The following is a 199,166-nucleotide window of genomic DNA, read 5'->3' on the forward strand; positions in this document are numbered from 1 at the left end:
GACTGCACAGTGACCGGGCGCCGGCGACCTGCGCACTGCATGTCGACATCTGTCTGCCGGCGGGCGCCGAGGCGATTGCCCCCTTCGACGCCACCATCGTACGCAACGGCCATCATCTGGTGCTCGCCTCCGACGACGTTTGCCTTCACGTCGACGGCCTCGACTGCCCGCTCGAAGCCGGCGAGATGGTGACCACCGGCCAGTCCATCGGCCAGGTCGCGGGTGCGGCCGGAGCCGTCGGCGGCTTGCGCCTGCAGCTCTGCCGCGACGCGGATCTCGTGCCGCCGCTCTTCGCGACGCCCGAGCAAGCGGCCGCCTGGTCGATGCTCTGTCCTTCGCCCTCGCCGCTGCTCGGGGCCAGCGTCGACGCCCCCGCGCCGCACAGCGATGAACTCCTCGCCATGCGGCAAAGGAGTTTCGCCCGGCCGCAGAAGAACTACTATTCCAACCCACCGCAGATCGAACGCGGCTGGAAGGAGCATATGTTCGACGTCTGCGGCCGCGCCTATCTCGATATGGTCAACAACGTCACCATTCTCGGCCACGGCCATCCGCGACTCGCACGCGCCGTGGGCCGGCAATGGTCGCTGCTCAACACCAATTCCCGCTTCCACTACGCGGCAGTCGCAGAATTTTCCAACCGCCTCGCAGAGCTCGCGCCCGAAGGACTCGACACAGTCTTCCTCGTCAACAGCGGTTCGGAGGCGAACGACCTCGCCCTCCGCCTCGCCTGGGCCTATGCCGGCGCACGCAACATCGTCAGCCTGCTGGAAGCCTATCACGGGTGGACGGTGGCGAGCGACGCGGTCTCCACCTCGATCGCCGACAATCCGAGAGCGCTCGAGACACGGCCGGACTGGGTGCATCCGGTCACGGCGCCGAATACCTATCGCGGCCCCTTCCGCGGCAAAGATTCGACCGTCGACTATGTCGGCGCAGTGGCGAAGGCCCTGCAGCACATCGACGACAGCGGAAGCGGTCTCGCCGGCTTCATCTGCGAGACGGTCTACGGCAATGCCGGCGGCATCCCGCTGCCGCCCGGCTACCTGCAGCAGGTCTACGGCATGATCCGCGAGCGCGGCGGGGTCTGTATCGCCGACGAGGTGCAGGTCGGCTACGGTCGTCTCGGCCACTACTTCTGGGGTTTCGAGGAACAGGGTGTCGTGCCGGACGTCATCACGGTCGCCAAGGGCATGGGCAACGGCCAGCCACTCGGCGCCGTGATCACCCGCCGGGAAATCGCCGATGCCCTGGAGCAGGAAGGCTACTTCTTCTCCTCCGCCGGCGGCAGCCCGGTCAGTTGCGTCGTCGGCATGACCGTACTCGACATCATGCGCGACGAGGGCCTGCAGGAAAACGCCCGCGATACCGGCGACCACCTGAAGGCGCGGCTCGAAGCGCTCGGCCAGCGTTTTCCGATTGTCGGCGCGGTCCACGGCATGGGCCTCTACCTCGGGCTGGAATTCGTCCGCGACCGCGAGACTCTGGAACCGGCGACCGAAGAAACGGCCGGCATCTGCGACCGCCTGCTCGACCTCGGCGTCATCATGCAGCCGACCGGCGACCATCTCAACGTTCTGAAGATCAAGCCGCCGCTCTGCCTCTCCCGCGAGAGCGCCGATTTCTTCGCCGACATGCTGGAAAAGGTGCTGTCAGAGGGCTGGTGACGGTTCCCGCACCTGCCCCTGCGGTTCACGCTCGGCTTCCTCGACGATCCAGTTGCGGAAGGCGACGAGCGGCGGATAGTTCGCCCGCTCGCGGCTATAGGCGAGATAATAGCGTTCGCTGCTCTCGACCTCCTTGTCGATCGCCGGCACCAGCTCTCCGCGCCGCAGTTCCTCGCGAATGAGGAAAACCGGCAGGAGTGCCACGCCGAGCCCGCCCATGGCCGCCTGCGAGGCGGTCGCGAACTGGTCGAAGAGCATGCCGTGAACACTTTCCGCATGCACGCCGGAGCGGGCGAACCATTTTTCCCAGGCGTCCGGCCGCGTGGTGAGGTGCAGCAGTGGCACGTTCAGGAGGTCCGCCGGCTGCTCAATCTTGTGGGCGGCCTTGAAGGCCGGGCTGCAGGCGGGGATCGTTGTCTCCTTCATCAGCAGCGTCAGTTCCGCCCCCGGCCAGACCGGCTGGCCGAAATGGATGGCGGCATCGATCGCGTCGAGCCGAAAGTCGAAGGGCGACAGCCGGGTGACGAGGTTGATTGTGATCCCCGGATTGGCGTCGAGAAAGCGACCGAGCCGGGGCGCAAGCCAGCGCGCGCCGAAGGTCGGCAGGATGGCCAGGTTGAGCGTGCCGCCGCGCGGATTGGCGCGAAGATTCAGCGATGCGCTGGAAATGCGGCGCAACGCCTCGCGGATCTCGTGGGCGTAGCTCTCGCCGGCGACGGTGAGGCGGATCGTCTGCCGCTCGCGCACGAAGAGGTCGACGCCGATCTGACTCTCCAGCGCCTTGATCTGGCGGCTCACGGCGCTCTGGGTGAGATCGAGCTCCTTCGCGGCTGCGGTGATGCTTCCCGTCCGCGCCGCCGCCTCGAAGGCAGCCAGCAGAGAGAGCGAAGGCAGGAAGCGCCGTGCGGGCAGCATGTTATACCCCTTGGGAATGAACTCTTGAGAATTTATCGGTACTGCTGGATAAAATCCTCTTCTAATTTCCGCAAGACTGCACAAACGGAATGAGGGGCCGCTTGGACCCCGGCAGCGGATCTGGACCGATCCCGACCTTGCCGCATCCCGATGGTGAGCCGAAGGATTGACCCGCCGCGCCGACCCGAAGCGGCCGGCAAACATTACACGGACGACAATCATGTTGAACGATCCACGCTCCCACGGCCTGTGGGAAAAGACAGCCCCTGCGGCGCCTCGGACATCTGCTCTCACCGGCGACATCGCGGCGGACGTCGTCATCGTCGGCGGCGGCTATACCGGTATCTCGGCGGCGCTGCATCTCACCGAGAAGGGCGTGAAGGTCGTTCTCCTTGAAGCGACCGAAGTCGGCTTCGGCGGTGCCGGACGCAACGTCGGGCTGATCAACGGCGGCATGTGGGTCATGCCCTCGGAAATCCCGGGGGTGCTTGGCCCCGTCTACGGCGAACGCCTGCTCGACCTCCTCGGTAACGCGCCGCTGCTGGTGCGTGAGCTGGTCGAGAAACACGAGATCGACTGTGAGATCGAGAAGAACGGAACGCTGCACTGCGCAGTGGGCAAGGCCGGCCTCGAGGAGATCAGGGAACGCTGCCGCCAGTGGGCGGAGCGGGGTGCCGATGTCCGCGTCCTTTCGGCGGAAGAAACGGCGAGGCGCACCGGCACATCCGCCTATGCGGGCTCGCTGCTCGACATGCGGGCCGGGACGCTGCAGCCGCTCGCCTATGTCCGCGGTCTTGCAAAGGCAGCGATCGCGGCAGGCGCGACCATTCATACCGGCAGTGCCGCAGTCTCGACGGAACGCGCCGGCGACCGCTGGATCATTCGCACGAAAGGCGGTTCGGTGTCCGCCGACTGGATCGTCGTCGCTTCGGAATTCTATTCGACCGGTCCGTGGGAAGCAGTCCGAAACGAGCAGGTCCTGCTCCCCTATTTCAACTTCGCCACAGTGCCGCTGCCGAAGGAGCTCCTGAAGACGATCCTGCCGGGTCGCGAGGGTTGTTGGGACACCAGGGAAGTCCTCTCCTCGTTCCGCATGGACCGGGCGGGTCGTCTGATCTTCGGAAGCGTCGGGGCGCTGCGCAACACCGGCCTCAGCGTTCACCGGGCGTGGGCGAAGCGGGCGCTCAAGAGACTCTTCCCGGCGCTCGCCGGCATCGAATTCGAGGCCGAATGGTACGGCCGCATCGGCATGACGAGCGACGCACTACCACGCTTCCACGCCTTCGCCCCCAAGGTCGTCGGCTTCTCCGGCTATAACGGCCGCGGCATTGCGCCGGGCACGGTTTTCGGTAAGACGATTGCACGTCATGTTCTCGGCGAGCTCTCCGAGGCCGATCTGCCGCTGCCGGTAACGGCGGTCGAGAAGGCATCGTTGCGCACGCTGAAGGGCGCCTACTACGAAGCCGGCGCGCAGATCGCCCATTTCGCGGGAGCCCGCGTCTAGACACGAGGCGCCGCCCCCCAGCCATAACAAAACGAAAGAACTGGAAGGACCCCAATGACCCTCGCCAATCTTGGTCTCTCGGCCGAAGTCAGCGCCATCCTCACCCGCCTCGGTGTCCCGCAGGCAAAGCTCTCCGGCGGCACGCTTGCCGTCCGTTCGCCGGTCAACGGCGAAGAACTGGCGAGGCTCGCCGAGATCAGCTCGGCCGATGCGGACAAGGCGATCAGCGCCGCGCACGAGGCATTCCTGGAATGGCGGCTGGTTCCCGCACCGAAGCGCGGCGAACTCATCCGCCTGCTCGGCGAGGAACTGCGCGCAGCCAAGGCCGACCTCGGTCGCCTGGTTTCGATCGAAGTCGGCAAGATCCTCTCCGAAGGCCTCGGCGAGGTTCAGGAAATGATCGACATCTGCGACTTCGCGGTCGGCCTCTCCCGCCAGCTCTACGGCCTGACGATCGCCACCGAGCGCGCCGACCACCGCATGATGGAGACGTGGCACCCCCTCGGCGTCACCGGCATCATCTCCGCCTTCAACTTCCCGGTTGCAGTCTGGTCGTGGAACGCGGCGCTTGCCCTCGTCTGCGGCAACTCGACCGTCTGGAAGCCGTCTGAAAAGACCCCGCTCACCGCACTCGCGACCCAGGCGATCTTCGAAAAGGCGCTCGCCCGCTACATCGCCGAAGGCGGCAAGGCACCGGCCAATCTGTCCACGCTGCTGATCGGCGGCCGCGAGGTCGGCGAAGTGTTGGTCGACCACCCGCGCGTTCCGCTCGTATCGGCAACCGGCTCGACGGCCATGGGTCGCGCCGTCGGACCGCGCCTCGCCACCCGCTTCGCCCGCTCGATCCTCGAACTCGGCGGCAACAATGCCGCGATCGTCTGCCCGACGGCCGATCTCGACCTGACGCTGCGCGGCGTCGCCTTCGCTGCGATGGGTACGGCCGGCCAGCGCTGCACGACGCTTCGTCGCCTCTTCGTGCACGAGAGCGTCTACGACAAGCTGGTGCCGCGGCTGATCCAAGCCTATGGTTCGGTCACCATCGGCAGCCCGCTCCAGTCGTCTACGCTCGTCGGTCCGCTGATCGACGGCGGCTCCTACGAGAAGATGCAGAAGGCGCTTGCCGAGGCCAAGGCTGCCGGTGGCAAGGTTTCCGGCGGCGACCGCGTGCTGCAGAACGAGGCGGCCGACGCCTTCTACGTCCGGCCTGCCGTCGTCGAGATGCCGGCCCAGACGGGACCGGTGAAGGAAGAGACCTTCGCCCCGATCCTCTATGTCATGAAGTACAGCGACTTCGACGAGGTGCTCGCACTCAACAACGACGTGCCGCAGGGCCTCTCCTCGTCCATCTTCACCAATAACATGCAGGAAGCCGAGACTTTCGTATCCGCCCGGGGTTCCGACTGCGGCATCGCCAACGTCAATATCGGCCCGTCGGGCGCCGAGATCGGCGGCGCGTTCGGCGGCGAGAAGGAGACAGGCGGCGGCCGCGAATCCGGCTCGGACGCCTGGAAAGCCTATATGCGTCGCGCCACCAATACCGTGAACTACGGCAAGACGCTTCCGCTGGCACAGGGCGTGAAATTCGACGTCGGCTGACCCGCCCGACACACCGGCAAATCGCAAGGCCGCGCGACCGACACGTCGTGCGGCCTTATACATTGCGAGGCCGGTGCATTTGTTATGATGCACCGGCCTCGTTTGTCATTGGGTGATTGCAACACCGCGATGACGATGCGCAAAGCGGTTGGCCCTAGGCGGCCTGAACTTACGTTCGTAAGAAAGCATAACCCTTTGCGCATTTCGAGGCTTTGTCGAACCGTTGAGAGAGCTTCGCGCTTTCTTTTTGATCGACGGGCGGGCAGCCATCCGCCGATCGTCGCAGGCGCGCCATCTCATATGGCCATCGGCGTCGGAATCGGACAAGGTGAGATTGCCGCCGAGACGCAGGGAGAGTGAATGGATATCCACGACCAGTCCCCGACGATCGATTTTCTCACACGGGGTGAAAGTTACGGCCTTTCCGGTCCCGTCAAGATCATCGAAACCCATATCTCGATCGTCTTCCTGATCGACGGGCTCGCCTTCAAGCTCAAGCGCGCGGTGAAACTCCCGTATGTAGACTTCTCCACGCCCGAACTTCGGCTCGCCTTCTGCCACCGCGAGGTGGAACTCAACCGCCGCGCCACGCCCGAACTCTATCTCGGCGTCCGGCGGATCACGCGGGAGGCCGACGGAACCATCGCTTTCGACGGACAGGGCGAGATGATCGACGCGGTGGTCGAGATGCGGCGTTTCGCCCAGCATTCGCTGTTCGAACGCATGGCCGCAGAGGGCAAGCTCACGACCGCCATGATGGAGGAGACGGCGGAGATCGTCGCAGCCTTCCACGCAAAGGCGCCAGTGGTCCATGAAACCAGCGGCTCGGCAAACATGGCCGCAGTACTCGACATCAACGAGGCGGGCTTCGCGACCAGCCATGTCTTCGCGGAGGAGGACGTCCGGTCCCTCGCCGCAGCGTTCCGGCAAGCCTGGATGGCTGTCGCCCCACAGATGGATCAGCGAGAGGTGGCCGGGAAGGTAAGACACTGCCACGGTGATCTCCACCTGCGAAACATCTTCATGGGCGACGACGGGCCGCGCATGTTCGACTGCATCGATTTCAACGATCGGATCGCAACCGTCGACGTGCTCTACGATCTCGCCTTCCTGCTGATGGACCTGTGGCATCGCGGCTTCCATGTCTTCGCCAACGTCGTCATGAACCGCTATTTCGATTTGACCGGCGAAGACGCAGGCTTCCGGCTTCTGCCGTTCTTCATGGCTGTGCGGGCCGCTGTCCGCGCCCATGTCACCGGCACGCAGATCGAAGAGGATGCCGATCCGGACGGCGCGCTGACCCGGTTCGCCAGGGGCTATTTCGATTTCGCGCGAGAGCTCCTGCACCCCGGTTCACCGCGGCTCGTCGTCATCGGCGGGCTGAGCGGATCGGGAAAGTCGACGCTCGCCGACGCTCTGGCTCCGCGGCTCGGCAGCGCGCCGGGCGCGCGGATTCTGGAAAGCGACCGGCTGCGCAAGGCGATGTTCGGACTGCGGCCGAATGAGCGGTTGCCGCTCGATGCCTATCGGCCCGAGGTTTCTGCCAGGGTCTACAATGCGCTCCGCGAAAAGGCGGCCGTCATTCTGGCCGGTGGCGGCCGTGTGATCGTCGATGCTGTCTACGACACCGAAGAGCACCGCGATGCGATCGAAGCAGTGGCGACGAGGCTTAGAGTTCCCTTCGCCGGGGTCTGGCTCGATGCGGCCCCCGAGGTTCTGAAAGAACGGATCAAGGCACGTCCACAGGGAACCTCGGATGCGACCATCGACGTCCTCGAGCGGCAGATGGCGAGAGATCCGGGGACGATCGGCTGGAACCGGCTGGACAGCAGCACCACGCTGGAGGACCTTCTCCAAACGGTCGAGAGACTTGCCGCGGCTTGCGTGGAGTCATCCGGTCGGCACTGATGCGACCCTCTACTGCGCGATATTCCCACCGGTGCCGCACTTCTTGTGGAACGCGAGCGCCCGTTCCAGGCGCCCGTCGTAGCCGAATTCGTCCATCATGTCGGCCGCTTCCAGCATCTCCGCCGTGGTCGCCGGATGGTTCTCGGTACTGTCGGGTCGCATCGCGTGGACGAGGCCCGCCCAATCGATGGATGGAAAATCCTCCGCGAGGCTTTGGTATACCGCCTTCTCGACACCGGCGTGGCGTGCGATGGCAAGGCAGTCGTCGAGCAGAGCTTCGAGCCCCTCGACCAGAAGATTGCGGCAAAGGGCTGCCGCCGAAACGCGTCCGATATCGGCAGAGAATGGCGTGATGCTCATGCCGAGAGGATTGAGGCGGGTTGCAAGAACCATCGCATGAGCGCCGCCCGAAAGAATAGGGACGTGCAGCCCGCGCTCAGCGACCGGCGCCATGATCGCGCCTTCGACGTAAAGGCCGCCGGCACACTCGATATGCGATGCCGCCCGCTGCTTCGTCTTCGGCGAGGCGGAGTTGAGATCAAAGAAATACTGCCCCGCCATGATGCAATCCGCGGCCGCCATCGCGGCCTCCTCGCACTCGTCGGCAGTCACTGCAGAAATGACGACATCAGCGCCGCATGCACTCATAGAGGGGCAATCGACTGCCTGAACACCCATGGCACAGGCGTGATCCCAGAGCCAACCACCCTTGCCCAGGAACTGGGTGTCGAAAGCGGCAACCGACACATGGTTCCACTTCAACAATTCGGTGGCGAACGCCTGCCCCACGTCCCCGAAGCCCACCAATGCGATTTTCATTATATCCCCCTCGAACCGGAGAGGGCGATGGTGAGGTCGTCCGCTCGGCATGCGCCCCACTGCTTCCAGGAAGGCAAGTCTATGTTCTTTTTCTTGGTCGGCACGGCCGACGGAGAACCGCGCACTCGACGCACTGTGCCCTGCAGCCGGAGGCCGATCAGTACCCTTGCGGATTCCTGACAAGCATTCTCGCACCGAGGTAACGGACATGAAGTACGCCGATCGCCCCGGATCTCCGCCTCGCGAGCCCGCCGTCAGCCGCAAAGAGGCGATCCGGCATCCGTCCCCAAGATGTCGATCCGCATAAGATCCCAACCCTTGCGCCAGACTAGGCATCGACTAAGCGCAAAACCACCGTACAATTCAAGGGGTATTGTGACGCCGAAGCCGACATAACTCCAGAAAGTGCCCACAAAAGTACGATTCTTTGCCAGTCGAAGTCGCACGCGGCGATTGTCGACGCTGATCTGTCGGGCTTGCACGTTGATTTTTGTCAAAGAGACCGGTGCATGTAGCGCCTATGGTCGAGCCGTACTGATCATGTTCCGCCACATCCTCATCTGTTCGGGAGGCTATCCATGTCTGCAGTCACTCAATCCACCGCATGGTTCGAAACACTTGGCCGCCACGACGTATCACGGGTCGGCGGCAAGAATGCCTCGCTCGGCGAGATGGTGCAGACACTCTCCTCGAAGGGCATCAACGTCCCGCCGGGCTTCGCCACGACGGCCGATGCATACTGGAACTATGTCGAGGCCAACAAGCTGGAGGACCGCATGACCGGTCTCTTGGCCGACTGGGAAGCCGGCAAGTCGACGCTTGCCGAGACGGGTCAGGCGATCCGAGCGATCTTCCTTCGCGGAGACTGGCCGACGAACACCGAAAAGGCGATCATCGAGGCCTACCGCGAACTTTCGAGGCGCGCAGGCGTCAGCGAAGCAGAAGTCGCCGTCCGCTCGAGCGCGACCGCGGAGGACCTGCCGGACGCCAGTTTTGCCGGACAGCAGGAGACCTTCCTCAACATCAAGGGTGAAAAGGCTCTGATCGACGCCTGCCGTCGTTGCTACGCTTCGCTCTTCACCGATCGCGCGATCAGCTACCGCAAGGCCAAGGGCTTCGACCACATGAAGGTCGCGCTCTCGATCGGCGTTCAACAGATGGTGCGGTCAGACCTTGGCGGGTCGGGGGTCATGTTCTCGATCGATACCGAAACCGGCTTCGACAAGGTGGTCCTGATCAACGCCGCCTGGGGGCTCGGCGAGAACGTCGTCCAGGGCACCGTCGATCCAGACGAGTACCAGGTCTTCAAACCTCTGCTCGGCAATCCGTCGCTCACCCCGATCATCGAGAAGAAGCGAGGCGCCAAGGACATCAAGATGATCTACGGGACAGGCGACGCTCCGACGCGCAATGTCCCGACCTCGAAGGCCGAGCGCGCGGCCTATGTCCTGAGCGATCCGGAAATCCTGACCCTTGCCGAATGGGCCACCACCATCGAGGCACATTACGGGTGCCCGATGGACATGGAATGGGCACGCGACGGCAGGACCGGTGCCATGTACATCGTTCAGGCCCGGCCCGAAACGGTCCAGGCAAGGCGCGGCGCCGGTGTCTTCAAGACCTATGAAATCAAGAACAAGGGGAAGGTGCTTGCGAGAGGACTCTCGATCGGTGATGCGGTGGCGACCGGTCAGGTGTGCCTGATCGAAACGGCCAAGGATATCGGCAAGTTCGTCGACGGCTCCATTCTCGTCACCCAGACGACGGACCCGGACTGGGTCCCGATCATGAAGCGGGCCGCCGCGATCGTCACCGATCACGGCGGGCGCACCTCCCACGCGGCGATCGTCAGCCGCGAACTCGGCCTGCCGGCTGTCGTCGGCACCGGCAACGCGACCGAACTCCTACACACCGGACAGGAGGTGACGATCTCCTGCGCCGAAGGCGACGAAGGCTTCATCTACGAGGGGATCGCCGACGTGACCGTCAACGACCTCGACGTCAGCGACCTTCCCTCGACGGCGACCCACGTGATGCTGAACCTCGCCAATCCCGGCTCTGCGTTCCGCTGGTGGCGCATGCCGTCTGACGGCATCGGCCTCGCCCGCATGGAGTTCGTCGTCAGCAACGCCATCCGCGTTCATCCGATGGCGCTCGTGCATTTCGACCGGCTGAAAGACGAAGCCGCAAAGAACGAGATTGCGGCCCTGACGCTCGGCTACGACCATAAGCCGGACTATTTCGTGGACAAACTCTCCCGAGGGCTGGCGCGGCTGGCGGCTGCGGTTTTCCCGAAGCCGGTAATCGTCCGCATGAGCGACTTCAAGACCAACGAATATGCCGGCCTCGTCGGCGGCGCCGAGTTCGAGCCGGAGGAAGAGAACCCGATGATCGGCTTCCGCGGCGCCTCCCGCTACTACTCGCCCCGTTACCGCGAAGGGTTCGCGCTCGAATGTCAGGCGATACGGCGCCTGCGCGACGAGATGGGATTTACGAACGTTGTCGTGATGATCCCCTTCTGCCGCTCGGTGGGCGAGGCCGACAAGGTTCTCGGCGTCATGGCGGAGAACGGCCTGAAGCGAGGCGAAAACGACCTTCAGGTCTATGTCATGTGCGAAATCCCGTCGAACGTGATCCTCGCCGCCAAGTTCGCCGACCGCTTCGACGGTTTCTCGATCGGCTCGAACGACCTGACGCAGCTCACGCTCGGCGTCGACCGCGATTCCGGTGAACTCGCCGACCTCTTCGACGAACAGGACGAGGCGGTGAAATGGATGATCGAGAAGGTGATCACCGAAGCACGCAAGGCAGGCGCCAAGATCGGCCTTTGCGGGCAGGCCCCCAGCGACCATCCTGAGTTCGCCGAATTCCTCGTCGAGTGCGGCATCAATTCGATGTCGGTAAGCCCTGACAGCTTCATCGCCGTGAAGCGCAAGGTTGCAGAAACGGAGGCGCGGACAAGTCGAAAGTAACCGAGGAGAGCTCATCGAGGTGAGAATTTTCCGGCGCTCGGAAATTTATTTCACTTGATCCTTATCAAAGTAAGTTCGAAAATTAGCTATAGCTTTGACAGCGTTCACCCGTTTTCCGCAAGCGGGACCGGGTGAACGAAGCAACGTCGAAATACAGGCAGATTTTCAACAGGCGGTTCCGGAGTCACTCCGGCAATCGATGAAAGCTCCGGGAGGTCACCATGCTTTCGGTAAGATCGCTTATGGCGGCGGCAGCCGTTACCGCATTGATGTTGCCGGCATCTTCTTATGCCGGCGGGACTGTGGAAGTGCTTCACTGGTGGACGTCGGGAGGCGAGGCGAAGGCTGTCGGCACCCTGAAGGAAGCCTTCGAAAAGAAGGGCGGCACCTGGATCGACTCTCCGATCGCCGGCGGCGGCGGTGATGCCGCGATGACGGCGCTGCGAGCCAGGGTCATGGCGGGTAACCCGCCCGCCGCGGTGCAGCTGAAAGGTCCCGGCATTCAGGAATGGGCCGACCAGGGCAGCCTGAACGACGTCGAAGATGTCGCCAAGGCCGAGAACTGGGATTCGGTCCTCCCGCCCACCCTCGCGTCGATCATGAAGTACAAGGACAAATACGTCGCCGCGCCGGTCAACATCCATCGCGTCGACTGGATGTGGGTCAACCCGACGGTACTGGCGAAGGTCGGCGCGGAAGTTCCGACCACTTGGGACGAATTCAATGCGGTCGCCGACAAGTTGAAGGCTGCCGGCATCACCCCGCTCGCCCACGGCGGCCAGCCGTGGCAGGACGCGACGGTGTTCGAGACGATCGTACTCAGCCAGGGGGCGGACTTCTACCGCAAGGCGCTCGTCGAGCTGGACCAGGACGCACTTACCGGTGAGACGATGGTCAAGGTCTTCGACCAGCTTCGCAAGCTGCGCGGCTACGTCGACCCGGGCTTCTCCGGACGGGACTGGAACCTTGCCACCGCCATGGTCATGAATGGCGAGGCGGCGTTCCAGATCATGGGCGACTGGGCGAAAGGCGAGTTCCTCGCCGCTGGCAAGGTGCCGGGCAAGGACTTCCTCTGCGCTCCGACGCCGGGCAACGGCTATATCTTCAATGCCGACAGCTTCGCCTTCTTCAAGGTTTCCGGCCAGGACCAGATCGAGGGACAGAAGGTGCTGGCAAGCCTGATCATGTCGCCCGAATTCCAGGAGACCTTCAACCTTGCCAAGGGTTCGATCCCGGCACGCACCGACGTCAGCCTCGACAAGTTCGACTCCTGCGCACTGAAATCGCATGAGGATCTGACGGCATCCGTCAAGAACAACGCCTTCGTGCCTTCGATGGCGCATGAGATGGCGATCCCGCGGACAGTTCGCGGCGAGTTCCTCGACGTCGTGACGAACTTCTTCAACTCCGACATGAGCTCGGCCGACGCCGCCAAGGCGCTGGGCGAAGCGGTCAAGCGGGCGCAATAGCCCCACAGCGACCGAGCCGGGCTCCCCACGGCGCCCGGCTCATGAAAAGACCGTTCCGGCAGGCGGCACGTGCGTGGGACCACGGGGGAAGGGAGGAACGTAGACCATGGCAAGTTCGAAGACCGGGCGGGTCGTGTTCGACCGCTTCCTCGAGCGATGGCTACCGCAAATCGTCGTCTCGCCACTGTTCGCGACGAGCCTGCTCTTCGTCTACGGCTTCATCGCCTGGACCGTCTACATCTCCTTCACCAAGTCCGGCGTAATGCCGAACTACACCTTCTCCGGGCTCTCGCAGTACATCCGGCTGTGGACCACACCGCGCTGGCTCGTGGCGCTGGAGAACCTCTTCGTCTTTACGAGCCTGTTCATCGTCGGCTGCATGGTCATCGGGCTGCTGCTCGCCATCCTGCTCGACCAGCGCATTCGTTCCGAAGGCCTGATCCGCACAATCTATCTCTATCCGATGGCGCTCTCCTTCATCGTGACTGGTACCGCCTGGAAGTGGATCCTGAACCCTACGCTCGGCATCGAGAAGATCGTGCAGAACCTCGGCTTCGAGAACTTCAACTTCGACTGGCTGGTCGATCCGAAGATGGCGATCTACACCGTGGTCATCGCCGGCGTCTGGCAGTCCTCGGGCTACGTCATGGCGCTCTTCCTCGCCGGACTGCGTTCGGTCGATGACGAGATCATCAAAGCCGCGGCGATCGACGGCGCCGGGCCGGTGCGTATCTATGGCACCATCATCCTGCCGATCGTCCGACCTGTATTCTTCTCCGCCTTCGTGATCCTGTCGCATCTGGCGATCAAGAGCTTCGACCTCGTCATGGCGCTCACGGGCGGCGGGCCTGGCTACGCCACCGACGTGCCGGCGACCTTCATGTACTCCTTCGCTTTCCAGAGGAGCGAACTCGGCACGGCCGCCGCAAGCGCCGTCATGATGCTGGTCACGATCACGGCGATCTATGTGCCCTACCTCTATTCTGAGCTGAGGAGGCCCGCGAAATGAGCCGCCAGGAGTCCGGCATCGTCCGTCCCAAGGGCCTGCGGCAGGCCATGTTGCGCGGCCTTCTTTTCGCGGCGCTCATCCTCTTCTGTCTCTACTACCTGATGCCGCTGGTGGTGATGGTTTCGACCTCGCTCAAGTCGTTGGACGAGATTCGCACCTCCTCGCTCGTCAGCCTTCCGCGGGCCGTCAACTTCGACGCCTGGGCGAAGGCGTGGTCATCGGCCTGCGTCGGCGTGCGCTGCACCGGGCTCGAACCCTATTTCATGAACTCCGTGCTGATGGTCGTGCCGTCGGTGATCATCTCGACGATGCTCGGCGCGCTTAACGGTTATGCGCTGACCAAGTGGCGTTTCCGCGGAGCGGATATCATCTTCGCACTGATGCTCTTCGGCTCGTTCATTCCCTTCCAGGTGGTGCTGCTGCCGATGGCCCGCATGCTCGGCTACTTCGGACTGGCGGGCAGCGTCTACGGCTTGATCCTCGTCCATACCGTCTACGGGCTTGCCTTCACCACGCTCTTCTTCCGCAACTTCTTCGTCGGCGTATCCGACGGCATCGTGAACGCTGCCAAGATCGACGGCGCGGGCTTCTTCACGATTTTCTTCAGCGTCCTTCTGCCGATGTCGCTTCCGACCATCGTGGTGACCGTCATCTGGCAGTTCACCCAGATCTGGAACGACTTCCTGTTCGGGATCGCCTTCACGGTCGGCGACAGCAATCCGGTGACGGTCGCCCTCAACAACATCGTGGCGACCAGCACCGGCGTGAAGGAATACAACGTCGACATGGCAGCCGCGATCATCGCGGCCCTGCCGACCCTTCTCGTCTACATTGTCGCCGGAAAATACTTCGTCCGCGGACTGTCCGCCGGCGCCGTGAAAGGTTGATGCGATGGCTCGGGTGGAACTGCGCAACGTCTGGAAGAAGTTCGGCTCGGTCGAGGTCATCAAGGGCGTGGACATCGACATTGAGGACGGAGAGTTCGTCGTCCTCGTCGGTCCGTCCGGTTGCGGCAAGTCCACCCTGCTCAATCTGGTGGCCGGCCTCGAAACCCTGACCAGCGGCGACATCCGGATCGGCGACGATGTCGTCAACGATATCCCTCCGAAGGACCGCAACATCGCGATGGTGTTCCAGTCCTACGCGCTTTATCCGACCAAATCCGTGCGCGAGAACATCACCTTCGGCATGCAGACCCGCGGCATCGAACGCAGCGTGCAGGAGGAGGCTCTCGGCGACGTGTCGCAACTGCTACACATCGACCAGCTCCTCGACCGCAAGCCCGGACAGCTTTCCGGCGGGCAGCGCCAGCGTGTCGCTATGGGGCGGGCACTGGTGCGCAATCCGGACGTCTTCCTCTTCGACGAACCGCTTTCCAATCTCGATGCCAAGCTCCGCATCGAGATGCGCACTGAAGTCAAGAAGCTTCACCTGAGGTTGGGCAAGACGATCATCTACGTCACCCACGACCAGATCGAGGCGATGACGCTCGCGTCCCGCATCGCTGTGATGGACAATGGTCACATCCGCCAGTTCGGCACGCCCGAGGAAATCTACGAGAACCCCGTCGACCTCTTCGTCGCAGGCTTCATGGGTTCACCATCGATGAATATCGTGCGCGGTCGGGTGGCCAGGAACGGCGGCACCGTGATCGAAGTGAGCGACGAGGAAGGAACCGTCCAGTTTCCGCTCTCGCCGGCTCAGGCGGAAAAGGTTGCAGACCGGCTCGGTGACGAGGTCTATCTCGGCATGCGCCCGGAAACGATTGCCCACAGGGGCGCTCACGGCGCTGCCGATGGAGAGACGTTCGTCTTCGAGCGCAAGGTCGACGTCGTGGAGCCGACCGGACCGGATACCATGCTCGTCTTTACGCTGGGCGGCATGGAAGCGATTGCAAGGGTGCGGCCGGAGGAGAAGGTGAAGCCGGGCGAGTTCTTCTCCTTCGAAGTCAACATGGCGAAGGCGAAGCTGTTCGACGCAAGGAGCGGCAACCGCCTCTAGAGCACGGTCAGCGCCGTGCCTTGGCCTTCGCTGCATGGGCGGCGTAAAGGTCCAGCACGTCCTGTCTGCGACAGAGCTCTGTTCCCTGCGTCATCACTGCGGCGGCGCCTGCGGCAAGCCCGAAACGAAATGCTTCGCCGATATCGTGCCCCTCTGCCAGTGACCAGGTCATCGCAGCCACAAAACTGTCGCCGGCCCCGACCGCCGACTGAACAGGCACCTTGATCGCTGGAAACCGCACGACGTCATCGGCAGTCGCCAGCAGGGCTCCGTCCTTGCCCATCGTGAGCGCGACATATTGTGCCGCGCCGCTCTCGACGATTTCACGCGCGGCCTCGCCGGCCGTGCTGTGGTCGAGCCGGCGCCCCACCAGACCTTCGAGCTCCCCGACGCTCGGCTTCACCAGAAAGACCCGCGACCTCGACAAGGTTACCTTCAACGCGTCGCCGGAAGTGTCCAGAATGAACCGCGCTCCCTTGCGCGCCGCGATGTCGGCCATACGCGAGTAGATGTCCGTTTCGACGCCGCGCGGCAAACTGCCGCTCGCGATGAAATACTCCGCATCGCTCTTTTCGATGAAATCGAAAAGGGGCTTCACCTCTTCCTCGCTGACGATCGGCCCCTCCGGCACGAAACGGTATTCAAGCCCAGTCGACGCCTCGTGCACCATGTAGGCAATGCGCACCGGATCCTTGATGTGGACCGGGAAGTGCCGCACACGGATGCGCTTCAACATGTTCTCGAGCAGTTCGCCCGTCGCCCCGCCGGAAAGATAGACGAGGTCGCATTCACCGCCGAGCTCGGCGATCACACGGGCAACGTTGATGCCACCGCCGCCCGGAAACTGTTGCTGGTTATGGGTTCTCGTCTTGTGCGTGTGGCGTATCTGCTCCGCTTCGCTCGCGATATCGATGGCCGGATTGAGTGCGATCGAAAGTATCTTTGCCATGCCTGTTGCTAGCGCCTCAATATACCGATTCCGGGGATGGAGAACTTTTCCGCCGCTGAGAAGGAAGATCGAGGCCGGCTCGCGGGGCGGATCGTTGCGACCCGGATCCGCAAGGCCCGCCCGGCCACCCTGTGCTTCTTAGCATGCTTCGTTGTCCAACAGGTAAACGCAAATAACGTCAGCGGTGAGGACATTCGCGCAACCGTTCGATCACCGGTGTCACTGTTCCGTCGCGGACGTGGAAATTGAGGATGGCGGCTGAGACTTCCTCGCGCTCGGGGATACCGAGCGCGTCCGGGACGCCCTCGGCGGTGTCCGCCTCGATGCTGGCGAGCACCACGCTGTCGGCGGCGTCCATGGCAACGAAGGCGTCGTCTTCGACAATCAGTATGAGGCCTTGCGTCCTGCACATCTGCGGGCTCCATTGGTGCCAGAACGCAACGCGCCTCTCCTTGTTCAGTATTTTCTCATTTACAAATTGAATATGATAAACAAAACTTTGCTTCAGATTGGCACGGCGTTGTGTGGCCCGGCATGTCAAAGCACTACCGCAGCCCGGCAAAAGAACGTCGGGGAACTTCCGCCAGTCAATAGCGTTCCCCGACCAGGGCACAGCAGCGGAGAAGAGCGATGCAAGTTATCGGAATTCAGGTCCATGAAGAAATGGGCGGCAAGGGTGGTTATACCGTCGAGTTCGTCGGCGATGGGGGGGAGGTCATTTCGGTCCTGATGCGCCAGTCCGAAAGCGGCCAGCTGAATCGGCTGAACGCCATAGAGAAAGCCAAAGTTCTGCTCCTGCAGGTCGGAGGAATGGCCGGCGGGGAAGAAGGGGGTGCGACGGTAGGCGAAAGCGCCGAAAAGTGGACGCCGAGTGCCCGCACCAGAGGCGACGCCGCCGTGCTGGAGGAAGAACTGCAGGAGGGACTTGAGGATACGTTCCCGGCAAGCGACCCGGTATCGGCTTCCTATTCATCGACGCCGGGCGCGACCCACGCCACCAAGAACTGATGGTCGATGTATGGCACCCGACCACAATCCGCCGGTCGTTCATTCCGCAGCAAGCGGCAGCTGTTCCTTTCCGATCGTGTGAAGTGTCTCTTCGGGCTCACTGCCCTTCTTCGGTTCGCGCCCGAAGAATAGGGCATAGCCCGCGGGAAGCGCAAAGACCGTCAACAGCGTCGCCACGAGGATGCCGCCCATCATCGCATAGGCGAGCGGTCCCCAGAAAACGCCGCGCGAAATGGGAATGAGCGCAAGCACCGCGGTCATCGCCGTCAGCACGATCGGCCGGAAGCGCCGCACGGCCGCGCCGACGATCGCTTCCTGCCGCGAGAAGCCGGCGGCAATGTCCTGATCGATCTGGTCGATAAGGATGATCGAATTGCGGATGATGATGCCGAGAAGCGCGATCACTCCGAGAATGGCGACGAAGCCGAAGGGCGCCCCGGTGATCAGCAGCGCGGCAGCCGCGCCGATAATGCCGAGGGGACCGGTCGCCAGCACCAGCAGCGCCTTGCCGAAATGCTGCAATTGCACCATCAGGAGAACCAGCGTGACCAGCAGCATGATCGGCACCTTGGCGGCGATAGACGCCTGGCTTTCGGCCGACTCTTCCGCACCGCCCTGGATCTCGATCGCATAGCCCGCCGGCAGATTGTCGCGCAGCTCCTTCATCCGTTCGAAGATCGCGGTGCCGACCTCGCTGCCTTCCGCGCCGTCCGGGATTGTACCGCGCACGGTGATCGCCGGAAGACGATTGCGGCGCCATTCTATGCCCTGTTCCAGCACCGGCTCGAGGCGGGCAATCTGGGAAACCGGAACGAAGCCGCCGTAGTCGGTCGGGACGTAGACGGACTGGACGGCAGAGAGCAGGCTCCGGGAGGTATCCGGCTCACGAGCCACGATCGAGACCGTCTCCTCGCCATCGCGGAAGGTGTCGAGCGGAACGCCGGAAACCGCAGCCTGGATCATCTGCCTGACACGCTGCGAGGTAACGCCGAGGGCCCGCGCCCTGTCCTGGTCGATGACGAGTTTCATCGTCGTCACCGGCTCCAGCCAGTCGTCGTGAATGGTTCCGATCAGGGGATCGTTCGCAAAATAGTCCTTCACCTTGTCCGCAATGGCGCGGACTTCGCCACGCTCCGGTCCGACGACACGGATCTGCACCGGCCAGCCGACCGGCGGGCCGAGAAAGAGTCGATCGACCTTCGATCGAACGGATGGGAAATCCTCCGCCAGTATTCCGCGCAGCTTGCCGATCATCCGCTCCCGGGCGTCCTCGTCCTTCGCCATCACCAGCAGCTGTGCAAAGTTGGGATTGGTGAGCTGTTGATCGAGCGGCAGAAAGAAACGCGGGATGCCTTCGCCGATATAGGTGGCGACGAAGGTCTTGTCCGGATCGTCGAGAACACGTTCCTCAAGCGCTTTTGCCTGCCGCTCGACCTCGAGCACGCTGGTCCCCTCGGGCAGCCACATGTCCACGAGGATTTCCGGACGAGAAGACCTCGGGAAGAAGCTCTGGGTGATGAAGGTGAACGAGAAGAGGCTCGCCACGAAGGCCGCAAGTGTCAGCGTCAAGACGATGATGCGATGCCGGACTGCCCAGCCGACCGCCACCTGCAGCCGACGATAGAACGGTGTATCGAAGACATCGTGATGTCCCTGGCCCGCATGTGCCCTCTGCTTGAGGATCATGTGGCCGAGCCACGGCGTGAAATAGACGGCGACGAACCACGACGTGACGAGCGCAATTCCGACCACATAGAAGAGCGACCGGACATACTCGCCCGCGGTCGACGCCGCAAAACCCACGGGAATGAAGCCGGCCGTCGTAATCAACGTGCCGGTCAGCATCGGAAAGGCGGTCGACGAATAGGCGAACGTGGCGGCGTCGAGTTTCTCAAGCCCCTCCTCGAGCTTCCGCTCCATCAGTTCCACGACGATCATGGCATCATCGACGAGCAACCCGAGCGCGATGATCAGGGCACCCAGCGATATGCGCTGCAGCTCGATCCCGAGCTGGTACATGATGGCCAGCGTGGCGGCGAGCACCAGCGGTATGGTGATTGCGATGACCATGCCCGATCGCCAGCCGATCGACAGAAGCGAGACGACCAGCACGATGACCAGCGCTTCCATCAAAGCCCTGGAAAACTCACCGACAGCCTCATGCACCACCTCCGGCTGATTGGAAATCTGGTCGACGGAGACGCCGACCGGCATCGATGCGGTGAAACCCTCATAAGTCGCCTCGATTGCCTTGCCGACATCCGTCACCTTGAAGCCCGGCGCCATGACCACGCCGATCTGTACGCTGTCGCGTCCGTTGAAACGGAACTTCCGCGTATAGGGTTCGGCAAGCCCGGACGAGACGTAGGCAATGTCGCCGAGACGTATGACCTGGCCGCCCGCCTTGATCCGCAGCTCGCGCACGTCGTCTTCCGAGCGCACGTCCCCTTCGACGGAAACGCGCACGGATCGTGAGGCGGTCTCGATCGAGCCCGCCGAGTCGACATTGTTCTGCCCGGCAAGCGCGGCCTGCAGATCAGCGAGTGTCAGCCCGCGCTCTGCAAGCACCTTGGAGGAGACGTCGATGTGGATCTGCCTCGGCTGATCACCGAGGATCACCGCCTTCTCGACTCCGGGGGTAGCAAGCAGCATGTCGCGTGCACGAATGGCGAAATCCTTGAGTTCCGGGAAGCTGTAGCCATCGCCGGAGAGAGCATGCATGGTGACAAAGGTGTCGCCGAATTCGTCGTTGAAATAGGGGCCCATCAGGCCGTCGGGCAGTTCCTGCTCGATGTCGCCGACCTTCTTGCGAACCTGGTAGAAGGCATCCATGACCTCCGCTGCATCGGTGTCGCCCTTGATGTTGACGGTCGTGATCGCCATCCCGGCGCGCGTATAGGAGCGGATGTAGTCGAGATGCGGCGTCTCCTGCAGCTTCCGTTCGATCTTGTTGACGACCTGGTCCTGCATTTCCTCGATACTGGCGCCAGGCCAGACAGTCTGGACGACCATGACCCGAAACGTGAAGTCGGGGTCTTCTTTCTGCCCCATGTTGGCGATCGCGAGCGCACCCGCCACGATGATCAGCGCAAAGAGGAAACGCGCGAGACTGCCGTGAGCGATCGCCCAGCGCGACAGATTGAACGGCGTCTTTTCTTGGTCGGACGTGCTCATAGGGAAGCCCTTTGCTGGAGACGTTTCGGGAACGGCGTCAGCGCGCCACGACGGCAGCCGGTGCGGCGTTCGCTGCCGCCTGCTGCGCATCTTCAGGCGAGACTTTCACTTTCAGACTGTCGCTCATGAACTGGGTGCCAGCTGACACGACCATCTCGCCGGCGGAAAGACCCTCGCTCACCCGCACGCCATTGTCGGAGAATTCGCCGAGCCTGACGGAACGCGGATGAACGGTGCCGGCTGCCCGATCGACCACCCATACGACGGGTCCATCGCCCTTTTCCGCAAGTGCGCTCAAGGGAATATCGAAGCCTGCGGAGCCACCGCCGACCTCAGTCTCGACGGTCGCGGTCATTCCAAGCAGCACGCGCGGATCGTCGGGAATACGGACGCGCACGGAAAAGGTCCGTGAACGGGGATCGGCGCTGCCGGCGACCTCGCGGACGGTGCCGTCGAGCACCATGCCCTGCTGCGACCAGAACCGAACCTTCACGGCGGCACCGGTCGCGAAGTTCGCGATCTCGGTCTCCGGCACGGCCACCTGGACCTCCTTCTCCCCGTCCATCGCAATCGTCACGACCGGGGTACCCGACCCGACCACCTGACCCGGCTCGCCGTTGACCGCCGTGACGATGCCGACCATGTCAGCGTAAAGCCTGGTATAGGCGACCTGGTTTTTGGCCTGTTCGAGGGCGGAAATGGCCGACTGCTCGGTAGAGAGTGCCTGGTCATAAGCAAGCGTGCGCTGGTCGAGTTCGGATTTCGATGCCGCATTCTTCGCATAAAGGGTCTCGGCACGCTGCTTGAACAGCTTGAGCGTGCCAACCTGCTTCGCAGCCGAGCGAAGATCGGCCTCGGCACGGGTGACCGCAAGCTCGTAATCGGCCGAGTCGAGGTGCGCGAGAACATCCCCCGGCCCGACCCTGTCGCCGATATCGACCGGACGCTCTGTGATCTTCCCATTGACGCGGAAGGCGAGATTGATCTCGTAACGAGCCTTGACCGCACCCGAATATTCCAGCTTGCGCCCCTTCTCGACGGCCGCGACTTCGACCACCTTGACGGGGCGAACAATAGGTTCGGCCTTGCTTTCCTCTTCGCTGCACCCGGTGGTCAACGCCGCCGTCATGATCAGAGACAGGCCGATCAGCAACCTACCGGCGAGTCCGTTGACACTCGACATCATACTATGCTCCTGGTTTTTCAGCTTGATGGGCCGGCGTTTGCGACCGGGTCTAGTTCTTCACCGCCTTCAGAGCGAACTCGATCAGCTCTTCAGCATTCGGACGGTTCTGCTTCATCAGGCATTGGGTCACCATCTGCGGATGAATGAGGATGGCAAGACATGCGCTGAAGCAGCGCCCGGCGGCTTCCGGGTCCTGCGGAGGAAATTCGCCGGTGTCGATCCCATCCCTGATAATCGAGGTAATCACCTCATCGAGGCGGGTGACATGCGCGTCGACGACCGGCCACTCCTCCTCGATGGCGACAACCACCATCTCGTGGACCTTCTCCTGATCGAGCATCGTCTCGACCGTCATGTTGTGCATCGCATGGCCGTACCGGCGAAGCCTTTCCTCTGCACTGACCGGCAGACGAGCAATCGCCAGGGCGGCTTCATAGCCGGCATCCAGCATGCGCTTCGCCAAAGCCTGGTGAATTTCGGCCTTCGACGAGAAGAACCGGTAGACGTTTGCCGGCGACATGCCGAGGTCCTTCGCGATATCGGCGACATTGGTCTTGTAGTAGCCGTAGTGGCGGAACAGCCGTTCCGCCGCATCAAGGATGCGCGTGACGTTTTCGTGCCGGGCGTTTTCTACCGTGGAATCGGCGGGTTCGGGCATCTGCTGCGCCTTGAAGTTACGAGTGACGTTTTTCATATTTCGTCAGTCGTAAGACAACAATACCCATCTGTCAACATCGGATCCCCGACACGCCGCGCGCAACAAGACCGGTCATGCGGCGGCGCGACTTGCCGGCGTCGGCCGAAATGTCGCGGAACATCCTTGCGGTGACGCCGTTGGTGGCGTTAGCTAAGGCGATCATTCAAGGAGAACAGGCATGCGAAGGACCATTGCCGTCTTGACTGCGGTCGTGCTTTCATCCTGTACGGCGACGCCGCACCTCGGCGGTCCGCGACTGGAGCCCGTGCCGGGCAGCATCACCTATGGCGGGCAGCCCCGCACGAAACTGACGAAGGCGCCGGTCGGCAGCACCTTCGAACACCGTTTTGAGGACCGGTTCGGCCGGACCGTCATCGAGGTCTACCGTATCGAACCGGACAGGAGCCTCACGATCATCAGGCGCTATGTCAGAGCCATCTTCCCGGACTTCTGAGCCGCAGTTCCCATCGCCGGAAGAACAAGACCTCGACGGCTTCTTCGATCGCAACGCCGTCGATGTCGCGCGGGATCTCATCGGGGCGATGCTCACACTTGAGGGCGTCGGCGGCACCATAGTCGAAACGGAGGCCTACGAACCCGACGATCCGGCCTCGCACAGTTTCAGCGGCGAGACGCCGCGCAACCGTTCGATGTTCGGCCCGGCCGGCCACGTCTACGTCTATCGTTCCTATGGAATTCACTGGTGCCTCAACGTCGTCTGCCGCCCGGCAAGTGCCGTCCTGATCCGGGCAATCGAGCCTGCCTGGAACATTGAGAAGATGCAGATGCGGCGCGGCCGAAGCGACCTCGGGGACCTTTGTGCCGGTCCGGGCCGGCTGTGCCAGGCACTGGCGGTCACGCGGGACCACGACGGCCTGCCCCTACTCTCCCCACCCTTCGGCTTTGCGTTACCGGCAGGGCGTTTGCCGGTCGCGGTCGGCAGGAGAATAGGCATCACCAAAGCAGTCGAACGGCCATGGCGCTTCGGGCTCGCGGGATCATCCTTCCTGAGCCGGAAGTTTCCGGACTTGCCTTCCCGTTAGTCCGGTCCCGCCGTCCCATCAGCTGGCTGGTTGCAGCAGGCGCACCACGTTGCCAGAGCCGAGCGATACGCGCGTATCCCCGCGGATGGCAGAGATGGCTTCGAGGTCATAGGCTTCGCCCGAAACGACCAGGCGCTTGGCGGAAATGAGGACGGGAAGCACCCCACCGCCAGCCACCCGAATCTCAGCCCTTTCGGAACTGTAGCCGCCCTGCTGCTGGAGCAGTTCCAATCGGCGCTTGCGACCTGGGCTGTCGACGGCCACGCCGCTTTCCAGCATCTTGCAACCGTCAAGTTCCGCCCAGGAACGTCCGACCAGATCCAGATAGGACTGGTTCACCCTTATGAAGCGGGAGTCCTGATATCCCGTCGTGGACACCGAGAAGGCAATGGGCGCTGTGTCAAAGAGGGTCTCGTCGATGACTTTCTGCAAGCCCGCAGGGATGTCCCGCCTGCCAATTGTCGGGGTCGAAACCGCGGTCAAATGGCCTTTGCTGCCGGTGAGCAGAAGCTCGTCCCTGAGGACGGCCACCATCCTCCAGGTGTCCGCCTCCATAAAGAGGGGCCTGTGCGCCTCCCCAACCTCGGCCAGGGACCGCGGCACAGAGCCGGCCGCCCGACACAGGCGCAACCGCTCCGCCGGCTCTTCCGTCTTGATGGCACGTGAGTTCAGCACTTCTAGCGTCAACTGGCGAGCGATCCGGTAGCCTTGATCGAGCAGGTCGTTCCGAACCTTGTTTGCAGCGGACGCATGCCCCGTCGCATCGAACGGCGTGTCGAACAGCTCCTGCAAAATGCGCCAGACGTCCTGTTCGCCGGCCGGCGTCCACGCCCTCGCCTTCCCGAGCGCCGGCGCGCAGCGCACGATGGCAAAGGCCGTCGCAGCCGGCAAGCGGTCGCAATCGACCTCATCGAGGAGATCGCCGTTCAACCGTTTCCCGACAAGACGCAAAGGAGCTCCGTTGTCGTCCAGATAGAGGGAAACTTCGATGACATCGTCGGAGAGGTGCAACCAGGGATGATCTGCCCGGAATTGTGCGAGCGCATGTCTGTCGAAAACAATGACGGTATTCATTCCTGCCCAAACAGTCCCGAAGAGTTTCGCCGCAGCAATAGATGGGGACGACCCGGCGGCAAACCAGCCCTCCCTTGACCTACTTACGAATACGCTACGAAAGCGAAAGCTGAAATTAGACGTTCTGCGCATCGTATGGACTCGCATCATCACCCTCACATTCCGCAAGCTAATGATCTATATGAAAAATTTCCACACACACACGAGGTAATGAGAATACGACCTTTTTTGGTGCGTCCCACCAAACGCATGGCTCCACCGAAAGGAGACGCCCCCGGAGAACAATTTGCCGCATTCATGTGCAGGTCAGCAATTCAAGTATCCGCTGAACCATAAGGCTGCCGAAGCCAAGGCTCTGCCGCACAGCGGTGGACTGAACGTCAACGGCCGTCGAGTCCCGTCGCCTTGTTCAGGATCGCAATCTCGTTCGCCGTCAGGCGACGGACGTCGCCTTTCGGCAGGTCGCCAAGCTCGACGTCACCGATCGCCACGCGGACAAGGCGCAGGCACTCGACGCCGATCGACTCCAGCATCCGACGGATCTGACGGTTGCGCCCTTCCTCCAGCCTCACCTCGAGCCAGGTGTTCTTTTCCCCCTGACGGATGATCCGGACCGAAGCGGCACGCCATGTCTCCCCCTCCACCGGCACGCCAGTCTCCAGCTGCCTGACCTGGCGGTCGTCGAGGCGCCCGCCGACCTGCACGTGGTAGATCTTCGGCACATGGGTCGCCGGGTCCAGAAGGCGCTGGGAAAACACCGTATCATTGGTGAAAAGCAGCAGGCCCTCGCTCGCCTTGTCGAGCCGCCCAACCGGTGAAAGAAAGCCGAATCCCGCATCCTTGAGGCAGGAATAGACCGTCTCCCTGCCCTCCGGATCGTCCCTGGTGGTGACCAGGCCGCGCGGCTTGTTCAGCATCACATAGGCCTTTTCTTCCGCAGCAATCGGTCGGCCGTCGACCTCAATGCGATCCGACCGGATATCCACCCAGGTCTCGAAATCGGTGACGGGCTTGCCGCCGATCGAGATCCGCCCTTCCGCCAGCAGCCTTTCCGCCTGGGTGCGGGAACAATAGCCGAGCTTTGAAAGCGCGCGGGTGATCGTAACCCGGTTGCCTGTTCCGCCTTTTGCCGATCTTGCCACGAGTGGTTTCCGCGCCGGTTCATATCATCGAGACTTGGTATAAAGGCCATTGATCGAACGGCGCGACAAGTCAAGCAAGAGGTTCGGATGGAAAGCTCACCGTCCGCGGCGAAACAGGATCTCGCCCTTGCCGAGCACTGCATTGTCACCGCAGATGCGGGTCGGTGCAGTTCCCAGCAACGGCTTGTCGAGGATCTTCTCCGCCATCAGGAAGCGGTCGAACAGACCGGAGAAGGCGACATCGGCATTTCCGCAATCGACGAAGGTCGGCGAGAGCACCTCCGGTCGCCGATCGAGGAGCAGCGAGCCGCGTTTCATCAGATAGCCGGGCATGGCACCGACCCGTCCGGTCACGACGATCGTTCCGGCAATCATGCCGAGCCCGAGATGATCGCCGCATCCCTTGAGCACCGCGATCAATCCGCGCCGCATCCTCTCGCCGGCGCGATGCCCGGCTTTGCCACGCACGACGATCGTTCCGCCGCTCACACCCTGCAGCTCACCTGCCAACGGAGCACCGAGGCGATCACCGACATTGCCCGCCACCTCGATACGGCCGCCCGAGAGAGCGGAACCGAGTTCCTCGCCGGCGTTGCCTTCGATGACCAGCGTACCGCCGCCCATTGTCCGGCCCGCCCTGAAGCCGACATCACCGACGACCCGGACACTGCCGGACGTCATGCCCGCGCCGACCTGATCGAAGCGCCGCGATCCTCCGTCAAAGACGAGGGACGATGCATCCTTGCCCGTTATCCTGAAGAGGTCGCCGACCCTGATGCCGGTCCGCGTCGTTCCGACCGGAAGGGCGGCGATTTCCGACACCGGCTGACCTGCCAAACGATCCGGAACGAGCGCGGATAGATCGAGCCTTTCCCCGGGTTCCGCGAGAAGCGTAAACGTCAGCGGCTTCATGGCAGCAGCTCCTTGAGGTGGTAATGGAACTTGCCGAGCTTGCCGCCGTAATTGCCGGCGCTGATCCTGAGTGCCCCTTGTTTCGGTCCGAGCTTGACGACGGCCTTCAGTCCCGCACGCATCGCGTCCGCGACGGCATCGCTGGTCTCGCCGTCGATCACGATCTCCAGCACTGCGTTGGTGCCGGCATCGAGCGCCGTCTTCACCGCTCCCTTGAGCGTCGGCGCAAAGGCGTCGTTGGTCGACGCCATCATCCCCTTGTACTTACCGCCGACCTTCGAGCCGGAACGCACGATCCCGCCCGGAAAGGGCATGATGACGCCCGGAACCTTCTCAATGGCGGCAACGGCGGTCTCCGCGGCCCTGAGAGCCTTTGCCCAGTCGGCAGCGAGAAGCAGCATGTTGCCGCCGCCCACCGCCTGCTTGGTCAGCCCCGTCGTGGCCTCGCAGAGGAACTCCCCGTCCATCACGGGGACACGCCAGTAGTGCTTGCCGCCGAACTTCTTGGATATCTGCCAGCCGTCGCCGAAATAGCGGAGCGCCGAACCAAGATCGAGCGGTGCGCTGCCTTCCAGACCGGCGAAGCAGGCACTGCCAGGCGAGGTCAACACGCACTGACCCAGACGCGTTTTCAGCTGCTTCTGCAACTCGTCCGTCCCCATCGCGAACAGCATGACCCGGCAGCCGGGACGACCGTCCGGCGTCGCGGTTTCAGGCACGTCCATATCGATGCCCGCCTCGCATCCGCATCCGATGACAGAGGTGGCGAAGCCGGTCATAGTGATCGCCGCCTGACGTGCCCACTTGAGAGTGGGAGCGGTGATGATGATGGCGGTCGCCCGCATGCCGAAGGCTTCGGCAAATGTATCGTCGATCACGACGCCATTGCGGATCAGCTGTTGCATGGAACCTCCGCAAAGGCATCGGTGCGGGCGATTGCCGTCTCCGGAAACGTGAACCAGTCGAGGCCGAGCCCGTAGCGGCTTTCGAAATAGTCGCCGAGCCGGCGGGTCATCGCCGTATCAGGAGTGGGGTTGAGGCGGAGCGCCTTGCCCCACCGATAGTGGGTCACGACGCCATCCTCGACGACGAGCTCGCCGTTCTTGAAGACCAGCGCCGCCTCGCGGAACATCCTGGCGATGTCCTTGCCCCTTCTATAGACCGCAACGTCGGCTATGGAACCGGGACCGAGATGGCCACGATCCTTGAACCCGAGGAGCCTCGCCGGCGCGGCTCGGGTCATGATGGCAATCTCGTCGAGCGTGTATTCACGCGCGATCGAAGACAGCGTCGAGTGCTTCAGCGCCGCCTGGTTGAGCTTTTCCGACTGGATGTCCCGCGCCTCGCGGCTCATCAGGAGTTCGAAAAGCTCCGGATAGGTGGTGAACGGCGCACCGTTCGGATGATCCGTCGTGAAGAACACGCGCCAGGGATCGGTAATCAGCAGGAAGAGCTCGAGCCCGATCGCCCATTGCAGCGAGCCGTAATAATCCTGCTTGTAGCGGTAGGGAACGATCCCCCCTCCGTTCGCATCGCCGTCATAGATGACGGATTTGCGCGGGCTCGCGTGGCCGACGGCCGAGAATTGACGGATGACGTCCGCGGAGATCGTCACCGTCTGGCCGAACATCACCTGACCGACGTCGATGGTGACCTCGGGGTTTCCGTTGACGAGTTCGGCGAGACGGGCCGCCTCAGAGGAGAAGCCGCGTTTCCCTTCGGTCCCGTAGCCGTAGAACTGCAGGTGCGCCAAATGCAGCCGTTCCCCCTCGGCGGCGTTGATCGTCTCGGCCGCCGTCGCGGCGTTTCCGGGGATGCCGAGATTGTTGGCATGAACGTGGAGCGGATGCGGAATGCCGAGGCGGCCGACGGCCGCCTGCAGGGTCTTGACGATCCTGCGCGAGCTGACCCCGTAGGCCGGCACCACATCGTCGAAGGAGAAGGCGCGAACGTTTTCCTTGAAGGCCGCAGCACCGCCAGCATTGATGACCTTCACACCCAGTGATCGGGAAGACGAGACGGTCCAGGCGACGTAGTCGTCGATCATCGCCGCCGGCGCATCGTCCCGGATCATTGAAAGAAGGAAATCGTCATTGCCGAGGATCGCAAGCGTCGCCTTGTCGATGATCGGGATATCTGCAAGCTCCAGATGGGTGTGGAGTGCGTTGAGTGGGTTCATCGCCGGCTCGACCACCGTGGTAAAGCCCATCTGCGCATAGAGCGTCCCGGTCCGGAAGGTCGACCAGCCGGCGTTCGAAAGCGGGGTGTGCTGAGGGCGCGCCTGATGTGCGCGATGATGCTCGGGCAGCAGCAGACGCGCCGTGTTCACATTGCCACCACCGACATGGGAATGAATGTCGATCGCCCCGGCCATCACCACGCAGCCGGAAACGTCGAAGGTCTTGTCGGCACGTCGGCCTTCCGGCTTCTCGACGATCAATCCATCGCAAATCCACAGGTCCCGCCGGCGGCTTTCACCGTTCACCGGGTCGACGACCTCTCCTCCCGCCAGTCGGATCAGCACGGCAGCGCCTCCTTCTCCGGCAGAGCATCCGCCAGTTCGCGGAGAACCCCGGAAACACTCGGACGATACGAGGGCGCGGACGCCTTCACGGCCGACAGCGTTCCGATACGGCTCGAATAGAAGACGCCGTCGTGGTCGACACCGGCCCGTCCGACGGTGATCGTTACCGCTGCCCCGGAAACCGCAGCCTCGCCCGGAACAAAGGCGACGAGCGGCAGGCCGCGGCGATGCACCGGCGTATCGCCCTCTGCCTCAGAGATCCAGAGATGCAGGTCCGCCTCCCGTTCTGTGATCATCCGCGTCACGTCTGAGAGCTGTGGATCGTAGACCGGCTTGCCCGTACCGAAGCCGGTGCGCGGCGGAAAGCCTGTCATCCAGACCGATGCGAGCGCGAGACCCCAGGCACGATCGTCGGAGGCCAGGAAGAGACTGGTCGCGCGGCGGCTGCGATTGAGATCACCAACCAGTCCCTGCAGCATGGCGAGCGTGGAAAGCCCCTGCTGCCGACCAGAGAAGACAAAGACGGGAAATGCGGCCTTGCCGAGAGCGGCCGCCAAGCCATCAAACCCCTCGACGGCACCGATGCTCTTCCTGCCGCCGAGACCGGCCCGCACGGAGGCGAGAACGGCGGCGAGCGGTTGGCCGGAAGCTTCGACGACGCTCGCCTTCACGCGTTTCAGCACGGCGGAGATCTCGGATGCCGCATCCTCGCGTCTTGCCCCCGATATGTGGAACCAGCGCCGCTTGTGCGAAGGCGCCAGGTCGGGACGCGCGGCATGCCAGGACAGAAGGAGTTCGTGATGAGCGGCCGGAATTTCGCCAACGAGGACAATCAGGTCCGCCCTGCGGCGGGTTTCGAGCGGGGTCGTGAAGAAGCCGCCGTGGTCAGTGAAGAGTGCTGCCTCTTCCGCGAGTTCGCCACCGCGGACGTGATCGTAAGTCGCTCCGACCCGTTCGGCCAGCGCGATCACACTTCGACAACCATGAATGTCCGAATCAACTGAAATAACCGGGCAGCGGCACGACACCAGAAGCTTTGCCGTCTCCTGAATTGCGGCTGTCAATGAAACTGCCTGGTTACCTATCCACGCAACCGACATACCCCACAACTTTCTGGTGCCGGTCTAGATTCTAGCCAATTCTCTGAGAAAGTGAACCCCCGCCCAGAAGCAAAATCGCCGATCAGTCGTCGTACTTCAAGTAGGCAAATCGCTGATCCGTCCGCGGGGTACCTTCCAGGGCTCCGCCTTCCTTGCCGGGCTGCCACTGAACAACCTCTTCGATCTTGCGGGCAAGTTCGAAGTCCTTGTCGGTGATCCCCTTGGCCAAATGCGTCATCAGCTTGACCTCGACCCAGGCATAGGATGCCTTGAGATCGGGATGATGCCAAGCGGCTTCGGCCAGATGGCCGACCGTGTTGATGACCATCAGCGTCGATTTCCAGCTGTGGGTCTTGTACTTGCGGCGCAGCCAGCCGTCCTCGTAACGCCAGTGCGGCAGTTCACGCTTCAGCCTTTCGAGGATCTCGGCTTCGGAATAGACACGGTCCGCCTTGCCGGCGGCATCGGTGCGGTCGTTCATCGACATGACCTCCCTCATTCTTCGATCACGCCGCTTGCGCTGCGATCAAAAGACGATATCATATTCTCGGGCCCGATATTCTAGATTGTTAGAATTGCATCAAATGTCGGACTCCGTCACTATTCAGGTCCCTGCGCGCTTGCACGTCGGTTTCCTCGACATTCCGGGAAAGACGAGTGGGCGTTTCGGCAGCATAGGCCTTCCCCTCGAGACCATTTCCACCGTCCTGACGGTCGCCAGAGCACGCGAGACGAGTGTCGAAGGCGGAGAACAAGCACGCATTCGCGCGCATATAGCCAAGCTTAGCGCGCATCTCGGTATTGACGGTCACCACAAGGTGATCGTGCACCGTACGATCCCGAGTCACTCCGGACTCGGATCGGGAACACAGCTCGCGCTTGCGGTCTCCGCAGCATTGCGGACGCTACACGAACTCCCGTTCGCCATTCGCGACGACGCCGTCTTTCTCGGCCGCGGCACGCGCTCCGGCATCGGCATCGCCGCATTCGACCGGGGTGGGCTGATCATCGACGCCGGCAAGGGACAGGACGACCAGGCGCCCACCGTGATCTCGCGAATTCCCTTTCCCGAGAACTGGCGCGTCATTCTCGTGTTCGACCATCACCATCAGGGGATCCACGGAGAAGCCGAAATCGCCGCCTTCAGCGCTCTTCCCCCGTTTGCCGAGACAAGCTCCTCGACCATCTGCCGCACGACGCTGATGGCACTGATGCCCTCCCTGATCGAAGGCGATCTCGCCGCCTTCGGCAAGGCCGTGGAGACCATCCAGACCGAAATCGGACGCTACTTTGCCCCCGCGCAGGGAGGGCTGTTCACCAGCAAGGCGGTCGAAACCGCCGTCCGCAAGCTTGCGGTTCACGGCGCGGTCGGCATCGGACAGAGTTCGTGGGGTCCGACCGGTTTTGCCTTTACCGAGTCGCAGGAGGCAGCCGAACAGATCGTCGATGACGCCGGCATCGATGAGCCGGGTCTCAGTACCCGCATCGTACCTGCACGAAACCTCGGCGCAAAAATCACCCAGACGGTGATGCCGCCGCAGTTCGGTCTGAGACAAGGGCGCATTCACTGAGGAGGAACAAGAACCTTGAGCCGCAAGACCATTCTCCACATGCTCACGCCGCTGAAGCAGATGAGCCCCTTCGACGTGAACATGGCGCTCGACGCCGGATATGACCACGTCATCCCGTACACCGACGTAACGCTCGCAGATGTGGGCAATCTCGTGCAGGATGCGATCTTCTCGCGGCCTCCGGATGCGGGCGTCGCAACGGGGATATTCCTTGCAGGCAAGGACGCGGCGCTGGCGCTCGACATGCTCGATGCAGCGAAGAGGGCCATGGTCCCGCCTTTCGAGGTTTCGGTGTTCGCCGATCCTGCCGGGTCCTTCACGACGGCGGCCGCGATGGTGGCAAAGGTCGAGAAGGCGCTGGCGAAACAGCACAGCCGCGACCTGAACGGAGCAAAGGTGGCGATCTTCGGTGCGACCGGCGTCGTCGGCTACTGCACCGCGGTCATCGCGGCCAGGGAAGGCGCCGCGGTCACCATCGCTGGCCATGACGGCATCGAACGTGTCCGGCACATCGCCCATTCGGTCAAGGATCGCTTTGGCGTCAATGTCGAAGCGGTTGACGGATCGACGGAAGACGACAAGGCAGCGATACTCGCCAAGGCGGAAATCGTGTTGACGGCTGCGAAGGCGGGCGTACAGGTGATATCGTCGGAACAGTTACAGTCATCCGAAAGACTCCTCGTCGCCGCGGACGTGAACGCCGTTCCACCCGCGGGCATCGAGGGCCTCAAAGTCAATGCCAACGGCGAGGCCCTCTACGGACAAGCAGTCGGTATCGGGCCACTGTCGATCGGCAACGTTAAGTACAAGACCCAGGCGGGCCTCTTCGCACGGATGATCTCCGCCGGAAAACCCGTCGTCTTTGATTTCCAGGATGCATTCACCCTTGCCCGCAGCCTCGCCAAATAGCCCCATGATCCTGGTGGTGGCGATTTCCGGGCGGTCGCTCGCAACAGCAGCGCGCCGCGCAGGCTACCGCGCGCTGGTCGCCGATCTCTTCAACGACACCGATACCTGCCGGCTCGCGGAACGGGCGATGATCCTGCCGGGCAGCCTCAACGACGGGATCGACGGCCGGGAGATCCTCCCGAGCCTCCGGAAACTTGTCGGACAGGACAGGCCGGAGGCACTCGTCTATGCCTCTGGCTTCGAACGCAGGCCGGAGATCATCGACATGCTAGCTGAGACTTTCCCAATTGCCGGCAACAGCGCCGATGCGATCCGGCGCGTGAAGGATCCCTTGTCACTTGCGTCGCTTTGCGCCGAGATCGGCATCCCCCATCCGGAGATACGCTTCGAGCCCCCGAAAGATCGAAGGGGCTGGTTGACGAAGGTCCCCGGCGGCGCCGGCGGCTCTCATGTGCGACCGGCCACGTCTTTCGGTCCCTCTCCGTCGGGCAGTTATTTCCAGCGACACGTTCCGGGGGTGGGTCTCTCCGCGCTGTTCCTCGCCGAGCGAGGTCGCGCACGCCTTGTCGGCTATAGCCGCCAGTGGCCCTCGCCTTCTGCCGCCAGCCCGTTCCGCTATGGCGGCGCCGTTCGCCTGCCGCGTTTTCCGCGCGAAAAGGGGGAGAAGATCAGCCGCTGGCTGAACGATCTCGTCGCCCGGACGGGGCTGGTCGGCCTCTGCAGTGCGGACTTCATCGATGGACCGGAAGGAACGTTTCTTCTGGAGATCAACCCGCGTCCAGGTGCGACGCTCGACATTTTCGACAACGACGACAAGCCACTGCTGACCCAGCATCTTCGCTCCGTTCGCGGTGAGGGCATCGAGGTCCCGGTCCTTCGCGGCTCGGTGGCGTCGGCAATCGCCTATGCCTCGCGACCGATCCCCCGCTTTCCGGAATTGCAGTGGCCACCCCTGACGGCGGACCACCAACGTCCGGGCTCGGAACTCGACACCGGCGATCCGGTCTGTACGGTGCTCGCGCAAGCCCGCTCCGCCGCCGCCGCCGAACGAGCGGTCAAGGCCAGAATAAGCGAACTGTCACCCCATTGGGAGGAGTATGCAGGATGAAGGACGGAGAAGCCTTCCTGAACAGAAGCGCACAACAAGTCGTCGACGGCATGATCGCCGAGGCCGGACGGCTCGGCATCGGCCACAGCCGCGGCAGCCTCGGCGAACACCTGATCGACGCGGGCGCACAAAGCCCCGGCTCCCTCGAGGCCGGGCTTCGCATGGTGGATATCTGCATGGGCGGGCTCGGCATCGCATCGGTAAGTCTTGACCGACATTCCTCGCGCTGGCCGCTTTCGATCGAGGTCCGCTCGTCCCAGCCGGTCCTCGCCTGCCTCGGCAGCCAGTATGCCGGATGGCAGCTAAGCCATGAGAAATACTTCGCCATGGGATCGGGACCGGTGCGCACGCTCGCCCGCGTCGAGCCGCTCTTTGAGGAGATCCGTTACAGAGAACCGGGAGCCGAAAGCTCTGTCGTCGTTCTCGAGACCGCAACCCCGCCGCCTGCCGCCATTGTCGAGAAGGTGGCCAAGGCCGCCGGGCTCACGCCGGACCGGCTCACCTTCGTCTATGCGCCGACGCAGAGCATCGCCGGCTGCGTCCAGATCGTCGGCCGCGTGCTGGAAGTGGCGCTGCACAAGGCGCACGACCTGAAGTTCCCGCTGGACGCGATCGTCGACGGCATCGGAAAGGCGCCTATCCCGGCACCGCATCCCGATTTCCTTAAGGCAATGGGGCGCACGAACGACGCCATCATCTATGGTGGCCTCGTCCAGCTGTTCGTCCGGGGTTCCGCAGCGGCTGCCCGGGATCTTGCCGAACACCTCACAAGCGAGGGATCGCGCGACTACGGCCAGCCCTTCTCGGAAATCTTTCGCAAGTTCAATGGTGACTTCTACGCCATAGACCCGCACCTCTTCAGCCCGGCCGAAGTGATCGTCACCGCGATCGAGGCCGGTGAGACCTTCCGCGCCGGAAAGACGAATATCGACATGCTGGAGCAGTCCCTTGGCTGAAATGACACCGCCCGTCCTGCGGGACAAGATCGTGATCACCTCGGATCGTACCGACAGCCAGGTACAACAGCTAAGCGCCGCCTTCGCACGGCTTGGCATGGACGCCGTCTTCCTGCGGCTTGCCGATATCGCCTTCGATTCCCGCCACGTGTCCGGCATCGCCATTCCGGGATTTGACGGGGCACTGCCGGCGGCGGTCGTCGTCCGTTCGATCTCTTCGGGCAGTTTCGAGGCAGTCACCCGACGGCTCGGGATCCTGCATGCGCTCGGCCATCTCGGCATACCGGTCTGGAATTCGGCAAAGGCGATCGAGCGTTGCGTGGACAAATCGACGACGACGTTTCTGATGGCCCGCGCCGGCCTTCCGGTGCCGGAAACCTTCGCCGTCGAGTCGATCACCAATGCCCGCGCCATCGCCGAGCGCGAACTGCCGAAGGGCCCGCTGGTCTTGAAACCCCTCTTTGGCTCGCAGGGTCGCGGCGTGCGGCTGATCGAAACGGTCGAACAGTTGCCGGACGGGCTCGAGGTCGACGACGTCTACTATCTGCAACGATACGTCGCCAGACCCGGAACGACCTTTTGCGACTACCGGGTGTTCACCTGCAACGGCACCGTCCTCGGCATGATCGCGCGCTGCGCCGACGGCTGGGTGACCAACATAGCAAGGGGCGCACGGGCGGAGCCTGTGACAGGACCGCTTCGCCCGGCGCTGGAAACACTGGCACTTTCCGCCGCCGCAGCAATCGGAACGGACTTTTCCGGGATCGACATCATTCCTGCGGCCGACGGCCGGCTCCAGCTTCTCGAGGTCAACAGCATGCCGGCATGGACGGGCTTGCAGTCGGTGATCCCGGTCAAGGTCGTGGACAGCATCGCGGAAGCACTGGTGTCCCAGATCGCCCCCGCGGAAGGAGAGAGGCCCGCCGCCTGATGCCGCAACCCGCCGAAATCGACGCGGCCTACCGCCACGCCTGCAGGATGGAGATCGAGGCGCTGAAGCCCGGAAACGTGCATCGCTTCGCCGACGGACACCGCATGTCTGCGCAACAGTTTCTGGACAGCGCCGAGGTATCCGCCGGCGCTGTCTGCCATCCCGGATGGCCGGTCGGTCGCCGAATCCTCGACGCCATCCGGATGACGCGGGAAGCCGTCGGCACCAACACCAATCTCGGGATTGTGCTGCTTTGCGCTCCGCTGGCCAAGGCTGCGGAAACCGGAGGGGAGTATCTCCGCAAGGAGCTCGCAGCGGTTCTCGGAGCAATGGACAACGATGACGCGGCGGACGTTTTCAGCGCGATTACACTCGCCGCGCCAGGCGGGCTCGGCGAGGCTGCAAACGACGTCGCGGAACCACCCAGAGTCCCGCTGCTCGTCGCCATGCGGGAAGCGGCCGAAAGAGACATGATCGCCCGCCAATACGTGAGCGACTTCGCCGACATCTTTTCGGGCGGGCTTGCCGCCTACCACACAGCCGAGGCCGGTGGAGAAACGGGCATGTGGCCTACCGTCTTCACCTATCTCCACTTTCTCTCGCGATTTCCGGACAGCCACGTGGCGCGCAAGCACGGTGTCGAAAGAGCCGAGGAAATTCGCCTGGAGGCGGCTTCGGTCGCGGGCCGGCTGGGCGAGATCGCCGCCGAACCGGAACGCCTGCGGCTGCTTGCCGATTTCGACCGACGGCTGAAAGCTGAGAACATCAACCCCGGAACGTCGGCAGACCTGACGGTCGCGACAGTTTTCGCCGAGCGACTCAACTTCGTCTTGCATAATTCGCAGGTAAGTGCTTGAATTTCTCCGGCGGAAGATTGGGCTTCTGCTGCTATCTGGCCAACCGACCCGAGTACAAAGGGTGCTGTGAACAAGGATAGCTGTCCATCGAGCGTCGTGTCTCGAAGGTACGGCATCTTTGGACAAACCATTTTGGAACGGTACAGGGAGGTACATGGCCGTGGCAAAAATCAATAAAGTTCTGGTTGGCGAATCTCTTGTTGGCGACGGTAACGAAGTCGCTCACATCGACCTTCTCATCGGCCCGCGCGGAAGTGCGGTCGAGTCTGCATTCTGCAATGCCCTGACGAACAACAAGGACGGATTTACCTCCCTCCTTGCAGTTATTGCCCCCAATCTGCCTTGCAAGCCCAACACCGTGATGTTCAACAAGGTGACCATCAAGGGGGCCAAGCAGGCCGTCCAGATGTTCGGTCCCGCCCAGTATGGCGTCGCCAAGGCGGTACAGGACAGCGTGGCTGACGGCACTATTCCTGCAGACGAAGCAGACGACGTCTTCATCTGCGTCGGCGTATTCATCCACTGGGAAGCCGCCGACGACGCCAAGATTCAGGACTTCAACTACAGGGCGACCAAGGAAGCCATCCAGCGCGCCGTCGCCGGCAAACCGACGGCCGCCGAGGCAACCGCACAACGGGATCAGGTCAAGCATCCCTTCGGCGCCTAGATACGAAGCAACCCCGCACAGAGCACGCCCTCTGTGAATTCGGATGGCCTGTTGCGCCGGTTGGCTAAGATCTTCGGATTCTAAAGCATGGAAAGAGGGAGAAATCCCTCTTTCCGGTCACTCAACGGTGCTGCGCGACGGTGTCCGATCCTTCCATCATCCCGGCAATGACCTCACGCGTCAGCGTCCCGTTATGAATCGACGTGGCGACCAGGGCGGCGGAAATACCCATCTCCGCAAGCTTCCGCAGATCTGTAGCATCGCGCACCCCGCCCGCCGCAACGACCTGCCGGGCGCCTGCCCGTGCCTTGATCTCCGCGAGGCGGGCAAAGTCAGGGCCGGTCTCGGAACCGACACGAGCGAGAGTCATGACGATGACGCGGGAAGGCCAGAGGTCAGAGCGGGCAAGGACGTCCTCCGGTCCGCAAAACGCCTCGCCTCGGAAGTCGAGAGAGAGAATGGCGCCGGGATAGGCCGAAAAGTGGGTGAGGAAAGCCGCGTCGGTAAGCGATTCCGATCCGACGACCGGAGCCACGCCAGGCAAGGCGTGTGTACGCGCAAGGCTTTCCGAACCCGAAAAACCGGCATCGAGCCAGACTCCCGGCGCAGGGGTTAAACGGGTGAGACGAAGGGCGGCGGAGCAGTCGCCCGTCTGGCTTCCGATCGCGTCGAGATCCGCGACATAGAAGATGGGAAAGGGGTAGACACTGCGTAAGCCTTCCGCGACGTCCTCCAGGGCGGGACGGAGGCTCAACGGCGTCTCGAGCGGGCGATACGCCTGCCGTTCGCCGCGGCGGGCATGGACGACGAGAGCATCTTTGATGTCGAGAACCGGAATGATAAGCACGAGCAGAACCCCAGAGAGGACGAACCAATCCATGGAAGACCGGAATTCCGCAGAAGGAAAGCGCTTTGTCGCCGGATGGGACATCGGCGGCGCTCATCTGAAGATGGCGCTCTGCGAGAATGGGGTCGTCACGCATGCGGCCACGCTGAAGACATCGATGTGGCTCGGCATCGACGAGGTCCGGAGGGGCATCGAATCCTTGCGGGCGGAAGTGCCGGCGGGCGCCGCAAATGCCTTCACCATGACGGCCGAGCTTTCCGACGGATTTGCCGACCGGCGCGAAGGTGTAGCGGGCATTCTCTCGTTGATCGAAGAGGAGTTCGGCACGGAGGACACTCGCATCTACGCCGGTCGTGCCGGCTTCGCCGATACCGCGCAAGCACGCGGCCTCGCGCCCGACATCGCGTCCGCCAATTGGCACGCGACAGCCGCGCTCGCGGCGAGCGTCGTCGGGGATGCCCTGTTCGTCGACATGGGTTCGACGACCACCGACATCCTCGCGCTGCGGGACGGCAAAGTGGCAAACACGGGCTATTCGGATGCCGAGCGACTACTCTCCGGCGAACTGGTCTATACCGGTTTCACACGATCGGCACTGATCGGCATCGCCGAGCGTGTTCCAGTCGGCGGCACGATGACGCCGCTGATGAATGAGTACTTCGCCAACACGGCCGACATCGCCCGCATTCTCGGCATGCTCGACGAGGCGGATGACCAGTATCCGTCAGCCGACCGGCGAGAGAAGACCGTGACCGGATCGATCGGCCGGCTGGCGCGAATGATCGGTCGCGATGGACCGGATCTCTCGACCGAGGAATGGAGCGACATCGCCCTATGGTTCAGCGAGCATCAGTTACGGATGGTGCACGACGGCGCCCTCCGCGTTGCGGCCGATCATCGGCTTGCCCGCGGCGCGCCTGTGGTCGGAGCCGGCATCGGCCGGCCACAGATCCGCCGACTTGCCGCACGACTGGAGCGGCCGTTCGTCGACTTCGGAACGCTGATCAACGCCGTCGAGCCGGTACGCGAAACGGCCTGCAAGGCGGCACCGGCGGCAGCCGTGGCTTTGCTCGCCGCCGCAGAGATCAGCAAGTCTGCGGATGCAGGCTAGCCTGCCGTCCGGTGCTGCTCGACCCGTTCCATGAGCCAATTCCACGCCAGTTGCTCGTCGGGGCCGGACGTCTTGTCGACGGCGATCTTCAGGTAGTCGATCTCCCGCTCGACCTTGTCTCTCGGGAGCATGTGCAACCGGCTCACCAGAATGGCGAGTTCCAGCACGGCGGCTTTTGCACGGTTGAGCCCGGTGAAGGGCGCATGCATTTCCTCGCCGACGACCTTGCAGAAATGCCGCGGGCGCACGCCATTGTCGTCGACCGAGACCACCTGCAGCAGTGAATGGCTGAGCGCCGATTGCAGCCGCGGCACTGGCCAGTCGGCGACGGGTACGAGCGGCCAGTCTTTCCGCCCGGTCAGGCAACCCGCGAAGACCAGCATATCATCGGTGCAGTTTGCGACGGCGAACGGCACCGCAGCGAGATTGTCGAGCGTCCGGGAGGGCCGAAAGGGGGCGATGACCCAGCCGTCACCCTCGGCGATGATGCCGAGCGGCGCGATATGCGGCTGGCCGACGGCATCGACGGTGGTCACGATCACTTCACGGATGTAGCTCACTTGCCCTCCTTCTTCGCGCGCAGCGTGTGGCCGGCCTCGGCGAGCCGCGTCCGGTCCTCTGTCTTCTCCGGGACGGCGACACCCCAGGCGAGCGGTTCGTCCTGCACGTAACGCTTGCCGAGTTTCCAGGCGATCTCCGCCCTGGTGAGCTCCGCGCCGAGATAGAAGGCGTGCGCGCCGTCGGTCGCAACCTCGAGATCGGGAAAGAAGGCGAAAGCATCTCGACCGATCCGGTGGCCCCGCGCATTGAAGACATGCACGCCGTCGGGCGCGGTCATGATACGGAAATTAACGTCGCGAACAGTGCTCGCGAGAGCCGCGATATCGTCCTTTGACGAAGGAAACGGCTTGCGGTCATGCACCTGCAGCAGCCCCGGATCGTAGCCCTTCGGCAGCGCTCCGTCCTGCTTGGCGGCATACATGATCCGGCGCGCACGATCGTGCTCTTCCACCGTGCGCGCGGTGTGCGGGCTGACATTGACGACCAGCACGTTGCCGATCGAGAGCTCGGAACAGAGGCCGAGAAGCACGGCCGTGACGCCGGAGGAATCGGCATCCGTGAGTTCCGTCAGATTTCCCGTACCCATGAGCATCGGGACGTCGGGCCAGCGCCGGCGCGCCTCGATGAAGCGGCCGAGCGAAGCTGCAAATCCGAAATGGATGGGATCAAGGACCGGATCGACGATGAATTCGGTGCCCGCCTCGCGCGCTATCTCGATGGCGCGACCGAGGGAGTCGAGGTCGCCGGGAACAGCGGGGATCAGGACCGGCGTGATCTTGTAACGGGTGGCAAGATCGAGCGTGTGTTCCGTGAGGCTCAGGAGAAAGTCCGCGCCCGCTTCCGCCGCCGCTTCCAGTTCGGCGAGATCGGCGGAATCGACGCTGACGGCCAGCCCCTCCGCCTTCAGGCGCCGAATGGCCTCACGCAAATGACTGAAAGGCGTATCCGGCAGACATCCGAGATCGATGACGTCTGCCCCGGCTTCGGCCAGCGCGAGGGCGCGCTCGAGCAGCAGGTCGATCGGTAGCGCCGACGCATCGACGATCTCGACGAATATGCGCAGGTCGTGGCGTGAGAGATCGACGGCCCTCCCCTTGCGTCCGAGGAAGGCCGGCAGATCGGCAATCTCATCGGGGCCCCGGACAAAACGGACGCCGAACTCCTCCGTCAAGCGATCGACATCGCCGCGGAAACGACCGGGCAGAATGACACGATCCACCGCCGATGGACATTTGAGCCGCCGTTTGATGATCTCTTCCGTCATCAGAGCCGCGACTTTGACGCCGATATCGACAATGTCATAGGTGAAATCTCTCTTCTCCAGCCCGGCGAGAACGTTCTCGAGCCTGGTCTTCGCCAGATGTCCGGTCAGGAAGACGAGATGTTCAACCATCGCCGGCGAGCGCCTCCCTGCGATGCGCGATCGCGAGCCTCAACTCTGCCAGCGACTCGACGACCTGCGTGCGTTCGAAGGTCTTGAGCTTTGCCGTGTTTTCGAGATCGATCCGGCGGGGATAGACCTTCACCAATCCGCCCGGCGCCATGGTTTCGAGTTCAGGCGCGGTATCGCACGCAAAGACGATGGACGGCACCCGGCATTTTCCAGCCTGCGCATAGACGTTCGTCGCCAGCGTGTCGGAAATCCCGACGACGCATTTTGCGACCGTATTGGACGTTGCCGGCGCAATGACGACGGTGTGGTAGACACCATGATAGAAGCTGCCGACGGGAACCGAACTCGCCGTTTTGTCGTGCAGCACACGCATCGTGTCCGGAAAATCAAGCTTCAGCTTGTACATCCGCAGCACTTCGGCCGCGGCCTTCGACACGAACACGTCGCAGTGGGTTAGCGTATGGATAAGTTCGAAGCTCTCGACGAAGAAGTGTCCGGAACCGGTCAGAACCCAGGCCCAGCGGGGTGTCTCCGGGCGCGTCATGACCTGAGAACCTCCTCCGCGACCTTGCGGGCAACCAGACGACCCGGAACGTCCGATGCAGCAAGAGCGTCGCGTGCACTCCCGAGGCTCTCCGGTCCCGCGACATAGAGCTCCGTTTCACCGCTCAGCGCACGCGGCAGGTAATCATCGACCAGCTGCCGAGCCACCAACGTTTCGACATCCACATCTTCGGGACCAATCTCGGCCTGCTTGATCAGGAGGAGCCTTTCAGCCCGGATACGACCGGCCAGCCAGGCAGCCAGTGAATCGGAGGTCACGCGCCAGGATCGCAGGATATCGGGCGCTCCGCGCGTCATCGAGGACGGTAGCCAGACCGGCACGAGCCCGGAGTTCCAAGCCTGTTCCATGTCGCGGATCGTCATGCTTGGCCGGAACCGCTCGCTCCGTTCGGCGATGACAAGTCCGAACTGGTCCATGGCAAGGATCGCCATGTCGTGGGCAACCTCGTCCGAATAGCCGAGCGGCTTCTGCATCACGCGGATATGGTCTGCAAAAGGACCGCCTCCTGGCACCAGAACCAAAGGGAAGCAGGCGTCGGCGAGGAGATCGATCCATCGCTGCATCTCGTCGCCGCCGGCGGTGCTCCCTCCGAGTTTCACGACCACCGGCTTCATGAGGGGACGGCTCCACGCCCGCGATGCTCGGCGGCATGGGTACCCGCGCGGTCCCCTGATCTTGCCGCATGCTGCCGATCCTGTTTGCGTTCGATGATCACACCGACGCCACCGGGACCGAGCTCGAGCTTTTCCGCACGGACGACGACATTGGTCACGCGGGGATTTTCGAGCACGAACGCGGCGATCTGTTCGGCCAGCGTCTCCACCAGCTCGATATGGCCGCGCGCAACGAGCGAGCGGATGCCGTCCATGATGAGGTCGTAGGAGACGACGTGCCGCATGTCCTCCGGGTTGCGGGTGACCCGCAACACGTCCGCCGTCACGTCGAAACGCATCCGCTGCGTCTTGCCGTGCTCGAAGCTGTAGGCGCCGATTTCGACTGGCAGGACGAAGTCCCGCACGAAAATCTTGTCGGTGCCGAGACCGAGTTCGGACGCATCCGGAAAGTATCCGCGCGCCGCCAGCAGCTTGTAGTCGACGCGCGATTGCGTACCGGCCGGCTGTTCTTCCGGAATCAGTGCCCGAATCTTCAGTGCGGCATCGCGATTGATCTCGGCGTCCCGCACGAGATTGTCGCAAAGTGCACCTCGAAAACCGATGAAGTCTGGATCGTAGGCGAGAAGCCGCGGAACGTCCGGCGCCTCCAGCGACCCGGCGAGACCGGCTGTGAGCCCGCGGGCATGGCAATCGGCGACGAACGTGCCGATACGGTCGGTGCTCATGTGCTGCAGCAAGCGGCCCTTCGTCTTGTCGGCAGTGTCAATCATCACGCCGTGGAAGCCAGCCTCCGCGAATACGTCGAGGACATTCTCGGGATACACATAATCGGCGAAGAGGACCGCCACGAGTTTCCTGTTCGCCGCGATGCCGACAAGGCCCTTTGCGCAGTCCGTGAGATAGTCAGACGGAAGAAAGCCGATCTTGATGAAATCGACGCCGGTCGCGGCCAGCTCGTCGACCTTTGCCCTTACGACGTCGGGCTCCATCGGCAGGTCGCCTGAGGCGGCGCTGGTGAGCCGGCGACCGTTCACGAAAGCGACGATCTCGACGATATCCTTCATATCCACGGCGCCCAAAGCACCCCGTGACGGCTCCTTGAGATCGATGATGTCGGCGCCGGCCTGCAGGGCGATTTCCGCCTCCTGACGGCTCCGAACACTTGCCAACATCTTGGTCATCAAAATTCTCCTCGCACGACAGGGTTAGCGTCTCCCGCGCGGCGAGAAAAGCGTAAATCGAGGCTTGAGATTACGGATAGGTTGTATAAAAACAAGTTGGGCACCTTTACTGCGTCAGCCGTCGTCACTCGTGTGACGGCGTGGGGAAATGGTTATCCTGCGGAGAGCACGGTGCCTGAAACTCTCGCGTTTTTATTGGGCTTTTTTTTGCTGCTCGTCAATGCGGCCGACCTCCGGGCGCAGGATGGCGGCGCGGGAGCGGCGCTGACCGAGATCGGGATCGGATACCTGCGCGCCTACGAACCGCAACTGGCGCTGTCGGTCCTCGACATTCCGCCACGCGACGAGGGCGTGGCCGGCGCGAACGTCGCGATCAACGACAACAACACGACGGGCAAATTCCTCGGGCAGTCCTTCAGCCTCGACGTCGTTGAGGTCAAATTCGATGCGGATGTGGTAGCGGCGTTCAGGGAGATGCTCGCCCGCGGCGACAAGTTCGTGCTGACCGACGTCTCCGCAGCCCAATTGCTCTCGATCGCCGACCTCGCCCGCGACAACGGTGTGCTCCTCTTCAACGTCGGCGCCACCGACGACGTGTTGCGCGAGGAAGAATGCCGGTCGAACGTCTTCCATACCGCACCGACCCGCAGCATGCTGGCCGATGGTCTCGCGCAATATCTGGTATGGAAGCAGTGGCGGAGATGGGTGCTGCTTTACGGCTCGCACGAACGCGACCAGCTTTATGCCGATGCAATCCGCCGCGCCGCTGCACGCTTCGGTGCGACGATCGTGGAGGAGCGCTTGTACGAAGACACGGGCTCCGCCCGCCGCACCGACACGGGCGTCATCCAGGTGCAACGCCAGATGCCCGTCTTCACCCAGAACCTGCCGGAGCATGACGTCGTCGTCGTCGCCGACGAGAGCGAGGTGTTCGGCAGCTACGTCCCCTACCGCACCTGGACACCGCGCCCGGTCGCCGGCACCGCCGGACTCATCCCTTCAAGCTGGCATCCGGCGAGCGAACAATGGGGCGGATCGCAGATCCAGAACCGTTTCTCCAAGGCAACCGGCAGGCGCATGCTGTCCAAGGACATGCAGGCATGGACAGCCGTGCGCATCCTCGGCGAAGCGGCGACCCGCACGCAAGGTAACGATCCCGAGAAAATCGAAGCCTTCATAAAGTCGGACGACTTCTCGATCGCCGCGTTCAAGGGACAGAAAGTGACCTTCCGCACCTGGAACTGGCAATTGCGCCAGCCCATCCTGCTGGGCGACGGCCGCGGCGTCGTCTCAACCTCCCCCCAGGAGGGCTTTCTCCATCAATTCTCGGAGCTCGACACGCTCGGCGTGGACCGGCCCGAAACCAAGTGCAAGCTGAAATAGAAAAAGTGGGAGGAGAGAATGCAGCGACTTCTCAGGCAGCTCTATTGCGCCGCCGTGGCGACGGTCATCGCCCAGCCCGCTTGGGCGAATGCGGTCTACGTGTCCAATGAAAAAGACAACACGGTGACCATCGTCGACTCCGACACGATGGAGCCGGTCAAGACGATCAATGTCGGGCAGCGCCCCCGTGGCATCACCGTCTCCCGCGACGGCAAGTTTCTCTACGTCTGCGCCAGCGACGACGATACCGTCGAGATCATCGACACGGCGACCCACGAGATTGTCGGCAGCCTGCCGTCCGGTCCGGACCCAGAGCTCTTCGTTCTTTCCCCCGACGGCAAGACGCTCTACGTCGCAAATGAGGACGACAACCTCGTCACCGTCATCGACGTCGAGCAGAAGCGTGTTCTTGCAGAAATCCCGGTCGGCGTGGAACCCGAAGGTATGGGTATAAGTCCGGACGGGAAGATCATGGTGAACACGTCTGAGACAACCAACATGGCGCACTTCATCGATACGGAGAGCCATGAGATCGTCTCCAACGTACTGGTCGACGCGCGTCCACGTTTCGCACAGTTCAAGCCGGACGGCTCGGAGGTCTGGGTGAGTGCGGAGATCGGCGGAACGGTCTCGGTGATCAACAATGCCAGCCGTGAGGTAAAGCACAAGATCAACTTCGAAATCCAGGGACTGCGGTCCGAAGCCATCCAGCCGGTCGGCATACGGATCTCCGCCGACGGCAAGAAGGCCTATGTCGCCCTCGGTCCCGCCAACCGGGTCGCGGTCGTCAATGCGGAAACTTACGAGGTGGAGAAGTACGTGCTGGTCGGTCAGCGCGTCTGGCAACTCGCGTTCACGCCGGACGGCAAGTACATCATCAGCACCAACGGGCTTTCGAACGACATTACCTTCATCGACACGCAATCCGACGAGCCGGTGAAATCGGTCACCGTCGGAGCCCTGCCCTGGGGCGTGACGGTGGCGCCAAACTGACCTGCAACAGAAAACCGGGAGGACCGAATGTCCAAGCTCAAGCTCGTCGCATACGCAGCCATCATCAGCCTGCTTTCAATCCAGCCTTACGCAGCCGCCCAGGAAGAGGACGACGACAACGACCAGCCGAAGGTCACGCGCGCCAGCAAGAATCTTCCGGAACTGATCCTCGGTTCGAAGGAGGATATCTACGCCGTCAACCAGAAGGACTTCGAACTCGTCGCCGGCCAGGGTTACCGCTGGAAGGTCACATCGGCGGGAGGCCTCGAATACAAGTTCGCAACCGATCTCTTCCGGAACGTCTGGATGAACCAGATCATCATCGACGACCTTGAAGTGCACATGAACGGTGCTCCCGCCTGGCTGGAATTCGACGCCGAGGGGACGATCAATGTTCAGTTCACCACCGTCAGGCCGGGAGAATACACCTGGTCCGTGCCTGATCTCGCCGACAAGGGCATGAAGGGCAAGATCGTCATCAAGTAACTGCCCACTTTCCGTGCAACACAGGAGCGGGTGGCGGCGTATCGTCACCCGCGGGAAGGGGAGCCTCCAATGATCAAGGCCGGATTGCCCGAAGGTGTGAATACGAAGCCGAAGCAGGATGCGGCACTGCCTCCGCTGGAACTGAGTTCCGTCAGCTACAGCTACGGCAGCCGCAAGGTGCTCGACAATGTCTCCTTTTCGATCGAAGCCGGCCGGTTTGCAGTGCTGCTCGGTCTCAACGGCGCCGGCAAGACCACGCTCTTTTCATTGATCAGCCACCTCTTTTCGCCACAGACCGGCACGATCCGCATCTTCGGTCACGACATACGTCGCAAGGCCGGAAGCGCGCTTCGCCGGCTTGGCATCGTCTTCCAGGCCCGGACCCTTGATCTCGATCTCACCGTCCTGCAGAACCTCGCCTACCACGCCTCTCTCCACGGGATCGGCACGCGCACGGCGCGCGATCGTATCCGGGAACTGCTCGCCTCGATCGACATGGAGGACCGGCTGCACGACAAGGCGCGCAGCCTCTCCGGAGGACAGATGCGGCGCGTTGAAATCGTCCGCGCGCTCCTTCACCGCCCGTCACTGCTGCTACTGGACGAGGCGACCGTCGGGCTCGACATCAAGTCGAGGGCGGCGATCCTCGCCGATATCCGGCACCTCGTCGCGCAGGAAGGCATCAGCGTCCTCTGGGCGACCCACCTGATCGATGAAGTCAACCAGGCGGACCAGGTTGTGGTTCTGAACATTGGAAAGGTCGTCGCCGACGGTGCCGTGGCGGACGTGATCCGACAAACCGGTTCCACGACGCTCCATCAGGCATTCTCCACGCTCACAGGCATCGTGGACATCCGAGCAGGAGGTACACGGCCATGACCGATATCACGGGACATGACGGCGCGATGTCACGCTGGGCGCCTCGCGAACGCTTCGGGCTTCTGCAATACCTCGTCTGCCTGAATGGCATTCTGAAGCGCGAGGGGTTGCGCTACCTGAACCAGCGGGAACGCTTCATCTCCTCGCTCGTGCGGCCCCTGCTCTGGCTGTTTATCTTCGCGGCAGGGTTTCGCCAGGTCCTCGGCGTCTCGATCATCCCACCCTACAAGACCTATGTGTTGTACGAAGTCTACATCACGCCAGGGCTGTGCGGAATGATCCTGCTCTTCAGCGGCATGCAGTCTTCGTTGTCGATGGTCTACGACCGCGAGATGGGTAACATGCGGATCCTTCTCGTCAGCCCCTTCCCACGCTGGTTCCTGCTGGTTTCGAAGCTTCTTGCCGGCGTTGCGGTGTCGATCGTGCAAGTCTATGTCTTCCTTGCCATCGCCTGGTTCTGGGATGTGAAAGCGCCCGTCGTCGGCTATCTTCTGGTGCTGCCGGCGCTCTTCCTGTCCGGGTTGATGCTGGGTGCTCTCGGGATGCTCCTGTCGTCCTTGATCCGGCAACTCGAGAACTTCGCCGGGATCATGAACTTCGTGATCTTCCCGATGTATTTTGCATCCTCCGCACTCTATCCGCTGTGGCGTGTGCAGGAAGCATCTCCCCTGCTCTATCGGATCTGCCTGGTTAACCCGTTCACCTATGCCGTCGAACTGGTGCGTTTCGCCTTCTATGGCCAGATCGAATGGACATCCCTTCTGGTGGTCGCAGCTTTCACGTTTCTGTTCCTGGCGGGCGCCATTCTCGCCTACAATCCGAGCCTGGGCCTCACGACCCGCAAGCAAGACACGGGAGGAAACACATGAGGACATCGATCATCGTCGTGGCTGCCGCCGGCATCGGCATGTTGCCGGGGCTGGCCGTCGGCGCCACCAACACCGATCCGGATTGGCCCTGCGTCCAGCGCAAGGTACCGGAGTTGTCCGTCGCACAGGTATGGAACGGAGACGCCCTTCCGGACAACGCCAAGGACTGGAGCAAGGATCCGGCCGTCGAGCAACTGGTCGACGAACTGGCAGCGCGGCGAGTTCCGATGGACACCGCCCGGAAACAACTCGAGACATTCGTCGCGACACTGCCCGCCGACCACACGGACGAGAAGCTTGCGCAGGTTTTCCTGGGCCTGTTCGAAAAGCTCAACCGGGAACGCGAGCAGGTCATCTCCGGCATCGCCCGCTATGCCGGCAAACAGCGGCAAATGGCGGCCGATCTCCGCAAGAAGGCATCGGATGTCGACAAGCTGAGGCGAGATGCGAATGCCGACCCGACCGAGTTCGAGAAGCAGAGCGATCAGTTGAAGTGGGAAACACGCGTCTTCGAAGAGCGCGTCCAGTCGCTTAGCTACGTCTGCGAGGTGCCCACGATCATCGAGCAGAGGCTCTACGGCCTGTCAAAACTCATCGGCCAACTCATGCCGAAGAGCTGACGGGTCCACACGTCCGATGCGCCTGTACTGGAAGCCCTGTGCGGCGCCGTTTCTCTTCTCAGCGAGCTCCGCCATGCGATGATGAAATGGTGACTTGATGCAGGCCGGATCGGTGGCGGACGCATTGCCGGCAATCGCCAGGGCCTGACAGCGACAACCGCCCCAGTCGACCTCCTGGCGATCGCAGCTGCGGCACGGCTCCGGCATCCAGTCCGTGCCTCGGAAAGCATTGAAAGCGTCGGATCGATACCAGATATCCGTAAGCGTGCGGTGGCCAAACCGATCGAAGCTCAGGGACGGGATGGTGGCAGCCGCATGGCACGGCAGCACCGTGCCGTCGGGGGTGACTACGAGGGCATCCCTCGCCCAGCCGCCCATGCAGGGCTTGGGATAAACCGCGAAATAATCGGGCGTCACGAAATCGATCGCCATCACGCCGTGCAGCCGCTCCTGCGCCGCTTCGACGATCTCGACCTGTCGTTCGACATCCGCCCTGTCCGGCATCAGTGCGTCACGGTTGAGAAGTGCCCATCCTGCGTACTGCACATTGGCGATCTCGAGCCGTTCGGCCCCGAGCGACAGCGCAAGTTCGATGAAGGCCGGTACCTCGTCCATGTTGTGCCGGTGGATGGGCGCGTTGATCGTCAGCGGAAGGCCGGCGGAACGCACCTGGCGAGCGGTCTCGAGCTTCTTTTCCTGCGCGCCTTTGTGATTGCCGATCAGTTCGGTCGTGGCAGCATTCACGCCTTGAAAGCTCAACTGCACATGGTCGAGACCGACATCCGCCAATGCCTGGATGCGCCCCTCCGGGATGCCGACACCGGCGGTGACGAGATTGGTGTAGACCCCACGACGAGCGAGACAGGCAATCAGTTCTTCGAGATCTGGGCGAAGCGTCGGCTCGCCGCCGGAAAGGTGAACCTGCAGGACGCCGAGATCGGCCGCTTCCTCGAAAAGCGACAGCCAGCCTTCCATCGACAGTTCCCGATCAGCCTTCAGAAGCTCCAGCGGGTTCGAGCAATAGACACATTGCAGCGGACATCGATACGTAAGCTCGGCCAGCATGCCGAGTGGCGGAAGAATCTCGCTCATAACGCCACCACCAGCCTGTCCGCCCATTCCTGGAGGAAGGTCTCCACGTCCGCTGTGATGTCCCCGGCCGGGGTTTCGTATTGCTCGGCCAGACATTCAATGATCTTCCGAGGAGACCGCTGTCCATTGCACAACCGCAGAATCTCGAGACTGACTTCGTTCGGCCAATAGACCCGCTCCGGCGCCAGCAGTGCCCAGGCGTCCCGCACTGGATCGAATTGCAGCCGGCAGTACCGCTTCAGCATCGGCCTGGATGAAAGCGAGAGAACAGCGCGCTCCCGGACGAGGGTCATTATGCAGCCCCCGGATCAAAAGCGCCGGGCGGAATGTGCCCGTTCTCGCCATAGGCGTGTTCGAGCGCGTCCAGCATCGACCAGAGCACATCGCACTTGAAGACAAGGGCATCGATGACGGCCTGTTGCTTCTGCGGCGTGTCGGCATGCTTCAAGACATAGGCCAGTGCGAATTCCGCATCTCTAGATGCCTGGACCGGCCGGGGCTTGAAGTAGGCGAGGATGTCCTCGGTGACATAATCGTATTTGGCGAGCATGGCTGGCACGCGCTCGCCTATGATCACCGGTGAGAAGAGTTCGGTCAGCGACGAGGCGACCGCTTCCAGAAGACTGCGCTCGGTACAGAACGAAAGATAGGCCCCGACTGCGAAACGGGTCGCCGGAAGCGCCCGACGCTCGCTCTTGACCATATCCTCATCGAGGCCGAGACCTGTTGCCAGCTTCACCCAACGGGCAATACCGCCGTCCCAGCCGTTGGTGCCGTCATGATCCTCGATGCGCTTGCGCCATTCGGCACGGAAGGCCGGATCCTCCGCCCGCGCGAGGATCATCGCATCCTTCCTCGGAATGACCGCCTGATAGCAATAGCGGTTCAGCGCCCAGGCCTGGAGCTGGCCCTTGCTCAGCGTCCCCGACACCATCTTGTGGTGCAGCGGATGACGATTGTGATAGCGCGCCGCTCCCACCTCGCGCAGGAGGGCTTCGAGCGCGCCCGGCGTCAGTCCGTTCCTTGCAGCACTGGAAAACGTGGTCATAGTCTGATCTCCATTCCGTCATGGCCGACTTCCCAACCGTTCGCCCGGACAGCACGATGCTCGGGGGAGCGCTCGTCGAGAATCGGATTGGTGTTGTTGATATGCACGTAGACGCGCCGCCCGACCGGCACGTCGGCGAGCAGCGCCATCGAGCCCTGCGGCCCAGATATCTGCAAATGGCCCATGCGTTTGCCGGTCTTGGGTCCGACACCGGCATCGAGCATCTCGTCGTCGGTGAAGACCGTCCCGTCAAAGAACAGGCAGGCGGCACCGGTCAAACGTGTCTTGAGACTGCCGTCGACCGCCGCACAGCCGGGAATATAGAACGCTGACGACGCGGCATCCGGTTCGAAGATACGCAAGCCGACGGTATCCCCGTCTTCGGTGCCGAAGCCATCATCGGCGCGGTCGACATCCTCAAGAAAGAGGGCAATCTTGCCGGGAACGGAAAACGTCTCGACCATGATGCCGGTCGGCCGTCCGTCGCTGTCGGCGATCGGGATCACACCCTCCAGCGGAAGAGGGCGCCGATCCACGTATTGCGGATCCAGAACATTGAAGATGGTGTTCTGTTCGAGGACCTCGAGGACACGCTGGGTCGCGTAGATCACGAAGCGCTCGCGCTCCCTGAGGCTCAGGAGGCCGGCGATATGATCGACATCCGCATTCGTCAGCACGACGGCACGAATGGGTGTTGCCCGCAGGGCCCCCTCCTGCGGCGGCTGCAATTCCGGTGTTGCGGCGATCTGGGAACGGATGTCCGGCGAAGCGTTGAACAGCACCCAGTCCCGCCCGTTCGCACACGCTGCGAGACTCGACTGAGTTCGGGGGCGAAATCCTTCTTCCCCGCCGCGAACCGCTCGACTCAGCCGATAGTTGCAATTCCACTGCGGAAACCCTCCGCCTGCGGCAGACCCCAGGACATTCAACAACATACGACCGATCGTCCTCCAGCGACACATCGAGGGAGCCGCCCCGTCCGACACGAACGGGGCGGCCGAGTGGCCTATTTCTTCAGCTGCGCCGGGAAATAGCGAGACATCTCCATGCCCGCGGCAACAGTGCACATGGTCGGTTTCGTCCAGGTCTTCTTCATCAGCTCCTCCTTCTCTCTAAGACCGCAAGTGGTCTTGCTGGGTATCATACGCCTCAGTGGCGTAAGATCTCGGGTTGCAGGGGCGTGGCCTTCTCGGTCGGCTGTCCGGCGGCGATCCATCCGTCCGATCCGTGCGGATACCAGAGAACCTGCCGGTACCCCCATTCGACTGCGCGCCTTGCGGCGTTCCAGGACATCCAGCACCTTTCCTGGCAGTAAAAGAGCAGCACCCTCTCGTGGCTGCCGCCGGTGAGCCTTTCCAGGTTGGTGCGGAAAAACGCTTCCATCTCCTCGTTGAGTACCCCGTAGCCGACATTTGCGAGCCAGACGCTGCCGGGAATGTTCTCCCGTATCTTCTCCTTCCAGACCGTTCCCGCGGGCAACTCGGGCGGCCTCGGATTATAGGGCAGAACGTCGATGAAGACGGCCGCATGCGCTGTCCAGAGCCTCACGACCTCCGGCGTATCGACGACTCGTGCCCCCTTCAGCGTGTCGGGCACGTCGGCACGGTAATTTTCGGTCCTGTATGCGGACGGTTCCGCTACCGGTCCGGCAATCGCGGTTGCGACCGGCACAAGAGTGATCGCCGCGACCATAACCAATTCGCGCATCCGCATGACCGTCGCGTGCTCCTCCTCGCGGCCGCCTACTCGGTAATCGGCCGGCTGTTCTCGTCCACCAGCGGGACATTGTAGTCCAGCAGTATCCGGTTGATCTCCTTCTGGTTATCTCGAATGACTCTGTTCAAGGTCCGCTTCCATTCCTGATCCGACGGCCGGACCCCCATGGTGATGCGATAGGACATGTGGTCCGGCTTCTCCTTGAGAAGGGGGACGACGACGAGATCATTGCCGATCTGCTTTGCGTAGTAACCAGCCATCGGCCCCCAGAGGATCGCAACCTCGATCTGGCCGGCCTCCATCTCCTTTAGCATCACCTCGGCCATGGAGGGAGCAAGGCGCGTATCGACCATCAACGGATAGGGCTTGACGGTCCGCATGAGGCCCAGGCGCGCAAGCGTCGCCGCGGGCGGCGTACCGGCGACAATCCCGATCTTCTTGCCTGCAAGCCGCGGATCGGACAGCGTGTCGACGCCATCCAGGCCATCGCCCTTCCGATGCACGATCACATAGGTCGACTTGTAGTAGGCATTGGTGTTCTGCACGAGTTCGTCGCCCTGGGCATATCCGATGACCACGTCACAGAGATTGGCTCGCAGCGTGTTGCGCACAAAACCAGTCGCCATAGGAAACCAGGTGTAGGCGACCGACTTCCTGCCGGTCTTCGACGCGACGAGTTCCGCCAGCTTGTTCTCGAAACCGCCACCGTTCTCATCGGTGAAGGGCATGTTCGAGGGATCGGCGCAGACCCGCAGCACCTCCGGATCGACCAGTTCGCCGGCCGCACCGAGGCCTGCGCCCTGCGCACGCCCGGACGCCGGCAGCGCCAGAACAGAAAGCACGCTCCAAACGAGGACGCCTCTTGCCATGTCACCCACCCATGCAGGACGTTTCGTGGTCCTTCGCCGCTTGCGGCTTCTCCTCCTTCTTCGCGGGACGCCCTCTCGGCAGATCGCCGACGGCCCTTGCACGAAGGTAGACGTAGATGTCGTCGAGATAACAGTAGACGTTCTTATTGTCGCCAAAAGATGGCATCACGCTCTCCTTGCCGGCAGCCAGGTTCTTTCGCCCCTCGGCAACGATCTGGAGGAACTCTCCGTAAGTCAGAACTTTCAGAGAATCGGCAAGCACCGGTGCGAAAGACGATCCGGCACCATCCGCGCCGTGGCAGACAAAGCACTCCGAATTGAAGCGGCGGTATCCGCTGTAGGTGTACCAGTCGACGGTCCCGTCCTCGGCGATCTTGAAGGTCGGCGACCCTTCGGCGTCGAAATATTTCCCGTCTTCACTCGTGACCGCCGCGGCGGCAGCCTTGTCGTCCGCGAGGGCCGATGGCACACCCACCGGAAAAAGCAGCGCAAGGGCGAGCGGGGCGTATTTGAAGGTAAAATGCATAGGCACCTCGTGTTCGGCTCAAGCGGCCGGCACGCGCCGCCACCCGAAAACCTGAGAAAGTCGTGAAGTCGAGAGACAGCGAACCCGGCCCGCGGTCGCGCGACCGGGTTCACCCTGCTCAGGAGGTCATTTGAAAGCTATGTCTTCGCACCCTTCGGGCTTACTTGCCCGGCAGCGCGAACACCGTCAGCTGGCCGCCGAGGGTCGTATAGTCGGAGAGACCGGCATAACCGCCGACAGCACCCAGACCCTCCGTACCCTTGGTCAGACCCGCGGCGAGACCGATCCCGGCCCAGCCGCCCACCCCGGACAGCACAGCAACATACTGCTTGCCGCCATGTTCGTAGGTGGTGACGTTACCGATGATGCCGGAGGGCGTCTTGAACTTGTAGAGTTCGTTGCCCTGCAGGTCGACCGCCTTGAGGTAGCCTTCGAGCGTGCCGTAGAACACGACATCACCGGCCGTGGCGAGCGCCCCCGACCAGACAGAGAACTGTTCCGGCTTTGACCAGACGATCTCGCCCTTTGCGGCATCCCAGGCGATGAAGTTACCCATGCCGCCATGGCTGTTCGGCGCCGGATACATGGACAGCGTCGCCCCGATATAGGGCTGGCCCGCCGTGTAACTGACCCGGTAGGGTTCGTAGTCCATGCAGACGTGGTTGGTGGGGACGTAGAACAGCTTGGTCTTCGGCGAATAGGCCGCCGGCTGCTGGTCTTTCGTACCGAGAGCCGCCGGGCAAACGCCAGTGGTGTTCACGTCCTCACCGTTCTTGTGGGTGGAGTATTTGTCCACCACAATCGGCCGGCCATAGTCGGGGCTGTTCTTGTCCATGACCACTTCCGTGGCCCAGTTGACGGCCGGATCGTATTTTTTGGCGACCAGCAGTTCGCCGGTTGCGCGGTCAAGCGTGTAGGCGAAACCGTTGCGGTCCGGATGGAACAGGATATCCCGGGGCTTGCCGTCGATCTCCACGCCGTCTGCCAGGATCATTTCGTTGACGCCGTCATAGTCCCACTCATCATGGGGCGTCATCTGGTAGAGCCACTTGGCGACACCGGTATCGGCATCACGCGCCATGATGGTCATCGACCAGCGATTGTCCCCCGGACGTTGGCTCGGGTTCCACGTCGAAGGATTGCCCGTCCCGTAGAAGATCAGGTTGAGCTTGGGGTCATAGGAATACCAGCCCCAGGTGGTTCCGCCACCGATCTTCCACTGGTCGCCTTCCCACGTCTTCGTGCTCGAACTGGGGCCGACCGGCTTGCCGAGATGGGTGGTCTTTTCCGGATCGATGAGCATTTCATCGTCGGAACCCATCGAATAGGCCCGCCAGGCGAGAGAGCCGTCCTTGATGCTGTAAGCCGTCAGGTGACCGCGAACGCCGAACTCGCCGCCGGAAATGCCGACGATGACCTTGTCCTTGACCACCATAGGCGCCGAGGTACCGGATTCCCCGGTGCTGCCGTCGGCCGTCGTACCGTTCTTGACGGACCAGACGGGCTCGCCCGTCTTGGCGTCGAGCGCCACCAGCGTTGTATCCGCCTGATAGAGGAAAATCTTCCCATCGGCATAGGCCACGCCACGGTTGACCGTGTCGCAGCACATGATCGGGATGACGTTGGAATCTTGCTTCGGCGTATATTTCCAGAGAATCTTGCCATCGTTGTTCAAGTCGAGAGCAAAGACGGTGTTCGGGTACGGCGTGTGAACGTACATCACGTCGCCGACGATGAGCGGACCCCCTTCATGTCCGCGAAGAACGCCGGTCGAGAAGGTCCAGGAGACCTGGAGATCCTTCACATTGTCCTTGTTGATCTGGTCGAGTTGCGAGTATCGCGTATTGGCATAATCCCCGCTCTGGATCACCCAGTTCTTCGAATCGGACATCATGCCTTGAAGATCGTCATTCGCCATGGCTCCTCCAGCCAAGGCGAACGACAGAGCGGTGGTGGCCAGAGCCACGTTCATTACAGTTCTTGCAGGTTTCCGTGCACGCATATCGAGTCCTCCCTAAGTCCAAAATGGACGAGCTAGGCGGCATCCGCCTCGAAAGGCCTCACCGCGCCATCAGCTCACGCAAATGGGAAGTATTTCCGGCAGCGTGTCACGACCGAAGCCAAGGCGTGCGGAGGGCACCGTTACCGCCCACCCCGCTTGGCCTGCGAAGACTGTCACCACTCCCTTGACGGCAACGTCCTTGAAGCCGGAAACAGGGAGACGATAGGTTATCGAAATCAAATGCGCAAGAGGTTTGTGAATTAATGTCTACTGCAACGCACTATATCGATTCCGCAACGCAGTATACCATGAATTTTAATTGGTTTACCGAGGGAAGATTTGGATACCATGGCAATCTATTATGACGATTGATTTTAGCGTTTGCCATCCATTGAATTCTACTGCTATTCTTGCGCTAGACTTTACTGCCATGCAGCATGAGGAGCCACCCATGAGTGCTCGGAATTTTGTCAGGGCTTCAATTGTGGCAGCCGCCGTCGCAGCCGGTTCGGGGGCGGTGGCGATGGGGTCCGCAGAGTATCCGACAGCGACCGTCGCCGAATATGTCTATGGATGCATGAAGGCGAACGGGGAGAACAGGGAGATGCTCGATCGCTGTTCCTGCTCGATCGACGTCATCGCCTCCATCATACCCTACGAACACTATGTTACCGCGGAGACGTTCAAGGGCATGGGGCTCGTCGCGGGCGAAAAGGGAGCGCTCTTCCGCGAGACAGCGCCGGCCAAGGCCGCGATGACCGAACTGAGGCGGGCACAGGCGGAAGCCGACATCCGCTGTTTCTAATGGACCCTGCGGATTGTCAGGCTGGATCGAGGGGCCAATGCCCCTTGAATACCTGGCCTTCCGTGTCGGTCGCCTCGACCTTGATCTCCTCACCCGGCCTCGCGTCGAACTGGAAGCGAAAGTTCGGATCCTCGGAGATGGAGATGCCGCCCTCCATCTTCAGGATCAGCCTGTCCCCCTGGGAAATCGTCAGGTCGTGAACGAAATGCGCGGGAATGTAGTAGCGTGTGATCTGATCCATTTGCAGGCCGGAATTGTTCGGATGACGGATCATCAGCTGCACATCCGCCGCCTTCGACAAGTCGGTACCGCCCGATTGCGTCGGGAAGATCCGGAGCTTCATCTTGCCCAGCGCGGCCATCGCCTCGTCCTGGTTCTTGCTCGCCGGTGCACCGCAGCCGCCGGAGGCCTTGACGAAGGCTTGCGTCATGTAAAGCTTACCGTCCCCCGTCTCCGCTATCGCTCGTACATACGAATAGGAATCGACGCGGACGCGGGTGGCGAGATGCGTGACGCCGGCATCCTTGCCGAAGGTGAAGGTCGCGGCGACGGGAGACGGATTCTCGTCAATGACCAAGGTCACCGCCTTGATGGCCGCTTCCCCGCTTCGATTTTCGAAATGCAGGTCTATCGGCACGATGGCAGCATCCTCGGCGCGTGCAGGCGCCTCGATGGTGACGATGCCCTCGGCCGCTTCGATCGTGCGGCTCCCGAAAATGTCGGTCTTGAGACCATCCCACGTTGCCGTCGTCGCCGGGGATTGCGCCCGAGCCGGCATAGGCATACTGCCAGCCGCACAGAGCGAGAAGACGAAAAGCGCCGTGGCGACCTCACGTCGCGTCAGCAAGTCAAGGCGATGTCCAGTCATCTCTGCCTCCACCACAGAAATTGGCGGTGCCCGGCAGCGTCCATATTAGCACCAAGGCCCATGCACCGGCAAATCACGGTTCCGACAGCAGTGCGACCGACCGTGCGGCGCGGCGACGCTATTACCATTCCAGTTCAGCAAAGGCAGCCGTGGCGTTGCGAGGGTTATGCTCGTCGAAGAGCCGCCAGCGGCCACGTTCGTCTTCGGCAACCGTTTCGATGGCCTCGCCCATCGGAACGCCGCCGGCAATGGCTTTGCGGACGTCCCTGACGACCGCGGCGAAGTATCGCCTTTCATCATCAAGGGCTTGCGGCCACTTCGCCGCCACCGGCCCATGTCCGGGAACAACTTGCGACGCCCTGATTCCGGCAAGGGGTTCGAGCTGCTCGATCCAGCCGCGGATCGATCCGTCAAGGGTCGGCAGATGCTCCATGAAGCAGAGGTCGCCGGCAAAGAGGGTTCGCGTGGCCGTGTCGAGCACGGTGAGATCATTGTCCGTATGGGCAGGCTTCCAGGCCCTGAGAACGAGCGTCCGCCCGCCGAGGTCCAGTTGCCGTTCCACCTCCACCAGCACGTCGGGAGCCACGATGCGGACGTCCGCCATGAGGTCGCTCCCCATCGCGTCGTGGTAGCTCGAGAGATAGTACGATCCGCGGTTCGCGAGCGCCCTCGGCAGGTTATGATGACCGACGATCTGCACGCCGATTTCCGCAAACGCAGCATTTCCGAAAACATGGTCGGGATGCATGTGGGTATTGACGAGATAGCGGATGGGCCGGTCGGTCACGGCACGGACGGCCGCAATCAGTGCGCGCCCCTCGACAACGCTTCCGCCACTGTCGATGACGGCGACGGCATCCTTTCCGACAATGAACCCGACATTGCAGATCTCCCCCTTGTTGGCGGCACGCATCAGCTCGTGCCTGCCGCCGAAAACATGGATGCCCTCTGCGACCTCGCGTGTCGGCAGGGCCGTTTCGGCTGCGTGAAGACGCGCAGACGGCACCAGTGATGACAAGCCGAGCCAAACACCCGTCCTCAAGATGCGGCGGCGGTTCGGCAGGTTTACCATCGGCTCTCTCCTCATCCGTGATCGGAGAATTTCTCCCGGAAGGAGCGCATCAGATCGCTTCTGACCTGCTCGCTGCGCATCTCGCGTGGAATCCGGATCAGGAACACCCCGGTGACGCGCGAGGGACGAGACGAGAGAACAATGATCCGGTCTGCGAGCAGGATCGCTTCCTGTAAGTTGTGGGTTACCATCAAGGTCGTCATCGGCCGCTCCGACCACGCCACCGCCAGCATGCGGCGCAGCTGGTTCGCCGTAGCCTCGTCGAGGGAAACGAAGGGCTCGTCGAGCACCAGCAGACCCGGCTCGATCGCCAGTGCCCGCGCGATCGCCGCCCGACGGGCAAGGCCGAGAGAAAGCTCCCCCGGAAAGAACGACCGCATTGTCGAAAGGCCGAGCATAGAAAACAGCTGATCGAGATTCTTGTCGCGCAGCGCCGTGGGCAGTGCGAGCCTGACATTCGCCTCGACCGTCCGCCAGGGGAGCAGCAGGGGTTCCTGGAATACGACACCCACGCGCGGGTCCTCGGTGCCAGGCAAGCGAATGCTGCCCTCGAAGTCACGGTCGAGACCGAGCAGCGCCCTGAGTGTGGTCGTCTTGCCGCAGCCGGAGGGGCCGATCACGCAGGCGAACTCGTTCTCCTCCACCTCGATGTGCAGGTCGCGCAGCACCTCCAGCGTCTCGCCGGAGGCGGCACGGAATGCCTTTCGCTCGATATCGATTTCAAGCCGTGCGCCGGCGCCAACGGATGGATGCATGTTCAATGGGCTGTACCACCACCAGTTCGATGAAGAGCATGACGGCAACGAAGGTCAGCGTGTAGGCGAGAATCGTCGCGACGTCGAAGAGCTGGAAATAGAGGTTGATCTGGAAGCCGACCCCGTCTGAACGCCCGAGCAGTTCGACGACCAGGACGATCTTCCAGATGAGCGAGATGCCCGAGCGCCCTGCGGCGGCAAGGTAGGGCTGTAATTGTGGAAGCAGTACATGCCGGAACCGCGCGAACGCGCTGAAACGGTAGACTTGCGCCATCTCCGAATAGCGCAGGTCGAGCGCGCGTGTTCCCTCGCGCATGGTGACGATGACGTTCGGGATCTTGTTGACCGCGACGGCACCAATCGCCGCCGCTTCGTTGAGGCCGAACCAGATATAGGCAAGGACGATGATGACCAGCGCCGGAATATTGAGGAAGAGGATCACCCAAGGCTGAAGAAACGCATCGACCCGTCGATGGCCACCGAGATAGATACCGATCGCCGATCCGATCACCATGGCGAGCGAGAAGGAGGCAGCCACCCGCCAGAGCGTCACGCCGAGGTGGTGGGGGAGCTCACCCGTCGCGACCTCGCGCAGAAATGCCCTCAGTACATCGGCGGGAACGGGGAATGATCGACTGGGCCAGACCGTCGCAGTGACATGCCAGACCAAAACCAGGCTCGCGAAGGAGACCGCCGCCGTCATCGCCGGGACACCGAAGCCACGGCGCCGACCTACGGCATGTTCCGGCGAGGAGGAGGTCGACCGGTCAGGAACCGTGGTCACTTGGCCCTCCAATACGTCCCGGGCATGAGCGTCTTCGACGAGCCGACGAGCTTCTCTCCGCCGAGGTCCGCAAGGACCGCGTAGAGCGCGGCGGCATCCTTCTCCTCGTCTTCAATTGCCCGGTTCGGAATGCCTTCGCGATAGCGATCGCGCAGCACCGTGAGTGCTTGTCCGTCGGCCTTGATGATCGGCGCGAGCCGCAACCATTCCTCGTCGGAACTGCCCAGCAGCGCCTTGGCTTCGGCACTCGCGGCCATAAATCCGGCGATTGCGTCCGGATGCGCTTTCGCCCAGCTCTCATGGAAAATGTAACCGAGGGCGGATACCGGCCCGGACGCTCCGAGCGCCTCGGCGGCGTCGTTCGCACTCACCAGCCGCCGGAAGCCGGCAGCTTCCAGACGGGCACAGTAGTGCCAGAAATTCAGCACGGCATCGAGTTCGCCCTGCTGTGCCTTTTCTGCAAGCAGCGGGGGCGCACCGTAGGCGATGTCATTGTCGGCGGCGAGGTCGCCGGTCTTTTCCTTTCGCGCAAGCCCTTGCAGCAGCAGCCAGCTCTTGTCGATCGGTCCGCCGGCGACACCGATCTTCTTGCCCTTGAGGTCTGCGAGGCTCTTTATCGGTGACTCGGATGGCACCATGAGAGCGCCGACGGAGGTCGAGTAGGGGAACATCGTCAGGTCTTCACCGGATGCGCGCTGGCGGGAAACCCACAGCCAGTCGGAGACAATGAAGTCCACCTCCCCGGCCATGAGTGCGACGCTCGTCGCATCTTCCCCGGCGAAGAACCGGACGTCGACGTCGACGCCGTGCTTCTCGCCGATCTTGTGGTGCTTGATGGTGTCGAGTTCCCAGTTGACGGTCCCGAACTTGAGAACGCCCACCCTGACAGTCTCGGCGGCTCTTGCGCCGAGGGGCGGGATCAGCCCGACGCACACCAAGGCTACGAACACCGACCGACGGCACCAGAAAAGCATGTTCCGCATTCCCTCACCCCTTGTTGAGCCGCAAGTGCACCGGCTTCCGTCTTCCTAGATGTTGATGTCCCGTGAGGGATAGGCGCACCGCCACTTCACGACACGCAGGTTCGGATGCTCCTCAGACCATTTCGCGATGTGCGTCGGCGCGAGAAACAGGCAATTCAGCAAGCTGCCGGAAGCTTCGAAGTGCAGGCTTTGCTCGCGGCATTCGCCGGGGGAAGCCGCAAGGCAGATCGTCATGACGAGGTTGATGATATCCATGTCGCACCTTCCGTATCGACGACAAGTCCCACCCCCTCCGTGGAAGAGGGCCGTCACTATCACGTCAGATTTCTCACGGTGCCCGGATAAGAAACACGAACGAGGTTAAGGCCATCGGGTTCCCCCGTCAATTGCCCGACCACGCCTATACCGGTTGACCAAGAAGACACGGCAAGTCACTTTTCCGGCTGTTACATGCCCCGGCGAGATCAGGTGAACAGTAGCGATAATTTTCCCGGTGTCGAAGCGGCATTCACGCCGGCGTCTTCCATTTTATCGAACACCCGATAGACGCCTGTTGCTCCGCTGGACCGCGGCCGGTCCTTGCGACCTCCAGCATGGCCTCGTAGAGATCGCGGCGCAGGCCTTGATCCACGGCTTCCTTCCGCGACGCATCGAGGCGACCCCTGTACTGTAACTCGCCAGCGGCATTGAACCCGAAGAAGTCCGGCGTGCAGACGGCGCCGTAACCCCGAGCCACCGACTGATCCTCGTCGTAAAGGTAGGGAAAAGGTAGCGTGTGCTCGGCCGCGAAACGCCCCATGTTTTCGAAGGAATCCTCCGGATAGGCGAGCGCGTCATTGGAGTTGATCGCGACGAATCCGATACCGACGCCAGCCAGATCGCGGGCATCCCTGACGATGCGGGAGATCACCGCCCGCACATAGGGGCAGTGGTTGCAGATGAACGCGACGACGAGTCCACGCTGGCCCGCCTGCTCCAGGATGGACAAGGTCCGGCCATCGACCGCGGGAAGCTTTGCATCCACGGCCTTCCAGCCAAAGTCGCACAAGGGAGTGGTCGTCGCAGCCATCCGATATCCTCGCAAGACATCCAGGTACGATCAGGCGGCTTTCTGCCCGAGCGCCGCATCCGCCGCCGCGCGGATCGCCCTAATATTGTCCGTATAGGCCGCCTTGTCACTCCCTTTGAAGATCGCCGAACCTGCCACGAGCACGTCAGCGCCCGCGGCCGCCACCAGCGGCGCGGTTACAGGTGTGACCCCGCCGTCGATCTCGATATGGATCGGCCGATTGCCGATCATAGCCCGCACACGACGGACCTTCTCGACAACGGCGGGAATGAAGGCCTGGCCGCCGAAGCCGGGATTGACCGTCATCAGCAGAACGAGATCGACACGGTCGAGCACGTATTCGATGACGCTTTCCGGCGTCGACGGGTTGAGCGAAACACCGGCCTTCTTCCCGAGTGCTCTGATCGCCTGCAGCGAGCGGTCGAGATGGGGACCCGCCTCGGCATGGACCGTGATGATGTCGCAGCCGGCTTCGGCAAAGGCTTCGAGATAGGGATCGGCTGGCGCGATCATCAGATGGCAGTCGAACACCGCATCGGTGCGGTTGCGGATCGCCTTGATGACCGGCGGACCGAAGGTGATGTTAGGCACGAAATGGCCGTCCATGACGTCCAGGTGGATCCAGTCCGCGCCTGCCTGCACGACGGCCTCGACCTCGTCGCCGAGGCGGGAGAAGTCAGCGGAAAGCACGGAGGGGGCGATGATGGTGGACATAGGCTTTTCTCCTGCCGTCGGATGAGTGCCTGTGGCCGGATTTTCCGGCCAAAGGATTCTATGGGTGTTTTGCGCGGCTGATCCCGCACGTCAGGCCGCAATGCCGAGCGGTCCCCGCCAGCCGGGGAAAAGCGCGTCGGCGTCATGCGGGAAGCTCTCGAAGGCACGGGCGAACTCGTGGTGATCCTTGGCGAACTCAAGCGGATCGGCGCTCTCCTTCCAGCATTGCTCCGCCTGACGGAGCGATTTCGCGCCCGCCGCCGGCCCGTCTATGTGGCCGTAGGAGCCGCCGCCGGCCGTCATGATCAGGTTCGAATGGCCGAGATTGGCGAAGAAGCCCGGCATACGAAGCGCGTTCATGCCGCCGGAGATGATCGGCGTCGTCGGGTTCATGCCGAGCCATTCCTGATGAAAGTACGGCCCGTCGGCGCTGTCGTCGGTAATCATGAAGGCCATGATCCGGTCGGCCGCCTCGCCTTCCATCTTGCCGAAGCCCATGGTTCCGGTGTGGATGCCGGAAGCGCCCTGGAGCCGCGCCATCTTCGAAAGGACGAACGCCGTGTATCCGCGCTTTGACTGCGGCGAGGTCACCGCCCCGTGGCCCGCGCGGTGATAGTGAAGGTACTGCCTGGGGAAGTTGCGCCGCGCCGTCGTGATCGCTGCCGGACCCGCGACATAGCCGTCGACGAGGAAGGCGACGTGGTCGGCGTTTTCCGCGAAGGTCTCAAGGATGAACTCGCCGCGCGCCAGCATTTCGTAATGGTCGTCGGCAGTGATATTGGCCGAGAAGAGCTTTGCCTCGCCGGTCTTGTCCTGCGCGCGCCGCATCGCGTCGGCAACCGCCCGGATCGTTTCCTTGAAGGGCGAGAAGAGCTGGTTGCCCTGCGGCTCGTCATTCTTGATGAAGTCGCCGCCGAGCCAGAAATCATAGCATGCCCGCGCGAACGGTTCCGGACGCAGCCCGAGCTTCGGCTTGACGATCGTGCCGACGATGAACCCGCCGTCGACCACCGGACGGCCAAGAACGCGCCACAGATCCTTGATCGTCGTAGCCGGCCCGTCGAACAGCTTCAGATAGGCCGGCGGCACGTAGAAATCGTGCATCTTGGCATATTCGACGTCGCCCATGCCCTGGTTGTTGCCGATGGTGAGCGTCAGGAACGAGGCCAGCATTGCCCGTCCGTCGATGATGTTGCGGTCGAAGAGCTCGATGGGGTAGGCAATCTTCATCAGCTCATTCTTCTCGTCGACCTCGTAGACGAGGGCGTCGACACCGCGGGTGAAATTATCCGTCGTAGAAACTTCGACATTGGTGCCCGTCGACGACTCGGCCGCGAAATGCGCCGCTGTTTCGACATAGCCATGGCCGGCCTTCGGCTTCATGATATACGCGCAAAGAACGTGCTTTCCTCCGGCGATGAGCATCTCTTCGGTCAGGCTCAGATCGGCATAACGGTTGGACTGGTCCATTGTTCATCTCCTCTTGGTTGGAGGCTATTCGGCCGCGGCCCGGACAGCGATTTGCGGATCGAGCTTTCCGCTAGCGTAGCGCTTGGCCATTTCGTCCATCGGAATGACCTTGATTTTCGAGGCATTTCCGGCCGTACCGAAGGCCTCGAAGCGATCCCGGCAAAGATCGCGCATCGCATCCATCGCCGGTTTCAGGAATTTGCGGGGATCGAACTCCCCGGGCCGTTCCATCGCGACCTTGCGGAACTGACCGGCCATCGCCATGCGGCAATCGGTGTCGATGTTGACCTTGCGCACGCCATGCTTGATGCCGCGGACAATTTCCTCGACAGGAACACCGAAGGTCTGGGGCATTTCGCCGCCGTACCTGTTGATGACGTCCTGCAGTTCCTGCGGAACGGAGGACGAACCGTGCATCACGAGATGTGTGTTCGGCAGCTTTGCGTGAATTTCCTCGATGACACGCATCGCGAGAATGTCGCCGGTCGGCTTTCGGGTGAACTTGTAGGCACCGTGCGAGGTGCCGCAAGCGATCGCCAGCGCATCGACCTTGGTGCGGGTGACGAAATCGACCGCCTGGTCGGGATCGGTCAGCAGCTGGTCGTGGCTGAGCTTGCCCTCGGCGCCATGGCCGTCCTCGGCCTCGGACTCGCCGGTCTCGAGCGAACCGAGCACGCCGAGTTCGCCTTCGACCGAGGCGCCGACCCAATGGGCCATGCGGGCGACACGCTCGGTGATTTCCAAATTGTATTCGTAGGAGGCGGGCGTCTTGGCGTCGGCCAACAGCGAGCCGTCCATCATCACCGAGGTGAAGCCGTATCGGATCGCGGTCATGCAAGTCGCCTCGTCGTTGCCGTGGTCCTGGTGCATGCACACGGGGATGTCGGGGTAGATCTCGACGAGCGCGTCGATCATCTTCGCAAGCATGATGTCGTTGGCGTAGGTGCGGGCACCGCGCGACGCCTGAATGATGACGGGCGCGTCACAGGCCTTCGCCGCCTCCATGATCGCAAGGCCCTGTTCCATGTTGTTGATGTTGAATGCCGGCACGCCGTAGCCGCGTTCGGCGGCGTGATCGAGCAGTTGCCGCAGTGTAATCCTTGCCATGGGTTCGTGATCCTTTCACGCGAGTTTCAACTACCGCTGCATGCGGCGACGATGACCAGCTAGCGCACCAGCCTGCGAGCAGCCTCCACCGCGGCCTCGGCGGTGATGCCGAAATGACGATAGAGCTCCGGCGCCGGCGCACTCGCACCGAAGCCGTTCATTCCGATGAAGACCCCGATTTCGCCGATGTAACGATCCCAGCCGAGGCGACACGCCGCCTCGATGGCCACGCGCGGCGCAGTGCCGAGCACCGAGCGGCGGTACTCCGGCGGCTGCGCTTCGAAAAGTTCCCAGGACGGCATCGACACGACTGCCGCTGCGATACCGTGATCGGCCTGAAGGCGTTCGGCCGCGGCGCAGGCGATTTCCACCTCCGACCCCGTGGCGAGCAGCGTGACGTCCCGCGCCGTCCCCGGCTCTCTCAAGACATAGGCGCCGCGCGCAGCCGGGGCTGTCGAGCTGTGGCCGAGCCGCAGCATCGGCAGGTTCTGGCGCGAAAGCACCAGCACGCTCGGCCGGTCCTGCTGCCTCAATGCGATCTCCCAGCATTCGGCCGTCTCGACAATGTCGCAGGGCCGGAAGACGGTGAGGTTCGGCGTCGCCCGCAGCATCGCGAGATGCTCGATCGGCTGATGGGTCGGCCCGTCCTCGCCGAGGCCGATGGAATCATGGGTCATCACATAGATGACCTGCTGGCCCATCAGCGCCGACAGCCGCATGGCCCCGCGGGCGTAATCGGAAAAGACCAGGAAAGTACCGCCATAGGGAATGAACCCGCCATGCAGCGCCAATCCGTTCATGGCGGCCGCCATGCCGTGCTCGCGGATGCCGTAGTGGATGTAGCGACCGGAAAAGTCCTTCGCGGCGACATCCTCCATACCCTTGGTAACCGTCAGGTTGGAATGCGTGAGATCAGCCGAACCACCGATCGTCAGGTCGGTGAGGTTGTTGACGACCCCGAGCACCATTTCCGAGGCCTTGCGGGTCGCAACCTTGGTCGCCTTCTCGACATGCTCACGGCGGAAAGCGTCGAGCGCCTCGAAAAGCGTGTCCGGCAGTTCCTTCCGCAGCGTTCTCCGGAAGACTTCGGCCTCAGGTGACGCCTCGAGCCGCGCCGACCAACGGCGTCGGGCCTCTCCGCCGCGATCGGCAACCTCGCTCCAGCGATCGAGGATCGCCTCCGGTACCTCGAACGGCGCATGCGGCCACTGAAGCACCTCGCGGGCAGCCGCGATCTCCGCCTCTCCGAGCGGGGCGCCATGGGTCTTCTCCGAACCCTGCAGGTTCGGAGCGCCCTTGCCGATCACCGTTCGGCAGGAGATGAGCGACGGCCGATCGGATTGCCGTGCGCGGGCAATCGCCCGTTCGACCGCCTCGAAGTCGTGTCCGTCGACGTCCTGAACATCGAAACCGGCGGCCGTGAAGCGTGCAAGCTGGTCCATCGACGTGGAGAGGTTCGTCGGACCATCGATCGAGATCGAATTGTTGTCCCAGAGCACGATCAGTCGGGAAAGCCGCAGATGGCCTGCGAGATCGATCGCCTCGTGGCTGATCCCCTCCTGGAGGCACCCGTCGCCGGCAATCACATAGGTGTAGTGGTCGACGAGTTCGTCTCCGAAGCGGGCATTGGCGAGGCGTTCGGCGAGCGCCATTCCGACCGCGGTCGAGATGCCCTGCCCGAGCGGACCTGTCGTCGTCTCGATGCCGCTGGCATGGCCGTATTCCGGGTGGCCGGCTGTCCTGGCTCCGAGTTGCCGGAAACGCTTGAGTTCCTCGGCCGTCATGTCCGGATAGCCGACGAGATAATGCAGCGCATACTGCAGCATGGAACCGTGCCCCGCCGACAGGACGAAGCGATCGCGATCCGGCCAATCGGGATGGGCGGGGTCGATCTTGAGGAATCGCGTGAAGAGGACCGTCGCAACATCCGCCATGCCCATCGGCATTCCCGGATGACCGGAATTTGCCCGCTGCACGCCATCCATGGCCAGCGCACGGACGGCGTTCGCCATGTCGCGATCACTCACCTCCATCGGCTCGGGGCTCGTCTTCAGGGCTCGTTCTTGCATGGGTTCCTCCTCAGGATGCGCGATTGCGACGCTCGATCAGCTGCAGGATCAGCGGCGTCAGAATGAGCTGCATGGCGAGATCGAGCTTGTTGCCGGGAACGACGATCGAATTCGCCCGCGACATGAAGGAATCGTGGATCATCGACAGCAGATAGGGAAAATCGATACCCCGCGGCTTCGCGAAGCGGATGACGAGCATGGATTCGTCCGCCGTCGGGATCCAGCGTGCGACGAACGGATTCGACGTGTCGACGATCGGTACGCGCTGAAAATTGATGTCGGTCTGCGTGAATTGCGGCGTGATGTAGCGGACGTAGTCCGGCATGCGCCTCAGGATCACATCCATCACGGCTTCGGTCGAGTAGCCGCGGGTTGCGCGGTCCCGGTGAATCTTCTGGATCCATTCGAGATTGATGACCGGAACGACCCCGATCTTCAGGTCGCCGAAGCGTGCGAGATTGACCTTCTCGGTCACCGCGCAGCCATGCAGCCCTTCGTAGAAGAGGAGGTCACTCGGGCCGAACTCCCGCCACTCCGTAAACGTGCCCGCCGGGGCATTGTATTGTGCAGCCTCCTCGTCGTCGTGGATGTAGGTTCGGGTCCGGCCAGAGCCGCGGCGGGAATACTCGTCGAAGACCTGTTCAAGAAGCTCGAGCTCGTTCGCCTCGGCATTGAAATGGGTGAAGTTGGGATTGCCGTTCGCCTGCTCTTCGGCGACCTTCACCTTCATGGCCTGGCGGTCGTAGCGGTGGAAGGCATCGCCTTCTATGAAGGCCGCTTCGATGTTTTCGCGCCGGAAGATCTGCTCGAATATCCGCTTCACCGAGGTCGTGCCGGCGCCGGAGGAGCCGGTGATCGATATGATCGGGTGCTTGGTCGACATCCGCATCGCCTCCCGTCAGGCCCTGAACAAGCCGCGATTGTTGAAGAGAGGCGCACGCTCGCCGATGAAGCTCGGGTCCGTATGGTAGCGGGCGATCCGATGTACTTCGCGCGCCGAGCCGAAGACCAGCGGCACGCGCTGGTGCATGCTCTGCGGCGTCAGATCCAGGATCCGATTGACCGTATCCGTTGCCGCACCGCCTGCCTGTTCGATGAGGAAAGCGATCGGGTTGGCCTCGTAGACGAGCCGGATACGACCCTCGCCATAGCCCTTGCGCCTGTCGCCCGGATAGAGAAACACGCCGCCGCGCATCAGGATACGGTAGGTTTCGGCGACGAGCGAAGCGATCCAGCGCATGTTGAACTCCTTTTCTCGCGGACCTTCCGTTCCCTTGAGACAGTCGTCGACATAGAGACGAACCGACTCGTCCCAGTGCCGATAATTGGCGGCATTGATCGCGAATTCCTGGGTTTTGGGCGCGAGCACCACGCTCTCGTAGGCCTGCATGAAGGTCCCGAGTCGGGACGAAAAGACGAAGACGTGCGTACCGTTGCCGACCGTCAGTACGAGCGCGAGCTGCGGACCGTAGATGAAGAAGCCGGCAGCGAGCTGCACGCCTCCCGGTTGGAAGAAGGAGGCGTGTCGCTCGCTGACCGGCTCACCGACCACAGGGAGGATCGAAAAGATCGTGCCGATCGAGACGTTGGTGTCGATGTTCGAGGAGCCGTCGAGCGGGTCGATCGCAACGGCAATCGGTGCGCCCGGATCGAGGACGACGGGGTGTTCCAGTTCCTCCGAGCCATAGAGGCAGACCGGCGCCTGCCGCATCGCCTCGATGAACATGTCGTCGGCGTGAACGTCGAGGTCCTTCTGGGCGTCGCCGTCGCTGTTGGAGCGTCCGCGATGGCCGGCAAACGCGCTGCCGAGTGCGCCCTGGTTAATGGTCTTGCGCATCGCCGTGGCGGTCAGCGCCAGCTGCCGAACCGTTTGGGAAACCGCAATCCTCAGCGGGTCTCCGCCTGCAGTGTAGGAACTCAGAAAGGCGTCTAAAGTCGCCGGAACCATTGTCCTATCCTCCCCGCCCACTCCTCTTGTCGGGCATGGAGGTATCGAAACAGAGATGCAGAACTTAGTAAAATTTATTATATTTACGTCATGAGTAAAAATATTTAAGCTTCAACGCTATGCGCAATCTGACCCTGAAAAACTTGCGAGCGATAGAGGCAGTTTTGAAGCACGGCACCATTGCCGGCGCTGCGAACGCAATCGGACTGACCCCGCCGGCGATCACCATCCAGTTGAAACAGGTGGAGGAGGGGGCCGGTCTGCTCCTTTTCGACCGGACGAACGAGGGCCTGCGCCCGACGGCTGCGGGATATGCCTTCGTTGATGCCGCCCGCGCCGTCGAGGAGCGGCTGCGGCTTCTCGATGACGAGATCGACGCGATCAAAGGTCTGCGGGCTGGTACGCTGACGCTCGGTTGTGTGTCGACCGCCAAATATTTCGCACCGCGCCTGATGGCAACTTTCAAGAAGGAGCATCCGGACATCTCGATAACGCTCTCGATCGGCAACCGGGCCGAGATCATTTCGAGCCTCAAGAATCACGAGATCGATATCGCGCTGATGGGACGACCACCGAAGGACCTGCCGCTGAGTTCATCGATCTTCGGGGACCATCCGCTTGTCATGGTCGCGGCGCCCGATCACCCGCTTGCCGAAAAGCGCGGAATCACCAAGGAGGAGATCGCGCGGGAACACTTCCTGATCCGCGAACGTGGTTCCGGTACCCGCATCTCACTCGAAATCTTCCTGAGCGAGATCCCGGGCAAGCTCGACGAACTCGGCACGGAAATGGCCTCGAACGAAACCATCAAGCAGGCTGTGATGGCGGGATTGGGCGTCGCATTCATTTCCGCCCACACGATCGCGATGGAGCTGGAATACGGCAAGCTGACGATGCTCGATGTGATCGGCATGCCGATTCGCCGCCAGTGGTTTTCGGTGATGCGCACAGATCGCACCCTGTCACCCGCCATGACGGCATTTCAGGACTTTCTGCGCCGTCGCGGCGCACAGTGCCTGCCCTTCTTCAACCGGCTTTATCCGGAAGTCACGGAATAAGATCGACGAGGGGCCGCACCGACGGCCATCCCGGCTCCGCATCTTCACGAGTCGTGATGGAACAAACCGCCGCAGGCAGCACCATTGCCTTCGGGGCCGCCTATGCGGTATCCCTGACGGGAACCGAGGATTCACGGGCGATGGCGAACCGACACAAGATGACACGCGGCCTGCTGCACGTTCTGTGCACACTCGCGCTGTTTTTTGTCGGGTTTGCCCACAAGGTTCCCGAGGTCTTCGCCAACCTGTCGCCACAGGAAGTCGCCGCCTACACATTGCCGGATGGTACGCTTCCCGAACTCTGCCTCCCCTCCACGGGCAGCAGCGACCATGACCATGGGACGACCCTTGGCGCCGGCTGCGAGGCCTGTATCATCAGCGCCTCGATCATCCTGCCCTTGCCGGCCGATGTCACAGACCGGCCGCCGCGACAGGTTGGAGAAGCCGTCCTCCCTGTCCGCTACGAGGCGTTCTATCGCCAAATCTATCCGCCGAACGCGGCCCCGAGAGCACCTCCCGCCGGTTCCGTTGTCTGAACGCCGTGGCGCTTGCGCCCCGGATTTCGTCAACATGGCCGGCGATCCCCAAGACTCCGCATGGGCGGAAGGAGCGGTGACCGGCCAAGACCGGAATCACCATCATGCTCAACATTTCCGTTCCCAAGGACGCGGCCCACGTGGCACCGCCCGAACTTGTCATGCCGTTCTCGCGGCAGGCGCGCTCCACCCAAAGCCGGATCATTTCGCCCGGCACGACGATCTACTTTGAGGGTTTCCGCCGTTCGTCGGCATACCGTCTCGTCGACGGTTGCGTGGCGATATCGCAGGCATTGCGCGACGGTCGCCGGCAGATCGTCGACATCCTGGGTCCCGGCCGTCTCTTCGGCCTCTCCCTCGGCGACAGCCATCCCTGCTCGGCAGAAAGCCTGACCTACAGCCACATCGAACAGCTGGACGAGAACCTGGAACCGGCCGAGGCCCAGCAGGAGATACACCTCATGCTGCGGCGGGCGCAGGCACACGCCACTCTCCTCGGTCGAAAAACGGCCATGGAAAAGGTCTCCTCCGCGGTTCTCGATCTTTCCTGCCAGTTCGCGCGGACGTCGAGATCGCCGAAACGCCGTCGTGTGACCTTCACGCTCTATCTCACCCGCGCCGATCTCGCCGATTGGCTGGGACTGACGGTCGAGACCGTCAGTCGCTGCCTCAACCAGCTCAAACGCGGGGGGGTGATCGATTTCGACCATCCGGAAATCGTCACGATCCTGGATCGGGAAGCGCTGATGGAGATCGCCGACGTCGGCAGCACGTGCCGCTCGATGTGAACATAGCCGGCAGCACCATCCGGCACGCGGGAAACGCCCGTTGGGAACGGGATCAAGCCGGGTGCCGGTGACTACTTTCAAACACAGGGGACTATTCTGATGAAGACATTGCTCAAATGCGCGATCGCCGGGCTGGCGATGATCCTTGCCGGCCCTGCGCTGGCCGAGATCAAGGTGACGGACGTCAAAGGTCGCGAGGTGACGCTCGCCGCACCCGCAAAACGCGTCGTTCTCAATTTCTACTACGAGGACTATCTGGCCGTCGTCGGCCCCGGAGCGATGGACAAGGTCGTCGCACTTTCGCTTTCCACCTGGAAGGACTGGCGCCCGAAACAGTTCGAGAAATATCTCGAAGCCATTCCCGCGATCGCCGACATCCCGGACGTAGGCGATGCCGAAAACGGTACCTTCTCCGCCGAGAAGGTCATCGTCGCCAAGCCCGATCTCGTCATCCTCGGCGCCTGGACCTATGACGCAATGGGCGACACCGTGCGGCAGATCGAGCAGGCCGGTATTCCGGTGGTGACACTGGACTACAACGCCCAGACGCTCGAGAAGCACATCCAGTCGACCCTCATTCTGGGCAAGGTCATGGGTTCGGAGGACAGGGCCGAAAAGCTCGTCGCCAACTACAAGGAAGCGATGGACGACATCGCGGCACGGATCAAGGCCGCCGGTCCGTCGAACAAGAAGGTCTATGTGGAGCTTGCGCAGAAAGGACCCTCGGAAGTCGGCAACAGCTATGGCAACGGCATGTGGGGCACGCTGGTCGACTCGCTCGGCGGTCTCAACATCGCCAAGGGACAGGTCGAGAACTGGGGACCGCTCAGCCCGGAATATGTGCTGACCCAGAAGCCCGACGTCATCTTTCTTGCCGGTTCGGAATGGCTGAACAGGCCGCAGGCCGTCTCGGTCGGTTTCGGCGCCGATCCGGCCGTCGCGCGGGAGAGAATGAAGGCCTATCTCGGTCGTCCCGGCTGGTCGGAACTGCCGGCGGTCGCCTCCGGCAATGTGCATGCCATCTATCACGGCGGCACGCGGACGCTCTCCGACTACGTCTACGCCCAGTACATAGCAAAACAGCTCTATCCGGAGGCATTCAAGGACGTGCACCCGGCGAAGAACCTCGCGGACTATTATGAGACATGGCTGCCCATCAAGGCGGACGGCGTCTTCGTCCTTCCCTACCAGGCGCCGGGTCAATGACCGCGGACGCACCAGCGATCGAGAAGTTGCGCGGCGGTTACCGCCGCGCAACCCTTCTGCGGCTCGCAGCATTGGCGGGAGCATTCGCGAGCCTCCTGGCCTTCATGATCATCGATCTCGCGACCGGACCGTCGGGGATGCCGGTTTCGACCGTGTGGGCCACCTTGCTGGGCGGACCGCACGGTAGCGATGCAATGGCCGCCACCATTCTCTGGCAGCTGCGGATGCCGCAAACGCTGATGGGCGCTCTCGTCGGCGCCAGCCTCGGCACCTGCGGGCTGCAGATGCAGACCATTCTTTCCAATCCGCTTGCGAGCCCCTTCACGCTCGGCTTTTCGGCCGCGGCCGGTTTCGGAGCCGCGCTCGCGATCATGTTCGGCGGGCTCCTGCCGCTTCCGGATCTTCTCGTGGTCCCGGTTTCCGCCTTCCTGATGACGCTTGTCGCCTGCGCGCTCGTCTATTCAATCGCATCGCTTCGCGGCGCGACACCGGAAATCCTGGTGCTGGCCGGCATCGCCGTGCTCTTCTTCTTTCAGTCGATGCAATCTCTCCTGCAATTCCTCGCCTCACCCGAGGTCCTGCAGCAGATCGTCTTCTGGCTCTTCGGCAGCCTGCTCAAGGCGACCTGGCTCAGCGTCGCAGTTCTCTCCGTGGTGCTCGCGCTCGTCTTGCCCTTCGTGCTGCGTGACTCGTGGAAGCTGACGGTCTTGCGGCTCGGCGACGCCAATGCCGCAAGCCTCGGGCTATCCGTGGAGAGCCTCCGCACGAAGACCTTCCTGCTCGTTGCCCTGATGACGGCAGCCGCAGTCTCCTTTGTCGGCACGATCGGCTTCATCGGCCTGATCGCCCCGCATGCAGCAAGAGCGGCCGTCGGCGAGGATCACCGGTTCGCCCTGCCGATGGCCGCATTGGCCGGCGCGACGATGCTGGTCGCAGCCTCGGTCTTCGGCAAACTCATCTCACCCGGTGCGGTCATCCCGGTCGGCATCATTACGGCGGTTGCCGGCGTACCCGTGCTGTTCGCCGTTATCGCCCGGCGCGGTCGTGGAGGCGTCTGATGCGGCAAGGTCTCATACTGGACAAAGTGGCTGTCGAGCGTGGTCGAACAACGATCGTCAGCCATTTCTCGGCCGCTCTCGTTCCCTCCCAGCTCGTCGCCGTCATCGGACCGAACGGTGCGGGCAAGTCCACACTCCTCGGAGCAATCGCCGGCGACATCCCTCACAAGGGCTCCATCCGCTGGAACGGACAGGCCGTCGACCGCGCCGCCGTCGGTTTCATGCCGCAATATTGCGCTGTGCGGGCGGAGTTGTCGGTGCTGCAGGTCCTGCTGCTCGGGCGCCACGAAAAGCTCGGCTGGCACGTAGGTGAGGACGATCTCTCGGCTGCGGCCGAAATCCTCTGCTCCCTCGGCCTCGACCATCTGGCCGAACGCCCCATGACCACGCTCTCCGGCGGGCAACAGCAGATGGTGCTCCTCGCACAGAGACTCATACGCGAGCCGCGCCTGCTCATTCTGGACGAGGCGACCAGCGCACTCGATCTGCGCCACCAGATCGGCGTGCTGGACCTCCTCAAGGACTACGCGAAACGAACCGGCGCCCTCGTCCTGATCGCCATCCACGATCTCAATCTTGCGGCCCGCCATGCCGACAGCCTGATGCTGCTCCACAACGGTGCGCTCGTGTCCCACGGAACCTCGTCCGAGGTTTTGACGCTGCCGGCCATCCGCTCGATCTACCAGATCGAGGCGGAGGTGCTGCGCTGCCGCTCCGGCCTGCCGGTCGTCGTTCCACTCGGCGTCTCCGCCACTGGCTCGATGTCGGATGCCGCGCAGTAACTCGGATCGCTCGACCCCTCAGGCAGATCAAATGTGCAAGGCGTGGCCGAGTGCTTTGAGCGCTGCTTCCTGCAGGGCTTCCCCACGAGTTGGGTGAGCGTGGACTGTCGCGGCAATGTCCTCGACCCTGGCGCCCATCTCGATGGCGAGTGCGAAGGCGCTTGCCAATTCGGATACGCCGGCGCCGACCGCCTGCAGCCCGAGCACGACATTGTTGTCCGCGCGTGCCACAACCCGCACGAAACCATCTTCTGCGAGCATGGTCATCGCGCGGCCGTTGGCGCTGAACGGAAACTGTCCCACCCGCACTTCGAGACCGTTGCGGCGCGCCTCGTCCGGCGACAGACCCGCGCTGAGGATCTCCGGATCGGTAAAGCACACGGCCGGAATACAGCGCTTGTCCCACCCGCGTTTCAGCCCCGAGGCGATCTCGGCAACCATCTCGCCCTGCGCCATGGCACGGTGGGCGAGCATCGGTTCCCCCGTGACGTCGCCGATGGCGAAAACACCGCGCATCGATGTTCGGCACTGGTCGTCGATGCGCAGGAATGCGCCAGAACGATCGAGATCGAGCCCGTCAAGTCCGGCCATATCCGTGTTCGGCCGGCGCCCGACGGTGACGAGTATCTTGTCGGCCTGCAGCTTATGTTCCTTGCCGTCCTCGGTCTCCACGAGCAGGGCCTCGCCCTGACCGGAAAGGCCTTTCGCCTTCGCGCCCGTCAGCACGCGGACCCCCAATTGCTGCAGGCGCTTCTGGACAGGACGGACGAGTTCTCCATCATATTGCGGAAGCACCTGGTCTGTGGCTTCGACGACCGTCACCTCGCTTCCGAGTTTTGCGAAGGCCGTTCCAAGCTCGAGCCCGATATAGCCGCCGCCGACCACCACCAGCCTCTTCGGAAGTGTCGTGAGCGAGAGCGCCTCCGTCGAGGAGATGACTGGTCCGCCGAACGGCAGAAAGGGGAGCTCAACCGGCTTGGAACCGGTCGCGATGACGACCATCTCCGCGCGGATCACCTGCATCCCGGTTTCAGTCTGTACCTCAACGGTCTTGCCGTCCCGGAAGGCAGCGCGCCCCTGGACGATCTTCACCCGTGCCTTGCGCAGGAGACCGGAAACACCGCTGTTCAAACGGCCGACGATGCCGTCCTTCCAGGCGATTGTCGCGGCGAGGTCGAGGCTCGGTGGCGCCTGCAACGAAATGCCGAGCGGACTCCGGCCCTCCGCCATTTGGCGGATCTTCTCGTATTCCTCCGCCGCATGAATCAGCGCCTTGGAGGGAATGCAGCCAACATTGAGACAAGTGCCCCCCGGCTTTCCCGCCTCGACGATCACCGTATCGACGCCGAGTTGACCGGCCCGGATCGCACAGACGTAACCGCCGGGACCAGCGCCGATGACAAGGAGCTTGCAGGAAATTTCCTTCATGATTGTCAGTCCTCGATGAAGATGAGGGCAGGCGTTTCGAGCAGCGTCTTGATCCGCTGCACAAAGGTTGCGGCGTCCCAGCCGTCGATGATCCGGTGGTCGAAGCTCGACGAGAGGTTCATCATCTTGCGCGGCACAAACTGGTTGCCGTCCCAGACGGGCCGCACCACCATCTTGTTGACGCCGATAATCGCGACTTCCGGATGATTGATGATCGGTGTCGTGGCAATGCCGCCGAGCGCTCCGAGGGATGTGATCGTGATCGTCGAGCCGGTCAGCTCTTCACGAAGCGCCGTGCCCGAACGGGCCGCCTCGGCGAGCCGGGTGAGTTCGGCGGCACAATCCCAGATGCTGCGAGCCTCGGCGTGACGAACGACTGGCACCGTCAGCCCCGTCGACGTTTGCGTGGCGACCCCGATATGTACCGCGCCGAACCGGGAGATGATGCCGGCGTTGTCGTCGAAGGTCGCGTTGACCTCCGGCTGGCGGGCGATCGCCTTCACCATGGCGCGCATCAGGAACGGCAGGATCGTAAGCTTCGGATGGTCCGGCTTGCGATCCCTGTTCATCGTCGTGCGCAGTTCCTCGAGGTCGGTCATGTCGACCTCCTCGACGTAGCTGATGTGGGGGATTCGCGAGGCCGAAAGCGTCATCCGTTCGGCGATCCGCCGACGCATGCCGGTAAGCTTCACCTCCTCGACATGGGTGTTGCGGACCGGGCCGTGCGACGCTGCCGGTTGCGGTGCGCCGGAAGCCAGAAAGAGCTCGATATCCTCGTGCGTGATCCGACCGGCCGGGCCTGTGCCGACGACCTGACGCAGGTCTACCCCGCTCTCCCGCGCCCGCAACCGCACGGCAGGAGAGGCGAGTGGCTTCTGCGATTCTGGCAGCGGAGACGGACGCGACGCGGGAGCGGTACCGGAGGTGCTTGGCGCTCCCCTCGCCTCGACCGCCGGCGAAACCGCGGCGGTTGGTGTTGCGCTTGCATTCTCGGCAGCAGGAGAATCGCCCTCATTCTCTCCTGAGGAGGACCCGTCGTCGTAACCGGGCACCTCTATCCTGAGCAGCGGCGCCTTGACCGAAACCGTGTCGCCGATCTCGGCGCCGACCCAGATCACCACGCCGGCGACCGGCGACGGGATCTCGACGGTCGCCTTGTCGGTCATCACAGCCGCAAGCACCATGTCCTCGCGCACCGGATCGCCGGGCTTCACGTGCCATTCGACCAGCTCTGCCTCGGCGACACCTTCGCCGACATCCGGCATCTTGATGGTGAATTCACCCATGGATCAGCCCTCCATCACTTCGATGAGCGCGCGCCCGACTCGGGCCGGACCGGGGAAGTAATCCCATTCCTGCGCATGCGGGTAAGGCGTATCCCAGCCGGCGACACGCACCACCGGCGCTTCGAGATGGTAGAAACAATGCTCCTGAACCAGAGCCGCAACTTCGGCACCGAAACCGGAGGTCAGCGTCGCTTCGTGAACGATCACACAGCGACCTGTCTTGTTCACCGACTGCACGATCGTATCGAGGTCGAGCGGGAGCAGACTGCGCAGATCGATGACTTCGGCATCGACACCCGTCTCCTCCACCGCGGCAAGGGCGACGTGAACCATCGTCCCGTAGGCGAGAACGGTGGCCGCCGAACCCGGTCTGCGCACCTCCGCCTTGCCGATCGGGATGGCGTAATGCCCCTCCGGCACTTCGCCGAGTTCGTGCTTCGACCAGGGCGTCACCGGTCGCTCGTGATGACCGTCGAAAGGACCGTTGTAGAGCCGCTTCGGCTCCAGAAAGATCACCGGGTCCGGATCTTCGATGGCCGCGATCAGCAAACCCTTGGCGTCGAACGGATTGGACGGCACCACCACTTTCAGCCCACAGACATGGGTGAAGAGCGCCTCGGGGCTCTGGCTGTGAGTCTGGCCGCCAAAAATACCGCCACCGGTCGGCATCCGCACCACGATGGGGCAGGTGAAGTCGCCGTTCGAGCGATACCGGATACGGGCGGCCTCCTGCGTGATCTGGTCGTAGGCCGGATACATGTAATCGGCGAACTGGATCTCGATGCAGGGCTTTAGTCCGTATGCCGCCATGCCGATAGCGGTGCCTAGGATGCCGGATTCGCTGATCGGCGTATCGAAGCAGCGGGTCTTGCCGTATTTCGCCTGCAGCCCCTGGGTACAACGGAAGACGCCGCCGAAATAGCCGACATCCTCGCCGAAGACGACGACGTTGTCATCGCGCCCCATCGAGACGTCCATGGCGCTGCGAACGGCTTCGATCATGGTCATTCTGGGCATATCAGTAACCCGCCTTCTGCCGCTGACGACGGATGTGCGTCGGCATTTCCGCGTAGACTCCTTCGAAGATGTCGCGCACCGAGGGCTTGCCACCGGCGTGGAGCGTGCCGTGGCTTTCCGCCTCCTTCTGTGCCTGGATCACCTCGTCCATGATTTCGGATTCGGCCTGCGCATGTCGCTCGACCGACCAGCAGCCACGGGTGATCAGGTGCTTCTTCAGACGCAGGACCGGGTCGCCGAGCGGCCAGGCCTCCGACTCGGCCTTGGGCCGGTAGGCACTCGGGTCGTCCGAAGTCGAATGGGCACCGACACGATAGGTGACGTATTCAATGAGCGTGGGTCCGAGATTGCGGCGGGCCCGCTCGGCCGCCCAGCGCGCGACCGCATGGACCGCGAGGTAGTCATTGCCGTCGACGCGGAGCGACGGGATGCCGAAACCGAGGCCGCGGGCCGCGAACGTCCCGGCGCCACCACGGGCGATGCCCTGGAACGTCGAGATCGCCCACTGGTTGTTGACGATGTTGAGAATAACCGGCGCCTTGTAGGTGGAGGCGAAGACCAGCGCCGAATGGAAATCGGACTCCGCCGTCGAACCGTCACCGATCCAGGCCGCCGCAATCCGCGTGTCGTTCTTGATGGCCGACGCCATGGCCCAGCCGACCGCCTGGACGAACTGCGTAGCGAGATTGCCGGACACCGTGAAGAAGCCGTGTTCCTTCGACGAATACATGATCGGCAGCTGGCGGCCGCGTAGCGGATCCTTCTCGTTCGAAAAGATCTGGTTCATCATGTCGACCATCGGGTAGCCGTCGGCGATCAGCAGTCCCGCCTGGCGATAGGTCGGGAAATTCATGTCGCCCTTCGCCAGCGCCTTGCGGAAGGCGCAGCTCACCGCCTCCTCCCCGAGATGCTGCATATAGAACGAGGTTTTGCCCTGGCGCTGCGCCATAAGCATGCGAGCGTCGAACGCTCTGAGGCGCATCATGTCCTTGAGGCCGGCGAGCAGTTCCTCATCCGATAGCAGACCCGCCCAGGGACCGACCGCCTCTCCTTCCCGGTTGAGCACCCGGATGATGGAAAAGGCGAGGTCGCGGATCGTCTCCGGTGCGACATCGACTTCCGGCCGCGGAACCGAGCCCGCCTTCGGGATCTTGACGTTCGAGAAATCGGGCTGGTCGCCGGGCCGGACCTCCGGCTCGGGTACATGCAGGCTAAGACGAACCGTCTCGTTCATGCCTTTCTCCTCCTTGTCGGCTCGACACCATCCGTCCTCCGGGAAGGTAGAGCCGGAAACATTATAGACCGCGTGCAATCACGATGCGCTGCACATCGCTCGTTCCCTCATAGATCTGGCAGATCCGGACATCGCGGTAGATGCGTTCGACCGGATAATCGGACATGTAGCCGTAACCGCCATGGATCTGGATCGCATCGGAGCAAATTTTTTCCGCCATTTCCGAGGCGAATAGCTTTGCCATTGAGGCCTCTGTGAGGCACGGCTCGCCCCGCTCCTTCAGGAGTGCAGCGTGCAGGGTCAGCTGGCGCGCCGCCGCAATCTTCGTCGCCATGTCGGCAAGCCGGAAGGAAACGGCCTGATGCTCGATGATCGGCTGCCCGAAAGCAGTCCTTTCCCGCGCATAGTCCCGCGCCGCCTCGAAGGCCGCACGCGCCATGCCGACCGACTGGGCCGCGATCCCGATGCGCCCGCCTTCGAGATTGGCAAGCGCGATCCGGTATCCTTCTCCCTCCTCCCCGAGCCGGAATTCTGCCGGCACCCGCATATCGTTGAAGGCGATCTGACAGGTATCGGAGGAATGAAGTCCAAGCTTGTTCTCGACACGGACTACTTCATAGCCCGGCGTGTCGGTCGGGACGATGAAGGCGGAAATTCCCTTCTTTCCGAGTTCCGGATCGGTCACCGCGAAGACGATGACGACCTGCCCGTTCTTGCCCGAGGTGATGAACTGTTTTGCACCGTTCAGTACGTAGTGATCGCCGTCGCGGCGAGCACGGGTGCGAAGATTCGAAGCGTCCGAGCCAGCCTGCGGCTCGGTGAGTGCGAAACCGCCGATCCATTCGCCGGAGGCGAGTTTCGGCAGGAAGCGTTCCTTCTGTGCTTCGGTGCCGAATTTGAGAATGGGCACGCAGCCCACAGAACTGTGCACGCTCATGATCGTGGAGCATGGCCCGTCGCCGGCCGCGATTTCCTCGAGTGCTGCGGCATAGGCGACGACGCCCGTATCCGATCCGCCGTAGGTCTCGGGCACCAGCATGCCGAGGAAACCGAGCTCGCCCATTTCCTTCAGCTCCTGCTTCGGGAAGGCATGGTCGACATCGCGCTGGGCCGCGCCCGGCGCCAGCCTTTCGCGGGCGAAGTCGCGCGCCATGTCGCGGATCTGTTGCTGTTCCTCGGTCAGTATCATTCCGGCTCCTCCCAGCGCCCTCAGTGTCGTTGCACGGCGATCGCGGTCGCTTCGCCGCCGCCGATGCAGACAGCGGCCATGCCGCGCCGCAGGTCATAGCGCTCCAGCGCGGCGAGCAGGGTTACGATAATGCGTGCTCCCGACGCACCGATCGGATGCCCGAGTGCGCAGGCTCCGCCATGGACGTTCACCTTCTCACGGGGCAGGCCGAGTTCATGCATCGCCGCCATGGGAACCACCGCGAAAGCCTCGTTGATCTCGAAGAGGTCGACATCCTTGAGATCCCAGCCAGTGCGTGCGGCCAGTTTGCGCAGGGCATCGACCGGCGCCGTCGGAAAGAGATGCGGCGCCTGTGAATGGGTAGCATGGCCGATGATGGTCGCGAGCGGGGTCCGGCCCTCCCGCTCGGCCTGCGACCGGCGCATGAGGACGAGCGCCGCGGCACCGTCCGAGATCGAACTGGAATTCGCGGCCGTCACCGTCCCTCCTTCGCGGAAGGCGGGACGCAACGTCGGTATCTTGTCGAGTCTCGCTTTTCCCGGCTGCTCGTCGATGCTCACGGTAACGTCCGTCTTGCCGCTGCCGATCGTCACCGGCGTGATCTCTGCCTCGAAATCCCCGCCAGCGATCGCCTTTTGCGCTCGCGTCAGCGATGCGACGGCATAAGCGTCCTGGGCGTCGCGGGCAAAGCCATAGGCTTCCGCGCAGTCTTCCGCGAACGTGCCCATCAGCCGGCCGTTGTCGTAAGCGTCTTCGAGGCCGTCGAGGAACATATGATCGATGACGCGGCCATGCCCCAGTCGATAACCACCGCGCGCACGATCGAGCAGGTACGGCGCATTGGTCATGCTCTCCATGCCGCCGGCCACCGCGACCGTGGCGCTGCCGGCGAGCAGGAGGTCATGGGCCAGCATTGTAGCCTTCATGCCGGAGCCGCACATCTTGTTGACGGTCGTTGCGCCCGTCGAGACGGAAAGCCCCGCCCCGATCGACGCCTGACGGGCCGGCGCCTGCCCCAGACCGGCGGCGAGAACGCAGCCGAATACCACTTCATCGATTTCATCGGCACCGACGCCGGATCGGGCAAGTGCCGCGCGGATGGCGGCCGCGCCGAGATCCGGAGCCGTCGCGCGCGACAGCACACCCTGAAAGCCGCCCATGGCCGTGCGCGCCGCACCGACGATGACAACCGGGTCCTGAGGTATTCCCTGCATCTCCTGCATCACTGCTCCTTCAACGCGCACCCATGCGCAAAGCTCCGTCGAGACGGATCACCGTTCCGTTGAGCATCCTGTTCTCGCAAATGTGGCGGACAAGACCGGCATACTCCTCGGGACGGCCGAGGCGGGACGGAAAAGGTACGCTCTTGCCGAGCGAATCCTGAACCTCTTGCGGCATGCCCGCCATCATCGGCGTCTCGAAGATGCCGGGCGCGATCGAAACGACGCGGATGCCGTAACGCGCAAGCTCGCGGGCGATCGGCAGGGTCATCCCGACGACACCGCCTTTCGAAGCGGAATACGCGGCCTGGCCGATTTGCCCTTCGAAAGCGGCGACCGATGCCGTGTTGACGATCACGCCACGCTCGCCGTCTTCGTTCGGCTCCTCCCTGGAGATTGCGGCGGCCGCAAGACGGATCATGTTGAACGTGCCGACGAGATTGATGCTGATTGCCCGCGTGAAGACATCCAGCCGATGCGGACCGTCGCGACCGATCACCTTCTCGCCGGGGGCGATGCCGGCACAGTTCACCAGGCCGTGGAGGTGTCCGAAGGCCTCCGTTGCGGCTCGAACGGCGGCCGCCGCGTCGTCCTCCGACGTGACGTCGGTTCGCACGAAGCGGACGCTGTTTCCGAATTCCGCGGTGACCTTCTCACCGACCTCGGCATTGACGTCAGCAACGACTGCCCGCGCTCCGGCGGCGGTGAGCGAGTGCACCACGGCAAGACCGAGGCCCGAAGCACCGCCAGTCACGACGAAGACCTTGCCTTCGATCAGCACGGGAAAACTCCCGCTTTCGTGGAACGCACGACCGTGATCGTTCGATACGCCATCCCGTCCTCCTTCGCCGCATTCCGCATGCAAACCAGCTCCTTCGCCGATCCTTGTTGCCGGACTCTATGCGGACACTATATTGCAAGCGATGACCAAAGCGGCCAGATTTTTTGGACAGTTTTACCATATCAGGAGAAGCGAATGGCCGAGCCGGACAGACGGATGATTTCGCCTTCCTTCATCGAGGAAGCGCTCGATTGCCTGCGTCGGCCCGGCAAGCCGACCGCACCGGTTCTGGCGTCGGTGGGACTGCCGCCCGTGGTCGACGCTCCGGTCTCGGCCGAGATCTACGGCGCGCTCTGGCTTGCCGTCGCGGCCGAAGTCGACGACGAGTTCTTCGGCATGGGTGCCCGGCCGATGCGCAACGGCAGTTTCACGCTTCTCTGCCATTGCGTGCTGCACGCGCCGACGCTGGAACACGCCCTGCGGCGGGCACTGCGCTTCCTGAACGTGATCCTGGAGGATCCCTCCGGCCGACTTGAGATCAGCGAGGGCCTCGCGGAGATCGTGCTCGAGGACAAGATGGGGCCACGCTCGGCCTTTGCATACCGCACCTACTGGATTCTGCTGCACGGCATCGCTTGCTGGCTGGTCGGCCGGCGCATTCCGATCCGCAGGGTCGATTTCCGCTGCGCCGAGCCGCAGCAGGGTGCGGACTACCGGTTGTTCTTCGGCGCTCCGGTCCGTTTCGGGCAGCCGGTCAGCCGGCTCTCCTTCGACCGACAACTGCTCCGTCTGCCGATCGCGCGGACGGAACAGGCGTTGAAGCAGTTCCTCCGGGGGGCGCCCGCCAACATCCTGGTGCGCTACCGATACGACGCGGGCCTGGCGGCGGGCATCCGGCGCCGGTTGCAGCAGACCCCACCGACGAGCTGGGGCAGCTTTGAGGACATTGCGGCGCAACTGCGCATGTCGCCATCGACCCTGCGCCACCGTCTTCAGGCCGAGGGACGGAGCTTTGCCGGCATAAAGGATGAGATCAGGCGGGAGCGGGCCATGGAACTGCTGCTGACGAGCCGAGACAGCGTCGGAGAGATCGCCGCCCAGCTCGGCTTTTCCGAGCCGAGCGCCTTTCACCGCGCCTTCCGCAAGTGGACCTCCAGGAGCCCCGGCGTCTTCCGCCGTGAAGCTGCGGCGGCGCGCGTGCTAGACGTCGGACACCAGCGCCGCTCGCCAATGACCGAGATAGGAGCCGACATCGAGTGACGGCGAAATGACGGTCGGGTGTCGCGCCTGTGGCCTCACCCCGGCAAGCACGGCGGCTCCGAGCGCGGTGCCGCTCGTTCCGGCGTCCGTGTCGACCGTCACATCGCGCCCGGTCATGGACGCCAGCGCGGCGAGGAAGACGCTGTTCCGACTCATCGGTCCTTCAACGATGATCGGGCCTGCAGCCTTCACGAGGTCGAGACATGTGACCGTCATCATCGCCACATAGAGCGAGACGGCGGCTACCCGCTCGGCGTCCGAAGCAGGCTCGCCGATCCACCGTACCGTGCGGTCCGGGAAAGGTCCTGATCCGTCCACGGCATTGGGCAGAACCATCACACCCTTGGTGATCACCGCACGGGCGGCCAACTCCACCGCTTTCGGTGACGGTTCAGCCGCGCCTTGCGTGAGGATCTCGAATTCGCGACCGCCCATGAAGCGGGCCGATGGCACGGGCCGCGCGAAGGCATCGACATTCGACAGCGTGTCACGCGCCGGATCGAGCCCCGCTGGGTCACTCCCCACCGCGAAGCAGATGACCCAGGTGCCCGTCGACACCACCGAGAAAGGCGGCTGCCTTCCGATGAGATGTGGCAGCAGCGATGCATTGGAATCGTGGATGCCGCAATAGACGGGAACGATCGCATTGAGGCCGATCACTCGGCGGACCTCCGGCAGCACCGGGCCAAGCACGTCGAAGGCCGACCGGACCGGCGCCATCAACGTCCTTATCTCGAGCCTGTCGACGAGAGACGAATAAACGCCCTGCCCCGGATTCCAGAGGTCGGTGTGACAGCCGAGCGAGGTTACCTCGTTCGCAACGACACCCGTCAGGCGGAAGGCCCAGTATTGCGGATAGGTGAGGATCGTCCGGACCCGCGCGAATGCTTCGGGAAAGACAGTCTTCTGATAGTGAAGTTGGGCTCCGAGATTGAGGCCGACCGGAAGCGCCGGCGAACAGGTCTCGGGAAAGGCAGGCCGCAAGGCGGCGTAGTCCGAAACGACGTCGGCCGGATAGCCGTGTTCGTAATCGAGAACCGGCATGGCGAGCCGCCCGTCAGCGTCGAGGAGCGCGGCGCTCGCCCCATGCGTGGTGATCGAGATCGCATCGTAGCCGGGCGCCTCGGCGAATGAAGCGAGAGCGGACAGGATGAACGACCACAAGGCCTCGACGTCGTAGTGGGGATAGGGAGGACCGGCAACCACGCCGTTCGCAGTCCTGCGGATCGCGATCTCGGCACCGGTCTCTCCGTCGAGGACCACCACCTTGGCATTGGTCTTGCCGATGTCGATGACGGCGACGCGCCGCGGACGAGACGCGTTCATGGCAGGTGGAAGACGTTGACCAGATCGACGGCGACGGGCGAATTGTCGGGATTGCTTTCCATGATGTCGGCCATATGCGCCCACCAGCGCCTCATCACCGGATGCTCCGGCAGGCTCGCCATCGTGTGGTCCTTCGGGCGGCTGAGAACGCCGAACAGGATGTTGGTCTCGCGGTCGAGATGGATCGTGTAGTCGCGAACGCCCGCCTCGTGCAGCAGATCCACCAGGTCCGGCCAGATCTCGTCATGGCGCTTCCTGTATTCCGCCTCCATGCCGGGATGGAGTTTCATCTTGAAGGCGTGTCTTTCGAGTTCACTCATCGTGCCGCCCTCGCATTGCGGATGCGTCGGCCGATGATCGGCAGCGCGATTGTGACGATCAAGAGCAGGCCGATGAAGATCGACATGACGATGCCGGGCACGTTGAGCAGGCCGAGGCCGAAAGTGACGAGACCCATGACGAAGGCGGCGATCACCACGCCGGCGATCGTGCCGGCACCGCCGAGGATCGACACCCCGCCGAGCACCACCATGGTCACCACCTCAAGTTCCCAGCCCTGCGCGATCGACGGCCGCGTCGAGCCGAGCCGCGAGGTGAGGCAGACGGCGGCAATGCCGCTCGTCAGGCCGGTGAGCAGGAAGAGGATGAACTTCACTCGCTCGACCGGAATGCCGGAGAAGCGCGCGGCCAGCGGATTGTTGCCGATCACATAGACCTGCCGGCCGAAATTGGTGGCGTGCAGCAGCACGGCGAACAGCCCGGCCATGACGAGGAAGAGCACAAATTCGAAGGAGAATACCCAGAAGACGTAGCCCTGCCCGAAGAAGGCGAAATCGGCCGGGTATTTGCCATAGGCCTGATCGCCGAGCACGATATAGGAAATGCCGCGAAACAGGCTCATCGTGCCGATGGTCACGACAATCGACGGCAGTTTCAGCCCCGCCACCAGGATGCCGTTGAAGGCGCCGCAGGCGAGACCGGTGCCGATGCCGATCACCACCAGCCCCGGCGCGCCGATGCCCATCTGCGCGGCATAGCCCATGGCGGTGGAGGCGAGCGCAATGATCGCGGCGACCGAGAGATCGATCTCGCCGGCGATGATCAGGAGCGCCATGGCAAAGGCAATCATCGCCTTTTCGGTGAAGTTGAAAGTGGCGTCCGACAGGTTCCAGGCGTCGAGGAAATAGGGCGAGGCCAGCGAATTGGCGATGAAGATCACCACCGCCACGCCGAACAGCAGCAATTCCCAACTCGCCAGCAGCCGCTTGAACGGCGTGCCCAACCGGTCGGGGATCTGCCGCCGGGTGGTCGTGGTTTCGGAAGTCGCGGTGCTCATGCGGTCACCTCCTGGCTGTCCTTGGCTGCGCGGTCGCGCAGGATGATGCGGCCCTTCTTGGCCTCGGCCCGGGCGTTGAAGACGACGGCGAGCACGATGACGACGCCGGAGATCGCCATCTGGGCGAAAGGCGAGATGCCGATGACCGGCAAGGCGTTCTTGATCACGCCAAGGAACAGCGCGCCGAGCACGGTGCCGATCACCGAGCCGATGCCGCCGGCGATCGATACGCCACCGATGACATTGGCAGCCACGCTGTCGAGTTCGAAGCCGGCGGCGATATCGACATAGGCCACCGCATAGCGCGACACCCAAAGATAGCCCGACAGACCGGCGAGCGCGCCCGACAGCACGAAGGCGAGGAAGCGGGCGCGGCCGACATCGATGCCGGCATAGACCGCTGCCGTCGGATTGCCGCCCGCCGCATAGGTCGAGCGGCCGAACGGCGTGCGGGTGAGCACGAACCAGATGAGGAAGACGATGGCGATCGCCGCCCAGGACAGTATCGGCATGCCCAGCACGCTGATACGCGGCAGGCCGAGGAAGTCCGGCGTCATCTGGTGCGCGTTGACCCAGCTGCCGCCCGAGAGCACGAAGGCCATGCCGCGATAGATGGTGAGCGTGCCGAGCGTGACTACGATCGGCGGGATCTGCAGGAGCCAGACGAGAAAGCCGTTGATCGCGCCGAGGGCCGCGCCGATGCCGATCGCGATCACGATCAGCAGCGCCAGCGGCAGGCCGGGATAAGCGGCATCCAGCATGGCAACCGCCATGCCGGTAAAGGCAAGGTTGGCGGCGACCGAAAGATCGATCGACTTGGTCAGGATGACGGTCATCTGGCCGAGCGCCAGGATGATCAGGATCGAGGTGTCGTTGAAGATCGTCGCCAGATTGCCCGGCGTGGCGAAATTCGACGCCCGCGTCGAGAAGCCGGCGATCATCACGACGATGATCAGCGCCAGCAGGATTTCGCGGTTCTTGAGAAGCCGTTGCATGTCGAATGTCCTTAGCGGTTGCCGGTGGCGGCGCGCACCAGCGTCTCGGCGGTCAGGCCGTCGCGGTCGTAGAGCCCGGCCATCAGTCCTTCGTGCATCACCAGCACGCGGTCGGACATGCCGAGGATTTCCGGCAGTTCGGACGAGATCATGATGATCGACAGCCCCTCGCCCGCGAGTTCCGAGATGAAGCCGTGCACGGCGGCCTTGGAGCCGATGTCGATGCCCTTGGTCGGCTCGTCAAGAATGATGACCTTCGGCTGCGTGGCGAGCCATTTGCCAATCACCACCTTCTGCTGGTTGCCGCCCGACAGCGTGCCGACCGGCACCGAGAGTGCGGCGGCGCGCAGGTCGAGCCGCTCGGCATATTTGCGGGCGAGCGACAGTTCGTTGACCACCTTGAGGAAACCGCGCGCGGACGTGCGCGCCAGCGACGGCAGCGACATGTTCTGGTAGATCGGCATTTCGAGCGCCAGGCCATGGCGGCCGCGCTCTTCCGGCACGTAGACGATCCCGGCAGCGATCGCGTCGGCGGGGGTGCGGATCGATATCTCCCGGCCCTCGAGCGACAGCCGGCCGGAGGCCGGCGCGGTGATGCCAAACAGCGACTGGCAGAGTTCGGAGCGCCCGGCGCCGATCAGGCCGTAGACGCCGAGGATCTCGCCCTTTTTCAGGTCGAAGGAAATGTCGCGGAATTCGGTGTCGTGGCAATAGCCATCGACCGCAAGCACCGTTCCGCCGATGTTAGCGGGCACCTTGGGGAAGACGTCATGCACGTCGCGGCCGACCATCAGCCGGACGATCTCGTCCTGCGGCGTGGCTTTCAGCGCACCGGAACCGACCATCTTGCCGTCGCGGAACACGGCGTAGTTTTCGGCGATTTCATAGACCTCGTCGAACTTGTGGCTGATGAACAGGATCGCCTTGCCCTGGCGCTTCAGCCCCTCGACGATGCGGAACAGGTCGTCGATCTCCTTGCGCGACAGGGCCGCCGTCGGCTCGTCCATGATGACGATGCGGGCCTCCACCGACAGCGCCCGGGCGATCGCGACCAGATGGCGCTGGGCGATCGACAGATCCTTCAACCGGATGGTCGGGTCGATGCTGCTTTCCAGCTCGGCCAGCAGCTGGCGGGCGCGCTGGTTGATGGTCTTCCAGTCGATCAGGCCGAACCGCGTGCGCGGCGCATGGCCGAGAAAGATGTTTTCGCCGACGGTCAGTTCGTCGAACAGCACGGTTTCCTGGTGGATCGCGGTGACGCCGGCATCGATCGCGTCTTGGGCATTGGCAAAGGCGATCGGCCGGCCGTCGATCAGGATCTCGCCCTCGTTCGGCCGGTAGATCCCGGTCAGGATCTTGACCAGCGTCGACTTGCCGGCGCCGTTCTCGCCGATCAGGGCCGTCACCTTGCCCGGGTAGAGCGCGATGTTCACGCCATCGAGCGCCTTCACCCCCGGAAAGATCTGCGAAATGCCGCGCATTTCGAGAATGGGCGTGTCGGCGGCCAATGGCGCGGTATCGAGAGGTCTGGCTTGAACGGTCATGGTCCGGCTTTGCTTCAAAACCCCTCCCCACCCTCCCCACAAGGGGGAGAGCTTAACCCGGCCGCTACGTCGAAGCTCAATTCGGGCAAGACTGTTGCGGCAAGGTTTCTCCCCCCTTGTGGGGGAGATGGCCGGCAGGCCAGAGGGGGACTTGGTTCACTCAATCAGCGAGTTTCAGCAGATCAGAAGATCTTCGAGAACTCGTCGATGTTGGACGAGTTGTAGACGAAGGGATCGGCCATGGCCGCTTCGCCATTGTCGCCGACCTTGATCTTGCCCATGCGGCCGGCTTCGATTTCCGAGCCCGGCGCGCCGTCGGTGTCGCCCTTGACCAAGTGATAGGCGATCTGGGTGGCCGAGTAACCGAGGTCGATCGGGTTCCAGATGGCGAATTCCTTGGTGGCACCCGACTTGATGGCGCCGGCCATTTCGGACGGCAGGCCAAGGCCGGTCACGTAGACCTCACCGATCTTGCCGGCATCCTTGACGGCCTGCGAGGCGGCGAGAACGCCGACGGTCGTCGGAGCGACGATGACCTTGACGTTCGGCGAGGAGGACAGAAGGCCGTTGGCTTCGCGGTAGCTCTTGTCGGCCAGGTCGTCGCCGTAGACGGTCGTGGTCAGGTTGAGGCCCGGGAAGTCCTTGAGCTGCTTCTTCATTTCCTCGATCCAGATGTTCTGGTTGGTCGAGGTCGTGGTAGCCGAGAGGATGGCGAAGTCGCCCTTGCCGCCTTCGAGATGGTTGGCCGCGAGCTGCAGGCACATCTTGCCGATCAGTTCGTTGGACGACGGGTTGAGGTGCATGATGCGGCCTTCGGCGGCAACGCCCGAATCCCACGAGATAACCTTGATGCCGCGCTGGGCGGCCTTCTTCAGCGCCGGAACGACGGCGTCCGGATCGTTGGCCGAAATCGCGATGGCGTCGACGCCCTGGGCGATCAGCGAATTGATGACTTCGATCTGGCCTTCGGCCGTGGTCGTCGTCGGGCCGGTATAGATGATCTCGACGCCGCCGAGTTCCTTGGCGGCTTCCTCGGCGCCCTTGTTGGCGGCCTCGAAGAAGCCGTTGCCGAGCGACTTGACCACGAGTGCGATCTTCATGTCGGCCGCGTTGGCACCGGATGCCAATGCCATGGCGGCAAAAGCCACACCGGCGAGCAGTGTCTTGGACAGTTTCATTTGGTCTTCCTCCCAGGTTGATGGACTGCTTTGAACTCCCCACGCGGCCGGATCACATCATGCGACCGACGTGGTATCCTCCTTCTCGGCCGAAGCCATCGGCTTGACCGTAATGAGCTTGATGCCGGCGTCGGTGACCATGGCGGCCGCCTCGTCGGGAATTTTGTCGTCTGTGATGATCGTCGAGACGTTGTCGAGCGAACACAGGATCAGGCTGGAGCGCTTCGCGAACTTGCTCGAATCGACCATCACGATCAGTTCCTCCGCCTGCCGCATGAGCTTCTGTTCGCTCTGGATGACGAGCGCATCGGATTCCATGACGCCGAGCGCACTGATGCCCTGCGCGCCGATAAATATCCGCCGTGCATAGAAATTGCGGATCGCGTCGTTGTCGAAGGGCGACAGGATCAGGCTCTGGTCGCGATAGATCGCCCCGCCCGGCACCGAAACGGTGCACTTGGAATGCTTCACCAGGTGCTCGGCGATGGCGAAGGAATTGGTCATGACCTGCAGGCGGCGCGCCGACATGAAATGCACCATCTGGAAGGTCGTCGTACCCCCGTTGATGATGATCGAGTCGCCTTCCTCACACAGATCGACCGCGGCGCGCGAAATTGCGCGTTTCTTGTCGATATTGACCGATTCCGAAACGCGGAACGGTCGCGCGGCGAGATTTCCAAGCTGCGGCGGATGCACTGCCTCGGCCCCGCCACGAACCCGACGGAGCTTTCCCTGCACGTGAAGCGACGCGATATCCCGGCGGATCGTGGCCTCGGAAGCCTCGGTCAGCTCGGCGATATCCTGCACGGTGATGACCGGCTTTTCCTGGATCGCGCTTAATATGATGCGATGACGTTCGCGTTCGTGCATGGGCTCCTCCTGAGCGTGATTTATCCGGATTGTTTTTATGCTGTCAATCACAAACGATCAAAAAAGATAATGTTGCGCCGCACAATGCATGTTTATGATCGAAATTGATTGACAACTGTCGCCAGGATGCGCGATACCGTCGACCAGAAGGAGATGGGCCGCCTTTGCGCGCCGCCCATGAATCGACATGCACAGGGAGGAAGCAATGACGGGCCAAACCCGCCTTCTCGAAAACCGTTGGGACGACGCTTACGCTGCAAAGCTCGACGAGCCCGGCAAGCTGCTCTACCGGTCCAATCTCTTGGGCGCCGACAAGCGCATCACCAATTACGGTGGCGGCAACACCTCGGCAAAGGTCATGGAAACCGATCCGCTGACCGGCGAGAAGGTTCGCGTCATGTGGGTCAAGGGGTCCGGCGGCGATGTCGGGACGATCAAGCTCGACGGTTTCTCCACCCTCTACATGGACAAGCTCGAAGCGCTGAAGACGCTCTACAAGGGCGTCGAGGACGAGGACCGCATGGTCGGCTTCCTGCCCCACTGCACCTTCAACCTCAACCCGCGCGCCGCCTCCATCGACACACCGCTGCATGGTTTCGTGCCGTTTACCCATGTCGACCACATGCATCCCGACGCGATCATCGCGATCGCCGCCTCGAGGAACTCGAAGGAACTGACGAGCCAGATCTTCGGCGACGAGATCGGCTGGCTGCCCTGGCGCCGCCCCGGTTTCCAGCTCGGGCTCGACCTCGAAGCGTTCGTGAAGGCCAACCCGACCGCCAAGGGCGTGGTGCTGGAAAGCCACGGCCTGTTCACCTGGGCAAACGACGCCAAGGACTGCTACCTGCTGACGCTCGAGATCATCAACAAGGCGATCGAGTGGTTCGCGAAGGAAACCGAAGGCAAGACGATCTTCGGCGGCGCAGTCGCAAAGAGCCTGCCGGAAGCCGAACGTCGCGCGATCGCCGCAAGACTCATGCCGGAAATCCGCGGCCGTATCGGCAAGACCGAACGCAAGCTCGGCCACTTCGATGACCAGGCGGCCGTGCTCGAATTCGTCAACTCCAGGGATCTTCAGGCGCTGGGAAGCCTCGGCACCTCCTGCCCCGACCACTTCCTGCGCACCAAGATCCGCCCGCTGATCGTCGATTTCGATCCGGCGAAGCCCGATGCCGATGCGGTGATCGCCGGCCTCGACAAGGCGCTGGAAGACTACCGCGCCGACTACACGCGCTACTATGAGAGCTGCAAGCACGACAACTCGCCGAAGATGCGCGACCCCAACCCGGTCATCTTCCTGGTCCCCGGCGTCGGCATGCTGTCCTTTGCCAAGGACAAGGCGACCGCCCGCATCGCCGGCGAGTTCTACGTCAACGCCATCAACGTGATGAAGGGCGCCTCGACCGTCTCCGAGTATCAGGGCCTGCCCGAACAGGAAGCCTTCGACATCGAATACTGGCTGCTCGAGGAAGCCAAGCTTCAGCGCATGCCGAAACCGAAGTCGCTGGCCGGCCGGGTGGCCTTCGTCACCGGCGGCGCCGGCGGCATCGGCCGCGCCACTGCCGAACGGCTGATGGCGGAGGGCGCCTGCGTGGTGCTGGCCGACATCGACGCCGGGGCACTCGCCGACACCATGACCGATTTCGCCAAGCGCTACGGCGGTGACAGCGTTCGCTCCGTCACGCTTGACGTTACGAAGGAAGGGGCCGTCGCCTCCACCTTTGCCGAAGCCTGTGTCGAGTTCGGCGGCGTCGACATTCTCGTCTCCAATGCCGGCATCGCCTCTTCGGCGCCTGTCGAGGACACGACGCTTGCGATGTGGAACAAGAACATCGACATCCTGGCGACCGGCTACTTCCTCGTCTCGCGCGAGGCCTTCCGCCTCTTCCGTCGCCAGGCGATCGGCGGCAACATCGTCTTCGTCGCCTCGAAGAACGGCCTTGCCTCCTCACCGAACGCGTCCGCCTATTGCACGGCGAAAGCCGCCGAGATTCACCTCGCCCGCTGCCTGGCACTCGAAGGTGCGGACGCTGGAATCCGCGTCAACACGGTGAACCCGGACGCAGTCCTGCGTGGTTCGAAGATCTGGAACGGCGAATGGCGCGAGCAGCGCGCTGCTTCCTCCAAGATCGAAGTCTCGGAGCTCGAGGAGCACTACCGCAAGCGCTCGATGCTGAAGCTCAACGTCTTTCCAGAAGACATCGCCGAGGCCATCTACTTCCTCGCATCCGACTCGTCTGCCAAGTCGACCGGCAATATCATCAACGTGGACGCGGGCAACGCCCAGAGCTTTACGCGCTGAGATCACGAAGTCTGCTCGTCGCCGGTATCTCCCAAGACCGGCGACGGGCTTCTTTTCGGGAGGAGGACAATGATGACGGAACTGAAGATTTCGCAGGGGTTCATAGCCGGTGAAAACGAAAAGCGCGCCGACGCCCACAGGGCCGACTACGCCGCGCTCGGCGAAAAACTCGCACGCAGCAACATCGACATAGACGCGATCACAGCAAAGGTGGCGGACTTCTTCGTCGCAGTTCCCTCCTGGGGCGTCGGCACCGGCGGCACACGCTTCGCCCGTTTCCCCGGCCCCGGCGAACCGCGCCACATCTTCGACAAGCTGGAGGACTGCTCGGTCATCAACGAACTGACCCGCGCCACGCCGACGGTGTCGCTGCATATCCCGTGGGACAAGGCGGACCCGAAGGAACTGAAGGCAAAGGGCGACGCCCTCGGTCTCGGCTTCGACGCGATGAACTCCAACACCTTCTCGGACACGTCCGACCAGGCGCATTCCTACAAGTTCGGCTCGCTCAGCCACGTGGATGCGGCAACCCGCCGGCAAGCCGTCGACCACAACATCGAATGCATAGAAATCGGCAGGGCGATCGGATCAAAAGCGCTCACCGTGTGGATCGGCGACGGCTCGAATTTCCCCGGCCAAGCGAACTTTACGCGCCAGTTCGAACGCTATCTCGCCGCCATGGGCGATATCTACAAGGCTCTGCCGGACGACTGGCGCCTCTTCACCGAACATAAGATGTATGAGCCCGCCTTCTATTCGACGGTCGTGCAGGACTGGGGGACGAACTACCTGATCGCCCAGACGCTCGGGGAGAAAGCCTTCTGCCTCGTCGATCTCGGCCATCATGCACCGAACACCAACATCGAGATGATCGTTGCGCGCCTCATTCAGTTCGGCAAGCTAGGCGGCTTCCACTTCAATGATTCGAAATACGGTGACGACGACCTCGATGCCGGTTCGGTCGAACCCTACCGCCTCTTCCTCGTCTTCAACGAACTGGTCGACGCCGAAGATCGCGGTGTCAGGGGCTTCCACCCGGCCCACATGATCGACCAGAGCCACAATGTCACCGACCCGATCGAAAGCCTGATCTCGAGCGCCAACGAAATCCGTCGCGCTTACGCCCAGGCCCTGCTTGTGGACCGTGCGACGCTGCAAGGGTACCAGAACGACAATGATGCGCTGATGGCATCGGAGACGCTCAAGCGTGCCTATCGCACGGATGTGGAACCTATACTCGCAGAAGCCCGTCGCCGTCACGGCGGCGCGATCGATCCCGTGGCCACGTATCGCGCCAGCGGCTATCGGGCCAAGGTCGCAGCCGAACGGCCGGCGACCAAGGGCGGTTCCGGCGGTATCGTCTGATCCCGCACCAACGGCACGGCAAAACGTCGATGCGCCGCGCTCCGGCTCCCACCGGAGCGCGTTTGCATGCGTATCAGATGATCATCCGGTTATCCCGCCGCCTTCCGCCGGACGCGAGCGAAAGCCGGTGTGGCTCGGCCGCCGCACCTCGCAATTTGCCGATCCTGCAACAGGGGAAAGAGCACTCGTCGACAGGCTCCGGCAAGACCTGGTTAACCTTTATTTTTTAGTAAGATTGCCAGTGTCCGTTGTTCGCGTTCGAGAGATGTGCAGGTAGCCATGCGTTTCAGCCGTTCGAATTTCTCAAGCTTTACCAGCAACTTGGAAGAGGAACGGAAGGGGGCGGAGGCCGGAGGCGAAGAACCGCGCAGGCCGGCGGCGATTCCGGCGGACCCGCAGACAGCGGCCTCGGGCGACACGGCGCGCAACACCGATTCGATTGCCGCGAGCGAGATCGAAGGCCGCGGCGACGCCCCGATCTGGCAGAGGGCCTTTGTACTCGGACCGAACGTCCGCTTCACCCGCACACCCGATACGGCGCTGCCGAAGCGGGCCGCGCCGGCGGCCGCAAGCGCACCTCGTCCCGTGCCTGAACCTCCGGTTGCCGTTCCAGCCGCGCCGGACAGCCTGCCATCCATGCCGACGAAAAACGCCGAGCGCATAATAGCGCGGCCGGAATTCCTGCCGCAGCCGCCCGATGCCGCCGGCGCACGCGCCCTCAGCTATCGGCTCCGTCGCGAACTCGCGCGAAGCAGGCAAACCGAGGAAACATCCACCGAGACCGCAGCAACGCGCGAGGACCTGCCGGCCGCTGCCGCGATCACACAAGCAGCAACGACAACTGCCGTCACACACCTCGAGGCTGCACAGAATGACACGGCAGAACAACTGATGGCGCCGGCGGTACCTTTCCCCTCGCCGGCCGACGCTCGATCCTTGCCGCTCACGGCATTCATCTCCGATCACGTCTTCTGGGAGGCAATGACGGAAGCAAGCGACGAGGCGGAGAGTACCGATCGCCTGCTTCAGGTTACCCCACCCGTGGCGGCTGTCATTCCCGCGCCGGCCACCATTCCGGCCCCGGTCGCCATGGCCCCGGCAGCGGTGAAGATGCCGGTCCTCGCACCGCCAGCCGCAGATGAGGACCGGTCGGTCACGTCGCTCTACCGGGAGGTCGGCCTTCACCGGATCAGCCAAGCCCACGCGGGTGCTGTCACCGTTGCCGACGCGGTACCGGTATTTTCGACGACGCCTGAAGAAGCGGCCGTTCCGCCGGCAACGGAGAATACCGCCGAACAGCCCACGATCCGTGATCGCACGGCGAGTGCCCGAATCGTATTGGAAGGGGAATACGATTTTCCTTCGATCGATCTCCTGCAACTGCCGCAGTCTCAGGAGACACACATCCTCTCGCCCGAAGCGCTGGAACAGAGCGCCGGTCTCCTGGAAAGCGTTCTCGAGGACTTCGGAATCAAGGGCGAGATCATCGACGTTCGCCCGGGACCGGTGGTCACGCTCTACGAGTTCGAGCCCGCACCCGGCGTCAAGTCTTCGCGCGTCATCGGTCTTTCCGACGACATTGCCCGCTCGATGTCCGCGCTCTCCGCCCGCGTCGCCGTGGTGCCTGGCCGCAACGTGATCGGCATCGAACTGCCGAACCCTGTCCGTGAGACCGTCTACTTCCGCGAACTCATCGAATCGCGGGACTATACCGAGACCCGCTTCCAGCTGCCGGTCTGCCTCGGCAAGACCATCGGCGGGGAACCCGTCATCGCCGAGCTCGCGAAGATGCCGCACCTGCTCGTTGCCGGCACGACCGGTTCGGGCAAGTCCGTCGCCATCAACACGATGATCCTGTCGCTGCTCTATCGGCTCAAGCCGGAAGAATGCCGCCTGATCATGGTCGATCCGAAGATGCTCGAACTCTCCGTCTATGACGGCATTCCGCATCTCCTGACCCCCGTCGTCACCGATCCGAAAAAGGCGGTGATGGCACTCAAATGGGCCGTGCGTGAGATGGAAGACCGCTATCGCAAGATGTCGCGCCTCGGCGTGCGCAACATCGACGGCTACAACGGTCGCGCCGCCGCAGCCCGCGCCAAGGGCGAGACCATCCTCTGCACGATCCAGACGGGCTTCGACCGGTCGACAGGCGAGGCGGTCTACGAGCAGGAGGAAATGGACCTTTCCCCGATGCCGTACATCGTTGTCATCGTCGACGAGATGGCAGATCTCATGATGGTCGCCGGCAAGGAGATCGAAGGCGCGATCCAAAGGCTGGCGCAGATGGCCCGCGCGGCGGGCATCCACCTGATCATGGCGACGCAGCGCCCATCGGTCGACGTCATTACCGGCACGATCAAGGCGAATTTCCCGACACGCATCTCTTTCCAGGTGACCTCCAAGATCGACAGCCGCACGATTCTCGGCGAACAGGGGGCCGAACATCTGCTCGGCCAGGGCGACATGCTGCACATGATGGGCGGCGGTCGCATCGCGCGCGTGCACGGGCCGTTCGTCTCCGACCACGAGGTGGAGAAGGTGGTGGCACACCTGAAGACGCAAGGACGGCCCGACTACCTCGGCACGGTCACGGAAGAGGCGGAGGAGAACGAAACCGAAGAGGAGGAAGCCGTCTTCGACCGCTCCGCCATGGGCGAGGAGGATGCAAGCGATCTCTACGAAAAGGCGGTGAAGATCGTCATGCGCGACAAGAAATGCTCGACCTCCTACATCCAGCGCAAGCTCTCGATCGGCTACAACCGGGCGGCATCCCTCGTGGAACGCATGGAGCAGGAGGGGCTCGTCGGCCCCGCCAACCACGTCGGGAAGCGTGCAATCATCGCAGACTCCTCTGACAGGGCGGACGGTGTCGTCTAACGGGAACGGTCGAGAAAAGCGGCCATGTCCCGGTATGACCTGCCCCTGAGAATTTCCTCCAGAATGGATTAGAGTCCGGCCCATTGAGGACGGATGCATGAAGAAGCAGAGATTTACGGAAGAGCAGATTATTTTGGTGCTGAAGGAGCAGGAGGCGGGCGCGAAGGTGGCCGACTTGTGCCGCAAGCACGGGATTTCAGACGCGACCTTTTATAACTGGAAAGCCAAATACGGCGGCATGGAAGTCTCCGAGGCGAAGCGACTGAAGGCGCTCGAAGAGGAGAATGCCAAGCTGAAGAAACTGCTGGCCGAACAGATGCTGGATGTGGCCGCACTCCGCGAGCTTCTCGCAAAAAAATGGTAGGGCCTGCCGCCAAGCGTGACGCCGTTGCGCATCTGAGGGACATTATAGGTCTTTCGGAACGGCGGGCCTGCCAGATTGTGTCGGCTGATCGCAAGATGATCCGCTATCGGTCCTGCCGACCGCCGGAGGTCGAATTGCGAACGAAGCTGCGCGATCTGGCCAATGAGCGGCGGCGTTTCGGATACAGACAACTGTTCATTTTGCTTCGGCGTGATGGAGAGCTGTCCGGCGTCAACCGCATCTACCGGCTGTATCGGGAGGAAGGCCTTTCCGTTCGCAAGCGCAAAGCCAGACGGCGTGCCGTGGGTACGCGTGCGCCGATCCTGGTCGAAGCCAAGGCTAATGCCCGCTGGTCTCTGGATTTTGTCCACGACCAGTTCGCCTGCGGACGACGATTTCGGGTGCTCAATATCGTCGATGATGTGACACGTGAATGTCTGGCGGCAATCCCCTGCGCCAGAGTACGGTGATAATTGCCGCTAGCTTCAAAGCCGACGACGATTGGTCGTGCCATGGAGGCGAGTTCCTCAACCAAGCGGTCATAGTCATCTTTGGTCGCCATCACCGTCCTACGCCGGCGCCGCCCACCCTCGGGCCGCTCGATGAGAACCTCCTGACGGTGCTTCGACATATCGATCGCTACCAGCACGGCGCTTGTGGGAGTAGAAAGATATTTGGTCATGGCTTGTCGCCTCCAAAGTGTTGTCTCGACAACTTCACTTTAGAGACCTGTCGACTGGCCATGACCACCCAGGACGGCGCGCTGCGCTACGCATGGCTTCGCGCGCCGTCGGCCATGTCAGAGCAAGATTCCCGATGTGCTATGGCACTGAACTCACCTCGAATGCCATCCTGGCGTGGGCAAAGGATCACAAGGTCGAGTGGCACTACATCGTGCCGGGAAGACCGATGCAGAACGGCTATGTCGAGAGTTTCAACGGAAGAATGCGCGACGAGTTGCTCAACGAGAGCCTGTTCTTCGGCCTCGACCATGCGCGCAGCGCCATTGCGGAATGGGCGGACGACTACAATCATTTCCGGCCGCACTCATCGCTCGGATATCAGACCCCGGCAGACTATGCCGGGATCATCGCCGCAACCGGCTCCAACGCTGCGCAATATGGAAGCTTCGCGTTTCCGCCGGTTGCTCACACCGCGCCTATTGGCGTATCAAAAACCGCCGAGGCTCTAATCGCAGCCGGATGAAAGTTCAGTGGCAGGTCACCGCCTCGCAGATGGGGTTTGATCCAACTGACTGCATTGTCATTGAGGATTCGGTTACGGGCGTGATAGCCGCAAGACGCGCTGGAATGGAGGTTATCGGCTTCGTTGGAGGGGGACATGCTTATGAAACCCTCCAGACGCGCCTCACAGATGCAGGCGCGGTCTACGTTTGCACTTCAATGGCCAAAATTGGCTATTTGATCACGGCGGGAAACGCATCTTGCGTCCATCCCTAGAAGACGACGTTTTGGGACAATCTGCCAGAGTTTCGCGACAAGGAAGAATCTTGAAATGGACGATTATGATTTATCGATAATATCGACGGTTGATTTGATAAACGGCGCATCCATTGCCCTCACGGCATGCCCAGGACGAAGAGGTAATTATCAAGAATCGCTGGACAGAATACGCGCATGGAATCCGACAGTGATTTTGTCTCTTATCGAGGACTCAGAATTTCCATTTAGCATGACAGAATTTCGTAATGACCTGTCAAATATGGGAATATCATGGATTCGATTTCCCATAGAAAATTATAATATTCCGACAAATAAGCATGAATGGACGCTAACTAGCGGAAAAATTCATAATATAATAAATAATAGTGGACGGGTTATTATACGTTGTTGGGGCGGTCTTGGCCGATCCGGCATGGTTGCCGCAAGATTGCTGACAGAAAGGGGTAAAACGGCTGACTGGCCTGCTGCCGGTTTTTCGGACACCGAGTTAAGCTAATCCGACCTTGTTTTCAAATTCCATCGGGCTGAGATAGCCCAGTGTCGAATGCCGACCCATCGTCGCCGTCATGCGCAGGATGATCATCATCCTCAATGCCAGGATGCGAGACTATCGAGCAACGGTGCTTGAAACTTAACACCGTTGCTTTCTTTTGGAGTATCGACGATCACAGAAGGGAGCCTCACCCCATCGTGACTTCTCGTCAGAAGGTTGAGCGGGTATTGCTGGCGTGTAACTATTTTTGGATGTCGGCGACAAGAGCGCCAAGCGCGACATCCTCAGGAGTAAGCAGGTTCGACGGATGACCTCGACTGTATTCGCCCGCTGTGCTCTGGTCTTCATGACCGTTGCCTGTACATCCGCCCAGGCCCAGGACGGTAACACGCCGCGAGGCGTCATCGAGCTCTTCACCTCGCAGGGCTGCAGTTCTTGTCCGCCGGCCGACAGGGCGTTCGAAAGGCTTGCGCAGATGAGCGATGTCGTGGCGCTCGCCTATCACGTCGACTACTGGAACTACATCGGTTGGAACGACACGCTGGCCACGCCGGAGAATACAGGTCGCCAGTATGCTTATGCCCGCAGTCTGGGTCGTAGCGGCGTCTATACTCCGCAGGCCATTCTCAACGGTCGCGACCACCTGAAAGGCACCGACGCGGATGAGGTCACCCTCAAGCTGGACCGAATGCGACGGGAAGGGTACGGACTTTCTGTGCCCGTTAGCGCGACGCGCAAAAACGACGAGCTGACAATCACGGTCGGGCATGGCCGTGGCAAGGCAGACGTCGTCATCGTCTATTTCCGCCGCAAAGAGGTCGTCGATGTTCTGAAAGGCGAGAATATCGGCAAGGAGGTTGCGTACTGGAACAGCGTCACCGACGTCCAGACCGTTGGGATGTGGGACGGAAGCGAACTCCACCTCGTGTTGCCGGCAAAAGTCATGGCGAAGGACGGGAACGATGGTTGCGCCGTCCTGCTTCAGACGTCCAGTGCGAAGGGAGAGCCGTCCGCGATTCTCGGCGCGACGATGATCATCGGCAAGGACGGAGCGTAACCCCTGAGGGGCGGTCCGGCCCAGAAGCATTGGGGGGCTGGGGGTAAGGGGTCAATGCAACAGACCGGACCTTTGGCGCGTCGCGCCAACTCAGTGACGCCAGCTTCGGTCGCAAATGGGGCACTGTTTTGACCAAAATGCGGCGACCAAAAGAAAGGTAGTGTGCTGCACTTGTTTGTGCACCGGCTTGCTTTTTCTACCGTCTGAGGCAAACTGTCATTCATCTGTCAAAATCGAAAAGCCGGGGAGTCTTGATGAGCGATCAGCCGGATTTGCCGCGCACGGACGCATCGCAGGCGAGCCATTCCGCGCCTATCGTCAGCCTACAGGATTACCGCCAAAGTCGTGATCCGCTTCCGGTCACGTTTCACCGCAAGGAACTCGATTCAATCCTCTGGATCTACGGACGCATGGTCGGCGAGGGCGAATGGCGTGACTATGCGATCGACCACCTGAAGGACAAGGCCGTCTTTTCAGTCTTCAAGCGATCCGGAGAACTGCCGCTTTACCGGATCGAAAAGGATCCGAAACTCGCCGCAAAACAGGGCGCCTATTCGGTGATCCATACCAGCGGGCGGGTGCTCAAGCGTGGTCACGAACTGACGCAAGTACTGAAAGTCTTCGACAAGAAACTAAAACTGGTGGAGTAGCTAGCCTACAAACAGGGAACCCGGATAGGCGTCCTCGTCCGGTACAGTAGCGTTGCCATCCCCCAGCGGCAATTGCATGAGAACGGTGTCGAGCCACCGTCCATGCTTGAAGCCGGTCCCGATCAGCGTACCTGTTAACTGAAAACCACAGGCGCTATGGAGGCGCACCGAGGCGGGGCTCGCACCGCCGATAACGGCGACCATCTGCCGAAAGCCGAGCGCCGTGCAGCGTCTTGCCAGTTCCTGCAGCAGTGCCTTGCCGATCCCTCTGCCCTGAGCTTCCCGTGCGAGATAAATCGAGTCCTCGACGAGCCATCGATAGGCCGGCCGGGTGCGGAAAGCAGATGCATAGGCATAGCCGAGGAATGCCCCGTCCTCATCGACGGCGGCGATATGAGGATAACCCCTGCCGATTATCTCTGCGAAGCGCGAGGCCATTTCCTCTCGCGTCGGCGGAACCAGCTCGTAACTGGCCGTGCCCGTCACCACGGCGTCCGCATAGATTGTTGCCATCGACGAAACATCCGTCGACCTGGTGTCGCGTAGAATGTAGGACATCACTGAGATACCGGAAAAGATGCAGTACCGGCATCTTCCACAAACATGGCCTCACGACAAGATCGACGTCCTAATCGGCCAAGGAAAAGCCCGGCACTATCCGTGCCGGACCCCGTTTTGCGAGTTGAGTCCGCTCAATACACTCACACTCACGCGTGGATGTCGGTACCCTTCGTTTCCCGAAGGAAGATCATGCCGATGACGATCGGGCACCAAAGGCCGTAGTAGATATCCCCTTGGCTGCGCTCATATCGAAAGCCGTTGCCGGCAGCAGGCCGCCGAACCAACCGTTGCCGATATGGTAGGGCAGGGACATGCCGGTGTAACGGATGCGGGTCGGGAACGTCTCGACCAGCATCGCCGCGATCGGACCATAGACCATCGTTACATAGATCACCAGGATCGTGAGAACGACGATCATGCCTGTCCAGTTCACGGCCTGGAGATCAGCAATCATCTTGAAGGCACCAGCATTCGATCTCTCACCTTGTGGCCGGAGACGGGTACCCAATGATTCGGAAGCAGAGGCGCTTGGGCGGATAGCCGGTGAAGCCGTTGATGCTGCCGTTCGCCGCATCAACGGCGACGGACGACCATGAGTATTGGAGCTGCGAGATCAGGCGTTCGGCTCTTGGTAAGTGGGCGAGGGCACGCGTCGTACGCTTATGCTTCCACTTGACTCCGTCGAAAAGCGCCTTAATAGCTCAGCCCGAAAAGGGATTCGTTCATGCACCGTTTCGGTCTGCCAATTGTCGCGGCATCCGACCTGGCCTATGCAGCCGGGCAGAGTGCGTTTGCCTCCCGTTCATCCACAATCAAGGCTAAAACGACGACGAAAACCGTCTGACGTCTCTGGCCTCCGCTCTCTCCCCGGCAAGGCCGGGGATACGGAAACAAGGCACTTGCCGAAGGTTTCCCCTCACCAGCCGTGGAGAGAAAGAAAGAGAGCAGGAAACATGGGTTTCAAGATTGCAGTTGTAGGCGCCACCGGCAATGTCGGGCGGGAAATGCTTGGCATTCTCGCGGAGCGCGGCTTCCCGGCAGATGAAGTTGTCGCACTCGCGTCGGCACGGTCGCAGGGCACCGAAGTATCCTTTGGCGACAGGACGCTGAAGGTACAGAACCTTGAGAACTACGATTTCTCCGACACGGATATCTGCCTCATGTCAGCGGGCGGTACCATCTCGCAGAAGTGGTCCCCCAAGATCGGAGCTCAGGGTTGCGTCGTAATCGACAACTCGTCCGCCTGGCGCTATGACGCCGACGTGCCCCTGATCGTGCCGGAAGTAAATCCGGACGCCATCGTCGATTTCAAGAAGCGCAATATCATTGCCAACCCGAACTGCTCGACCGCCCAGCTCGTCGTTGCCTTGAAGCCGCTTCATGACGCGGCAAAGATCAAGCGGGTCGTGGTATCCACCTATCAGTCAGTCTCGGGTGCCGGCAAGGAAGGTATGGACGAACTCTTCAGCCAGACCCGTGCCGTTTTCGTCGCCGATCCGATCGAAGCGAAGAAGTTCACCAAGCGCATCGCCTTCAATGTCATTCCGCACATCGACGTCTTCATGGAGGATGGCTACACGAAGGAGGAATGGAAGGTTCTCGCTGAAACCAAGAAGATGCTTGATCCCGCGATCAAGGTTACCTGCACCGCCGTGCGCGTTCCCGTGTTCATCGGCCATTCGGAATCAGTGAACATCGAGTTCGAGAACGAAATCACGGCCGATCAGGCCCGCGACATCCTTCGCGAGGCCCCTGGTTGCCTGGTCGTCGACAAGCATGAGAACGGTGGTTACGTCACGCCGGTCGAGTGTGCCGGTGAGGATGCAACCTATATTTCCCGTATCCGCGAGGACGCAACGGTCGAGAACGGCCTCAACATGTGGGTGGTGTCCGACAATCTCCGCAAGGGCGCCGCACTCAATGCAGTGCAGATTGCGGAACTGCTCGTCAACCGCGGCCTGTTGAAGCCGAAGAACGCCGCAAATTGACATCTTGTGATTTGCCCCGCCGCCGGTCCGAGCCGGCGGCGGGTGCGTAAAGCCGGCGTGCGCGGAGCGTCGCCCTCAAGTAACTGGCGAGTGCGAAACTACCGCGTGACAGAATCAATACTGGCTGGCATGTTCACCAGCAAGGTTCAGGACGCGGAACACGAGGTCTCTATGCAATTCTCAAAGTTTGCCACGGCAGCTTTTCTGGCAATGGTTGTAGGCAGTGCAGCGGTCAATAATGCAAGCGCAGCGCAATGCGGAAAGACATCCGCGGGATTCTCAGATTGGATTCAGGAGTTCAAGCAGGAAGCGGCCGGACAAGGTGTGAACGCAAGGTTGCTCGACCAAGTGTTCGCGACCGTTTCCTATAATACCAACACCATCCGCGCGGATCGGGGCCAGAAGAGCTTCAAGCTCTCTTTCGATCAGTTCATGAAGAAGCGTGGCGGTGCAGTCATCATCTCTCGTGGCAAGGCAATGAAGAAGAACAATGCCTCGCTGTTCTCGAGGATCGAAAGCAGGTACGGAGTCCCCGCTGGTCCGCTGATCGCCATCTGGGGCATGGAAACGGGGTTCGGCGGCTATATGGGCAACGAGCACACGCTTTCTGCCGTTGCAACCCTCGCGTACGACTGCCGCCGGACGGACTACTTCACCGACCAGCTCTATGCCGCGCTCCAGCTCGTCGGAAGCAAGTCGCTGGCCCTCAACGCCAGAGGCGCCGCCCACGGAGAAATAGGGCAGACGCAGTTTTTGCCGCGCAATGTCGTCCGCTTCGGGGCTGATGGTGACGGTGACGGCCGTATCGACCTCGTGCACTCGCGTGCTGATGCCTTGGCTTCCACTGCCAATTTCTTGCGTGGCCACGGGTGGCAGCCCGGCGCAGGATATCAGCCGGGCGAACCGAATTTTGGAGCGCTTCAGGGCTGGAACGCCGCATCCGTCTATCAGCAGGCTATTGCCTATATCGGTGCGCAGATCGACGGCCGGTAACGCGCAGCCACGCGGAATCTAAAGCTCGAGGCGCTGGAAATCACGCGTCTCGCGGTTCATGATCCAGAGTTCGCCATTGCCGATGTCGAACCAGGCGCCATGAATATTGAGCTTTCCGCGCTCCTCAAGGATCTTGACGCAGGGGAAGGTCCTGAGATTTGCAATCGAGTTGCGAATTGAAATGCGCTCCAGTGCCGTCTGCCGTTCGCCGGCGGTCATGATGGAGTTTGCCTGAATCTGTTCGGCAGCGGGTTTCAACAGCCCCATCCACTTGCCGATGAAATCACCCGGCGAGAGAGGCTCCGCATTGGGATCGAGCGCCGCCCGAATACCTCCGCATCGTCCATGGCCCATGACGATGATGTCACGCACCTTCAGAGCCTGGACCGCAAATTCGAGTGCCGCCGACGTCGCATGAAATTGGCCGTCCGGCTCGTAGGGTGGAACCATGTTCGCAACGTTGCGGACCACGAAGAGCTCACCGGGACCGGCGTCGAAAATGGTCTCCGGGGCCGCCCGGGAGTCGCAGCAGGCAATCACCAATGTCTGGGGTTTCTGGCCGGTTTCGGCCAGAACGCGGTAACGTTCGCGCTCATCAACGTAGCGCCCGGTCATGAAGTTGCGGTAACCGGTAACGAGAGTGTCTGGAAAACGCAGCATGTATTTTGGATTATATTGGACCGGAAACAGATGCAATCCGTTCCGCCAACAAACCTGCATGACTTTCGGCGCCGGATGTGCTCCACACCATTCATTAGGAGGACTTGGGTCTCAAGGCAGGATGCATGATCCGTCGAATCTGCACGAGTGCCATCGGTGACATCAGGCTCGACGCATCACTTTCCAACGTCAGCTCGTCGCTCCCGCGCTTCATCGTTCGCGCCAATATTTCGTAGACACTCGCGGTTGCCAACTGGAGCGCCCGCTCTTCCGGTATCCCCGAAAGAAGGCGCGCCAGGAACACCGCAGCGAGGAGGTCACCTAGGCCGTTTGGCGGATTGTCGATCAATCTGTGCTCTGACAGCAATGCGTGCCGGCCGGAAAGCAACAGGTTACCGACTCCACCCGCCATCATCGGCAGCGCTGTCGTCACCAGCATACGTGCAGGACCGAGCGACAACGCGGCATCTATGATGGCGGTGTTGTTCTCGAGCGAGCTTCCCACCATCCAGCTGAGCTCGTAACGATTGGGAGTCGCAATTGACGCAAGCGGGATAAGGTTGTCGCGAATTCCCTTCGCGGTCTCTTCGGAAACATAGAGGCCGCCCATATCTCCCATGACCGGATCACAGAGATAAAGAAGGTCTGGATTTCTCGCCTTGAGTGCCGCGACGAGCCGGGCGACAGCACGGGTTTGCCCCGCGTTGCCGAAGTAGCCTGTCAGTACCGCGCCCACCTCCGATATCCACGGGGCGTCGATCAGATCATCAATCAGCTGGTCGAAACCGGCTTCCGGGAACGAAAGTCGCGTCACCTTTCCATGCCCAGGATGCCACGGCAACACGACTGTCGGCAAAGCCCAGACGGGATAGCCCAGCGTTTCCAATGCGAAGACCGCGGCGCGATTTCCGACCGAGCCCCGAACTACGTGGCTGGAGATGACGATCACCGCACAGGAAGGGCTTTTGTTCATGGTCGAATGTCCTCACCCACGATTTTTGTCGTATATTGGTAACAAAATCGCAAAATCACGTCATATTTCGCCATTTCATTGGCGATTTGTATGGCAATCTTAAACGAGTCGATATTAAACAGCGGCTACACGAGTCGTGTTGTAGACTGGAGCATAAAGGAGGAAAGGCTCAATGGTCGCAAGCAGGAAATCCAAGCGGGATCACAATTGGGAGCTGACCCACAAGCGGCTTAAGGAACTGGGGAAGCCCTTCATCGATCCGGATATTCTGTTTGGCCGCGCCAGCAGCGACGACCTGGATCTCTACACGCCGGACATGCTTGCCTTTTCGGCCCAGCGGGCAGCAGAAGACGTGGCGGGGTGGAACAGACACGACCCGAAGATCACGATCGAGCCCGTTCCCGGGATCGAGCACTCCAGCATACCGACGAGCGTGCTTTCGATCGTCGATCGTAACAAGCCTTTCCTCTATGATTCTGTGATGGGTGAGGTCACCAGCCTCCATCGTGATATCTTTCTCGCGATCCACCCCATTCTCGTTACGGAACCGAACAAGGCGGTCGAGCTTTTCCGGCCGGACAGGCCGACCGATCCAGCGCACCGGATAAGCTATATCCAACTCCACCTCGCACCGCTCACGGACGAACAAGCGGATACGTTGAAGAAACGTCTGGCCTTTGTCCTCGAGCAGGTCCGCATGGCCTCGACTGACTGGCAAGAGATGCTCGCGGTTCTGGAGACCTCGATAGAAGAAGTAAAGCGCCTCGCACCCGGTCGCCGGCAAGCCGAGCGCGACGAAGCGCTCGCATTCCTCGACTGGCTCAAGAATGACAACTTCACGTTCCTCGGCATGCGGGAATACGTCTATACGGGCGACGGTCCCGACGCCAAACTCGAGCGCGGCAGAGGGCGTGGCCTCGGCATCCTCGCCGACCCGGAGGTGTTAGTTCTCCGTCACGGCAAGCAGGCCGTGACGACGACACCGGAAATCCTGGAGTTCCTGCAGGGTCCGGATTTCCTCATCGTTACCAAGGCGAACGTGAAATCGGTCGTCCACCGACGGGCATATATGGATTATGTAGGCGTGAAGCGCTTCGACGCAGCCGGAAAGGTGGTGGGCGAACTTCGCGTCGTCGGTCTCTTCACCGCGACAGCCTACACCCGCTCTGTAAACCAGATTCCGTTGCTACGCGCAAAGGTCGAGAAAGTGGTCGAACGCTTCGGCTTCGACCCGCAAAGCCATTCCGGCCGCATGTTGCAGAATACACTCGAATCCTATCCCCGTGACGACCTCTTCCAGATCGACGCTGAATTGCTTGCCCGATTCTGCGAGCAGATCAACGATCTCTCCGAGCGTCCGAGGGTGCGCGTTCTGCCGCGCATCGACCATTTCGACCGGTTCGTCTCCCTGATCGTCTATGTTCCCCGAGAGGATTACAATTCTCTCGTGCGCGAGAAGATCGGAAATTACTTCAAGGAAGCCTATCAGGGCCATGTCTCGGCCTACTACCCGGCATTTCCGGAGGGCGGAGTCGCACGCGTCCATATCATCATCGGCCGCAACGAAGGCAAGACACCTCGAATTCCACAGGCCCGCCTCGAAGAGGCGGTATGCGCGATCACCGCGCGGTGGACGGACCGGTTCACGGCACTCGCCGGATCGGATGCACCAGCACTCACCGTCACGCACGCCTATCAGGAGGCCTTTACGCCTGAAGAGGCCGTGGCCGACCTGCAGCACATCAATGCCTGCCTCGAAGGGCAGCCGGTCAGCATCAGCTTCCACGAGCAAGCCTCCGATAAGGGCAATCTTCTCTATCTCAAGATCTTTCATGCCGGAGAGCATCTGCCGTTGTCGCGACGCGTGCCGCTTCTGGAAAATCTCGGCTTTGGCGTCATCAGCGAACGCACCTTCGATATCCAGATCGCGGCATCGGAAAGCCACAAGCTGGTGGTGTTGCACGACATGGAACTGGAAGTTCGCGGCGGAGGCGAGTTCGACATCGGTCGTGACGGGAAGCTGCTCGGGGATGCATTCCTCGGCGCTTTCAACGGTACCATCGGTAACGATACCTTCAATCGCCTGGTCATGACCGCTGGGTTGACTGCTCGCGAGGTAACCGTTCTGCGTGCCTATGCAGCGTATCTGCGCCAGTGCGGAATTGTTTATTCGCAGAACCATATTGCTGAAACGCTGAACAAATATCCGCAGATCGCCGCGTCCATCTTCAACCTGTTCCGCGACATCTTCGATCCGACACTTGGCGAGAAGAGCAGGCAGCGCAAGGTCAACGACAGCCGACAGGAGCTGCTGGCCGCCCTCGTCTCCGTGCCCAGCATCGATGAAGACCGCATTCTTCGCCGCTATCTGAATGCAGTCGATGCGACGCTTAGGACAAACTTCTTCCAGAAGGCTCCAGATGGCGAACCTCGTCCGATGCTCGCCTTCAAGTTCGATCCGCAGCATCTGGAAGGTCTGCCTGAACCACGTCCGTTCCGCGAGATCTTTGTCTACGGCGTCGAAGTCGAAGGGGTACATCTCCGGTTCGGCAAGGTCGCGCGTGGCGGTCTGCGCTGGTCCGACCGTGCCCAGGATTATCGCACGGAAGTGCTTGGGCTCGTGAAGGCCCAGCAAGTCAAGAATGCCGTCATCGTACCGGTGGGCGCAAAGGGTGGTTTCTTCCCCAAGCAGCTTCCGTCGGGCGGAAGTCGCGATGAATACCTGAATGCGGGCAAGGAAGCCTATAAGACATACGTTACGACGCTGCTGTCGATCACCGACAACATTCAAGGCGGACGGATCGTGCCGCCGGCGGATACCGTACGGCTTGACGATGACGATCCATACTTCGTCGTTGCCGCCGACAAGGGTACCGCGACATTCTCCGATACCGCAAACGCCCTTGCGCGTGCAGCCGGTTTCTGGCTGGACGATGCCTTCGCGTCGGGTGGTTCCGCCGGTTACGACCACAAGAAGATGGGCATCACGGCCCGAGGTGCCTGGGAGGCCGTCAAGCGGCACTTCCGCGAGATGAACATCGACATACAGTCGACACCCTTCACGGTGGCCGGTGTCGGGGACATGTCGGGAGACGTCTTCGGCAACGGCATGCTGCTGTCCGAAAAGATCCGCCTCGTTGCCGCATTCGATCACCGCGACATTTTTATCGATCCGGATCCGGATACGGCCCTTTCCTTCGCTGAGCGCAAGCGGCTTTTCGCCCTGCCGCGGTCCAGCTGGCAGGATTACGATCACAAGGCGCTTTCGAAAGGCGCAATGATTATTTCCCGCAGCGTGAAATCCATCGAGCTGACGGCGGAGGCCGCCGCCGCGATCGGCCTCGAACAGATGACCGCGACCCCCTTTGAAATCATGACGGCAATCCTGAAGGCACCGGTTGATCTTCTCTGGTTCGGCGGTATTGGCACCTACATCAAGGCGCCGGGGGAGACGGACGCGGAGGTCGGCGACCGGACGAACGACGCGATCCGCGTAAACGGAAACGAGGTCCGCGCCAAGGTTATAGGGGAAGGGGCAAATCTCGGCGTCACGCAGCGTGGAAGGATTTTCTATGCCCTCAACGGCGGACGTCTGAACTCGGACGCCATCGACAACTCCGCAGGAGTGAACTCCTCCGACGTCGAGGTCAATATCAAGATCACCTTGGCGCCGGCTGTTGCGGAAAATCGCCTTACCATGGCGAAGCGCGACAAGTTGCTCGCCGACATGACGGACGAAGTTGCGTCGCTCGTTCTGCGCAACAACTATCTGCAGCCTTTGGCCATCTCGCTCACCGAAAGGAAGGGCGTTCGCAATCGCGAAGAATTGAGCCGGCTGATGTCGTCGCTCGAGACAGCGGGACGACTCAATCGCAAGGTCGAGATGCTGCCTGACGACAATGCACTTGCCGAACGCTACGCGGAAGGCAAGGCGTTGACCCGCCCGGAGATAGGCGTTCTGCTCTCCTACGCGAAGATCGTCCTCTTCGACTCGCTGGTGGCCTCAGATCTGCCGGACGATCCCTATTGCGCGACGACGCTGTTCAATTATTTCCCTGCGAAGATGCGCAAGGCGTTCGCCGCAGACATCGCCGGGCACCGCCTGCACCGAGAGATCATCGCCACCGTTTTGGCCAATCATGTGATCAACCGTGGAGGCCCGGGCTTTGTCGTCATGACCGCGGACGCAACCGGCGTTCTTCCTGCCGACGTCGTCAAGGCGGCACTGCTGGTGAGAGACGGGCTCGATCTTACCGATCTGTGGGCGCGTATCGACGCGCTGGACGCCGAGGTGCCCGGAGAACTGCAAAATAGGCTCTACGCAGCCGTGGCGGAGGTCTACACCGGCGTTTCGCGGCTGCTCGTCGAAACGGGACTCTCGACCGGCGGCATTACCGATGCGCTTGCCCGCCTCAAGTCGACGGTTAGATCGCTGAAGCAATCGTTTGGAACCGCTCTGCCGGAAGAACTGCGTCAAAGACTTGACCGTGAGATTGCCGAGCTCGTGCAGGCAGGTGCGCCGGAGGACCTTGCCGGTGACGTCGTTCGCCTTTCCGTCTTGTTGCTGGTACCGGAGGTCATGCAGATCGCCGGGCGAACCGGCGCGACAATCGCGCGCACGGTCAGCAGCTACTTCACGGTGTCTGGGGCCTTCAGCATAGAACGCCTCTTGGCAGCGGCCAACCGCGTCTCCACGACTGATCATTACGAAAGCCTCTCACTGACCCGCAGCATCCATCAGATCGGTGCGGCGAGGCGTGACATCGTTGCCGAAGCGCTGTCGCTTTACGCCAGGGAGAGGGACCCGATTGCTGCGTGGCGTCAAGCCGATCCGCAGCGCATCGACCAGCTTGTCACCGAACTGGTTGCGATCACCGAGAGCGGCGATCCGAGCCTTTCCAAAATCGCGGTTGCCGCGGGCCTTCTGACGGATCTTGCGCACGGAAAGACAAGGTGACACTCTCCCCCGAAACATTCGGGGGAAGAGTTGGTGGCGGTTGAAATTGATATGTCGCCGGCGGAAACCGCAAAGGTGCCCGCCCGCGGAATTTGGGGCTGGATGCTGTTCGACTGGGCAGCCCAGCCCTTTTTTACAGTGGTGACGACGTTCATCTTCGGACCCTACTTTGTCTCAAGGATGACTTCCGATCCGGTCTCTGCCCAGGCGACATGGAGCAACACGGCGACGATCGCATCGATCATCATCGCCGTACTCTCCCCCATTCTCGGATCGATTGCCGATCAGTCCGGTAGTCGCAAGCCGTGGATCGGCTTTTTCGCCGTGATCAAGATTGTAAGCCTGAGCCTGCTCTGGACCGCTGCCCCGGGCTCGCCTGTCTTCGTCCCAGTCATTCTGATCATCCTTGCCACGGTGTCAGCCGAGTTTTCCGTCGTCTTCAACGACTCCATGATGCCACGTCTCGTCACACCTCAAACGGTGGGTCGTATTTCGAACATCGCCTGGGGCCTCGGTTATCTCGGCGGCATCATCGTCCTCACTGCTGTGGTGACGCTGTTGGCGGCGAACCCGAAGACGGGAATGACGCTGATCGACCGGCCGCCGCTGTTCGGTCTGGATCCCGCAAGTGGCGAGGATGCGCGCATCACGGGACCGATATCGGCTCTCTGGTATCTCATCTTCATTCTGCCGATGTTTTTCTTCACGCCGGATGCCACCAAGGGCAAGCCTTTCGGCGAGGCCGTAAGAGCCGGATTGAGTGAACTCGGCAAGACGCTGGGTGAATTGCGGGGAAGATCTGGGCTCGCTCGCTTCCTGATCGGACGCATGATCTACCAGGACGGTGTGAACGGGCTGCTGGTGCTGGGCGGCGTTTTTGCCGCAGCGATGTTCCAATGGTCTACCCTTGAAATCGGCCTCTACGGGATAATCCTGAATGTCGTCGCGATCTTCGGCTGTCTGGCAGCCGGCAGCGTCGACCGGCGGTTCGGCTCGAAATTCACAGTGCTTCTCAGCCTTATCCTTCTGATCGTAGCGACGTTCGGCATCATCTCGACCGGTCCGGGCTATACGCTCTTCGGTGCCGTCAGCTTTTCCGCGGCAACCACGCCCGGCCTCTTCGGAACCGCCGCCGAAAAAACCTATATCCTGTTCGGCATCCTGATCGGCCTCGCCTTCGGCCCCGTTCAGGCTTCGTCCCGTTCCTATCTCGCCCGCAGCGTCCCACCGAAAGAAGCAGGACGCTACTTCGGTATTTACGCACTCTCCGGTCGCGTCACGAGTTTCATGGCTACCTTGAGCTTCTCGATGCTGACCTATTGGACCGGCTCACCGCGCGTCGGCATGGCGAGCGTCCTCATCTATCTTGGAGGGGGATTTCTCGTGCTGCTCACTACCCCGTATCCGGCCGGCAGCAATCCCTCAACCGGCCTGAAATAGAAAGAGCCCGGCCGAGGCCGAGCTCCAAAAAGGCAACGGGGTTGCTACGATCAGTGGCGGAAGTGCCGAATTCCGGTGAAGACCATCGCCACGTCATGCTCGTTGGCTGCCGCGATCACTTCCTCGTCGCGCATCGAGCCGCCGGGCTGGATGACGGCCGTCGCACCCGCCGCAATGGCGGCAAGCAAACCATCGGCAAAGGGATAAAAGGCTTCGGAGGCAACCGCCGACCCCCTCGTCAGCGGCTGAGGGAGGCCGAGCGCCTTGGCCGCGTCTTCCGCCTTCATGGCCGCGATGCGCGCGGAATCGACACGGCTCATCTGCCCCGCGCCGATGCCTGCCGTCTGACCGTCCTTGGCGTAGATCACCGCATTCGATTTGACGTGCTTGGCTATCTTGAACGCGAATTTCATGTCTTCGAGTTCGGTCGACGTCGGCGCGCGCTTGGTGACGACGCGCAAATTGAGATCCTCGACGACCACGTTGTCGCGCGACTGAACCAGCAGCCCGCCGGAAACAGTCTTTGCCGTGATTCCCGCAGCCCGCGGATCGGGGAGGCGGCCCGTCGTCAGGAGGCGAAGGTTCGCCTTCCGGGCGATGATCGCCTTGGCTTCTTCGGTGACGTCGGGCGCGATGATCACCTCGGTGAAGAGCTTGACGATCTCGTCAGCCGTCTCCCCATCGAGTGTTTGGTTGAGCGCAATGATGCCGCCGAAAGCAGAGACGGAATCGCAGGCAAGTGCTCGCTTGTAGGCTTCGACGAGAGACGATCCGGTCGCAACGCCGCAGGGATTGGCATGCTTGATGATCGCGCAGGCAGGCCCGTTTTCGGGTGCAAACTCGGCGACCAGCTCAAAAGCCGCGTCGGTGTCGTTGATGTTGTTGTAGGAGAGCTGCTTGCCCTGCAGCAGGGTGGCATTCGCGACGCCCGGGCGATCGTCGCCGGTGACGTAGAAGGCGGCGCTTTGATGCGGATTTTCGCCGTAACGCATCTTCTCCTTCAGAACACCACCGATCGTGCGATACATCGGAACATCGATCGAAAGGGCGTCGGCAAACCAGTTGGAGATCATCGTATCGTAGGCAGCCGTCCGGGCGAAGGCCTTCGCTGCCAACTGCTGACGAAGAGCGTAGGTCGTCTGGCACTCGTCGGACGTGAGCGCCGAAAGCAGCGGCTCGTAATCCGTGGGATCGGTGACGATCGTCACATAGGCATGGTTCTTGGCAGACGCACGGATCATCGCAGGGCCGCCGATGTCGATGTTCTCGACGGTCGTCGGATAATCCCCGCCGGCCGCCCGAACCTCCTCGAAAGGATAGAGATTGATGACAGCGAGATCGATCGCATCGATGCCGTGCTCACGCATGGCCTGCTGGTGCTCCGCATCGTCACGGATGGCCAACAGGCCGCCATGAACGCGCGGATGAAGCGTCTTCACACGTCCGTCCATGATCTCCGGAAATTCCGTGACGTCGGAGACATCCGTGACGGGCAGACCGGCGCCAGCTATCGCCTTGTGAGTACCGCCGGTCGACAAAAGCCGCACACCCATGGCGTACAGTGCTTGGGCAAGCTCGACAATGCCGGTCTTGTCCGAGACCGAAAGAAGAGCGGTCTTGATCTTGACCCGGTCGGGAGCGGGTATTTTCTTCGATACGACGGCCATGATTTTCTGCTCCAATCTAGTGGTCGTGCTGCGGCAGCGCCGAGGATAGCATGTGTCGCTGCCGCCTAGCACAGCTTGCAGCAAGAGGAAACCGGCCTAAGACTTATGGGCGAGAAACCAGCGGATTTCCGGGCCGTCAAAGGCAATTTCGATCTGCTCAGAAGAACGTGCACCGGAGGCATCGGCAAAGAAGACGTCCTCACCGATCACCAGTTCGCCCGTCGGAACGGAGAAGACCCAAGTCTCACCGTCCGGGGCAATCAGATGGACGGCACGATCTTCTACCTGCTCGAGATGCACCGCCGGATGGATGTGGAACCGTCCAACGCTTTCAGGTGGTGACGGATCTTGCAGCGGCTCGCCGTTCGCCAAGAGAAAACGATCACGTCCGGCGATCTTTGTCCCCGCCTCGTTCATGCGTAACTCCCGCTCGTGCCAGAGGCCGAAATCGAGAAGATAGCCGTTGTGTCGTGCACAGAGCCGATCGCTCCCGTCGGCCGCTGTTTGTCGCGTCAGCTCGACGGTCGTTACGCCCGACACCATCAGCGGGCCGAGAAAGGGTGAACGCGAGATCCTGGCGGAAGACATCTCGCCAACCGAAACGGTCGAATGCGCCGCAGTTGTCCGCGCCAGCTGGCGCAGCTTCTCGCCGGAAAAGCGGGGAGAACCGCTGTTGACGATGAGGCGATGGCGGCCGGAAGAGAACTCGAAGGAGAGACAGCCGGCGTGAGCTGTCTTGGACAGTTCCGTCGAGCGAGGGTAGCCGGTATCCATGAGCACGACGGCCGAACCCGCGGAAAGCCGGTGGTACTGCGAGTGCGGCAGCGACTTGAAAGGTTGACCGGCTGTCTCGTCGTACCGCAGCACCGACATGAGTTCGTTGGCGAGAATCGAGGTCGCGCCGTTGAATAGGGCGAGATCACCGCTGCCGTGCCGGAAGAAGCGGACTGCAGGATACATCCTGTCGATGGTCGGGATGAGTTTCACCGGTATGTTGTGGCCGAGGTTGATATAGGTCTGGCGCAACGGCAGGAGATCGAACAGGATTTCGACCGCCGCGTTTGGGTTACGCGAGATATGACCACCGTCCGGCAGAATCTGCCGGTCCAGTTCGCGGTCGAGGTGCCGCGCCGCCCGGCGAACAGAAATGCCCCGCATCTGCATGGAAATCGAAGCCATGGCAAGGGCGATCCGGACCCTGAGCCTCGGCAGTCCATCGGGAACATGATCGGCTATCTGGTTGAGGTAGCGGATCTGAAAGGCGAGGTTGTTGAGGAAACGACGATAGAAGCCGCCCTCGGCGTCCTGCAGGACGACCGGTGAATGCGACAACCAGGCGATAACCCGTTGCGCAATCACGTCCGCGTCCCACGGCAGTCCGGCGATGCGGGTGCCATGTATTCGAATCCAGTCGTCGACAATGGCTCGAGCGTTGGCGCATGCCTCCGCCGTCTTGTCAGCACGCACATGCCGAAGCCAAGCGAAAGAGTGCAGACGAACCGCAAAGAGTTGCGAAGGCGCCTCAAGTTCGAAAGGCGACCGGTCACCCGCATCCAGAATCTTTCCCGCGAGCGGAAAGCGCCGGACGAGGATTTCTTCGGAGACGAACGGATCGACAATCCTGAGGTCTGTGGGTGCGACAATCAGGCGACCTGGTCCCGCTCCGGCAAAGCGCAGGGCTGAAATGTGGCCGATCGCGATCTGCCGGGAGATCCGTCTCCACGCCTCACGGAGGTAAAGATAGACCAGCCTTTGGCGTTCCGTGAATCGCATCGTTTTTCCATGGCGCGCGGCTGCGCCGAAATCGGGCGAGGAACTTGCCAGAGTCTCGCCGTGTCATGCCCACCAGACGCGTGCGCATGAACGACCCGCGCAATGAGCGATTAGCCGTTATTCTGCGATGATGGCAACGGTTTTGGTAAATATTCCGTTAATCGCGCCGGAGAATGCAGGCGTAGAAGCCGTCGAGACCACCTTCTGCTCCCTCCAGCCTCAGCATTGCGGGCGTGGTTCGCAACTCGCCGAGCGGAGTGACCGCTTCTTCGAGGCCCGGCCAATCGGCAGCGCTAATGCGTTCTCGTTGATAGCCGGGCGTATCGGCGAGGACGCGCGCGACGACCTCCTCCCCCTCGGAAGGATCAAGCGAACAGTTCGAGAAAACGACGAGACCGCCCGGTCGCACCAGCGTCAGGGCATGTCGAAGAAGCCTCTCCTGCAGACCGGCGAGTTTGGCCACATCCTCCGGCCCCTTAGTCCAAAGCACGTCGGGGTGCCGTCGTGCCGTCCCCGTCGACGAGCAGGGTGCGTCGAGCAAGATGCCGTCGAAGAGCTCGGCCGGCCGGAAATCGAGCAGATTGGCATTCACGCATTCGCACTCGAGATGCAGCCGGGCGAGATTCTCCCTCAGCCGCCGAATACGATTCTCGGACTGTTCAACGGCAGTAACGACAGCTCCGCCCTGGATAAGTTGTGCGGTCTTGCCGCCGGGTGCCGCGCAGAGATCGGCCACCCGTTGGCCGGCGACGTCACCGAGAAGTCGGGCAGGCAAAGCGGCAGCCGCATCCTGGACCCACCATTCGCCATCCGAAAAACCTTCAAGAGTGGGAATTCCACCACGAAATCCGGCAAGCCGAATGCTGCCCGTCGGCAGAACACATCCATTGAGACGCTCTGCCCAACCTTGAGGATTGCTCTTCACCGTGAGATCGATGGGGGCAGGGCCGCTTTGGGCGTCGGCTATTCGTGCCGCTGCATCAGCTCCATAGACGGCCACAAGACGATCGAAGAACCATTTTGGCGTCGAGGGAAGCGAAGCGACACTCGCGAGTCGCGCCGCCTTCTCCCGTCCCAGCCGCCGCAGGACGGCATTGACGAGCTTTGCGAACCGCTTGTTGCGGGGATCGCGTATCGCTTGTTCGACCGCGAGATCAACCGCTGAGTGATCCGGCACGTCGAGATAAAGCATCTGCGTCATCGCGACCACGAGGAGGTGGTGCAAAGAACGGGCACCATCCGGCAACGGCGATTCGAGAAGCGAAGAGAGAATAGCCTCGATTCGCGGCAAGTGCCTAAGGGCCGTCTGTAGGATGGCGCGCACCAAGCCGCGATCCGCCTCGCCGAGCGCTCTGTATGCAGGATTTCCATGCTCCGCATCCAGCATGCCGTCCAGAGGCGTCCGACGATCAACAACAGCCGCAAGGATTCTACTCGCCGCGATTCTGGCATCCAGCCCGGCTTTCGCATCTGAGGCGGTCCGGCGGTGGTCTGGGGCGCTGTTCCTGTTCCTCGTCTCGTCGGCTGCGGCCTTCTTACTCTTCTCTTTGTCGTTCAAGACCACGGTCCTTTGGGCGGTTGCGAGCCAATGCGGCCGCGCCCGGTATCCGGAACAGAGCGCGATCTACGGCTCGGCTTAACAGCGGAATTGGGCCGCGTCGATACCGCCCCCGTACCTTCCGCCATCCGCATCAGCTCGGCGATCCTGTTTTCCGTGTTTGGATGGGTCGAAAAGAGATTGTCCATGCGTTCGCCGCTCAAGGGATTGATAATGAACATGTGCGCCGTCGCAGGATTACGTTCGGCATCGTCGTTGACGATGTGGGCACTGTCGCTTGCGATCTTGCGCAGGGCGGACGCAAGCCAGCGGGGATCACCACAGATCTCGGCGCCACGACGGTCGGCCGCATACTCACGGGTACGACTGATCGCCATCTGGACCAGCATGGCGGCAAGCGGGGCGACGATCATGGTGACGAGCAGTCCGACAGCGCCGAGCGGGTTATTCTCATCGCGGCGACCGCCGAAGAAGAAGGCGAAATTGCCAAGCATCGAGATTGCACCGGCGAGGGTCGCGGTAATCGTCATGGTCAGCGTGTCACGGTTTTCGACATGGGCAAGCTCATGTGCCATAACGCCGGCCACCTCTTCCGGCGTCAGACGATGCAGGAGGCCGGTCGAGGCGGCCACGGCTGCATTCTGCGGATTGCGACCGGTTGCGAACGCATTCGGCTGAGGACTGTCGAAGACATAGACGCGCGGCATCGGCAAGCCCGCCCGTTGCGCCAAGTTCCGGATGATCCGGAAAAATTCCGGGGCGTTACTCTCATCGACTTCCTGTGCCCGGTAAGCGGCGAGCACCATGCGGTCGGAGTTCCAATAGGAGAAGAAGTTCATGGCCGCGGCGATCACGAGAGCGATAAACATCCCGCTCTGACCGCCTATCAAGTAGCCGACGCCCATGAACAGCGCCGTCATAAACGCCAGCAGCATCGCGGTACGAACGAAATTCATATTTTTCTCCCTACGCTTGCCACAGTTGGACATAGCCGACCGCGACAGCTACATTATGATTTAAAAATTCAGCCGGCGATTTCAATATTTGCCGGGTACCAACGCATCATGGACGCGAACGAACATGACACCTTTCGAAGATCAGCCACATTCGTCCTCGGGCGGCGCCTCCGATACGGCACAACCGGTGAAGAAGAAGCTATCCGCTGCAGCCATACGCGCACTGAAGGAGGCCGAGGAAAGGCGTCGTAACGAAACCATGATCGAACCGCCGCGAGAGATCGGCGGGCGAGGGGGTGCCGATCCTGCGCGGTTCGGCGACTGGGAGATCAAGGGTCGGGCGATTGACTTCTAATAAGGAATAAATACCCATTGTCGGCGCCCAAAGATCGGAATATAATCCTTCAATGCGCTCGACTTCTCTTTACGCCCTCTTGCTCCTGTTGGCCGCCTTTATCGGGCACCCAGCGACCGCTTCCGGGGATCACCTGGTCTCTGGCCCTGTGGAAGCTGAGCTCATTCGCGTCGTGGACGGAGATACACTTCTGGTCAGTGCCGCTCCGTGGCCGGGACATAGCATCGAGACCTATGTCCGACTGCGTGGAATCGACGCACCGGAGCTGCATGCGAAGTGTGAGGCGACCCGTCTTGCCGCGCAGCAAGCACGAGATGGCCTGTCGAGGCTCCTCACCACGAAGGTTTCGCTGCTCGCCATCTCGGCTGACAAGTATTACGGCCGGGTGCTTGCCGACATTCGCTTGAAGGATGGGCGAAGCGTTGCAGACGTCTTGCTCGCCTCCGGACTCGTGGAGTCATATGATGGCGGCCGAAAGCCTCTTCACCCCTGCAATTGAAAAGCAAAAGGCCGCCCCACGACATGGGGCGGCCTTTCTGACCTCTCGCGTCAGATCATTTACTGACCGTTGCGATTCTGCCGGTTGGCGATCAGGTCGTCGACAACACTCGGATCCGCGAGGGTTGACGTGTCGCCAAGTGAGCCAAAGTCGTCCTCGGCAATCTTGCGCAGGATACGCCGCATGATCTTGCCGGAGCGAGTTTTTGGCAATCCCGGGGCGAACTGGATCTTGTCCGGCGTGGCGATCGGTCCGATTTCCGCACGCACGTGCTTCAGGAGATCCTGACGCAGCGCATCGTCGCCGGCGTGATCGGCCATCAGCGTGACGTAGCAGTAGATGCCCTGGCCCTTGATCGGATGCGGATAGCCGACCACAGCAGCCTCCGAAACCAGATGGTGCGACACAAGCGCGGATTCGACTTCTGCCGTGCCGAGTCGATGACCGGATACGTTGAGGACGTCGTCCACGCGTCCCGTGATCCAGTAATAGCCGTCTTCGTCGCGGCGGCAGCCGTCGCCGGTGAAGTACTTGCCCTTGTAGGTCGAGAAGTAGGTCTGTGCGAAGCGGTGATGGTCGCCATAGATCGATCGTGCCTGGCCCGGCCAGCTGTCGACAATGCAGAGATTGCCGTCGGCGGCTCCTTCGAGCACATTGCCCTCGTTGTCGACGAGCTGCGGCTTGATCCCGAAGAACGGGCGCGTTGCGGAGCCGGGCTTGAGATCCGTCGCACCCGGCAGCGGCGTGATCAGGATGCCGCCCGTTTCCGTCTGCCACCAGGTATCCACGATCGGGCAACGCTCGTCACCCACCATGTTGTAGTACCACTCCCAAGCCTCCGGATTGATCGGCTCGCCGACCGATCCCAGCAGACGGAGGCTCGAACGGCTCGAGCGCTTCACGAAATGATCGCCGGCCCCCATCAGCGAACGGATCGCCGTCGGAGCGGTGTAGAAGACGTTCACCTTGTGCTTGTCGATCACTTCCCAGAATCGGCCCTGGTCGGGAAAGTTCGGCACACCTTCGAACATCAGCGTCGTCGCACAGTTCGCAAGCGGTCCGTAGACGATGTAGGAGTGGCCCGTCACCCAACCGACGTCCGCCGTACACCAGTAGATCTCGCCATCCTTGTAATCGAACACGTACTCATGCGTCATCGAGGCGTAGACGAGGTAGCCGCCGGTCGTATGCACCACGCCCTTCGGCTTGCCGGTCGAACCGGAGGTATAGAGAATGAAAAGGGGGTCCTCGGCCCGCATTTTGACCGGCGGGCAGTCAGGCTTCACCTTGGCGATTTCCTGATGATACCAGATGTCGCGGCCTGGAGCCCATTCGATCTTGCCGCCCGTACGGCGAACGACCAGGACCTTGTTGACGATGACAAACTGCTTGGCGGCGATATCGATCGCGGTATCCGTGTTCTCCTTCAGCGGCACAGGCTTGCCACCGCGAAGACCCTCGTCGCACGTGATAACGAAGGTCGATTCGCAGTCCACAATGCGCCCGGCCAGCGCTTCCGGAGAAAATCCGCCGAACACCACGGAGTGCACGGCACCGATGCGGGCGCATGCCAGCATGGCATAGGCCGCTTCCGGAATCATCGGCATATAGATGGTGACGCGGTCACCCTTCTTCACGCCGTGGGCCTTCAGCACGTTCGCGAGACGGCAGACATGCTCGTAGAGCTGATTGTAAGTGATCTTCTTGTCGATGTAAGGGTTGTCGCCTTCCCAGATGATCGCCGTGCGTTCGCCGTGGGTTTTCAGATGACGGTCGATACAGTTGTAAGAAACGTTCGTCAGCCCGTCTTCATACCACTTGATCGAAACCTTGCCCTTGAACGTCGTGTTCTTGACCTTCGTGTAGGGCTTGAACCAATCAATGCGCTTGCCGTGCTTGTCCCAGAACTTCTCCGGATCCTCCGTGCTTTCCTCATACCACTTCAGGTATTTTTCGTTGTCGACCAAGGCTCGGCTCTTCGCCGCCTTTAGGACCGGATAGATTCTGGCTGACATGAACTCCTCCTCATGTAGAAACGCCAACTGGTCTGGATGCCGAACTCCCGTTTTCGGCCGTATGTGCCACATTCATAGCAGGTCATACAGACCCAGCAATTAGACAAAGGTCATCCGTTTTAGGAAGAATTGCAATTACCGTTTAATGAGGGTATATAGCTCATTATTCTCCGGAAATTGTGGTTGATACCCACGGCCCGCGGCCCCCGGCGCGGACGCAAAGAAGGACTATTTCCATGGCTCAGACATTGCTCATGCCAAAGGCAACGGCCGTATGGCTGGTCGATAACACGGCATTGTCGTTCGATCAGATCGCACAATTCTGCAAGCTTCACCCGCTTGAGGTCAAAGCCATTGCTGACGGTGAAGCAGCGCAAGGCATCAAAGGCCTGGACCCGATCGCAACCGGGCAGCTTTCCCGTGAAGAGATCGCCCGCGCCGAAGCTGATCCGAACCATAAGTTGAAGCTGCAGGAGCCTAAGGTACGCGTTCCGGATTCCAAGCGGCGTGGTCCCCGCTATACGCCCGTCTCGAAACGCCAGGACCGGCCGAACGCCATCCTCTGGCTCGTGCGCAACCATCCTGAATTGAAGGATGCGCAGATCTCGCGGCTTGTTGGCACCACCAAGAGCACGATTGAACAGATCCGCGATCGTACCCACTGGAACTCGGCAAATCTCACGCCGATGGACCCGGTCACCCTCGGCCTCTGCAGCCAGATCGACCTCGACATGGAAGTCGAGAAAGCCTCGAAGGGCCGACCACTGCCGACCGCTGCCGAACTCGGAGCAACTCTCCAGTCGGCGACCGAAACTGAAAACCTTGGCTATGACTTCTCTCAGGACGAAGAGAAGGAAATTGATGCCAATGCGGTTTTCGCCAAGTTGAAGTCGCTGAAGTCAGACCGCAAGGACGACGACGAAGACGATCTCTACTGAGCCGCTTTCATCGACTGAAACTTCAAAGCCCCGCCCGCCGCGGGGCTTCTTGGTTCTACAGCGCGCTCTCGCTGGACGACGCCAGCGGTCAACCGTGACCGTGCTGTCTGAGAACGATACTGATCTCATCGAGAATTGCGGGATCGTCGATCGTGGCGGGCATTTTCCAGGGCAAACCGTCGGCAATCTTCTGCATCGTCCCGCGCAGGATTTTGCCGGATCTGGTCTTTGGTAGCCGCTCGACCTTCATCACGGTCTTGAACGCCGCCACCGGGCCGATCTCATCGCGGACAAGCTGAACGACTTCACGCTGTATGACCGAGAAGTCACGCGAGACATTGTTCTTCAGGACGAGGAAGCCGCAAGGGATCTGTCCCTTGAGGTCATCGGCGATACCAATGACTGCACATTCGGCAACATCCGGATGCATGGCGCAGACCTCTTCCATGGCGCCCGTAGAAAGGCGATGACCGGCGCAATTGATGATGTCGTCGGTGCGCGCCATGACAAAAACGTAGCCGTCCTCGTCAATCATGCCGGCATCGGCGGTCTTGTAGTAGCCGGGAAACTCCTCGAGACACGCGGAACGGAAACGCTCCTCGGCATTCCAGAAGCTGACCAGGCAGCCGGGAGGTAGAGGAAGCTTCACGACGATATTGCCGAGCGTTCCCTTTGGAACAGGATGTCCGGCGTCATCGAGCACGTCGATCGCATATCCGGGCATCGCCACAGTGGGGGATCCGTACTTGACCGGGAGAAGACCGAGGCCTGCCGGATTGGCCGCCATCGGCCAGCCGGTTTCCGTCTGCCACCAGTGATCGATCACCGGAACCTTGAGCATCCTTTCCGCCCATTTGATCGTTTCCGGGTCGGCGCGTTCGCCCGCGAGGAACAACGAACGGAGACCGGAAAGATCATACCGCCGGATATGCTCGCCATCGGAATCATCGCGACGGATGGCACGGAAGGCGGTGGGCGCAGTAAACAGCGCCTTTACGTCGTGCTCCGATACGACTCGCCAGAAAGTTCCCGCGTCGGGCGTACCGACCGGCTTGCCTTCGAAGATCACCGTAGTGTTTCCGGCAAGAAGAGGCGCGTAGACGATGTAGGAGTGACCGACCACCCAGCCGATGTCCGATGCCGCCCAGAAGACCTCGCCGGGAACGACGCCGTAGATGTTCTCCATTGTCCATTGTAGCGCAACCATGTGCCCGCCGTTGTCGCGGACGACACCCTTCGGTTGCCCTGTGGTACCCGACGTATAGAGAACGTAGAGCGGATCGGTCGCGAGCACCGGTTCACACCGGACATCGGTGCCGTTCGCGCGCTCAATTTCGACGGCCTGCGCGAAATCGACATCCCCATGCTCATACCGCAGTGGCGCATGGAGCTGGTCACGTTGCAGAACAAAGCAATATTCGGGCTTTACCTGCGCCATGTCGATCGCGTGATCGAGAAGCGGCTTGTAGGGAACGATGCGCCCGGGCTCGAGACCGCAGCTCGCGCTGATGATCACCTTCGCCTTCGAGTCGTCTATTCGGGTGGCAAGTTCGTGCGCGGCGAAGCCGCCAAACACCACCGAATGGATGGCTCCGAGCCGCGCGCAGGCGAGCATGGAGAACACCGCTTCCGGAATCATCGGCATATAGATGATGACGCGATCACCCTTGGTCACGCCGTGGTTTCTGAGTACCGCGGCGATCGCCGTCACTTCCATCAGTACTTCATTGTAGGTGAAGCTCTTCTTTTCACCTGTCATCGGGCTGTCGTAGATGACGGCAGCCTGTTCGCCACGGCCGTTGGCTACATGCCGATCGAGACAATTGTGACAGGTGTTCGTCTCTGCACCGACGAACCAGCGACCATAGGCGCCCATGCTGCCGTCAAACACCTTGTCGGCAGGGCGGAACCAATCGATCTTGGCCGCTTGCTCTCCCCAAAAGGCTTCCGGATCACGCTCCCACGAGCGATAGGTATCCAGGTACTTGCTCTCCATGACGTCCTCCCGAACCAACCTTTTGCAAGATTGGCGGGATATTAGGCAGGCGCCTGCGCAGTGGAAAGCCAGACGAAAGCCTATGGCGTGTCCGGACAGATGGCCGCTGGCAAGCGGTCAACGTGTGCCGAAAATCGCCGAGCCAACCCGGACGCTGGTTGCGCCGAACTCGATCGCCGTCTCGAAGTCCCCTGACATGCCCATGGAGAGCTTGCCCAGGCCGCATTCTGCCGCGAGCTTTGCCAACAACGCGAAGTGCGGTCCCGGATTCTCGTCCGCCGGCGGGATGCACATGAGCCCCTCGACGGGCAACCCGAGTTCGTGGACACAGAATCGGACGAATTCGGCCGCCTCGTCGGGTGTGATACCGGCCTTCTGAGGTTCGAGTCCGGTGTTCACCTGGACATAGAATCGCGGCGTGCGTCCCTGCCGTCGTGTCTCCTCGCTCAAAACTCGGGCGATTTTCTCCCGGTCGACCGTCTCGATGACGTCGAAGAGCGCGACGGCATCCGCAGCCTTGTTCGACTGCAGCGGACCGATCAGATGCAGCTCGACGCCGGCAGTCTCGGCCTTCAGCTGCGGCCACTTTTGCTGCGCCTCCTGCACGCGATTCTCGCCGAATATCCTCTGACCGTGGATGATCGCCTCACGAACGACATCGGCCGGAAACGTCTTGGACACGGCAACGAGCTGCACCGAATCCGGCTCACGACCTGCCCTTTTCGCCGCCGACTCGACACGAGCGATCACGTTGTCCAACTGTTCCGCGATTGTCATTTCTATCCTTCCATTGATCGACTCACCACGCCCATCATCACCTCTGCGGGTGCAACGAAGCAAGCCGCTTCGACGGATGCCCACGCTCCGGCTTCCAATAGGCTTTCCGACTGCGAAGTGCCCGGAAAACTTGACGCTTGGTCGGTTTCGTGGTGAAGGTCACGCCGACCCTCCTTGATTTTCCGGAAATGCGACAAATGGCTACCGAACGTTACAATCCGCGCGATGCCGAACCTCGTTGGCAGGCGAAATGGTCAGATGCTGCCGTCTTCGTGACGGACAACAACGACAAGCGCGAGAAATACTACGTCCTCGAAATGTTCCCGTACCCGTCGGGACGCATTCATATGGGCCATGTACGCAACTACGCGATGGGCGACGTTGTCGCTCGCTACAAACGTGCTCGTGGCTACAACGTGCTGCATCCTATGGGCTGGGATGCGTTCGGCATGCCGGCCGAGAATGCGGCGATGCAAAACAAGGTGCATCCGAAGGACTGGACCTATCAGAACATCGCGACAATGCGCGGCCAGCTGAAGTCGATGGGCCTTTCGCTGGACTGGTCGCGGGAGTTCGCGACCTGCGACGTCGACTACTATCATCGGCAGCAGCATCTTTTCATCGACATGATGGAAAAGGGCCTGGTCTACCGCAAGCAATCGAAGGTCAATTGGGATCCGGTCGACCAGACCGTGCTCGCCAACGAGCAGGTCATCGAAGGACGTGGCTGGCGTTCCGGAGCCCTGGTCGAGCAGCGCGAATTGACCCAGTGGTTCTTCAAGATTACGGACTTCAGCGAAGATCTGCTCGAGGCGCTCGACACGCTCGATCAGTGGCCCGAAAAGGTGCGTCTGATGCAGAAGAACTGGATCGGACGGTCCGAGGGTATGTCGCTGCGCTGGGAAATCGCGGGCAATACGCGCCCAGACGGCTTCTCCGAGATTACCGTCTACACCACACGGCCAGATACGCTTTTCGGCGCGTCCTTCCTTGCGATCGCGGCCGATCATCCGCTGGCAAAGGCGCTGGCGGAGAAAGACAACGATATCGCTTCCTTCTGTGACGAATGCCGTCGTGCCGGCACATCGCTCGCGGCTCTGGAGACCGCCGAGAAGAAGGGGATCGATACCGGTGTGAAGGTCCGTCATCCCTTCGATCCGAATTGGGAACTGCCTGTCTATGTGGCGAACTTCGTCCTCATGGAATACGGCACGGGCGCGATCTTCGGTTGCCCTTCTGGCGACCAGCGCGACCTGGATTTCGCGCGTAAGTACGGACTTCCGGTCGTTCCGGTCGTCATGCCGGCGGATGGCGATGCTGCCAGTTTCTCGATCGACGCGGCCGCCTATGACGGCGACGGCGTCATGATCAACTCGCGTTTTCTCGACGGCATGACGACGACGGAGGCTTTCGAAGCGACCGTCGCGAGGCTGTCGGCACAGACGCTGAACGGAGCACCACAGGGCGAACGCAAGGTGAATTTCCGGCTTCGCGATTGGGGTATTTCCCGTCAGCGCTACTGGGGCTGCCCTATCCCGGTCATCCACTGCGATGATTGTGGTGTCCTGCCGGTGCCGAAGAAGGACCTTCCGGTAAAACTGCCGGACGACGTTACCTTCGACATCCCCGGCAATCCCTTGGACAGGCATCCCTCGTGGAGGCATGTCGCCTGCCCCCATTGTGGCAAGGATGCCCGCCGGGAAACCGACACCATGGATACCTTCGTCGATTCCAGCTGGTATTTTGCGCGGTTCACCGCACCCTGGGAGGACCGACCGACGGATCCATCGGCAGCTGACCACTGGCTGCCGGTCGACCAGTATATCGGCGGGATCGAACACGCCATCCTGCACCTCCTTTACTCCCGCTTCTTTACTCGGGCGATGCGCGAGACCGGTCACGTCAGCCTCAGCGAACCTTTCAAGGGGCTGTTCACCCAGGGTATGGTCGTACACGAGACCTACAAGTTGGGATCGGGAAGCGGGGGGCAGTGGGTCGCACCGGCCGATGTGCGCATTGAAGAGATAGACGGCACCCGCCGCGCTACCCTGATCACGACCGGTGAGGAGGTTGCGATCGGTTCCATCGAGAAGATGTCGAAGTCGAAGAAGAACGTGGTCGACCCGGATGACATTATCGCCTCATATGGAGCCGATACCGCTCGCTTCTTCGTGCTTTCGGACTCGCCGCCCGACCGTGACGTCATCTGGTCGGAATCGGGCGTCGAGGGAGCGCATCGCTTCATCCAGCGCGTATGGCGTCTGCTCTCCGAGGCTTCGGAGCGAATGGACGGGGTTGTTGCGAATCCGGCTAAGAACGGCGATGCGCTTGCCATCTCGCAGATCGCGCATAGGACCCTGAACGCAGTCCAGAGCGATTACGACAAGTTGGCCTTCAACAAGGCTGTTGCTCGCATTTATGAGTTCGTCAATGCGCTCGCCGCACCTTTGACGAAGGTGGCCGCAGGTGAGGCTGACGCGACCTATGTCGCTGCGGTCAAGAACGCCTCGAACATCCTTGTCCAACTGATCGCTCCGATGACACCGCACCTTGCGGAAGAGTGCTGGCAGGTTCTTGGCAATCCGGGTATGGTGGCGCAAGCTCCGTGGCCGATGTTCGACCCTGAGCTCGTGACCGAGAGCGAGATCGTCCTGCCGGTGCAGATCAACGGAAAGAAGCGCGCTGAATTGACAATCGCTCGCGAGGCGGATCAAACTGCTGTCCAGAACGCGGTCCTAGCCCTTGACGCCGTCAGGGCTGCCCTGAACGGGCAGGTGCCGAAAAAGATCATCGTGGTACCTCAGAGGATCGTCAACATTGTCGTCTGAACCCGTCGCTCATCCGATCCCGCAGCTTCTTCTTGGCTTGAGCTTGGCACTGGTGCTGGCCGGCTGTCAGGTTCGCCCATTGCACGACGGTTCAGGGGGCAGGGCTGAAAGTCTGGGAGCGATCGCCTATTCGCAGCCTGAGAGCCGCGTCGGCCAAGAGGTTCGCAACCACTTGGTTTTCCTGACCGGAGGGGGCGCCGGCGAGCCGGCTACTCCGCAGTACACAGTCGACATGAACGTTCAGTCTCGGACGATGGGGGTTCTTCTGGAGCAGTCTTCGGATGTTCCTAAAGCGGGACGCGTAATCGTCTCTGCTGATTACACGCTTACACGCGTGTCGGACGGAACGGTCCTGCGCACCGGACGTCGCCAGATCGTTGCCCCGGTCGATTATCCCGCGCAGGAATTTGCCAAGCTGCGTGCGATCCGCGATGCGGAGGACAGAGGCGCCCACCAGTTGGCCGAGCTTATTAGGGCCGACATCGCAACGATTATCGGGCGCTGAGCAAGCGCCGCGATGTCGGAGATCAAATCAGGCGAATTTGAGAGTTTTCTCCAGAGATCGGCAAGGCATTATAGGCTCTTTGTCGTGTACGGCCCGGATCGGGGACTTGTCTCCGAACGCGCCGGCCAACTGGCGAAGGCTACCGGCGTCGATTTGGATGACCCTTTTTCCATCATTCGCCTGGACGCAAGCGAGCTTCAGGGAGATCCGGGACGTCTGATAGACGAGGTAAACGCCTTCGGTCTTTTTGGCGGCGAGAAACTCGTCTGGATCAAGGACGCTGCCAACGAGAAAGCCTTGGTTGAGGGACTCCAGTACCTCAGCGAGAGCCCGCCGGAAACAAGCTATGTCATCGTGGAGGCTGGCGATCTCAAGAAGGGCGCACTGCTCCGTAAGACCGCGGAGACCGCCCGCACGATCGCGGCGATTGTCTGCTACCAGGACGATACGCGCCAGTTGAATGCACTTATCGACAGCGAGCTCGCCGCAACCGGCCTGCGAATGACGCCCGCCGCCCGTGAACTGCTGCTTGATCTACTCGGTGGCGACCGGATTGCCTCCCGTAATGAAATCAGGAAGCTTGTGCTCTACTGCCTCGGTCGGGAGGTGATCGATGAGGATCATGTCAGAGAGATCATCGGAGATGCCAGCGGCATATCCACCGATGAGGTTGTCGATGCGGTTTTGACGGGCGATCCGGACGCCTTCCTTCACGCGATTCAGAAGATTGCAGCCTCGAAGACGCCGATATTTCTTGTTCTCCAATCCTGCCTGAGACAGCTTCAGCAGCTCGACATGATGCGCTCGGAAATGGAAGACCGGAGAATGCAGCCTGCTCAAGTCATGCAGAGCCTTGGCCGTGGCATACACTTCAGACGCAAGCCAATCGTGGAGCGAGCTCTTCGAAACTGGAGTTCCACGGATCTCTCGCGCGAGGCTGCGAAACTCCAGGCTGCCATCCTGCAATCTCGCCAGAGGCCGGTACTGGAAGACAACCTCGCTCTACAGACGCTTCTCTCCATCACCCTGCAGGCGTCACGTCGAAACAGGCAGGGTTGATAGACTCTCGTCAGCGCCCCTCAAGCAGCCGGCATATTTCCTCCAACTGATCCAACGACTTGTAGCCGATGCGAATCTGGCCGCCCGCGCCTTTGTGGCTTATGGCGACAGATAGACCCAGTCGGTCGGAGAGACTACGTTCAAGCGCAATGGTATCGGAGTCCTTCGTCTCCCGCTGCGCGGCCGCTGCCGGCTCGTTCTGAGCCTTGATCTGATTCTGCGCGAGCCGCTCGGCATCGCGTACCGAAAGTCCTCTCGTGGCAATCGTCTTTGCCAGTGCAACTGGGTCCGGCGTTGATACGAGTGCCCTCGCATGACCGGCAGACAGGGCTCCCTCGGCGAGCATGTCCCTCACCGGGTCGGGCAGCTTCAGCAGACGCAGGCTGTTCGCCACATGGCTCCGACTCTTGCCGATGATCTCGCCAAGATCGTTTTGAGTGTACCCGTGCTCCGCAATCAGTTGCTCGTAGCCGAGAGCCTCTTCCAGCGGGTTGAGATCCGCGCGCTGAACGTTCTCGACGATTGCCAATTCCAGAGCGGTTCTGTCGTCGACGTCCCGCACGATGACGGGAATTTCGGTGAGCCCGGCAAGTTGGGCAGCACGCCAGCGTCTTTCGCCGGCTATTATTTCGTAACGGTCCGCACCGGCCGTCCTGACGACCACTGGCTGCACGATCCCGTGCTGACGGACAGATCCAGCAAGATCCTGCAGCTCGGCCTCGTCGAAGTAGCGTCGAGGGTTACGCGGGTTGCGAGAAACGAATTCGATAGGAACCATACGGTCGGGATTGATCGACGGGCGTGCACTTCCCACGGGGAGCGGTTGATCCATTTCGCCGATAAGTGCTGCCAATCCGCGCCCGAGGCGGCGCTTGGAAAAATCGTCGCTCATACTTGCCTCACCTCACAAAAACAAAATGCAGCGTTACGCGGCTCGCCGCTGACGCTCCCGTTGTATGACCTCGGATGCGAGCTGAAGATAGGCCTGGCTGCCGGCGCATTTCAGATCATAGAGAATCGCTGGTTTTCCATACGAGGGCGCTTCCGATACGCGCACATTACGCGGAATGAGCGTCGAATACACCTTTTCGCCGAGGTGGGTGCGTACATCGGAGACAACCTGTTGGGCCAGATTGTTGCGCGAGTCGAACATTGTCAGGACAATGCCTTGTATGTCCAAGGTCGGATTGACGCTGTGACGAACCTGATTGATCGTTTCGAGCAGCTGACTAAGGCCCTCGAGCGCAAAGAACTCGCACTGCAAAGGCACCAGGACAGAATGCGCGGCTGCCATGGCGTTCATCGTAAGGAGGTTGAACGACGGCGGGCAGTCGATCAGAATATAGCTGTATTGTTGCGCATCTTCTTCCAGAAGAGCCTTCTTAAGTCTGAACACTCGATCGGCCTGCTGGGAAATTTCCATCTCCAGCCCGAGAAGATCGAGCGTGGACGGCACGATAGACAGGTTTGGCACAGCCGTCTGTAAGGCAGCATCCTCAATACGACGACTTCCGACGAGTACATCGTAGGACGAGTAACGACGCTCCCTGCGTTCAATCCCGAGACCTGTGCTGGCATTTCCCTGAGGATCGAGATCGACGATCAGGACACGCTCTCCGATTGCCGCAAGCGCCGTAGCGAGATTGATTGCAGTCGTCGTCTTTCCGACGCCGCCCTTTTGATTGGCAATGGTAATGATCCGGTTCTTCTCGCCAGCCATACTGCTACCCGACTCTGCCTAGACTTTCCGCATCAGATGAGCGATTTCCAGAATGACGGAATCCGCCTCTATCGCACTCTGATGTTGTAGCAGATCAAAAGACCAACGACCATGAGCTTTGTCCACTTCGGACTGGTAATCCCGTCCTTTGTGGAAGAAACAACGTAGGTCGGGGTTGCGTTCAGCCCACGGTTCCGCGAAATCAAGCAGCGTGTCGAGTGCGGCGAGGGCTCGCGCGGATATCGCATCGCAGTGCTGAATCTCACTGTGCGCTTCCTCAATTCGGCAAGCGTGAACACTCCCTCGCGCGCCAGTTTCACTGAGTGCGATGCGTAGGAAACTCGCCTTCTTGTGATTGCTTTCAACAAGATGAACCCATCCAGCACCTGTTTCGGCCAGGAGAATAGCGGTGATGACACCCGGGAAGCCTCCGCCGCTTCCGAGATCCACCCACTGCTTCGGCTCGGGAGAAAGGGCAAAGACTTGCGCGCTGTCCGCGATGTGGCGAGCCCACAGGTCGTCCTTGGTCGAGGTGGCGACCAGATTGATGGCGCGCGACCACTTGCGAAAGAGTTCGGCAAATAGGCTGAGCCGCTCTGACGTTTCACGTGAAACACGTAGGCCGATTATATCCAGGGAAAGACTCTCCTGCATTGCGTCAACTCACCATCCGCAGTTCTGCGCGCTTGAGATGCGCAATCAGCAGCGAGAGCGCAGCAGGCGTCATGCCGTCCAACCGAGAGGCCTGAGCAATACTCCACGGCCGTGCGGCCTCCAGCTTCTGCCTGAGCTCATTCGAAAGCCCCGATAGTCCCGTATAGGCGAAGTCCGTCGGAATCAGTCGATCCTCCTCCTTTCGAACTGCGGCAATATCCGCCTCCTGTCGATCGATATAGACCGCATAGGCTGCGTGTATTTCCACGGCTTGGGTCACACGCGGCTGCCAATCGGGAAGATCGCTCCATACGCCGCGCAGCGTACTTAGTGTCATCCCAGGATAGGAAAGAAGTTCCAATCCGCTACGTCGACGGCCATCCTGGTTGACCGCAATCCCCACCCGCGCCGCGGCACTCGGAGAAAGCGTCCGTGCGGAAAGCTCCGTAAGGGCGTCCTCGACCTCGCGTCGATAGGCCGAGAAACGCGTCGCGCGTTCGGACCCTACGCAGCCGAATTGGATCCCGAGTGGTGTCAGTCGCTCGTCAGCGTTGTCGACTCGCAGGCTCAGCCGGTACTCGGAGCGCGAGGTGAACATACGGTAAGGCTCGGCGACGCCGCGGGAGGTAAGATCATCGATCATCACGCCGATGTACGAATTCGTTCGACTGAAGACCACTGGCGCACCACCGCCGGCGAGTTGCGCAGCGTTCAGTCCCGCAACGAGGCCCTGGGCACCAGCTTCCTCATATCCCGTCGTCCCGTTGATCTGCCCGGCCAGAAACAGACCAGGGATTGACTTCACCTCCAATGTCGGATGGAGCTCTCTCGGATCGACATGATCATATTCGATAGCATAGCCCGTCTGCAGAATGCGGACCCTCTCCAGCCCCGGGATGGTGCGAATGAATTCCTCTTGCACGTCCTCGGGCAGGGATGTCGAGATGCCGTTCGGATACACCGTATCGTCGTCGAGGCCCTCTGGCTCGAGGAAGATCTGATGCCCATCGCGGTCCCCGAACCGCATGATCTTGTCTTCGATGGAGGGGCAGTAGCGTGGCCCCACGCCCTCAATCTGCCCGGAATACATCGCCGAGAGGTGAATGTTCTCTCGAATTAGCGCATGTGTACGGTCCGTCGTCCGGGTAATCCCACACTCGATCTGAGGATTCGAAATTCTATCGGTGAGAAAAGAGAACGGCGTTGGCTCGTCATCTGCCGCCTGACGCTCAAGAGATGACCAATCAATCGTCCTTCCGTCAAGGCGCGCTGGGGTACCGGTCTTCAGACGCCCTAGCTTGAGGCCCGCCTGAGTAAGGGTTGCGCTCAGCCCTACGGACGGATCTTCCCCGATGCGGCCGGCTGGAATCTTCCGATCACCGATGTGGATCAAGCCCCGAAGGAACGTACCCGTCGTCAGAACGACTGCGCGGCCATTTACCCGTCGACCATCCCTGAGGATGACTGAATTAATTCCGGAAGTGGAACGATCTATGTCGAAGACATCGCCTTCCAGTATCTCCAGGTGGCCAAGGTCGAACAGCGCCTCCTGCAGCGCATTCTTGTAGAGCTTACGATCTGCCTGGGTTCGCGGCCCCCAGACTGCAGGCCCCTTCCGGCGGTTCAGCATGCGGAACTGTATCCCGCCACGGTCCGCACAACGCCCCATCAGGCCATCCAAAGCGTCGATCTCGCGAACCAGATGCCCCTTGCCCAGGCCGCCAATCGCCGGATTGCAGGACATCGTACCGACGGTCTCACGGCGATGAGTAATCAGGACAGTTCTCGCTCCCATCCGCGCCGCCGCCGCGGCCGCTTCCGATCCGGCATGGCCACCGCCGACGACGATCACATCAAAGGACATGTTATTCACCTTCCGCGTTCGCAGATTTCTTCGTTGGCGATCCCTAAGACGTCACGTGTTTCACGTGAATCACTTGCCCACGCAGAAGTCAGAGAAAATCTTCCCGAGCATCGACTCGATATCTATCTTCCCGGATATCCGCCCGAGGGCGTCCGACGCACGCCGCAGGTGCTCCGCTCTGAGTTCAAGGCCGATATCGGTATTTCTCACAGCGTCGTCAATATTCGCGAGCACGTCGCGTAAATGCTGTCTCTGCCGAATCCGGCTCGGAATTGCAAGGGAGATCACATCGGTTCTCTGTTGTACGTGCCGAAGTATTGCCTGTCGTACCTCGTCCAAACCGATGTTCTGAACAGAAGATACCATCAAATCAAATGTTTGTTTCGGGAGAGAATCGGTTAGCAGATCGCTCTTCGTTCCGACGTTGATCACTGGAACGTCGCCGGGGCATTGCAGGTCACTGGCGGTAGACGTGGTGCTGGCGTCCCTCAGATAGAGAATGAGATCTGCTTCTGCCATCTTTCCGATTGCACGACGGATACCTTCCTGCTCGATCGGCTCATCTGTCTCCCGGATACCCGCGGTATCGAACAGATGAACAGCAAAACCCTCGATATTCAGCTCGCAGTGGAGGATGTCGCGCGTCGTACCGGCGTACTCCGTGACAATTGCGACCTCGCGATTGGCCAGGGCATTCAGTAAGCTCGACTTGCCGGCATTCGGAGCGCCGGCAATTACGACCCTGAAGCCATCCCGGATGATCTCGCCGGCCCTTTCCGCCTGAAGCTGCACTCTGACTTCATCCGCCAAGCTCTCGAGCTCCGGCCAGATGCGATCCGAGATAGAGCCCGGGATGTCACTTTCGTCAGCAAAGTCGAGCTCCGCCTCAACCATCGCCCTGGCGTGCAGCAGGCGCTCGCGCCACATTCCGTAGATCGCCGACAGCCGGCCGAAACTCTGCTCTACAGCCAGCCGCCGCTGCATTTCGGTTTCTGCCGCAAGAAGATCGGCCAGACCCTCGATTTCAACCAAATCCAGCTTGCCGTTCTCAAAGGCTCGCCTTGAGAATTCTCCGGCCTCCGCCAGCCTGCAACGGTCGAATGTCTCCAATTCCGAAAGCAACGCCGCGACCACCGCCTTGCCTCCATGAAGATGGATTTCAGCGCAGTCCTCCCCGGTAAAGGAAGCAGGGCCATGAAAGACAATGACAAGCCCAGAGTCCAAGACGTTGCCATTACGGCTCCGAATCGATCGCAGGCTGGCATACCGGGGAGACGGAAGCTCGCCGCTAAGGGTCCTCACGATCGAAAACGCACCCGGCCCGCTGAGCCGCACAACAGCGACGCCAGCGGGCAGACCACCAGATGAAAGCGCAAAGATCGTATCGTTGGACTCAGGGATCATCTTCGTACCCCGAACAGGCTTCGTTCCGTCAAACCTCGCGGAACCGGCAGATGAATCCGGCTAAATAGGCACTTGGATCAAGTGTTCATCGAGTCGAAGAAGTCGCCGTTGTTCTTTGTCTGCTTCAGCTTGTCGATGAGGAACTCGATGGCGTCCGTCGTACCCATCGGAGCCAGAATACGCCGGAGTACGAAGATCTTCTGAAGATCCTGACGCGGAACCAGCAAGTCTTCCTTACGGGTTCCGGACTTCAAGATGTCCATGGACGGGAAGATTCGCTTATCGGCAACCTTGCGATCGAGAACGATTTCCGAATTACCGGTGCCCTTGAATTCTTCGAAGATGACTTCGTCCATGCGGCTGCCGGTATCAATCAAGGCAGTGGCGATGATCGTCAACGACCCGCCTTCCTCAATGTTGCGGGCGGCCCCGAAGAACCGCTTCGGACGCTGCAAAGCATTTGCATCGACGCCGCCGGTCAGCACCTTGCCCGAGGACGGAACAACAGTGTTGTAAGCGCGACCGAGGCGCGTGATCGAATCGAGAAGGATGACGACGTCACGACCGTGCTCGACGAGCCGCTTAGCCTTCTCGATAACCATCTCGGCCACCTGGACATGCCGAACGGCGGGTTCGTCGAACGTCGAGGAGATAACCTCGCCCCGCACCGATCGCTGCATGTCGGTTACTTCTTCCGGACGCTCGTCGATCAGCAGGACGATTAGATAACATTCCGGATGGTTGGCCGTGATCGAATGCGCGATATTCTGCAACAGCACCGTCTTACCGGTTCGCGGCGGCGCCACGATCAGCGCGCGCTGTCCTTTGCCCAACGGGGCAACAAGATCGATCACACGCGCGGACAGATCCTTGGTCGGAGTCTCGAGTTCCATCTTGAACCGCTCGTTCGGATAAAGCGGCGTCAGATTGTCGAAATGAACCTTGTGGCGGATCTTCTCAGGATCCTCGAAATTGATCGTATTGACTTTCAGAAGCGCGAAGTAGCGCTCACCTTCCTTCGGCCCGCGAATTGGCCCCTCTACTGTATCGCCGGTCTTCAGGGAGAAGCGACGGATCTGTGAGGGCGAGATGTAAATGTCGTCCGGTCCCGGCAGGTAGTTTGCGTTGGCCGAACGGAGAAAGCCGAAGCCGTCCTGCAGAACTTCAACGACGCCTTCACCGATGATCTCAACGTCTTGCGCAGCCAGCATCTTAAGGATCGCGAACATCAGCTCCTGCTTGCGCATTGTGCTGGCATTCTCGACCTCGAGCGACTCCGCAAAGGTCAGCAGATCGGTCGGAGACTTGCTCTTGAGTTCTTGTAGCTTCATTTCAGCCATTAAGAGGAACCACGTTCTTTTGTAGGGAAGGGTGTGCTGATGCTGATCGGTACGGTTGATGGATCCGCAGCTGACAGAATGTCAGGCACACTGAGCTAGATGGGATTTTCGGGAAAATAGCGATTCAGCCCTTCAGCCGCAAGCAAAAAGGCGAACCCGGTCCAAATTAGGCGAAAAACCGTGAGAATGGCTCAGAAAGGCTTCACGACAACCATGATGACGATGATGATCATCAATACCGTCGGGAGCTCATTCATCAATCGCCAGAACCGGGCAGTCTTCATGTAGTCGCCACGCGCAAAAACTGCAACGGCTCGTGCAAAATATCCATGCACGGCAGAGAGCGCAAATACAGCCGCCAGCTTCACATGAAGCCAGCCTCCCATGAAGCCGAATCCGTCCCAAGCCATGTAAAGACCAAGGAGCCATGTAATCACCATCGCCGGGCGCATAATGATCTTCAGCAGTCGCTGCTCCATGACGGAGAAAGTCTCCGACTGTTGCGAGCCTGGCGGTGCATCGAGATGATAGATGAACAGGCGCGGCATGTAGAGCATTCCCGCCATCCAGGAGATCACGGCTATGACGTGAAGCGCCTTGATCCAAAGGTAAAGCGCGTCCGGCTGCAGGAAGATGAGGCCAACCGCAACAAGGCAGAACAGCGCGATTGCGGTCGCGGCTCTCACGACGACTTTCCGTCCGGACGCCTTCGCCTTTTCCTCTGCCATCAGGCTTTACTCCCGCGCACTCGGGCGACCAGGGCTGCGACATTTTCCGGGTCGGCTTGAGGCGTGATTCCATGACCGAGATTGAAGATCAGAGGTCCGTTTCCAAGTGCCGTGAGGATTGCATCGACACCTTCTGCCATGGCATTTCCACCTGCTACCACGCGCATCGGATCGAGATTTCCCTGCACTGGCCCATCCTTCTGCAATTCAGCGGCGAACGAGAGTGGCACCGTCCAGTCGAGTCCGATAGCGTCGGCTCCCGTCTTCGCGCGGTAATTCGCCAGCATCAGGCCGGCTCCCTTCGCAAACGCGATTATTTTCGCCGACGGTCGTTGCGCCTTCACAGACGCAATGATCCTTGCCACCGGTTTGACGCAGTAACGCTCGAACTCTTCCTCGCCGAGAACTCCTGCCCAGGAATCGAAAATCTGTAGAGCATCCGCGCCAGCATCGATCTGCGCCACCAGGTATTCGGCCGACAGCTCCGCGAGAACGGCCAGGAGGCGTTCAAACGCCTCCGGGTGCTGGTATCCAAACAGCCGCGCGGGGGCCTGATCGGGCGTTCCGTGGCCCGCGATCATGTAGGTGGCGACGGTCCACGGAGCACCGCAGAAACCCAACAGGGTCGTCTCGTTCGGCAACTCTTCGCGCAAGCGACGAACAGTCTCGAAGACAGGCCGAAGGTGCTCAAGAAAACCCGCGGGCTTCAGTGCTGCGATCTCATCTACCGAGATCGGATCCATCTGTGGGCCGTGACCCTCGGAAAAACGTACATTGCGGTGAAGTGCATCCGGTACCACAAGGATATCCGAAAACAGTATGGCTGCGTCGAAGCCATACCTGCGGATCGGCTGGAGGGTAACCTCGACGGCGAGATCAGGAGAGTAGCAGAGGTCGAGGAAGGTCTTCGCTCGTGAGCGTGTCGCCCTGTATTCGGGAAGATAACGCCCTGCCTGCCGCATGAGCCAAATCGGGGGCGGGTTCACGACCTCACCTCTCAAGACATCCATCACCTTCCGACGTGAATTGGCCAACGGTCGAACCTTCCAAAAAAAATATGAGATATGACTCTTCTTCTATTTCTAAGAGTCAGTGACTATCAAGGATTAAAGCTCCTCCCCAGGTGACAGGAGCTCTGCCGGCGATGTCTGAAATCCAAGCGATGAAATATCGCATGGTCATGCTCCATATCGGTGAGAGTGAAATATCTCATTTGATTTCAAATATTTGGAGGATTCGTGTCGCAAAAATTCAGCGTGGACAGTCTGTGGATAACGTGAGCCTTTCTTTCTTCTGTTCCCGCAATCCACAGATAGTGCCGCGATCTCTCCCTGCACGGCGGGATGTGGATAAAACGGCACTTTTCCCCTTGCCTGGTAGCCTCGCGTGTCGCTACCTCTTCTTCTCCCAAGTTTTCAACAGATGAGCAAAAACAGCGTGGAGAACAGAAAAAACTTCTTCCATCTGCATCTGATTTCTGACTCGACCGGCGAGACTCTGATCTCGGCTGGACGAGCGGCTTCGGCGCAATTCCATTCGAGTGTCGCAATCGAACACGTCTACCCTCTGATCCGTAACAAGCGGCAGTTGACAGCAGTTCTCGAGGCGATCGATCAGGAGCCTGGAATTGTTCTCTACACGATCGTCGACCGCGAGCTTGCCGACCTCTTGGAATCGCGCTGTCGCGAGATGGGACTTCCGACCGTCAATGTCCTGGAGCCGGTAATGGCAATATTCCAGACATATCTCGGCGCTCCATCGCGCCGGCGGGTAGGGGCGCAGCACGCGCTTACGGCCGAGTATTTCGCGCGTATCGAAGCTCTCAATTTCACCATGGACCATGATGACGGCCAATTGCCCGGTGACTATGACGAGGCGGATGTGGTGCTTGTCGGCATCAGCCGCACGTCGAAGACACCAACGAGCATTTACCTGGCCAATCGCGGCATCAAGACAGCCAATGTTCCCATCGTCTGCGGCGTGCCGTTGCCCGAGAGCTTGCTCAGTGCGACGAAACCATTGATTGTTGGCCTGATTGCTACAAGCGATAGGATTTCCCAAGTGCGGGGAAACCGCGAGCTCGGGACGACGTCTGGTTTTGACCAGCGTGATTATACGGACCGTGCATCAATCGCTGAAGAGCTCAAATATGCGCGTCTGCTCTGTGCTCGCCACAACTGGCCGCTGATCGATGTCACCAGACGGTCGATCGAAGAGACTGCCGCGGCGATCGTTGCCCTGAAGGTGAAGCTGCGTTAAGCGATTCCCAATATCGGAACACGGATTGAGGAAATGGCAATAGGGTTGGTTCTCGCGTCGGCAAGCTCGTCGCGGCGAATGTTGATGAGAAACGCCGGCCTGGAATTCGAGGCGATTCCGGCAGAGATCGACGAGCGCGAAATCGAACGCGAGATCGGGAGCAGGTATATTGCACCTGCAGAACTGGCCGCGGAACTCGCACGTCGGAAGGCGCTCGATGTCAGCCGTCGTCTGCCATCCGCGACGATCATCGGTTGCGACCAGACAATGTCGCTCGGCGATCGCGTATTCCACAAGCCGGTCGACATTACCGAGGCAAGGACCAACCTGATGATCCTCAGGGGCAAAACTCACTGCCTCAACAGTGCCGTTGTCCTGGCGCGCGACGGTGTCATTCTCTGGAGTCACGTTGGGGTCGCCGAACTGAGGATGCGCGAATTTTCCGATGATTTTCTCGATCTCTATCTGGCCAGAATGGCCGAGACGGTTTTGCGCAGTGTCGGAGCCTATCAACTCGAGGGAGAGGGAATTCAGCTCTTCGAGGGAATAGAGGGGGACTATTTCACCATCTTGGGACTTCCTCTCCTGCCGCTGCTGGCAAAACTCCGGGAACTGGGGGAGATCGATGTCTGATTCACGTGAAACAGGTCGCCACGCGTTCGTTGTAGGCTATCCAATCAAACATTCCCGCTCGCCGATTATTCACGGGTACTGGCTTAAGCAGTTTGGCATCGACGGAAGTTATCGTGCCATAGAGGTTAGCGAAGCGGATCTTCCAACCTTTATCGCGAATCTGAGAGACGGCACGGCCGGTTATCGTGGTGGTAATGTCACGATACCGCATAAGGAACAGGCGGTGCGGCTTGCCGACAAGCCGGATGCCCTGAGCGAGGAGCTTGGTGCCGCCAACACGCTGTGGGTCGAAAACGGGCTGGTGTATTCGACGAATACCGACGGCCTCGGCTTCCTTGCCAATCTTGATGAGCGTAGGCCGGGTTGGGATCGTTGCGATAAAGCAGTCGTCCTTGGTGCTGGAGGAGCAAGCCGCGCGGTCATCCAGGCTCTAAGGGATCGGAGCTTCAGCGAGATTCACGTCGTCAACCGTACGGTGGAGCGAGCGCAGGAACTCGCGGACCGTTTCGGAAGAAAGGTCTTCGCTCATCCGATGGAGGGGCTTGCCGAAGTTCTTACCGGAGCCGGCTTGTTCGTCAACACGACGTCGCTCGGAATGCATGGCTCGCCGGTGCCGGAATTTCCATTGCAGCGGTTGGCACCAGACGCAACTGTAACCGACCTCGTCTACATTCCGCTCGTAACGCCGTTTCTTCGGCAGGCGGAGAAGCATGGATTTGCGACGGTGGACGGGCTCGGCATGCTTCTCCATCAAGCGGTTCCAGGTTTTGAGAAGTGGTTCGGCCGTCGCCCGGAGGTGACAGCCGAGCTGCGGCAATTGGTGATAGCCGACATGGAAAAGCAGGCATGATCGTCGTTGGACTGACCGGTTCGATCGGCATGGGAAAGTCCACGACGGCGTCGCTCTTTGCGGAGCAGGGGATTCCAGTCAATAATTCCGATCAGGTAGTCCATGATCTTTATCGCGAGGAAGCCGCGCCCCTTGTCGCGGCCGTCTTCCCGGAGGCTGTCGAAGACGGCGTCGTCGATCGAAAGAAGCTTGCGGAGAATCTGGCAAAGAATCCGGCTAACTTTAAGGTGCTTGAGGCGATCGTTCATCCGTTGGTGCGCGCCAGGGAGCGCGAATTCCTCGACGGTGCCTGCCGTTCCGGCGCAGACATCGCCGTTCTGGACATACCACTTCTTTTCGAGACCGGTGCCGAAGATCGCGTCGATGTCGTCGTGGTTGTCACTTGTGATCCGCAGATTCAGAAGGAACGAGTCCTCAGGCGGCCGGGAATGACCGAGGAGAAATTCAACTTGATCCTTTCCCGCCAGATACCGGATAAGGAAAAGCGGGCTCGGGCGGACTTCATTGTCGACACTGGTCATGGCATCGAATCGGCAAGGAGTCAGGTTGGTGAGATTGTCTCGACCTTGCGGCGCCGGCCGTCTGCTGGAGAATAGCATATGCGCGAAATCGTCTTCGACACGGAAACGACGGGACTGGAATCGAAGTTCGACCGGGTCATCGAGATCGGCGGGATCGAGCTGCTTAATCATTTTCCGACAGGGCGTAGTTTCCACGTCTATATCAACCCCGGTGATCGCAAGGTGCATCCCGATGCGCTGGCGGTCCATGGCATCTCAGACGATTTTCTGAAGGACAAGCCGCGTTTTGCGGACATTGTCGAAGAACTTGTCGAGTTCTTCGATGGCGCGCGATGGATTGCTCATAACGCAAATTTCGACATCGGCTTCATAAACGCTGAGTTCGAGAGGCTGAGCCGACCGCCAGTACCGGCTGACATGGTGACCGACACCTTGGCGCTGGCACGCCGGAAACACCCGATGGGCCCCAACTCGCTCGATGCCCTCTGCCGGCGCTACGGAGTCGACAATTCCCACCGCGCCAAGCACGGGGCGCTTCTCGACGCCGAGCTGTTGGCCGAGGTTTACATCGAGATGCTCGGCGGCCGCCAGGCCGCCTTCGGACTGGTGCAGGCCGAAGAAAAGAAGATTGTTTTGGAGGAAGAGGTTGAGATTGCCGATCATCTGCTCGTGAGGTCGGTCGAGCTTGCCGCGCGTCTCACTCCCGAGGAAATCGAGTCTCACCGCGCGCTGGTCGAGCGCCTTGGTCAGAAGGCGATCTGGTCGAGGTACCAGTCTTAGGAAACGTGAGCCTCAAGAACGAAAAAAGCCCGGCGAACCGGGCTCCTTTTCGTGAAAGCTGTGGTCAGTTCGCAGCCTGGACCTTGGCGCGGGCCTGTTCTTCAGCCACACGCTGAGCGAACATCTGTGCAAAATCGATCGGATCGATCATCAGCGGTGGGAAGCCACCGTTGCGAGTTGCGTCGGCGATGATCTGGCGTGCGAAGGGGAAAAGCAGGCGCGGGCACTCGATAAACAGAACCGGCAGCATATGCTCCTGCGGGAAGCCGGAAATGCGGAAGACGCCGCCATAAACCAGTTCGGCCGCGAATACGGTCTTGTCCCCGTCCTTGGCTTCGGCATTCAGCGAAAGCACGACGTCGAAATCCGACTCCGACAGCGGATTTGCGTTGACGTTGACGTTGATGTTGATCGCGGGAGCCCTGTCGCGCGCCTGCAGCGATCGCGGAGCGCCGGGGTTCTCGAAGGAGAGATCCTTGATGTACTGAGCCAGAATGTTGAGGGAGGGGCTCGCCGTTCCCGTGTTGTCGTTGGCCATTGGGCGTTCCTCGTGGCTTGGATTGTCGTGGCCATCTAACACTTCGGGCCTATGGTGACAACCCTCACGCCGCGTCCGAAGCTGAAGAGCCTAACGGTTGTCTTCCTTCTTTACACGCCACGGGGAATGCTCATCGGGTTCTCGACGAAAGTCGGTCTCACCGAGATCGATCGTTCGCGTCGGGGGCGCTTGATGCGCGCCCGATCCGGCATAGAAGCGTTGGCGCGACGAGAAGAAGAAGAAGGTCCGCGCACCAAGTCGTGACCACAACAGATTCCGCACGAATGGCAGCAGGAGCAAGAGACCCACCAGATCGGTGACAAAACCTGGAATGATTAGCAGTATGGCCGCAACGGCAATCATGGCGCCGTGGACAAACACCTTTTCTGGATCGGTGCCGAGGCCGTCTTTTTCACGCAGCTTGCGTATCATGCCGATGCCGCGAACGCGAAGCAATGTGAGCCCGGCGACGGTCGACAGGACGATCAATCCCAGCGTTACGGCAATGCCGACCGCCTTGCCGACGATAATGAAGCCCGCGATCTCGATAAGCGGGAGAACTATGAACAGCAATGCTGGAATGCGCATGCGCAACTCTCTCCTCCGAACCCTCCGGCCGCCTTTCGGCAAATGGCTCGGCATGACGATGCGCGCCAAAGACTTGGCAGCGCCATTTGAATGATGGCCGAATGCAGACTATATGGGGATGAAGAACGGAAAAATAAACGTCAGCGGCGGATGCGATGGGTTCCAACGACTTTGTAACGCTCTTTCTTCTCGTGGCCGCAGTCCTGATTTTTCTTCAGCTGCGTAGCGTGCTGGGCCGCAGGACAGGCAATGAGAAGCCGCCCTTCGAGCCATATAGCTCACGCGATGCGTCGCAAGTGCCCGGTACGGACGACGGTAAGCTGGTGACGTTGCCACGGCGCGACGAAGGAGGAGATGACCGCTTTTCGGCCATCGATTCTTTCGCGAAGCCCGGCACATCGCTGAATTCGTCGCTGCGGGACCTTGTCGCCGTTGATCCCAGCTTCAATCCGAAGGAGTTTCTGAACGGTGCGCGGCTGGCCTACGAGATGATCGTGACAGCCTTTGCCGAGGGCGACCGCAAGACGTTGAAGAACCTGCTCTCGCGCGACGTCTACGAGGGGTTTGACGGTGCGATATCCGAGCGAGAGTCCCGCGGCGAAATGATGAAGTCGACTTTCGTTGGCATCGAAAAGGCTGAAATCAAGCAGGTCTCTGTCAAGGACAGCGAAGAGCAGGTGACCGTCCGCGTGGTCTGCCAGCTGATAACGGCAACCTTCGGCAAGGACGGAAAGCTGATTGACGGCGACCCGGAAGCGGTAAGCGAAGTCAACGACATCTGGACGTTTGCACGTGACATTCGCTCGCGTGACCCGAACTGGAAGCTCGTGGCGACCGAATCGGAACAATGAACGGCAGCCCCGCAGGATTTCGACTGACACCCGTCTCGTTTGACGAGATCCCTGGATGGCGTGATGATGACCCGTCGCCACTGTTTGCGGGGTTACAGGCGTGCCGACGGTACGTTCGGTCTGTGAAGACGTACCGCACCGGCTCGCTGGGTCTTAGCTGCGACGATCTGATGCCGCTTCTCGACAAGGCCAAAGAAGTGGCGATTCAATCCGGCGAAGTCGCCCGCCGATTCTTCGAGATCGAATGTCAGCCGTTCCGGATTGACCAAACGGAGGGAAAAGCGGGTCTTGTCACGGCCTTCTACGAGCCTGAGGTAGCAGTCTCGTCGACCCGAGACGGCGAGTACGTCCATCCCTTCTATCGTCGCCCCCCCGACCTGGTCGATATCGATCAGGAGAACAGGCCTGCCGATGCTGACCCCACCTATCGCTTCGGTTTGCTACAGGACGGTGTGATTTCGATCTATCCCGACCGGAGAGTGATCGATCAGGGTTATCTCGAGGGACGGAATCTCGAAATCGCCTGGGCGAAATCCAAGGTCGACGTCTTCTTCGCGCATGTTCAGGGCGCCGCACGACTTCTCTATCCGGACGGCACGACGAAGCGTATCACCTATGACGCAAAGGCTGGGCATCCCTTTTCGGCTATCGGCAAGTTGCTCATCGAACGCGGCGAGATCGAGCCGTCAAATATCTCCATGCAATCGATCCGCAGTTGGCTGGCACAGCATCCCGACCAGACCGACGAGGTGTTGTGGCACAACCGGTCTTACATATTCTTCCGAGAGGCAGCCGTGGACGATCCGGAACTCGGTCCGATTGCCGCTGCAAAAGTCCCCCTGATTGCGGGACGATCTCTGGCCGTCGACCGGCAAATCCACACGTTTGGTTTCCCCTTCTTCGTCCGTTCCGAAGCTCTGACGACCATCGATGCCGGCAAGCCGTTTGCGCGGCTGATGCTGGCCCTCGATACCGGTTCGGCCATTGTCGGCCCGGCGCGAGGTGACATCTTCACCGGTTCGGGTGATGCCGCCGGAGAACTGGCGGGAGCCGTTCGCAACAATGCAGACTTCTATATACTTGTGCCGAAAAATGCAGCGGTGAGGTATATCTAAGTGCCGGGAAAGGGAGAGCTCAGCGGCGAGGACCGTATCCTCTGGGGAAAGGTGGCCCGGACCACGCGACCACTGCACGGTCGGTTCGAAGAACTGTTGGTTTTCGAGGAGGAGTTTGCCGAACCGGCGGTGTCGGTTCCAGGTGTGGTCGAGCGATCGGAAGCCGGTGTTGCCTCGGCGGCGGCCGAGACCGACCGCCAAAAGAAGACTGCCGGCCGTCATCATCCACTGGAAAAACCAGTCAAGCGCAAACTGGCGCGGGGACATCTCGCTCTCGAAGCGCGCATCGATCTCCATGGGCTCGTCCAGAGCGAGGCGCACGCAATGCTTCTCGACTTCCTCGTGAGGGCGAGTGAGCGTGGAATGCGGCATGTGCTCGTCATCACAGGCAAGGGTAGCTCGCTTGGAAGCGACGGTGCGTTGAAGCGCGCTGTTCCGCTATGGTTTTCGAAACCGGAGTTCCGCCACTTGATTTCGTCGTACGAGGCGGCGGCACGCCAGCATGGCGGCGAGGGCGCGCTGTATGTACGTCTGTCCCGCAGACGCGGAGATCGCCCATGACGCCTTTCGGGGAGGCGCTGCGGAAGCTGCGTGAGAGAAAAGGTGTTTCGCAAAAGGCGATGGCGGCGGCTATCGGTGTATCGCCGGCCTATCTGTCGGCGCTTGAGCACGGCAAGCGCGGCAGGCCGAATTTCGACCTTCTCCAACGCATCGCCGGCTATTTCAATATCATCTGGGACGAGGCAGAGGAGCTCTTCTCGGTGGCGAGTATGTCCGATCCCCGCGTGGTGATCGACACCTCCGGTCTCCCTCCACAGTATACCGCTCTTGCGAACGCTCTCGCACACAGGATTCGCTTGCTGCCGCCGAACGTGATAAACGAGTTGAACAGCGTTCTAGAAAAAGCCAAATGAGCTGCTTAACCCCCGGGGCGACGCTCCTATCCACGGGATTCGGGGTCCCTTGCGTTTGGAAGTTTCGCCAAACCACCTATAGTCGACGCGATTGTAGCCGCTGATTCGACGGGCCGCGGCTCCTTATGACTGACTGGAAAGATCGTTAAATGAGTGACACGCCGGTAACTGAGAACACTGCCTCCAATGAATATGGGGCAGAGTCGATCAAGGTGCTGAAAGGTCTGGATGCCGTGCGCAAGCGCCCCGGCATGTATATCGGCGATACCGATGACGGTTCTGGCCTGCATCACATGGTCTACGAAGTCGTCGACAACGCGATTGACGAGGCGTTGGCAGGCCACGCCGACATTGTCACCGTTGCGCTGAATGCGGATGGCTCCGTTACCGTTACGGACAATGGCCGTGGAATTCCCACGGATATCCATCCCTCCGAAGGGGTGTCCGCGGCCGAAGTGATCATGACCCAGCTCCATGCCGGCGGCAAGTTCGACCAGAACTCCTACAAGGTTTCGGGCGGTCTTCACGGTGTCGGCGTTTCGGTCGTCAATGCCCTGTCGACCAAGCTGGTGCTCAAGATCCGTCGTGGCGGCAAGCTCCACGAAATAAGCTTCACGCACGGCGTCGCCGATGCACCGCTGCGGATCACCGGCGAGTACGAAGGTCGCTCGGGAACAGAGGTGACGTTCCTGCCGAGCCCTGAGACTTTCACCAATATAGAATTCGACTACGGCACACTTGAACACAGGCTTCGCGAACTGGCATTCCTGAATTCCGGCGTCCACATCCTGCTGACCGACAAACGCAAGTCCGATGTTCGCCAGGAGGAGATGATTTACGACGGTGGCCTGGAGGCCTTTGTCCGCTATCTCGACCGCTCGAAGAAACCGCTGGTGGAAAAACCCGTCGCGATCAAGGGAGAGAAGGACGGGATCACCGTCGAGGTCGCCATGTGGTGGAACGACAGCTACCACGAAAATGTACTCTGCTTTACGAACAACATTCCGCAGCGGGACGGTGGCACGCACATGGCCGGTTTCCGCGGGGCGCTGACCCGTCAGATCGTCTCCTATGCCGACAGTTCGGGGATCATGAAAAAGGAGAAGGTGACGCTCACCGGCGATGATTGCCGAGAAGGGCTGACAGCCGTGCTCTCCGTAAAGGTGCCCGACCCCAAGTTTTCTTCCCAGACCAAGGATAAGCTCGTCTCCTCCGAGGTGCGTCCGGTTGTCGAAAGCCTCGTCAACGAAGCCCTCAGCACCTGGCTCGAGGAGCATCCCGGCGACGCGAAAATCCTGGTCGGCAAGGTCGTTGAGGCCGCCGCGGCCCGCGAGGCCGCGCGCAAGGCGCGTGAACTGACCCGACGCAAGGGCGCACTCGACATTGCCTCGCTGCCCGGCAAGCTTGCCGACTGCTCCGAGCGTGATCCAGCCAAATCGGAACTCTTCCTGGTGGAGGGTGATTCCGCAGGCGGTTCGGCAAAGCAGGGGCGCTCGCGTGAAACGCAGGCCATCCTGCCGCTGCGCGGCAAGATCCTGAACGTCGAGCGTGCGCGTTTCGACAAGATGCTGTCGAGTCAGGAAATCGGAACTTTGATCACGGCGCTCGGTACGTCGATCGGCAAGGATGAGTTCAACGCAGACAAGCTGCGTTATCACAAGATCATCATCATGACCGATGCCGACGTCGACGGCGCCCACATTCGAACGCTTCTTCTGACCTTCTTCTTCCGCCAGATGCCGGAACTGATCGAGCGCGGCCATCTCTATATCGCACAGCCGCCGCTCTATAAGGTGACCCGCGGCAAGTCGGTTCAGTATCTGAAGGACGAGAAGGCACTCGAGGATTACCTCATCTCGATGGGCCTCGAGGATGCGCGCTTGACACTCGGCAGCGGCGAGGTGCGCGCAGGTTCCGATCTCCGGGAAGTCATCCAGGACGCTTTGCGGCTGCGGTCTCTGATTGACGGTCTGCATTCCCGCTATAATCGCAACGTGATCGAGCAGGCGGCGATCGCCGGCGCACTCAATCCGGAACTGACGGGAAATCACGAACGCGCGGAGCAGACCGCGGCAGAGGTTGCACGTCGACTCGACTTGATTGCTGAGGAAACGGAGCGCGGCTGGAGCGGCCACGTGACCGATGAAGGCGGACTGCGTTTCGAGCGAATGGTCCGCGGGGTCAAGGAAGTGGCTTTCGTCGATGTCGCCCTCATCGGCTCCGCGGACGCACGTCATATCGACCAGCTGTCTGCCAGACTGCGCGATGTCTACGGCGTTCCGCCCATACTTTCCAGGAAGGACGGACAGCAGGAGATGTCGGGTCCGCGTGCCTTGTTGGACGCCATCTTTGCGGCCGGCCGCAAAGGCCTGTCCATGCAGCGTTACAAAGGTCTCGGCGAAATGAATGCGGAACAGCTTTGGGAAACGACGCTCGATCCGAATGTCCGCTCGCTGCTTCAGGTGAAGGTCACCGATGCGACCGATGCCGACGGACTGTTCTCGCGCCTGATGGGAGACGAGGTCGAGCCTCGGCGCGAGTTCATTCAGGACAATGCTTTGAGCGTCGCCAATCTCGACATCTGATGGGAACGTGAATCATCTGTTAACGATGATTCACGTGAAACAGTGTCGGCTTCAGGTGGACTGAAACAGACCTTCGAAGGCGACGGCGGTGAGCGGTTTGCGGTTGCTCGGGATTTCTCGTGCCTGCAGGTGTTCCGGCAGCAGGTTCTTGTCAGCGAGTTTGCCGATCGCGACAGCAGCTTCCGCGCGGTAACCCGGCGGAACTTTGAGAACGTCGATCGCCTTGTCGAAATCGACTCCGCCCATGCCGTGCGCGTAATAGCCGGAGTACACAGCCTGAAGAGCCAGCATCGCCCACGCCGCCCCGGCATCGAAGCTGTGGCTGCGGAAAGGCTTCGGTTCAGAGCCATCGTCCTTTCGGTTCAGCATGTCCGAAAAGATGATGATGAGAGCGGAGGCCGACTTCGCCCAGACCTGGTTTGACTCAGCCAGGACAGAGAGAATCCTGTCGAAGCCGTCAGTGCCACGCAGCGCGTAGACGAACCGCCACGGCTGGTAATTCGAAGCGGACGGTGCCCAATGGGCGGCCTCCAAAATCGTTAGAAGCGTGTTCTTCGACATGGCATCGCCGGAAAAGCTGCGCGGCGACCAACGGTCAAGGAAGACGGGGTTGATGTCAAAATCAGACTGTCGGTGATTACTGCTCGTCATGGAAGCTTCTCGTTCCGATCGTGTGGGAGGAAAAACGTCGAACCTGTGGTACCGCTCGATCATCAGACGTCACTTGGCTGTGCGCAAGTCATAACGCGGATTACGCCGGCCATATTGCTGCCTCGCGGAGGTTGTCTTTTTTGCATAGCAACAAATTCGTTACTTGTTTGGTGAACTCTGGTAATTCTGACGGATCAGCTGCTGACGCATCAGGCGCTCGGTGGTCATCGAAAGGCAAGAGCATCCATGTTCTATCAGCTCTATGAATTGAACCATGCGGCAATGGCCCCTTTCCGCGCCACGGCCGACGCAATGCGGCTTGCCTATAGAAACCCGCTTAATCCGCTGGCGCATACCGTTGTCGGGCGCACGTTCGCAGCCGGCTTCGAAGTCTTTGAGCGTGTGACGCGCCGCTACGGAAAACCGGAGTTCGGCTTGCCTTTCACGCAGATCGGCGGGCGACCGGTCGCCGTGAAAGAGCAGATCGTCTGGAACAGACCGTTCTGCAACCTCATCCATTTCGATCGCCAGCTGCCGGCGGGGCAGCCGGGTGACCCCAAGATCCTCGTTGTTGCGCCGATGTCCGGCCACTACGCGACGCTGCTGCGTGGTACGGTCGAGGCACTCCTTCCAGAAGCGGACGTCTTCATCACCGACTGGATCGACGCCCGGATGGTTCCGGTAACTGACGGATCATTCGATCTGGACGATTACATCGATTACGTGATCGATATCCTGCATTATCTCGGGCCTGATACCCACGTCGTGGCCGTCTGTCAGCCGTCAGTTCCGGTTCTTGCGGCCGTCGCCGTGATGGAGGCGAACGGCGACTCGCATGCGCCGGCCACGATGACCCTCATGGGTGGCCCGATCGATACGCGGATCAATCCCACCGGGGTCAATGAGCTGGCACAAAACAAGCCGCTCGAGTGGTTCAGGGACAATGTCATCATGAATGTTCCATGGCCTCAGCCGGGCTTCATGCGGGCGGTCTATCCGGGATTCCTGCAGCTCTCCGGCTTCATGTCGATGAACCTCGACAGACACATGATCGCGCACAAGGAATTCTTCGTTAATATGGTCAAGAATGACGGCGACTCGGCCGAGAAGCACCGCGACTTCTATGACGAGTATCTGGCGGTCATGGATCTGACAGCGGAGTTCTACCTGCAGACCGTAGACACGGTGTTCATCCGGCATGCTTTGCCCAAGGGAGAGATGACTCATCGCGGTAAGCCGGTGGACACGACCGCGGTCCGTAACGTCGCCCTCCTGACCGTTGAAGGGGAGAACGACGATATATCGGGCGTCGGTCAGACGCGAGCGGCCCAATCGCTTTGCCCCAATATTCCCGAGGCGAAGCGGATGCACTATCTTCAGCCGGACGTTGGCCACTATGGTGTGTTCAACGGCTCCAGGTTCCGCAAGGAGATCGCGCCGCGGATTCTCGCCTTCGCGAGGAATCACGCGCAGGGAAAGAAGCGATCCGTCGTCAAGGAAGTGATCAGGGGCGGACGTTCGGTCTAGTCGCGAATTGCGACAAGGGTTTCATACCCTTGGCGGGAGTCCGGGTCGTCTGACCTTGAAGCGGGTTCCAGTTCTTCCCACATCGTCTTCATTCGGGTGGCATAATGTTCCCGAATGAAAACGAGGATCATTGACGATGAACCAGTCAGCATTGCTTCGTCCGGATTGGACGCCTGCAACCGTTGCACTCATGGTGCTCGGCTTCATAGTGTTCTGGCCATTGGGCTTGGCCATGCTCGCCTACATCCTGTTCGGCGACCGCTTTCGAAGCTTCAAACGCGAAGCGAATACAGCGGCTGACGGCATATTCGACCGGTGCCGTCATGGGCGCCATCGCGGGCCGCACTTCTCCACCGGTAATGTCGCTTTCGACGATTGGCGAAAAGCAGAGCTCGATCGGCTGGAGACTGAACGTCGTAAGCTCGATGAGATGCGAGAAGAATTCGATGCCTATCTGCGGGAGCTGAGGCGGGCAAAGGATCAGGAGGAGTTCAACCGTTTCATGAGGGATCGTGAAGCGGCGAGGCGTTCCGGCGAGGGGCCTGTTCAACCCGCCACGTGAACGTATGCTGGATTACCGATCGGGGCCGGCATTCGCGAATGCCGGTTTTTTCGCGTCTGGGCAGCGAATCGGATAGAAGCAGGATCCATGTATCAATTCCTGAAGAAATCGACGCGTGCGAAGCCGGTCCCGCAGCAGCGATTGCTGCAGGTCAACGGCCGGGAAATGCCGCTGACGATTCGGCAGAATCCGCGCGCGACAAGAATCACCCTGCGGATCGAGCCAGGCGGGCGAGCGCTGAAGATGACGGTGCCGCGCGGCTTGCGTCATTGGGAAGTTGATGAGTTCCTCGAACGTCACCAGGGTTGGTTGATGACGCGCCTGGCGCGTTACGGCTCGGAAATGACGCTCCGACACGACGGCGAGATAGCCATTCGGGGTGTGCCCCACCGTATCGTACATACGGGTCTTCTGCGAGGTATTACGGAAACGGCCGTAGTCGACGGTCGCTCCGCTCTCAGGGTGAGCGGCATGGAGGAACATGTCGGCCGCCGGATTGCAGCCTTCCTCAAGAAGGAGGCTCGGCGCGATCTGGAAAAGCTTGTGGCCATGCATGCCGCCCGCGTCGGGCGGCCCGTCCGTTCGCTGACGATGAAGGATACGCGCAGCCGGTGGGGCTCGTGTTCGTGGGACGGCAATCTGAGCTTCTCCTGGCGCATCGTCATGGCTCCGCCGCAGGTGATCGATTATCTTGCGGCTCACGAGGTTGCCCACTTGCGGGAGATGAACCACAGTGCCGCCTTCTGGGCTCTGTGCGGTGAATTGTGCCCGGCGATGGACGAGGCGAAGGCTTGGCTGAAGCGGCACGGCTCGCAGCTGCATGCCATCGACTTTGACTAGCGTGGGCAAAGCCGGGCGGCTATTGTCGCAATTTGGCTCGACTCTTTTGCATTTTCGTGCGACTTCGCTGCCATGATGCCGGATATCAAGATCTGCGGATTGAAAACGTCGGAAGCGGTCGACCGCGCGGTTGAACGCGGGGCGACGTATATTGGCTTCATTTTCTTCGAAAAGAGCCCACGGAACATAGAGCCGGACATGGCGGGCACACTGGCGGATCGGGTCCGCGGGCGCGTCAAGATCGTCGCGGTGACCGTTGACGCAGATACCGATGAGCTCGATGAAATCGTTGAGCAGCTGAAGCCCGATATCCTTCAGCTGCACGGCAACGAAAGCCCGGAACGCCTTCTCATGCTCAAGGCGCTTTATGGCCTGCCGATCATGAAGGCGTTTTCGATCCGGGAACCTGATGATCTGAAGAGGATCGAGCCGTACATCGGTATAGCCGATCGGTTTCTCTTCGATGCGAAGGCGCCGAACGGCTCGGAACTGCCCGGCGGAAATGGCGTTCCTTTCGACTGGAGAGTGCTGCGCACGCTTGACGGCAGCGTCGATTACATGCTTTCCGGCGGCCTCAACAAGGACAACGTTGCCGAGGCTCTGCGCGAGACAGGTGCCCGCGGCATTGATGTGTCTTCCGGCGTTGAATGCGCGCCCGGCGTGAAGGATACCGCCATGATCGATGAGTTTTTTGCGGCAGTGAAACGCGCCTCTGCGCTTGAGCCGGTTTCAGGGAGCACGAAGTGAACCAGACAGTATCACCGAATTCCTATCGTGAAGGTCCGGATGAGGACGGACGTTTCGGTATCTACGGCGGTCGCTTCGTGGCCGAAACCCTGATGCCGCTGATCCTCGATCTGCAGGCAGAGTGGGAAAAGGCGAAGGACGATCCGGAATTTCAGGCCGAGCTCGCCGGGCTTGGCACCCACTACATCGGACGGCCGAGCCCGCTTTATTTCGCGGAACGCCTGACCGAGCACCTCGGCGGTGCCAGGATCTACTTCAAGCGCGAGGAACTCAACCACACCGGCTCGCACAAGATCAACAACTGCATCGGCCAGATTCTCCTTGCCAAACGCATGGGCAAGAAACGAATCATCGCCGAAACCGGCGCCGGCCAACATGGCGTCGCCTCGGCTACCGTCGCCGCGCGGTTCGGCTTCCCCTGCGTAGTGTACATGGGCGCGACCGACGTTGAACGTCAGGCGCCGAATGTCTTCCGCATGAAGCTGCTCGGTGCCGAGGTAAAGCCGGTGACATCGGGGCACGGCACTCTCAAGGATGCCATGAATGAGGCGCTGAGGGATTGGGTCACGAACGTTGATGACACTTACTATCTGATCGGCACGGCGGCTGGTCCGCACCCCTATCCGGAAATGGTTCGGGACTTCCAGTCTGTGATCGGCAAGGAGGCGCGCGAGCAGATATTGGAAGCGGAAGGCAAGCTTCCCGATCTCGTCATCGCGGCCGTTGGCGGCGGCTCGAATGCGATCGGCATCTTCCATCCGTTCCTGGATGATCCTGACGTCAAGATCGTCGGGGTCGAGGCGGGTGGCAAGGGGCTTTCCGGCGACGAACATTGCGCGTCGATCACCGCGGGTTCGCCGGGGGTCCTGCACGGCAACCGGACCTATCTGCTCCAGGATTCGGACGGCCAGATCAAGGAAGGCCACTCCATTTCCGCAGGTCTCGACTATCCGGGCATTGGGCCGGAACACGCCTGGCTCAACGATACCGGCCGCGCCGAATATGTTCCGATCATGGATGGAGAGGCACTCGAAGCCTTCCAGCTGCTGACGAAGCTAGAGGGGATCATTCCGGCTCTCGAACCGTCCCACGCAGTTGCCGAGGTCATCAAGCGGGCGCCGAAGATGCGCAAGGATCAGGTGATCCTGCTCAATCTCTCCGGTCGCGGTGACAAGGATATCTTCACCGTCGGCAAGATTCTCGGCATGGAGCTCTGAAATGACTGCACGCATGGAAAAGAAGTTTGCCGAGCTGAAGGCGGAAGGCCGGCCGGCGCTGATTACCTACTTCATGGGCGGGGATCCCGACTTCGGAACGTCGCTCGCCATCATGAAGGCTTTGCCCGAGGCCGGTGCCGACGTGATTGAGCTCGGCATGCCGTTCTCTGATCCGATGGCGGACGGTCCGGCGATCCAGATGGCAGGCCAGCGGGCACTGAAATCCGGACAGACGTTGAAAAAGACGCTTCAATTGGCCAGCGAATTCCGGAAGGGAAACCAGCACACGCCGATCGTCATGATGGGTTACTACAACCCGATCTATGTTTTCGGCGTGGAGAAGTTCCTGGACGCGGCGATCGAAGCAGGAATCGACGGCCTGATTGTCGTTGATCTGCCGCCGGAAATGGATGATGAGCTTTGCATCCCGGCGCGCAGGAAAGACATCAACTTCATCCGACTGGCGACGCCGACGACGGACGATCGACGTCTTCCGACGGTGCTGAAGAACACGTCGGGCTTCGTCTACTACGTTTCGATGACGGGGATCACCGGCTCCGCTCTGCCAGACCCGTCCAAGGTGGCTGCGGCCGTCAATCGCATCAAGGCGCACACCGATCTGCCGATCTGTGTCGGCTTCGGTGTCAAGACGGCCGAGCACGCCCGCCTGATCGGCGCCAATGCCGACGGGGTCGTCGTCGGCACAGCGATCGTGAACCAGGTTGCTCTAAGCCTCAACAAGGATGGAACGGCGAGTGCGGATACGGTGCAGGCCGTCGCGACCCTGGTGCAGGGACTGGCGACCGGCGTCCGCGCCGCACGGCTTGCCGCAGCAGAATAGCACCCCATATCGGGGACATCAGTCAGGAGTTTAGTGACGTGAACTGGATTACCAATTACGTGCGGCCGCGCATCAATTCCATGCTCGGCCGTCGTGAGGTTCCGGAAAACCTCTGGATCAAATGCCCTGAAACCGGCGAGATGGTCTTTCACAAGGACCTCGAAGAGAACAAGTGGGTGATCCCGTCCTCGGGCTATCACATGAAGATGCCGGCGAAAGCCCGACTTCTGGATCTCTTTGACAACGGAGCCTATGAAGCCCTGCCGCAGCCGAAGGTCGCGCAGGATCCGCTGAAGTTTCGCGACTCCAAGAAATACACTGATCGCCTGAAGGACAGCCGTCTGAAGACTGAGCAGGAAGACACGATCTTGGCTGGCCTCGGGACGGTCGAAGGGGTGAAGCTCGTCGCCGTTGTCCACGAATTCAACTTCATGGGCGGTTCGCTTGGCATCGCCGCCGGCGAAGCCATCGTAAAGGCGTTCGAGCGGGCCATCGCCGAGAAGTGCCCGCTCGTCATGTTCCCGGCCTCGGGCGGGGCGCGAATGCAGGAGGGTATTCTCTCGCTCATGCAGTTGCCGCGAACGACGGTTGCGGTCGAGATGCTGAAGGAAGCCGGGCTTCCCTATATCGTCGTTCTGACCAACCCCACGACCGGTGGCGTGACTGCGTCCTACGCGATGCTGGGCGACCTTCACATAGCCGAGCCGGGCGCCGAGATCTGCTTTGCCGGCAAGCGTGTGATCGAGCAGACGATTCGCGAGAAGCTGCCGGAAGGCTTCCAGACCTCGGAGTACCTGCTCGAGCACGGCATGGTGGACATGGTCGCCAAGAGGCACGACATCCCGACCCTTCTCGCCCGGCTGCTCCGTATGATGATGAGGCAGCCGGCGGCCGCCTGACGCTCTGCCTTGGAGAGGAAGAAGCGCAGCTCACCCCGAACTCCCTCCGGCAAATCCGGAGCGCGGAATCCGTCATGAACATGCCTGTATTCAGTGAGGCGGAGCACGAGATCGACAAGCTCATGGGACTGCATCCCAAGGGCTTCGATCTTTCTCTCAGCCGCATCCGCCGTCTGCTCGAAGAGCTCGGTAACCCGCACTTGCGGATGCCGCCGGTGATCCATGTTGCCGGCACCAACGGCAAGGGCTCGGTCACGGCGTTCTGCCGCGCGATCCTCGAGGCCGGCGGGCTTGGCGTCCACGTCCACACCTCGCCGCACCTCGTCCGTTGGCACGAACGCTATCGTCTTGGCCGAAAGGGTGGGCGGGGAGAGCTGGTGGATGACGTCGTCTTTGCGGATGCGCTTCGGCGAGTTGCACAGGCCAATGACGGGCAGGCGATCACTGTTTTTGAGATTCTGACGGCCGTCACTTTCATCCTGTTTTCAGAGCACCCTGCCGACGTTGCCATCATCGAGGTGGGCCTTGGCGGACGCTTCGATGCGACCAACGTCATCGAGCACCCGGCCGTATCGGTGGTCATGCCGATTTCACTCGATCACCAATCCTATCTCGGTGATCGCGTCGAACTGATCGCGGCGGAGAAGGCAGGTATCATGAAGCGTGGTTGCCCGGTCGTGATCGGGCATCAGGAACACGAGGAAGCGCGCGATGTTCTCATCGCGACGGCGGAACGACTCGGCTGCCCCATGTCGGTCTTCGGGCAGGATTTCCTCGCCTATGAGGAGCAGGGCCGCCTGATCTACCAGGATGAATTCGGTCTTTCCGATCTGCCGCTGCCGCGGCTGCCCGGTCGCCATCAATACGCCAATGCGGCGGCGGCCATCCGCGCGGTGAAGGCCGCCGGCTTCGATGTAACTGAGGCCATGGCCGAAAAGGCGATGACATCGGTTGAATGGCCCGGCCGTCTGCAGCGGCTTGTTGCCGGTGCGCTGATGCCGCATACCCCGGATGGGGCGGAGATATGGATCGACGGAGGCCATAATCCCGGCGCAGGCGAAGTCATCGCAGAGGCGATGGCGGGTTTCGAGGAGAGGCAGCCGCGCCCGCTCTACCTGATCACGGGAATGATCAATACCAAGGATCCCGTTGGCTACTTCCACGCCTTCGCCGGGCTTGCCCAAGAGGTTTTCACGGTGCCGATCAGAGGAACCGATGCCGCGCTGGATCCCGTCGCTTTGGCGCAAGCCGCATCGGATGCCGGCTTGCAGGCGTCGCCCATGTCGTCGGTGGCGGAGTCTCTGGAGGCTATTCGCAATCGCCTGGCAGCAGGCGAGGCTGCACCACGAATCCTGATTGGTGGCTCGCTTTACCTTGTCGGCAACGTACTTGCGGACAACGGGACACCACCCAAGTGAATGAAGCCCGGCCAAGGCCGGGCTTCATATATTTCGAGCTGATCCGGACGAAATCAGGCGGCGCTGGAGATCCAGCTCGCCAGCGCGGTCTTGGGCGAGGCGCCGACCTTGATATCGGCTACCTCACCGCCCTTGAAGATCGCCAGGGTCGGAATCGAGCGGACGCCGAACTTGGCGGCAAGCTCCGGATTTTCGTCGATGTTGATCTTGGCAACCTTAACCTTGCCCGCCATCTCGTTCGAGATCTCTTCCAGGCTCGGTGCAATCATTTTGCATGGACCGCACCACTCAGCCCAGAAGTCGACGACCACTGGCTGAGCGGACTCGAGGACTTCCGTCTGGAAGTTGGAATTGTCGACTTTTACCGTGGCCATAGGCTGCTCCTTTTCCGGTCGTATCGGAGGGTTATCTGAGGCCCTCGCGATTGGTTTTCAAGATATGATATTTCACGAAGTCTTGAGGTCAGCAAGCGTCCGCGTAAGTTCCGCGGCGGGCACTGCCATGACAAGACCGCCCTCGGTATAGGCCAGCAGGCATTCGATCTGCTTGTTCGGATAGAGAGGCTTCAGAAGTTCTCGGTAGATCGCAAGCTGCGCGCGATGGCTGAAGGGTACGGCGTCTATGGTTCTCGGTGGCGAGCGGTTCGTCTTGAAATCGAGAAGGATCACCCGATCGTCCGTGACCGCCATCCGGTCTATTCGTCCTGAAACCGCTCGTGCCTGTCCGTCGACAACAATGGTTCCCATTATGGAAACCTCGGCTTGGGCGTGGAGCGAGAAAACGGGTGCGAGGTCGGGATGCTCAAGAATCGCAAGCACTGTTCTTACCAGCCGCTCGCGTTCATCTGTCGGCCAGAACCGTGCGGCACGATCGGCATATCGTCTTGCCGCGGCGTCGCGCTGGTCGAGGGGAAGGGAAGGTAGGACCTGAAGCATCCGATGGGTCAGCTTGCCTTTCTGCAGCGCTATGCCACTGTCCACCTTTTCGCCAAACAGCGGACTCGACACGGTGAGATCCTCTCCGACATCGTCAACGAATGCGCCGGCGCCGGACGGACTTAGCGGCCGAGGAAGTTGAGGTCCCGGCGGCAACGGTTGAAACAGTGCCTCGGGAAGCAGATCATCACGACTTCCGGCGTCGCTCTGCTGGTGACGCTCAAATGCGCGGACGGCAGTCGGCAGTCGCCATTTTAGCCCGTTCCATTCCCCTTCGGGCCCTTCGAACCGGGCTTCCGTGCAGTTGTCCGCAGAAAGCCGCAGCGCCTCGGAGATCATCTGGTGCCAAGTATCCTTCGGCTCCTGCTTGCCGCGATAGCCGCATACGATCAGCCGATCCGCTGCGCGCGTCATCGCCACATAGAGCAGTCGACGATATTCCTCTTCCGCCAATCGTCTCAGGCGTTCGGTATCGGCTGAAACCAGCGGGTTCCCGAGCGCCTTGATCGGAATCCAGGCTGGAAGTGGTGTTTCCAGGCCCGCCTCGACGAGGCGGAGTTTCGGGAGGTGTGTATGGTTGAAGGCCTTCGATCCGCCGTCCACCAGAAAGACGACAGGCGCCTCGAGACCTTTCGAGGCGTGAACGGTCATGATCCGCACCTCGTCGCGATCCTTGTCATGCTCACGTTTGACCTCTGGCGCCTCCATCTCGAGTGCCGATACGAATGATTGGAGCCCGGGCAGCCCGCTGGTCTCGAACGTCAGCGCGAAGTTCAGGAATTCGTCGAGAATATCTGTCACCTCGGTTCCAAGACGGGCAAGGAAAGCTCGTCTGCCACCTTCGGGACCCAGGACGTGAGCGTAGAAATCATGGACCGACAGGTTCCGGGATAGCGAAATGCACGCCGTCAGCCGGTCGGCTGCCGAGCGCCACTTTCCGCCTTCCTCTTGGGCGTACCTCTGCAAGGCAGTCCAGACGCTGCTTTCGGCGGGACGCACCGCAGCGAGCTCGAAGATGTCTTCTTCATTCAGGTCGAAAAGGGGGCTTTTCAAAAGTGCCGCAAGCGAGAGGTCGTCTGACGGCAGGAGCACGAAGCGGCCGAGTGCAAGCAGATCCTGGACGGCGATATGCACTGTCAGGCGCAACCGGTCGGCACCCGCGACGGGGATGTTGTTTCGCCGTTTGAGTGCGCGCGTAAGGGCGTTGACGAAGGAGTCCCGCTTGCGAACGAGGACCAGGATATCGCCGGGCCTGATCGGACGCTCGACACCCTTTTCGATGACCGTTTCCCGGCCGACCATTTGCTCGATCTGGTGGGCGATGCGACGCGCCAGGATGGCCGAGGGCGCACTCTCGGGCGTCGCGTCGAACGGTGCCGTCCAGTCCTCACTCGTGTCGCTGACTTCGGGAGCGATCGTGTCCCAGACATCGACCGCGCCCGGGTGCCCCATCCGGCTCGACATATGGACGACTGTTTCGTTGAGGGCACTCAGACCACGGGCGTTGTCCCCAATGGCGAACACTTGGTCTACTGCCGAGAGTACGGCTGACGTCGAACGGAAGGAGAGGGGGAGGCGGACAGCGCTGAAGCGTTCGCCTCCGGAGGACACGAGGCGGGCGGCGGCCGTCGCCTCTTCGGAGAAGCGCTCGGGGCGTGCTCCCTGAAAGGAATAGATAGATTGCTTTTCGTCGCCCACGGCAAAGAATGTACGGGTCCGTGGTCGTGCGCCGATGCCGGAAAAGAAATCCTCGCGCAGCGATCGAATAACCGCCCACTGAATCGGGCTTGTATCCTGCGCTTCGTCGACGAGTATGTGATCAATTCCCTGGTCGAGTTTGTAATGAACCCACGGCCCCACATCTCCGCGCGTGAGCAGGCTCGCGGTGCGTTCGATCAAATCTTCGAAATCGAGCTGGCTGCGGGCCTTCTTGAGATCTTCGTAGTCGCGGTCGAGCCGTTTCGCGAGTGTGAGCGCCGCCTTGGTCGCCTCGTACATGCGGAAGACCGCGAGGCGGTCGCGGCAAGCAGCGACATGATCGCGCGAGGAAACCAGGCGCTCGCGAAGATCGGGTATCGCTTTCGTCATGGCTGCAGTGCAGAGCGTACTATCGGCACGGGGACTTCCGGTTGCCGTATAGAACGCCTTTTCGAGATGCTTGATACGAAAATGCCAGTCCACCTCCTGAGAGGCGGCAGCGAGGGCCTCGGCTATCTCGAGCGCTCGCTCGCCACCCTTTTCCCTCGCAAGCAAGACGTAATCGGAGAGCATTGCACCCGAAAGCGCCGGCAGCGGCCAGAAGCAGGAGGTGAGCTTTTCCTCCGTTGTCTCCGGTTCAAGTCCAAGCCCCAGGCGGAGCGCCAGATCCGGTCCGCCCACCCGTTGTGATGCGGAAAGGAAGCGGCGGATGGCATGACGATTCGCGATTACGTCACCGAGCAGGGCTTCCAGCCCGGTTTCGTCAGAAATGCTGAGGACACGCGAAAACGCATCGGCAAGGTCCGGGTCATCCTCGTTCGAGGTCGCCGTCAGCAGAGCCCGGCGGGCGTCGGCGAGAACCGTCGCCGCGGCCCTGTCGTCGAGGACGGAGAAATGCCCGGCAACATTCGCTTCGAGCGGGAACTGGTGCAGTAGAGCCTCGCAGAAGGCGTGTATCGTCTGAATCTTCAATCCGCCGGGTGTCTCCAGAGCCCGGGCAAAGAGCTGGCGCGCCTCTGACAGCTTCAGTCGGTCGGGCGTTTCGCCTTCAACGTCGGCAATACGGGCTGCAAGCTCTTCCTCAGGAAGTGTGGCCCATTCGGCGAGCCTGTCGAAGACGCGGTTCGACATCTCGGACGCCGCGGCCTTGGTATAGGTGAGACAGAGGATTGATGCGGGTCGCGCACCAGCGAGTAGAAGCCGGACGACCCGCTGGGTCAGCACGTGCGTCTTTCCAGAGCCGGCATTGGCCGAGACCCATGCGGAACGGTCGGGGTCTGACGCCAGCGCCTGTTGAGCCGTTGTCCAGTTGATCCAGGCAAGAGGATCATCGCCGGCAGGCAGATCGCTCGGATCATTCGTCATGGGACGATTCCTCACCTTCTGCCGTCGACCATTCCGCCACGCGTGCGAGATGATCGTACTCTCCGCCGAAGTCATTCTGCTGGGCTGGGATGAGCCGGGATACGAAACCCCGTTTGCCCGAACGCAGCAAGGTTACCAGCCGGGTCAACTCACCGAGCGCTTGTTCCGCAAGTTCCGTCGCGGATTTTTTGTTGTCGCTTCGCCCGCTATGCTCGTTGTTGACGATGTCCGCGCAGAAGCGTTCACCCGGCCGCAATCGTACATAAATCAGGTTTTTGGGGGGTAGTGGGCCGGCCTGGCGGAAGCCGCCGGCCATCAGAGCCGCGGCTTCGAGCGCAAGTTGGGGGTCAAGCAGGCTGCGGGCTTGCGCAACGCTGGGGCTAAGCCCCGTCTTGTAGTCGATGATGTCGACGCCGCCACTCGTCTTGACGTCGAGGCGATCGGCAATCCCGGACAGTCGGATACCCGCTGCCGGAAGTTCCACTCCCGCGGGGACTTCTGTGAGAATACGGCGAACCAAAGGACGCCGGGCCGCATCCCAGGCGAGATAGGCACGGGCGATCTCCTCAAAACGCTGCCGCCAGACGACGTCGACATGGGTTGGCAAATTTTCGGCATCGAACAGCCTGTTGGCAATTGACAGCATGCACTGTAACGCGTTGTCGGCATCGGGTGCGTGTCCTTCACGGACGAAACACTCCAGGATGCGATGATAGAGCGTTCCCCTTTCGGCAGCACCGGGATCGGCGTTGAACGGCTGCAGCGGATCGAGCTTCAAGACTCGTTTTCCGTAGATGGCGTAGGGATCGCGCCGCAGACGTCCGACTTCACTGAACGAGAACTTCTTCGGTTGAAGATCGGCCGGCGGCGTCGGTGCGGGTCGTTGTGCCGGTCGCTGTTCGCTGCCGCGATCGATCAGGTCGGCAAAATGGCGATACCGGTCTCCCCGCTCCCTCAAGTCCCCGGCGAGCTCGGGACCGCCGAGCGCCAGAAGGCGCTGCAGCCAACGGGAGGCGACCGTCGGGGCAGAACCCTGACGAAGCGATCGCGAATAGATGACATTCCGTGTTCCATTCGCCATCTCGAAGTCGTGGGCGAGTTGGCCGATGCGTCGCTCGGGCGGTTCGAGCCCGATCTCAGCCTTCATCACGCGGGAAAGGAATGGGTTGTTCGTTGTCTGTCCCGGCCACGAACCTTCGTTGAGCCCGCCAAGTATCAAGGTGTCTACGCTTTGGAGACGGGCTTCCAAAGTGCCGAATATGAACACCCGCGGATGTCTGAGAGCCTTCGGCTTGACGGCTTCACCTGCGGCAAGGGCGGCCATGATATCGATCCACTGGGGCCCGTCTGCCTCAATCTGGCCGTCGGCCTCCATGATCTCCCCGAGAAGGCTCGCTAGCTTTTCACCGGCTTCGCCGCTCCAGAGCGAGGCGAGGTTGCTGCTCGGCCCTCGGCAGACGGCCTCGAGAACCTGCCCCGTCCTCCGCGCCCATTCGGCGAGAGCGGCCTTGCTCGAAAGTTTGTGATGTCCATCACGACACACCAGCATACCCGTAAGGGGCTCCACCGCAGTGCCGATAGCTGCAGCAAGTTCCCTCGCAGAGGCAGTGGCGGCATCCGGCAGGGCGAGCCGCCACTGTGGCGGATGGCGGTCTGTCTTCTGTTCCTCGTAACGAGCATCGAACAGTGGCTGCAAGCCCGCAATATCGACGCTTCGCGTGCCGCCACGCAATGCGATCATCTCCAGCGCCTGGACCGCTTCGCCATAGGCGGCTTCTTCAAAGCCAAAGCGGGCGAGGGGATGCTTGAGCAGCGAAACAACAGGCACCGGATCGCCCGGGCGCAAGGCTGCTTCGAGCAGCAGCTGCATCAGTGTTCCCTGTTGAGTCGCGCTGAGCGGCGTTCCAGCCGAATCGTCGGCAGTAATTCCGAAGCGGGCGAGTTCCGCCGCGACGCGCCGGGCGAGGTTGCGATCGGGCGTAATAAGGGCGGCCCTGCTGTCCCCGCCGGCTCCAGGCTTCTCCAGGGCGAGCCGGAGAGCGATCGCGATCGCCGTCGCCTCTTCCCGTTCATTTGCGGCTTCGATCAGTGCAACATCGCCGAAAGCCTGGCGGATGCGATCAACTCCGAAGCTGGAACGCCACACGCTCCATCCGTTGGTTGCGGAGGCGGGTGCCATGGCGCGCGAGAGGATTTCCGCGCGATCGGCAAGATCAAGCGGCGCGGCTGCGAGCTCGGTCACGTCTGACCGGGTGATCCGCAAATGCTGAAGCAGTTTGCTGAGGCCATACTGGGGATGGCTCCGACCGGCGGGATCGTGCCGCGCGCGAGCGTCCTCGTCTGTGCCCACGTTTGTCCAGTCCGCTTCTGGCATGGAAAGGTCCAGCCCGGGCAGTACGACCACACCTTGCGGCAGACGGGCAATGGCGGCGATGAGATCCGCCGCCGCGGGGATCGAGCCGGTCGAACCGGCGACGATGATCGGCCCTTCTGCGGTGTTTGCCAAACGGGCAGCCTCGCTGCGGAGAAGAGAGTTTCTGTGTCCGTGCGGGGACGAGCGCTTGAGCTCCTCCAGGCGCGCGGGCCAGAAGGTCGTGGCGATCCCAAGAAAGGCGAGCGTGAGCTGCCACCACGAGGCGAAATCCTGACTATCCAGTTTCTGGAGATCGAACCAATCCCGTTCCTCGGTTTCGACGGCCTCGATGAGTTCGATCAGGGCGCGGGCGAGCCAGATCGCATCGGCGGGACTCGCGGGCGCCACGAGGGGCGTATCCGAGTGGATGCTGCGGACGATTTCGGGCAGCTGGTTACGCCAGGCGAGAACGAGCCGTGAAAGCTCGAGCAGCATGACCGTTCCACCAACGGGCGGCAGGAGATCAAAGGCGGCAGGACTATCCACTTCGAAAAAGCCACCGTCTTCGTCCGTTTCGCCGAGCGGGCGGATCACGGGAAGGATCGCTGATCGTCCGCCGAGAAGATCGACGAATTCCGATCGCAACACGCGTGCCGCCCGCCGCGTCGGAACCAGGATCGTGACTTTCGCGAGCGACAGCGGATCGGCGGGATCGTATCGGTATCCGGGCGCCAAGTCTCCGTCTATGAGCTTTTGAGCGAGAACCTTGAGGAAAGGCAAGCCCGCCGGGATCGTCAGAACGCGTGGGTCAAGAGCCCTCGCCATCACCTGAGCCTCAGTTTTGCAGGCGCCGGATCGCGTCTTCAGCTTCGCCGATCGCCTCCGGAGTCCCCACAGTTATCCAATGTCCCTCCAGTTCTAGCCCGAAGAGGCGACCCTTGGCGATGGCGTGATCGAAATAGATATTCAGGTTGAAGGCGTCTGACGGCGCGTCTTTCAGAAGGGATGAGTTCATCACGATCGCGCCTGCATAAACGACCGGACGGGAATCTCCGGTGTTGTAGCGCGTCAGGTGCCCTTGCTCATCGAGATTGAAGTCGCTCTTGCCGTTATGGCCCGTCGTGTGATCGGGATGAACGCAGAGAAGCGCCATGTCCATGCGCATGGGATCGAAGAAATCCGCGAGTCGCTCGAGATTGCTTTCGTGGCCGCGCCTGTCGCCGATCCAGAAAAGATCCGCGTTCATAACGAAGACAGTCGTGTCACCGAGCAGGCGAAGACCCTTGGCGAGCCCCCCACCTGAGTTCATCAGCCCGGCACGTTCGTCGGAAATGATAACCTGCAGCCTCGGATAGCTCTCCAGATAGCCGATCATCTGCTCGGCGTGATGATGGACGTTCACCACCACCCGCTCGACACCCGCGTCTGCGAGCATGTCGAGCGCATATTCGATCATCGCCTTGCCGGCGACCTTCACGAGCGGCTTTGGAACAGTGTCGGTAATCGGCCGGAGCCGGGTTCCGAGCCCGGCAGCAAGCACCATTGCGTCGGTGATCTTCATTCGTCCTACAGAGCTGATTCGGCTGGTTCGATTCCAGCCTTTAGGCACCATTCTCGCAAAGGGGCAAGGACCGGATGCTCGAAGGCAATACTCAGATGCCAAAGCGTCCGTGGCATATGCTTCATATAGCCGGGCTTCTTGTCGCGTTGAAGGAGCCGCACCCACAAGCCTGCAAGCTTGCAGGCCCTTTGTGCCGACATGATCGACCATGCCTTGAGGAAGGTGCCTTCATCGAACGTGCCGTGCGCTCGCCGCAACGCCAGATACCCCGTCATCAGCTGATCAGCGAGATCGCGTTCGACGGTGACGCGTGCATCCTGCACGATGGAAACCACGTCATAGGCCGACGGCCCAATCATGGCGTCCTGGAAGTCGATGAGGCCGACGCGCCGTATTCCCTCTTCGCCGCCGCGCCAGATGATGTTGGGTGAATGGAAGTCTCGCAGGACCAGCGTCTTTTCCACGTCATCGAGTTGGTCGATCAGATCATCCCAGATCGCCAGGTATTCTTGACGCTCTGCAGCCGTGGCAGGTGTCCCGTTCCGTCTCCAGGGGAGATGCCAGTCGATCAGGAGTTCGGTTTCCATCTTCATCGCCGTCCTGTCATAGTCGGGCACGTGATGGATATGGCCGCTCGGTAGTGAGATATCGCGGTCGAAGTCGGTGTCGTGCAGTCGGGCGAGACAGGCGAGTGCGCCACGGTATCGGTCTGGAGCGGGCTTTCCGCTCTCGTCGAGAATGGTTTCTGTGCCGAGATCCTCCAGAAGCAGAATTCCCGCCTCGCAGTCGCTCTCAAGAATTTCCGGCGCGGCAAAGCCACGTTCGCGCAGGCTCGTCGCGATTGCGACGAAGGGGTAGACGTCCTCGGCAAGATGGACAATTTGCGAGTAGGCTTTTCCGTCCCGAATAGGGGGACCGTTGGGTCGTCGCGGCGCGTCCATGAGCACCATGCGCTTGCCGGCGGCCGGATAGACGTACTCGTACGCCCTCGTGGAAGCATCGCCGATCAGGTGCCGTCGGGTTGCGTCGCGATAGCCGTGTCCATCGAGGAAGCTGCGGATTGCAAGCTTGCGCTCGATCCGCTGGAGCCGATCGGGGATAGCAGAGATCGTTACGCGACGCCCGCCCTGGTCGAAGGCAATATCGACATCGATCCGGTCTGCCGGCAGCGCTTGTCCGGCTTTTTCAGGCCACTCGACAAGACAGACGCCCGCATCAAGCGCATCGCTGAAGCCGATCTCTTCCAGTTCCCGTTCGTCACTCAGGCGATACAGGTCGAAGTGAGCCACCGGCAGTCGCAAGTCGTAGTTTTGGACGAGGGTGAATGTTGGGCTAGGGACCTCGAGATAGTCGTCATCGGCCACCGCGCGCAGGAGGGCGCGCGCCAGGGTCGACTTGCCGGCACCCAGATCGCCCCGAAGGGCGAGGCAATCCCCGGCTGTGACAGCCAGCGCCAGGTCTTCGCCGAGGCGGATCGTGTCAGCCTCGGTGGCAAGAGAGAGTGTGAGGCTTCTCGGACTCATTCTGCGGCAACGGATTGCGGGACGGCAGCAGAGGGGATTCGGCAGTGGACCGTCGTGCCGCGACCGGGGTCACTGTCGATGGAAACCGTGCCGTGGTGCAAGCTGACGAAGCTCTCGACGATCGAGAGTCCGAGGCCTGCACCGGTCCGCTTGCCACCCTTGCTGTTCGACGAAAAGCGGTCGAAGACCGTGGCAAGAATGTCCTGAGGAATTCCGCAGCCGTGATCCGTGACGTTGAAGAGGAAGTCGGCGCCTTCTCGCCAGCACTTGAGATTGACCGTGGAGCCTTCCGGCGAGAAGTTGACTGCGTTGGTGAGAAGCTTGACGAGAATCTGTTTGAGCCGCTGCGGATCGGCGACGATCTGCCCGAGATGGCCGGATGCATTGATCTCCAGCGCGACGTTGTTTTCCTGCAATCGGTCTGTCATCTGCATCGACACCTCGTCGAGGAGATCATCCAGATCTATTTCGGCATATTCGAGCCGCATGATCCCCGCATCAACCGTGGCGAGATCAAGGATGTCGTTGACGATCGTCAGCAGTACGGCTGACGACGTCGAGATGTGGTCGATATATTCCGCCTGCCTCTCATTGAGCGGTCCGACAACGGGCGTCTTGAGAAGGTCGGTGAAGCCGATGATGTTTGTAAGCGGTGAGCGCAACTCGTAAGAAACGTGCTGGACGAACTCGTTCTTGAGTTCGTCCGCCTTTTGCAGGGCTTCGTTTTTCTCTTTCAGGGCGCGCTCGGCCCGCACGTTGTCGGTCATGTTCACGAAGGTCAACATGGTTTGTGCATTCGGAAGCGGCGTCACCGCGAAATCGAGCACGAGGCCGGAATAGAGCTCAAGGGTTCCCTGACTTGACCGTCGCTCGTCATCGAAGCTCGTGATCATCTTGCTGAACGCCTTCCATCCGTCCGGCCTGTCGTAGGACGGCGCGCACGCGGCCTCAATGCTGCGAATATGAGTGCCGGGCGCGGCCTCCGCTTCGGTAATGCCCCAGAGGGCGCGGAAAGCGGGATTGGAAAGCTGTATCCGGCCGTCAGGGCCGAAGACTGCAACACCTTCGGAGAGGTGGTCGATTGTCTCGCCCTGGACACGCACGAGCGTATTGTAGCGGGTCTCGAGGTCGACCTGTTCGGTCAGGTTCTCGAAGACCCAGGTCGCACCGCCTTGCGGGTGCGCCGAGGCGATGACGCGCAGCGTTTGCCCGTTCGGAAGATGCCAAAGGTCGGTCTGTGTTTCGAAGGACCGGTAGACCGAAAGTGCGTTTTCCTTCCAGTTCTTCCAGTTGAGCTGTTCCGGCAACTTGTTCGCCGCTCGCAGACGATCGAGAAATTCACTGTTGTCCGGCCGCGCTTCCAGGAACGGTGTGTCGAGCTGCCAGAGTTGGGCAAAAGCCTGATTGTAGAACTGCAGCCGACGGTCCCGGTCGAAGATCGCCACCGCGGTGGCAAGATGGTCCAGCGTATCGGCGTGGCTCTTGAGAGTACGGGTAAGCTCTTCGCGTAGCGATTCCGCTTGCGAGATGTCGATCGCCATGCCGCCGGAACCCGACGCGCTCCTCGCGTCGACGACGTCGAAGAAGGTTCGATTGCCTCGCACGACGGTGGAGACCTTCTCGTGGAACGGTGATTCAGGCGTTGAGGTCGCCCGGATCCTCTCCCGGGATACCGTCCCCAGAATCTCCCGTTCCTCGGTGATTGCCTGGGCGGGTGACGTAGCTTCCACCGCCTCGGAGTAGGCTTGGTTGACCCAGACCAGACGTCCCTCCGTATCGCGCTGCCAGACCGGCTGCTCGATCGCGTCCAAGAGTGCTTCGAAGGTCGCGATCGATGCTTTCAGCCGGGATCGCTCGATCTTCAACTCGGCCAGTTCGGCGCGGAGATTGTTGAGGGCGACGAACCGCGCAAAAGCGCGGCCGCCCGACAGGCGTCCTTGAACCTCGATCACCTCCTGGTGGTTGGTTTCGACGATGAGGTCGAAGGACTGCGCGTCGAAGCGCAGGCGTTCTATCGCCTTGTCGAGTTCTCCGGCCGAGGAGGGCTTGAGCCAGCGACCGAAAGCCAAAAATTCGCTCTCGGCCTGCGGAGCACCCGTTTCACCGGGAAGCTGGCCGAGGAATTCCGGTTTGCGGTCGTTGCCATCCCAGATGACGATGCGTCTGTTTTTGTCGGCGATGATCGCCTGATAGCGTGAAATTCGCTGCCTAGCGTCGGAGAGTGCAGAACGCATCTCCTGACTTTCCGCCTCAAGGGCACCACGCTGACGGATAAGCCATACAGCCGACAGCAGCGCGGCGGAGAGGATGCCGATCACCAGCGAGAATCCGACCATCTCGGCGGAAGTGAAGAGCCGCTGCACCTGAGCGGCACCTGCTTCAGCCTGCGCGATTGCCGGCAGGAGTGTGCCGCCCAGTATTGTGCCCGCAAGGTAAGCGCTACGCCATCGCAAGAGCGCTGAAGCCGCATGTTGCGAGTGGTCCTTCGGCGTCGCAGTACGTGCAAGCAGGCGCCGTATACGACCGCCGCGCACCGTGCCCCGCCCGCACGGATTATCTTTGTTTACCGACATATTCGGTCTGTCTCCGTCCTATGTGCCGCATCTCGACAAGACATCCCACTTCGTGTGGCCGCGCCGAAGCGCGAGGCGCGAATCAAGTCTTAAAACAATACTGCCTAAGGGAATCTGCGGGAAGTATTGGGCTCAAAAAAGAAGTCGCGACCTCTGTCAAGGTCGCGACTACTACATCTTGTGGATATTTGCGGTAGCGTTAATAGCGATAGTGGTCAGACTTGAACGGCCCCTGGGGCGTGACGCCGATATAAGAAGCCTGTTCTTCCGACAGCTCGGTCAGCCGCACGCCGAGCTTTTCAAGATGCAGCCTGGCGACCTTCTCATCCAGATGCTTGGGGAGCACGTACACCCGGTTTTCATAAGCGCTTGGCTTCGTGAACAGTTCGATCTGCGCGAGCACCTGATTGGTGAACGACGCCGACATGACGAAGGACGGATGACCGGTCGCATTGCCGAGATTCAGCAGACGGCCCTCGGACAGAAGAATGATTCGGTTGCCCTTCGGGAACTCGATCATGTCGACCTGTGGCTTGATGTTCGTCCACTTGAGATTGCGCAAGGCCGCGACCTGGATCTCGTTGTCGAAATGGCCGATGTTCCCGACGATGGCCATGTCCTTCATTGCACGCATGTGCTCGATGCGGATGACGTCGCGATTGCCTGTGGTGGTCACAAAGATATCGGCGCTCGAGGTTACGTCCTCGAGTTGAACGACTTCGTAGCCGTCCATCGCCGCCTGCAGTGCGCAGATGGGGTCGACCTCGGTAACCTTTACGCGTGCGCCTGCTCCGCGGAGCGAGGCGGCCGAGCCCTTGCCCACATCGCCATAGCCGCAGACCACCGCCACTTTGCCGGCCATCATCACGTCCGTTGCGCGGCGGATGCCGTCGACGAGCGATTCCTTGCAGCCGTACTTGTTATCGAACTTCGATTTCGTGACCGAGTCATTGACGTTGATGGCCGGGAACGGAAGCAGGCCCTTCTGGCTCAACTGGTAGAGGCGATTGACGCCTGTCGTCGTCTCTTCCGTCACGCCGCGGATTGCGTCACGCTGTTTGGTGAACCACCCCGGCGAAGCGGCCAACCGCTTCTTGATCTGAGCGAAGAGAATTTCCTCTTCTTCGGAATGCGGATGGCTCAAAACGTCCTCGCCGGCTTCGGCTCTTGCTCCGAGCAGGATGTACATGGTGGCATCGCCACCGTCATCGAGGATCATGTTCGAGAGACCGCCGTCGGTCCACTGGAAAATCCGGTCGGTGTAGGTCCAATAATCCTGCAGCGACTCTCCCTTGACGGCGAACACTGGAATGCCGGCAGCGGCGATCGCGGCAGCGGCGTGGTCCTGGGTGGAAAAAATATTGCAGGAGGCCCAGCGAACCTCGGCTCCAAGGGCCACCAAGGTTTCGATCAGAACTGCCGTCTGGATCGTCATGTGCAGGGAGCCGGTGATGCGTGCGCCCTTGAGCGGCTTTTGTTCACCGAACTCGGTGCGGCAGGCCATAAGGCCAGGCATTTCGGTTTCGGCAATGTCGATCTCCTTGCGACCGAAATCCGCAAGTCCGATATCCGCGACGATATAGTCTTTATTTGTGCTCATGAAGCTCTCCCGGCTGGAATTCTGGCGGCACTGTGCGCCCTTAGGACGGGTATGCGCGCGAGGTAATCGTCCGGCTCTGCGGAGCCGGTTCCAATGGGAAGCGTTTAGCAGGCTTAATGGCGATTGGCAACCGAGATATAAAGAAGTCTTTATGTCTTTATATGGGGTAGGGATCAGGCTTCCTCGCCGAACTTGTCCGAGACCAGAGTCTCGAGCGCGTCCAGTACTTCCTTTGCTTCATTGCCGCTGGCGGACACCATGATCGTGCACCCGGGACTTGCTGCCAGCATCATGAGGCCCATGATCGACGTCCCACCGACGGCGGTCCCGTCCTTCGCAACCGTCACTCTCGCATCGAAGCCGCTGACGGTCTGCACGAATTTGGCCGAGGCGCGTGCATGTAGACCGCGCTTGTTGGTAATCACGAGTTCACGAGACGCCGATGTCATGGAGTTTCTTTCAAGGCATTACTTGCCACTGAGGACGCGGCTGGCGACGTTTATGTACTTCCGGCCGGCCTCCGAGGCCTCAACCAGCGCCTTCTCCATGTTGTTCTCGCCACGGATGCCGGCGAGCTTGATCAACATGGGAAGGTTGACGCCGGCGATCACTTCGATGCGCCCGGCGTTCATGACCGAAATTGCGAGGTTTGAAGGAGTGCCGCCGAACATGTCGGTCAGGATGACCACTCCGTGGCCATCATCTGCGCGCTGGACCGCGTCCAGAATGTCCTGGCGGCGTTGGTCCATGTCGTCTTCCGGGCCGATCGATACCGTTTCGATAAATTTCTGCGGTCCAACCACGTGTTCTACCGCGTGATGGAACTCTTCAGCCAGCTTGCCATGGGTGACAAGCACAAGTCCGATCATTCTCTTTCTGCCCCTTTGCATATGCAGTCAGATGGTCAGATAGTGCAATGCAGCAACTTCGTCCATCAGTGGCTGGTCATCTTGGCGATGTAAATCCGAAGTGCAAGCCAAAAATGCAGCGATATCTTAGGGTGTGACCGTTCCTGAGGCCCTCATAACTGCCTCAACAAAGGAAAACGGAGCCGGTACGCCGAGGGGTAGGCGGAAAAGAGGGAGCGTGATGCCGTGCGCGACCGGGAAACGCTCGCCTTCCGGGGGGAGGCGCTCTGCAGTCGCTGGCTCCACGGGAGATATGGCAACCTGCATTAGTGCGGATGGCAAGCGTTCGACTTCGGCAATTCCGCCGTGCCGCAGTTCGACAAGGCCCGAAATCGTTGGAGGACAGCGCGCCAGCAGATGATCGCCTAGCCTGCTGACGAGAACGCGGTCGTCTGCGACAAGCGCCGCGAATTGACCGAGGGCCCGAGCTTCGCTCAGGCAGGCGAAAGCCTGCGTGGATTTACCGGCTCCCGAAGGGCCAACGAAGAGCAGGCCGGTCGTGCCGACGACGATCGCCGTAGCATGGATATTGATCTCTGCCGCGCTCATTGCGCGGGCTCGACCGGCAGTGACAACGTGAAGCGTGCGCCGAGTGTCCCGCCAGTGGTGGTATCGGTGATGTTTTCCGCTTTCAACGTTCCGCCATGTGCTTCGGCGATCTGGCGACTGATCGAAAGACCCAGGCCGGAATTCTGACCAAAGCTCTCACCCTCCGGCCGGTCCGTATAGAAGCGCTCAAAGACACGGTCGACATTTTCGATCTGGATGCCGGGGCCATTGTCGTCCACCTGAACGACGCAACGACCCTTGGTGCGGAAGAGCCGAACGGTGATGCGTCCTCCCTTTTCCGGCACGAAGGAGCGAGCATTTTCGATAAGGTTGGTGACGACCTGACCAAGCCTCAGGTCGTGGCCGTTGACGACGAAGGATGTTCTTGCACCCGGCCTACGGTCCACGACGAGGGTAATGTCCACCGGCTTCTTCGTGCTGCGGATTTGCCGGGAGATGTCCACCATGCTGGAGAGCAGTTGCTCGAGATCGATGGGTTTGGCATCGCTGCGGGCTAGCTCAGCGTCGAGACGCGAGGCATCCGAGATGTCGCTGATCAGGCGGTCCAGGCGTTTCACGTCATGCTGGATGACGTCCATCAGCCGCTGCCGAGATGTGTCCGTTCGGGCGAGTGGCAGCGTCTCCACAGCGCTCCGCAGCGATGTGAGCGGATTTTTCAGTTCATGGCTGACGTCGGCTGCAAAGCTCTCTATCGCATCGATCCTGTCGTAGAGGGCGGTGGTCATCTCGCGCAGCGCGACGGACAGGTTGCCGATTTCATCCTGTCGGGCGGAAAAATCCGGAATCTCCTCGCGTTCCTTCGCTCCACGGCGAACGCGGATCGCGGCGGCGGAGAGCCGGCGCAGCGGAGTCGCTATTGTAGAGGATAAGAGCAAGGAGACGACGATGTTGACGAGCGCGGCGACTCCGAAAACGCGCAGGATTGCGAGGCGTTCGGCGTGGACGATCTTGTCGATATCGCCGGCTTGCGTGGAGAGGAGCAGGACGCCGAGCACTGCGCGAAACCGTTGCACAGGCACCGCAACCGAGACGATCAAAGCGCCCGAATCGGTGACGCGGACGACTGCTCCTCGCACGCCGGTAAGGGCGTTCATGACCTCTGGGTAGATCGAGCCGTCTCCGCCGGGCGCCTCCTTGTAGAGGGGCAGCCCGCTTGGCTGCAGCATACGGTTGAACATCTGGGCGAGCCATTCGAGTACGCCGGGCGATTCGTTCTCTATTGGCGGGAGGTCGAACCGGAGGACCTGACCACGCGAATATAGATGACGTGAGTCGAGGAGCAAGTTCGCATCAGCATCAAAGAGGCGGGCGCGCGTGCGCGTCGGCGAGATCAGACGCCTCAGCACGGGGGCGACCCGTTCCGGGTTGATCGGAAACTCGAGGTCCTCGTCGTTCGGCACCGGGGTGATGCTTTGTCCCGCTTGCAGTTCGAGCAGTTTCTGTGGATCGATGGTGATCGAGTTGGTGTCGACGGACGCCGAAGCGGAGATCGCCCCGGCCATGATCTCGCCCTGCGTCAAAAGGCTTTCCACGCGCGCGTCGATCAGCCCTTCACGGAACTGGTTCAGATAGAGAATCCCCCCGACCAGCACGAAAAGAGCGGCAAGATTGAAGAAGACGATCCGTCGCGTGAGACTGGAGAACAGCGCGTGGCCAAAAATGCGGCGGATGAGCGTGAAAGGATGCGACAGGAAACGGCGCCCCTCGGCCGGGCTGTCCGTCTCCTCCAAATTTGAACTGGAAACCTGTTGCTCCAAACGTCAACCTCATTTGCACGGCACCATGCCGGCAGGAGCCGAAACGACGGATGCCGTCAAGCCGCTTCGCGGAACCGGTATCCAACGCCGTAAAGCGTTTCGATCATGTCGAAATCGGCGTCGACCATCTTAAACTTCTTGCGCAGGCGCTTGATGTGGCTGTCGATGGTGCGATCGTCAACATATACCTGCTCATCATACGCCGCGTCCATGAGGGCGTCGCGGCTCTTCACGACGCCAGGACGCTGGGCGAGCGATTGCAGTATCAGAAATTCGGTCACTGTGAGCGTCACCGGGTCGCCTTTCCAGGTGCACGTATGGCGTTCCTGGTCCATGACCAACTGCCCCCGCTCGAGCGTGCGCGCCTGCGACTCTGCGCCGGCTTTTGCGCCGACCGATCCTGAAACAGCCTCGCGGCTGCTGGAGCGGCGAAGGATTGCCTTGACGCGTTCGACAAGAAGCCGCTGTGAAAACGGTTTCGTGATGAAGTCGTCGGCGCCCATCTTGAGGCCGAAGAGTTCATCGATCTCTTCATCCTTCGAAGTAAGGAAAATGACGGGTAGATCCGACTTCTGCCGGAGGCGCCGCAGCAATTCCATGCCATCCATGCGCGGCATCTTGATGTCGAAGATCGCGAGGTGCGGCGGGCGGGCGAGCAAGCCGTCCAGTGCCGAGGCGCCATCCGTGTAGGTCTCGACCTTGTAACCTTCCGCCTCCAGAGCAATGGACACGGATGTCAGGATGTTACGGTCGTCGTCAACGAGCGCGATTGTTTGCATGCTGTTCGTCTCCGTCATCATAAGCGCGGCTCCTGGCATCGATCCCAATCAATCCGGGTCCCCATTTGTGCGCTTCTTGGGGGTAAAGGTGGAACAAATTGTGGCAAAGATAAAGGGGCGCGTCGATCGGTCGCCGGAAAGCGATCCGTCGATACCAAGGGGAAACCACGAAATTTGCCGGGTTCAAACCGATTTAAAAATCTCGTTTCGAATTTAAATCGATTAAATATTTGATATCATTGATATTTTCTTCTAATGTTGTCTTGCCTTTTAGAAACGCGAACACTAGGTTCGCGAAAAATTCAACGGCAATCCCCCACAACAAAGGAAGAGTGTCCATGGAGGAGCTTGGTGTAAATAATCCCCTCATCGGGGTAGCGTCGATCGGGTTGGGGGACGCGGCACGCGTCTACTACAACTTCCTTGAGAGCGAGCTTTACGAAGAAGCCATTCGCCGCAAGGAAGCCGTCCTGACCGCCGATGGCGCGCTTTGCGCCGTAACCGGCCAGCACACTGGCCGCTCAGCGAAGGACAAGTTCATTGTTCGTGACAGTCACACGGACGGCGAAATCTGGTGGGACAACAACAAGCCCATGTCGCCCGAGCACTTCGGTCTGCTCCACAAGGACATGCTGGCGCATGTTGCGGGTAAGGATATTTTTGTCCAGGATCTCGTCGGGGGCGCCGATGCCGATAACGCACTGCTGACGCGGGTGGTAACGGAACTCGCTTGGCACTCGCTCTTCATCCGCAACTTGCTGATCCGTCCGGACCGTTCGACTCTCGGCGAGTTCCAGCCGAAGTTGACCATCATCAACCTGCCGACGTTCCGCGCCGACCCGTCGCGGCACGGCTGCCGCTCAGAGACGGTGATCGCCTGCGATTTCACCAACGGCATCGTACTGATCGGCGGAACCTCTTACGCCGGCGAGATCAAGAAGTCGGTCTTCACGGCCCTCAACTACCTGCTGCCGCCGAAGGGCGTCATGCCGATGCACTGCTCGGCCAATGTTGGCCCGGCAGGCGACACCGCGGTCTTCTTCGGCCTTTCGGGTACCGGCAAGACCACGCTTTCTGCCGATCCGAGCCGCACGCTGATCGGTGACGACGAACACGGCTGGGGCGAGCACGGCGTGTTCAACTTCGAGGGCGGTTGTTACGCCAAGACAATCCGTCTGTCGGCGGAGGCAGAGCCGGAAATCTACGCCACCACCAAGCGCTTTGGTACCGTGCTCGAGAACGTCGTGCTGGACGACCGTCGTTTGCCTGACTTCCATGATGGCTCTCTGACGGAAAACACCCGCTGCGCCTATCCGCTGCACTTCATCCCGAACGCATCGGAGACCGGTCGTGCCGGGCATCCGAAGACAATCATCATGCTGACGGCCGATGCCTTCGGTGTCCTGCCGCCGATCGCGCGCCTCACACCCGAGCAGGCGATGTATCACTTCCTCTCCGGCTACACGGCGAAGGTCGCCGGCACCGAGAAGGGTGTCACGGAGCCCGAAGCGACGTTCTCGACCTGCTTCGGTGCGCCGTTCATGCCGCGGCACCCGGCTGAGTACGGGAACCTGCTTCGCGATCTGATTGCCCGCCACAACGTCGATTGCTGGCTCGTAAACACGGGCTGGACCGGAGGCGCTTACGGCGTGGGTCATCGCATGCCGATCAAGGCAACGCGTGCGCTACTGACCGCTGCACTCAACGGTGAACTCAAGAAGGTCGAAACCCGCACCGATCCGAATTTCGGCTTTGCCGTTCCGGTTGCCGTCGAAGCGGTAGACAGCGCAATCCTCGATCCGCGCTCGACCTGGGCGGACGGCGAGGAGTACGATGCACAGGCCAAGAAGCTGGTCGCGATGTTCATCACCAACTTCGCGAAGTTCGAAGATCACGTCGATCACACTGTCCGGGCTGCGGCTCCGAGCGCGAGCATTGCCGCTGAGTAATCTCGGCTGCTTGAACCTGTCAGAGGCCCGGTGGTCACATGACCACCGGGCCTCTTTGTCATTGATGGTTCCCGTCGGTGCCCAAATGTGGGAATAGAACGGTTGGAGACAACCGATGGCCAGCGACGCACTTTACATAGACGACCGGATCACGATTGCGGGTTGGGAACTGACGGAGCAGTTTGTTCTGGCAGGCGGGCCGGGAGGCCAGAACGTCAACAAGGTTTCGACTGCCGTACAGCTGTTCTTTGACATCGTCGGATCACCTTCTCTTCCCGAGCGGGTCAAGACAAACGCTTTGAAGCTCGGTGGTCGGCGTGTATCCAAGGACGGTGTCCTGATGATCGAGTCCAGCCGTTTCCGCAGTCAGGAGCGCAATCGCGCGGACGCGAGAGAGCGGCTCAAGGAGCTGATCCTCAAGGCCGCGGAGCCGCCACCGCCGTCACGACGAAAGACCAAGCCCACCAAAGGTTCCGTCGAGCGAAGGTTGAAGGAAAAGGCCGGCCGTTCGGAGGTGAAGAAGATGCGCGGTCGGCCTGCCGGTGATTGATAGGAACTGCCCGGTGCGGATGTGAGACCCGGAAAGGGGGACGTGATGGCGCTCAATACCGGTCCAGGCTGGAGCTTTCCGGACGGAGTAAAGCTCTATCCCGGCTATCTGACGCGCGACCAGCAGAAGGCGCGGCTAGAAGAGGTACGCGAAGTGGTCGATGCCGCCCCTCTCTATGTCCCGGTCATGCCGGGCACCGGCACACCACTATCGGTTCGCATGACCAATTGCGGCTCGCTCGGGTGGGTAACGGACAAAGTTCGCGGCTATAGATACCAAAGCGTGCATCCAGTTACCCAATCAGTCTGGCCGCCGATTCCTGACACCCTCATCCATATCTGGGAGCAGGTTGCTTGCTATCCGAAACTTCCGGACGTTTGCCTCGTGAATTTCTACGCCGGCGATGCGCGAATGGGACTGCATCAGGACAAGGACGAGCAGGATCTTGAAGCGCCGGTGGTGTCGGTCTCTCTCGGAGATACTTGCCTCTTTCGCCTTGGTGGCAAGAAACGCAACGACAGGACCCGCTCATTCCGGCTTGCAAGTGGTGACGTGCTCGTTCTCGGAGGCGAAGGGCGCTTGGCTTTTCACGGGGTGGATCGGGTTTATTCCGGGACCTCGACCCTGCTGAAGAACGGTGGGCGGATCAATCTCACGCTCCGGCGCGTCAACCTCTGACTGCCGGTGGCGGGTCAAAGCTTCCGCAGGGCTACCTTCTGGACCAGATGGTTTTCACCCTTCTGCAGGATGAGATCGGCACGCGGTCGCGTCGGCAGGATGTTTTCCCGGAGGTTCTTCAGGTTGATGTTGGTCCAGAGATCTTCGGCGATCTCCAGTGCTTCCTGCTCGCTTATGGTGGCGTAACGATGGAAATACGAGTTCGGGTCGCGGAAGGCCGTCTGTCGCAGCTTCATGAAGCGGTGCACATACCATCGATGGATCAGCGTCTCGTCGGCATCGATGTAGATCGAGAAATCGAAAAAGTCGGAGACCATTGGGACGATCTTGCCATCCGCGGGCAGATCGCGTGACTGTAGGACATTGATGCCCTCGAAGATCAAGATATCCGGCCGGTCGATGACCTTGTACTCGTTCGGCAGCACGTCGTAGGTGAGGTGCGAATAGCAGGGTGCCTTCACGTTCGGCAGACCGGCTTTTATCGCTGACAGGAAGCGCAGAAGTGCGCCAATGTCGTAGCTTTCGGGGAAACCCTTGCGGTTCAACAGATTCTCGCGGATGAGAACCGCATTCGGATAGAGAAAGCCATCCGTTGTGATGAGGTCGACCTTCGGGCTCGACGGCCAACGGGCGAGCAGTTCCTTCAGGACGCGAGCGGTGGTCGACTTACCCACCGCGACGGACCCGGCGATGCCGATGACGAAGGGTGTTTTCGCCACATCAGACATGCTGAGGAACCGATTGCGCTGCTCGAAGAGCATCTGCGAGGATTCCACATGAGAGGAAAGCAGGCGCGACAGCGACAGGTAGATGCGCCGAACTTCCTCCAGATCGATAGGGTCGTCGATCGACCGCAGGCGGTGCACCTCGTCCGCCGTCAGCGTCAGCGGGGTGTCGGCACGAAAGCGCGCCCATTCTTCCGAAGAATAGAAGTGATAGGGCGAATAATCGTTGGCTTGGAAATGATCGAGCGTTTCGGGCACGTCGGCTGGCCGTATAGCTGTTGTCATGGATCCCGCCGGTTGGCCTTTTCGCTGAGGCCTGTCTGGGCTGTTCGCCGCTGAAGCTCCTGCATGACAGCTTCTAGCGGTACGTCGGCGATTTTCAATACGACCAAGAGATGATAGAGCAGATCGGCACTCTCGCAGACGAGGTTCTGCCGGTCTTCGGCAATTGCGGCGATCACGGTCTCCACCGCCTCCTCACCGAGCTTCTTGGCTGCTTTGCGCTGTCCGCCGTGGACGAGTTTGGCGGTCCAGGACTGATCGGGTTCAGCCGTTGCACGCGTGGCGACGATCTTTTCGAGATCCGTCAGAGAGAACATGGTCATTCCGCCGCTCCGTCTTCTTCAGTCGAGCCGCATGGGGATGCCGTGGTCCGCCATGTAGCGCTTCGCCTCGCCGATGCTGTATGTACCGAAGTGGAAGATCGATGCCGCAAGGACGGCAGTCGCATGACCTTCCTTGATCCCGGCAACGAGATCATCGAGATTGCCGACGCCGCCCGAGGCGATGACCGGAACACGCACGGAGTCGGCAATGGTCCGCGTCAGCGCGATGTCATAGCCGCTTTTCGTGCCGTCCCTGTCCATGGACGTGACGAGGAGCTCTCCGGCGCCGCGCGCTGCCATCTTGCCCGCGAATTCGACAGCGTCGATGCCCGTCGGCTGACGACCGCCATGGGTGAAGATCTCCCATCGGTCGGTTTCTCCGGGCCCTGATACCTTCTTGGCATCGATGGAGACGACGATGCACTGATCGCCGAACTTGTCCGCGGCCTCCGCTACGAAGTCCGGGCTCTTCACCGCGGCCGAGTTGATGGACACCTTGTCCGCCCCGCACAGGAGGAGCTTGCGGATGTCGGCGATCGTCCGAACACCGCCGCCGACCGTGAGCGGCATGAAGCAGTGCTCTGCCGTGCGCGCAACGACATCGAAGATGGTGTGGCGATCTTCCGACGATGCTGTGATGTCGAGGAAGGTGAGTTCATCGGCGCCGGCGGCATCGTAAGCCTTTGCCGCCTCGACCGGGTCGCCGGCATCGATGAGGTCGACGAAATTGACGCCCTTGACGACGCGGCCGTCCTTGACGTCGAGACAGGGAATTACACGAGCTTTCAACGTCATGGTTGCACCTCGGGATTGCGGGCGGCCTTGATCAGTGCGAGCGCCTCGGCGGGATCGATACGGCCGTCATAGAGCGCCCGGCCGGAAATGGCGCCCTCGAGTTTTCGGGCGTCCGGCTGCAACATGCGACGAATGTCCCCGATCGAGGCGAGACCACCGGACGCAATGACTGGGATAGAAACGGCCTCCGCGAGTGCCAGTGTCGATTCCCAGTTGATGCCGGTCAGAATTCCGTCGCGATCGATATCCGTATAGATGATAGCTGCAACCCCGGCCCCCTCGAACTTGCGTGCGAGTTCGATGACGCCGAGCTCCGAGGCTTCCGCCCAGCCTTCGACCGCTACCTTGCCGCCCTTGGCATCGATGCCGACGGCAATTCTTCCGGGAAACGCCCTGCAGGCCTCGATGACCAAAGCCGGATCACGCACCGCCACGGTGCCGAGGATCACGCGTGCGAGACCGCGTGCCAGCCAGGATTCGATATGCGCGAGCGTACGGATACCTCCTCCGAGCTGGACCGGGTTCTTCGTCGCCTTGAGGATGGCGTCGACGGCCGCACCGTTGACGCTCTCCCCGGCAAAGGCGCCGTTGAGATCGACGACGTGCAGCCACTCGAAACCCTGCTCCTCGAAGGCTTTTGCCTGTGCAGCCGGATCAGGATTGTAGACCGTCGCCTGAGCCATGTCGCCGAGCTTCAGTCGGACGCACTGACCGTCCTTCAGATCTATTGCGGGGAAAAGGATCATAGATTCATCCAGCCTCTTTATGGGGCCCAGGTCAGGAAATTTGCGATCAGCTTCAGGCCGAGCTTCTGACTCTTTTCCGGATGGAACTGGGCGCCGGCCATGTTGTCACGGGCGACGAAGGCGGTAATTGGAGCGCCATAGTCGGTCGTGGCGACGATGTCATCGGAATCGTTAGCCGCGAGATGATACGAGTGGACGAAATAAGCGTGCAAACCGGCCGGACCCGTCGGGATGTCGTTAAAGAGCGGGTGAGGTCGACGAAGATCGAGAGTGTTCCAGCCGATCTGCGGTATCTTCAGGTTCGGATCATCGGGAGTGATCTCGACGACGTCGCCTTTGATCCAGTCGAAACCGGCGGTCACCGTCTTCTCGAGGCCGCGACTCGACATCAGTTGCATGCCGACGCAGATCCCGAGAAAGGGTCTCCCCTTTTCTTCGACGGCAACGGCAAGAGCTTCATTCATGCCAACAACGGCATTCAGACCTCTTCGGCAGTCGGCATAGGCGCCGACACCCGGCAGAACGATGCGGTCGGCGGACGCGACGCGATCGGGTTGGTCGGTCAACTCGACGTCCGCCGCGACTCCGCTTTCACGCGCCGCACGTTCGAAAGCCTTGGTGGCCGAACGGAGGTTTCCCGATCCGTAATCGATGATCGCCACACGCATGGGCTAAGTCCTTTCGTTCGCGGTAGCCACCGTATCCTCGCTCCTGCCGTCATGACAGGGATATGCGGACATCGAAGCGGGACCGCAATTATGCTGTTGCTTCAGATCAGGGAGCCCTTGGTCGACGGGACGCGGCTGGCCTGGCGCGGGTCGATTTCCGTCGCGCTGCGAAGCACGCGGGCGACCGCCTTGAAACAGGTTTCTGCAATATGGTGATTGTTGGCACCATAGTGGTTCAAGACGTGCAACGTGATACCGGCGTTCTGCGCAAGCGCCTGGAAGAATTCCCTGACCAGCTCAGTGTCGAACGTGCCGATCTTGGGGGCACTGAAGGAGACGTTCCAGACGAGGAACGGCCGGCCCGATACGTCGATTGCCGCCTTGGTCATGGTTTCGTCCATGGCAAGGTCGATCGACGCGTAGCGGCTGATGCCGCGCCGGTCCCCGAGAGCCTTCGAGATCGCCTGCCCGAGCGCTATACCCGTGTCCTCGACCGTATGGTGATCGTCGATGTGCAGGTCGCCTTTGACCTCGATATCCATGTCGATGAGAGAATGTCGGGAGAGCTGGTCGAGCATGTGGTCGAAGAAGCCGACGCCCGTCGATATCCTGGATTGGCCGTTGCCGTCGATATTGACGGAAACGGCAACGGAAGTCTCGTTGGTTTCGCGAGAGACGGCACCCGTGCGGTCCGATGCGGCAGTCGACATGGTTCTACTCCGGAAAGTTCTGCGTGCTCCTTATCAGGCGCCGTGGCAAATATCCAGAAGAGAGCGTCAAAACAGCGCGATGGCAGGCATTTGGCGGTCGGGCCACGTGTCCGGTTTGCAATCCGTCTGCGGAAACTTAAATAAGAGCAAAGACTGGCGGTAATCCCTCCGCTATGAATTCATTCTTTCAGGTCGGTTTCCAAGATGAGCGAACATAATCCCTACGGCACCATGCATGGCACGACCATCATCACCGTGCGCAAGAATGGCGTTGCTGTGATGGCCGGCGACGGCCAGGTCAGCCTCGGCCAGACCGTCATGAAGGGTAACGCCCGAAAGGTGCGGCGGATCGGCAAGGGCGATGTTATCGCCGGCTTCGCCGGTGCCACGGCAGACGCCTTCACCTTGCTGGAGCGACTTGAAAAGAAGCTGGAGCAATATCCCGGGCAGTTGATGCGGGCCGCAGTGGAGCTCGCTAAAGACTGGCGAACGGACAAATACCTACGTAACCTCGAAGCAATGATGCTGGTTGCGGACAAATCGGTAACCCTGGCAATTACCGGGAATGGAGACGTCCTCGAGCCGGAGCACGGCGCGATCGCCATCGGTTCAGGCGGCAACTACGCCTACGCGGCCGCGCGTGCGCTCATGGAGACCGAGCTGTCTGCCGAGGATATCGCCCGCCGTGCCATGACGATCGCCGCGGAGATCTGCGTCTACACGAACGGTAATGTCGTCGTGGAGACGATTTCGAGCGACACCTAATCTCACCCATTCAAGCCACCATTTCACGGAAAAGGGCTATGACGACATTCTCTCCCCGCGAGATCGTTTCCGAACTCGACCGCTACATCATCGGACAGCATGAGGCGAAGCGCGCTGTTGCGATCGCACTGCGCAACCGCTGGCGCCGCCAGCAGCTCGATGAAAGCCTTCGTGATGAGGTCATGCCGAAGAATATTCTGATGATCGGGCCGACCGGCGTCGGCAAGACCGAAATCTCCCGGCGACTGGCGAAACTTGCCGGTGCCCCCTTCATCAAGGTCGAAGCTACGAAGTTCACCGAGGTGGGCTATGTCGGCCGCGACGTGGAGCAGATCATTCGCGATCTCGTCGAAGTCGGCATTGGACTGGTGCGAGAAAAGAAGCGCGCCGAAGTCCAGGCGAAGGCCCATGCAAGTGCAGAAGAGCGTGTCCTTGACGCACTGGTCGGCTCCACGGCTTCTCCGGCGACACGCGACAGCTTCCGCAAGAAGCTGCGTGACGGCCTTCTCGACGACAAGGAGATCGAGATCGAGGTAGCCGATACCGGCGGCGGCATGCCCGGCTTCGAAATTCCCGGAGCAAACGTCGGCATCCTCAATCTGTCGGAGATGTTCGGCAAGGCCATGGGCGGCCGAACCAAGAAAGTCCGCACCACGGTCAAGAACTCCTATCCGGAATTGATCCGTGACGAGTCCGACAAGCTGATCGACAATGAGCTGATCCAGCGAGAAGCGGTGAAATCGGTCGAGAACGACGGGATCGTGTTCCTCGACGAGATCGACAAGATTGCCGCGCGTGACGGCGGAATCGGTGCAGGCGTCTCCCGTGAAGGGGTCCAGCGAGACTTGCTGCCCCTGGTTGAAGGCACGACCGTGTCTACCAAGTATGGGCCGGTCAAGACGGACCATATTCTGTTCATAGCGTCCGGCGCCTTCCACGTCGCAAAGCCATCCGATCTTTTGCCCGAGTTGCAGGGACGCCTGCCCATCCGTGTCGAGCTGAAACCTCTGACGAAGGAGGACTTCCGCCGGATCCTGACCGAGACGGAGGCAAGTCTCATCCGCCAGTACCGGGCATTGATGGCCACGGAGGAGTTGAACCTCGACTTCACCGAGGATGCGATCGACGCCCTGGCGGATGTCGCCGTTCACCTGAACACTTCAGTGGAGAACATTGGGGCCCGGCGCCTGCAGACAGTCATGGAGCGGGTGTTGGACGACATTTCGTTCAACGCGCCCGATCGGGGCGGTCAGTCCGTCATGATCGACTCCGGTTACGTGCGCGAACACGTGGGTGAGATCGCCGCCGACGCCGATCTTTCCCGCTATATCCTGTGATCTTTGTGCATCTCTGTGGTATTTCCGGGAATGGTGAAGCAGAGATGGTTAACGCGGTGGTCGACAGGGAAGGCTGCACATTATAGAGGAGCAGCCGCAGAGAGGTCGAGTTCCGACCTTATGTAACAACAAATGGGGCAGGCGGATCGTGGTGCGATTCTTTCTGGCAGTCGTCGTGGCTCTGATGCTGGTGGCGCCGACATCGGCGGGCGCCGGCGTCGTCCTCGTTCCGGACGGTAATCGCCATGCCGAGCAACCCGCCATCCCGGGTGCTTCCGTGCGGCGCACCAAGGCCGGGAAGACAACCTTCGATCTGAAATACGAGAAGGTGCGGGATCTTCTTGCTTCCGATCGGCAGCTGATCGCGAAGATCAAGTCGACGGCCGCCGACTACGGCATCGATCCGATCCATATCGTCGGTGCCATTGTCGGGGAGCACACCTACAATGTCGACGCCTATGATCGCCTCCAGAGCTACTACGTGAAGGCGGCGTCCTACGCAGGCAGCAGCTTCCGCTTCGGTTATGAGGACGAGTCGGTCGAGGACTTCGTGAGCCGTTCCGAGTTTTCCGAATGCAATGGTCTTTCAGACTCTTATCGCCTGTGGTCGTGCCGCGAGCTTGTCTGGGAGAAGACGTTCCGCGGGCACTCCGTCGGCGGCATAAGCTATCCAAACAATCGCTTCAGCGCTGTCTTTTTTCAGCCTTTCTATGCGGGCCAGACGTTTGGCCTCGGCCAGATCAATCCGCTGACGGCATTGATGCTGACGGATCTCGTCGCTCAGAAATCCGGTTATCCGAAGCTGCACGCGAGCGATGCTGCGGGCGTCTACAAGGCCATCATGGACCCGGATGTGTCACTTGCCTTCATGGCCGCAATTCTCCGGAAATCGATTGATGACTATCGCTCGATCGCCGGCATGGACATCTCACATAATCCCGGCATCACGGCCACCCTGTTCAATGTCGGCAACTCGCTCGGCCGGGCGCAGGCTCTTGCCCGGAAGAACGCGGCAGGCGGCGCCGTCGTTCTGCCGGAGGAAAACTACTATGGCTGGCTGGTGAACGATCGTCTGGCGGAGCTGAAGGCGCTGCTTTGAGGTTGGCGGGCCGCGCCATGTATAAGCCCCTTGGCTTTCTTGTCGAAACTTGCCATTTGTCAGGAAAGTTTAGCGTTCGGCGGTGATGCGTCCGGGCACGCATCGCTTTGAGCAGGCATTTGGAGTGCGCCGGTTGACCAGGTCAGTATTGCTCGGCATCGACACCGGTGGAACCTACACCGACGCGGTTCTTTTCAGCGAGACGGACGGACTTCTCGCGAAGGCGAAGGCACTGACCACCCGTCACGATCTCGCCGTCGGGATATCAGCCTCCGTCGATGAAGTCCTGCACTCCTCCGGAGTGCCGGCCAGTGCTATCGGCCTCGTTTCGCTTTCGACCACGCTTGCGACGAACGCTCTGGTCGAGGGGCAGGGTGGTAGAACTTGCCTGGTTATGATCGGCTTCGGGCCCGACGACCTCAAGCGGGACGGCCTCTCGGAGGCGCTGGGGACCGACCCTGTGATTTTCCTCTCCGGAGGACACGACACGCACGGTAACGAGAACCTGCTGGACATGAGCCCGCTCGAGGATGCGCTGCCGCAACTTGGACAGGCCGTGTCGGCGTTCGCCGTCGCCGGCTATTTCGCTGTCCGTAACCCCGCCCACGAAATCCGCGTCCGGGACCGCATCCGGGCCGTTACGGACCTGCCGGTTACCTGCAGCCACGAACTGTCGTCGAAACTGGGCGGTCCCAGACGTGCGCTGACGACCCTGCTCAATGCACGCCTGGTCGCCATGATCGATCGCCTGATCGGGAGTTGCGAGGCGTTCGCGAGGCAGCGCGGAATCTCCGCACCGATGATGGTCGTGCGTGGCGATGGTGCCCTGATTTCCGCAGCGGAGGCCCGGCTGCGTCCGATCGAGACGATTCTCTCTGGCCCGGCGGCCAGTCTCGTCGGTGCGCGCTATCTCACGGGCCTGGACAACGCCGTCGTCTCCGACATCGGTGGCACGACGACCGACGTCGCCATTCTCGATGGGGGCAAGCCGCGCCTGGATGCCGATGGCGCCGTCGTCGGCGGTCACCGTACGATGGTGGAAGCGGTAGCGATGCGCACCTACGGCCTCGGCGGGGATTCCGAGGTGCGAATCGATGAGCGCGGCCTGACCGCAAAAATCGAACTCGGGCCACGGCGCCTGGTACCGCTCAGCCTTGCCGCCGAGCTTCACGGCGACGCCGTGCTCGATGCGCTTGAACGGCAGCTTCGGAGTGTTCATCCCGGTCGCAACGACGGCCGGTTTGCCGTGCGCACCGGCGTTCCGGAGAGCTTGGCCGCCGGCCTCCAGCCGCAGGAGGCCGGCCTGTTTGCCCGCATCGAAGACAAGCCGCTCCCGCTCGATCAGCTGCTGACGTCAATGGCACAAGGCGCCGTTCTCGATCGGCTGGTCGCGCGAGGGCTTGTTCATCTCTGCGGAATAACGCCTTCGGATGCCATGCATGTCTTGGGCCGGCAGGGACAATGGGAGCGGAAGGCGGCCGAGCTTGGTCTGAAACTGGCGCTGCGCATGAAGGATGGTGCAGGACGTCCGATCGCCGAAACGCCGGAGGAACTTGCGTCGCATATTGTCGCGAGGTTGCATCGGCGCTCGGCGGAGATCGTGCTCGGCACCTGCTTCGCTGAGGATGGCTTGGCTGAGGTTGATCCCGCGAGATCGGTGCTGATTGATCGCGCCCTCTCCGGAAAGGACGGCATCGTTCGCTTCGGGCTGTCGCTCGATCGTCCACTTGTGGGGCTTGGCGCCTCGGCACCGGTCTACTACCCAGAAATCGCCGAAATGCTGTCGACTGCTGCCTTGATCCCGCGGGACTCTGACGTTGCAAATGCCGTCGGCGCGGTGGTGGGGCAGGTTCAAATGTCGGCAGAAGTCCTCGTGACATCGCCGCAGGACGGCATCTTCATACTGTCCGGTTGTGGTGACAGCCTGCGACTGGGCGAACAGGAGGCGGCGTTCGCTGAAGCCAGGAGACGCGCGGACTCCGTCGTTCGCGAACGCGTTGCCGCCAACGGGGCGAGCGCGACTCTGGTCATCATGGAGGAGAGCGTCGACGCTCCCGAAATCGAGGGCAGGCGACGCCTGATCGAGGCTCGCATTGTTGCGCGTGCTGTGGGTCGGCCACGCATCGCGCTCGGCTGACCCTTTCCGTTTCGGAATAAATATTTGTTACTTGTGCATAATTGACAGTGGATGCCAATGCGCGATTCTGTGTGCCTGCCTGAGCAGAAAACGCAGTAAGGAGAATGCAATGGGTTGCGTCGAGAGCCACGGATTGTCCATCGATAAGAGTCTGTATGACTTCCTGGTAACGCAGGCCCTCCCGGGCACCGCAGTGGATCCGGAACGCTTCTTTGCCGGGTTTTCGGCACTCGTGCACGATCTCGCGCCGAGGAACCGCATGCTGCTTGCCCGCCGCGACGAGCTCCAGGAGAAGCTGGATGCCTGGTACCGGGAAAACGGCGCGCCGAGCGACATGGGCGCCTACGAACAATTCCTTCGCGAGATCGGCTACCTTCTTCCGGAGGGAGATGACTTCTCGGTGACAACCGCCAATGTCGATCCGGAAATCGCCGAGATCGCTGGCCCGCAGCTGGTCGTTCCGGTCATGAATGCTCGCTATGCCCTGAACGCCGCCAATGCGCGTTGGGGCTCGCTCTATGATGCGCTCTATGGAACCGATGCGATTCCGGACGATGGCGGAGCTGAGAAAGGCAAAGACTATAATCCCGTTCGCGGCGAGAAGGTCATCGCCTGGGCGCGCAACCTCCTTGACGCCTCCGCCCCACTCTTGGAAGGGAAATGGTCGGAGGTCACCTCCCTTGCCTCCACGGACGGGATCCTGGCCGTCGGGCTGAGCGAAGGTCGCGAGACCGCTCTGAAGGAGCCGAAGCAATTCGTCGGATACACCGGGGCGCCGGAGTCGCCGAAGAGTGCCTTCCTGCGCAAGAACGGTCTTCATGTCGAGATTGTCATCGACCGCTCAGGGATGATCGGCAAGAGCGATCCGGCCGGCATCAATGATGTACGCCTCGAATCGGCGATCACCACGATCATGGACTGCGAGGATTCGGTCGCCGCGGTCGATGCGGAGGACAAGGTCGTCGTCTATTCCAATTGGCTTGGCCTTATGAAGGGGGATCTGACCGAGGAGGTTATGAAGGGGAGCAGGACCTTCACGCGCCGGCTCAATCCGGATGTCGAGTTCACGTCACCTGACGGTAATCCGGTGTCGGTCGCCGGACGCTCTCTGATGCTTGTACGCAACGTCGGTCATCTGATGACGAATCCGGCGATCCTTGACCGGAACGGCAACGAGGTTCCGGAAGGCATCATGGATGCGATGATTACCGGGCTGATCGCGCTTCACGATATCGGCCCCGGCGGCCGGCGGATGAATTCCCGCAAGGGTTCCATGTACGTCGTAAAACCCAAGATGCACGGGCCTGAAGAGGTTGCCTTCGCCTGCGAGATCTTCGCGCGCGTTGAAGAAGTGCTCGGCATGTCGCCGAACACGATGAAGATGGGCATCATGGACGAGGAGCGTCGCACGACGGTCAACCTGAAGGAATGTATCCGCGCCGCCAAGGACCGTGTCGTCTTCATCAACACGGGTTTCCTCGACCGCACCGGCGACGAAATCCACACTTCGATGGCGGCCGGGCCGATGATCCGCAAGGGGGACATGAAGCAGGCGACCTGGATCTCTGCCTACGAGAACTGGAACGTCGACATCGGCCTCGCCTGCGGTCTCTCCGGCCACGCACAGATCGGCAAGGGGATGTGGGCGATGCCCGACATGATGGCGGCGATGCTTGAGCAGAAGATCGCACATCCGAAGGCCGGCGCCAACACCGCCTGGGTTCCCTCGCCGACGGCGGCGACGCTGCACGCGACACACTATCACCACGTCAATGTCGCCGATGTACAGGCCGCGCTTGGAGATCGACCGCGCGCCAAGCTTTCCGATATCCTCTCTGTTCCGGTTGCCGTCCGTCCGAACTGGACACCGGAGGAAATCCAGCGCGAACTGGACAACAATGCGCAAGGTATTCTGGGTTATGTCGTCCGCTGGATCGACCAGGGTGTCGGTTGCTCGAAGGTGCCGGACATCAACAACGTCGGCCTTATGGAAGACCGCGCGACCCTTCGAATCTCGGCACAACACATGGCGAACTGGTTGCACCACGGAGTCGCCACCCGCGAGCAGATCGTCGAGACAATGAAAAGGATGGCCGCTGTTGTTGACGCCCAGAACGCGGGTGATCCGGCTTATCGTCCGATGGCTGGTCACTTCGACGCGTCCATCGCCTTCCAGGCTGCGCTCGATCTTGTCCTCAAGGGGCGCGAACAGCCGAACGGCTATACGGAGCCGGTCCTCCACCGGCGGCGGCGCGAGCTCAAATCGCGACTTGCCGGCTGAGCCGGCGTCTCAAGCAAAAGATAAAGCCGCCGGCGCGTGCCGGCGACTTTCTTGTCTGTTGCCGGAAATCAGACCGACTTTACTGGAGAACGACGACCCGCGCAGATTTGCCGGGACGGACGCGATCGTAAAGGTCGATGATGTCCTGGTTCATCAGGCGGATACAGCCTGAGGACGCGGCGGTGCCGATCGAAGCCCATTCCGGAGTGCCGTGGAGACGGAACAGCGTGTCTTGGCCCTTGTCGTTGAACAGGTAGAGGGCACGTGCACCCAGCGGGTTGCGGACGCCAGGCTCCATGCCGTCCTCGACATACTTCGCGACTTCCGGCTTGCGTGCAGCCATTTCCTTGGGCGGATGCCAAGTGGGCCATGCCTGTTTCCAGGCGATGTAGGCCTCGCCCTGCCATGCGAAACCTTGCTTGCCGACGCCGATGCCGTAGCGGACCGCCTTGCCGTTCGGCAGCACGTAGTAGAGGAAACGTTCCCGGGTGTTGACGACGATCGTGCCCGGTTTTTCCTTCGTCTGATAGGAGACCACCTGTCGGTGGAACTTCTTGTTCACCTTCTCGATCGGGATGGCCGGCAGGGCATAGCCCGCGTCGGTCACCTTGCCATAGGAATCGCTGAAGATCTTTGCTGTTGCCGTCTCGGTTCCGGCCTTGCCGGAATCAGACGTCGTGGAGCAGCCGGTGAGGGCCATCGTGGCCACGAGACCGAACACAGTGAGAGCATTGCGGAGGCGCATGGAGAACTCGTCTTTTGCGGGGATGATGGTCAGCTCAACCATCTTTGAATATGGTTTATTTTGAATTAAACTGACGTTGGCAAGGGTGCCGTCGGCGCCAAGTCTGTTTCGCGCTGCAAAATGACGCGGCATTGCTTTTTTGCAACATGCCGCTCTTCCCAATGGGCAGTATTAATGACCATTCTTTCGATCGCCGTTAACAACCCGTTAATCGACGGGCGCCAGTCGGAACGGGCACTCCTCGTTCGCCGGGGGGTGCAGGTACTTCTCAGCGAGATGCGACAGGCCGTATTGCCCGAGCTTTCATTGTCGAGTGGTCGGCGTGCAGATCTGGTGAGCCTGTCGGAAAAGGGAGAGCTCTGGATTATCGAAATCAAGTCGTCGATCGAAGATTTCCGCGTTGATCGAAAATGGCCGGATTATAGGGCCCATTGCGATCGCTTCTTCTTCGCCACACACGGCGAAGTGCCGCTGGATATCTTTCCGGAGGATTGCGGACTCCTGCTATCCGATGGGTACGGCGCGCATATCGTCCGCGACGCGCCGGAACATCGACTGGCTCCGGCGACCCGCAAGGCAATGATGCTGAATTTCTCCCGGACGGCCGCACAGCGCCTGATGATGGCGGAGTGGGCCGCCTCGCGGCAGAGCGTCGAATCCTGAGCCGCCGTTACTTCGGTGCCCGCTTCGCGAGAATGCGCTGCAGTGTGCGGCGATGCATGTTCAGCCGCCGTGCCGTTTCCGAGACGTTGCGCTCGCAGTTCTCGTAGACTCGCTGAATATGTTCCCAGCGGACGCGATCGGCAGACATCGGATTTTCCGGCACTTCAGCTTTCTCGCCAGGGCGCTGGGTGAGCGAGTGGTATATGTCATCGGCGTCGGCAGGTTTGGCCAGATAGTCGAGCGCACCGAGTTTCACCGCTGTTACAGCTGTGGCGATGTTGCCGTAGCCGGTCAGGACCACAATTCGGGTATCATCGCGCCGTTCCCTTATGGCCTGGATGACGTCAAGGCCGTTACCGTCTCCGAGGCGAAGGTCAACGACCGCGTATTTCGGCGGTGCAGCCTTCGACTTGGCTATCCCCTCACCAACCGAGGCCGCGATGTCCACGGCAAACCCCCGCGATTCCATGGCACGCGCCAGACGACGCAGAAACGGTACATCGTCGTCGACGATCAGGAGGCTGGGATCGGGTCCGAGTGCATCGCTTTCTGCCTTGCCAGAGGGGCTTTGAGCGTTGGATGGAGCATTCTCAGTCATGAGCTGACATCCCTGCAGGGGTGTTCTGGTCGAAACTTACCCTTGCGTTATGGACACTTATGCGTGGACGGTAAAGTCATTTTGTGCCCGCCGTGTCCATCAGGCGTCGCGGCCAGATGATCGAAATCCGGGCGCCCGGCTGGTCGCTGCGATTTTCGAAGCGCAATTTCGCTCCGGAGCGCTCAAGTAGCGTCTTGGCAATGAAGAGGCCGAGGCCGAGGCCGCCGGCACGATTTTCCCGCGCACGGCTGCTGACATAGGGCTCGCCGATCCGCTGCAGAATGTCCTGTGAGAAGCCTTGACCATCGTCCTCGATCACGATCGTCACCTTGTCGCTGTCGTGATCGACTGTCACCGTGACTTTGCTCCGGGCGAAATCGAGAGCGTTCTCGACCAGGTTGCCGAGGCCGTAGAGAATGCCGGCGTTGCGCAAGCCGACCGGCTCTGTTGCGCGGTCGGCCCTTTCGACCAGTTCGAGCTTGATCCCGAACTCGCGATGAGGCGCCAGGACCTCCTCGATCATCGAGGACAAGGGGAGGCGGCTCATGTGCGCCTCATTCGCCGAGGGTAGTGTCGTCAGGCGTCGCAGAATGTCACGGCAACGTTCGCTCTGGCTTCGGAGCAGGTGTACATCTTCGCCGAACCGGTCATCGTCGCCGAGTTCCTTCTCCATTTCGCGTGCGACGACGCTGATGGTCGCGAGCGGCGTGCCGAGTTCATGGGCCGCCGCCGCCGCCAGGCCGTCGAGCTGTGAAAGGTGCTTCTCTCGTTGCAGGACAAGCTCGGTTGCAGAAAGCGCATCGGCGAGCAATGAGGCCTCCTGGGAAACACGATAGGCGTAAAAGGCCGCAAAACCCATCATCGAGGCGATGCCGAACCATGTGCCGACCTGCATCACCGGCAGGATTTTCAGTGTTTCCTCCGGATACCAGGGGAGCGGATAGGGCGAAAAGGCGAGAGCGCTAATTGTCGCCATGGCGAGCGTCAGCAAAGCCAGTGAGTGCCTGGGCGGTTGCGATGCGAACGAAATGATGACCGGGACACAGATCAAGGGGGAGAAGGGGTTTGCCAGGCCGCCGGTGATGAAGAGAAGCGCGCCGAGCTGCAGCAGGTCGAGTCCGAGTACCGCGAAGGCGGAGAGCGGCTCCAACCGGTGAGTCGAAGGGAAGGCGGCAGCGAGCACGGCATTGGCCACTGCGAGCGCACCGATCAGCAGCGCGCAAGCGAGCAAGGGTAATGGAAACTGCAGCCAGAAAGCGACGATGAGCACGGTAACGGTCTGGCCCAGTACGGCGACCCATCGCAGCCGAACGAGTGTTTGCAAGCGCAGCCGTCGGCTGGACGGTGCCATTTGGGTTTCGATGTCAGCCCCGACCATAGTTTTCGCCTCTGGTTTCTCGCCTTTGTTGTTTACGGTTTATGTACCACGGGGTTTTGCCCGTGTCGTTGCTTCCGCCTCCTCGGGATTCTCCGGCCACGGATGCTTGGGATAGCGCCCGCGCATATCGGCGCGCACATCCTTCCACGAGCCAGCCCAGAACCCCGGAAGGTCGCGAGTCGTCTGGATCGGTCTGTGTGCAGGGGAGGTCAGCTCGAGCAGCAACGGGAGCTTGCCGCCGATCATGGGGTGCTGCCGAAGTCCGAAAAGCTCCTGGACGCGCACCGACACTTTCGGTTCGTCACCGTCGTATTGAATAGGGTGGTTCTGCCCCGTCGGAGCGCGGAAATGCGTTGGCGCCAGTCGGTCGAGGTCGCGCAGCATGCCGTGCGGAACCAGTGCGCGCAGGCCCTCGGTCAGACCAGTGGCATCGATCTCATCGAGACCGAATGCGCCATGCTGGAAAGGGGTAAACCATTCATCGAGCCGCGCCGCCAGGGCATCGTCGCCGACATCCGGCCACGGCTCCCCCAATGTCCGATGCAGAAAGCCGATCCTTTGGCGCAACTGCATGCCTTCCTTCGAGAAGGGAAGGGCGCCGATTCCGATTTGCCGCACGCCGGCGGCGAGGGCATCGGCCGCAGCTTCGCCAGAGGGCCTCGGCAAGGATGACTCCTCCAGGATGATCGCCCCCAGTCGAACGACCCGCCGGGCGCGAACCCTGCCGCTCTGAGCATCGAAGAAGCATTCCTGGCTGCGCCTTATCGTGGCCGCGAGTTCCTCCTCGACCTCGCTTCGGCTGACCTCTGCTGCGGCGAGAACCCGTCCCTGTGCCGCCCGTCCGGTCAGATCGGCGATGACCAGCATCTGTGCGCCTGCAAGCCCCTCCGTGTCGGGGATCTCCGCGCCGCGCCCGTTCGCCATTACGAAGCGACCACGTCCGCCACGCTGCAACGCCACACGGTCCGGAAAGGCGTGGAGCAACAGCTGACCGGCCGTTGCGGGCGTGTCGGAATGTGCCTTGCCGCCGATGCCCCCCGCGATCCGGATCGCAAGCTTTCGTGCCGCCGTGGCACGCGTTCCGCCGTCTGCGGCAAACCTCCGCAGACGTTCGTCGAGGTCGATGCTGGTCCCCCCCAGACCCTGTTCGGTAAGCAGCATCGCAAGCATTGCTGCCCGGCGCCCGTGCCCGGTCGCGTCTGCCGCAATCACCATCGCCGCGAGACGAGGCGGCAGGCCGATCTCGCGCATCCGACGGCCCTTTGCCGTCAGTCGTTCTTGCGCGTCGAGGGCGCCGAGGAGATTCAGCATCGTGCGTGCCTCCTGGAGAGCGGCCGCCGGAGGAGGGTCGAGGAAGGACAGCATCGCGGGATCGTGGACGCCCCAGTGGATCATGTCGAGAAGAAACCCCGACAGGTCACTCGCCAGAATCTCCGGTGGAGTGAAGGCGGGAAGCGATGCGGTTTGTCCGGAATGCCAGAGGCGGATCGCGATACCGGGCTCGGTTCGGCCGGCACGCCCCGCTCTCTGGTCCGCCGAGGCGCGGGAGACGCGAACAGTCTCGAGCCGGGTGATTCCTGTCGATGCCTCATAGACGGGAAGCCGCTGCAACCCACTGTCGATCACGATCCGTACGCCGTCGATCGTTATCGATGTTTCGGCGATCGACGTGGCGAGGACGACCTTGCGGGTTCCCGGACGGGCGGGTCGTATCGCCTCGTCCTGCTCCTGCTGAGTCAGGTTGCCGTAAAGAGGTGTTAAGAAGACGTCGGCCCCCAAGCGCCCCTCGAGCCGCTCCGCAACGCGGCGGATTTCCGCTTGACCCGGCAGGAAGGCGAGGACGGAGCCCTTTTCCGAGGCGAGCGCATCAAGAATCGCTTGGGTGACCGCGTCCTCTATTCGTACGCTGCCCGGTCGGTCGCGATAACGAACGTCGACCGGAAAGCTGCGTCCTTCGCTGATGATAACGGGTGACTGGCCGAGCAAGTCGGCGATGCGCGCCGTATCGAGTGTCGCCGACATCACCAGAATGCGCAGATCCGGCCGCAAGGCCGACTGTGTGTCGAGAGCCAGCGCAAGGCCGAAATCGGCATCGAGCGAACGCTCGTGAAACTCGTCGAAGAGGACGGCCGCCACACCTTCGAGCTCCGGATCATCGAGGACCATCCGGGCGAACACACCCTCTGTCACCACCTCGATCTTCGTGCGTGCTGAGATGCGATTGTCGAGTCGCATGCGGTAGCCAACGGTCTCGCCGACGGCCTCACCGAGCAGTTCGGCCATGCGTCCGGCGGCGGCTCTGGCCGCCAGTCGCCGCGGTTCTAGCAGGATGATCCGCCCGCCGGCTCGCCAGGGACTGTCCAGAAGATGAAGGGGAACGACCGTTGTCTTGCCGGCGCCGGGCGGAGCCGAAAGCACGGCACGTCTGGCCGAGGAGAGAGCCTCGTCGAGCGCGGCGAGTACATTGCAGATCGGCAGTGAAGGCAGTCTTGAGACCATATGTCGACGTCTGTGTGGATGAGAAGTGCACTCGTTTTGCCGGCGTGTCGCCTCTCTATAGCGCCCTTTTCAAACGCTCCAGCCCTTTTGCAGGAACGCTGTGTCGATTCACGTGAAGCGCGTCCGCCCTTCGTCAGGTCTTCCTACGAGAGACGGATTCATAGGCGAGCACGGCGCCGGCGAGGTCTTCGAGCGCCGCCCCGACGGACTTGAAGAGTGTGATTGCCGTTGCGCTGCTACGGCCTTTCGCCTCACCGCGTACAAGTTCCGCCAGCTCGGCTCGTATGTCGTTCTCGCTGATGACGCCTGCACTAAGCGGCTGCACGAGATCGCCGCCCTCGCTGAGTGCCCCGGCCCGCGTGTCGACGAAGATCTCGGCGCGGCTGACCGCCTCGTCGTCTGTTTCCCGCATCGACGGCTTGAAGGCCCCGACGAGATCGAGGTGAGCGCCGGGTTTGAGCCAGGCACCCCGGACGAGAGGTTCACTGGACAAAGTGCAACATGAGATGACGTCAGCGCTCCGGCTGGCGGCCTCGAGGTCGGTTGCAACGGATGCGTCATAACCGAGCGCACGCGCCTCGTCTGCAATGGCGGCGGCCTTCTCCCCGTTACGGCCCCAGACCCGGAAGCACTTGAGCGGACGGGTGACGGCATGTGCCTGAATGAGATTGAGCGAAAGCCGTCCCGTGCCGACGACGAGCATCTCCTCCGCGTCATCCCGCGCGAGATATCGTGCGGCAAGCGCCGATGTCGCGGCTGTCCGGCGTGCCGTAAGCTCTCCTCCTTCAATGACCGCGAGCATCTCTCCGGTTCTGCCGGAAGACAGGAGATAGGTACCGAAGATCGCCGGGAGGGATCGCAGATGATTGTCAGGAAAAACAGACAGCAGCTTCACCCCAATATATTCACCCGGGATCCAGGCAGGCATCATGAGGAGGGTCGCGTCTCGTTCGTCGGGCACCGCGACGTCGAGGTGATGGCGGACCGGAACCACACATCCGCCGGCGAAGATCCGCCCGATTGCGTCGATCAGTTCGGGCCAGGGTAGCGCGTGGCTTGTCTGTTGTTCGTCCAGAACCAGCATGATTTCACTCCGTTCAAAGGCTGAGCGGACCCTATCAACGGGGTTTTCCCTGCGGAAGGGGAAATGTGGGGAGGGAGGATCGGCGTGCGGCATGGATGCGACTGGTTCGTGCGCAGTGGATTTCGTCCGTCGGCTACCTGAAACGCGAAAATACCTATATTTTTCAGATGTTTGGAAATTTCTTTGAAAAAATCCGTAGTGGTCTGTTGACTTGTTTGAGGGGGTAGGATTATACATCCGCTCACTGACGAGGGC

The 199,166-nt window shown here is 61.3% G+C and carries 178 protein-coding genes and 2 pseudogenes (1 of these 180 only partly in view); 80 read left to right on the forward strand and 100 right to left on the reverse strand.

The annotated features are described in order from the left end of the window. Positions 1-1,667, forward strand: the 3' portion of a protein-coding gene (locus NHF53_RS20770; protein ID WP_252835850.1) for an aminotransferase. Its footprint begins 1,258 nt before the window's first position; only the last 1,667 of its 2,925 coding nucleotides appear in the window; the start codon falls outside the window, past its left edge; the stop codon is at positions 1,665-1,667. On the opposite strand, the gene NHF53_RS20775 is transcribed toward NHF53_RS20770, so the two are convergent. After that, positions 1,653-2,582, reverse strand: a complete 930-nt coding sequence (locus tag NHF53_RS20775) for a LysR family transcriptional regulator (RefSeq protein ID WP_252835851.1) — start codon at positions 2,580-2,582, stop codon at positions 1,653-1,655. The genes NHF53_RS20770 and NHF53_RS20775 overlap by 15 nt on opposite strands. Before the next feature lie 220 nt (positions 2,583-2,802). Here NHF53_RS20775 and NHF53_RS20780 point away from each other — a divergent pair, with 220 nt between their 5' ends. The 3 genes from NHF53_RS20780 (at position 2,803) to NHF53_RS20790 (ending at position 7,590) form a co-directional block, all read left to right on the forward strand. Continuing rightward, positions 2,803-4,086 (forward strand): FAD-binding oxidoreductase, encoded by a 1,284-nt coding sequence (locus tag NHF53_RS20780; RefSeq protein WP_252835852.1) that lies wholly within the window; start codon positions 2,803-2,805, stop codon positions 4,084-4,086. 54 nt (positions 4,087-4,140) lie between these two features. Continuing rightward, entirely contained in the window at positions 4,141-5,682 is a 1,542-nt protein-coding gene (locus tag NHF53_RS20785; RefSeq protein ID WP_252835853.1) for an aldehyde dehydrogenase family protein, read from the forward strand. A 360-nt stretch (positions 5,683-6,042) separates the two neighbouring features. After that, positions 6,043-7,590: a bifunctional aminoglycoside phosphotransferase/ATP-binding protein gene (locus NHF53_RS20790; protein ID WP_252835854.1), complete on the forward strand. Its 1,548-nt coding sequence runs from the start codon at positions 6,043-6,045 to the stop codon at positions 7,588-7,590. Between the two features lie 9 nt (positions 7,591-7,599). Here NHF53_RS20790 and NHF53_RS20795 read toward each other — a convergent pair whose 3' ends face one another. Beyond that, a complete protein-coding gene (locus NHF53_RS20795) occupies positions 7,600-8,409 on the reverse strand; it encodes an NAD(P)-dependent oxidoreductase (protein WP_252835855.1) in 810 nt (269 codons plus the stop codon). Between the two features lie 578 nt (positions 8,410-8,987). Between NHF53_RS20795 and ppsA the strand changes: the two genes are divergently transcribed. From ppsA to NHF53_RS20820, 5 genes are all read left to right on the forward strand, one after another. Next, entirely contained in the window at positions 8,988-11,381 is a 2,394-nt protein-coding gene (gene ppsA, locus NHF53_RS20800) for a phosphoenolpyruvate synthase (protein ID WP_252835856.1), read from the forward strand. Positions 11,382-11,602: 221 nt separating this feature from the next. Beyond that, the gene (locus NHF53_RS20805; protein WP_114364743.1) at positions 11,603-12,850 is read left to right on the forward strand and encodes an ABC transporter substrate-binding protein; all 1,248 of its coding nucleotides are present in this window, start codon (positions 11,603-11,605) and stop codon (positions 12,848-12,850) included. A gap of 106 nt (positions 12,851-12,956) precedes the next feature. Then, entirely contained in the window at positions 12,957-13,859 is a 903-nt protein-coding gene (locus NHF53_RS20810; RefSeq protein ID WP_252835857.1) for a carbohydrate ABC transporter permease, read from the forward strand. Then, the gene (locus NHF53_RS20815) at positions 13,856-14,746 is read left to right on the forward strand and encodes a carbohydrate ABC transporter permease (protein ID WP_114364745.1); all 891 of its coding nucleotides are present in this window, start codon (positions 13,856-13,858) and stop codon (positions 14,744-14,746) included. Before NHF53_RS20810 ends, NHF53_RS20815 begins: the two co-directional genes overlap by 4 nt. Before the next feature lie 4 nt (positions 14,747-14,750). Next, complete coding sequence (locus NHF53_RS20820; RefSeq protein WP_252835858.1) at positions 14,751-15,860, forward strand: ABC transporter ATP-binding protein; 1,110 nt, start codon at positions 14,751-14,753, stop codon at positions 15,858-15,860. Positions 15,861-15,867: 7 nt separating this feature from the next. Here the strand turns inward: NHF53_RS20820 and NHF53_RS20825 are convergent, their stop codons facing one another. Continuing rightward, positions 15,868-16,809, reverse strand: a complete 942-nt coding sequence (locus tag NHF53_RS20825) for a 1-phosphofructokinase family hexose kinase (protein WP_114364747.1) — start codon at positions 16,807-16,809, stop codon at positions 15,868-15,870. A 178-nt stretch (positions 16,810-16,987) separates the two neighbouring features. Further along, complete coding sequence (locus NHF53_RS20830; protein ID WP_252835859.1) at positions 16,988-17,221, reverse strand: hypothetical protein; 234 nt, start codon at positions 17,219-17,221, stop codon at positions 16,988-16,990. Positions 17,222-17,439: 218 nt separating this feature from the next. Between NHF53_RS20830 and NHF53_RS20835 the strand changes: the two genes are divergently transcribed. Next, positions 17,440-17,817, forward strand: a complete 378-nt coding sequence (locus NHF53_RS20835) for a hypothetical protein (protein ID WP_252835860.1) — start codon at positions 17,440-17,442, stop codon at positions 17,815-17,817. Positions 17,818-17,856: 39 nt separating this feature from the next. Here the strand turns inward: NHF53_RS20835 and NHF53_RS20840 are convergent, their stop codons facing one another. Genes NHF53_RS20840 through NHF53_RS20850 form a run of 3 tightly spaced genes read right to left on the reverse strand, consistent with a single transcriptional unit; the run spans position 17,857 to position 22,835 of the window. Then, positions 17,857-20,991 (reverse strand): efflux RND transporter permease subunit, encoded by a 3,135-nt coding sequence (locus NHF53_RS20840; RefSeq protein WP_252835861.1) that lies wholly within the window; start codon positions 20,989-20,991, stop codon positions 17,857-17,859. 37 nt (positions 20,992-21,028) lie between these two features. Beyond that, the gene (locus NHF53_RS20845; protein ID WP_252836030.1) at positions 21,029-22,174 is read right to left on the reverse strand and encodes an efflux RND transporter periplasmic adaptor subunit; all 1,146 of its coding nucleotides are present in this window, start codon (positions 22,172-22,174) and stop codon (positions 21,029-21,031) included. Between the two features lie 52 nt (positions 22,175-22,226). Continuing rightward, on the reverse strand, positions 22,227-22,835 hold the full coding sequence (locus tag NHF53_RS20850; RefSeq protein ID WP_252836031.1) for a TetR family transcriptional regulator: 609 nt from the start codon (positions 22,833-22,835) through the stop codon (positions 22,227-22,229). Between the two features lie 217 nt (positions 22,836-23,052). On the opposite strand from NHF53_RS20850, the gene NHF53_RS20855 reads away from it, so the two are divergent. Together NHF53_RS20855 and NHF53_RS20860 are read left to right on the forward strand one after the other, a co-directional pair. After that, positions 23,053-23,328, forward strand: a complete 276-nt coding sequence (locus NHF53_RS20855) for a hypothetical protein (RefSeq protein WP_252835862.1) — start codon at positions 23,053-23,055, stop codon at positions 23,326-23,328. Then, entirely contained in the window at positions 23,300-23,917 is a 618-nt protein-coding gene (locus tag NHF53_RS20860; RefSeq protein WP_256481285.1) for a DNA-3-methyladenine glycosylase, read from the forward strand. Before NHF53_RS20855 ends, NHF53_RS20860 begins: the two co-directional genes overlap by 29 nt. An 18-nt stretch (positions 23,918-23,935) precedes the next feature. Here NHF53_RS20860 and NHF53_RS20865 read toward each other — a convergent pair whose 3' ends face one another. The 7 genes from NHF53_RS20865 to NHF53_RS20895 form a co-directional block, all read right to left on the reverse strand. Further along, the gene (locus NHF53_RS20865) at positions 23,936-24,991 is read right to left on the reverse strand and encodes a PAS domain-containing protein (protein WP_252835863.1); all 1,056 of its coding nucleotides are present in this window, start codon (positions 24,989-24,991) and stop codon (positions 23,936-23,938) included. Positions 24,992-25,371: 380 nt separating this feature from the next. After that, positions 25,372-26,133, reverse strand: coding sequence for a pseudouridine synthase (locus NHF53_RS20870; RefSeq protein WP_252835864.1), 762 nt, complete (start codon positions 26,131-26,133; stop codon positions 25,372-25,374). Between the two features lie 96 nt (positions 26,134-26,229). Continuing rightward, the gene (locus NHF53_RS20875) at positions 26,230-27,045 is read right to left on the reverse strand and encodes a formylmethanofuran dehydrogenase subunit C (protein WP_252835865.1); all 816 of its coding nucleotides are present in this window, start codon (positions 27,043-27,045) and stop codon (positions 26,230-26,232) included. Then, the gene (gene fhcD / locus NHF53_RS20880) at positions 27,042-27,950 is read right to left on the reverse strand and encodes a formylmethanofuran--tetrahydromethanopterin N-formyltransferase (RefSeq protein WP_114364756.1); all 909 of its coding nucleotides are present in this window, start codon (positions 27,948-27,950) and stop codon (positions 27,042-27,044) included. Before fhcD ends, NHF53_RS20875 begins: the two co-directional genes overlap by 4 nt. Then, positions 27,938-29,569 (reverse strand): formylmethanofuran dehydrogenase subunit A, encoded by a 1,632-nt coding sequence (locus NHF53_RS20885; protein WP_252835866.1) that lies wholly within the window; start codon positions 29,567-29,569, stop codon positions 27,938-27,940. Before NHF53_RS20885 ends, fhcD begins: the two co-directional genes overlap by 13 nt. After that, entirely contained in the window at positions 29,563-30,540 is a 978-nt protein-coding gene (locus tag NHF53_RS20890; protein ID WP_252835867.1) for a tungsten formylmethanofuran dehydrogenase, read from the reverse strand. Before NHF53_RS20890 ends, NHF53_RS20885 begins: the two co-directional genes overlap by 7 nt. A gap of 211 nt (positions 30,541-30,751) precedes the next feature. After that, positions 30,752-31,150, reverse strand: a complete 399-nt coding sequence (locus tag NHF53_RS20895; RefSeq protein WP_114364821.1) for a 4a-hydroxytetrahydrobiopterin dehydratase — start codon at positions 31,148-31,150, stop codon at positions 30,752-30,754. 103 nt (positions 31,151-31,253) lie between these two features. On the opposite strand from NHF53_RS20895, the gene NHF53_RS20900 reads away from it, so the two are divergent. From NHF53_RS20900 to fae, 7 genes are all read left to right on the forward strand, one after another. Then, on the forward strand, positions 31,254-32,240 hold the full coding sequence (locus NHF53_RS20900) for a beta-ribofuranosylaminobenzene 5'-phosphate synthase family protein (RefSeq protein ID WP_252835868.1): 987 nt from the start codon (positions 31,254-31,256) through the stop codon (positions 32,238-32,240). Between the two features lie 15 nt (positions 32,241-32,255). Beyond that, positions 32,256-33,149: a methylenetetrahydromethanopterin dehydrogenase gene (locus NHF53_RS20905; protein ID WP_308218690.1), complete on the forward strand. Its 894-nt coding sequence runs from the start codon at positions 32,256-32,258 to the stop codon at positions 33,147-33,149. Between the two features lie 4 nt (positions 33,150-33,153). Then, positions 33,154-34,257, forward strand: a complete 1,104-nt coding sequence (locus NHF53_RS20910; protein WP_252835869.1) for an ATP-grasp domain-containing protein — start codon at positions 33,154-33,156, stop codon at positions 34,255-34,257. Further along, on the forward strand, positions 34,254-35,213 hold the full coding sequence (gene mch, locus NHF53_RS20915) for a methenyltetrahydromethanopterin cyclohydrolase (protein WP_252835870.1): 960 nt from the start codon (positions 34,254-34,256) through the stop codon (positions 35,211-35,213). The genes NHF53_RS20910 and mch overlap by 4 nt, the downstream gene beginning before the upstream one ends. A gap of 1 nt (position 35,214) precedes the next feature. After that, the gene (locus NHF53_RS20920; RefSeq protein ID WP_252836033.1) at positions 35,215-36,144 is read left to right on the forward strand and encodes a RimK family alpha-L-glutamate ligase; all 930 of its coding nucleotides are present in this window, start codon (positions 35,215-35,217) and stop codon (positions 36,142-36,144) included. After that, complete coding sequence (locus tag NHF53_RS20925) at positions 36,144-37,001, forward strand: triphosphoribosyl-dephospho-CoA synthase (RefSeq protein ID WP_252835871.1); 858 nt, start codon at positions 36,144-36,146, stop codon at positions 36,999-37,001. Before NHF53_RS20920 ends, NHF53_RS20925 begins: the two co-directional genes overlap by 1 nt. A 160-nt stretch (positions 37,002-37,161) precedes the next feature. Beyond that, positions 37,162-37,668 carry a formaldehyde-activating enzyme gene (fae, locus tag NHF53_RS20930; RefSeq protein ID WP_114364823.1) on the forward strand — a complete coding sequence of 169 codons (507 nt, stop codon included), beginning with the start codon at positions 37,162-37,164 and terminating at the stop codon, positions 37,666-37,668. A 121-nt stretch (positions 37,669-37,789) separates the two neighbouring features. Here the strand turns inward: fae and NHF53_RS20935 are convergent, their stop codons facing one another. Continuing rightward, positions 37,790-38,548 (reverse strand): HisA/HisF-related TIM barrel protein, encoded by a 759-nt coding sequence (locus NHF53_RS20935; RefSeq protein WP_252835872.1) that lies wholly within the window; start codon positions 38,546-38,548, stop codon positions 37,790-37,792. Here NHF53_RS20935 and NHF53_RS20940 point away from each other — a divergent pair. Then, positions 38,547-39,626 carry a hydantoinase/oxoprolinase family protein gene (locus tag NHF53_RS20940; RefSeq protein ID WP_252835873.1) on the forward strand — a complete coding sequence of 360 codons (1,080 nt, stop codon included), beginning with the start codon at positions 38,547-38,549 and terminating at the stop codon, positions 39,624-39,626. The genes NHF53_RS20935 and NHF53_RS20940 overlap by 2 nt on opposite strands. Here NHF53_RS20940 and NHF53_RS20945 read toward each other — a convergent pair. Genes NHF53_RS20945 through NHF53_RS20965 form a run of 5 tightly spaced genes read right to left on the reverse strand, consistent with a single transcriptional unit; the run spans position 39,623 to position 43,940 of the window. Further along, positions 39,623-40,186 carry a DUF447 domain-containing protein gene (locus NHF53_RS20945; RefSeq protein WP_252835874.1) on the reverse strand — a complete coding sequence of 188 codons (564 nt, stop codon included), beginning with the start codon at positions 40,184-40,186 and terminating at the stop codon, positions 39,623-39,625. The two genes, NHF53_RS20940 and NHF53_RS20945, sit on opposite strands and share 4 nt — an antisense overlap. Next, on the reverse strand, positions 40,183-41,580 hold the full coding sequence (locus NHF53_RS20950; protein WP_252835875.1) for a DUF6513 domain-containing protein: 1,398 nt from the start codon (positions 41,578-41,580) through the stop codon (positions 40,183-40,185). The genes NHF53_RS20945 and NHF53_RS20950 overlap by 4 nt, the downstream gene beginning before the upstream one ends. Continuing rightward, positions 41,573-42,124 (reverse strand): flavoprotein, encoded by a 552-nt coding sequence (locus NHF53_RS20955; RefSeq protein WP_252835876.1) that lies wholly within the window; start codon positions 42,122-42,124, stop codon positions 41,573-41,575. The genes NHF53_RS20950 and NHF53_RS20955 overlap by 8 nt, the downstream gene beginning before the upstream one ends. Next, positions 42,121-42,759 carry a dihydroneopterin aldolase gene (locus NHF53_RS20960; RefSeq protein ID WP_252835877.1) on the reverse strand — a complete coding sequence of 213 codons (639 nt, stop codon included), beginning with the start codon at positions 42,757-42,759 and terminating at the stop codon, positions 42,121-42,123. Before NHF53_RS20960 ends, NHF53_RS20955 begins: the two co-directional genes overlap by 4 nt. Then, positions 42,756-43,940, reverse strand: coding sequence for a (5-formylfuran-3-yl)methyl phosphate synthase (locus NHF53_RS20965; RefSeq protein WP_252835878.1), 1,185 nt, complete (start codon positions 43,938-43,940; stop codon positions 42,756-42,758). Before NHF53_RS20965 ends, NHF53_RS20960 begins: the two co-directional genes overlap by 4 nt. Before the next feature lie 210 nt (positions 43,941-44,150). Here NHF53_RS20965 and NHF53_RS20970 point away from each other — a divergent pair, with 210 nt between their 5' ends. From NHF53_RS20970 to NHF53_RS20995, 6 genes are all read left to right on the forward strand, one after another. Beyond that, positions 44,151-45,323: an ABC transporter substrate-binding protein gene (locus NHF53_RS20970; protein WP_252836034.1), complete on the forward strand. Its 1,173-nt coding sequence runs from the start codon at positions 44,151-44,153 to the stop codon at positions 45,321-45,323. A gap of 18 nt (positions 45,324-45,341) precedes the next feature. After that, positions 45,342-46,316, forward strand: coding sequence for a YVTN family beta-propeller repeat protein (locus NHF53_RS20975; protein WP_252835879.1), 975 nt, complete (start codon positions 45,342-45,344; stop codon positions 46,314-46,316). Positions 46,317-46,343: 27 nt separating this feature from the next. Then, complete coding sequence (locus NHF53_RS20980; RefSeq protein ID WP_252835880.1) at positions 46,344-46,802, forward strand: hypothetical protein; 459 nt, start codon at positions 46,344-46,346, stop codon at positions 46,800-46,802. Positions 46,803-46,871: 69 nt separating this feature from the next. Next, positions 46,872-47,681, forward strand: coding sequence for an ABC transporter ATP-binding protein (locus tag NHF53_RS20985; protein WP_114364773.1), 810 nt, complete (start codon positions 46,872-46,874; stop codon positions 47,679-47,681). After that, the gene (locus NHF53_RS20990) at positions 47,678-48,550 is read left to right on the forward strand and encodes an ABC transporter permease (protein ID WP_374591231.1); all 873 of its coding nucleotides are present in this window, start codon (positions 47,678-47,680) and stop codon (positions 48,548-48,550) included. The genes NHF53_RS20985 and NHF53_RS20990 overlap by 4 nt, the downstream gene beginning before the upstream one ends. Further along, complete coding sequence (locus NHF53_RS20995; RefSeq protein WP_252835881.1) at positions 48,547-49,170, forward strand: hypothetical protein; 624 nt, start codon at positions 48,547-48,549, stop codon at positions 49,168-49,170. Before NHF53_RS20990 ends, NHF53_RS20995 begins: the two co-directional genes overlap by 4 nt. Here NHF53_RS20995 and pqqE read toward each other — a convergent pair. From pqqE to NHF53_RS21035, 8 genes are all read right to left on the reverse strand, one after another. Then, positions 49,135-50,262, reverse strand: coding sequence for a pyrroloquinoline quinone biosynthesis protein PqqE (gene pqqE, locus NHF53_RS21000; RefSeq protein ID WP_252835882.1), 1,128 nt, complete (start codon positions 50,260-50,262; stop codon positions 49,135-49,137). The two genes, NHF53_RS20995 and pqqE, sit on opposite strands and share 36 nt — an antisense overlap. Then, on the reverse strand, positions 50,259-50,555 hold the full coding sequence (gene pqqD, locus NHF53_RS21005; protein WP_252835883.1) for a pyrroloquinoline quinone biosynthesis peptide chaperone PqqD: 297 nt from the start codon (positions 50,553-50,555) through the stop codon (positions 50,259-50,261). The genes pqqE and pqqD overlap by 4 nt, the downstream gene beginning before the upstream one ends. Then, the gene (pqqC, locus tag NHF53_RS21010) at positions 50,555-51,310 is read right to left on the reverse strand and encodes a pyrroloquinoline-quinone synthase PqqC (RefSeq protein ID WP_252835884.1); all 756 of its coding nucleotides are present in this window, start codon (positions 51,308-51,310) and stop codon (positions 50,555-50,557) included. The genes pqqD and pqqC overlap by 1 nt, the downstream gene beginning before the upstream one ends. Beyond that, the gene (gene pqqB / locus NHF53_RS21015; RefSeq protein ID WP_252835885.1) at positions 51,307-52,245 is read right to left on the reverse strand and encodes a pyrroloquinoline quinone biosynthesis protein PqqB; all 939 of its coding nucleotides are present in this window, start codon (positions 52,243-52,245) and stop codon (positions 51,307-51,309) included. The genes pqqC and pqqB overlap by 4 nt, the downstream gene beginning before the upstream one ends. 214 nt (positions 52,246-52,459) lie before the next feature. Then, positions 52,460-53,017 (reverse strand): PQQ-dependent catabolism-associated CXXCW motif protein, encoded by a 558-nt coding sequence (locus tag NHF53_RS21020; RefSeq protein WP_252835886.1) that lies wholly within the window; start codon positions 53,015-53,017, stop codon positions 52,460-52,462. A gap of 35 nt (positions 53,018-53,052) precedes the next feature. Then, positions 53,053-53,895: a substrate-binding domain-containing protein gene (locus tag NHF53_RS21025; RefSeq protein ID WP_252835887.1), complete on the reverse strand. Its 843-nt coding sequence runs from the start codon at positions 53,893-53,895 to the stop codon at positions 53,053-53,055. Between the two features lies 1 nt (position 53,896). Further along, on the reverse strand, positions 53,897-54,421 hold the full coding sequence (locus NHF53_RS21030) for a c-type cytochrome, methanol metabolism-related (RefSeq protein ID WP_252835888.1): 525 nt from the start codon (positions 54,419-54,421) through the stop codon (positions 53,897-53,899). Between the two features lie 160 nt (positions 54,422-54,581). Further along, the gene (locus NHF53_RS21035) at positions 54,582-56,393 is read right to left on the reverse strand and encodes a methanol/ethanol family PQQ-dependent dehydrogenase (protein WP_114364783.1); all 1,812 of its coding nucleotides are present in this window, start codon (positions 56,391-56,393) and stop codon (positions 54,582-54,584) included. Positions 56,394-56,874: 481 nt separating this feature from the next. Between NHF53_RS21035 and NHF53_RS21040 the strand changes: the two genes are divergently transcribed. Further along, complete coding sequence (locus tag NHF53_RS21040) at positions 56,875-57,228, forward strand: hypothetical protein (protein ID WP_252835889.1); 354 nt, start codon at positions 56,875-56,877, stop codon at positions 57,226-57,228. Between the two features lie 16 nt (positions 57,229-57,244). Here the strand turns inward: NHF53_RS21040 and NHF53_RS21045 are convergent, their stop codons facing one another. The 13 genes from NHF53_RS21045 to NHF53_RS21105 all read right to left on the reverse strand — a co-directional run bounded on the left by NHF53_RS21045 (position 57,245) and on the right by NHF53_RS21105 (position 70,067). After that, the gene (locus tag NHF53_RS21045; RefSeq protein ID WP_252835890.1) at positions 57,245-58,096 is read right to left on the reverse strand and encodes a quinoprotein dehydrogenase-associated SoxYZ-like carrier; all 852 of its coding nucleotides are present in this window, start codon (positions 58,094-58,096) and stop codon (positions 57,245-57,247) included. A gap of 121 nt (positions 58,097-58,217) precedes the next feature. Further along, complete coding sequence (locus NHF53_RS21050; protein WP_252835891.1) at positions 58,218-59,168, reverse strand: quinoprotein relay system zinc metallohydrolase 2; 951 nt, start codon at positions 59,166-59,168, stop codon at positions 58,218-58,220. Positions 59,169-59,179: 11 nt separating this feature from the next. Continuing rightward, on the reverse strand, positions 59,180-59,923 hold the full coding sequence (locus NHF53_RS21055; protein ID WP_114364787.1) for an ABC transporter ATP-binding protein: 744 nt from the start codon (positions 59,921-59,923) through the stop codon (positions 59,180-59,182). Next, positions 59,889-60,707 (reverse strand): ABC transporter permease, encoded by an 819-nt coding sequence (locus NHF53_RS21060; protein WP_374591234.1) that lies wholly within the window; start codon positions 60,705-60,707, stop codon positions 59,889-59,891. Before NHF53_RS21060 ends, NHF53_RS21055 begins: the two co-directional genes overlap by 35 nt. Next, a complete protein-coding gene (locus NHF53_RS21065) occupies positions 60,704-61,690 on the reverse strand; it encodes an ABC transporter substrate-binding protein (RefSeq protein ID WP_374591237.1) in 987 nt (328 codons plus the stop codon). The genes NHF53_RS21060 and NHF53_RS21065 overlap by 4 nt, the downstream gene beginning before the upstream one ends. 45 nt (positions 61,691-61,735) lie before the next feature. Continuing rightward, positions 61,736-61,945 carry a hypothetical protein gene (locus NHF53_RS21070; protein ID WP_114364788.1) on the reverse strand — a complete coding sequence of 70 codons (210 nt, stop codon included), beginning with the start codon at positions 61,943-61,945 and terminating at the stop codon, positions 61,736-61,738. Between the two features lie 253 nt (positions 61,946-62,198). Beyond that, on the reverse strand, positions 62,199-62,759 hold the full coding sequence (locus NHF53_RS21075; protein WP_252835892.1) for a thioredoxin family protein: 561 nt from the start codon (positions 62,757-62,759) through the stop codon (positions 62,199-62,201). 30 nt (positions 62,760-62,789) lie between these two features. Beyond that, a complete protein-coding gene (gene rpe, locus NHF53_RS21080; RefSeq protein WP_114364790.1) occupies positions 62,790-63,473 on the reverse strand; it encodes a ribulose-phosphate 3-epimerase in 684 nt (227 codons plus the stop codon). A gap of 90 nt (positions 63,474-63,563) precedes the next feature. Further along, entirely contained in the window at positions 63,564-64,943 is a 1,380-nt protein-coding gene (locus NHF53_RS21085) for a ribulose-bisphosphate carboxylase (protein WP_252835893.1), read from the reverse strand. 24 nt (positions 64,944-64,967) lie between these two features. Next, positions 64,968-66,050, reverse strand: a complete 1,083-nt coding sequence (fba, locus tag NHF53_RS21090; protein ID WP_252835894.1) for a class II fructose-bisphosphate aldolase — start codon at positions 66,048-66,050, stop codon at positions 64,968-64,970. Between the two features lie 59 nt (positions 66,051-66,109). Continuing rightward, the gene (tkt, locus tag NHF53_RS21095) at positions 66,110-68,119 is read right to left on the reverse strand and encodes a transketolase (protein ID WP_252835895.1); all 2,010 of its coding nucleotides are present in this window, start codon (positions 68,117-68,119) and stop codon (positions 66,110-66,112) included. A 10-nt stretch (positions 68,120-68,129) separates the two neighbouring features. After that, positions 68,130-69,002: a phosphoribulokinase gene (locus NHF53_RS21100; protein WP_114364794.1), complete on the reverse strand. Its 873-nt coding sequence runs from the start codon at positions 69,000-69,002 to the stop codon at positions 68,130-68,132. Between the two features lie 15 nt (positions 69,003-69,017). Next, positions 69,018-70,067: a class 1 fructose-bisphosphatase gene (locus tag NHF53_RS21105; RefSeq protein WP_114364795.1), complete on the reverse strand. Its 1,050-nt coding sequence runs from the start codon at positions 70,065-70,067 to the stop codon at positions 69,018-69,020. A 119-nt stretch (positions 70,068-70,186) separates the two neighbouring features. On the opposite strand from NHF53_RS21105, the gene NHF53_RS21110 reads away from it, so the two are divergent. The 6 genes from NHF53_RS21110 (at position 70,187) to NHF53_RS21135 (ending at position 75,495) form a co-directional block, all read left to right on the forward strand. Continuing rightward, on the forward strand, positions 70,187-71,125 hold the full coding sequence (locus tag NHF53_RS21110) for a LysR family transcriptional regulator (RefSeq protein WP_114364796.1): 939 nt from the start codon (positions 70,187-70,189) through the stop codon (positions 71,123-71,125). A gap of 56 nt (positions 71,126-71,181) precedes the next feature. Next, positions 71,182-71,661 carry a hypothetical protein gene (locus tag NHF53_RS21115; RefSeq protein WP_252835896.1) on the forward strand — a complete coding sequence of 160 codons (480 nt, stop codon included), beginning with the start codon at positions 71,182-71,184 and terminating at the stop codon, positions 71,659-71,661. Positions 71,662-71,765: 104 nt separating this feature from the next. Beyond that, a complete protein-coding gene (locus tag NHF53_RS21120) occupies positions 71,766-72,449 on the forward strand; it encodes a helix-turn-helix domain-containing protein (protein ID WP_252835897.1) in 684 nt (227 codons plus the stop codon). Between the two features lie 99 nt (positions 72,450-72,548). Further along, positions 72,549-73,655, forward strand: coding sequence for an ABC transporter substrate-binding protein (locus NHF53_RS21125; protein ID WP_252835898.1), 1,107 nt, complete (start codon positions 72,549-72,551; stop codon positions 73,653-73,655). Then, entirely contained in the window at positions 73,652-74,713 is a 1,062-nt protein-coding gene (locus NHF53_RS21130; protein ID WP_252835899.1) for an iron ABC transporter permease, read from the forward strand. The genes NHF53_RS21125 and NHF53_RS21130 overlap by 4 nt, the downstream gene beginning before the upstream one ends. Then, positions 74,713-75,495, forward strand: a complete 783-nt coding sequence (locus tag NHF53_RS21135) for an ABC transporter ATP-binding protein (RefSeq protein ID WP_252835900.1) — start codon at positions 74,713-74,715, stop codon at positions 75,493-75,495. Before NHF53_RS21130 ends, NHF53_RS21135 begins: the two co-directional genes overlap by 1 nt. Positions 75,496-75,522: 27 nt before the next feature. On the opposite strand, the gene lpdA is transcribed toward NHF53_RS21135, so the two are convergent. From lpdA to NHF53_RS21170, 7 genes are all read right to left on the reverse strand, one after another. After that, on the reverse strand, positions 75,523-76,923 hold the full coding sequence (gene lpdA, locus NHF53_RS21140; protein ID WP_252835901.1) for a dihydrolipoyl dehydrogenase: 1,401 nt from the start codon (positions 76,921-76,923) through the stop codon (positions 75,523-75,525). A gap of 5 nt (positions 76,924-76,928) precedes the next feature. Beyond that, positions 76,929-78,209: a dihydrolipoamide acetyltransferase family protein gene (locus tag NHF53_RS21145; protein WP_252835902.1), complete on the reverse strand. Its 1,281-nt coding sequence runs from the start codon at positions 78,207-78,209 to the stop codon at positions 76,929-76,931. A gap of 3 nt (positions 78,210-78,212) precedes the next feature. Further along, positions 78,213-79,226, reverse strand: coding sequence for an alpha-ketoacid dehydrogenase subunit beta (locus NHF53_RS21150; protein WP_114364802.1), 1,014 nt, complete (start codon positions 79,224-79,226; stop codon positions 78,213-78,215). 1 nt (position 79,227) lies between these two features. Further along, positions 79,228-80,460: a 3-methyl-2-oxobutanoate dehydrogenase (2-methylpropanoyl-transferring) subunit alpha gene (locus tag NHF53_RS21155; RefSeq protein WP_112690893.1), complete on the reverse strand. Its 1,233-nt coding sequence runs from the start codon at positions 80,458-80,460 to the stop codon at positions 79,228-79,230. 61 nt (positions 80,461-80,521) lie between these two features. Next, on the reverse strand, positions 80,522-81,649 hold the full coding sequence (locus NHF53_RS21160; protein ID WP_114364803.1) for an acyl-CoA dehydrogenase family protein: 1,128 nt from the start codon (positions 81,647-81,649) through the stop codon (positions 80,522-80,524). Between the two features lie 20 nt (positions 81,650-81,669). Next, entirely contained in the window at positions 81,670-82,872 is a 1,203-nt protein-coding gene (locus NHF53_RS21165; protein WP_374591240.1) for an acetyl-CoA C-acyltransferase, read from the reverse strand. A 10-nt stretch (positions 82,873-82,882) separates the two neighbouring features. Further along, a complete protein-coding gene (locus NHF53_RS21170) occupies positions 82,883-83,650 on the reverse strand; it encodes a 3-hydroxyacyl-CoA dehydrogenase (RefSeq protein ID WP_252835903.1) in 768 nt (255 codons plus the stop codon). Between the two features lie 195 nt (positions 83,651-83,845). Between NHF53_RS21170 and NHF53_RS21175 the strand changes: the two genes are divergently transcribed. Beyond that, complete coding sequence (locus NHF53_RS21175) at positions 83,846-84,910, forward strand: AraC family transcriptional regulator (protein ID WP_252835904.1); 1,065 nt, start codon at positions 83,846-83,848, stop codon at positions 84,908-84,910. On the opposite strand, the gene NHF53_RS21180 is transcribed toward NHF53_RS21175, so the two are convergent. From NHF53_RS21180 to NHF53_RS21210, 7 genes are all read right to left on the reverse strand, one after another. Continuing rightward, on the reverse strand, positions 84,851-86,236 hold the full coding sequence (locus tag NHF53_RS21180) for an FGGY-family carbohydrate kinase (RefSeq protein ID WP_252835905.1): 1,386 nt from the start codon (positions 86,234-86,236) through the stop codon (positions 84,851-84,853). The genes NHF53_RS21175 and NHF53_RS21180 overlap by 60 nt on opposite strands. Further along, complete coding sequence (gene rhaM, locus NHF53_RS21185; protein ID WP_252835906.1) at positions 86,233-86,556, reverse strand: L-rhamnose mutarotase; 324 nt, start codon at positions 86,554-86,556, stop codon at positions 86,233-86,235. The genes NHF53_RS21180 and rhaM overlap by 4 nt, the downstream gene beginning before the upstream one ends. Continuing rightward, positions 86,553-87,572, reverse strand: coding sequence for an ABC transporter permease (locus NHF53_RS21190; protein WP_252835907.1), 1,020 nt, complete (start codon positions 87,570-87,572; stop codon positions 86,553-86,555). The genes rhaM and NHF53_RS21190 overlap by 4 nt, the downstream gene beginning before the upstream one ends. Beyond that, entirely contained in the window at positions 87,569-88,567 is a 999-nt protein-coding gene (locus NHF53_RS21195) for an ABC transporter permease (RefSeq protein ID WP_252835908.1), read from the reverse strand. The genes NHF53_RS21190 and NHF53_RS21195 overlap by 4 nt, the downstream gene beginning before the upstream one ends. Positions 88,568-88,578: 11 nt before the next feature. Continuing rightward, positions 88,579-90,111 carry a sugar ABC transporter ATP-binding protein gene (locus NHF53_RS21200; protein WP_252835909.1) on the reverse strand — a complete coding sequence of 511 codons (1,533 nt, stop codon included), beginning with the start codon at positions 90,109-90,111 and terminating at the stop codon, positions 88,579-88,581. Between the two features lie 182 nt (positions 90,112-90,293). Then, positions 90,294-91,289: a rhamnose ABC transporter substrate-binding protein gene (rhaS, locus tag NHF53_RS21205; protein WP_252835910.1), complete on the reverse strand. Its 996-nt coding sequence runs from the start codon at positions 91,287-91,289 to the stop codon at positions 90,294-90,296. Positions 91,290-91,346: 57 nt separating this feature from the next. Continuing rightward, positions 91,347-92,159, reverse strand: coding sequence for a DeoR/GlpR family DNA-binding transcription regulator (locus NHF53_RS21210; protein WP_114364812.1), 813 nt, complete (start codon positions 92,157-92,159; stop codon positions 91,347-91,349). A gap of 205 nt (positions 92,160-92,364) precedes the next feature. Here NHF53_RS21210 and NHF53_RS21215 point away from each other — a divergent pair, with 205 nt between their 5' ends. The 8 genes and pseudogenes from NHF53_RS21215 to NHF53_RS21255 all read left to right on the forward strand — a co-directional run bounded on the left by NHF53_RS21215 (position 92,365) and on the right by NHF53_RS21255 (position 102,733). After that, complete coding sequence (locus tag NHF53_RS21215) at positions 92,365-94,461, forward strand: bifunctional rhamnulose-1-phosphate aldolase/short-chain dehydrogenase (RefSeq protein WP_252835911.1); 2,097 nt, start codon at positions 92,365-92,367, stop codon at positions 94,459-94,461. Positions 94,462-94,533: 72 nt separating this feature from the next. After that, positions 94,534-95,826 (forward strand): L-rhamnose catabolism isomerase, encoded by a 1,293-nt coding sequence (gene rhaI, locus NHF53_RS21220; protein WP_252835912.1) that lies wholly within the window; start codon positions 94,534-94,536, stop codon positions 95,824-95,826. A 279-nt stretch (positions 95,827-96,105) separates the two neighbouring features. Next, complete coding sequence (locus NHF53_RS21225) at positions 96,106-98,706, forward strand: DNA translocase FtsK (protein ID WP_252835913.1); 2,601 nt, start codon at positions 96,106-96,108, stop codon at positions 98,704-98,706. A 97-nt stretch (positions 98,707-98,803) separates the two neighbouring features. Next, positions 98,804-100,276, forward strand: a pseudogene (locus NHF53_RS24340) (IS3 family transposase). Then, positions 100,273-100,530 carry an HAD family phosphatase gene (locus tag NHF53_RS21240; RefSeq protein ID WP_256481286.1) on the forward strand — a complete coding sequence of 86 codons (258 nt, stop codon included), beginning with the start codon at positions 100,273-100,275 and terminating at the stop codon, positions 100,528-100,530. Before NHF53_RS24340 ends, NHF53_RS21240 begins: the two are co-directional and overlap by 4 nt. Before the next feature lie 55 nt (positions 100,531-100,585). After that, positions 100,586-101,029 carry a hypothetical protein gene (locus NHF53_RS21245; RefSeq protein ID WP_252835914.1) on the forward strand — a complete coding sequence of 148 codons (444 nt, stop codon included), beginning with the start codon at positions 100,586-100,588 and terminating at the stop codon, positions 101,027-101,029. A gap of 343 nt (positions 101,030-101,372) precedes the next feature. Beyond that, positions 101,373-102,083, forward strand: a complete 711-nt coding sequence (locus NHF53_RS21250; RefSeq protein WP_252836039.1) for a thioredoxin family protein — start codon at positions 101,373-101,375, stop codon at positions 102,081-102,083. 254 nt (positions 102,084-102,337) lie between these two features. Then, entirely contained in the window at positions 102,338-102,733 is a 396-nt protein-coding gene (locus tag NHF53_RS21255; protein ID WP_114364920.1) for a DUF2794 domain-containing protein, read from the forward strand. Here NHF53_RS21255 and NHF53_RS21260 read toward each other — a convergent pair whose 3' ends face one another. Next, positions 102,734-103,291 (reverse strand): GNAT family N-acetyltransferase, encoded by a 558-nt coding sequence (locus tag NHF53_RS21260; protein WP_252836040.1) that lies wholly within the window; start codon positions 103,289-103,291, stop codon positions 102,734-102,736. It abuts the gene before it with no gap. 149 nt (positions 103,292-103,440) lie between these two features. Then, positions 103,441-103,760, reverse strand: a pseudogene (locus NHF53_RS21265) (MFS transporter); the annotation flags it as partial. 487 nt (positions 103,761-104,247) lie between these two features. Between NHF53_RS21265 and NHF53_RS21270 the strand changes: the two are divergent. After that, positions 104,248-105,282 carry an aspartate-semialdehyde dehydrogenase gene (locus NHF53_RS21270; RefSeq protein WP_252835915.1) on the forward strand — a complete coding sequence of 345 codons (1,035 nt, stop codon included), beginning with the start codon at positions 104,248-104,250 and terminating at the stop codon, positions 105,280-105,282. Positions 105,283-105,453: 171 nt separating this feature from the next. Then, the gene (locus tag NHF53_RS21275; RefSeq protein WP_374591288.1) at positions 105,454-106,275 is read left to right on the forward strand and encodes a lytic transglycosylase domain-containing protein; all 822 of its coding nucleotides are present in this window, start codon (positions 105,454-105,456) and stop codon (positions 106,273-106,275) included. 18 nt (positions 106,276-106,293) lie between these two features. Here the strand turns inward: NHF53_RS21275 and NHF53_RS21280 are convergent, their stop codons facing one another. Together NHF53_RS21280 and pdxY are read right to left on the reverse strand one after the other, a co-directional pair. Next, positions 106,294-106,935 (reverse strand): carbonic anhydrase, encoded by a 642-nt coding sequence (locus tag NHF53_RS21280; protein ID WP_114364923.1) that lies wholly within the window; start codon positions 106,933-106,935, stop codon positions 106,294-106,296. A gap of 94 nt (positions 106,936-107,029) precedes the next feature. Further along, positions 107,030-107,908 carry a pyridoxal kinase PdxY gene (gene pdxY / locus NHF53_RS21285; protein ID WP_252835916.1) on the reverse strand — a complete coding sequence of 293 codons (879 nt, stop codon included), beginning with the start codon at positions 107,906-107,908 and terminating at the stop codon, positions 107,030-107,032. A 172-nt stretch (positions 107,909-108,080) separates the two neighbouring features. Between pdxY and NHF53_RS21290 the strand changes: the two genes are divergently transcribed. Further along, the gene (locus NHF53_RS21290; protein WP_252835917.1) at positions 108,081-112,865 is read left to right on the forward strand and encodes an NAD-glutamate dehydrogenase; all 4,785 of its coding nucleotides are present in this window, start codon (positions 108,081-108,083) and stop codon (positions 112,863-112,865) included. A gap of 51 nt (positions 112,866-112,916) precedes the next feature. Beyond that, positions 112,917-114,305 (forward strand): MFS transporter, encoded by a 1,389-nt coding sequence (locus NHF53_RS21295; protein WP_252836042.1) that lies wholly within the window; start codon positions 112,917-112,919, stop codon positions 114,303-114,305. A gap of 50 nt (positions 114,306-114,355) precedes the next feature. Here the strand turns inward: NHF53_RS21295 and purH are convergent, their stop codons facing one another. The 4 genes from purH to htpX form a co-directional block, all read right to left on the reverse strand. Beyond that, positions 114,356-115,972 carry a bifunctional phosphoribosylaminoimidazolecarboxamide formyltransferase/IMP cyclohydrolase gene (gene purH / locus NHF53_RS21300; RefSeq protein ID WP_252835918.1) on the reverse strand — a complete coding sequence of 539 codons (1,617 nt, stop codon included), beginning with the start codon at positions 115,970-115,972 and terminating at the stop codon, positions 114,356-114,358. Positions 115,973-116,068: 96 nt separating this feature from the next. Next, positions 116,069-117,745, reverse strand: coding sequence for a heparinase II/III family protein (locus NHF53_RS21305; protein WP_252835919.1), 1,677 nt, complete (start codon positions 117,743-117,745; stop codon positions 116,069-116,071). A 157-nt stretch (positions 117,746-117,902) separates the two neighbouring features. Beyond that, complete coding sequence (locus NHF53_RS21310; protein ID WP_374591243.1) at positions 117,903-119,309, reverse strand: RsmB/NOP family class I SAM-dependent RNA methyltransferase; 1,407 nt, start codon at positions 119,307-119,309, stop codon at positions 117,903-117,905. Beyond that, positions 119,300-120,259 (reverse strand): zinc metalloprotease HtpX, encoded by a 960-nt coding sequence (htpX, locus tag NHF53_RS21315; protein WP_252835921.1) that lies wholly within the window; start codon positions 120,257-120,259, stop codon positions 119,300-119,302. Before htpX ends, NHF53_RS21310 begins: the two co-directional genes overlap by 10 nt. 124 nt (positions 120,260-120,383) lie before the next feature. Between htpX and NHF53_RS21320 the strand changes: the two genes are divergently transcribed. Together NHF53_RS21320 and NHF53_RS21325 are read left to right on the forward strand one after the other, a co-directional pair. Then, positions 120,384-120,614, forward strand: coding sequence for a DUF1674 domain-containing protein (locus tag NHF53_RS21320; protein WP_114364930.1), 231 nt, complete (start codon positions 120,384-120,386; stop codon positions 120,612-120,614). A 52-nt stretch (positions 120,615-120,666) separates the two neighbouring features. Beyond that, complete coding sequence (locus tag NHF53_RS21325) at positions 120,667-121,113, forward strand: thermonuclease family protein (RefSeq protein ID WP_252835922.1); 447 nt, start codon at positions 120,667-120,669, stop codon at positions 121,111-121,113. 59 nt (positions 121,114-121,172) lie between these two features. Here NHF53_RS21325 and acs read toward each other — a convergent pair whose 3' ends face one another. Continuing rightward, entirely contained in the window at positions 121,173-123,128 is a 1,956-nt protein-coding gene (gene acs, locus NHF53_RS21330) for an acetate--CoA ligase (RefSeq protein WP_252835923.1), read from the reverse strand. A gap of 236 nt (positions 123,129-123,364) precedes the next feature. Here acs and NHF53_RS21335 point away from each other — a divergent pair, with 236 nt between their 5' ends. Next, positions 123,365-124,066, forward strand: a complete 702-nt coding sequence (locus NHF53_RS21335; RefSeq protein WP_112690591.1) for a DUF1013 domain-containing protein — start codon at positions 123,365-123,367, stop codon at positions 124,064-124,066. An 88-nt stretch (positions 124,067-124,154) separates the two neighbouring features. Here NHF53_RS21335 and NHF53_RS21340 read toward each other — a convergent pair whose 3' ends face one another. Together NHF53_RS21340 and NHF53_RS21345 are read right to left on the reverse strand one after the other, a co-directional pair. Further along, positions 124,155-126,062, reverse strand: coding sequence for a propionyl-CoA synthetase (locus NHF53_RS21340; RefSeq protein ID WP_252835924.1), 1,908 nt, complete (start codon positions 126,060-126,062; stop codon positions 124,155-124,157). A gap of 117 nt (positions 126,063-126,179) precedes the next feature. Further along, positions 126,180-126,839, reverse strand: a complete 660-nt coding sequence (locus NHF53_RS21345) for a YggS family pyridoxal phosphate-dependent enzyme (protein WP_252835925.1) — start codon at positions 126,837-126,839, stop codon at positions 126,180-126,182. A 197-nt stretch (positions 126,840-127,036) separates the two neighbouring features. Between NHF53_RS21345 and leuS the strand changes: the two genes are divergently transcribed. Genes leuS through holA form a run of 3 tightly spaced genes read left to right on the forward strand, consistent with a single transcriptional unit; the run spans position 127,037 to position 131,231 of the window. Then, the gene (leuS, locus tag NHF53_RS21350) at positions 127,037-129,667 is read left to right on the forward strand and encodes a leucine--tRNA ligase (protein WP_252835926.1); all 2,631 of its coding nucleotides are present in this window, start codon (positions 127,037-127,039) and stop codon (positions 129,665-129,667) included. Next, positions 129,657-130,172, forward strand: coding sequence for an LPS assembly lipoprotein LptE (locus NHF53_RS21355; protein ID WP_252835927.1), 516 nt, complete (start codon positions 129,657-129,659; stop codon positions 130,170-130,172). The genes leuS and NHF53_RS21355 overlap by 11 nt, the downstream gene beginning before the upstream one ends. A gap of 12 nt (positions 130,173-130,184) precedes the next feature. Further along, the gene (gene holA, locus NHF53_RS21360) at positions 130,185-131,231 is read left to right on the forward strand and encodes a DNA polymerase III subunit delta (RefSeq protein ID WP_252835928.1); all 1,047 of its coding nucleotides are present in this window, start codon (positions 130,185-130,187) and stop codon (positions 131,229-131,231) included. 10 nt (positions 131,232-131,241) lie between these two features. On the opposite strand, the gene NHF53_RS21365 is transcribed toward holA, so the two are convergent. From NHF53_RS21365 to hemE, 8 genes are all read right to left on the reverse strand, one after another. Continuing rightward, positions 131,242-132,123 (reverse strand): ParB/RepB/Spo0J family partition protein, encoded by an 882-nt coding sequence (locus tag NHF53_RS21365; RefSeq protein ID WP_114364937.1) that lies wholly within the window; start codon positions 132,121-132,123, stop codon positions 131,242-131,244. 33 nt (positions 132,124-132,156) lie between these two features. Then, on the reverse strand, positions 132,157-132,951 hold the full coding sequence (locus tag NHF53_RS21370; RefSeq protein WP_252835929.1) for a ParA family protein: 795 nt from the start codon (positions 132,949-132,951) through the stop codon (positions 132,157-132,159). A gap of 18 nt (positions 132,952-132,969) precedes the next feature. Continuing rightward, entirely contained in the window at positions 132,970-133,587 is a 618-nt protein-coding gene (rsmG, locus tag NHF53_RS21375) for a 16S rRNA (guanine(527)-N(7))-methyltransferase RsmG (protein WP_252836043.1), read from the reverse strand. A gap of 22 nt (positions 133,588-133,609) precedes the next feature. Continuing rightward, positions 133,610-135,469, reverse strand: a complete 1,860-nt coding sequence (gene mnmG, locus NHF53_RS21380; protein WP_252835930.1) for a tRNA uridine-5-carboxymethylaminomethyl(34) synthesis enzyme MnmG — start codon at positions 135,467-135,469, stop codon at positions 133,610-133,612. A 69-nt stretch (positions 135,470-135,538) separates the two neighbouring features. After that, the gene (mnmE, locus tag NHF53_RS21385) at positions 135,539-136,873 is read right to left on the reverse strand and encodes a tRNA uridine-5-carboxymethylaminomethyl(34) synthesis GTPase MnmE (RefSeq protein WP_252835931.1); all 1,335 of its coding nucleotides are present in this window, start codon (positions 136,871-136,873) and stop codon (positions 135,539-135,541) included. A gap of 77 nt (positions 136,874-136,950) precedes the next feature. After that, on the reverse strand, positions 136,951-138,213 hold the full coding sequence (gene rho, locus NHF53_RS21390) for a transcription termination factor Rho (protein WP_114364942.1): 1,263 nt from the start codon (positions 138,211-138,213) through the stop codon (positions 136,951-136,953). Between the two features lie 191 nt (positions 138,214-138,404). Next, positions 138,405-138,941, reverse strand: coding sequence for a protoporphyrinogen oxidase HemJ (hemJ, locus tag NHF53_RS21395; RefSeq protein WP_252835932.1), 537 nt, complete (start codon positions 138,939-138,941; stop codon positions 138,405-138,407). Continuing rightward, on the reverse strand, positions 138,941-139,951 hold the full coding sequence (gene hemE, locus NHF53_RS21400; RefSeq protein ID WP_374591291.1) for a uroporphyrinogen decarboxylase: 1,011 nt from the start codon (positions 139,949-139,951) through the stop codon (positions 138,941-138,943). Before hemE ends, hemJ begins: the two co-directional genes overlap by 1 nt. Before the next feature lie 134 nt (positions 139,952-140,085). Here hemE and NHF53_RS21405 point away from each other — a divergent pair, with 134 nt between their 5' ends. Genes NHF53_RS21405 through dnaQ form a run of 6 tightly spaced genes read left to right on the forward strand, consistent with a single transcriptional unit; the run spans position 140,086 to position 143,984 of the window. Further along, on the forward strand, positions 140,086-140,367 hold the full coding sequence (locus NHF53_RS21405; RefSeq protein WP_252835934.1) for a hypothetical protein: 282 nt from the start codon (positions 140,086-140,088) through the stop codon (positions 140,365-140,367). An 11-nt stretch (positions 140,368-140,378) separates the two neighbouring features. After that, positions 140,379-141,200: a pyruvate, water dikinase regulatory protein gene (locus NHF53_RS21410; RefSeq protein WP_252836044.1), complete on the forward strand. Its 822-nt coding sequence runs from the start codon at positions 140,379-140,381 to the stop codon at positions 141,198-141,200. A 33-nt stretch (positions 141,201-141,233) separates the two neighbouring features. After that, positions 141,234-141,833 (forward strand): Maf-like protein, encoded by a 600-nt coding sequence (locus NHF53_RS21415; RefSeq protein ID WP_252835935.1) that lies wholly within the window; start codon positions 141,234-141,236, stop codon positions 141,831-141,833. Beyond that, positions 141,826-142,683: a shikimate dehydrogenase gene (locus NHF53_RS21420; RefSeq protein ID WP_252835936.1), complete on the forward strand. Its 858-nt coding sequence runs from the start codon at positions 141,826-141,828 to the stop codon at positions 142,681-142,683. Before NHF53_RS21415 ends, NHF53_RS21420 begins: the two co-directional genes overlap by 8 nt. Next, positions 142,680-143,279, forward strand: coding sequence for a dephospho-CoA kinase (gene coaE / locus NHF53_RS21425; RefSeq protein ID WP_252835937.1), 600 nt, complete (start codon positions 142,680-142,682; stop codon positions 143,277-143,279). The genes NHF53_RS21420 and coaE overlap by 4 nt, the downstream gene beginning before the upstream one ends. 3 nt (positions 143,280-143,282) lie before the next feature. Continuing rightward, complete coding sequence (gene dnaQ / locus NHF53_RS21430; protein ID WP_252835938.1) at positions 143,283-143,984, forward strand: DNA polymerase III subunit epsilon; 702 nt, start codon at positions 143,283-143,285, stop codon at positions 143,982-143,984. A gap of 64 nt (positions 143,985-144,048) precedes the next feature. Here dnaQ and secB read toward each other — a convergent pair whose 3' ends face one another. Together secB and NHF53_RS21440 are read right to left on the reverse strand one after the other, a co-directional pair. Continuing rightward, positions 144,049-144,522 carry a protein-export chaperone SecB gene (gene secB / locus NHF53_RS21435; RefSeq protein ID WP_252835939.1) on the reverse strand — a complete coding sequence of 158 codons (474 nt, stop codon included), beginning with the start codon at positions 144,520-144,522 and terminating at the stop codon, positions 144,049-144,051. Between the two features lie 90 nt (positions 144,523-144,612). Further along, entirely contained in the window at positions 144,613-145,110 is a 498-nt protein-coding gene (locus NHF53_RS21440; protein ID WP_252835940.1) for an FxsA family protein, read from the reverse strand. A 155-nt stretch (positions 145,111-145,265) separates the two neighbouring features. Here NHF53_RS21440 and NHF53_RS21445 point away from each other — a divergent pair, with 155 nt between their 5' ends. The 5 genes from NHF53_RS21445 (at position 145,266) to gyrB (ending at position 150,575) form a co-directional block, all read left to right on the forward strand. Beyond that, the gene (locus tag NHF53_RS21445) at positions 145,266-145,961 is read left to right on the forward strand and encodes a Tim44/TimA family putative adaptor protein (protein ID WP_252835941.1); all 696 of its coding nucleotides are present in this window, start codon (positions 145,266-145,268) and stop codon (positions 145,959-145,961) included. After that, on the forward strand, positions 145,958-147,076 hold the full coding sequence (locus NHF53_RS21450) for a murein transglycosylase A (protein WP_252835942.1): 1,119 nt from the start codon (positions 145,958-145,960) through the stop codon (positions 147,074-147,076). Before NHF53_RS21445 ends, NHF53_RS21450 begins: the two co-directional genes overlap by 4 nt. Continuing rightward, the gene (locus NHF53_RS21455; protein WP_252835943.1) at positions 147,077-147,637 is read left to right on the forward strand and encodes a Smr/MutS family protein; all 561 of its coding nucleotides are present in this window, start codon (positions 147,077-147,079) and stop codon (positions 147,635-147,637) included. Then, positions 147,634-147,990 carry a helix-turn-helix domain-containing protein gene (locus NHF53_RS21460; RefSeq protein ID WP_252835944.1) on the forward strand — a complete coding sequence of 119 codons (357 nt, stop codon included), beginning with the start codon at positions 147,634-147,636 and terminating at the stop codon, positions 147,988-147,990. Before NHF53_RS21455 ends, NHF53_RS21460 begins: the two co-directional genes overlap by 4 nt. Positions 147,991-148,139: 149 nt before the next feature. Next, complete coding sequence (gene gyrB, locus NHF53_RS21465) at positions 148,140-150,575, forward strand: DNA topoisomerase (ATP-hydrolyzing) subunit B (protein WP_252835945.1); 2,436 nt, start codon at positions 148,140-148,142, stop codon at positions 150,573-150,575. 51 nt (positions 150,576-150,626) lie between these two features. Here gyrB and NHF53_RS21470 read toward each other — a convergent pair whose 3' ends face one another. After that, a complete protein-coding gene (locus NHF53_RS21470) occupies positions 150,627-151,226 on the reverse strand; it encodes a nitroreductase family protein (RefSeq protein ID WP_252835946.1) in 600 nt (199 codons plus the stop codon). A gap of 246 nt (positions 151,227-151,472) precedes the next feature. Between NHF53_RS21470 and NHF53_RS21475 the strand changes: the two genes are divergently transcribed. The 8 genes from NHF53_RS21475 to NHF53_RS21510 all read left to right on the forward strand — a co-directional run bounded on the left by NHF53_RS21475 (position 151,473) and on the right by NHF53_RS21510 (position 159,277). Further along, positions 151,473-152,753 (forward strand): polyhydroxyalkanoate depolymerase, encoded by a 1,281-nt coding sequence (locus NHF53_RS21475; RefSeq protein ID WP_252835947.1) that lies wholly within the window; start codon positions 151,473-151,475, stop codon positions 152,751-152,753. 136 nt (positions 152,754-152,889) lie between these two features. Then, positions 152,890-153,315 (forward strand): DUF2852 domain-containing protein, encoded by a 426-nt coding sequence (locus NHF53_RS21480; RefSeq protein WP_252835948.1) that lies wholly within the window; start codon positions 152,890-152,892, stop codon positions 153,313-153,315. 87 nt (positions 153,316-153,402) lie between these two features. Further along, entirely contained in the window at positions 153,403-154,155 is a 753-nt protein-coding gene (locus tag NHF53_RS21485; RefSeq protein ID WP_252835949.1) for a M48 family metallopeptidase, read from the forward strand. A 72-nt stretch (positions 154,156-154,227) separates the two neighbouring features. Next, complete coding sequence (locus NHF53_RS21490; RefSeq protein WP_252835950.1) at positions 154,228-154,902, forward strand: phosphoribosylanthranilate isomerase; 675 nt, start codon at positions 154,228-154,230, stop codon at positions 154,900-154,902. Then, positions 154,899-156,119, forward strand: a complete 1,221-nt coding sequence (gene trpB, locus NHF53_RS21495) for a tryptophan synthase subunit beta (protein ID WP_252835951.1) — start codon at positions 154,899-154,901, stop codon at positions 156,117-156,119. Before NHF53_RS21490 ends, trpB begins: the two co-directional genes overlap by 4 nt. Position 156,120: 1 nt before the next feature. Then, on the forward strand, positions 156,121-156,960 hold the full coding sequence (gene trpA, locus NHF53_RS21500) for a tryptophan synthase subunit alpha (protein WP_252835952.1): 840 nt from the start codon (positions 156,121-156,123) through the stop codon (positions 156,958-156,960). Between the two features lie 38 nt (positions 156,961-156,998). Continuing rightward, on the forward strand, positions 156,999-157,859 hold the full coding sequence (accD, locus tag NHF53_RS21505) for an acetyl-CoA carboxylase, carboxyltransferase subunit beta (protein WP_114364964.1): 861 nt from the start codon (positions 156,999-157,001) through the stop codon (positions 157,857-157,859). A gap of 74 nt (positions 157,860-157,933) precedes the next feature. Beyond that, the gene (locus NHF53_RS21510; RefSeq protein ID WP_252835953.1) at positions 157,934-159,277 is read left to right on the forward strand and encodes a folylpolyglutamate synthase/dihydrofolate synthase family protein; all 1,344 of its coding nucleotides are present in this window, start codon (positions 157,934-157,936) and stop codon (positions 159,275-159,277) included. Positions 159,278-159,330: 53 nt separating this feature from the next. Here the strand turns inward: NHF53_RS21510 and trxA are convergent, their stop codons facing one another. The 12 genes from trxA to NHF53_RS21570 form a co-directional block, all read right to left on the reverse strand. Then, complete coding sequence (trxA, locus tag NHF53_RS21515) at positions 159,331-159,651, reverse strand: thioredoxin (protein ID WP_112690558.1); 321 nt, start codon at positions 159,649-159,651, stop codon at positions 159,331-159,333. Positions 159,652-159,723: 72 nt separating this feature from the next. Beyond that, positions 159,724-163,275, reverse strand: a complete 3,552-nt coding sequence (gene addA / locus NHF53_RS21520) for a double-strand break repair helicase AddA (protein WP_252835954.1) — start codon at positions 163,273-163,275, stop codon at positions 159,724-159,726. After that, the gene (gene addB, locus NHF53_RS21525; RefSeq protein ID WP_252835955.1) at positions 163,265-166,453 is read right to left on the reverse strand and encodes a double-strand break repair protein AddB; all 3,189 of its coding nucleotides are present in this window, start codon (positions 166,451-166,453) and stop codon (positions 163,265-163,267) included. Before addB ends, addA begins: the two co-directional genes overlap by 11 nt. Positions 166,454-166,463: 10 nt before the next feature. Next, the gene (locus tag NHF53_RS21530; protein ID WP_252835956.1) at positions 166,464-167,189 is read right to left on the reverse strand and encodes a nucleotidyltransferase family protein; all 726 of its coding nucleotides are present in this window, start codon (positions 167,187-167,189) and stop codon (positions 166,464-166,466) included. Positions 167,190-167,194: 5 nt separating this feature from the next. Continuing rightward, complete coding sequence (gene tsaE / locus NHF53_RS21535) at positions 167,195-168,712, reverse strand: tRNA (adenosine(37)-N6)-threonylcarbamoyltransferase complex ATPase subunit type 1 TsaE (protein ID WP_252835957.1); 1,518 nt, start codon at positions 168,710-168,712, stop codon at positions 167,195-167,197. Then, positions 168,709-171,285 (reverse strand): PAS domain-containing sensor histidine kinase, encoded by a 2,577-nt coding sequence (locus NHF53_RS21540; protein ID WP_252835958.1) that lies wholly within the window; start codon positions 171,283-171,285, stop codon positions 168,709-168,711. Before NHF53_RS21540 ends, tsaE begins: the two co-directional genes overlap by 4 nt. 199 nt (positions 171,286-171,484) lie before the next feature. After that, entirely contained in the window at positions 171,485-172,885 is a 1,401-nt protein-coding gene (gene ahcY / locus NHF53_RS21545) for an adenosylhomocysteinase (RefSeq protein ID WP_252835959.1), read from the reverse strand. Positions 172,886-173,058: 173 nt separating this feature from the next. After that, entirely contained in the window at positions 173,059-173,334 is a 276-nt protein-coding gene (locus NHF53_RS21550) for an HPr family phosphocarrier protein (protein ID WP_114364971.1), read from the reverse strand. 18 nt (positions 173,335-173,352) lie between these two features. Next, positions 173,353-173,754, reverse strand: a complete 402-nt coding sequence (locus NHF53_RS21555) for a PTS sugar transporter subunit IIA (protein ID WP_114364972.1) — start codon at positions 173,752-173,754, stop codon at positions 173,353-173,355. Between the two features lie 126 nt (positions 173,755-173,880). Next, complete coding sequence (locus NHF53_RS21560; protein ID WP_252835960.1) at positions 173,881-174,342, reverse strand: HPr kinase/phosphorylase; 462 nt, start codon at positions 174,340-174,342, stop codon at positions 173,881-173,883. Next, positions 174,339-176,093 carry a sensor histidine kinase gene (locus NHF53_RS21565; RefSeq protein WP_252835961.1) on the reverse strand — a complete coding sequence of 585 codons (1,755 nt, stop codon included), beginning with the start codon at positions 176,091-176,093 and terminating at the stop codon, positions 174,339-174,341. The genes NHF53_RS21560 and NHF53_RS21565 overlap by 4 nt, the downstream gene beginning before the upstream one ends. 83 nt (positions 176,094-176,176) lie before the next feature. Continuing rightward, positions 176,177-176,899 (reverse strand): response regulator transcription factor, encoded by a 723-nt coding sequence (locus NHF53_RS21570; protein WP_252835962.1) that lies wholly within the window; start codon positions 176,897-176,899, stop codon positions 176,177-176,179. A gap of 338 nt (positions 176,900-177,237) precedes the next feature. Between NHF53_RS21570 and NHF53_RS21575 the strand changes: the two genes are divergently transcribed. The 3 genes from NHF53_RS21575 to NHF53_RS21585 all read left to right on the forward strand — a co-directional run bounded on the left by NHF53_RS21575 (position 177,238) and on the right by NHF53_RS21585 (position 180,076). Beyond that, complete coding sequence (locus tag NHF53_RS21575) at positions 177,238-178,848, forward strand: phosphoenolpyruvate carboxykinase (RefSeq protein ID WP_252835963.1); 1,611 nt, start codon at positions 177,238-177,240, stop codon at positions 178,846-178,848. 115 nt (positions 178,849-178,963) lie between these two features. After that, positions 178,964-179,398 carry an alternative ribosome rescue aminoacyl-tRNA hydrolase ArfB gene (gene arfB, locus NHF53_RS21580; protein WP_112690546.1) on the forward strand — a complete coding sequence of 145 codons (435 nt, stop codon included), beginning with the start codon at positions 178,964-178,966 and terminating at the stop codon, positions 179,396-179,398. Positions 179,399-179,443: 45 nt separating this feature from the next. Further along, the gene (locus NHF53_RS21585) at positions 179,444-180,076 is read left to right on the forward strand and encodes an alpha-ketoglutarate-dependent dioxygenase AlkB (protein WP_252835964.1); all 633 of its coding nucleotides are present in this window, start codon (positions 179,444-179,446) and stop codon (positions 180,074-180,076) included. A gap of 14 nt (positions 180,077-180,090) precedes the next feature. Here NHF53_RS21585 and coaA read toward each other — a convergent pair whose 3' ends face one another. From coaA to hisB, 6 genes are all read right to left on the reverse strand, one after another. Beyond that, positions 180,091-181,086 (reverse strand): type I pantothenate kinase, encoded by a 996-nt coding sequence (gene coaA / locus NHF53_RS21590; protein ID WP_252835965.1) that lies wholly within the window; start codon positions 181,084-181,086, stop codon positions 180,091-180,093. After that, positions 181,083-181,406, reverse strand: coding sequence for a phosphoribosyl-ATP diphosphatase (locus tag NHF53_RS21595; protein ID WP_252835966.1), 324 nt, complete (start codon positions 181,404-181,406; stop codon positions 181,083-181,085). Before NHF53_RS21595 ends, coaA begins: the two co-directional genes overlap by 4 nt. 18 nt (positions 181,407-181,424) lie before the next feature. Continuing rightward, positions 181,425-182,201 carry an imidazole glycerol phosphate synthase subunit HisF gene (gene hisF / locus NHF53_RS21600; RefSeq protein ID WP_112690542.1) on the reverse strand — a complete coding sequence of 259 codons (777 nt, stop codon included), beginning with the start codon at positions 182,199-182,201 and terminating at the stop codon, positions 181,425-181,427. Continuing rightward, positions 182,198-182,947 (reverse strand): 1-(5-phosphoribosyl)-5-[(5-phosphoribosylamino)methylideneamino]imidazole-4-carboxamide isomerase, encoded by a 750-nt coding sequence (gene hisA, locus NHF53_RS21605; RefSeq protein WP_252835967.1) that lies wholly within the window; start codon positions 182,945-182,947, stop codon positions 182,198-182,200. The genes hisF and hisA overlap by 4 nt, the downstream gene beginning before the upstream one ends. A 17-nt stretch (positions 182,948-182,964) precedes the next feature. Then, complete coding sequence (gene hisH / locus NHF53_RS21610) at positions 182,965-183,615, reverse strand: imidazole glycerol phosphate synthase subunit HisH (protein ID WP_252835968.1); 651 nt, start codon at positions 183,613-183,615, stop codon at positions 182,965-182,967. A gap of 101 nt (positions 183,616-183,716) precedes the next feature. Continuing rightward, a complete protein-coding gene (hisB, locus tag NHF53_RS21615) occupies positions 183,717-184,325 on the reverse strand; it encodes an imidazoleglycerol-phosphate dehydratase HisB (protein ID WP_252835969.1) in 609 nt (202 codons plus the stop codon). A 204-nt stretch (positions 184,326-184,529) separates the two neighbouring features. Here hisB and hslV point away from each other — a divergent pair, with 204 nt between their 5' ends. The 5 genes from hslV (at position 184,530) to NHF53_RS21640 (ending at position 191,944) form a co-directional block, all read left to right on the forward strand. Beyond that, on the forward strand, positions 184,530-185,090 hold the full coding sequence (hslV, locus tag NHF53_RS21620; protein ID WP_114364982.1) for an ATP-dependent protease subunit HslV: 561 nt from the start codon (positions 184,530-184,532) through the stop codon (positions 185,088-185,090). A 38-nt stretch (positions 185,091-185,128) separates the two neighbouring features. After that, positions 185,129-186,427 carry an ATP-dependent protease ATPase subunit HslU gene (gene hslU / locus NHF53_RS21625; protein ID WP_252835970.1) on the forward strand — a complete coding sequence of 433 codons (1,299 nt, stop codon included), beginning with the start codon at positions 185,129-185,131 and terminating at the stop codon, positions 186,425-186,427. A gap of 184 nt (positions 186,428-186,611) precedes the next feature. Further along, positions 186,612-187,526, forward strand: coding sequence for a DUF1402 family protein (locus NHF53_RS21630; RefSeq protein WP_252836045.1), 915 nt, complete (start codon positions 186,612-186,614; stop codon positions 187,524-187,526). A gap of 133 nt (positions 187,527-187,659) precedes the next feature. Next, a complete protein-coding gene (locus NHF53_RS21635; protein ID WP_252835971.1) occupies positions 187,660-189,663 on the forward strand; it encodes a hydantoinase/oxoprolinase family protein in 2,004 nt (667 codons plus the stop codon). A gap of 109 nt (positions 189,664-189,772) precedes the next feature. Continuing rightward, the gene (locus NHF53_RS21640) at positions 189,773-191,944 is read left to right on the forward strand and encodes a malate synthase G (RefSeq protein WP_252835972.1); all 2,172 of its coding nucleotides are present in this window, start codon (positions 189,773-189,775) and stop codon (positions 191,942-191,944) included. A gap of 79 nt (positions 191,945-192,023) precedes the next feature. Here the strand turns inward: NHF53_RS21640 and NHF53_RS21645 are convergent, their stop codons facing one another. Further along, positions 192,024-192,689 carry a L,D-transpeptidase gene (locus NHF53_RS21645; protein WP_252836046.1) on the reverse strand — a complete coding sequence of 222 codons (666 nt, stop codon included), beginning with the start codon at positions 192,687-192,689 and terminating at the stop codon, positions 192,024-192,026. 174 nt (positions 192,690-192,863) lie between these two features. Between NHF53_RS21645 and NHF53_RS21650 the strand changes: the two genes are divergently transcribed. Then, a complete protein-coding gene (locus NHF53_RS21650; RefSeq protein WP_114364986.1) occupies positions 192,864-193,352 on the forward strand; it encodes an MmcB family DNA repair protein in 489 nt (162 codons plus the stop codon). 7 nt (positions 193,353-193,359) lie between these two features. Here the strand turns inward: NHF53_RS21650 and NHF53_RS21655 are convergent, their stop codons facing one another. The 4 genes from NHF53_RS21655 to NHF53_RS21670 form a co-directional block, all read right to left on the reverse strand. Then, entirely contained in the window at positions 193,360-193,950 is a 591-nt protein-coding gene (locus NHF53_RS21655) for an ActR/PrrA/RegA family redox response regulator transcription factor (protein ID WP_252835973.1), read from the reverse strand. Positions 193,951-194,026: 76 nt separating this feature from the next. Next, entirely contained in the window at positions 194,027-195,328 is a 1,302-nt protein-coding gene (locus NHF53_RS21660) for an ActS/PrrB/RegB family redox-sensitive histidine kinase (RefSeq protein WP_252835974.1), read from the reverse strand. 39 nt (positions 195,329-195,367) lie between these two features. After that, positions 195,368-197,827 carry an ATP-dependent helicase HrpB gene (hrpB, locus tag NHF53_RS21665; RefSeq protein ID WP_252835975.1) on the reverse strand — a complete coding sequence of 820 codons (2,460 nt, stop codon included), beginning with the start codon at positions 197,825-197,827 and terminating at the stop codon, positions 195,368-195,370. Positions 197,828-197,960: 133 nt separating this feature from the next. Further along, positions 197,961-198,911 (reverse strand): ornithine cyclodeaminase family protein, encoded by a 951-nt coding sequence (locus NHF53_RS21670; protein ID WP_252835976.1) that lies wholly within the window; start codon positions 198,909-198,911, stop codon positions 197,961-197,963. Positions 198,912-199,166: the final 255 nt, after the last annotated feature.

Origin of the sequence: Ciceribacter sp. RN22 (genome assembly GCF_024054295.1) — a bacterium.
Lineage (GTDB): Bacteria > Pseudomonadota > Alphaproteobacteria > Rhizobiales > Rhizobiaceae > Allorhizobium > Allorhizobium lividum.

Coding starts and splice junctions, on each gene's coding strand:
- NHF53_RS20775 (WP_252835851.1), bottom strand. CDS start 2,582: ATGCTGCCCGCACGGCGCTTCCTGCCTTCGCTCTCTCTGCTGGCTGCC.
- NHF53_RS20780 (WP_252835852.1), top strand. CDS start 2,803: ATGTTGAACGATCCACGCTCCCACGGCCTGTGGGAAAAGACAGCCCCT.
- NHF53_RS20785 (WP_252835853.1), top strand. CDS start 4,141: ATGACCCTCGCCAATCTTGGTCTCTCGGCCGAAGTCAGCGCCATCCTC.
- NHF53_RS20790 (WP_252835854.1), top strand. CDS start 6,043: ATGGATATCCACGACCAGTCCCCGACGATCGATTTTCTCACACGGGGT.
- NHF53_RS20795 (WP_252835855.1), bottom strand. CDS start 8,409: ATGAAAATCGCATTGGTGGGCTTCGGGGACGTGGGGCAGGCGTTCGCC.
- ppsA (WP_252835856.1), top strand. CDS start 8,988: ATGTCTGCAGTCACTCAATCCACCGCATGGTTCGAAACACTTGGCCGC.
- NHF53_RS20805 (WP_114364743.1), top strand. CDS start 11,603: ATGCTTTCGGTAAGATCGCTTATGGCGGCGGCAGCCGTTACCGCATTG.
- NHF53_RS20810 (WP_252835857.1), top strand. CDS start 12,957: ATGGCAAGTTCGAAGACCGGGCGGGTCGTGTTCGACCGCTTCCTCGAG.
- NHF53_RS20815 (WP_114364745.1), top strand. CDS start 13,856: ATGAGCCGCCAGGAGTCCGGCATCGTCCGTCCCAAGGGCCTGCGGCAG.
- NHF53_RS20820 (WP_252835858.1), top strand. CDS start 14,751: ATGGCTCGGGTGGAACTGCGCAACGTCTGGAAGAAGTTCGGCTCGGTC.
- NHF53_RS20825 (WP_114364747.1), bottom strand. CDS start 16,809: ATGGCAAAGATACTTTCGATCGCACTCAATCCGGCCATCGATATCGCG.
- NHF53_RS20830 (WP_252835859.1), bottom strand. CDS start 17,221: ATGTGCAGGACGCAAGGCCTCATACTGATTGTCGAAGACGACGCCTTC.
- NHF53_RS20835 (WP_252835860.1), top strand. CDS start 17,440: ATGCAAGTTATCGGAATTCAGGTCCATGAAGAAATGGGCGGCAAGGGT.
- NHF53_RS20840 (WP_252835861.1), bottom strand. CDS start 20,991: ATGAGCACGTCCGACCAAGAAAAGACGCCGTTCAATCTGTCGCGCTGG.
- NHF53_RS20845 (WP_252836030.1), bottom strand. CDS start 22,174: ATGTCGAGTGTCAACGGACTCGCCGGTAGGTTGCTGATCGGCCTGTCT.
- NHF53_RS20850 (WP_252836031.1), bottom strand. CDS start 22,835: ATGCCCGAACCCGCCGATTCCACGGTAGAAAACGCCCGGCACGAAAAC.
- NHF53_RS20855 (WP_252835862.1), top strand. CDS start 23,053: ATGCGAAGGACCATTGCCGTCTTGACTGCGGTCGTGCTTTCATCCTGT.
- NHF53_RS20860 (WP_256481285.1), top strand. CDS start 23,300: ATGTCAGAGCCATCTTCCCGGACTTCTGAGCCGCAGTTCCCATCGCCG.
- NHF53_RS20865 (WP_252835863.1), bottom strand. CDS start 24,991: ATGAATACCGTCATTGTTTTCGACAGACATGCGCTCGCACAATTCCGG.
- NHF53_RS20875 (WP_252835865.1), bottom strand. CDS start 27,045: ATGAAGCCGCTGACGTTTACGCTTCTCGCGGAACCCGGGGAAAGGCTC.
- fhcD (WP_114364756.1), bottom strand. CDS start 27,950: ATGCAACAGCTGATCCGCAATGGCGTCGTGATCGACGATACATTTGCC.
- NHF53_RS20895 (WP_114364821.1), bottom strand. CDS start 31,150: ATGAACGACCGCACCGATGCCGCCGGCAAGGCGGACCGTGTCTATTCC.
- NHF53_RS20900 (WP_252835868.1), top strand. CDS start 31,254: ATGTCGGACTCCGTCACTATTCAGGTCCCTGCGCGCTTGCACGTCGGT.
- NHF53_RS20910 (WP_252835869.1), top strand. CDS start 33,154: ATGATCCTGGTGGTGGCGATTTCCGGGCGGTCGCTCGCAACAGCAGCG.
- mch (WP_252835870.1), top strand. CDS start 34,254: ATGAAGGACGGAGAAGCCTTCCTGAACAGAAGCGCACAACAAGTCGTC.
- NHF53_RS20920 (WP_252836033.1), top strand. CDS start 35,215: ATGACACCGCCCGTCCTGCGGGACAAGATCGTGATCACCTCGGATCGT.
- NHF53_RS20925 (WP_252835871.1), top strand. CDS start 36,144: ATGCCGCAACCCGCCGAAATCGACGCGGCCTACCGCCACGCCTGCAGG.
- NHF53_RS20940 (WP_252835873.1), top strand. CDS start 38,547: ATGGAAGACCGGAATTCCGCAGAAGGAAAGCGCTTTGTCGCCGGATGG.
- NHF53_RS20935 (WP_252835872.1), bottom strand. CDS start 38,548: ATGGATTGGTTCGTCCTCTCTGGGGTTCTGCTCGTGCTTATCATTCCG.
- NHF53_RS20950 (WP_252835875.1), bottom strand. CDS start 41,580: ATGGTTGAACATCTCGTCTTCCTGACCGGACATCTGGCGAAGACCAGG.
- NHF53_RS20955 (WP_252835876.1), bottom strand. CDS start 42,124: ATGACGCGCCCGGAGACACCCCGCTGGGCCTGGGTTCTGACCGGTTCC.
- NHF53_RS20960 (WP_252835877.1), bottom strand. CDS start 42,759: ATGAAGCCGGTGGTCGTGAAACTCGGAGGGAGCACCGCCGGCGGCGAC.
- NHF53_RS20965 (WP_252835878.1), bottom strand. CDS start 43,940: ATGACCAAGATGTTGGCAAGTGTTCGGAGCCGTCAGGAGGCGGAAATC.
- NHF53_RS20975 (WP_252835879.1), top strand. CDS start 45,342: ATGCAGCGACTTCTCAGGCAGCTCTATTGCGCCGCCGTGGCGACGGTC.
- NHF53_RS20980 (WP_252835880.1), top strand. CDS start 46,344: ATGTCCAAGCTCAAGCTCGTCGCATACGCAGCCATCATCAGCCTGCTT.
- NHF53_RS20985 (WP_114364773.1), top strand. CDS start 46,872: ATGATCAAGGCCGGATTGCCCGAAGGTGTGAATACGAAGCCGAAGCAG.
- NHF53_RS20990 (WP_374591231.1), top strand. CDS start 47,678: ATGACCGATATCACGGGACATGACGGCGCGATGTCACGCTGGGCGCCT.
- NHF53_RS20995 (WP_252835881.1), top strand. CDS start 48,547: ATGAGGACATCGATCATCGTCGTGGCTGCCGCCGGCATCGGCATGTTG.
- pqqE (WP_252835882.1), bottom strand. CDS start 50,262: ATGAGCGAGATTCTTCCGCCACTCGGCATGCTGGCCGAGCTTACGTAT.
- pqqD (WP_252835883.1), bottom strand. CDS start 50,555: ATGACCCTCGTCCGGGAGCGCGCTGTTCTCTCGCTTTCATCCAGGCCG.
- pqqC (WP_252835884.1), bottom strand. CDS start 51,310: ATGACCACGTTTTCCAGTGCTGCAAGGAACGGACTGACGCCGGGCGCG.
- pqqB (WP_252835885.1), bottom strand. CDS start 52,245: ATGTTGTTGAATGTCCTGGGGTCTGCCGCAGGCGGAGGGTTTCCGCAG.
- NHF53_RS21020 (WP_252835886.1), bottom strand. CDS start 53,017: ATGCGCGAATTGGTTATGGTCGCGGCGATCACTCTTGTGCCGGTCGCA.
- NHF53_RS21025 (WP_252835887.1), bottom strand. CDS start 53,895: ATGGCAAGAGGCGTCCTCGTTTGGAGCGTGCTTTCTGTTCTGGCGCTG.
- NHF53_RS21030 (WP_252835888.1), bottom strand. CDS start 54,421: ATGCATTTTACCTTCAAATACGCCCCGCTCGCCCTTGCGCTGCTTTTT.
- NHF53_RS21035 (WP_114364783.1), bottom strand. CDS start 56,393: ATGAACGTGGCTCTGGCCACCACCGCTCTGTCGTTCGCCTTGGCTGGA.
- NHF53_RS21040 (WP_252835889.1), top strand. CDS start 56,875: ATGAGTGCTCGGAATTTTGTCAGGGCTTCAATTGTGGCAGCCGCCGTC.
- NHF53_RS21045 (WP_252835890.1), bottom strand. CDS start 58,096: ATGACTGGACATCGCCTTGACTTGCTGACGCGACGTGAGGTCGCCACG.
- NHF53_RS21050 (WP_252835891.1), bottom strand. CDS start 59,168: ATGGTAAACCTGCCGAACCGCCGCCGCATCTTGAGGACGGGTGTTTGG.
- NHF53_RS21055 (WP_114364787.1), bottom strand. CDS start 59,923: ATGCATCCATCCGTTGGCGCCGGCGCACGGCTTGAAATCGATATCGAG.
- NHF53_RS21065 (WP_374591237.1), bottom strand. CDS start 61,690: ATGCGGAACATGCTTTTCTGGTGCCGTCGGTCGGTGTTCGTAGCCTTG.
- NHF53_RS21070 (WP_114364788.1), bottom strand. CDS start 61,945: ATGGATATCATCAACCTCGTCATGACGATCTGCCTTGCGGCTTCCCCC.
- NHF53_RS21075 (WP_252835892.1), bottom strand. CDS start 62,759: ATGGCTGCGACGACCACTCCCTTGTGCGACTTTGGCTGGAAGGCCGTG.
- rpe (WP_114364790.1), bottom strand. CDS start 63,473: ATGTCCACCATCATCGCCCCCTCCGTGCTTTCCGCTGACTTCTCCCGC.
- NHF53_RS21085 (WP_252835893.1), bottom strand. CDS start 64,943: ATGGACCAGTCCAACCGTTATGCCGATCTGAGCCTGACCGAAGAGATG.
- fba (WP_252835894.1), bottom strand. CDS start 66,050: ATGGCAAGGATTACACTGCGGCAACTGCTCGATCACGCCGCCGAACGC.
- tkt (WP_252835895.1), bottom strand. CDS start 68,119: ATGCAAGAACGAGCCCTGAAGACGAGCCCCGAGCCGATGGAGGTGAGT.
- NHF53_RS21100 (WP_114364794.1), bottom strand. CDS start 69,002: ATGTCGACCAAGCACCCGATCATATCGATCACCGGCTCCTCCGGCGCC.
- NHF53_RS21105 (WP_114364795.1), bottom strand. CDS start 70,067: ATGGTTCCGGCGACTTTAGACGCCTTTCTGAGTTCCTACACTGCAGGC.
- NHF53_RS21110 (WP_114364796.1), top strand. CDS start 70,187: ATGCGCAATCTGACCCTGAAAAACTTGCGAGCGATAGAGGCAGTTTTG.
- NHF53_RS21115 (WP_252835896.1), top strand. CDS start 71,182: ATGGAACAAACCGCCGCAGGCAGCACCATTGCCTTCGGGGCCGCCTAT.
- NHF53_RS21120 (WP_252835897.1), top strand. CDS start 71,766: ATGCTCAACATTTCCGTTCCCAAGGACGCGGCCCACGTGGCACCGCCC.
- NHF53_RS21125 (WP_252835898.1), top strand. CDS start 72,549: ATGAAGACATTGCTCAAATGCGCGATCGCCGGGCTGGCGATGATCCTT.
- NHF53_RS21130 (WP_252835899.1), top strand. CDS start 73,652: ATGACCGCGGACGCACCAGCGATCGAGAAGTTGCGCGGCGGTTACCGC.
- NHF53_RS21135 (WP_252835900.1), top strand. CDS start 74,713: ATGCGGCAAGGTCTCATACTGGACAAAGTGGCTGTCGAGCGTGGTCGA.
- lpdA (WP_252835901.1), bottom strand. CDS start 76,923: ATGAAGGAAATTTCCTGCAAGCTCCTTGTCATCGGCGCTGGTCCCGGC.
- NHF53_RS21145 (WP_252835902.1), bottom strand. CDS start 78,209: ATGGGTGAATTCACCATCAAGATGCCGGATGTCGGCGAAGGTGTCGCC.
- NHF53_RS21150 (WP_114364802.1), bottom strand. CDS start 79,226: ATGCCCAGAATGACCATGATCGAAGCCGTTCGCAGCGCCATGGACGTC.
- NHF53_RS21155 (WP_112690893.1), bottom strand. CDS start 80,460: ATGAACGAGACGGTTCGTCTTAGCCTGCATGTACCCGAGCCGGAGGTC.
- NHF53_RS21160 (WP_114364803.1), bottom strand. CDS start 81,649: ATGATACTGACCGAGGAACAGCAACAGATCCGCGACATGGCGCGCGAC.
- NHF53_RS21165 (WP_374591240.1), bottom strand. CDS start 82,872: ATGCAGGAGATGCAGGGAATACCTCAGGACCCGGTTGTCATCGTCGGT.
- NHF53_RS21175 (WP_252835904.1), top strand. CDS start 83,846: ATGGCCGAGCCGGACAGACGGATGATTTCGCCTTCCTTCATCGAGGAA.
- NHF53_RS21180 (WP_252835905.1), bottom strand. CDS start 86,236: ATGAACGCGTCTCGTCCGCGGCGCGTCGCCGTCATCGACATCGGCAAG.
- rhaM (WP_252835906.1), bottom strand. CDS start 86,556: ATGAGTGAACTCGAAAGACACGCCTTCAAGATGAAACTCCATCCCGGC.
- NHF53_RS21190 (WP_252835907.1), bottom strand. CDS start 87,572: ATGAGCACCGCGACTTCCGAAACCACGACCACCCGGCGGCAGATCCCC.
- NHF53_RS21195 (WP_252835908.1), bottom strand. CDS start 88,567: ATGCAACGGCTTCTCAAGAACCGCGAAATCCTGCTGGCGCTGATCATC.
- NHF53_RS21200 (WP_252835909.1), bottom strand. CDS start 90,111: ATGACCGTTCAAGCCAGACCTCTCGATACCGCGCCATTGGCCGCCGAC.
- rhaS (WP_252835910.1), bottom strand. CDS start 91,289: ATGAAACTGTCCAAGACACTGCTCGCCGGTGTGGCTTTTGCCGCCATG.
- NHF53_RS21210 (WP_114364812.1), bottom strand. CDS start 92,159: ATGCACGAACGCGAACGTCATCGCATCATATTAAGCGCGATCCAGGAA.
- NHF53_RS21215 (WP_252835911.1), top strand. CDS start 92,365: ATGACGGGCCAAACCCGCCTTCTCGAAAACCGTTGGGACGACGCTTAC.
- rhaI (WP_252835912.1), top strand. CDS start 94,534: ATGACGGAACTGAAGATTTCGCAGGGGTTCATAGCCGGTGAAAACGAA.
- NHF53_RS21225 (WP_252835913.1), top strand. CDS start 96,106: ATGCGTTTCAGCCGTTCGAATTTCTCAAGCTTTACCAGCAACTTGGAA.
- NHF53_RS21240 (WP_256481286.1), top strand. CDS start 100,273: ATGAAAGTTCAGTGGCAGGTCACCGCCTCGCAGATGGGGTTTGATCCA.
- NHF53_RS21245 (WP_252835914.1), top strand. CDS start 100,586: ATGGACGATTATGATTTATCGATAATATCGACGGTTGATTTGATAAAC.
- NHF53_RS21250 (WP_252836039.1), top strand. CDS start 101,373: ATGACCGTTGCCTGTACATCCGCCCAGGCCCAGGACGGTAACACGCCG.
- NHF53_RS21255 (WP_114364920.1), top strand. CDS start 102,338: ATGAGCGATCAGCCGGATTTGCCGCGCACGGACGCATCGCAGGCGAGC.
- NHF53_RS21260 (WP_252836040.1), bottom strand. CDS start 103,291: ATGTCCTACATTCTACGCGACACCAGGTCGACGGATGTTTCGTCGATG.
- NHF53_RS21270 (WP_252835915.1), top strand. CDS start 104,248: ATGGGTTTCAAGATTGCAGTTGTAGGCGCCACCGGCAATGTCGGGCGG.
- NHF53_RS21275 (WP_374591288.1), top strand. CDS start 105,454: ATGCAATTCTCAAAGTTTGCCACGGCAGCTTTTCTGGCAATGGTTGTA.
- NHF53_RS21280 (WP_114364923.1), bottom strand. CDS start 106,935: ATGCTGCGTTTTCCAGACACTCTCGTTACCGGTTACCGCAACTTCATG.
- pdxY (WP_252835916.1), bottom strand. CDS start 107,908: ATGAACAAAAGCCCTTCCTGTGCGGTGATCGTCATCTCCAGCCACGTA.
- NHF53_RS21290 (WP_252835917.1), top strand. CDS start 108,081: ATGGTCGCAAGCAGGAAATCCAAGCGGGATCACAATTGGGAGCTGACC.
- NHF53_RS21295 (WP_252836042.1), top strand. CDS start 112,917: ATGTCGCCGGCGGAAACCGCAAAGGTGCCCGCCCGCGGAATTTGGGGC.
- purH (WP_252835918.1), bottom strand. CDS start 115,972: ATGGCCGTCGTATCGAAGAAAATACCCGCTCCCGACCGGGTCAAGATC.
- NHF53_RS21305 (WP_252835919.1), bottom strand. CDS start 117,745: ATGCGATTCACGGAACGCCAAAGGCTGGTCTATCTTTACCTCCGTGAG.
- htpX (WP_252835921.1), bottom strand. CDS start 120,259: ATGAATTTCGTTCGTACCGCGATGCTGCTGGCGTTTATGACGGCGCTG.
- NHF53_RS21320 (WP_114364930.1), top strand. CDS start 120,384: ATGACACCTTTCGAAGATCAGCCACATTCGTCCTCGGGCGGCGCCTCC.
- NHF53_RS21325 (WP_252835922.1), top strand. CDS start 120,667: ATGCGCTCGACTTCTCTTTACGCCCTCTTGCTCCTGTTGGCCGCCTTT.
- acs (WP_252835923.1), bottom strand. CDS start 123,128: ATGTCAGCCAGAATCTATCCGGTCCTAAAGGCGGCGAAGAGCCGAGCC.
- NHF53_RS21335 (WP_112690591.1), top strand. CDS start 123,365: ATGGCTCAGACATTGCTCATGCCAAAGGCAACGGCCGTATGGCTGGTC.
- NHF53_RS21340 (WP_252835924.1), bottom strand. CDS start 126,062: ATGGAGAGCAAGTACCTGGATACCTATCGCTCGTGGGAGCGTGATCCG.
- NHF53_RS21345 (WP_252835925.1), bottom strand. CDS start 126,839: ATGACAATCGCGGAACAGTTGGACAACGTGATCGCTCGTGTCGAGTCG.
- leuS (WP_252835926.1), top strand. CDS start 127,037: ATGGCTACCGAACGTTACAATCCGCGCGATGCCGAACCTCGTTGGCAG.
- holA (WP_252835928.1), top strand. CDS start 130,185: ATGTCGGAGATCAAATCAGGCGAATTTGAGAGTTTTCTCCAGAGATCG.
- NHF53_RS21365 (WP_114364937.1), bottom strand. CDS start 132,123: ATGAGCGACGATTTTTCCAAGCGCCGCCTCGGGCGCGGATTGGCAGCA.
- NHF53_RS21370 (WP_252835929.1), bottom strand. CDS start 132,951: ATGGCTGGCGAGAAGAACCGGATCATTACCATTGCCAATCAAAAGGGC.
- mnmG (WP_252835930.1), bottom strand. CDS start 135,469: ATGTCCTTTGATGTGATCGTCGTCGGCGGTGGCCATGCCGGATCGGAA.
- mnmE (WP_252835931.1), bottom strand. CDS start 136,873: ATGATCCCTGAGTCCAACGATACGATCTTTGCGCTTTCATCTGGTGGT.
- rho (WP_114364942.1), bottom strand. CDS start 138,213: ATGGCTGAAATGAAGCTACAAGAACTCAAGAGCAAGTCTCCGACCGAT.
- hemJ (WP_252835932.1), bottom strand. CDS start 138,941: ATGGCAGAGGAAAAGGCGAAGGCGTCCGGACGGAAAGTCGTCGTGAGA.
- hemE (WP_374591291.1), bottom strand. CDS start 139,951: ATGGATGTCTTGAGAGGTGAGGTCGTGAACCCGCCCCCGATTTGGCTC.
- NHF53_RS21405 (WP_252835934.1), top strand. CDS start 140,086: ATGTCTGAAATCCAAGCGATGAAATATCGCATGGTCATGCTCCATATC.
- NHF53_RS21415 (WP_252835935.1), top strand. CDS start 141,234: ATGGCAATAGGGTTGGTTCTCGCGTCGGCAAGCTCGTCGCGGCGAATG.
- NHF53_RS21420 (WP_252835936.1), top strand. CDS start 141,826: ATGTCTGATTCACGTGAAACAGGTCGCCACGCGTTCGTTGTAGGCTAT.
- coaE (WP_252835937.1), top strand. CDS start 142,680: ATGATCGTCGTTGGACTGACCGGTTCGATCGGCATGGGAAAGTCCACG.
- dnaQ (WP_252835938.1), top strand. CDS start 143,283: ATGCGCGAAATCGTCTTCGACACGGAAACGACGGGACTGGAATCGAAG.
- secB (WP_252835939.1), bottom strand. CDS start 144,522: ATGGCCAACGACAACACGGGAACGGCGAGCCCCTCCCTCAACATTCTG.
- NHF53_RS21440 (WP_252835940.1), bottom strand. CDS start 145,110: ATGCGCATTCCAGCATTGCTGTTCATAGTTCTCCCGCTTATCGAGATC.
- NHF53_RS21445 (WP_252835941.1), top strand. CDS start 145,266: ATGGGTTCCAACGACTTTGTAACGCTCTTTCTTCTCGTGGCCGCAGTC.
- NHF53_RS21450 (WP_252835942.1), top strand. CDS start 145,958: ATGAACGGCAGCCCCGCAGGATTTCGACTGACACCCGTCTCGTTTGAC.
- NHF53_RS21460 (WP_252835944.1), top strand. CDS start 147,634: ATGACGCCTTTCGGGGAGGCGCTGCGGAAGCTGCGTGAGAGAAAAGGT.
- gyrB (WP_252835945.1), top strand. CDS start 148,140: ATGAGTGACACGCCGGTAACTGAGAACACTGCCTCCAATGAATATGGG.
- NHF53_RS21470 (WP_252835946.1), bottom strand. CDS start 151,226: ATGACGAGCAGTAATCACCGACAGTCTGATTTTGACATCAACCCCGTC.
- NHF53_RS21475 (WP_252835947.1), top strand. CDS start 151,473: ATGTTCTATCAGCTCTATGAATTGAACCATGCGGCAATGGCCCCTTTC.
- NHF53_RS21480 (WP_252835948.1), top strand. CDS start 152,890: ATGAACCAGTCAGCATTGCTTCGTCCGGATTGGACGCCTGCAACCGTT.
- NHF53_RS21485 (WP_252835949.1), top strand. CDS start 153,403: ATGTATCAATTCCTGAAGAAATCGACGCGTGCGAAGCCGGTCCCGCAG.
- NHF53_RS21490 (WP_252835950.1), top strand. CDS start 154,228: ATGATGCCGGATATCAAGATCTGCGGATTGAAAACGTCGGAAGCGGTC.
- trpA (WP_252835952.1), top strand. CDS start 156,121: ATGACTGCACGCATGGAAAAGAAGTTTGCCGAGCTGAAGGCGGAAGGC.
- NHF53_RS21510 (WP_252835953.1), top strand. CDS start 157,934: ATGAACATGCCTGTATTCAGTGAGGCGGAGCACGAGATCGACAAGCTC.
- trxA (WP_112690558.1), bottom strand. CDS start 159,651: ATGGCCACGGTAAAAGTCGACAATTCCAACTTCCAGACGGAAGTCCTC.
- addA (WP_252835954.1), bottom strand. CDS start 163,275: ATGACGAATGATCCGAGCGATCTGCCTGCCGGCGATGATCCTCTTGCC.
- addB (WP_252835955.1), bottom strand. CDS start 166,453: ATGGCGAGGGCTCTTGACCCACGCGTTCTGACGATCCCGGCGGGCTTG.
- NHF53_RS21530 (WP_252835956.1), bottom strand. CDS start 167,189: ATGAAGATCACCGACGCAATGGTGCTTGCTGCCGGGCTCGGAACCCGG.
- tsaE (WP_252835957.1), bottom strand. CDS start 168,712: ATGAGTCCGAGAAGCCTCACACTCTCTCTTGCCACCGAGGCTGACACG.
- NHF53_RS21540 (WP_252835958.1), bottom strand. CDS start 171,285: ATGTCGGTAAACAAAGATAATCCGTGCGGGCGGGGCACGGTGCGCGGC.
- ahcY (WP_252835959.1), bottom strand. CDS start 172,885: ATGAGCACAAATAAAGACTATATCGTCGCGGATATCGGACTTGCGGAT.
- NHF53_RS21550 (WP_114364971.1), bottom strand. CDS start 173,334: ATGACATCGGCGTCTCGTGAACTCGTGATTACCAACAAGCGCGGTCTA.
- NHF53_RS21555 (WP_114364972.1), bottom strand. CDS start 173,754: ATGATCGGACTTGTGCTTGTCACCCATGGCAAGCTGGCTGAAGAGTTC.
- NHF53_RS21560 (WP_252835960.1), bottom strand. CDS start 174,342: ATGAGCGCGGCAGAGATCAATATCCATGCTACGGCGATCGTCGTCGGC.
- NHF53_RS21570 (WP_252835962.1), bottom strand. CDS start 176,899: ATGCAAACAATCGCGCTCGTTGACGACGACCGTAACATCCTGACATCC.
- NHF53_RS21575 (WP_252835963.1), top strand. CDS start 177,238: ATGGAGGAGCTTGGTGTAAATAATCCCCTCATCGGGGTAGCGTCGATC.
- arfB (WP_112690546.1), top strand. CDS start 178,964: ATGGCCAGCGACGCACTTTACATAGACGACCGGATCACGATTGCGGGT.
- NHF53_RS21585 (WP_252835964.1), top strand. CDS start 179,444: ATGGCGCTCAATACCGGTCCAGGCTGGAGCTTTCCGGACGGAGTAAAG.
- coaA (WP_252835965.1), bottom strand. CDS start 181,086: ATGACAACAGCTATACGGCCAGCCGACGTGCCCGAAACGCTCGATCAT.
- NHF53_RS21595 (WP_252835966.1), bottom strand. CDS start 181,406: ATGACCATGTTCTCTCTGACGGATCTCGAAAAGATCGTCGCCACGCGT.
- hisF (WP_112690542.1), bottom strand. CDS start 182,201: ATGACGTTGAAAGCTCGTGTAATTCCCTGTCTCGACGTCAAGGACGGC.
- hisA (WP_252835967.1), bottom strand. CDS start 182,947: ATGATCCTTTTCCCCGCAATAGATCTGAAGGACGGTCAGTGCGTCCGA.
- hisH (WP_252835968.1), bottom strand. CDS start 183,615: ATGCGTGTGGCGATCATCGATTACGGATCGGGAAACCTCCGTTCGGCC.
- hisB (WP_252835969.1), bottom strand. CDS start 184,325: ATGTCGACTGCCGCATCGGACCGCACGGGTGCCGTCTCTCGCGAAACC.
- hslV (WP_114364982.1), top strand. CDS start 184,530: ATGAGCGAACATAATCCCTACGGCACCATGCATGGCACGACCATCATC.
- hslU (WP_252835970.1), top strand. CDS start 185,129: ATGACGACATTCTCTCCCCGCGAGATCGTTTCCGAACTCGACCGCTAC.
- NHF53_RS21630 (WP_252836045.1), top strand. CDS start 186,612: ATGCTGGTGGCGCCGACATCGGCGGGCGCCGGCGTCGTCCTCGTTCCG.
- NHF53_RS21640 (WP_252835972.1), top strand. CDS start 189,773: ATGGGTTGCGTCGAGAGCCACGGATTGTCCATCGATAAGAGTCTGTAT.
- NHF53_RS21645 (WP_252836046.1), bottom strand. CDS start 192,689: ATGCGCCTCCGCAATGCTCTCACTGTGTTCGGTCTCGTGGCCACGATG.
- NHF53_RS21650 (WP_114364986.1), top strand. CDS start 192,864: ATGACCATTCTTTCGATCGCCGTTAACAACCCGTTAATCGACGGGCGC.
- NHF53_RS21655 (WP_252835973.1), bottom strand. CDS start 193,950: ATGACTGAGAATGCTCCATCCAACGCTCAAAGCCCCTCTGGCAAGGCA.
- NHF53_RS21660 (WP_252835974.1), bottom strand. CDS start 195,328: ATGGTCGGGGCTGACATCGAAACCCAAATGGCACCGTCCAGCCGACGG.
- hrpB (WP_252835975.1), bottom strand. CDS start 197,827: ATGGTCTCAAGACTGCCTTCACTGCCGATCTGCAATGTACTCGCCGCG.
- NHF53_RS21670 (WP_252835976.1), bottom strand. CDS start 198,911: ATGCTGGTTCTGGACGAACAACAGACAAGCCACGCGCTACCCTGGCCC.